Here is a 230,686-nt window from a genome sequence, read left to right on the forward strand (position 1 = left end):
ACCAAAATTCAGGAAAATGAGAGTTTTTGATGAATTTCTCAAAAGCCTACTATTTTCAGATACTTACGAAAACTTCCCCATCGAGGATACCACATTTCCCTGGCAGGATCGGGCCATTTTCCCAGCAGGAACAAAGCTGCAACCGGTTTCAGCTCCGAGTCGCTGTCGTCTGCGCTCATGTCCGGGCGAGTCGAGAGGGCTATTCGCTGCGATGTTTCGACTCGCCATACGCACGGGCAGGAGCTTTCTGCGATGGAGATACGCCTCGCACCGCGACTCAGGCGGGCCTCAACCGCTGGACCGCCGGCAGGCGGAGTGCCAGCAGGAGAAGGATCAGCCCCATGTAGATCAGCGGTTCCAGCTGGAAGCCTTTCACCAGCATCACATAGTGCAGGGCCCCGAACAGAGCGGCCGGGTAGGTCAGCCGGTGAAGGCTACGCCATTTACCTCTCAAACGCCGGACAGAAGCGTTATTGGAGGTCAGAGCGAGCGGCAGCATCAGAACAAAGGCCGCCATGCCGATGGTGATATATGGGCGCTTAACAATATCGGCAAGAATCTGACCGAGCAGCTGCACATCCAACAGAAGCCAGACCAGCAGGTGACAGCTGGCATAGAAGAAACACAAAAGACCGACGGCCCGGCGAAACCGCATCAGGTTCAGCCCGAGCAGCCGACGCAGCGGTGTCACAGCGAGGGTGACGACGAGCAGCTGAAGCGCCAGTTTGCCGTATTCATGCTCAAGCGCCTTGATCGGCTCAGGGCCAAGCGCGCCAGAGAGCCCCTGATAGAACAGCAGGCCTGCGGGCAGCACACCCAGCAGATAGATCAGCCAGATGGGCACGACCCGAATTGTATCGTTGATGCGCTGCATTCAGAAGTTCTTTGCCAGATCCATACCCTCGTAGAGCGCGGCCACCTCTTTTTCATAGCCGTTGAACATCAGGGTCGGCTCGCGGCGAGCAAAGAGCCCCCCGCCAATGCGGCGCTCGGTGGCCTGGCTCCAGCGGGGGTGGTCCACATTGGGGTTCACATTGCTATAGAAGCCGTACTCGCCCGCATTTGCCATGTTCCAGCTGGTCTGCGGCTCTTGATCGGTGAGAGTCATACGGACAATCGATTTGATCGACTTGAACCCGTATTTCCATGGCACCACCAGTCGCAGCGGGGCCCCGTTCTGATTGGGTAGCGATTTGCCAAAGATGCCAGTGGCCATGATCGTCAATGGATGCTGCGCCTCATCAAGGCGCAGGCCCTCCCGGTAGGGCCAGTCCAGCACCTTATAGGCTGTGCCGGGCATTTCCGACGGCCGGTAGAGGGTTTCGAAGGCGACGTATTTCGCGCCCTCCTGCACCCCGGCCAGATTGAGCAGATCCGCCAGTTCAAACCCCTGCCAGGGCACCACCATCGACCAGGCCTCGACACAGCGGAAGCGATAGATCCGGTCCTCAAGCGTCATAGCCTCCATGATCTGCTCCATGGAGTAGCTGCCCGGGCGCTCGACCAGGCCATCGATTTCGACGCTCCACGGCTGGGTGGTCATCTGACCGGCATAGGCAGCCGGATCCCCCTTGCCGGTGCCGAACTCATAGAAGTTGCAATAGCTGGTCACGTCTTCCCAGCTGTTGGGTTCCAGCTCCGCCTCCGTTGCGGCCTGTGCGGTGCCGCCAGCCAACCCCGCCAGACCAAGCCCCGCAGCGCCGCCCAGACCGGCCATGATCTGGCGTCGGTTCAGAAAAGCCGAATAAGGCGTGACGTCGCCGTCACTCAGATCGTTCTTCCAGCGGTGGGCCATGCGGCGTCTCCTTAGTATGGGTATCTGCAGGATCTAAGCCAGCGGGCGGCACAGTCCAAAACATATCCTCTCACGTCTCCGCGATGGCACTGTAACCTGGCATAAGCTCATTCATCGGCCGACTGCGCCCATCTTCCTGCATGATCCTGACATGTCGACGACGCAGCTGACGCGGTTCGGTCACGCCAACGGAATGCGCGATGGTTTCCACCTCATGGATGATCTCCTTGGCATAGCGCGCGACGCGGGTGGATTTTTCCTCGACCACCAACCCCTTTTGCAGGCGCTTGTCATGGGTCGTGATACCTGTCGGACAGCTGTTGCGGTTACACTTCAGCGCCTGAATACACCCCAGAGAGAACATGAAGCCCCGCGCCGAGGTCACAAAATCGGCGCCTGCCGCCAGCGCCCAGGCAACATCGCCCGGATTGACCAGCTTGCCAGAGGCGATGAGGCGAATGCGGTCCTTCAGCCCGTATTCATCGCGCAGATTGCACGCCAGCGGCAGTGCCTCCCGGACAGACATCCCAACCAGATCAATCAACGGCATAGGTGCGGCTCCGGTTCCGCCCTCGCCACCGTCCACGGTGATGAAATCCGGCGCGCTGTCGTCCCTGCGGGCGGCAATATTCAGAAACAACTCGCGCAGGGCCGTCTCAGCACCGACCACCAGCTTTATCCCCACCGGCTTGCCCGTGACCTCCCGAATATGCGCGATCATATCCAGCAGCTGATCGTAATTGGCAATCTCCGGATGCCGGTTGGGGGAGATGCTGTCCTCGCCTTCCGGGATGCCGCGTATCTCGGCAATTTGCCGGGTGACCTTGGCCGCGGGAAGGATCCCACCCTTGCCGGGTTTTGCCCCCTGCGCCAGCTTCAGCTCAAACATCCGCACCGCATCATGGGCGGCAACCTTGCGCAATTGTTCGTCGCTCAGCCCGCCGTTCTCATCGCGCACGCCGTATTTGGCAGTACCAATCTGGAACACCACATCGCAGCCCCCCTCCAGGTGATAGGGGCTCAGACCACCCTCGCCTGTGTTCATCCAGACACCGGCCTCTTTTGCCCCATGGCTGAGGGCACGGACGGCCGGTGCAGAGAGCGCCCCATAACTCATGCCAGAGATATTGAAGAACGAGGGTGCCATATAGGGCTGACGGGCGGTTGGCCCGATCAGGCGCGGCTCGCAACAGGCCTTGCCCTCATCCAAGGCCGGAAATGCCGCATTCACGAAGATTGGCGTCCCCGGCACGTTCAGATTGCGGGTCGAGCCGAAGGCAACGGTATTCCCCTTTCCTTCTGCGGCACGTCCCACCCATTCGCGCTGCGCGCGGTTGAAGGGCATCTCCTCGCGGTCCATGGCAAAGAAATACTGGCGGAAAAACTCTCCCAAGGTGCTGAACAGGCCGCGAAACCTACCGATCACCGGATAATTGCGGCGCACCGCGTCCTCGGTCTGCACCCGATCAACCACAAACAGCCCCGCAGCCACCAATGCCAGCGCCCCCAAAGCAAAGACAAAGGCATATGCGAGGAATTCTATGGCATTTGCCGCGAAACCCATGCAAAAACTCCTATATGATAATGGAACGCGCTGCCCATCGGCCCGTTCGCCCTAGACCAAATTGGTGTATTCCACCGGGCGGGCAAGTCACCTTTGATCACATTGGGAGAGGACCATGACAAAATCCACCGCAATAACCGCTGCATTTCGCAAGGGACGCCGCTTCGCCAGCCTTCTGTGGCTGGGTTACGGGGCATTCATCGCGTTATCCCTCCCTGTCACGGCCGAGCCGACAATAACGGCGGATATGGTCAGCTATCAAACCGATCTCGCCTTCGATGATGTCACCTTTGGGCTGGAAAGCGCGATCACCAATCGTGGGTTTGTGGTCGATCATATCAGCCATGTGGGAGAGATGCTGGAGCGGACGCGCGAGGATGTCGGCTCTGACGTCGTTCTGTTCCAAAAGGCCGAGGTCTATTCTTTCTGCTCCGCCAGCCTGTCGCGCAAGGTGATGGAAGCCAATCCGATGAATATCACCTTCTGCCCCTACGATATCTTCGTCGCACAGCAGCCCGGCAGCGAGATCACGACAATCGGCTTTCGCGCTTTCCCTGATGGCGACATGCAGCTGATCCAGTCGTTGCTGAATGACATCGTCCTGGAGGCAATCGAGGAGTAAGACCCATCGTTTGAGTTTTTCCGCTGCCTCCTGGCGCCGACTTTGATAGTCTGATCACCACGGAAATTGACAGCGGACAGATCCTGCATGAAGTCCATCCTTGTTTCGCTTCTGCTGCTCGCGGGCACGATGATCGCTGCCTGCGCACCGGGCACGGACACCCAATCGAATGAGGTCGGCCAGCTTCGCCACGCGATTGAAGCACTTGGCCCGCAAGTCGATCCGGAAGAAGCGGCCAGAGCCGCGCTGATTGCCTATCGCCACGCTACCGCGCTTGCGCAGGAGTATCAGGTGACAACCTCACCGATCCTGCACAACACCCTCGTCAATACCGGCGTCAAACAACGCGGCCTTTGTTATCATTACGCCGAGGACATGCAGGCCCGGCTGCAAAGCGAAGGGTTTCAAAGCCTCACGGTTCTGCGGGCCATCGCAGAGCCAAGAAACAGCTTTCGGATTGAACACAGCAGCGCCGTGATCGCCCCGAAGGGAGCGGATATCTACGGCGGCATCGTGCTGGACCCATGGCGCTATGGCGGCAGGTTGTATTGGTCCGCAACGGCCAAGGATCCCCGGTATGACTGGGAACCCCGCCTGACCGTCCTGCGACGCAGAGGAGCCACGGCCGTGATGGCCAGAAATTGAACAGCGGCGCATAGCAATGAGCAGACCTGTATATAGAGAGGCCCGCCGGATCGGCGGGCCTTCCTTCTTCATGTCAGCTTAGTGCACCACCGCATCATCGGGGCGCGGCCGATCGGTGGAGCCGATGCGATCGCCGATGATCAGACCTTCGACACCGGCACTTACAGGCACCGTGTCGCCATCGCGGATATCTCCGGCCAGAAGCATCTCCGCCAATGGGTTCTGCAAGGCCCGCTGGATCACCCGTTTCAACGGGCGGGCGCCGAACACCGGATCATATCCTTCATCCGCCAGCCACGTCTTTGCACCCTCATCCAGCTCAAGCACGATCTTGCGACCCACAAGCCGCTTTTCAAGCCGCGCCAGCTGTAGCGTGACGATGCCATCCATGTCCTTGCGTCCCAGGCGATCGAAAATGATCGTCTCATCCAAACGGTTCAGGAATTCAGGACGGAAATGCGCACGCACCGCGTCCATCACATCCCGCTTGGCATCGGCGGCATCCGCCCCATCCGGTAGCTGGCTGAGCGCCTGCGCACCGAGGTTGGAGGTCAGGATAATCAGAGTCTGTTTGAAATCGACGGTCCGCCCCTGTCCATCGGTCAGCATCCCATCGTCCAGCACCTGCAACAGCACGTTAAAGACATCCGGGTGGGCCTTCTCCACCTCATCAAACAGAACAACCTGATAGGGTTTGCGCCGGACGGCCTCGGTCAGAACGCCCCCCTCATCATAGCCGACATATCCCGGAGGCGCGCCGATCAGGCGGGCTACCGAATGTTTCTCCATGAACTCGGACATATCCACGCGCACCATGGCGCTGTCATCATCGAACAGAAACTCAGCCACCGCCTTTGTCAGCTCGGTCTTGCCGACACCGGTCGGACCAAGGAACAGGAACGACCCCAGCGGGCGGTTCTCGTCATTGAGCCCGGCTCGGGCGCGCCGCACCGCATTGGCCACAGCCGTGACCGCAGTGTCCTGACCAATCACACGACCATGCAGATCCGCCTCCATCCGCAACAGCTTCTCGCGCTCGCCCTCGAGCATCTTGGACGTCGGGATCCCGGTCCAGCGCTCGACCACGCCGGCGATTTGCTCCGGACGAACGGCCTCTTCGACCATCAAACCGTTACGGTCAGAGGCTTCGGCCTCGCTCAGCTGCTTTTCCAGACCTGGAATAACGCCGTAGGACAGCTCCCCTGCGCGGGCGAGATTGCCTTCACGTTTGGCTGCATCCAGATCCGCTCGCGCACGGTCCAGCCGCTCCTTCAGCTCACGGGCCGAAGCCAGCTTGTCCCGCTCGGACTGCCACTGTGCGGTCATCTCTGCGGATTTCTCCTGCAGGTCCGACAGCTCTTTCTGCAGGGTATCCAGCCGATCCTTGGAGGCCGCGTCATCCTCGAGTTTCAACGCCTCTTCCTCGATCTGCATCTGCAGAATCTGACGGTCGAGCGCATCCAGCTCTTCTGGCTTGCTGTCGACCTGCATCCGCAGACGCGCCGCAGCCTCATCAACAAGGTCAATCGCCTTGTCCGGCAGGAACCGGTCGGTGATGTAGCGATGCGACAGAGTGGCCGCCGCGACCAGCGCCGCATCCGCGATACGGACACCGTGGTGCAGCTCGTATTTCTCCTTGATGCCCCGCAGGATCGAAATAGTGTCTTCGACAGTGGGTTCCGTCACCATGACAGGCTGGAACCGCCGGGCAAGCGCCGCGTCTTTCTCAACGTATTTGCGGTACTCATCCAGAGTGGTCGCGCCGATACAGTGGAGTTCGCCCCGCGCCAGCGCCGGTTTGATCAGGTTGGCCGCATCCATCGCGCCATCGGATTTACCCGCGCCGACCAGCGTGTGCATTTCATCGATGAACAGAATGATTTCGCCTGCGGCGTCGGTCACTTCGGTCAGCACCGACTTGAGCCGTTCCTCAAACTCGCCCCGGTATTTGGCCCCGGCAATCAATGCGCCCATATCAAGCGAGAGCAACTGTTTGTCACGCAGGGATTCCGGCACATCGCCATTGACGATGCGCAGCGCCATACCTTCGGCAATCGCAGTTTTACCAACCCCCGGCTCACCAATCAGCACCGGGTTGTTCTTGGTCCGGCGGCTCAGCACCTGCATAGCGCGGCGAATTTCCTCGTCGCGGCCGATGATCGGGTCAATCTTGCCCTCGCGCACAGCTTCGGTCAGATCTCGGGCAAATTTCTTGAGCGCGTCATAGCCATCTTCGGCACTGGCACTGTCTGCCTTGCGCCCCTTGCGGATGTCATTCACCGCCTCATTCAGCGCCTGGGCGGTCACGTGACCAGCCGCCAGCGCTTCCTTGGCTTTGGATTTCACCATGCACAGCGCCATCAGCACCCGCTCGACAGGGACAAAGCTGTCGCCTGCCTTCTCGGCAATCTTGGCCGCTTCATCCAGCACCTTGGCGGTCTGGCCGTCCAGATAGATGTCTGCGGAATTGCCCTGCACCTTCGGCAGCTTCGAAACCGCAAGTTCCAGCGCCTGGACCACCTGGGTGGGGTTACCACCGGCGCGGGTGATCAGATTGCTTGCCAGCCCCTGGTCATCATCCATCAGCGCCTTCAACAGGTGCTCCGGCATCAGCCGCTGGTGATCTTCACGTCGCGCAATCGTCTGGGCCGCCTGCACAAAACCACGCGCCCGTTCAGTGAACTTGTTCAAGTCCATCTTGCTCTCCTTATATAAGCGCCCCCTTTTCTGGTGACGCCCGCTCTGCGGCACGTCCCGGTCGGGGCCTCCTGTCCAATGTGGGAGGTCTTATCGTCTCTTCAAGGCTACTATGCGGCAAATATGTCACCAAATCCCTGACCCAGATCAACCGCTTGCTCATTCAGCCACTCCCTTCATCGGTTTGTCGCACCCTGCCACCGCCCCGCCGACCCCGTTTTTCCCTTTCCCAACCGAGGCGGCGGCACTAAAAGCAGTGCGATCCCAAGACCACCCCTACCGTCACACGGCCTGAACCGCCGCACAAAAGACGAGGAACCTTCATGTCCGCTTCTTCCACCAGCCACTCTTCCCCTGACGCCAAAGCCGACGACCGGCTGATCGTTGCACTGGACGTGCCCAATGCGCTTGCCGGGCTTCAGCTGGCCGACACGCTTGGTGACGCGGTCTCCTTCTATAAAATCGGATTGGGGATGCTGACCGGTGGTGGTCTGGCGCTTGCGAATGAGCTGAAACAGGAGCGCGGCAAACGAATTTTCCTCGATATGAAACTGTTTGATATCAGCGCCACGGTTGAGGCCGCTGTTCGGGGGCTGGCCCAGTTCGACCTCGACTTTCTCACCGTGCATGGCGACCCCCATGTGGTGCGCGCAGCCAAGGAAGGTGCCGCCGGCACAAGTCTCAAGATCCTTGGTGTCACCATTCTGACCTCGCTGGACCGCTCCGATCTGGATGAAGCCCTGATAAAATCAGGCGACATTCCCGATCTGGTACAAGAGCGCGCGGGGCTAGCTCTCGCGGCCGGGGCCGATGGCGTGATCGCCAGCCCGCAGGAAGCGGCGCTGATCCGCGCCCTGCCAGAAGCCACAGGCAAGTTGATCGTCACCCCCGGCGTCCGCCCTGCCGGTGCGGCGCTTGGAGATCAGAAAAGGGTGGCAACCCCAGCAAGTGCGCTGGAGGCCGGCGCCGATCATATTGTGGTCGGTCGCCCGATCTGGGCAGCAGACGCCCCGCGCAGCGCCGCCGAAGATATTCTGGCCAGTCTGCCACGGTAAACCGGCCCCCGCCTGCGGCGCGTCCCACACGGCATCAGTTACACTTATTCAACACGGGCAACCCGTCGGCACAGATCTGCCCGGCGGGTTTTCTGGTCAGATTGACCCGAAGGCGGCGGGCAGTCCCACTCGCCACTCAAAGATCTAGCCGAAATAAAACTTTTCATCAGACCCATGCCGGACGGGAATTCTGCCACATGTACGCCAAGATTATCTAGGGTCAACCTTCGGTATTACAACAGTATTTTGCGTTTCACCGCAGCAGATTGCGCCCTTTTGTCCTGTGCCCGCAAAAGCACACAATCAAAGGCAGAATTACATAATCCTGCCTTACAGCCTTTGCCCGGCGGTCAAAATGACCGACCCTATACGGGAGACACTCCCCTGACGGCCTTGCTCTTCCTGAGGTTCGTCACCTCCCCCGCTACAGCAGCGGGGGTTCTTTCTTTTCAGCCCCGGATATTCAGCCGCTGACAGGCGATCCGCCAAGGGTGATACCGCATTCCTTATCCTATGCCACCAGCTTTGGCGGGGCGTGTCAGGTAGCTTTGCAGATATTCCGCAAAATGCGGCACCGCCAGCTCATGCCCGATGTACCACTCAGGACGCACCAGCGCCCAGCTCTGACCTTCATCGCCCAACCGAATGTCGCGCTCCCGCGCGGCCGACAGATGCGCGACAAAAAACCAGACGACACCATTGCGCCGCTCATAGCTTTGCCGCCACACCAGATCCGCCTCCTGCACGACCAGCCCAACCTCTTCTTCCGTTTCGCGCAGCGCGCAGGTTTCCGGTGTTTCCTCGCCTTCGCGCCCGCCGCCTGGGAAATCCCAATGGCCGGGGTAGGGAATATGCGGATAGGCATCACGCTCGATCACCAGCAGCCTATCGCCAATGAAAAGCGCCAGCTTGGCGCCGTTGAATGTCATTGCTGCTCTCACCATGTCAGATGATCTAAAGACAATTGCTGTGGCAGAGGCTACTCTGAGCGCCCCCGCAGCACCATCAGATTCCCCGACCCTTTCGGCCTCAACGCCTCCGCCCCATGTCAGACCAATCGCACATACCGCCCGATCACACGGCCCCGTCTGAGCTGGAGACGCCCAGCCATTCACCCCGGCGCCTGCAGGTGCTGTGCCGGGAGTGCTTGTCCTATGGTGTCCTCAAACCAAAAAACGGCCAGACACCAAATCCAAAGCGCTGCCCAAGCTGCCAGAGCCCACGGATCAAGGCGCACCCGGAGCTGTTCTCGCTGTCGATTGCACATATGGACTGCGACGCCTTCTACGCCAGCGTTGAGAAACGCGACAATCCCGAGCTTGCCGACAAACCGGTGGTGATCGGGGGCGGGCGGCGTGGTGTCGTCTCCACGGCCTGCTATGTGGCACGCATTCGCGGTGTGCGATCGGCCATGCCGATGTTTCAGGCGCTCAAGCTTTGCCCGGACGCCGTGGTGATAAAGCCGCGGATGAATGTCTATGTCGAGGTCAGCCGCCAGATCCGGGCGATGATGGATGAGCTGACGCCGGATGTGGAACCCCTGTCGCTGGATGAGGCCTTTATGGATCTGTCTGGCACCCAGCGGCTGCATGGTGCGCCACCTGCGGTGATGCTGGCACGGCTGGTCAAACGCATGAAGGACGAGCTGGGCGTGACAGGATCAATCGGGCTGTCACACAACAAATTCCTGGCAAAGGTCGCCTCCGACCTCGACAAACCGCGCGGATTCTCGGTGATTGGCAAAGAGGAGACAGCCGATTTCCTGAAAGACAAACCGGTGCGCCTGATATGGGGTATCGGCCCAGCCGCTCAGGCGTCGCTCGACAAAGCCGGCATCCGCAGTTTTTCGGATTTGCTGCGCTGGGACCGCACTGATCTGAACGCGCGGTTCGGCTCAATGGGGGAACGGCTCTGGCATCTCGCGCGCGGGCAGGACCGGCGGCGGGTGTCGGCCAATGCGCCGGTGAAATCCATCTCGAACGAAACCACCTTCTACGAGGACACCGCAAGTCTGGAGGTGCTGGACGGTCACCTGTGGCGGCTGGCCGAAAAAGTCTCTGACCGCGCCAAAGCCCGACAGCTTGCAGGGCGGGTGGTGACGCTGAAGCTGAAGCGCGCCAATCACAGCAGCCTCACCCGGCGGCAATCTCTGCGAGATGCGACCCAGATTGCCGACATGATCTACCGAACGGCGCGGGCGCTTCTGGATCAGGTCGGCGACGAAGGCCCCTACCGGCTACTTGGCTGCGGCATCTCCGAGCTGGTGCCCGAAACGCAGGCCGATATCACCGGTGACCTTCTGGATCCACAGGCCGGGCAGCGCGCAAAGGCGGAGCGGGCCACGGATGCAATTCGCGAACGCTTCGGCAAATCGGCCATCCAGAAGGGTCGCGCCCTGCGCTGAACAGCCGCCTGTGTTTATTCCGCAGCCAGCGGCATCGGTTCACAGTTCAGCTGCGACAGCTCGGCAATGACATCGGACAGCACCTTTTGCAGCGCTGCAAAATCAGAGGTTTTCTCAATCCGCGCCTCATCCATATAGAGTGAGCGGTCAATCTCGACCTGCACCGCGTGCTGCGCCCGTGACGGGCGCCCGTAGGTCTGTGTGATATAAGCCCCGGCAAAAGGCGTGTTTCGCGCGACCCGCAAACCTGCGCCAACAAACGCCGCTTCGACCCGGTCCATGATCTCGGCCGAGGCCGCCGCGCCGAAACGATCGCCAAGCACAACATCCGGCAGCCCAGCCCCCCGCCGTCCTGCGGCCGAAATCGCTTCGTGCGGCATCGAATGACAGTCAATCAGCACGGCCTGGCCAAAGCCGATGCGGGCCTGGTCCAGTAACTGCTGCAAAGCCACGTGGTAGGGGCGCCAATAGGTGGCAATCCGGTGGCTTGCTTCAGCCCGGCTCAGCTTGCCATGATAGATCGCCCGCCCATGGGCCACCACGCGCGGCACCACCCCCAGGCCAGAGGCCACACGCGGGTTCTGCCCCCGTTTGATGACGCCTTCGATCAGCGCCGGATCCAGCTCTTCGGTTGATCGATTGAGATCGACATAGGCCCGTGGCGCCCGCGCGGTCAGCAGTGGCATCCCGAATCGCGGCGCGGCGGCAAACAGCTCATCCACGAAGGCGTCTTCTGAACTGCGCAGCTGCAAAGGATCGAGAATCGTCTGCGCCAGAAAAGCCGCGCTGTAATCCGATCCGCTATGCGGCGAGGCAAAAACCACCCCAGACCGCAATTCCTGTGGCATTTCCACCAAATATACTGTGTCAGACATGCAGGCTCCGGCGGCTCAAATACAAGAAACAGCATAGACCGGAATTTCTGCGGTCAAAAGCTCTTGCACCCCTCTCCGACTCATTTTATAGACCCCCTCACCGGCGCGGTCATCCGCGCCCCTTTCAATTTGGGGCCGGCCGAAAGCGTGGGTATTCATGGGCGATTAGCTCAGTGGTAGAGCACTTCGTTGACATCGAAGGGGTCACAAGTTCGAACCTTGTATCGCCCACCATGAATTCATTGCTCTGGTCCTACGATCGGAGCCCCGCAACCCAGGCGCTGGTTCGCGCCGCAGAACAGGAGATAGGCCATGAAGGTCAAGAACTCGCTCCGCTCGCTCAAGAACCGGCACCGTGATTGCCGCGTTGTGCGTCGCAAGGGCCGTGTCTATGTGATCAACAAGACCCAGCGCCGCTTTAAAGCACGCCAGGGCTGATCGCCAGACGCAGCATAGCTGATTTGAGAAAACCGCATCTTCGGATGCGGTTTTTTTGTGTTTTCAGGCCTCTCTTGCCGGTGACCTCAAGAGGGTCGTAACGGCCCACCTCTTTTTCTGATCGTTTTTGTCAGTTTTGCTTTGCATTTTTGGTGAAACTCTTTATCTGAGCAAATCAGTCGGGTTCGACGCCAGTGGCCAAGATCCCCCGAGTGTTTTGAATAGATGGGAAGTACCATGCTGAAATCGACCACCATTCTTGCAGGCGCTTTGGTCGCCGCCGTCGCAACATCTGCTGCTGCCGAGGGTGAGCTGAACCTCTACTCCTCGCGCCACTACGATACCGACGAACGGCTCTATTCCGACTTCGAAGAGGCCACCGGCATCACGATCAACCGGATCGAAGGCAAGGCTGACGAGTTGATCGCCCGGATGAGCGCCGAGGGCGCGAACTCCCCCGCCGATATCCTGCTGACAGTTGATACATCGCGTCTGGCACGTGCCAAGAACGAAGGCCTCCTTCAGGCCATCGACAGCGACATCCTGGAAGCCCGCGTTCCCGGCTATCTGCAGGATGCGGACAACCAGTGGTTCGGCTTCTCCCAGCGTGCGCGCATCATCTTCTTTGACAAGGCAGATGTCGCCAACCCGCCGAAGACATATCTCGACCTCGCGGATCCCGCCTACAAAGGTCAGATCTGCATCCGCTCTTCGACCAATACCTACAACCAGACTCTGCTGGCCTCCATCGTCACGCATCACGGTGAAGAAGCCGCAACCGACTGGGCAAAAGGCGTCGTTGCCAACATGGCCCGCGCGCCCCAGGGCGGCGACACCGATCAGCTGCGCGGCATCGTCTCCGGCGAGTGCGAAATCGCCGTTGGCAACAGCTACTACTTCGCCCGTTCCATCCGCAAAGACGTGAAAGGTCTGTCCGCCGAACGTGACATGATCGGCTGGGTCTTCCCTGCGCAGGACGCAGAAGGCGCCCACATGAACCTGTCCGGTGGCGGTGTTGCAGTGAACGCACCGAACAAGGAGAACGCGATCAAGTTCCTCGAATACCTCGCCTCCGATCAGGCGCAGCAGTATTTCTCCGCAGGCAATGATGAGTACCCGGCGGTTCCGGGTGTTGCGCTTGCGCCCAGCATTGCGGCGCTCGGCCACTTCAAACCCGATGACGTGCAGCTGTCGGACGTAGCGCAGAACATCCCCACCGCACAGAAGATCTTCAACCAGGTGGGTTGGGAGTAACTGACCCGGTCGCTGCAAGGCCGAGCAGCCACCGCAGCCGAATAACGGGAAAGGCGCAGGAGACTCTCCTGCGCCTTTCTTGTTTTCCAACGCGGCAGTCGTCTGTCTATTCTGCCGGTGAAATCTGGTCACTTGATCCATGCTGACCCTTCGGCGCGAGGCGCGACAGGCCATAGGCGACAACATAGAGACCCAACCCGAACGAGAAATGCGACATCAGGCTCTTCAGCCGCGCAATGTCCGGGTTCGGTTTGTTCGAAGCCATGATTCCGGCCCCCAAGGCAGGCTGCAAGATGAAGAATGGCGCAACCACCGTCACCAGACCAAAAAGAATCGGCGCAACCGGCCCCGGCTTCAGCAGCTGGCGCTGCCCGCCTAGCGCGACAAACAGCGCCGCAAAAATCACGCCCACAACATAATGCGCAGTCCAGCCGATTGCGGCCTCATTCGCCACCGGCGGGACCTTGCCGATGCTTTCATGGGTGAAGATCCCATCCGGCATGTACCCCAGCCAGCGCCCCACCACGGCAAAATTACTTTGCGGCACGCCAAATAGCGCATCGGCGACGACGGCCCACAGATCCATGAAGGCGGTTGCCCCCACCCCCAGCAGAACAATGCGGATTATCAAGTCATTGCGGTTCAACACGGCATCCATCCCTCTTGTGTGATTTTGGCTCCCGCAGGGGACATCCACCCTCGGGTCACAGTGATTTTAGGTGCTGAGGACCGCCGGCCGCCAATTGCATTGTCTGAGGTACCCCCCCAGCAAAGCCGATACGAACGCGAAAACCGCCGAATGACCGCTATCCATAGTCCTTTACCTCACGTCGCGCCGTGGGTGGACGGGCTGGAAAAGACCACCTATAGCTTCGGGTCGAATTCACAGATGCAGAGCGAGAAACTAGCCATGCGTGACCACAATACTCCATCGGGTGAATACCAATGACACGTATTCCGGTCACCATCATCAGCGGCTATCTCGGCGCTGGAAAAACCACGTTGATCAACCGTCTGCTGAGCGATGATCACGGGTTGCGCCTGACCGTTCTGGTCAATGATTTTGGGCGCATCAACATTGATGAAAGCCTGTTGCAGGACGGAACCTCACAGACCATTGCATTGAGCAACGGCTGTGTCTGCTGCACCCTGGGCGAAGATCTGACCGCCGCGCTGCATCGTATTCTGGCCGAGGGCAGCCGCCCGGATCATATCGTGATCGAGGCCAGCGGCCTCTCCGATCCGGTCGCCATTGCCAACACCGTGGTGAACGAGAGCCAGCTGTCCTATGGCGGCATCATCACCGTCGCCGATGGCGAAAACCTCTGCGATCTGCTGAACGACGATCTGCTGCGCGAGCAGACCAGTCAGCAGATCCGTGCCGCGGACCTGGTGCTGATCAGCAAATGCGACGCCCCTTCTGACGCTGTTATGACCCGGCTGGACGAGCTGGGGGCCCGCACGCCGACGATTCTCGAAGACGCCCCGATTGCCGACCTGCTGTTTGACGTGGTCCCGCTGCCGGTTGGCAGGGCAACTGCAAAATCCGCCCACCACGCCTATGCGACCTGGCACCACCGCAGCGCCGAGCCGATGGATCGGTGCCGCCTGGGTGATAAGCTGGCAAACCGGCCAAGCGGGATCTATCGGATGAAGGGATTTATCCTCACCAATGGCGGCGGCTATGAGCTGCATGTGGTTGGTCGGCAGGTCTCGGCCAAGCGCTGCGATGCCGAGGAAACCGTTCTGGTTGCCCTTGGCCCGGCGGCCCGGATTTCCCGTGAGGAAATCGAGGCTTGGTGGCAGAGCTAAAGGCCGGCGCCACGCCGCCAGCATTGATAGCCTAGCTGCGTCGGCCCACTTGCCTGCAAATCAGAATCACCGGCAACAGCCCGACCAGCATGATGACCAGCGATGGCACTGCCGCGCCCTCCAGCCGCTCATCCGAGGCCAGCCGGTAGGCCTGCACTGCCAGTGTGTCATAGTTGAAAGGACGCATAATCAGCGTCGCTGGCAGCTCTTTCATCACATCGACAAAGACAATCAGCAAAGCCGTCATCAGGCTGGGCGTCAGGATAGGCAGGTGAACCCGGCGCAACATACCCAGCGGGCTTTGCCCCAGCGAGCGGGCAGCCGCATCCATATTGGCATGAACGGTGGCCTGCCCTCCCTCATAGGCACCCAATGCCGCCGCCAGAAAGCGCACCATATAGGCCGCCACCAGCAGCCAGATCGACCCGGTAATCAGCAGTCCGGTCCTGATCTCGAAATTCGCCCGCATCCAGGCATCCAAAGCGTTATCAAAGGCTGCAAACGGCACCATCAGCCCAACCGCGATCACCCCGCCCGGCACCGCATAGCCGAGCCTTGAGACGTAACCGGCAAGAGCAGACGGTCGACCCGGACGCAGCCGTTGGTAGAAGCCGAGGCAGACCGCCGCCATCACGGTAAGGACAGCCGCCGTCGTCGCCAGCGTCACTGAATTCTGCAGGAAGCCCAGATACCGTTTGCTCAGCAGGTTCTGCTCCGACTCAAGCCCCATCTGCGCCAGGATCACCACTGGCAGCAGGAACCCGAGAAGGACAGGCAGGACGCACAGCCCAAAGGCCAGAGCCGCCTTCGCCCCATGCAGCTCCACCGGCGGCATCTTGGCCTGATGCTTGCCCGCATGATGATAGCGCGCACGACCTCGCGTTGCGCGCTCCGCTACCGCCAGCGTCAGCGCAAATCCCAGAAGACAGAGCGCCAGCTGCGCCGCACCCGCCCGGTCGGCCAGCGAAAACCAGCTGGTATAAATCCCTGTCGCAAAGGTCTGCACGCCAAAATAGCTCACCGTGCCGAAATCAGCGATGGTTTCCATCACCGCCAGCAGAACACCGGACGCAATCGCGGGGCGCGCCATGGGCAGGCTGACCCGCCAAAAGGCCTGTAGCGAGGTATTACCAAGTGCGCGCGCCGCCAGAAACGCACCCGCGCTTTGTTGCAGAAAAGCCGCCCGAGCCAGCAGGTAGACATAGGGGTAAAGCACCAGCACCAGCATCACCGCCGCCCCTCCCACAGAGCGGATCTCCGGGAACCAATAGTCGCGTGGTCCCCAGCCTGTCATCTGTCGCAAGGTGGTCTGCACGATGCCGGGATGATCCAGAACAAAGGTATAGGCATAGGCCAGCACATAGGCCGGGAAGGCCAGCGGCAGGATCAGAACCACCTCCATCACGCGCACGCCCGGAAACCGGGTCATAGTGACCAGCCAGGCCGCTCCTACCCCAACCAGCCCGGTTCCCAGCGCCACCAGAAAGACCAGAACCAATGTGGTACCGGCATAACCCGGCAAGACAGTTTCCATAAGATGCCGGATCGTATCGGTGCCACCGGTCAGAGCGGCCAGCGCAACCGCCAGCATTGGCAACAGACAGGACAGAGCCACAACCCAGCCCACCGTCGCAAACAGCGCCCCCCCCGGTTTCTTCCGCCGCCCACGTGTCCGGTTAGGCGCATCCGCGGACGGGACGGCGCCGACCGTTGCTGCGCCATCGAAAATCGGCGCCCTGGCGGAGCGCTTGGCCTCTGTGGAGGTGGGGGAGATGGGTGTGATCTTTGGCATAGATACGGGACTACCTCAGTGCAGCCCTCTATTTCGATCATTTTCGTCGGAAATACCAGCGACAAAGCCAAAGCGCAGCCATTCGCCGCGCCTCTCTCTATCGCTGTTGCTGTCACAAAAACTGGCGCAACCGGTGGGAGGAACCCGGTTGCGCCAGCAGATACCCTGATCGGGTGGTGTCCCCACAGGAAAGGGGATCAGTCGTAGCTGCGCTGGTCCTCGATCACCAAACCGTCCTTGGGCAGGGCGCCGGGCGCGACCACTTCCACGCGCCCTTTCAGCTTCAGCACCTCCACGACCGAGCGCGAGAAGGCGGTTTCGTCCCCATCCTGTGCCTCGATCTGAACGGTCATCGCATCCATCTCGCCATCACGGCTGGCGATAACGCGTGCCTTTACGATCTCGGCATGTTTGTCGACCAGCGCGGCGACCTGTTCCGGGCGTACAAACATGCCCTTGATCTTCGTGGTCTGGTCCGCACGGCCCATCCAGCCCTTGATCCGCATATTGGTGCGTCCACAGGGAGATTCGCCCGGCAGAACCGCACTCAGATCGCCAGTTGCAAACCGAATGAGCGGATAGTCGGGATTGAGCGTGGTGACGACAACCTCGCCGACGTCTCCGGCGGCCACCGGGGTGCCGGTGCCGGGGGTGACGATTTCGACGATAACCTGCTCATCGACGATCATCCCCTCCATCGCCGCGCTTTCATAGGCGATATTGCCCAGATCCGCCGTCGCATATGACTGCAGACAGGAAATCCCGCGATCGGCATATTCCTGACGCAGGGAGGGGAACAGCGCACCACCGCCCACTGCCGCTTTGGTAAAGCCCAGCTTGACGCCCATGGCATCGGCCTTATCGAGGATCACCTTCAGATAGTCCGGCGTCCCGGCATAGGCCGTCGCCCCGACGTCACGCGCCGCAGTGACCTGCAATTCCGTCTGACCGGTGCCCGCAGGCAATACAGCTGCACCCACCGCACGCGCGCCGTTCTCAAAGATCATCCCGGCAGGTGTCAGATGGTAGCCGAAACAATTCTGCACCACATCGCCAACACCGATCCCGGCCGCATGCAGGAACCGTCCCATGCGCCACCAGTCATGATCCACACCACCCGGTTCGTAAATCGGGCCGGGCGACTGGAAGATATGGGCAAACCCGCTGGCCGGTTTCACGGTGAACCCGCCAAAGGGCGGATGCGCGGCCTGCGCCTTGCTCAGATCCGATTTGCGCAGCACAGGCAGAGCCGCCAGATCCTCCGGGCTGGTGATTGTCGCCGCATTTACAGAACGCAGGCTTTCGCCATAACCCGGCGCGGCCATAGCACGGGCAATCTGTTGTGGCAGCTGTTCCGCCAAATCAGCGGCACGGGCGTCTGCACTGCGGGTCTCAAGGCTGTCAAAATATGTCATGTCAGCACCCCGCCTCAGCTCAACCACCGCTTCCGGCGGCGGTATGACCGCACATCCCGGAAACTCTTGCGTCCTTCGTCGGACATCCCGAGGTAGAATTCCTTCACATCCGGGTTCTCGCGCAGCTCAGCCGCCGGGCCATCCATGACCACACGGCCAGACTCCAGGATGTAACCATAGTGCGAATACCGCAGCGCCACATTGGTGTTCTGCTCAGCCAGAAGGAAGGTCACCCCTTCGTTTTCATTGATCGACTTCACGATTTCAAAGATCTGCTCCACCAGCTGAGGTGCCAGCCCCATGGACGGCTCGTCCAGCAGGATCGTCTCAGGGCGGCTCATCAGGGCGCGCCCCATGGCCACCATCTGCTGCTCCCCGCCAGAGGTATAGCCGGCCTGACTGCGGCGGCGTTCCTTCAGACGCGGGAAATAGCTGTAGACCATTTCAAGATCGCGCTGGATGTTCGCATTGCCATCGCTGCGCGTATAGGCGCCGGTCAGCAGGTTTTCCTCAACGGTCAGATGCTCAAAACAGTGACGGCCCTCCATCACCTGAATGACGCCTTTCTTGACCAGTTCGGCAGGATCGCGGTCCTGAATCCGCTCGCCCCGGTAGCTGATCGACCCTTTGGTGACCTCGCCCCGCTCCGAATGCAGCAGGTTTGACACTGCCTTGAGTGTTGTCGTCTTGCCCGCGCCATTGCCACCCAATAGCGCGGTGATCCCGCCCTTGGGCACCTTCAGGCTGACGCCCTTCAAAACGAGGATCACGTGGTTGTAGATCACTTCGATGTTGTTGACCTCAAGCAGGGTCTCTGCCTGAACATCGGTGGTTTTGGCTGTATCCAGCATCTGTTGTTGTCCTCACGCGGTCCTGACCCGGTCGCCCTGTTCCGGGTCTGTCTGTGGGTGCGGCCCTTGCGCGCCGCACCGGATGATATGCGCGCCAGCAGCGACGCGGTTCGCCAGGTCCGCCCCCGACCGAAAGCCGGGGGCAGACCAAACTGCGTTACTTGCAGCCCACCTCAATGTTGTTTTCCTTGGCATAAGCCATGGAATCTTCCTCGATGAGAGGCTGGATCACGTCGCGATCGCTCGGGGCAAAGTCACTGATCAGGTTCCAGGTTTTGCTCGAGGCATCCCACTGGGTCATACCAACCAGGCCGGGGCCACCGTGGTTCTCGCAGGAGACGTTAAAGGACGGGCCGAAATACGGCATACCCAGCGCCGACATCCGTGCCTCGGGCATCTCCAGAGCTTCCATGCCGTCACGCATCATCGCCGGAGTGATGTCATTGGTGCCGTGGATCTCCTGTGCGGTCTTGGCCGCTTCAACGGCCAACATCGCCGCATACATGCCGCGGTTATAGAGCACGTTACCGATCTGATCGCCGGCACCAGCCGCAAGCCCCTTGTCAACGACATGCGTCTGGATGTCATCGAACACCGGGAAGTCACGACCAACACCGTGGAAAGTCACGGCCTTGTATCCATTGGCCTTGTCGCCCGCAGCCATCACGTCATGCTCGGCGCCGGACCACCAGACACCGATGAAATTCTCCATCGGATAGCGAATGTTGGCGGCCTCCTGAATGGCAACCTGGTTCATGACACCCCAGCCCCACATGATCACGAAATCCGGGCGATCACGGCGAATTTGCAGCCACTGGGACTTCTGTTCCTGACCGGGGTGATCCACCGGCAGGGTCGACAGGGTGAAGCCGTGCTTCTTGGACAGCTCTTCCAGCGTGCGGATCGGCTCTTTGCCGTAGGCGGAGTTATGGAACAGCAGCGAGATTTTCTTGCCGTTCAGATCACCGCCGTTTTCCTCAAGCAGATAGTTGATGATCCCTGACGCACCATCCCAGTAGTTGGCAGGATAGTTGAAGACATTGCTGAACACTTCGCCATTGGCTGCCGATGTCCGGCCATAGCCCATGGTGTGCAGCGGGATGCCGTCCGCCGTCACTTTCGGGATCAGCTGATAGGTGATGCCGGTGGACAGCGGCTGATAGACCAGCGCGCCTTCGCCTTTGGTCGCCTCATAGCATTCCACACCTTTTTCCGTGTTATAGCCGGTCTCGCATTCGATGACCTTGGCCTTCACACCATTGATGCCGCCGTCACGCTCGTTGACCAGGGTGAAGTAATCCGCATAGCCGTCGGCAAAGGGGATGCCACCGGCGGCATAGGGGCCGGTGCGATAGCTCAGCGACGGGAACACCAGGTCTGCCATCGCAGGGCCAGCGGCCATCATGGCGCCCAGCGCCAGAGTCGTCAGTTTCATTTTCATCGGGTCTCATCCTCCCTTGAATTGTCCGATGTGGGTCGAAACGGGGTTTGATCTTGTTGTTTCCCCGCGGTCTTGCCTGGCTGACCCCGCTTAGTGCGGGAACGGCCAGAGTCTCAGTTTTTCTTTGGCAACGCGCCACAGCTGGGCGATGCCATGCGGTTCGGCGATCAGGAAGATCACGATCAACGCACCAACAATCACCAGCTGAATATGGGCGACGATATCGGTGGGCCAGCCCAGCACATCAACGCCGACAACCTTCAGAACCACCGGCAGCAGCACCAGGAACGCCGCCCCGGCAAAAGAGCCGAAAATCGACCCCAGACCGCCGATGATCACCATGAACAACACCAGGAACGACTTGTTGATGCCAAAGGCCTCGCCGACTTCAACCGCACCAAGATAGACGGAAAAGAACAGCGCGCCGGAGACACCGATAAAGAAGCCCGACACACCAAAGGCCGACAGCTTGGCCTTCAGCGGGTTCACCCCGATAATCTCGGCGGCGATGTCCATGTCACGGATCGCCATCCAGCTGCGCCCAATCGTGCCACGGGTCAGGTTGCGGGCCACCAGTGCGCAAAACGCCAGGAAAATCAGGCTGAACATATAGGTGGCCCAAGCCGGAGCATTGGGGCCGGTGATGAGGATGCCGAACACATCCCGCTCAGGCGCGCTGATCTGGCCGGAGGCCGAGTAGTTGTAGAACCAAGGCACCCGGTTAAAGAGCCACACCAGAAAGAACTGCGCCGCCAGTGTCGCCACCGCCAGATAGAATCCCTTGATGCGCAGCGACGGCAGGCCAAAGGCGATGCAGACCAGCGAAGTGATCCCGCCCGCCAGCAACACATGAATGAACATGCTCACCTCTGGAAAGGCGGTCATCAGCTTGTAGCAGGCATAGGCCCCCACCGCCATGAAACCACCGGTGCCCAGCGACACCTGACCACAATATCCCACCAGGATATTGAGGCCGATCGCCGCGATCGAATAGATCAGAAACGGCAGCAGAATGGCGTTGGCCCAATAGTCATTTATCACAAAAGGAACCACCAGAAACGCCAGTGCCAGCACCACATAATAACGGATCCGGTCGAATTTGATCGGGAAGGTCTGGCTGTCATCTTGGTAGGAGGTTTTGAAATCTCCGGCTTCACGATAGAACATGACTCAGATGCTCCCTTCTTGCTGCGCGCGGTTTCTAAGACTCGCGTCGAGTTGATTTGTCTTGCTGGCGTAACCGCTTAACTCGGCAGCACGGGCCAGTCGCAGATAGGCAAGAACCCCGGTAATCAGCCCCGCCGCCGCCAACAGCGATGCTGTGACCACCTGTGCTTCGGAAAACCCTTCGGCGGTCAGCGCCAGATATCCAAAGGCCCAGAACCCGGCCCAGGCAATGACATTGATGATGGCGATCAGCTTCGTCATCGGCCGCCTCCGGCGTTAACCATTTCTTCGGATTTCTGGCTTTCGCCACATTTCGTCCAAATCTTTCTGCCACCTTCATCGTGGGAAAAGTGAGTGGGAACGATGAGTGCAATCTTGCAGGAAATCCGGCAGCTAGAGGCTGCGCGGGACAGGGGAGAGATATCTCCCGAGGAGTTCACAAAGGCCAAGACCCGGCTGTTGAACACGGTCGAGGAGGCAACGGTGCTGCCGCAGGCCAGCCGCCAGCCAGTGGCTCGGACCGCAGTGCGGCCTTCAGGCGATGTTGCGCCGGGTGCCTGGGGCATGCTGCTGCTTGCGCTCTGCGCGGCGGCGGCCATGACGGTGCTTGTCGGACAGCTGATCGGCGATCTGACGATAGCCTTCACGCTGGTTGTCACCGTGTTTGCAGCCATCGTCATCGCGGCCTTCCGACGTCTGGAAGGTTGACGGAGCCACCGCGACGCGGTCCCGAAAGATCGGGGCCGCACGCCATGCCAAGGCGCATCAGACCCGTTCAATGATCTTCTCCCCGAACAGACCTTGCGGGCGGAACACCAGGAACAGCAGCGCCAGAACATAGGCAAACCAGTTTTCCGTCGCGCCCCCGACCATCGGGCCGACCATGAATTCGAACAGTTTTTCGCCTACGCCAATGATCAGCCCGCCAACAATTGCGCCGGGGATCGAGGTGAAACCGCCCAGCATCAATACCGGCAGAGCCTTCAGCGCAATGAGCGACAGCGAGAACTGCACGCCAGACTTCGTGCCCCACATGATCCCGGCGACCAGCGCGACAAACCCCGCGACAGACCAGACCAGTACCCAGATAAAATTCAGCGAAATGCCAACTGACAGCGCCGCCTGATGGTCGTCGGCCACCGCCCGCATGGCGCGCCCCTGTTTGGTATATTGCGCAAAGGCCACCAGCCCCGCCACCAGCAGTGCCGCGATGATGGTCGCAACAATGTCGAGATTGTCGATGAAGAAACCATAATCAAAGATCTGATAGGTGGTCTCGTCGATCCACAGGTTGATGCCCTGCGGCAGACCGACGTCCAGCGTCTTGATCTCCGAGCCCCACATCAGATCCGCCACCCCTTCGAGGAAATAGGCAAGTCCAATGGTGGCCATAAAGAGGATGATCGGTTCCTGGCCAACCAGATGGCGCATCACGAATTGCTGGACCATCCAGGCCAGGAGAACCATCACCCCAACCGTCATGACGATCGCCACAAAGGACGGCACGGTCCAGCCAAAATGGGTGACATGCCCGCCAAAGATCGCGTTGATCACATGGGAGAACGGAACCTGCCCGTTCATGATCCCAACCAGAGTCATCGCGGCAAACAATGCCATCACGCCCTGGGCGTAGTTGAAGATCCCCGAGGCCTTGTAGATCAGGACAAACCCCAGCGCGACCAGCGCATAGAGCACTCCAGCCATCAGGCCATTCAGCGTGACCTCCATCGCAAAGACGAGTTGTTCAGGCATCCCGCTCTCCTCCTGCAAGTTTCCTCAAAGAAACTTGCCAAAAATTTTCGAAAATTTTTCCACCCAATCGCTCATCAGTCATGGCTGACCCCCAGATAGGCGTCGATCACATCCTGATTGTTGCGCACTTCCTCGGGCGTGCCGTCGCCGATCTTCTTGCCGTAATCCATCACGACAACCCGGTCGGACAGATCCATAACCACGCCCATGTCGTGTTCGATCAGCGCGATGGTGGTGCCAAACTCGTCGTTCACATCCAGGATAAAGCGGGACATGTCCTCTTTTTCCTCGACGTTCATCCCCGCCATAGGTTCATCCAGCAGCAGCAGCTTTGGCTCCGCCGCCAGCGCCCGCGCCAGCTCAACCCGCTTTTTCAGACCATAAGGCAGCCGTGCCACAGGCGTTTTGCGGATGTGCTGGATCTCAAGAAAGTCGATGATCCGCTCAACCGCCGCACGGTTTTCGGTCTCCTCGGCCTCCGCCTTGCCACGCCAGATCGCCTGCTGAAGCAGATTGGTCTTCATGAAGTTGAGCCGCCCGGTCATCACGTTGTCCAGCACGCTCATCCCGTCAAACAGCGCGATATTCTGGAATGTCCGGGCGATGCCCTGACGGGCCACCTCGTAGGGGCGCATCTGCGGGCGGGGTTTGCCGCGAAACAGAACTTCACCTTCCTGTGGGACGTAAAAGCCCGAGATCACGTTCAGCATCGAGGATTTGCCCGCACCGTTGGGGCCGATGATGGCCCGGATCTCGCCTTCGCGAATATCAAACGAGATATCCTTGATCGCCACCACGCCGCCAAAGCGCAGGGTGATGTTCTTCATCTCCATCACCACGCCGCCGATCTTGCGCCCGTCCTCGGTGATATAGCCGTCTTCCATATCCTTCACGACACCACGCCTTTCGCCTTGTTGGTTGATGTGCTGTGGCTCCGCGCCGCCGCCGACCGCATCGACGCAGCGCCTGTCATAATCCGTTTCATTGGGCAGCCACCGCTTGTGGGGTCACCGGTACGACCTTGGCATCAATGATATCCAGCGTGGCACTGATCGCGCCCTTGCGGCCATCTTCGTAAGTCACCTCGGTGCGTGTCGAAATCTGTGACGAGCCATCGTAAAGAGCCGCAATGATGTCGGCATATTTGTCTTCGACCACCACGCGGCGGACCTTCCGCGTCCGGGTCATTTCGCCGTCATCTGCGTCCAGTTCCTTGTGCAGCACAACAAAGCGATGCACCTGGCAGCCGGACAGCATCCGGTCCTGAGCCACGGACTCATTGACCTTTTCAACATGCTCTTTGATGGATTGCAGAACTTTCGGATGCCCCGCCAGCTCCTGATAGGACGCATAGGCGATATTGTTCCGTTCTGCCCAGTTGCCGACTGCCGTCAGATCGATATTGATGAAGGCAACACAGCGGTCCCTGCCATTGCCGAACAGCACGACCTCCAGAATATCCGGATAGAACTTCAGCTTGTTCTCGACGTATTTGGGCGCAAACATCGCGCCATCCGCCATTTTTCCGACATCCTTGGCACGGTCGATAATGCGCAGATGGCCGCTGCCCTCTTCAAAGAAACCCGCATCACCAGTGGCCACCCAACCCTCGGCATCCTTGGTCGAGGCCGTGGATTCCGGGTTGTTGTAATATTCAACAAAGGTGCCCGGCGACCGATAGAAAATCTCGCCATTCTCGGCGATCCTGATCTCCACATCCGGGGCCGGAACCCCCACCGTATCTGCGCGCACCTCACCATCAGGCTGCACGGTGATGAACACCGTCGCCTCTGTCTGGCCGTAGAGCTGTTTGAGGTTGATGCCCAGACTGCGGTAGAAATCAAAGATTTCCGGCCCGATTGCCTCGCCCGCAGTGTAGCCGACGCGAATACGGCCATAGCCCAGCGTATCCTTCAACGGACCGTAGACCAGCAGATCGCCCAGCTTGTACTTCAGCCGGTCCATCAGGCCTACCGGACGCCCGTCGAGAATGTCGCCGCCCACCTTTTTTGCATGTGCCAGGAAGTGGTGGAACATCTTGCGCTTCAGCGTGCTCGCGTCTTCCATACGGATCATCACGCTGGTCAGCTGGCCTTCAAAGACACGTGGCGGCGCAAAGAAATAGGTCGGACCGATCTCGCGAAGGTCGGTCATCATCGTTTCGGCGCTTTCGGGACAGTTCACGCAGAAGCCGCACCAATAGGCCTGCCCGATCGAGAAAATGAAATCCCCGACCCATGCCATCGGAAGATAGGACAGGATGTTCTCTCCCGCCGTCAGCCGGTCGAACTCCGCCGAGTTCTTGGCGCTTTCGATCACGTTGCGGTTGGACAGGACGACACCCTTCGGCTTGCCCGTGGTGCCGGAGGTGTAGAGCATGACGCAGGTGCTGTCGTAGGTCAGCTTGGCCTTGCGGGCTTCCAGATCGGGGGCCCATTCGTCGCGTGCCGCGCGGCCCTGATCCTGAACGTGGGAATATTGATGCAGCGCATGGTGATCATATTTCCGCATACCACGCGGATCCAGATAGATGATCTGCTCCAGATTGCTCAGCTCTTCCTGAACCTCGATGACCTTATCGACCTGTTCCTGATCACCCGCAATCACAAACCGCGCACCGCAATGGCCCAGTACATAGGCCATCTCTTCCGCCACCGCGTCCTGATAGAGCGGCACCGGCACCGCGCCCACGGATTGTGCCGCAACCATCGCCCAGTAGAGATACGGACGGTTGCGCCCGATGATGGCGATAAAGTCGCCTTCGTTGACGCCCAGATTGATCAACCCAAGCGCCAGCGCCTCGATCTCCTTCTGGGTCTCGGACCAGGTCCAGCATTGCCAGATGCCGAATTCCTTTTCCCGATAGGCTTGGCGATCGCCAAACTGCGCCGCATTGCGTTCAAGCAGCGCCGGCAGGGACATCATCCCTGCGGCACCCGACTGCGTCTGAGCCACGTTCTTTCTCCTCCCCTTTCCGACCCATGCGGCCGGACTGATCGCTAACCGCGATTCTGATCCCGATTAGGGACGGCCTCATGCTATTGCGTCAACTTTTTCCTGAAGTTTTCCCAAATCTTACGAATTGTAACAGCCGTTCGCCCAGCGAACGCAGATCGTCCCACCGGGGCCCCCTGTCGCAGGCTAAGCTCTTTGCGCAGGCCCGTCGGGATGCTAGCCATGCGGCGGGGAGACAGCATGAACCGATCCGAGAAACACCGCGCCACAATGACCACCGCCGGGCTCAACCTGATTGCCCAGGCGATGTCGATCTATGACAGCGAGCTGCGCCTGGTGGTGTGCAATCAGCGTTTTCAGGAGATGTTCGACCTGCCCGATGCGCTGATCACCCCGGGTGCACGCTTTGACGAGACGATCCGGCATATTGCCACCAGCGGCGAATATGGCCCGGTCGATGATATCGAGGGGTTCGTGCAGCAGCGCGTTGATCAGGCGCTGGATTTCGTGCCCCATTATCTGGAACGCGAACGCGCCAACGGCCAGGTGATCTCTATCGAAGGGGCACCTCTGCCTCAGGGGGGCTGGGTCACGGTCTACACCGACATCACCCGGACCAAGCGAATTGAACAGCTGTTGCGCGCCCGGTCCGAGGAAATGTCCGATCAGCTGATCGCCCATACCGAAGAGCTGTCAGCCACCAACCGCAAACTGGCCGCGACGATCACCGCACTGGAAGAGGCGAAGCGTCAGCTCACGGAGATGGAAGCGCGCACCCGCCTGACCACCGAGATGATGCCCGCCCATATCGCCCATGTCGACGCCGAGGGCTATTATACCTATACCAACCGGCGCCTCAGTTCGGTGTTTCCCAGCCGTCCGTCCGAAATCCTCGGCACGCATATCGCAGAGGCGCTCGGCGCGGCCGCCTATGACAAGATTGCACCGCATCTGATGGCGGCCTACCAGGGCGAAAGCCCGGTGTTCGAGTTCACTGAAAGCCATGACAGCCGCCGGATCCGGGTGGCCTTCACCCCCGATGACACCGGCGGCGTGTTCATCCTGTCGATGGATGTGACCGAGGAAACCCAGACCCGTGTCGCCCTGCAACAGGCCCGCCGCCGCGAAATGGCCGCTCAGATGACCAGCGGGCTGGCGCATGATTTCTCGAACCTCCTGACCATCATCCTCGGGATGCAGGGCAAACTGGCAAAATCCGATCTGACCCCGGAGGCGGCCGATCTGGTTCAGGCCACGCTCTCCGCTGCCCGCCGTGGCGGGCGCCTCCTCAACCGTATTGCCGAGATGACCGGACACCGCAGCCTGCGTCCACGCGCCACCGATCTGCACGGCCTTCTGCAAGAGCTGAAGGTCCTGGCGACGCCTTCGCTGCCCCAGGGCATGGGCCTTAGCATCGTGGATCACACGCCGGATGTGCGGCTGCTGCTGGATCCGGGCAAACTGCAGGATGCCCTTTTGAACCTTATTCTGAACGCACGTGACGCCTGCGGCAGTCAGGGTCAGATCACTGTCAGCGCCCATGTCGTCGGGCAAACCTGGCTTGAACTCAGCGTTACCGACACCGGACCGGGCTTTTCCAAAACCGCGCTGGAGAAGGCATTGAACCCTTTCTTCACCACCAAGGGCGGCGAAGGATCAGGTCTGGGCCTGCCGATGGTCTACGATATGGCCAAATCCACCGGTGGGGACATGCGGATCGGCAATACCGTTTCCGGTGCCAGCGTGACCTTGCGCATTCCATACCGCCTGGCCCCTGATGCTGCTGGCGGGCTGGCACTGCTGGTGGAGGACAGCGAGGAGCTGCGCGCCACCTTCCGCGATATGCTGATAGATCTCGGCTATGCGGTGGTTGAGGCCACAAGCGTCGACGAGGCCTGCGCGCTGACCGCAGATATCGATGGCATCTCTCTGGTCCTGTCGGATATCAAGCTGCAGGGCAGCGCCACCGGGATCGACCTGGTCGACCGCTTGCAGGGCTCTCGCCTGCCCTGCATTCTGATGACGTCCCTGCCGACCAGCGATCCTCTGTTCCGCATGGCGCTGAAACGTTGCCCGGTGTTGCAGAAACCCTTTACCACTCATCAGCTTTCAGCGCTGATCAAATCGGAACCCGCCGCATGAGCCGACCCCTGATCACCATTCTTGACGACGAGCCGGAGATCCGCCGCATCCTGACCGACACGCTGGAGGAAGCCGGATTTCGCACCCAGAGCTTTGCCCGCGCCCGCGAATTTGAGGCCTCTCTCAATCGGGTGACTCCCGATGTCTGCCTTGTCGATCTCTCGCTGCCCGATACCGATGGGCTGGCGCTGGTGCATCGCCTCGCACTGGAACAGGGGGCGGCCGTGATCATCATTTCTGGACGCGCACAGGTACAGGACCGTGTTACCGGGCTGGAGCTCGGGGCAGATGATTACATCACCAAACCCTTTGACCCGGCCGAGGTGGTGGCGCGCATCCGCGCCCGGCTGCGCGGGGGCCCCCGCACCGCGGCAACCACGGGAAACAGCGCCTCGTTTTCTGGCTGGACCGCGCATTTCGATCGCTACATCCTTGAAGATGACAGCGGCGCAGAGACCCCGTTTTCACATGCCGAGGGCGAGGTGCTGCGGCTGTTCCTGGAAAGCCCGAAACGGCTGATTTCCCGCGCCCAGATGCAAGAAAGCCTCGGCGGTGGTGCTGGCGAAAGCTTTGATCGGGCCATGGATGTGCGCATCTCGCGATTGCGCACCAAGCTGCGCGAAGACCCGAAGAACCCGCGCCTGATCAAGACGATCTACGGCGCCGGCTATATCTTCCTCGGCGATGTCAGCTGGCTCTGATCACGCCGCCGTCGGCTCGAAATCCAGCCGCCAAAGCTCTGGGAGTACTCTGGCCAAAGCTCGGACTGGACGCAGCGAATCGACGGCGATATGATTCGGGTATGGCTACCTGTCTGCTCTATCGCCAACACCCGGCGCGGGTCCCGCGCTTCTATCGGATCGAACTTGCGATGAACCTCTTCGCTGAAGTCTCCGTTCTCAGGGAATGGGGGGTGGCCGGCGGCAGCGGGCAGAGCGCCATCAATATCTACGGCAACCTGCGCGAAGCCTCAATCGCGGCGGATCAGCACCGCAAACGCATGCTGAAACGGGGCTATGACCGCGCCTGATCGGCGATAAGCCTCCACATACCGCCATCGCCCATCAGCTCAAGATCCCCTTTCACCCACCGTACAGCGCGCCGGTTTACGGCGGCCCAATCCCCCGCGCGCCCATTGCGCAACAGCCGTAAAACAAGGTCTTTTGCGTGGTTCTTCGTTAAGCTTTTGTTCGTTTGTTTCGCACGCGAAACATTTGGTCCGAACCGGACCTAATTTACCTGTCACCGTGCCGCCCGACTGGATTGGATCCGAAATCGACAACTGGCCCTTTCCACCGTTGAAAAGCTTGCTTAAGACTTGCCCGGACGCAAAGGAACACGCCATGACGCATATCACGCTGATCCGCCACGGACAGGCCAACACCAGCGCCCGCGACGAAGCGAGCTATGACCGGTTGAGCGATCTGGGCCATCAGCAGGCACGCTGGCTTGGCGCGCATCTGAGCGAGACGCGCGCGCATTACACCCGCGTCTATTGCGGCACGCTGACCCGCCATCTGCAAACCGCGACTGCCATGGGGCTTGAAAACGTGATGCAGGATCCGCGACTGAACGAAATGGAATACTTCAATCTGGCCGAGGCGATGCAGGCCCAGCACGGGCTGAAGATCCCGACCGAACGGGAAGGGTTCATCGAGCACATGCCCAAGGTTTTCTCCGCCTGGGCTGCGGATGAGATCACCAACCCGCCAGAAAGCTGGCGAGACTTTGAAACCCGCACTCGCTCCGCCTTGGCCGAGATCTCCGCAGGCGACGGGCCGGCCCTGGTGGTTACATCCGGCGGGCTGATCGCGATGGCCATGCGGCAGGCGATGGGGCTGGATACCACCGGAATGGCGCGCATGGCGCTCGCGATCATGAACAGTTCGATGCACCGGCTGCACGCGATCGGCGGTCAGCTGAGTCCGGTGCTGTTCAACGCGGTGCCCCATCTGGAAGCCCCGGACCGGCATTACGCACAGACCCATCTGTAGGCCCGACATCCGACCGGGGACCGCACTATCTGAGGGAGGGACAGGATGATGCAGCTCTATTATGCACCCAGGACGATTTCGGTGGCCGTCGCCATCGCGCTGGAAGAGGCCGGACTGGACTACGAGCCGATCCGTATTGATTTCGCAGCCAAGGAACAGCTTGGCACCGCCTATGCCCAGATCAACCCCAAGGGCCGTGTCCCGGCGCTGGTGGTGGATGGCGGCATCCTGACGGAAACCGGCGCCTTGCTGGAATATGTGGCCGATATGGCCCCCGATGCCGCTCTGCGCCCCCGCGAGGCGGTCCTGCTGGCCCGCATGCGTGAGGTGATGTTCTATCTCGCCTCCACCATGCATGTGAACCACGCCCATAAACTGCGCGGAAGCCGCTGGGCCAGCAAGACTTCCAGCTTCAAGGACATGCAGGCCAAGGTGCCACAGACCATGGCCGCCTCCTGCGACTATATCAGCCAGTTCGGACTGCGTGGCCCTTACGTGCTGGGCGACACCATTAGCCTGGCGGATTGCTATCTCTATGTGATCTGCACCTGGCTGGAGGGCGACGGCGTGACCCTCGCCAACTACCCGAAAATTCAGACCTTCATGGCGGCTATGGAACAGCGTGACTCGGTGCACGCGGTGACCGCCAAGGGCATGCTGTAAAGGACAAGACATGACACATCTATGGGTACGGGCCGAACAGCGCCCGAATGAAGAACGGGTTGGCCTGACGCCCGAAGGTGCCAGAGCGCTCATCGACGCCGGGCTGAAGGTCACGGTCGAGGAAAGCACGGTCCGCGCCATCCCGTTGCAGGGCTACATTGACGCCGGCTGCGAGATCGCGGCAGAGAACAGCTGGCCCGAGGCCCCCCGCGACGCCATCATCTTCGGCCTGAAAGAACTGCCCGAAGATGGCACTCCGCTGCCGCACCGCCACATCATGTTCGGACATGCCTACAAGGGGCAGCACTCCGGCAAAGCGCTTCTTGAACGGTTCCAGGCCGGCGGCGGCACGCTGTACGATCTGGAATATCTGGTCGATGAAAGTGGCCGCCGGGTTGCGGCCTTCGGCTATTGGGCCGGCTATGCCGGTGCGGCCGTCACGCTGAAAACCTGGGCCGCGCAGCAGCGCGGTGAGCTCTGCGGCCCGGTTGGCGTCTACGAGGGCAAGGATGCGCTGCTTGCCGAGCTGAGCGCAGAGCTGGATGGTCTGAAAACCGACCGCCCCTCGGCCATCGTCATTGGCGCCCTGGGCCGGGTCGGCACCGGGGCCGCCGATCTCTGCGAGGCGATGGGTGTCGCGGTCACCAAATGGGATATGGCAGAAACCGCCAGCGGCGGCCCTTTCCCCGAAATTCTGGCCCATGATCTCTTTCTCAACTGCATCTTCGCACGCCCCGGCACGCCTGTCTTCGTCCCGCAAGAGGCGCTGACGGCTGATCGTCGGCTGACCGCCATCGGCGATGTCGCCTGCGATCCCGATAGCGACTACAACCCGGTTCCGGTCTATGACCGCGCCACCACATGGGAGGCCCCTGCCCTGCGGGTCGCCCAGGATCCCGTACTGGACGTCATGGCGATTGATAACCTGCCTTCGATGCTGCCGGTCGAAAGCTCCGAAGACTATGCAGCCCAGCTGCTGCCCTCCCTGCTGACCCTTACCGATCTTGCCAGTGGCGTCTGGGGCCGGGCGGAAACCACCTTCAAGGACCATCTTCCGGGCTGACCATCGCCGGAACCAAACAACGGAGACTGACAATGACAATCCATTGGTGCGGCACCGGCCTGTCCGCAATCCCTGGCCTGCGCCGCCTGCTTGAGGCGGGCCATGACGTCGCGGTCTGGAACCGCACTCCCGATAAGGCGCGCGATGCAATAGGCGATCTGACAACCAATATCCATGCCTTCAGCCTTGCCAATCTGGGCCAGATGCTCAGCCCCAGGGATGTGATCGTCTCGATGCTGCCCGGTGACTGGCATGTGCCGCTGGCTGAGCTGGCAATTGAGCATGGCGCCCATTTCGTGTCGTCCTCTTACATCGCCCCGGAGATGCGCGCGCTGGACCAGCGGGCAAAGGACGCCGGTGTCTGCCTGATCAACGAGGTTGGCCTCGACCCTGGCATCGACCACCTGATGGCCCATGCGCTGGTTGCCGACTATAAGGCCTCCAAGGCCTTCGATGCGGACAATGAGATCAGCTTTATCTCCTACTGCGGCGGCATCCCCAAGACACCGAACCCGTTCCGCTACAAATTCAGCTGGTCGCCGCTCGGCGTGCTGAAGGCGCTGCGCTCCCCGTCGAAGTCGATCCGCGATTTCAAGGCGCTGGACGTCGCCCGCCCCTGGGATGCGATCTCCTCCTACGAGGCACCGCTGCCCGCATCCGAAAGCTTCGAAGTCTATCCGAACCGCGACTCGCTCCCTTTCATGGCGCAGTATGAATTCGGCGCGGACTGGAAAGTAAAAGAATTCGTTCGCGGCACCCTGCGCCTCAACGGCTGGGCCGATGCCTGGGCGGATGTCTTCAAGGAGGTCGAGACACTATCGGGCGCCGAAGGCGATGCCCGGCTCAAGGAAATGTCGGATCAATTCTGGGCAGAGAATGCCTATGACGACGGTGAGCCAGACCGCGTGGTGCTTTGCGTCGGGCTGAAAGCCGAAAAAGACGGTGCCGAAGTCTGGCACAAGACCTATGTGATGGATGCCTGGGGTGACGAACGCGGCACGGCGATGGCGCGGCTGGTCTCCTACCCGGTGTCCTTCGCCATCGAGGCTGCCATCAACGGCAAAATCGCTCCCGGCGTCAGCGCCGCGCCCAGCGACGCCGATCTGGTGGATCAGTGGATGGGTAAGATCGGTGCGCTGGCCCAGCATCTCGAGGTGGTCGACAGCACGTCTTGAACCCACGCCCCGGCTACCGACTGCGCGGAAGATAGCCATCTTCTGGCCCCAAATATCCCGGGGTCCGGGGCAGGGCCCCGGCGCGACAGGCCATGCGGGCGCCACACCTCGGCGCCCCCTGCCATACCGATCTGCCATCGCAACCCGTCAGCGGAACGCTCAGCGCCCGATGACATCCTCTTCGACGCTCTGAACATCAATCCCCAGCGCGTCCAAGCCGGATTCCAGATTATCCGCCAGATGTGGTGTCCCGATCAGGTAATCCGCAGTCGGCGTGGTCGCCTCCTGCTGAGCGGTTGCGATGGCCTCCTCCAGATCGTCGGCGTCGAAACTGCCTCGGCCAATCCACATGATCGCAACCAGCTCGGCCTGCTCATCCTCGCCCATGCGGTCGATAAACGCCCTGAGTTCCCCCTCGGCGCGCGATAGCTCGCGCGCCATCATGGCCACTTGCGCCACCTTTCGGGCACTGATCTCCAGCATGGGCTCGTCCTCCATTGTCCGCGCTGTTCATGAGGATCAGACCCCATTGCCGCGTGGCTGTCCTTGATCTGGGGCAAGAACCGCAGAAGCCGCCAGACCGCGCCCCCGGGGAGGCCGGCGCGCGACGGATCAGCTGTCTTTGGCGTAGATCTCGATCAGCCTGCTGCGCCCGCGCAACGTCACCGGCGCCAGGGCAACCCAACGCTGGCGCGCGGGGGCGATACCTGCGATCTCAAACGTAACAGCTGAGGCAATGATGGTCAGCGGAACGGTCTTGCTGTGCTGCTCGAGGCGGGAGGCGGTGTTGACCGCATCTCCAAAGACCGAATATTCCAGCCTCGCCGCATTGCCGACAACACCAGAAAACACCTCACCTGCGTGAACGCCGATGCCAATGTCCACCGGCGGCTCGCCCGCAGCGACGCGCCGGTCCGACCAGCGGTGAATGGCCTCGCTCAGCGTCGCCGCACAGGCCAGAGCCCGGGCGGCGCCATTTGCGCCGCCGCGCGCCACAGGCGCATCATCAAACAGCAGCATTGCCGCATCGCCCATATATTTGTCGATCATTCCGCCATGCCGGGTGGCGCTGAATTCCACCTCATTGCGGAATGCGGTGATGAAATCTCCGACCTCCTGCGGATCACGTGATTCCGACCAGCGGGTAAAGCCGCGGATATCGACAAACATCACGGCCATCGGCTGGCGCTGGCCCTGTTGCAGCGCCGAAAGCCCGCCATCCGCGAGCTGATCGGCCACCTGCGCCGGCAGATAGCGGGTCAGGTTGGCACGCGCCTCGGCCGCCGTCAGCTCCCGGTAAAACAATCGCCGCATCCGCGCAGCCGCCACAACCATGACCAATCCGGCCAGCAGGATCATTGTCAGCTTCATCACGTTTGCCGGGCTGTCCAGCACGCTGTACAGACTGCCCATCTGCCCCACATCCAGCCGGGTCACCGGCCAGAAGATCAGGATCCCCAGCCCACCGGTCAGCAGAACCGTCGTATACAGCTGCAGGCGCGGGTCCATCCGCATGACACCGTAGGCCAGCACCAGCGGAACCAGCCAGGCCGGCGGCAGCAGCAGCGCCACGCCTCCGGGGTAGTTGCTGTTCTCAAGGCTGAACCAGACATTGAAGAGCAGAAAGGCACAGTCCGCCGTCACGCTGATCCAGGACATCCAGGGCCGGAACCACCCGAATGTCGTCGCAGCAAAGGTAACGATACCGAGGGTCAGATAGGCAAACATCGTCAATAGCGCAAACAGCAGCTGACGATGCAGGAAGGGCGCCAGAGAGCTGAAGTCCACCCCCGACATCGTCACCACGAATACGGCAAACAGGCCCAGCGTCACCGCGATCCGCAGAACCGACACCAGCCGCTCTGCCGCGATTGAGGCCGTGTTCAGCAGAGGAGCGATGGTGGTCTGTTGCATCAGCTATCGGAACGCCCCAGCGGAACGACATTTACCGGATCGGGGGGCTGACCGATGCCAGCTGATGTCGGGGCAATTTCTTCAAAGTCGAAGTTGTCCAGCCGCTGCGCCCGGCGTCCGGCCTTGTCAGCGCTGATCTTGATCTCCGCGATGTCCTTTGCCGCCATGCCGAAATGGCGGTCCAGATTACCCACCCGGTCGCCCAGACGTTCGACATCCTTATGCAGAAGTCCCAGCTCGCTGCGGATCGCGCCGGCCTGTTCGCGCATCCGCGCATCCTTGAGAATGGCGCGCATCGTGTTCAGCGTGGCCATGCAGGTGGTTGGCGAAACGATCCAGACCTTGGCGGAGAAGCCCTCACGCACAATGTCGGAAAAATTGGCATGGAGTTCGGCATAAACAGCCTCGGAGGGCAGGAACATCAGCGCGCCATCCGCCGTTTCGCCCTCCAGTATGTATTTCTCTGAAATCGCCCGGATGTGGCCCCGCAATGCCGCCTTCAGCTGGCGCGCGGCGCTGGCGCGCTGCTCCGGTGTCTCGGCGTTGCGCAGCGCCTCATAGGGTTCCAGCGGAAATTTGCTGTCGATCACGATCGGACCGGGGGGATTGGGCAGATGGATCAGGCAATCGGCGCGCTTGCCGTTGCTCAGCGTGTGCTGAAAGGCATAGCTGTCAGAGGGCAGCGCCTTGGAGACGATATCATTCAGCTGGATTTCACCAAAAGCGCCGCGCGTCTGCTTGTTTGCCAGGATGTCCTGAAGCCCCAGGACATCACCCGACAGCTTCGTGATATTGTCCTGCGCCTTGTCAATCACCGCCAGCCGCTCCTGCAATTGAGTGAGCGAGGTGACGGTGCGTTTGGTCGACCCGTGCAGGCTCTCTTGCAAGCGCTCCTGCATCTCGGCCAGCGCGCGGGCCTGCCGCAGCGCGTTGTCGGAGAGACGGTCGTTGACCTGCTGCTGCACAGCGCCGAGCCGGGTCTCAACGGTCTGGATCATCTGCATCTGCGCATTGGCCTGCGCGTCGGAGACATGCTGTAGCCCGCCGCGCAACTGCTGAACGCTTTGTCCCAGATGAGCCATCTGCTGTGCGATCGGGGCCATGCTCGCGGCAGCGCGTGCATGGCTGCGCAGCAGCATGACGAGACCCACCATCATCAGACCACCAATCCCCAGAAGCACCAGCATCTGCGGCTCCGCGCGCTCAAGAAAGAGCAGGACCGACTCCATCAGCTCCGCCCGAACAGACGTTCGATATCGGCCAGTTTCAGCTCGACATAGGTGGGACGCCCGTGGTTGCACTGCCCGGAATGCGGCGTTGCTTCCATTTCGCGCAGCAGGGCGTTCATTTCCTCGCCGCGCATCCAGCGGCCCGAGCGGATGGACCCATGGCAGGCAACCCGGCTTAGGATGGCTTCGATCTTGGCCTGAACCAGCTGGCTTTCGCCCTGATCATCCAGCTCATCAAGGATATCGCGCACCATCGCCGCGGCATTGACAGTGCCGAGTATGGCCGGGGTTTCACGCACAGCGATGGCGCCGCCACCGAAGGCTTCGATGCCCAGACCAAAGCGGCCCAGATCATCGGCCACCGCCAGGATACGGGCACAATCCCCCTCGCTGAGCTCGACGATCTCGGGGATCAGCAGGGCCTGCGCAGCGACGCCGGTCTCGGCCATCTGGCGTTTCAGCTTCTCGTAGACCAACCGTTCATGGGCGGCGTGCTGATCGACGATCACCATACCGTCGGCAGTCTGGGCAATGATGTAGTTCTCATGCACCTGCCCGCGTGCGGCACCAAGCGGCAGATGCTCGGCCCCGGGCGCGGAGGTTTCGGGTCTGTCCGAGGGCTGACCCGGGGCCATCGCACCTTTGGGCGCCTCTGTCACACGGCCGCTATAGGCGCTGGCCAGCTCAGCAAAGCCGGGCGACACCGATTGCGCCGGATGAGCGGGAGCAGGCGCGAAGCTCTCTGGTTGTTGGGCTGCATAAGAAAGGCTGCGCGCGCCCATTGACGGCCGATCCATCTGGTAGATCCGCGGGCCGCCAGCGCCGGCCGGATCTGACGAGGTGGCTTCTGGGCGCATCGCCCCCAGGGTCGCGCCGGCAACCGTGGACGAGGCCCGATGACCGGCCTCCGCCAGCGCATGGCGCAGCGCTGAGACGATCAGACCCCGCGCCACACCGGGATCGCGAAACCGGACCTCGGACTTCGCGGGGTGGACGTTCACATCAACCAGCGCCGGATCGCAGTCCAGAAACAGCGCCGCTGCCGGGTGGCGGTCGCGGCTGAGAAAATCGAAATAAGCCGCCCTGAGGGCACCGGTCAGCATCTTGTCCTTAACCGGTCGGGTGTTCACAAAAAGGAACTGCGCCACCGCGGCGCCCCGCGAATAGGTCGGCAAGGCCGCATAGCCAAAAAGCCGGACCCCCTCTCGGGTGGCATCAATCTTGAGCGCGTTTTCCGCAAATTCGCGCCCCAGAACCGTCGTGAGCCGCCCGTGCAGCGCATCGAAAAGATCACCCGACAGCGGGTCCGCGCGAAAGGTCACCCGCCCCTCACCGCCGCCGGAGACATCACGCAAGGTAAAGCCAACCGATGGTTCCGCCATCGCCAGCCGCTTGATGACGTCGCCAATGGCCTGCGTCTCGGCGCGGTCGCTGCGCATGAACTTCAGCCGGGCGGGCGTGGCGTAGAACAGATCCCGCAGCTCAACCACGGTGCCTGCGCGCAGGGCGGCAGGTTTCACCGGCTCCATCTGGCCACCGGCGACGCGAATCCTCGCGGCCTCGTGTCCCTTGGCGCGGCTGGTAATGCTCAACCGTCCGACAGCGCCGAGTGATGGCAGCGCCTCACCGCGAAAGCCGAAGGTATGGATGTTCAGCAGGTCAGAGCCGTCGATCTTGGAGGTGGCATGTCTCGACAGCGCCAGCGGTAGATCTGCCGGTGCCATGCCGCAGCCATCATCGGTCACCCGGATCAGCGTCTTGCCACCATCCGCGATGTCGATGGTGATCCGAGAGGCCCCCGCATCAATGGCGTTTTCCACCAGTTCCTTGACCGCCGAAGCAGGGCGTTCGACCACTTCTCCCGCAGCGATGCGGTTGATGGCACTGTCATCAAGCTGCCGGATGATCGGTTGTGAACTGTCGCTGATTTGGGGGTCTGCATATGCCATGCCGCAATATTTAGCATGCCGCCGCGCGATTCTTCCAGCCGCAATCCGTCCTGTCGGGCGCAGTCAGCAGCCTGTTGATCAGACCCCTGCTGGCGCCCCGGCCCGGTGACGGCACGGGCCGAACCGTGCCGCAATCGCCAGCAACAGACCCGAAACCGTTGCGATCATCCCGGCGGCGCTTACGGCGTCCGCAGCGCCAAGCCAGAGCGGGCCATAGCCCGCCAGGACATAGCCGACAACCGCTGAAACCACAGCAAACCCGACGCTCCAGCCCAACTGACCCTCCAGTTGGTTCGACATCATCCGCGCAGCGGCCGGCGGGCAGATGAACATCGCGATCACGATGATCGACCCCACTGCATCAAAGGCCGCAACGGCGGCGATTGCAGCAGTGATCACCAACCCCAGCCCCAACAGATCGGTGCGGATACCCAGCGTGCGGGCAAACCCCTCATCAAAGGTCGCAATCTTAAGAGGGCGCCAGAACAGCGCGATAAAGACGGTGACCCCGATCAAGGTCAGCCCCATGCGCAGCAGCTCGGTCGGCAAATAGCTGAGCGCCACCGGATCCAGCAGCGATTCCCAGCCGGTGGCATCAAGCCAGATCAGGCTTTCGAGATTGCCGTAGAGCGCGTGTTCCACATCCAGATGAACCGCCGATGTATCGGTCTGCTCCAGCAGCAAAACCCCGCCTGCGAACATGGTGGTGAAGACCACGCCCATGGCGGCCCCCGGCTCGATCCGGCCAAGGCGGCGGATCAGTTCGATCACAACCACGGCAACGATGGCGGCTCCAGCGGCCCCCAGCATCATCGGACCCGCTGCGATCACCCCGGTCAGGAGGAAAGCAACAACGATACCCGGTAGAACAACATGGCTGATGGCATCGCCAATCAGCGCCTGCCGACGCAGCAGCAGGAAATTCCCCGGCAGCGCACAGGCGACGGCGGCAAAGACACCGATCAGCAGAGGTGTCAGGGACAACGGGACAAATTCAGCGCCGCTCATGGCAGAACCTCACGGGGGCCGCCCATGCGGCGGTCAATGTCGGAAATCTGGTCGGCAGTCAGAACCGTCTCTATCTCGCGCAGCCCATCATATAGCGCCGCTGCCGCCTCATGTGTCTGGTCGCTGCGCACCAGCGCCCAGCGATGTTCGTCTCGCAGCGCCTTGGCGGCGCGGGCGCGGCCCTGTTCCGTGGGCACCCCATCGGCGCGTAAGAGGCCACGCTGGCGCAGCAATCGCAGGGTCAGCGGCTCATAGATCACCTGATCCTGCGCCAATGCCAGCAGCCCCTGGCGCAGATGAACCCGGCGCTGAAACCGCCGATGGCGCAGCACAGCCGCCAGCACCCCGCGATTGGGAGCCAGCAGAAGCGACAGGGCAAAGAGGCCAAAGCTCATCAGGACGATGATAGGTCCGGTGGGCAGGTTCGGCGCCGATGCTGATACTGCCGCACCAAGATAGGCTGACAGCCCGCCGGCACCGCCAGCCAGCAGCACCACCAGATCGGACCGCTCGGTCCAGAACCGGGCGGTGACGGCCGGGATGATCAGCAGCGCCACGATCAGGATCAGGCCGACGATTTTCAGCCCGACAACGGTGACAGCCATCACCAGCCCCATCATCATCATGTCGATACGGGAGACGGAGACACCCTGTGACGCGGCGTACTCAGGGTCAAAGGCCACCAGGGTCATCGGGCGCCGCAGCAGCAGAATCAACAGCAGCGTGGCCGCGCCACCTCCCGCAATCACCAGCGCATCGTTCCACAACATGCCTGCCGTAGAGCCAAGCAGGAACCCCTCCAGCCCGGCCTGACGGCCCACCCCCAGCGTCTGGATCACCGTCAGGATCACGATGCCGAACCCGAAGAACACGGAGAGCACGGCGCCAATCGCGGCGTCCTCGGCCAGACGGGTACGGCGGGTCAGCCAGTTGAGGCACCACAGCCCGGCCATCGCCGAGAGTGCCGACCCAAGGAGCAGACCGGCCAGATTGCGACCATCGCCGCCAAGCGCGACCATTACCAGAAAGGCAAGCCCGACACCGGGCAAGGTGGCATGGCTGATGGCATCGCTGACCAGCGCCCGTTTGCGCAGGAAAAGGAAGGTTCCGGTGATGCCGGCGGCGATGCCAAGCAATGTGGCGCCAATTGCGACCAGCGTCGCATTATAGCCCATTTGCAGCAGCAGGGCGTCCCAAAGCATCAGAATGGCCCGCCGCTCTGTGGGAGAATAGATCCGGGTGCCACGGCCAGCTGGTCAACCTGCGCAGTGGCCAACCGTCCGCCATAGGCGCTTTGCAGGGTTTCGGCGGTAAAGGCCTGTGCAACCGGACCCTCTGCGACTTTGCGTGTGTTGATCAAGAATACATTGTCGAAATACTCGCCGACGGTGGCAAGATCGTGATGCACCACAACCACTGTCCTGCCATCTGCGCGCAGCTGTTTCAGCACCGCGATAATGGCCTTCTCGGTCGCGGCATCGACACCGGCAAAGGGTTCGTCCAGCAGATAAAGATCTGCTCCCTGAGCCAGCGCCCGCGCCAGAAAGACCCGTTGCTGCTGACCCCCGGACAGCTGGCCAATCTGGCGGGTGGCGAAATCGCCCATCCCGACACGGTCCAGACAGGCCTGCGCCTCGGTGCGATGGCGTCCGGTGATGCGGCCCAGCAGGCCCAACTCGCGGTAGAGCCCCATCATTACAACGTCAATCACCCGTGTCGGGAAATCCCAGTCGACGCTGGCCCGTTGCGGGACATAGGCAATGCGGGCCCGTTGGCTGTCCAGCGGCTTGCCAAAGACCTGCACCCGCCCTGAAACTGGTGGCACGATGCCAAGCGCGGCCTTCAGCAAGGTCGATTTACCAGCTCCATTCGGGCCGATGATGGCCGTCATCCGTCCCGGCTCCACTGTCATATCGACAGAGAAAACGGCTGGCTTCTCGCCGTAGGTTACGGTCAGCCCCCTGATGGCCAGCGGCGACCTGTCAAGGCTGTGGGTGATTCCCTCAGCGGCAGCGGGCGCGCCATTGTCGCGAGCCAGTTCCACGCTCATCTCATCGGTTCCCTTCAAAATCCGGCACCGGACAGGCGGCCGGACATGCCCTTAGGTGGCACCTTGGCGCCAAGAGCAGCCGCGATAGTGGTCATATTATGATCCAGCATCCCGACATAGGTGCCCTCATAGCTGCCATCGGCGCCCATCGCGTCGGAGAACAGCTCTCCGCCGATGCGAACCTCATGACCTTGCGCCGCTGCCCCTTCGATCAGGGCACGCATCGAACGATCCGAAACCGAGCTTTCGACAAAGACGCCAGAGATCTGACGCGCCACCAGCATATCGACCAGCGCGCCAATGCGATTGAGGCCGGCTTCGGATTGGGTGGAGATGCCTTGAATGCCCAGCACCTCAAACCCGAAGTCACGGCCAAAATACCCAAAGGCATCATGTGCCGTGACCAGCACCCGATTTTCGACCGGCACCTGGGCCAGGATGTCGTTGCCGTAGGCGATGAGCTGATCCAGCTCTGCCAGATGCGCCGCTGCATTGGCGGCAAAAAGATCGGCCTGATCCGGACGCGCATCACTCAGCGCCGCCTGAACCTCTGCGACCATGTCCTTCCACAGGGCCGGGGTCATCCAGACATGGGGGTCATATTTATCTGCATAGGCGTCATGGCCGCGCAGCTTGTCCTTGTCCAGACCGTCGGCGACGGCAACCACCGTGCGTTTGCGCGCCAGATCGTGGAAGAACTCTTCCATCTGTGCCTCAAGATAGAGACCGTGCCACAGCACCAGATCTGCACGGGTCATCGCCACGATATCGGACCGTGTCTGCCGATAGGCGTGCGGGTCTACCCCGGGTCCCATCAGGGCGCGCACCTCGACTGCATCACCGCCAACCTGGCGGGCGGCATCGGCGATCATGCCGGTTGTTGCCACCACTTTCAGCGGGGCATCCGCCCGCGTAGCAGCGCCGTCTGAGCTGCCGAACGTCGCGGCAACGAGCCCGACAAAGGCCATCATAGCAGCCAGCACCAGCTTGTGGGCGATCTTCATTGATGTGCTGAGCTTCGAACGCATGGAGCTGATCCTCTGATTGTCATCTGACATCAATAAGAGCGCTCAGCGATGTCCTGTCAATGAAAATGCGACTTATTCGCAAAAAGAAATGAGAACGGTTCGCAAGAATAGATAATTTTTGTCCAAACAGTCAAAATTTTACCCCAGACAACCCTGCCCTTGCTTGCCAAGCTTGGGTGGTCGTGCGATTTTCGCACCGAACTCGAATGAGGATTCCCGGCATGGAAAGCCAAATTGCAGAGCACACCGCGCAGCTGCCGCAGGTGGGCGAACCGCGTAACCCCGGCATGGAGCTGGATCTGGACTGGGCGCTTGGGGTTGAGGCAAACACCTCCGCCATCGAACGTCGCTGTGCCACGCTGCCAGGTCGGCGCAGCGTCAAGAAAGACTATCAGGCGGCCTGGCTGCTGAAGGCGATCACGCTGATTGACCTGACCACACTCTCCGGTGATGACACCGTGGGGCGTGTGCAACGGCTTTGTGCCAAGGCGCGCCAGCCTGTGCGCAGCGACCTGATGACCGCGCTCGGCATGGAGCCGATCACCACCGGCGCGGTCTGCGTCTACCACGACATGATCGAAACCGCTGTCGACGCGCTGGAGGGCACGGGTATTCCGGTGGCCGCCGTGTCTACGGGTTTCCCCGGCGGCCTGTCGCCGTTTCACCTGCGCCTCGCCGAGATCGAAGAAAGTGTGAAGGCCGGGGCCAAGGAGATTGATATCGTGATCTCCCGTCGTCACGTGCTGTCCGGCAATTGGCAGGCTCTCTATGATGAGATGAAAGCCTTCCGCGAGGCCTGTGGCGACGCACATGTAAAGGCCATCCTCGCCACCGGAGAGCTGGGCACATTGCGTAACGTTGCGCGTGCCTCGCTGATCTGCATGATGGCGGGTGCTGATTTCATCAAGACCTCGACCGGCAAGGAAAGCGTCAACGCCACGCTGCCGGTCAGCCTGGTCATGATCCGCGCCATCCGCGACTATCACGAGCGCACCGGCTACCGCGTTGGCTACAAACCCGCTGGTGGGATCTCAAAGGCCAAGGATGCGCTGGTATATCTGTCGCTAATCAAGGACGAGCTGGGCGACCGCTGGCTGCAGCCGGATCTGTTCCGCTTTGGCGCGTCCAGCCTGCTGGGCGATATCGAACGGCAGCTCGAACACCATGTCACCGGCGCCTATTCCGCCGGCTACCGCCACGCGCTGGCCTAACCTTCAGATGCCACCCCCGGATGCCTGAAGGGCCTCCGGCCCGCTTCCGGATCCGGGCAAGCAGCGACAGACACAAGGCTCGACACATGACTATCAAAGAGATTTTCGACACCATGACCTATGGCCCCGCCCCCGAAAGTGCAGCTGAGGCGCTGGCCTGGCTGGTGGATCAGGGCGCCCGGTTCGGCCATTTCATCGACGGCGACTTCACCGCACCCGGCGACGGGTTCGACAGCAAGAACCCGGCAACCGGCGAGGTTCTGGCCACATTGACCCAGGCCAGCCAGTCGGATGTCGACAGCGCTGTTGCCGCGGCGCGCAAGGCGCAGGGCAAATGGGCGGCCCTCGGCGGCGCCGGCCGCGCACGCTATCTCTATGCCATCGCGCGGCTGATGCAGAAACACGCGCGCCTGTTTGCGGTTCTGGAAACGCTGGATAACGGCAAGCCAATCCGCGAAAGCCGCGACATTGATGTGCCGCTGGCGCAGCGCCATTTCTACTATCACGCAGGCATGGCCCAGCTGATGGAAAGCGAACTTCCCGACCGTGAGGCGCTGGGTGTCTGTGGGCAGATCATCCCTTGGAACTTTCCGCTGCTGATGCTGGCGTGGAAGGTCGCGCCGGCCCTGGCCATGGGCAATACTGTGGTGCTGAAACCTGCGGAATACACCTCGCTTACCGCCCTGCTGTTTGCTGATATCTGCCATCAGGCGGGCCTGCCCAAGGGTGTTGTGAACATCGTGACAGGCGATGGCGCCGTGGGGGAGATGATCGTCGGGGCCGAAGTCGACAAGATCGCCTTTACCGGGTCCACCGCCGTCGGCCGCCGCATTCGCGAAGCCACCGCAGGCAGCGGCAAGGCGCTGACGCTGGAGCTGGGCGGCAAATCTCCCTACATCGTCTTTGACGACGCCGATCTCGACTCCGCCATTGAAGGTCTCGTTGATGCAATCTGGTTCAATCAGGGACAGGTCTGCTGCGCCGGCTCGCGACTTCTGGTTCAGGAAGGCGTCGCCGACCGTTTCCACAGGAAACTACGCGCACGGATGGACAAGCTGCGCATCGGCAATCCGCTGGACAAGAGCATCGACATCGGCGCCATTGTCGACCCGGTGCAGCTGACCACCATCAGCGAGATGGTTGCCGCCAATTCGGCCGGCCGCATGTATCAGGCGCAGATCGATGTGCCGGAGCGCGGGTGTTTCTACCCGCCCACCCTCATCGAAGGTCTGGCGCCCTCTGACACGCTGATGCAGGAGGAGATCTTTGGTCCGGTTCTGGTATCGACCACCTTCCGCACCCCATCCGAGGCTGTAGAACTGGCGAATAACACCCGCTACGGTCTGGCGGCGACGCTCTGGACTGAAAACGTCAATCTCGCGCTGGACATCGCCCCCAAACTGGTTGCCGGCGTGGTCTGGGTCAATGCAACCAATCTCTTTGATGCGGCCGCAGGATTTGGCGGCACCCGTGAAAGCGGCTTTGGCCGTGAAGGCGGCTGGGAAGGGCTTGGCGCCTACACCAAGCCAAAGGGCAAGGTCAAAGCTCTTGACCAGATCAAGGGTTTTGACGGTGAAGGTGCACCGGTTGATGCCGTGGACCGCACCGCAAAACTCTATATCGGTGGCAAGCAGGCGCGCCCGGATGGCGGCTATTCCAAAGCCATCCATGGCAAATCCGGCGCGCTGCTGGGCCACGTTGGCCTCGGCAACCGCAAGGACGTTCGCAACGCCGTGGAAGCCGCAGCCGGGGCCAATGGCTGGGCCAAGACGACGGGCCATCTGCGCGCGCAGATCCTTTACTACATCGGCGAAAACCTATCTGCGCGGGCTGGCGAATTTGCCGATCGGATCGACCGGATGACCGGCAAGTCCCAAGGCGCGCAGGAGGTCGAAACCTCGATCCAGCGCCTGTTCACCGCCGCTGCCTGGGCCGACAAATACGACGGGCAGGCCCATGGTGTGCCAATCCGCGGTGTGGCCCTGGCGATGAAGGAACCTGTTGGGGTGATCGGCGCACTCTGCGCGGATGAGGCCCCCTTGCTGGGCCTGATCTCGGTGCTGGCACCCGCCATTGCCATGGGCAACCGCGTGGTCCTGGCCGCATCCGAGGCCTACCCGCTGGCGGCGACCGACTTCTATCAGGTGCTGGACACATCCGATCTGCCCGGTGGCGTCGTCAATATCTTGACCGGCCGTCACGCCGAACTGGCCGAACCGCTGGCCGCCCATCTCAATGTAGATGCGGTCTGGAGCTTCTCCTCCTCTGACCTCTCCGCCGCGATCGAGGCTGCCTCCGCCGGTAATCTCAAGCGTACATGGGTCAACAATGGCATGGCGCTGGACTGGGCGTCGGACCACAGCCGCCGCTTCCTCGAAGCCGCAACCGAGGTAAAGAACATCTGGATCCCCTACGGCGAATAAGCCGATGGGTGCAGCCCAAAGGGGCTGCACCCGTCATATCCTGCAAAAAGGGCGCTACCAGAAATGGTAGCGCCCTTTTTTCCGTTTGATATCCCGCCAGCCCAGCTCAGTTGGTGGATTGCAGACCTTCAGGTCGACCCACCACGATGAAATGCAGCTGATCCGGCAGCAGGATCTCCGCTGCCACCTTGTTGATCTCGTCCAATGTCACTGCATTCACCTTGTCATTGCGGGTCGCGACGTAATCAATGGGCAGGTCATCCATCTGCATGCCCGCCAGAATGGACGCGATCCGGCTATTGCCATCAAAGCGCAGTGGGTAGGCCCCGGTCAGATAGGTCTTTGCATCCGCCAGTTCCTTCTCCGTTACACCCTCGGCTGCCAGCTTCGCCCATTCGGTCTGGATCACCTCAACCGTCTCGGCGATCTTGCCATTGGCCGAGGCGACGGAGCCCATGTAGACAGCACCAAGATCACGCGGAACCAGGTAGCTGTAAACACCGTAGGTGAGGCCGCGTTTCTCGCGCACCTCCGACATCAGGCGGCTGTCAAAAGATCCCCCACCGAGGATCTGGTTCAGCAGATAGGCCGCAAAATACCGCGGGTCGTCGCGCTTGATGCCGATATGACCAAACAGCGCCACCGATTGGGGCGTGTCGTAGTCAACAACGGTCACACCCCCTTCGATGGTGACATCTGCCGGTCCCGGAATTGGCGCGCCTTCCGCTGGCAGATCCGCCAGCAAAGTATCGAGAAGCGCTCCCAATTCCGCCTCGGTGATATCCCCCACCGCCCCGACGTAGAGCCGGTCGCGGGCAAAGACCGCTTCATGCGCATCAAACATGTCCTGTCGGGTGAGGGCGGTCACGCTCTCGATGGTCCCGTTTCCTTCGGTGCCGTAGGGATGATCGCCAAAAGCCATCTGCGAGAACACCCGCCCGGCAATGTCATTGGGATCTTTCGCATCGGAACGCAGTGCGGCGAGGACCTGCGCACGCACCCGGTCCAGTGCATCCTGATCAAAGCGCGGCTCGTGGATGGTCTGACGCAGCAGATCAATCGCCTGATTGCGGTTCTCGCTCAGGAATTGCGCCGAAATGGACACGGTATCCTTGTCTGCATCATAGGAGAACCCCGCCGCCAGGCTTTCCAGCGCGCGGGCGTAGTCCTGGGCAGGCAAGGGTCCGGCGCCCTCTTCCAACAGGCCGGCCATCAGATAGGTCGCGCCACGCTTTCCCGGTTTGTCGAGCGATGTGCCACCGCGAAACCGCAGTTCCAGCGCGGTAAAGGGGATGCTGTGATCCTCGACCAGCCACGCGGTGATGCCACCGGGAGAGGTGACTTCCTTGATTTTCACCTCTGCCCAGACAGGCAGGGCGAGGAAACAGACGGCCATTGCCGCCGTGATGAGCTTTATCGCCTTCATTGGCTTACCTCTTCATCTCGCATCATCCAGCCGGTCACCGAGACCTCCGGTCGCAGCACTTCGCGGGCAACTGCGATGATTTCATCCGCCGTGATGGATTGCAGGATGCGGGGCCAGGCCTGCACATCCTCAACCGTCAGTCCCGAGGCCAGCGCCCGACCATAGCGGTTTGCGATCCCGTCGACATTGTCGCGGGCATAAACTTCGGCGGCACGCAGTTGCAGTTTGATCCGCTCCAGCTGTGCCTCATCGACGCCCTCTTCGAGGAACCGGGCAAAGGTCGCATCAAGCGCGGCCTCGGCATCCTCAAGGCTGATGTCCGCGCCCGGCACGATCAGAAAGTCGAAGGTGGTGTCGTCCAGCGAGACATCGGAATAGAAAACCCCGGTATAGACTGCCACCTGCTGGTCGAACTGTAGCGCATTGGTCAGATACGACGTGCTGCCGCCGCCCAATAGTTCGGCCAGAAGATATAGCGCCGCTGCGCGTTCCTGCGCACCACTGTCACGTTCAGGCGCCAGATAGGAGCGCTGGACAAAGGGCTGCGCCACACGCGGATCCTTGAAGATAATGCGGCGGGCAGCGGTCTGCGGAGGCTCCTTGCTGCGGAGCCGTTCGGGCAGCTCCGGGTTGGCCGGGATCTTGCCATAGCTCTCCTCGGCAAGGCGACGCACCTCTGCGGGATCGACATCACCGGAGACCACCAGAATCGCATTATTGGGGGCGTAGTATGTCCCGTAAAAGGACAGCGCATCTGCCATGTCCAGCTCTTCCATCTCATGGCGCCAGCCAATGATCGGCTGCCCGTAGCGATGGTTGAGATACTGCGCCGCATTCAACTGCTCACGAAACAACGCGCGCGGCTCGCTGTCGGTGCGCTGATTGCGTTCCTCCAGAATGACTTCGCGTTCGGTTTCGATATCCTGTTCGGTCAGGCGGATATTGACCATGCGGTCGCTTTCCATCTGCATCATCAGCCCCAGGCGATCCGCTGCGACACGCTGGAAATAGGCGGTATAGTCATAGCTGGTGAAAGCATTGTCCCGCCCGCCATTGGCCGCAACCGTGGCTGACAGCTCTCCGGCCTCCATCGTATCGGTGGCCTTGAACAGCAGGTGTTCGAGGAAATGCGCCACGCCGGATTGGCCCACAGGTTCGTCGGCGGAACCGGCGCGGTACCAGACCATATGCTGAACAACGGGCGCGCGATGATCCTCGATCACGACCACCTGCATGCCATTGTCCAGCACAAAGCTTGTGACCATGTCGCTTGCATCGTTCGGCGCATCGGCGCCCTGTGCCTGCGCTGTCTGAACAAAGTTGCCGGACCTCAGAGTCGCCAAATCCATGGCCACGAGGGCTGCAACAAGCGCGCTGGCCCTGATGATCCGGCGGATCACGGGTTTCATAGGGGGGATCATTGGTGATCTCCTTTTTTGCGGTACGCCAGCGGCAATGGGTAGACCGGTAGCGTCAAAATAGACAAATGCAGCCGGTCAGACAGGGCCACCTGCCCGCGATGGGCAATGCTATACGCCACCCTGTCCGTGTGGGGGCGTGCAAAGCAGCAGGTCCGATCCGACGACATATCATTGGCATTGATCCATAAAACGGACCAACATCGCTGGCATCAAACTACGCTCTAGGGGGGCATGTGCAAGGGAAATGGCGTTTTTGTGATCGCCACATAATCCCGAAAACTGCAGACTCGGCGTTACTCTGCCGGCGGGGCCGACGGGGTCTCGAATCCGGCACGGCGGAATCGTTCGCTGACCACATCCGGCGCAATCGCCTCGCGTTTGTAGGCGTCCTGGTAGCGGTCAACAGGGAACAGCTTGAACCGTGCCGTGCGGTTTTCACGCTTGCGCTTCTTTGCATCGCGCGCGGCGAGATCCGCACGCACGTCGGGATCGACGCCATAGCGGCTGGCGGCAGTGACCAAGGCGCCATCGCTGGCGGGGACACCATCACCGGGAACCAGCGCTGCGGTATTTCCGCCGAGCACGGCGACGGCTTCGCCCTTCGGGTTGCGGTCGGTAAGGTTGGCCGCGCCCGGCGTCGGCTGCGGCAGCGTCTTGTAGCTGGCCGGTTCTTCCAGCGGTTTGGCAGGCAGGACCATAAATTCATCCGGGCCGGTTCCGGAGGGGCGCAGATCACGCAGCCCTTTTTGCCCGCAGGCAGATACGGCCAGCGCGCCCATCAGAACAATCACACCAAAAGGGATCCGCATGACCCGTTACTCCTGCCTGTTTGAGCCGCTTTTATCGTATTTACCCAGCGAGGTCACGCAGGGTTTTTCTGCCGCCCGTCAAATAGGATCAAGCCGGCCGCTCCCGCAAAGATAAAGATGTCCGCCACATTGAAGACAAAGGGATTGTCGATGCCGCAGCAGGACATATTGAGGAAATCGAGCACATAGCCATAGAGCAGCCGGTCGACGACATTGCCCAGCGCGCCGCCGATGACCAGCCCGGCGGACAGTTGCATGACGCGGGCATTGGCAGGCAGGCGCGAGATCCAGATCACCAGCACCAGGCAGGTCACCAGAGACAGCCCAATCAGGATCCAGCGTGTGGTGTCAGTGCCGCCGCCGAACAGGCCGAAGTTGATGCCCGTATTTTCACCATAGCGGAACCGCAGCAGCGGCGGCAGCACGTCAATGCCGCCGCGATTGGCCACATCCATGACCCGAACCACCAGATATTTACTGATCTGATCCGCAAGCAACGCCAATACCGCTGCCCAGATCATCACTTTGGCTCGCATAGCGCGGCTCCTCTTGACGGGGTTTCGGATGGCCGACCGGACCAAACTGGTCCGGTCGGCGTCAACCGTGTCTAGTGGCGGAAATGGCGCATGCCGGTGAAGACCATCGCCAGACCGGCGTCATTGGCGGCCTTGATCACCTCGTCATCTCGCATGGAACCACCGGGCTGGATAACGCAGGTCGCGCCATTCGCTGCCGCTTCCAACAGGCCGTCGGCAAAGGGGAAGAACGCATCAGACGCCACCGCTGATCCTTTGGCGAGGCTTTCGGGCAATTCCAGCGCGTCAGCCATGCGCTGCGCCTTGACGCCTGCGATGGTGGCACTGTCCAGACGGCTCATCTGACCTGCACCAACACCAACAGTCTGGCCGGATTTTACATAGACGATGGCGTTGGATTTCACATGTTTCGCCACCTTCCAGGCAAAGAGCAGATCCTGCATCTGTTCTTCAGTCGGGGCCTTTTCAGTGACCACCTTCAGGTCGTCCATGGCGCGGTGGCCGACGTCCTTGTCCTGCACCAGCATACCGCCGGAGACCTGACGGGTGGTCAGACCTGTATCCTGCGGGTTGGGCAGACCATCGGTCAGCAGCAGACGCAGGTTTTTCTTGGCGGCGAAAATCGCCTTTGCCTCTTCCGAGGCACCGGGGGCGATGACGACTTCGGTGAAGATCTGGACGATCTCTTGAGCGGTTTCGCCGTCCAGCGGCTGGTTCAGCGCGACAATACCGCCAAAGGCCGAGGTCCGGTCACAGTCGAAGGCTTTCTGATAGGCCTCTTTCAGTGTTGCGCCACGGGCCACTCCACAGGGGTTGGCGTGTTTGATGATAGCCACGGCGGGGCCATCAGCGGGGGCAAACTCGCTGACCAGCTCAAAGGCGGCATCGGTGTCATTGATGTTGTTGTAGGACAGTTCCTTGCCCTGCACCTGCTGTGCGGTGGCGACACCTGCGCGGGCGGAGCCATCCAGGTAAAACGCCGCCTGCTGATGAGGGTTCTCACCATAGCGCAGGGTCTGGGCCAGTTGCCCTGCAACGGCGCGGCGGCGCGGCGCCTCAAGCTTCAGCGCGCCTGCCATCCAGTTCGACACCGCCGCATCATATGCGGCTGTGCGAGCATAGGCGTTCTGTGCAAGCCACTGACGGAAGCCATAGGAGGTCCGGCCGTCGTTTTTGTCCAGCTCTGCCAGCAGTGGCTCGTAATCTTCGACATCCACCACAACATTCACGAACAGGTGGTTCTTGGAGGCGGCGCGGATCATTGCCGGACCGCCGATGTCGATGTTCTCGATGCAGCTGTCGTAGTCGCCGCCCTTGGCCACGGTTTCCTCAAATGGATAGAGGTTCACCACCAGAAGGTCGATGGCACCGATGCCATGTTCCTCCATCGCAGCCACATGCGTGTCGTTGTCCCGCAGCGCCAGCAGACCGCCATGCACCATCGGGTGCAGCGTCTTCACCCGACCATCCATCATCTCAGGAAAACCGGTGATCTCGGACACGTCTTTCACGGTCAGGCCTGCCTCGCGCAGCGCCTTGGCCGTCCCGCCGGTTGAGAGCAGCTCAACGCCACGTGCCGCCAGGGCCTTACCCAGGTCGATCAACCCGGTCTTGTCGGATACGGAAAGCAGCGCACGGCGTACGGGGTGAAGGTCGGTCATGGCAGGGCGGTCCTTTTCAGGCTCAGTCGGTTAACGCGGGGTCGTCCCGGTTCAGGTCTCGCACGGCAACGGCAGTCTCCTGCGCCTTACTGAGCGTCCACCGGATGCGCGTGGCATAATTCATTGCCCGCCCGGAGAGAACGATCTGTTTTGCCGCACGCGGCTTCAAGCGGGTTTTTTCCAGGTACACGCTGGGCTCCAGCTTCAATTCGCAGGTCCCATCATGACGGAACACCCAGATCTCCCCGCTCTTGAGCGCCATGGATACTGCTGCGCCCCCCAAGTCAAGGGCTGCGTCCACGTCGGGGTGCAGATGCAGGCGGATCTCAAAGCCGATGCCGCTCAGGGAATGGGCATCCATCGCCTTGTCAAAGCGTCTTTTGTTCGTCGTGTCCAGCGCCAGCAACATGTCCTCGCCCGCAAGGCCACGGCCATCCATGGCGAGCTCCAACGTGCGCGCGTGGGTCAGGCCGAAATGACGCTCATATCCGTTGTGCCCACCCTGGAACCGATAGCCATCTTCCAAATCCGATACATCAAGCGGCACGTTATCCGGGGCTTCTGTCATCAGCTCATGTCCACTCCCCCGTTCCGGAGTGGAGAGACGGGCGCTTGAGTGGCCCTCGATGCACAGCGTCGAATGCGACGGCGTGGCACGCCCGGCACGGCGCCATTCTACGCCAAAGGTTTCGCCAGAGCCGCAGTTCACGATCAGCGGGCGACGGCCTGAGGTCAGTTCGAATGCCAGCGTGGAGGCATGACCGTTCCATGAGGCGCGCCCCTTGGGCGGCACAGAGGCGTCAATGATGACAGAGGTGCGCCGCCCGGAGAGCCGGGCATAGCCCATTGCAAGCCCGTCGGAATGGCGCTTGGTGACATGGCTCGCTGCCAGCGCATGATCGAGCCGTCCCTCAAGCCCGCGCCCGCCGCCGTGAAAGCGCGCCAGTCCGCCATCGGCGTGGCGCAAAGTACGCAGGGTCGGTGCAATCCGTTCAATTGCTGCGACCTGTGCTGGTGGAACCCCGCGTCCGACATCCTGCAGCGCCGCGGCAGCCCAGGTGAGCAGGGTGAAGACTTCCAGCAGTTCCTCCGGGTTACGGGTCGGCAGCCCGCCCTGATCGTCGATCTGGCTGGCGCATTCCTCGGCGAGGGCTTTCAGGGCCAGATCGACCTGATCTTCGTGCCCCTTGAGTGCCAGACCGGCATAGATCAGCCCGGTCAACGCTTCAAAACGTGGCAATCCGGGTGAGGCCCCCTGCCAGCGCCGCGACAGGAACCACGTCTGGCGGGACAGGGCGCCAAAGAATGCCTCGGATTGCTTTGCATCACGCGCAGCCAGCAGAAACAGTGCATGATTGATCCAGCGGATCACGCGGCGGCCGGTCAGATCCGGCGACCAGCCCGGTCCGGTGCCATTGCCGTGAGCCTCGATCCAGCCCCAGACCCACAGCTGCGCTTTTTCGCGGGCGCGAAAATCACCGACAGCGGCCAGATCATCCAGCCAGGCAAACCCGTGGCGTTCCGCATCAAAGGCGAGGTCAGGTGCCACAACATCCCAAAGACCGGTCGTGGGCGATTCGACGAGATAGCCTGCAAACAGAAGATTGCCCGCCACCAGCTGACGCCCACGGGCAAAACTGCCAATGGTGCGCGGCTCAGGCTGCGACACAAAGGCCGTGGCACCGGGCTGCCGACGGGCGCGCCTTGCATAATAGCGGTTCAAAAGGCGGGTGCCGCGCCGCGCCATTCTATCGTATCGGGACATGCTCTCTTGCCTCACGCCAGAGAAATTTTCCGGGGCGTTTTGCGCCGAGCATAGCGGCGGTTACCGGGCAAGTCACCGATAATGCGGCAGATACCTCAGGGCAGTATCGGCAAGGGGTTGCCGGTCTCAGTCGGCCTTGCGCAGCTCCGCCATGTAAAACCCATCCATGCCGCCCAACTCGGGCCAGTAATCCGGGCGCAGGCGCAAGCCGCCTTCTTCGGTGATCCAGTCAGCGACGATCCCGTCCAGCTGTTGCAGTCGAGTGCCAACCGACATGTCGGGAAACATTTCCAAGGCATCCTCTACTTGGCATTCGCCCTCATCCGGCAGGAGCGAACAGGTGCAATAGATCAACCGTCCACCGGGTTTCACGAGGCTCCAGGCATGGGCAAGCATCTGTGCCTGCAACTCAATCAGCGCGCCAAAGCCGCTGCCGTCCTTGGCATGGGGCAGATCGGGATGGCGGCGGATCGTACCGGTGGCCGAACAAGGTGCATCCAGCAATACCGCATCATATGCACCGGTCTGCTCCAAGGCATCGCCGACAACCACCGTAGCGGTCAGCCCGGTCCGGGCGAGATTTTCCGAAAGCCGTGCCATGCGGCCTGCGGATTGGTCGACGGCGGTCACCGTGGCGCCAGCCGCGGCTATCTGCATGGTCTTGCCACCCGGCGCCGCGCAGAGATCAAGCACCGATTCGCCGGGCTGGGCGGCCAGCAGCTGCGCGGGCAACGCTGCGGCGGCATCCTGAACCCACCAGTCGCCCCCCTCGAACCCTGGCAGACCAGAAACCTGCACGGACCCGTGGATGCGATAGGATCCTGTCGGCAGCCTCGTGGCGTCCAGCGCAGACAGGTCGGCGCCCGGTTTGGCAGTCAGATCCAGCGGCGCGCCCGCCAGATGCGCAGCCTCGATCGCAAGCATCGCGGGAGCACCCCAGGCCTGCGACAGCGGGCTGCGCAGCCATTTCGGCAGGCGAGGCACCCGCAGCTTGGCCCATTCAGCCGGCCCCTGCTCTGCCACCTTGCGCAATACCGCGTTGACCAGCCCCTTCAGTTTTCCGTGGCGACGATGGCCAGAAATGATCCCCACCATATCATTCACCACCCCATGCGCCGCGCCGCCCTGGCATAACTCAACCGTGCCAATTCGCAGCGCGTTGTGCACGGTGAGCGGTGTCGATTTTTTCAAGTGTTTCTGCAGGATGCGGTCGGCACGCTCGAGATTGCGCAACGTATCTGTTGCCAAGCGCTGGCTGCGCGCGCGTTCCTCTGCCGGCAGTTTATCCAGCGCACCCGCTGCATAGCATTCCGACAACAGCCTGCCCTCTCCCAGCACCTGATCCAGCAGGTGAATGGCACGGCGGCGGGCTTGGCTTGCATTGGACATGCGGGTCTCCTGACAATAGGGGCAGCGGCGCGATGGGTTGTCGACGCCGGACGCGGGCGTATATCATAGAACGACAACAAGGGAAGCCGGCATGAGTGACGCTAATAAATCCAAGACCCAAGTAGCAGCCCAGCCGCTGCCCCCCGCCGCGCAGCGCGCGCTGGCCGAGGCTGCGGAGCGGCGCAAAGCTGCTGAGGCCGAAGCCGCCAAGCGCCCGGTTGAACTTGGCGGTCGGGACGGCCCCGATCCCGCGCGCTACGGCGACTGGGAAAAGAAGGGCATCGCCATCGATTTCTGACGCCTGACAGACCGAGGTCGGGCCTGTTTCTAGGGTTATCCGCCCTGACGGCGCTGAAGCTCAGAGACCCAGAACGTCGAGCATGTCATATTGGCCCGGCTGTTTGTCCTGCCCCCAAAGCGCAGCTTTGATGGCGCCGCGGGCGAAGATCGCGCGATCGGTTGCCAGATGGCGCAGAACAATGCGCTCTCCCTGACCGGCAAACAACACGTCGTGTTCGCCAACGATATCGCCACCCCGGATCGCGCTGAAGCCGATGTCGCCGCGCTTGCGCGCGCCGGTGATGCCGTCGCGCCCGCTGTCGGTCACATCCGCCAGCGTCACACCGCGCCCCTCGGCGGCGGCCTCCCCCAGCATAAGGGCCGTACCCGATGGCGCGTCGACCTTATGGTGATGGTGGGCCTCGATCACTTCGATATCGAAATCCTCGTCGAGCGCGGCAGCGACTTTCTTGGTGAGCTGTACCAGCAGGTTTACACCGAGGCTCATATTGCCGGCGCGCATCTGCACCGAGTGACGCGAGGCCGGTTCCAACTGCGCAATCTGCGCATCGCTCATCCCGGTGGTGCCAATGACATGGACCGCTCGGGCCTGCGCCGCCAGTTCGGCAAAGGCAATCGTCGCCTCGGGGCTGGTGAAATCAATCACCGCCTGCGCCCTGGCAAAAGCTGCGAGCGCATCATCCGTCACCGTGACGCCGATCTCGGCCCCGCCCATGGCAAGGCCCACGTCCTGGCCGATCCAGTCATGCCCCTCACGCTCAACCGCGCCAACGAGACGCGCGCCAGGGTGCTCCATGATGGTGCGGATCAGCATCTGGCCCATCCGACCAGAGGCACCGGTGATCACGATGCCGGGTGTGTCCGTGCTGCTATCTGCCATGTCAGGGGTCCTCGTCTGTGCGCTGGATCGCGGATGATCTGTTTCTTGCAGGTTTTGTCCTAACCGCTTGTGCTGCGCTTGGCAAAGCCCTGCTTTCGGCATAAATCGGATATATGGCTAAGAACAAACTCCACGAGGGCACCGGGCCCTCACAACGTCAGCTCCGCGTCGGCGAATTGATTCGCCGCGCCCTGTCCGAGATTTTTGCGCGCGGCGACCTGCATGATCCCGAACTGAACCGGCTGTCGATCACCGTCGGCGAGGTCCGCACCTCACCCGATCTTCGTATTGCGACCGCCTATGTGCTGCCACTGGGCGGCAAGGGGCAGGAGGAAACGCTCAAGCTGATGGCCCGCAACAAGGGTGAACTGCGCCGGATCATCGGCAAGAAGCTGGCGCTGAAGTTCACGCCGGAACTGCGGTTTCAGCTGGACGACACCTTTGACCGGATGGATGACACCCGCAGGATGCTGTCGCAGGACGCGGTGCGCCGCGACACGGGCGAGTGATTCGCTGGGCGATGGGTGTGGCGCTGGCCTTTTGGGCAGCGCCTGCTGCGGCAGTGGACTGCCGCGACATCGCCTATGACGGCAACCGCTACACGATCTGCGACGTCGATGTGACGAAAGACGAACTACGCCTGTTTCTGAAGAATGATGCAGGCGAGATCTACGGGCATTTCTCTACAATCGAAAGCGAGCTGGAGGCCAAGGGGCAGACGCTGCCCTTTGCCACCAATGCAGGCATGTACCACCGCGATCGCTCGCCGGTTGGATTGTATCAGGACGGCGATGCCGAAGAGATGCGGCTGGTCACCACGCCCGGCCCCGGAAATTTTGGTCTGCTGCCAAATGGCGTGCTGTGCATCGGCGAAACCCGCACGGATGTGATCGAAACGCTGACCTTTGCCAAAACCGGCCCGCAATGCCGCTATGCCACGCAATCGGGCCCGATGCTGGTGATTGAAGGTGCGCTGCATCCGCGGTTTCTACCGGACTCGACCTCATATTTCATTCGCAATGGGGTCGGGACCAGTGCCGACGGGCAGCGGGTGGTTTTTGCGATTTCGCGTAACGCTGTCACCTTTCACCAGTTCGGCAGCCTGTTCCGAGACCACCTGGGCCTGCCGAGCGCGCTGTATTTCGACGGCAATATTTCACGGCTGCACGCGCCCCAGATCAACCGGAGTGATGCCGGCTTCATGATGGGGCCGGTGGTTGGCGTCGTGGCCGACAGGACGCAGCCGGACGCGGCCACGAACTGAGACCGTACAGGGCGCCGACGCAAACCGGGCCCCACGCGGGTGGATTTCGGAGCTGCGCGCGATTGACAGGCCCTGACAGCTGGGCTACCCCGCGCGCCTCTCTCACCGACGATGACATTGGGGTATGACATGGGACGCAAACGCAAAGGGCGCGATATTTCCGGCTGGCTGGTGGTCGACAAGCCTGCGGGGCTGACGTCCACTGCGGTTGTGAACAAGGTCCGCTGGGCCTTTGACGCCAAGAAGGCGGGCCATGCCGGCACGCTCGATCCCGAGGCGACCGGCGTCCTGGCGGTGGCCCTAGGTGAAGCGACCAAGACCGTGCCCTATATCACCGACGCACTGAAGGCATATACCTTTACCGTGCGGCTTGGTCAGGCGACCAATACCGATGATGCCGAAGGTGAGGTAATCGCCAGCAGCGACACCCGCCCGAGCGACGAAGATATCATTGCGGCCCTGCCGCAATTCCTAGGTGATATCATGCAGGTGCCGCCGAAGTTCTCAGCCGTGAAGGTGGACGGCCAGCGCGCCTACAAACTCGCCCGCGACGGCGAGGATATCGAGCTCGCAGCTCGCCCGCTCTGGGTGGAGGAGCTGATCCTGGTGGACCGGCCGGATGCGGACCATGTCGTGCTTGAGATGACCTGTGGCAAGGGCGGCTATGTCCGGTCGATCGCGCGGGATCTGGGCGCGGCACTTGGATGCCATGGCCATGTGAAATGTCTGCGCCGTATCTGGTCCGGGCCGTTTGATGCCGAGGATGGCATCAGCCTGGAAACTCTGGATGAAATGGCCAAATCCCCGGATCTGGATGGGTTTCTGCGCCCGCTGGAGGAAGGTCTCGCGGATCTGCCGCAGCTGACCTGTACTCCCGAAGGCGCGGCGAAACTGCGCAATGGCAATCCCGGAATGGTGCTTGCCTCTGACGTGGAATACGGGGAAGAGGCTTGGGCCTCGCTGGATGGGCTTGCGGTCGCAGTTGGTCATTACAAATCCGGCGAGCTGCACCCCAGCCGTGTGTTCGTACGCTGAACCACGGTCGACACAGGCCCGGACGCTCGCCACCACAAGCCGCATGATCCACCGTAGCCACACCAAGGGCGATGCCCCCTCCAGCGCGGTCTATTCCGACTGTGAGCACTACCGCTATAGTCTCAGCCGTGTCTGGGACCCGGCTGGACCGCGTGTGATGTTTGTCATGCTCAACCCGTCAACCGCGACCGAAGTGCAGAATGACCCCACTATCGAACGCTGCGAGCGGCGGGCGCGCGCCCTTGGGTATGGCGGGTTCCGCGCAACCAATATCTTTGCCTTTCGGGCCACCGATCCGCGTGACATGAAACGGGCGGCGGACCCGGTCGGTCCTGACAATCTGGCGATGATCTTGGACGGAGCAGGCTGGGCGGATCGGGTTATCTGCGCCTGGGGCACCCATGGCGCGTTTCGCCAGCAAGGGGTCAGGGTTGCTGGTGCTCTCGCCGAAACCGGTAAACCGCTGTTTCACCTGGGATTGAGCAAGGCCGGCCACCCAAAGCACCCGCTTTACATCCGCTATACCCAGCAGCCGGAACGCTGGCTGCCCTTGATCGGGTAAGGCCTCGCTAACCATCGCTTCTGAATTGCTTTGATATTCAACCAATACGTGTGCAACTTTGATAATGCGGGTGTTCCGCGTGTTGTCATGAGGGGTCGCCGGAATGTTGATGCTGGCTGCAATTTTGGGAGTCGCCGCCGTCGGTGGTATCTTGTTGATTGACGAGGGCGGCGATGATCCAGACGCCTCTGAGACAGGGTCTGCAGACAATGACGGGGTGACCGATGACACAGCAACCGATATGGTTTCACTTGATGATTTCGTGAAGGCCGGCACAGAGGACAGCGACCAGCTCGGCGGCAGCGATCAGGATGACGACCTGCAGGGGCTGGGCGGCAACGATCAGCTGAACGGCCGCGATGGAGATGACACCGTCCAGGGCGGTGAGGGCGACGACAGCCTTTACGGTGGTGAGGGTGACGACACGCTTGAGGCGCATCACGGTGACGATCTGTTGCACGGAGAGGGCGGGGACGACAGTCTGAGCGGAGACAGCGGCAACGACACGCTGTTTGGCCATTTCGGTCATGACCAGCTCGATGGTGGTGATGGCGATGACGTGGCCCATGGCGGCCAGGGCAATGACACGCTGACCGGGGCGGACGGGCGAGACGCGCTACATGGCAACGATGGCGACGATCACCTGACTGGTGGCCTGGGCAAGGATACGCTGTTTGGTGGCACCGGCAATGATCGCCTGATCGGCAGCGACGATGGCATGACCACGGATTATCTCAACGGTGGCGACGGGGATGACACGATTTTGGCGGGCGCCGGTGATATCGTTTCGACAGGGGATGGGGCCGACCACCTCATTTTTGCAGCAGGTGAGTTCCACGCGAGCGCAGTCGGCGACGGTAACGAGGCTGATCCCACTGCCGCCATCGACATGTCGGATTTCAACGTCGATGAGGATCAACTGGTTGTGATCTGGGATCAATTCGGCCCGGAGGCGCCCACCGTGGAAGTCACCAACAACCCGGATGCACCGGGTGAGCATATCGTGACCATTGACGGGATCGAGGCGCTGCGCGTCACCGGGCCAGAACAATTGTCGGCATCGGACATTCTGGTCGTCGATCAGGATGCCGCGCTCCGGTTTGGCGTATTGGCCACCAACAGCGCCAGCAGCGGGCTGACACTCGGCTGATCAGGTGCCGTTCATTTAGCACCGACGCCCATCCCCGGCCCACACCCGACCGAAACCTTTTGCTATTTCCCGAGAATCTGCGTATAGGCGCGACCTGTTCAATGGTTATGCCGCTTTCTGCGGAAGGCGGCCGAGCATGAGACGCCTCCATGGGCCTGTGCTGGACGACATCCCGGCCTGCGCCATTCACACAAACCTTCAAAGGAGACCCCGATGTCGATCACTGCTGAAGAAAAAGCCCGCCTGATGAAAGAATTCGCAACCAAAGAAGGCGACACCGGTTCCCCGGAAGTCCAGGTTGCAATCCTGACCTCGCGCATCAACACCCTGACCGAGCACTTCAAAACCCACAAGAAGGACAACCACGGTCGTCGTGGCCTTCTGAAGATGGTTGCTCAGCGCCGTAAGCTGCTGGACTACACCAAAGGCAAAGACGTGGCCCGCTATCAGGACCTCATCAAACGCCTGGGCATCCGTCGCTAATAGCGACGACCAGACGGTTGAAATTCAACGCCCGCTCCTATCGGAAGCGGGCGTTTTTCGTGTTTGAGACACAGGCCGATTATACAATTGCCCGGTCACTAGGCCGCCGTGCTGCGTCCTGATAGCGCAGCCTTTGGCGCAACGGCGTCAGACAGTAACGGATCGGCGGCAATCAAGCTCACGCCAAGCCCGGTAAGAATGCCCAGTCGGCGCGCGGCAAAGGCATGAGCCCGGGCGCGCAAGACCGCCAGGTTTTCCTCAGGCTGGGTCAGAACGCGCCCGTCCTGCTCCAACCGCTGCCCCTGCGGCCCAAGGATCTGCCACGCAAATTCGGCCCAGTCATTGGGCGCCGTTTGCCCTTCGCTTTGGCCCAGGAGGAACAGCTGTTCCATGCGATCCACCGCGACCCCCCCACCGGTGACAGGAGAGGCCAGGAAGCCCAGTCTTTCGCTGTCTTCAGCATTTTTGCACACTGCAAGGTTAAATGCTTGGCACTGCGCCGCGCGATCCGCATAGCCTTCTGAAGGCAGACAGGGAACGATATGACCCGCCCCCGTCAGGATCGTCAGCAGCCGCGTGATCTCGCCCCAGGTCATATCGGCAAACACGCCCTGCTCCAGCAGGGCCCGAACTGTTTTATGCCCCTCGGCCAAAGCTCTCAGGACAGGTTCATACTGACCGGCCTCAAGCGCAACATCCCCATTGCGCCAGCTGATCTTCAACGGGCCGGATCCATAGTGACGTGCAAGGGCAAAGCCAGTCTGAAACCATGCGCCAACGCTGCCGCGTTCCGTATGCGGCACATGCCCACGCGAAAAGATATCGGCCCGGAACTGTTCATTCAGCAGAACATCACGCAGCCCCTCGCGCCTGTTTGTATTGCTTTCCTCCGCCAGCAGCGCAAGTTGCGGACTGCTCAAGCAGATGTCATCGACATGATCCAACGGGTTCGCAGCACCGAGAAACTCAAGTTTGGCCTGCGCCAGATCCTCCGCCACATCGGCAAAGTGGAATGGCGTCCAGTCCTTGTTGAAAAACTCATGCGCCAGATAGTTTCGCGACATGGTTTTCATTTCACTCAGCCGTCTCAACTGGCCGGGGTTTGAGACAAAAAATTCGGCTCCGACCTGTTTCAACCGCTCGGCAAAATTCAATGCGTCTTCTATACGTTGCTCCAACGGACCGCTGCCCTGCGCGGCGCGATCGGTCAGAATCCTGCGCAGCGGCATAGATGGCGCCCAGCCCGGCTGCGTGTTGTAACTGATATAGACCAACCCACCGGGTTTCAGACGACGGGAGATGAATCCGGTGATCCGTTGTTGGTTCTCTTGCGAAATCCAGCTGTAGACACCGTGAAGCGCAATGACGTCAAAGGTATTTGGCAGCTCCGACTCTTCTTCAAAATCCTCAAAGGATCTTTCGTAGAAGTGGACGTTTGCCAGTCCTGCTTCCGCGGCCAGGCGATTGGCACCGGCGATATGGGCCGGATTGAAGTCCATCGCGTGGACATCGACATGCGGATTGGCTGCGGCCAGAAGATTGGCTGTGAAGCCCTGACCACAGCCCAGCTCACAATAGGTCAGTTCATCGCTGTCCAGCCCATGCCGATGTCCCCGAGACACGGCGCTGAAGGCAAGGCGGGAGGGCGTCATCTCGTGAAAAAAGTCGTGCGTATAGTCGAGTTCGGCGACATAGCCGGAAGTCCAATCGTTCATTCAGCACCTGTTCTAAGTGTTGGGGTCGACGTCGTCTTACCCTTCTGGATTGCGCAAATTTTCCATAAAAACGCTGAGGATCCGGTTAACGCAGGCCGCAATTCACCAACCACGCCCAGATAGCGGAGGATCGACACCAACGATGCCGACAAACGGGGCACAGGCTGCGACGGCTCCTGGCGCTTGCTCTTTCAATCTGTGGAAAAATCCTGTAAGGGCGGCCTATCTGAGACGTGCTGCCAAGACCCCGGCAGTCGAAAGAAAGATAGAGAGGGGTCGGCGGCAATGGGGCCGCCACATCAAACGGGAGACCCGGGATACGCCCGGGAGTGCTCCCAGCTAGGATAAGCTGAATGTTTAACGTTACAAAGAAATCAATGCAGTGGGGCGAAGAGACGCTCACACTGGAGACCGGCAAGGTTGCCCGTCAGGCCGATGGCACAGTGATTGCCACCCTGGGCGAAACCTCGGTCATGGCAAACGTCACTTTTGCCCGCCAGCAGAAGCCGGGTCAGGACTTCTTCCCCCTGACGGTTCACTATCAGGAAAAATACTACGCTGCGGGCAAGGTCCCCGGCGGATTTTTCAAGCGTGAAGCACGCCCGACCGAAAAAGAAACCCTGACCGCGCGTCTGATCGACCGTCCGATCCGCCCGCTGTTCGTCCCCGGCTTCAAAAATGAAGTCCTGGTGATGTGCACCGTGCTGAGCCACGATCTGGTCAACGATCCCGACATGGTTGCGATGATCGCGGCCTCCGCAGCGCTGACCCTGTCCGGCGCACCCTTCATGGGTCCGATTGCGGCTGCGCGCGTTGGCTTTGAGGGCGGCGAGTACGTCCTGAACCCGACCGTTGACGACATGCAGGATCTGCGCCTGAACCCTGATCAGCGTCTGGATCTGGTTGTCGCCGGCACCAAAGACGCCGTGATGATGGTTGAATCCGAAGCCTACGAACTGACCGAAGCAGAGATGCTGGGTGCGGTGAAATTCGCTCACGAGCAGATCCAGCCGGTGATCGACCTGATCATCTCCTTGGCGGAAGACGCGGCCAAAGAGCCGTTCGATTTCCAGCCTGCTGACTATTCGGAGCTGTTCGCCGCAGTGAAAGCCGCAGGCGAAGAGCAGATGCGCGCTGCATTTGCAATCACCGACAAGCAGGAGCGCACCGCCGCTGTTGCCGCCGCGCGTGAGGCGATCAAGGCATCGCTGAACGAAGAACAGCTGGAAGACGCCAACCTCGGCTCCGCGATGAAGAAGCTGGAAGCAGCCATTCTGCGCGGCGACGTCGTAAAAACCGGCAAGCGGATCGACGGTCGCTCGACCACCGATGTGCGCGCGATCGAATCGGAAACCGGCCTGCTGCCGCGGACCCATGGTTCGGCCCTGTTCACCCGTGGTGAAACCCAGGCCCTGGCCGTGACCACCCTCGGCACCGGCGACGATGAGCAGTTCATCGACGCGCTGCACGGCAACTTCAAATCCAACTTCCTGCTGCACTATAACTTCCCTCCCTATTCGGTGGGTGAAGTTGGTCGTGTCGGCTCGCCCGGTCGCCGCGAAATCGGCCACGGCAAACTGGCATGGCGCGCGCTGCAGGCTGTTCTGCCTGCTCCGACCGATTTCCCATACACCATCCGCGTGGTGTCCGAGATCACCGAATCGAACGGCTCCTCCTCGATGGCGTCGGTCTGTGGTGGTTCGCTGTCCATGATGGACGCCGGCGTGCCGCTGAAGGCACCGGTTGCCGGTGTCGCGATGGGTCTGATCCTGGAAGACGACGGCTCCTACGCGATCCTGTCGGACATTCTGGGCGACGAAGACCACCTGGGCGACATGGATTTCAAGGTGGCCGGTACTGCGAACGGTATCACCTCGCTGCAGATGGACATCAAGGTTGCAGGCATCACGCCTGAGATCATGGAAAAAGCGCTGGATCAGGCCAAAGACGGCCGTCTGCACATCCTCGGCGAAATGGCCAAGGCACTGTCGGAAACCAACGCGTTCTCCGTCCATGCGCCCCGCATTGAGACCATGCAGATCCCGACCGACAAGATCCGTGAAGTGATCGGCTCCGGCGGTAAGGTCATCCGCGAAATCGTGGAAACCTCCGGCGCGAAAGTCGACATCAACGACGACGGCGTGATCAAGATCGCATCGGCCGACGGCACCGCGATCCAGAAGGCCTACGACATGATCCACTCGATCGTGGCAGAGCCGGAAGAAGGCGCCATCTACACCGGTAAGGTTGTGAAGATCGTCGACTTCGGCGCCTTCGTGAACTTCTTCGGCAAGCGTGACGGCCTGGTGCATGTGTCCCAGATCGAAAACCGCCGCCTGAACCACCCTTCGGACGTTCTGAAGGAAGGCCAGGAAGTGAAAGTAAAGCTGCTGGGCTTTGATGATCGCGGCAAGGTCCGCCTGTCCATGAAAATCGTGGATCAGGAAACCGGCGAAGAAATCAAAGCCGAGAAGAAAGAAGACGCAGAGTAATCTGCCTTCCCTTTCCAAGCACCCGGAACCCTGCCAGAAATGGCGGGGTTTCTTTGTTTCAGTGGCAGCTGGTTCCTGCTCGCCTCTTTTCACCACCGGTCAAGATCGCTACCTCTGGGACCATGAGATCCTACATCATTCATATGGCCGACGATCAGAAACGCGCGCCCAATGTGGCGCGTCTGATGGCGCAGCTGCCGCAGCCGGAAGTGGTCGAGGCGGTCAACGGCCGGGCGGCGCTTCAGGCGGGGCTTGTGCCTCTCTGCGATGGGGATCTGCACCGGCCACATTACCCCTTCGCGCTCCGGGCAGGCGAAGTCGGATGTTTTCTATCCCATCGCAAGTGCTGGCAGAAAATCGCGGAAGGCATGGATGATTTCGGACTGATCGTTGAGGACGATCTAGCGTTTGAGCCCAACCTCTGGCGCGACGCGATGGCGCTTGTCGGCAACCATGCCGACAAGGATCACTTCATCCGCCTGCCTGCCAAACAGCGCGAGTCAGCGCGGCAGGTCGTTGCGCAAACAGGCGCGGCGCGCATGTTTCTGCCAAGGCGCATCGGACTGCAAACCGTGGCACAGGTGGTGGGCAAGACCGCCGCCGCCCGATTGCTGGAAGCAAGCGAGACGCTGGACCGGCCGGTTGACACCTTCCTTCAGATGCACTGGGTTCACCGCCAGCCAGTACATACCATATGGCCAAACGGCGCATCTGAGCTGACCGAGGCCCTGGGCGGATCAACCATCCAATCCCGTCCAGCAGGTGGCAAGCTTGCGCGGGAGCTGAAACGCGCGCTCTACCGGACACAGGTCGCCTTGCGATCGCAAAAGCCCGGTTAGACCCGCAATAGAAAAGGGGCCAGACGGCCCCTGTTCATGACGACATGTCAGCAGGGCCGCTTACGTGCCCCGCTACGCCTTCCTACAGATCACTCTGGCGCTTTGGTCTTGCGCAGATAGGGGAAGATCGTTTCGAACTCGCCAAATTTAGCCTTCGCATCCTCGTTCGAGACGCTGGGGGGGATGATGACATCTTCGCCCGGAACCCAGTTTGCCGGAGTTGCTACACCTTTGCCGGACATCTGAAGGCCATCCAGCGCGCGCAGAATCTCCGCAAAATTGCGCCCGACGGTCATCGGGTAGGTCATCGACAGCTTCAGCTGCTTGTCAGGTCCGATGATGAAGACCGACCGCACCGTGGCGCTATCTGCGGGTGTGCGGCCATCAGGCAGATAGGCCTCTGCCGGCAGCATGTCGAAAGCCTTGGAGACAGCCAGACCTTCATCCGCGATGATCGGAAAGCCTGCCGCAGCTTTGCCGTAGCTTTCGATGTCGCCTTTCCATTTCTTGTGGTCTTCGACACCATCCACGGACACACCGATCACCTTCGTGTTGCGTGCAGCCCATTCATCAGCCAGCTGCGCCACGGCAGAAAACTCTGTGGTGCAAACCGGTGTAAAATCCTTGGGGTGGGAAAACAGGATCGCCCAGCTGTCGCCGATCCAATCATGAAACGAGACGGTGCCCTGATCGGTTTCTGCGGTGAAATCCGGAACCACATCATTGATACGCAAACCCATGGGTCTCTCCTCTGCTGTCAAATGAATGCTATCTGGTGAGTAACCTAACCACTCGGCGCGCAGGTTAAACCCTTGATGGGCGACAGGCAGACGAAAAGATCGCCCCACGCGTCAATCTGCCCCCATCGGAACATCTGCACGGATTGGTGCCGGGCATCATACCGCCGTTCCATATAGGGTCAAAGTGGCGAAAATTATTCCGCTGCAAAATTTGATCAAATTATGAAATCCCCCCCTTGCTCATCCGAAACGCCAGTGACAGAGTGTCCGCCAATCGCGGGCACCGCCCCGTCACACCCTGACAATCGGGAGATCGACAGATGATCGAGAAACGTGATTTTTACATCAACGGCCAATGGGTCGCCCCGGCTGCCCCGAATGATTTCGAAGTGATCGACCCATCGACCGAAGCGCCTTGCGCGGTCATCTCGCTTGGCAGTGCGGCGGATACAGATGCTGCCGTCGCGGCTGCAAAGGCGGCACTGCCGGGCTGGATGGCCACTCCGGTAGAAGAGCGCATCGCGCTGGTCGAAAAGCTGATCGAGATCTATGAGAGCCGCACTGAAGATCTGGCGCAGGCAATGAGCATCGAAATGGGGGCGCCAATTGATATGGCCCGCACCCAGCAGGCAGGCGCTGGCAGCTGGCATCTGCGCAATTTCATCAAGGCGGCCAAGGCGTTCTCCTTCGAAGCGCCGCTGGGCGACCATGCCCCGAATGATCGTATCATCCACGAGGCGGTTGGTGTCGCTGCGCTGATCACGCCGTGGAACTGGCCGATGAATCAGGTCACGCTGAAAGTTGGCGCGGCGGCCATTGCCGGGTGCACCATGGTTCTGAAACCCTCCGAGCAGAGCCCGCTCAATGCAATGATCTTTGCCGAAATGATGGATGCGGCCGGTTTCCCTGCGGGCGTATTCAATCTGGTCAATGGCGACGGCGCCGGTGTCGGCACTCAGCTGTCCAGCCACCCGGACGTGGATATGGTGTCCTTTACCGGGTCGACCCGCGCAGGCACGGCGATTTCCAAGGCCGCAGCCGACACGCTGAAAAAAGTTCATCTGGAGCTGGGTGGCAAAGGCGCCAACGTCATCTTTGAAGATGCCGATGACAAGGCCGTCAAGCGCGGTGTCCTGCATATGATGAACAACACCGGCCAGAGCTGTAACGCCCCAAGCCGGATGCTGGTTCAAAAAAGCATCTATGACAAAGCTGTCGAAGAAGCTGCTGCTGTTGCCAGCAAAGTGGAGGTTGGCCCCGCCTCCAGCGAAGGTCGCCACATCGGGCCGGTTGTGAACGAACTGCAATGGACGAAGATCCAGGATCTGATCCAGAAAGGCATCGACGAAGGCGCTCGCCTTGTCGCAGGTGGAACCGGCCGTCCTGATGGGCTGAACCAGGGTTTCTATGTCAAGCCCACCGTCTTTGCCGATGTGAACAACCAGATGACCATCGCCCGCGAAGAGATCTTTGGCCCGGTGCTGTCGATTATCCCCTTCGAGACCGAAGAAGAAGCGATCGAAATCGCCAACGATACCCCCTACGGGCTGACCAATTATGTGCAGACACAGGATGCGGCCCGTGCCAATCGCATGGCTCGCAAACTGCGCGCCGGCATGATCGAGATGAACGGCAAATCCCGCTCCGCCGGATCTCCCTTTGGTGGGATGAAGCAATCTGGCAACGGCCGCGAAGGCGGCAGCTGGGGCATCGAGGACTTCCTGGAAGTCAAAGCCGTCGGCGGCTGGGCCGCAGAATAGGCCTATTTTTCAGGGTTCATAACAACAGGAGCCGCCCCCAGAGGGCGGCTCCTTGCTTTCCAGCATCAGGGCTTTAAGGGTATCAGGGCTTTGCTGGCGCCTCATGCTGGTGCAAAACAGGCTCTAATTGGGCAGTTCAAGCACCAGTTGGGGCAGGCCGTCGGAGGTACACTCAGCTGAGCGGCCATCCCAGCCGATGGTTCCGGTGATCCGCTGGCGCAGCGCTGAGAAACTGTCGAATTTCACAACATCGACCGGTTGTTCCAGATGCAGGGTAACGCGTCGTCGGGCGCCGCCAGCAAACACCTGCAACCCTCGCAGCTCGGCTGTGAAGGCCTGGCCAAGGTAGCTGCCCCTCAGGATCTGCCCGATCTGCAACGCCTGCTGCGCAACATCCGGGCGTGGCCTGTCAGCCTTGGCGCTGATCGTGTTCCAATCCTTGTAGCCATATTGCCGGGCCACCATCTCAAGCGCGGCGCTATGCGAGAGTGTGTGGTTACGTGCCTGCAACTGAGCGCGCAGATTGCGGGCCTGCTGCTTGAGGCTCCCAATGGGCGGGAGATCTGTCTGGCTATTTGTCATTCTTGCCTCTTGTCCAATCAACAAGATGCGCCGGATAAATGGGGCCCGCATTGCCATTGGCGCATCACATGGATGGGCGAAAGACAGGAGTTTCAGCGCGGGGATTCACCATGGTCTTCTCAACCGCGAGCGGCAGGGCCCCGACCCTAACGTCAGCCTTAGGCCGTTCAATCGGCCAAGGTCAAGACCCAAGGCAGCCTGCACAACAGGTGCTGGCCTGATTGTCACGCCCCGGCCCCATCAGCAGATGACATCAGATATCCGTCTGGCGAAGCCACGCGGCTGTGATTTTTTGCTTGATCTAAACCTGACTTGAGATTGCAGGCTGTCGCTACCTGACCATTCAGCGGAGCCTTAAGATGATCCATGTACAGGATAACGCTACCGGCAAAACACATATCGAAACGGAACTGACCGGAATCTATGAGACACATCTGACGGTTAAAGACCTAGACCGTGCGATGACATTCTACGGAGGGACCATGGGTTTGCAGCTGGCCCACCATCTGCCGGAACGACAGGTCGCATTCTACTGGGTGGGCGGTCAGTCTCAGGGAATGCTGGGGCTCTGGGCCGGTGGATCCGCACCGATGGGACTGCGGCTGCACATGGCGTTTCGCAGTACCGTAGCGGCGATGGATGGCATCTGTGACCGGTTGACGGATGCGGGAATCATACCGCTCGATTTTCACGGCAGCCCAACCGATGAGCCGGTGGTGCTGGGCTGGATGCCGGCGCTCTCGATCTACTTCAAGGATCCTGACGGGCATTCAATCGAGATCCTCGCACCAATGCCGGATCAGCCGGATCCCGAATTCGGCATCGCAGCCCTTGGTGACTGGCAGGCGCGATACGGCGGATGAGCGAGGGCGGGACTGGTCACGACACTGCTTCACGCATATGAACGCCCCTGTAGCTCTTCGAGGGACCGACGATGATTATCACCCGCCTGCACGGCCGACTGGGCAACCAGATGTTCCAATATGCCGCCGGGCGCGCGCTGGCGGATCGGCTTGGGGTCTCGCTGGCGCTGGACAGCCGTGGCGCGGAGCTGCGCGGCGAAGGTGTCCTGACACGTGTCTTCGACCTTGATTTGGCGGCGCCGGACAAATTGCCTCCGCTGCGCCAGACCGAACCACTGCGCTATGCGGTATGGCGCAGCCTCGGGCAGGGGCTGGGTGCAGGACCGAAACTCCGGCGAGAAGCTGGCCTTGGCTACAATGCAGATTTCGAACACTGGGGCGACGACAGCTATCTGCACGGCTATTGGCAGAGCGAACGCTATTTCAATGGGTGCGCCGAACGGATCAGGCGGGACTTCACCTTCCCTGACTTCTCAAATCAGCAGAACGCCGAGATGGCGGCCAGGATTAGTGAGAGCAACGCGATCTCGCTGCATGTTCGGCGGGGCGATTATCTGACGCTCGCGGCGCATGTGCTTTGCGATCAGTCTTATTACGAAGCCGCGCTGCAACAGGTGCTGGACGGGCTGGAGGGACAGCCAACGGTCTATGTCTTCTCGGACGATCCGCAGTGGGCCAAGGACAACCTCCCCCTCCCCTGTGACAAGGTGGTGGTGGATTTCAATGGCGCGGACACCGACTACGAGGACATGCGCCTGATGAGCCTGTGCAGACATAACATCATCGGCAACAGCTCCTTCTCCTGGTGGGCCGCCTGGTTGAACCAGACTGCGAAGCGCCGGGTTGCGGGACCGGCAAAATGGTTCGGCGACCCCAAGCTGAACAACCCCGATATCCTGCCACCGGACTGGCTGCGGATCAGCGTCTAGCAACTGCTGCGATCAGAACGGTGCCTTGACGCGGAACTTCATCGATTCGCCGCTGTCGGGATGTTTGATACGCAGCTCTTCTGCGTGCAGCATCATGCGTGGATGATCCAGTGCAGCCCCCTGAGCGTAAAGCGGATCGCCCAGAATGGCGTGTCCGAGCGAGAGCATATGCACACGCAACTGATGCGAGCGACCTGTCTTTGGCGTCAGACGCACACGTGTCGCGGCCTCTTCATATTTTATCACCCGCCAATCGGTCACCGCCTCCTTGCCAGTGTCATGGCAGACCATCTGGCGCGGGCGGTTTGGCCAATCGACGATCAGCGGCAAATCGACGGTCCCGCTGCGCGGCTCTAGCCTGCCACCGATGCGCGCGATATAGGCTTTCTTTGCGGTACGTTTTTCAAACTGCATCGAGAGATGGCGTTGGGCGTACGGAGTGACCGCAAACACCATTACGCCGGAGGTATCGCGATCCAGTCGATGGACCAGCAACGCCTCGGGAAACACTGCCTGCAAGCGGGTGAGCAGACAGTCCGCAAGGTGTTCTCCGCGCCCCGGTACGCTCAGCAGACCATGGGGCTTGTTCACCACCAATAGCTGCGCGTCATGATGCAGGATATCCAATGGATCCGTCGGCGGGGTATAATCGCTAGAAACAGTCATGCCCGCGTCCCTAGCGATCCGGCGCCCGCAGGGCAAGGTATCGCTACGTCGTGCTTGCCCGGGATCTGGCGGAGCGTCAGGGTGGCGGCAACCCCTGCCTCACCGCGGGCTCCCTGTTCTGAGAGGTGCAGCATGACACATCCGACCATCAACAGGCTGCAAGAGGTTGTTGCCAAAGGCGACGACAGCCAGATTGCAGATCTCCTGGCGGAGGATGTGCAGTTCCTGCCCCCGACCTATTGGAAAACTTGGACCGGTCGCGCACCAGTGGCGGCGATTCTGGGTCATGTCGGTCAGGTATTCAGTGACTTTCGCTATCGTCGGATCATGGGGGACGGAAACGACTGGGCGTTGGAGTTCCAGTGCAAGATCGGCGAGTTCGATGCCGTGGGCGTTGACCTGATCACGTTGAATTCGCACGGCCTGATCAGCCATTTCGAGGTGGTCATGCGCCCCTATAAAAGCGTCGGCGTGCTGCGCGCCGCAATCATGGAACGGGTCACCACCGACCCACGATTTCTGCAATATCAAAAGGCGCTCAGCTGATCGGCATCGATCATATCGCCCGCATTGTCCTGCTGCCGCTTCTGGTGGTGCAGGCAGTTAACGTCCGGCGCAGGGCGCTGAACCTGCCGGAACCCTCGGGGCCTCGGTTCGGCCAACAGGGACAGGGCACGCCGCTACGGCTGTTGATTGTCGGCGACAGCTCAGCTGCTGGTGTCGGTGTCGGTCGCCAGAACGATGCGCTCTCCGGTCAACTGACATCGCGCCTGACGCAAGGTCGGCATCTGACCTGGCGGCTGGAGGCCACAACCGGGCATCGCAGCGCAGATGCTCTGGCGCGGGTGCGTGCGCTGCCGCCGCAGACCTTTGACGTTGCGGTTCTGGCATTGGGGGTCAATGACGTGACCCGGCTTGCGCGGCGGCGACGGTTTCACATGGAACAGTGCGCGCTGATCAAGCTCCTGCGGGACCGGTTTGGGGTCAGGCTCGTGGTCTTGTCAGGAGTGCCACCAATGGCAGATTTTCCAGCCCTTCCCCAACCGCTGGCTTGGGTCCTGGGTCGCCACGCGGCGCGGCTGGACCGGGTTCTATCCAACCTGGCCGCAGGAAATCACGATGTCATCCACCTGCCATTCACGATGGCGCCCGACCCAGCGCTGGCAGCGCAGGACGGCTATCATCCGTCGGCAGCCGCCTATTCTCTTTGGGCTGAAACCTTGGCAGAGACCATCAACGCGGAACTGTCCTGCACATCCCGGCCCGCCCCTCAGGCCCGGCGCATCTGCCGCACCAATGAGACCGAGTAGATCACCAGCGCGAGCCAGATCATCGGAAAGGCGATCATGCGCGCGCGACCGAAATCTTCGCCAAAAATGAACACCGCTGCCAGAAATATCATCGTCGGAGCAATATATTGCAGGATACCGATGGTGGAGAGCCGCAGCAGTTTGGCGCCATTGGCGTAGGTGATCAGCGGCACCGCTGTGACCAAACCACAGCCCAGCAGCAACGCGGTGTCGCTGAACGCTCCCGCGAAATGCGCGTCACCGGAGGCCGTAAGATAGAGCAAATATCCCAGCGCCGGAGGGGTCAGGATCAGCACTTCCAGCATGAAACCCTGATTGGGGCCGACCGGCAGGGATTTCTTGAAGAACGCATAGAACCCCCAGCTGAGAGTAAGACCAATGGCAGCCCACGGCAGGCGCCCGGCGTCAACGGCAAGCACCAGCACCGCCAGTGCCGCCAGACCGATTGCGACCAGCTGTTCCGGCAACAATCTCTCTCCCAGCAAAAGTGCACCCAACATGACGCTGAACAGCGGGTTGATATAATACCCCAGCGCCGCATCAAGCGCATGCCCGGTTGCAATCGACCACACATAGATGCCCCAATTCACTGAGATCAGCGCCGCTGTCACCGCCCCCATCATCAAGACCTTGGGCGAGGTCAGCGCCGCGCGCAGATCACGGGTTCGACGCAGGATAATGAGTAGCACACCCGCCACGGGCACCGACCAGATTACCCGATGCGCGACAACTTCGGCGGCGGGCATATGTGCCAGCGCTTTCATATAGATCGGCAGAAATCCCCACATCAGATAGGCGGAAACTGCAAAGGCAAGGCCCTGCGGCGTGTCTTTGTTCTCAACTGATGAGGTCATCGTGGAATCTCCCTGAGCCGCGTTTATGACAGCTCAGCGCGCAATTGACAGAGCGGAAGCACAAAAAACACTGCTGTCGGCGATGGTAGACGGCCTTATCGGATCGCCGGGGAAAGAGTGCGCGAACTGCGCACATATTCTCCCGCTGATCTCGCCCCCCCCTGGGATCCTTAGAGGTGACCTATGCCTTCACCCGCTCCGATTTCGGATCATACATCGGCTTCAGGGAAGCTTCGGCTTTCACTTTCACGCCGCAGACGTCGATCTCATAGACCGAACCCAGCACATCCGCTGCGCTTTCCCCCTCGCAGGGCACATAGCCCATGCCGATGGCGGCACCCAGCGTGTGGCCGTAGTTGCCGGAGCTGAGATAGCCCACGTATTTGCCGTCGCGGATGATCGGCTCATTGTGAAACAAGAGCGGCTCGGGGTCGGTCAGCTTGAACTGAACCATGCGGTTCTTGGGGCCGCTCTCCTTGCGCTCCAGCACCGCGGCCTTGCCGATAAAGTCGTCCTTGCCGGTTGCAACCGCAAAGCCGAGCCCTGCGTCGATCACATTGTCCTCGCAAGTGATGTCGTGGCCGAAGTGGCGGAAGCCCTTCTCGATCCGGCAGCTGTCCATCATGTGCATACCGCAGAGCTTAAGGCCCATGTCGTGGCCCGCCTCCCAGAGGGTTTCGAACGCGTGGCCGGACATTTCCGCCGGGATGTAGATCTCCCAGCCCAGTTCGCCCACATAGGTCACCCGGTGGACACGGGCGAGGCCCATGCCAAGTTCGATCTCCTGCGCGGTGCCAAAGGGGTTCACCTCGTTGGAGAAATCATTGGGCGAGACTTTCTGCAGCAGCTTGCGCGCGTTCGGGCCCATCACGGCCAGCACGCCCTCGCCTGCGGTCACATCAGTCAGCACGACGTTGAAACCGCCCTTATGGCGCATCATCCAGGTCTGATCCGCCAGACGGGTCACCGCCGGGGTCACCACCAGATAGACGGTCTCGCTCAGCCGGGTCACGGTCACATCCGCCTCGATGCCGCCGCGCGGGTTCAGGAACTGGGTGTAGACGATCTTGCCCGCAGGGACCGAAACATTGGCGCCGCAGATGTAGTTCAGGAACTTCTCCGCATCCGGGCCTTCGACGCGGATCTTGCCGAAGGAAGACATGTCGTACATGCCGACATTTTCCCGCACGGCGCGGTGTTCGGCGGCAGCGTTTTCGAACCAGTTCTGGCGCCTCCAGCTGTACTGGTACTCCCGCTCCTGGCCCGCGTTTGCGAACCAGTTGGCGCGCTCCCAGCCGCCTATTTCGCCGAAAACGGCGCCCTGTTCCTTGAGGTGGTAGTGGAATGGGGTGCGGCGCACGCCGCGGGCAGTGGCCTTCTGGCGGTAGGGGAAATGGTCTGCATAGAGCAGGCCGAGGGTCTCTTTTGAACGCTCGAACAGGTAATGCTTGTTGCCCTGGAACGGGTGCATGCGGGAGATGTCCACATCGCCGAGGTCAAACGGCTTCTGGCCGTCTTCCATCCACTGCGCCAGCGCCATGCCTGCGCCGCCTGCGGACTGGATGCCGATCGAGTTGAAGCCTGCGGCGACCCAGAAGTTGTCCATCTCCGGCGCCAGGCCGAGGTGGTAGGCGTCGTCCGGGGTAAAGGATTCCGGGCCGTTGAAGAAGGTATGGATACCGGCCTCCGCCAGCAGCGGCATCCGGTTGCAGGCGGCCTCCAGGATCGGCTCGAAGTGGTCGAAATCCTCGGGCAGCTGGTCGAACTCGAAGTTGTCCGGAATGCCGTTCATCGCCCAAGGCTTGGCGTTCGGCTCAAACGCGCCCAAGAGGATCTTGCCGGCGTCCTCCTTGTAGTAGGCGCATTCATCTGGCACCCGCAGCACCGGCATCTGGGTCAGGTCGGCGATGCCCTCGGTCACAATGTAGAAGTGCTCGCAGGCATGCAGCGGAACGTTGACGCCTGCCATGCGGCCGACCTCATGGCCCCACATGCCGGCGCAGTTCACCACCATGTCGCATTCGATATGGCCCTGCGCCCCGCCATCGTCGCTGGCCCAGTCCACACCAGTAACGCGGCGGCCCTGTTTGGAGATGCCGGTGACCCTGATGCGCTCGTTGACCAGCGCGCCGCGCTGACGGGCGCCCTTGGCCAGGGCCAGCGCAATGTTGGCCGGATCCGCCTGCCCGTCAGTCGGCAGCCAGACGCCGCCGGTCACGCCGTCCAGATTGATGTGCTCGTAGCGCTCCTTCACCTCCTTGGGCGACAGCTCCTCCACCGGCACGCCAAAGGCGCGCGCCATGGCGGCGTTGCGGTAGAGCTCCTCAAGCCGCTCATGGGTCAGAGCCGCCGACACCGACCCCACCTGGCGCATGCCGGTGGCGACGCCGGTTTCCGCCTCAAGCCCCAAATAGAGCTCGGCCGAATAGCGGGCGAGCTTGGTCATGTTGGAGGACGCGCGCAGTTGGCCGATCAGCCCCGCGGCATGCCATGTGGTGCCGGAGGTCAGCTGCTTACGCTCCAGCAGCACCACATCCTTCCAGCCGAGCTTGGTCAGGTGATAAGCTACCGAGCAGCCGATCACGCCGCCGCCGATAATGACAACACGGGCCTTGTTGGGAAGATCGCTCATCTTTTTTCTCCTGATCTCGTTTGATCAGACCCTGCCACAGATAGGCGACAGGAAATGTATAAAAAACGCCAATCTTGCCGCTGTATTCTCCGCCGCTAATGGGCGGGTTTCCGACGTCGCTCCATGGACTGGGAAGCGCGTCGTGACTTTCGCAGGGCAAAAGGGGTAATGCCGAAAAAAGCCTTATACAGGGTCGAAAACCCGTTGGAGAATCCGCAGGCCAATCCGATTTCCCGCACGCTCATAGTGGTGTTGAGCAGCAGATTATTCGCCTTGTTCAGCCGCATTTCGCGGTAAAACCCGTTTGGAGTGGTGCCCAGAAAAGTATTGAACTTGCGCTCCAGCGATCGGGTCGAAATCCCCAGTTGATCCACGATCTCGTTGATCGGCAACGGGTCTTCGATGTGCTCCTGCATCACGCGAATGGCCTGATCAAGGTCAGCATCACCGGTAACCGTTGGCTTCACACCTGAGAAGGGTTGCAGCGATGCGTAATCGCGTATCTTGTCATGCAGCAGGATATTGGCAACCGTCACCTGGGCGGCGGCCGTTGTCAGCTGTCCAATCAAGGCAAGAACGATATCCACCGTCGACCCCATTCCGGCACAGGTCACAACCTGACCATCCTCGCTTGCAAGCGCGAAGTTGGCGTCAAACAATCCAATACGTTCGCGCATCAAAGTGGCGTTTTCCCAATGTGTCGTGTGGAGCCCCCCCTGCTTTCCGCTGTCGCGGATGTACCGGCTTGCCGCCTCAGCCAGCAGATAGACTTTGGCTCCGCGCGCGCGGTATTTGCTGATCAGCGGCCCCATGGACAGCGCAGGGCAATCGGGATCCGTGTTGCCAAGAACAAAAACACAATCCGCCTCGGCGCGGCTTGCAAAAGGCTCCGTCTCGACAAAGGCACCCGCCCGGCAGCCGATCTGACCACCCGCTGCGGAGCGAAGGGTCCAGGAGAACGGTGGCTGCGCCAACACCCGATTGGCCAGGCGCAACGGCTCCACCACGGCGGAAAATTCCGTCAGGACGAAACCTTCGCTCAGCAGGATATCAACCTGCCACCGACGTCCCCCAGGGGCGGGGCCCCCGGAGGTCGCGCGAGGGTCAGGCCCGGAGCCGGTCATTGCCCGGATCCCACAGTGGTTCGTCTTTTTGAACCACCGCACGGTATTTCTCACCGTAGATTTCGATCTCCAGTTCGGTTCCGGGCATCGCCAACTCAGGTCGCACCATGCCCAGCGCGATGGAGGCGTTCACACGGTAGCCCCAGTCCCCGGAGGTGGTTTCGCCCACGATCTCGTCATCCTTCCAGATGCAGGACATATAGGGCGCGTCCGCCTCCCCGGCATCGACAATCAGGGTGACAAAGGATTTCTTCACCCCGCGCTGCTTTTCGGCCTGGATCGCGGCCTTGCCCGGGAAATCCTGCGGTTTGTCCAGCTTGACGAACCGCTCCAGCCCGCCTTCAAGCAGCGAGTAGTCGATGGACAGGTCACCCTTCCAGGTGCGGTAGCCCTTTTCGATGCGCAGGGAGTTCAGCGCGTACATGCCAAACGGCTTGGCGCCGCCCGCCAGCAGGGCCTCGTAAATCTCCGGTTGATGCGCGTTGGCGCAATGGACCTCCCAGCCCAGTTCGCCCGCAAAGGACACCCGCGCCAGAAAGGCGGGCTTGCCAGCGACAGTGGCTTCCTGATGGGTCAGCCAGCCCAGCGACAGATCGGCATCCGAGATGCCCGTCAGCAGCTCCCGCGATTTCGGGCCGGTGACGATCATGGTTGCAAGTTCGGTGGTGCGGTCGGTCAGGGTCAGGCCCTCGGGCAGCGCCTTCTTCAGGATCTCGAAGTCGTGCCACTGGGCCGAGCCCGCGGTGATCAGGGTGAAGTGGTCCTCGCCATGACGGATGCAGGACATCTCCGTCAGGATGCGGCCGCGGTTGTCCGAAAAGTAGACCAGGTTCATCCGGCCGACCTTGGGCAGACCCCCGGTGATCATCCCGCGCAGAAACTCGGCTGCGCCCTCACCGTCCAGGTTGAAACGGGAGAAACCCGGCAGGTCCAGCACGCCAACATCGTCGCGGACCGCTTCGCATTCTTCCTTGATCCGCTGCTGCCACGGGCCGGAGCGGCCCCAGGTATGGGTGGCCTCCTCGGAGGTGTCGTCACCATCCTTTGCAAACCAGTTGGCGCGCTCCCAGCCGTTGTAGGCGCCCATCTGGCCGCCGAGCTCCTTGATGCGGCAATGCACCTGGCTGACTTTCTTGTCGCGCGCTGCCGGCCATTCGTGATGCGGAAAGTGCATGGCGTATTCGTTGCCGTAGACTTCCATGCCTTTCTTGTCGCAGTAATCCTGGTCAGTGTAGTCGGTGTAACGGCGCGGATCGCAGGACCACATGTCCCACTCGGTCTGGCCGTCGGCGATCCACTCCGCCAGCACCTTGCCGGCACCGCCGCCCTGGGCGATGCCAAAGGTAAAGACACAGGCTTCGAACGCGTTGTCCACGCCCGGCATCGGGCCCAGCAGCGGCAGACCGTCGGGGGCATAGGGAATCGGGCCGTTGATCACGCTGGAGACGCCGGTGGACGCCATCAGCGGCACCCGCTCCATCGCGTCGGTGACGATATCCTCGATCCGGTCCAGATCGTCCGACCACAGCTGGAACGAAAAATCGTCCGGCATCCGGTCGTCCTCGGTCATCCAGTGGCCCCTGCAGTTCGGCTCATATGGCCCAAGGTTGTAGCCGTTCTTTTCCTGACGCAGGTAATAGGACACATCCACGTCGCGGATCAGCGGGAGTTTCTTGCCGGTCTTCTTGGTGTGCTCTTCGATCTCGGGGATCTGTTCGGTCAGCAGATACTGGTGGCTCATCACCATCATCGGCACGGTGCGCCCGCCATAGGGCTTGAACCACTCTCCGACACGCTGGGCATAATAACCGGCGGCGTTCACGACATAGTCGCATTCGATATCGCCCTTATCGGTATGCACGATCCAGGTCTTGTCTTCCTTCTGGGTGACACCGGTTGCCGGGCAGAAGCGGATGATCCTCGCCCCCATGTCGCGGGCGCCCTTGGCCAACGCCTGCGTCACCTGCGCCGGGTCGATGTCGCCGTCTGACGGATCCCACAGCACACCTTGCAGGTCGTGGGTCTCCAGGAACGGATAACGCTCCTTGGCCTGCTCAGGCGTCCATATCTCCATCCCGATGCCCTGATAGCGGCCCATGGAGCAGGCGCGTTCAAACTCCTGCATTCGCTCCTTGGTATGGGCCAGACGGATAGAGCCGGTCTGATGATAGTTCATCGGATAGTCGACCTCTTCACCGAGGCGGTCATACAGCTCGGTCGAGTAGCGCTGCATGTTCATGATCGCCCAGGAGGTCGAGAATGTCGGAACATTGCCCGCCGCATGCCATGTCGAACCGGCTGTCAGTTCGTTCTTTTCCAGGAGGACGCAATCCGTCCATCCCTTCTTCCCAAGATGATACAGTGCCGAACAGCCGACGACGCCACCGCCGATGATGACCACACGGGCCTTGTTTGGAAAATCGGACATGATTGCTCCCTGATGTCAGTCCTCTTGCGGCACGCCGTCCGCGATGTCGTAGTAGTCGCCCTTGTCCGCAACAAAGATATGCTTCTCTAGGGAGACACCGGTAGGTGCCTCGACCGAGCCAAGCGAAAAACAGATCGCGTCCCCATCTTCAGCTTTCCAGAACAGAAACGATCCGCAACGGGCGCAGAAACCCCGTTTCGCCACCGGACTGGCCGCGTACCAGCTCACCTCGCCGGAGATCATCAGCTCTGCCTCCGGCACGCGAGCCGACGACCATATACCCCCGGATTGCCGACGGCATTGGCCGCAGTGACACATCGAGGCGCCCTGCGGTTGGGCGGATGTCTCATAATGAATACCCCCGCAAAGACAGGACCCCCTGATCATCTTGCAACCTCCAGGTTGGGAGCGCTGCTCGCGCCGAGCAGAACGCCGTAAACAATGAAACAAATTGCCAGCAGGCGACGGATCCAGACGCTGAAGACGGCTTTCATCGCAGCTTTTCCCAGGCCGGCACCCAGCAGGGTAAAACCGGTGTAACTCAGAGTGGTCAGACCCAAGGCAGTGGGCACGATCACCAGCATCTGGTCCCAGACCGGCACGTCCGGCTGGATGAACTGCGAGAACGCGGCGAGATAACCCGCCACGCTCTTCGGATTGATCACGGCCACCGCCAAGGCGTGCAGGTAGATGTGACGGGCGGGCCGGACATTGGCCGGAACCGGGCGTCTCGCGTTGCGCCAACCACGCCAACCCAGATAAATCAGAAACCCGGCGCCAATCAGCTTGGCCACCAGAAATCCGGTGGGCGAGGCTGCGATCAGAGTCGTCACCCCCAGGGCCGACAGCAATAGGAACAACGTCGCTTGCGTCAGGATCGCCAGAACACCGACCATTGCACGCCCAAACCCCAAGGCCATTCCGTTGGAGATACAATTCACCGCATTCGGCCCGGGTGTGGTCACGAAGACAGCCCAGAACAACGCAAATATGATCCAGGCATCAATACTCATCAGTACACCGGCGGAGCAATAACCCAGACCGCGACGGCCGGTGTGTCATAGGGGTTGGCCCATTGGTACGGCTCTTCCTTGATCCGGAAACTGTCGCCGGGCCCCACGGTGAAACTGCGCCCCCCGATCAGCAGGTCCAACCGGCCTGAAATCATGTAGCCAACCTCCTGCGTCGGGCGGTCGGCGGGGGTCTGCATCCGCGAATGCGGACGAAAGGTGGAGTGCACCATCTCGAAGTCATCGGTCAGATCGGGCGACAGCAGTTCTTCGATCAGACCTTCGTCGCCCGACCCCATCGGACGGCGCGCGCCTGCGCGGACAATGTACCCCTGTTCTGAAACCGGCGCCGCCGAATGGGCAAACAACATCGACATCGGCACATCCAACGAGCTGGCAATCGCTCTAAGATCAGAAATCGACGGCTCCGACATATCCCGCTCGACCTGGCTCAACCAGCCAACAGACCGACCAAGACGCCCCGCAAGATCGGCAAGCGTCACGCCACGCGCCTTACGCAAGGCGCGCAGATCCGCACCGAGTGTTGCGTGATATGGTGATTGATCTGTCACAGGGACTCCATGAAAAAGCGGGTCATTTTTTCACGATGCACTGGCTTTGTGAAATTTCAAAGCCTTTTTTCATGAACAGCCCTGACAAACAAAAACCGGGGCCATAAAGGCGCCCGGCTTCGTCATCTTTCCATAAATACTCTGGGGTGAGGCCGTCAGGCCGAGGGGCAACGCCCCTTGATCACCGAATCAACCGGCGCGGCTGAAGACCCGCTTCAATATGAGCGTCAGCTGCTCTGCGTCTTCTTGCGTGAAGGCATCCGGCTGATCGCTGTCGATATCAAACACGCCGATCAGCGCTCCGTCGTGGTTCCAGACCGGCAGCACCAGCTCGGACCGTGTCGATGACGCACAGGCGATATGGCCCGGAAAGGCGTCAACATCAGCGACCAGCTGCACCTCACCGCTGCGCGCCGCTGCTCCGCAGACGCCGCGTGAAAACGGGATCTGCAAACATCCGTGCCCACCCTGATAGGGGCCAATCTTCAGCAATTGCGGCGCCACTACCCGATAAAACCCAGTCCAGTTGAACCGATCATCGCTGTGGTGGACCTCACAGGTCACGGTTGCCATCAGCGCAACTTCGTCAGTCTCGCCCTCAGTCAGTGCAGCGATAGTCTTGGCAAGTGTTTCGTACTCGACCTGCAAGAGCAGCCCTCCTCAAGTGTAGCAGAGGGGGCTGTCTGCCCCCTCTTGACCTTCAGGTCAATTCACCCCCGAGAGTATTTTGGTAAAGGTGACATTCACACCCGCTCAATCGCGATTGCCGTTCCCTCGCCGCCGCCGATACAGATGGCAGCGATCCCCCGTTTGAGACCGCGTTTTTCCAGCGCGTTGAGCAAGGTCACAATAATCCGCGCACCAGAGGCCCCAATCGGATGCCCCAACGCGCAAGCACCGCCGTTCACGTTCACCTTGTCGCGCGGCAGCCCCATTTCACGCATGAAGGCCATTGGCACAACTGCGAAGGCTTCATTCACCTCCCACAGGTCGACATCATCGGTGGTCCAGCCGATCTTCTCCATCAGCTTCTTCGCTGCTGGGACTGGAGCAGTTGTGAACAGACCCGGCGCCTGTGCGTGGCTTGCATGCCCCATGATCCGGGCGCGTATGGTCAAGCCTTGCGCCTCGGCAGCCTCCTGCGAGGCCAGAACCAAGGCCGCCGCGCCATCGGAGATCGAGGAGGCATTTGCTGCCGTTACGGTGCCATCCTTGCGGAAGGCCGGTTTGAGCGTCGGGATCTTGTCGGGGCGCGCCGATTTCGGCTGCTCATCGGCATCCGTCACGACCTCGCCTTTTCGAGTTTTTACGGTGACAGCTGCGATTTCACCGTCAAACGCACCGCTTTCCTGTGCGGCCAGCGCATTGGATAGCGATGTCAGCGCGTATTCGTCCTGCGCTTCACGGGTGAATTGATAGGTCTCAGCGCAATCCTCGGCAAAGCTCCCCATCAGGCGGCCCTTGTCATAGGCGTCCTCGAGGCCGTCGAGAAACATATGATCAACCACCTGCCCGTGCCCGATCCGCGCGCCATTGCGCATCTTCGGCAGAAGATAAGGCGCATTGGTCATGCTCTCCATACCGCCCGCAACCATGGTATCGGTCTGCCCAAGCGCGATCTGATCATAAGCAATCATCGCGGCCTTCATCCCGGAGCCACACATCTTGTTCAGCGTCGTTGCAGGCACCTCTTCTCCGAGGCCAGCCGCAAACCCGGCCTGTCGCGCGGGCGCCTGGCCCTGGCCCGCCGGAAGGACGCAGCCCATCAGGACCTCATCCACCGTGCTGGCGCCTGCCCCTTCAAGAGCTGCGCGGATTGCAGCGCCGCCGAGGTCGGCGGCCGCGACGCCGTCGTACATGCCCTGAAAACCTCCCATCGGGGTTCGGGCCGCGCCTGCGATCACTACATTTTTCATCTAATATTCCTCCTAATCTCGAAATAGTGCATACAAAATCGTAAGGATTGACGTCTAGTTTGATCGTCAACACATATTGACGCGGGGACACTCATGAGCCTGACGAGCACAACAGCAGATGGTACACAGATCGTGACCGTCAATGCCGAACGCATTGATGCAGCGATGGCCATCCAATTCAAAGAAGACATGCGCGCGACCACCGAAAATGGCCCTGATCGCGTCATTCTTGATCTGTCCGAAGTAAAATTCATCGATTCCAGCGGTCTTGGTGCTATTGTAGCTGCTATGAAGCAGCTCGGACAGGGCCGAAAACTGGATCTCGCCGGGCTGACGCCGATGGTCGACAAGGTGTTTCGACTGACGCGAATGGATACTGTTTTTGATTTGTATGCGTCACTGAGCGACGCAACGACTGCCACCCGCATCGATTCTTGACCCCACGCGTGTTTGTAACGCGGAGCGAAAAGACTATGGTAGAAACCTTTTCCTGCACGTTCACGGCAACGGAACTGGATGCCAGATCCGGTGTACAGGATGTTGTGGCGCGGCTGCGCAAAATGGGCATCCCGGAAGCCCGGGCGGATGAGGTGCAGATCGCCTTGACTGAGGCGGTGAACAACGTTGTCGAACATGCCTATGCCGGCATGGACATCGGGGATGTTCGCATACGGTGCAATCTGCACCCTGACCAGCTGTGGATCTCGATTGGCGACGGAGGCGCTCCGTTCAAGGATGGCGAATTGCCGATCGCGACCGCGCATGACTTGACTGTTGAGACCGACCAGCTGCCAGAAGGCGGCTTTGGCTGGCTGCTGATCCGCGAACTCACCTCAGATGTGCAATACAAGCGAGATGACAGCGGCAACAACCTTTCCCTGTGTTTCGAAATTCAGATGCGCAACGCCAATAGCGCGTGACGTCTAGCGCCCGAGTTCCGGCATCCAGCGCCACCATGCGGACGGCACATTGGCCACCCGGCGGCGAACACCAGATCTCCTCTCTCCTCTTTATCGCTCGGTTCATCGGGCTACAGGCGGCGCCAGTGCAGATGATCTGCGCCGGAACGGCGCCATTCCGCATTGCGCCGTAGCGACAGCGGCGACTCATTCATCCTCCTTTGTCGTTGCCTTTGCGTCCGTGCGACCTAAGCTGCCTTCCAGTTACAGGAGGCACCATGCGCGATTTTCACTTCCCCGGACGGTCGGCGGTCTTTGCCGAAAATGGTCTTTGCGCCACATCTCATCCGCTGGCGGCGGGCGCGGCCATAGACATTCTGAAACGCGGCGGCAACGCGATGGATGCCGCAATCGCTGGCGCGGTGCTGCTTGGCATCTGTGAACCGCAAATGACCGGGATTGGTGGCGATTGTTTTGTTCTTTACTCCCGCCCCGGCTCGCCGGTTATGGCCCTGAACGGATCGGGGCGTGCCGCCGCGGCCGCCAACGCGGCCGGGCTGCGGGCGGATGGGTTGAGCGCGGTTCCCCTGACCAGCGCACATGCAGTGACCATACCCGGTGCAATCGACGCCTTCTGCAAACTCTCCGATACCGAAGGGCGGTTGGGGCTGGATGCCATCCTTGCCCCTGCTATCCACTATGCCGAAGTTGGGGTTCCGGTGGCTCCGCGAGTGGCCTTTGACTGGCAGAACGATGCCGACACGCTTCAGGGCAGCGCCCGCGACCAGTATCTTTTTGATGGTGAGCCACCGCGGATCGGGCAGATATTTCGCGCTCCAGGTCAGGCCGAGGTATTGCGGCGCGTCGCCAAAGACGGGCGTGATGCGTTTTATACGGGCGAGGTAGCCGAAGATATGATTGCTGCGTTGCAAGCCCGCGGCGGGTTGCAACGCAGCGAGGATTTTGCCGCTACGCAGGCTGACGTCACCATACCGGTTGTCGGCAGCTACAAGGATATCGAGCTGGTCGAACACCCGCCAAATGGTCAGGGAGCCACGGCTATTCTGATGCTGAATATCCTGAAGCGTTTCGATATGGCAGGCATGAACCCAGTTGGCGCAGAACGTATTCACATCGAAGCTGAAGCCGCAAAGCTCGCCTATGATGCGCGCAACCGGTTCATTGCGGATCCAGATCACACGGTCCGTTTGGACCATATGCTGGCGCCGGAAACGGCGGTGCGCCTGGCCGAGCTGATCAGTCCGAAGCGCGCGATGGCTGCACCTGCTCCGATCAGTGAGGCAGTGCATAAAGACACGATCTATATCACCGTCGTCGACAAGGACCGCATGGCAGTTTCGCTGATCTATTCGATCTTCCACGGTTTCGGATCGGGGATCGCCTCCGACAAGTTTGGCATTCTGTTGCAAAACCGCGGCGCAGGTTTCACCTTGGAAGAGGGCCACCCCAACATGCTGGCAGGCGGCAAGCGGCCAATGCACACCATCATTCCGGGAATGCTGTGCAAGGAAGGCGCGGTCTCCATGCCCTTTGGCGTGATGGGTGGTGCCTATCAGCCCAATGGTCACGCGCGATTCGTCTCTAACATGACGGATTTTCGCATGGATCCCCAGGCGGCGATCGATTTGCCCCGCGCCTTTGCCGATGGCGCCACCCTGAAGGTCGAACGCGGCTACAGCGATGCGGTGAGACAAGAGCTCGCGGATTTGGGACACAACATCGCGATACCGGAGACCGCAATTGGCGGAGCACAAGCGATCCAGATTCATCGCTCAGGTGTGCTGGAAGGTGCCAGCGACCCTCGGAAAGATGGCTGCGCTCTGGGGTATTAAACCGCACGACAAGACCGCAATTGAGAGAAATGGATCTTCGCACTTTGGCCGCGCCAGTGCGGAGTTCATAAGGCTGAGGTCCAGAGGCCTGCCGCTTATATCAGTTCAGTTGATAATGCAGCTCATAGCTGCCTTCGTCAAAACTGCCGAACATCTCTGGAATATCGGGGTGCCCCACAGGTTCGCCGGAATAGTCGGCGATCAGGTTCTGTTCCGACACATAGGCCACGTAGTAGGTCTGATCGTTTTCCGCCAGCAGATGGTAATACGGCTGGTCCTTCACCGGGCGGCTGTCTTCGGGAATGGCCTCGTACCATTCCTCGGTATTGGCAAACTCTGGATCGACGTCGAACACAACTCCGCGAAAGGGATGTTTGCGGTGGCGGACAACCTGTCCCAGATTATATTTTGCGCGCGTTCTAAGCATGAATGCTGTTCCTATCGCCTCATGATACTCTGCGACAAGGGAAAATGTCGAATCCACGGCCCGGTTTCGCGGGAAACACTGTGTCATTCACGATAGAACAATGCTGTCGCCATATACCTGCGCCTTCTGAGCCCCCGGCAAACAGCCGCGATAGCGCTCGGTTGCAGGGCTTTGCGCAGATGAACCCTTGGTTTCTGGGCAGCCAGCTTTCATATAGGGGGCAAGTTGGAAATGGAGAGCAAGCGCATGATCGATATTCTTGGCGGCGCGGGAGATATGGCCCCCGCAGGTGATCTGGTCAAAGACGTGACCGAGGCAACATTCATGCAGGACATTGTCGATGCGTCGATGCACGCGCCGGTGATCGTCGATTTCTGGGCTCCTTGGTGCGGCCCCTGCAAAACACTTGGACCCGCGCTGGAAGCTGCCGTGACCAAGGCAAAAGGCGCCGTCACCATGGCGAAGATCGACGTGGATCAGAACCAACGTCTGGTTCAGGCCCTCTCGCAGCAAGGACTTCCTTTGCAGTCAATCCCGACGGTTGTCGCCTTTGTTCAGGGGCGGCCCATTGACATGTTTCAGGGCGCGGTAGCGCCGTCTGAAATCGACGCATTCATCAAACGTGCAATCGAAGCAGCCGGTGGCAGCGCGGACGGCGGGCTGGGCGAAGCTGTCGAAGCGGCCGAGCAGATGCTGGCCGATGGTGATTTCGCGGATGCGGCGCAGACCTTCGCCGCCGTGCTTGGCGAAGATGATCACAGCGCCGCCGCCTACGGGGGGCTGGCACGCGCCCATGTCGCCATGGGAGATCTCGACCAGGCGGAGGCGGTGCTCAATGGCGCACCTGCCGATATCTCCGATGCCGCAGAAATCGAGGCCGCTCATGCCCAGATCGCCCTGGCTCGTCAGGCCGAGAATGCAGGTCCCGTGACGGAACTGCGCGCAACCGTGGACGCCTACCCCGAGGACCATCAGGCCCGGTTTGATCTGGCACAGGCCCTGCACGCAGCTGGCGACACCCAAGCCGCAGTGGATGAACTCCTGGCATTGTTCCGCAAGGACCAAGAGTGGAACGACGGCGCGGCCAAAGCACAGTTGTTCACAATTTTCGACGCTCTGAAGCCAAACGATCCGATTGTCCTCAATGGTCGGCGCAAACTCAGCTCCATCATATTTGCCTAGGGCGGCGCCAGCGCTACAGTCCCTAGCATGATACAGGTTGCTGATCTGCCCGACACTCTGCCGGTGTTTCCGCTGCCCGGGGCGTTGCTCTTGCCCCGGGCGCGATTGCCGTTGCACATATTCGAACCGCGCTACCTGCAAATGCTGGAGGATGCGCTCAAGACGCCACACCGGATGATCGGCATGATACAGCCGTTCCCGTCGAAAACCGGCGACAGTAGCCTGCACAGCATCGGCTGCGCCGGACGGGTGACGCAGTTTTCGGAAACCGAAGATGGCCGCTATCTGATTACCTTGTCCGGCGTCTCACGGTTTCGGATCAAGACCGAGATCAATGGGTTCACGCCATATCGGCGGTGCGATGTCGACTGGGACGGGTTTCATCGCGATCTGGGCCGGGTTGAGGCAGACGACGATTTCAACCGCGCCCGCTTTCTAGAGCTGCTCGAACGTTTCTTTGAATCGCGCAACCTTTCGACAGATTGGGATGCCCTGAAGGACGCCGAGGATGAGCTACTGATCAACTCCTTGTCGATGATGCTCGACTTCGACCCCGAAGACAAACAGGCCTTGCTCGAAGCGCCCTGCCTTGCCACAAGGCGCGAGACCCTGGTCACATTGATCGAATTCGCCCTTCGCGGCGGCTCGCATGAGGAAATTCTGCAATGAGCATTGAACCGTCTTCCACCGGAGCCAGTGAGGCGCCCTTTGACCGCCGGATGCTTGAGGCACTGGTCTGCCCGCGCACGCAGACGGTCCTTGAATACGATGCCTCAGCGCAGGAGCTGATATCGCGCGCGGCCAATCTGGCCTTTCCGATCCGCAATGGCATTCCTGTCATGCTTGAGGGCGAGGCGCGCGTTCTGGACTAGGCCGATACCTGCCGCAATGCGATTGAAGCTGAAATCTTGATGTGGCCGGGCAAGTTTTGTCCGGCCAATTTGATTTGCACCCGCACCATGGCCAGCTTCAGATCGGCAGCCCTTGAAGCAATCTCGGCAGATCCCCGGTCAGTCCGGCTGCCTCACGAATAAAGGTGCGGCGCAGCCCCGGAAAGGCGCCAACCACTGCCATCCCAACGTCGCGCCCCAAGCGCAGTAGCGGGTTATCGTTGGAAAACAGCCGGTTGAACGCATCGGTAGCTGCCGCCAGACTGGCGGTATCGAAGCGACGCCACTGTTGATAACGCGCAAGCACAAGCGGAGAGGCAATATCTTCGCCCCGGCGCTTTGCCTCCGTCAGCACCTCCGCCAATGCGCCGACATCGCGAAGCCCTGCATTCAGCCCCTGCCCTGCAATCGGGTGGACCCCATGGGCGGCATCGCCAACCAGCGCCAGCCGGTCAGCCACAAACGCATTGGCGAGGGTCAGGTTCAAAGGGTAGGTGAAACGGTCACCGGCCAAGCTGATCTCGCCCAGAAAATCGCCAAATCGGGGGCGCAGCGCCGCAAGGTAGTCCGCCTCGTCCAGGGCCTGGATCGCTTCAGCAACCCGGCTCCGTTCACTCCAGACGATGGAAGACCGATTGCCCGGCAACGGCAGAATCGCCAATGGGCCAGCGGGCATGAAAAATTGATGGGCGACGCCGTTGTGTGGCGCCTCGTGTTGAATGGCGCAAACCAGCGCCGTCTGACCATAATCCCAGCCGGTCCGTTTGATACCTGCGCGTGCTGCGGTGCCACTGCGCCGACCATCCGCCCCGACGATCATTCCCCCACGCAGCGCGTCACCAGAGGCCAGCGTAAGGGTCACACCAGTGGCGTCGACATGCTGCGCGACGACTGTCTGCTCATCCACCAGCGTGATTGCGGAATCCGCCTCCATCGCGCGGCGCAGGGCACGACGCAGATAGCGATCCTCAATCATGTATCCCATAGGACCATCTTCGATCTCGGCATGATCGAAATGCATGAAGAACGGCGATGGTCCCTGACCCGCGCGACCATCGGTGACCTTGATGTCCAGCATCGGCTGGGCCTTGTCCGCGACCTGCGACCAGACGCCAATCTGCTCCAGCAACCGCTGTGATGCGAGCGCCAGCGCATAGCTGCGCCCATCAAAGCCGTCATCGTCGCGCAGATCCCGCGGCAGCGCGTCGATCAGCGTCACCGTGTGGCCTGTCTGGGCCAGCGCCAATGCCAGGGCCGGACCATTCAGGCCACCGCCCACAATCAGGATGTCGGTTGTGTTTTTCATGCCCCGCAATATGCGCCTGCGATTGGGATTGTCCATGGGGCGCGGTGCCGCTACCGTCGCCTCATCCCGAGCAATTTGGAGAGGCGCACATGCAAGAATGGCTGACGCAGACCGCAGCGGATCTGGGCCGTGGCATTGAGGCAGGTGAAATCTGCCCGGTTGCCTTGACCAGAACCTATTTGGAGGCCATTGACGCCCATCCCAAGCGCGACAGGATCTACACCATCGTCACCCATGACCGCGCCCTTGCCGAGGCCGAGGCGGCAAAGCTGCGCGCGGCGCAGGGACAGCGGTTGTCGCTGCTAGACGGCGTTCCGATCAGCTGGAAGGATCTTTTTGACAGCGCTGATATCACAACCGAAGCCGGGTCCAATCTGCTGGCCGAGCGGGTCCCCGAACGCGATGCGCTGGTTCTGCAGACGGCAACATCAATGGGCGCTGTCTGCCTCGGCAAAACACATATGAGCGAGCTGGCCTTCTCCGGGCTCGGTCTCAATCCGGTGAAGGCAACACCGCCTTGCATCCATGACGATCAGGCAGCCCCTGGCGGATCGTCCTCCGGTGCGGCAGCTTCCGTCGCCTTCGGTCTGGCGGCCTGTGGAATAGGCTCTGATACGGGGGGATCTGTACGAATTCCCTCGGCCTGGAATGATCTTGTCGGACTAAAGACGACCTCCGGCCGGATCAGCCTGGAAGGGGTTGTCCCGCTTTGCCTCAGGTTTGATACCGTCGGCCCTCTGGCACGATCGGTCGAGGACGCCGCGCTTTATCTAGGTATCCTGGAGGGCACCCATGGCCCCGATCTGCGCGGAACCACCTTGGAGGGACGCCGCTTTGCCGACCTGCGGACCGTGGCGCAGGAGGATCTGGCCCCTGAGATTGCCGAGGCCTACAGCGACGCCCTGAATAAACTACGCGCAGCCGGAGCAGATATTGTCCCGCTGGAGGTTCCTGTGCTGAAGGAGGCCATGTCGCTCAGTGCGATCCTCTTTACAGCGGAGGCCTACGGCCTGTGGAAAGATGTGATCGAGGCAGCACCACATCTGATGTTTCCCGAGATTCTGGAGCGGTTCCGCTCCGGGGCCGGTTTCAGCGGTCCGGACTATGTCGCCGCCTGGGCCAAGCTGGAGCAGTATCGAATGGACTGGGATCTGGCCACCGCAGGGTTTGACGGCGTTCTCTGCCCGACCTCTCCGATCCTGCCACCTGATGTCGAACGGCTTCAGAACGATCACGACTACTACATCCATTCAAATCTGATGGCCTTGCGCAACACCCGGATTGGCAATCTGATGGGACTGTGTGGCCTGTCACTGCCCACTGGAGCCCCCTCATGTGGCTTGCAGATCCTGGGGCAACCTGACTGCGAAGAGGCCCTCTTGCGCGTCGGCGCAGCTGTGGAGCGGGCATTGGCGTGAAAGCCACATTTTGCCAAGCCCACCTTCGCGCGGCTGGACGCAGGGGGATCCGCTCTGTAGTTTGTTTGTGAACGGGGCATTAACGATCCCGGACCTGAGGCCAAACACATGAATTTTCCGGAGCGGTTTTCAAACCTGCCGCCATACGCGTTCCCGCGACTGCGGGCCCTGTTGGACCATCACACGCCGGGCGGCGATGTGGTGCATATGACCATTGGCGAACCCAAACATGATTTCCCGGGCTGGGTGACGGATGTGATCGTCGAAAACGCCGCCGGCTTTCAGAGCTACCCTCCCAACGAGGGTAGCACCGAGCTGCGCGGCGCCATCAGCGACTGGATCAAGCGCCGCTATGATGTCAGCGTCGACCCAATGACACAGGTCATGGCGCTGAACGGCACCCGAGAAGGGCTCTACAATGCAGCGATGGCGCTCTGCCCGGAACAGAAAAACGGCCAGAAACCAGTCGTGCTGATCCCGAACCCCTTCTATCAGGTCTATATGGTTGCCTCGATCTCGGTTGCAGCAGAGCCGGTTTTTGTACCCGCGACGGCTGCGACGGGTCATCTGCCCGATTATAGCAGCCTGCCGCCCGAGGTGCTGAACCGCACTGCTGTCGCCTATATCTGTTCGCCCGCCAACCCGCAGGGTGCCGTAGCCAGCCGGGACTACTGGACCCAGCTTATCCAACTGGCCGAGCAGTATGATTTCCGCATCTTTGCCGATGAATGCTATTCTGAAATCTACCGGGACAGCGCACCGGTCGGTGCCCTGAGCGTCGCACAAGAAATGGGTGCGGACCCGGAACGGGTGGTGCTGTTCAATTCGCTCTCGAAGCGCTCCAATCTTGCTGGTCTCCGCTCGGGCCTCATCGCCGGCGGATCGGAAACGCTAAAGCGGGTGCATCAGCTGCGCGCCTATTCCGGCGCCCCGCTGCCCGCACCGCTACAGGCCGCTGCAGCCCGAGTTTGGGCGGATGAAGCGCATGTCGTGGAGAACCGCGCGCTTTATCAGGCAAAATACCGGATTGCGGATCAGGTTTTTGACGGGCTGGACGGTTACATGGCACCTGAGGCAGGTTTTTTCCTCTGGCTACCGGTCGAGGACGGAGAGGCGGCGGCACTGAAACTGTGGCTGGACACCGGCGTACGGGTGCTGCCCGGATCTTATCTGGCCCAGGGCAACGGCACCAAGAACCCGGGCGCCGGTTATATTCGGGTGGCACTGGTCGCCCCCGCAGATCAGACCGAGGTAGCCCTGCGCAAATTGCGCAACTGCCTCTACTGATGACCCATTCGATGCGCCCCTTTCAACGAGCGGCGCCAAAATAAAAAAGCCATGGGGCCCAAATCCGCGCATAAGAAGCGGGACGCCCCGACGGACAAGATGAAACGAGGTAGGCATGGCATTTCAGACGCGCAGCCGCGATCCATTGCTGGACAGCAACATGCAGGCGGCCATCGAGAAGCGTGGCAAGGAACTGATTGGCGCACTGCTGATTGGCCTCGGCCTGATGGTTGCCCTGATGATCGGCAGCTATTCGGCGGATGATCCGAACTGGATGGTGTCGACTGACGCCCCGGTGCAAAATATGCTGGGTCGCACCGGGGCATCGCTGGCCTTCATTCTGATCACGCTCTTTGGCAAGGCCAGCTGGGCGATCGCGCTCTTCCTGACCGTCTGGGGTGGACGCTGCATCTTGCATCGCGGCGAAGACCGGTTCCTGTGGCCGCTGCTACTGTCGTTGCCCTGGCTGCTGCTGGTCTCCTTGCATCTGGAAACGCTGGTCCCATCCGACGCCTGGAAATCGGCGCATACCTTCGGTCTCGGCGGTATGATCGGATATACCTTTCTGGGGATGCTGTTGGCCCTGTTGCCAGTTGGGCTGATCTTTCTGGTCAAATTCCTCTCACTCCTCACCGCGCTTGGAATGTTGGGCCTGGGCGCCACCGTCCTCGGCTTTACCCGCGCTGAAGTCACCCGTGGTCTGCGGTTCGTATTGGTGGGTCTCATTCTGATCTACGGTGCGATCGCCGGTGTCCTCGGCCGGGGCGCAGCAAGCGGCATGCAGGCAGCGCTCAACTATCGAAGCCGCCGCGCCGAACGTACAGCAGCAGCGGTCGCGATGGCAGATGTCGTCGACAGCACCGAAACCGACCCGCAGATGTTCGAGCCGTTGGAGTTCGACGACGGGCCCACAGCAGCGCCGCCGCTTGGTGCTCCGGTGCTTGGGCCGGCAGCCGCCCCTTATGGCCGGGTAGAACCGGCATTTGACATGCGCCACGAAGATGAGCCCGAACCGGTCAAGGAAAAGACTGGCCTGTTTGCCCGTGTGCCGAACCTCATCCGCCGGGCCGAACCAGTGATGCCCGAACCGGAACTTGTTGAACCCGTCCTGAGTGAGGCGAGCAGGGCAGCCGATCTGGACACCCTTCCCGGCGATGAGCGGATCGCCGAAAAAATTGCCAGTGCCGTACGCGTGCGCCGCGCTGCTGATGTGGCACCCGAAGTGGATTTCCCGCTGACCAAGGGCCGTGGGCGTCGACCGGAACCCCTGATTTTTAACCCTAATCACAACGTCGAAGGTCTGCCGCCCGAACCACCGCTGACCGGTGCGTCGATGGACGCTATTGAGGCGGCGATGAGAACGGTACCGCCTGTTCCACCCGCACCAGAGGCCGGATATTCCCCCGATGCTGAGCCGCACCAGGGGTACGATAGTGCTGCATATGAGCATCCGGCGTCCGCTGGGTTCGTCGACCATGTCGCCTCCGAAGGGCTGCCAAGCGCTCCGATTCCAGACGCCAGCGGTGCGCAGGTTCTGCGCCGTACCGCAGAAAGCGCCGCCGCATCTCATGCGGCAGCGGCGACGGTCGCCCCGCCCGTAACGCCCCCTGTGACACTTCCGGTGGCAGAGCCACGTCGGGCTGTCGTGGAGCAGCCAGTCCGCAAGCCGCCGCAGCCATCGGCCCGCGCAAAGGCCGAAGCACAGCCTCCCTTGGCCTTTGAAGATGCCAGCAGTGATTTCGAATTGCCGCCGCTCTCGCTGCTGACCAGCCCGGCACAGATCGAACGCCACCACCTGAGTGACGAGGCGCTGGAAGAAAACGCGCGAATGCTGGAATCGGTATTGGATGACTATGGCGTCAAGGGTGACATCGTCTCGGTGCGCCCCGGTCCTGTTGTCACCATGTATGAACTGGAGCCGGCACCGGGTCTCAAGGCCAGCCGCGTGATCGGTCTGGCCGATGACATCGCACGCTCCATGTCGGCACTGTCCGCGCGGGTCTCTACCGTGCCGGGTCGCACCGTGATCGGTATCGAACTGCCCAACGACAAGCGTGAGAAAGTTGTCCTTCGCGAAATTCTTGCGTCACGCGATTTTGGCGATGGCACCCATGCGCTGCCACTGGCGCTTGGCAAGGATATTGGCGGTGACAGCATGGTCGCCAATCTTGCGAAAATGCCTCACCTACTGATCGCAGGGACCACCGGCTCGGGTAAATCGGTGGCGATCAACACCATGATCCTGTCGCTGCTGTACAAGCTGACGCCCGAAGAATGCCGTCTGATCATGATCGACCCTAAGATGCTGGAACTCTCCGTATATGATGGCATTCCGCATCTTCTCTCGCCTGTGGTGACAGATCCGAAAAAGGCCGTCGTCGCCCTGAAATGGGTAGTCGGCGAAATGGAAGATCGCTATCGCAAGATGTCGAAAATGGGCGTGCGGAATATTGCGGGCTACAATGGCCGGGTGAAAGAAGCGCTTAACAAAGGCGAGATGTTCAGCCGCACCGTGCAAACCGGATTTGACGACGACACGGGCGAACCGGTCTTTGAAACCGAAGAATTCGCGCCCGAGGCGTTGCCCTATATCGTGGTCATCGTCGATGAGATGGCCGACCTGATGATGGTTGCGGGGAAGGAGATCGAGGCCTGCATCCAGCGTCTGGCGCAGATGGCCAGGGCATCGGGCATTCACCTAATCATGGCCACGCAACGGCCCTCGGTTGACGTGATCACCGGTACGATCAAGGCGAATTTCCCGACGCGGATTTCGTTCCAGGTGACCTCCAAGGTCGACAGTCGGACCATTCTCGGCGAAATGGGCGCCGAGCAGCTGCTGGGTATGGGCGACATGCTCTATATGGCGGGCGGCGCGAAGATAACCCGCTGCCACGGCCCGTTTGTGTCAGATGAAGAAGTCGAAGAGGTGGTCAACCACCTCAAGCAATTCGGACCGCCCGAATATATCGGCAATGTGCTTGACGGCCCGGATGACGATAAGGCCGACAATATTGATGCGGTGCTGGGTCTCTCCACCGGTGGCAATACCGATACCGAGGACGCGCTATACGATACGGCGGTACAGATCGTCATCAAGGATCGCAAATGCTCGACCTCCTATATCCAGCGAAAACTGGCCATCGGCTACAACAAGGCAGCACGTCTTGTTGAGCAGATGGAGGAAGAAGGGCTCGTCTCTCCTGCAAACCACGTCGGAAAAAGGGAAATTCTGGTTCCCGAGCAATAGTCGTTTCACGGCGGGGCCAATTGGTCCCGCCTCTTCACATTTGCCAATGTCTCCCTATTTAGAAACCATGAAACAACTTGCCTACGCCCTAGCGCTGACGCTCTGTGCCCCGGCTGCATGGGCAGCCGAGAAACTGAGCCTGAACGACGTTTCGCAATATCTGAACGGGATCTCTACTGCGACAGCCCCGTTCAGCCAGATTAATGACGATGGTAGCCTCTCTACCGGCAAGCTTTATATGCACCGGCCCGGACGGATGCGGTTCGAATATGATCCGCCCAACAAGGGGGTTGTGGTTGCAGGCGCGGGCGCTGTTCTGATTCAGGATCCGAAGTCAAACCAGCCGCCGGAGACCTATCCACTCAACCGGACGCCACTTTCGCTGATCCTGGCCCGCAACGTGAACCTGGGCCGTGCCAATATGGTGGTGGGTCACGGCTTCGATGGCACCTCCACGATTATCCGCGCGCAGGATCCTAAAAACCCGGAATATGGCAGTATCGAAATGATGTTCACCGACAACCCGGTTGAGCTGCGGAAATGGGTGATCCACGATGGTTCCGGCGGCAAGACCACGGTGATCCTTGGCGGGCTGCAAACCGGGGTCAAGCTGTCCTCCAAACTGTTCAACACCAGTTCAGCCCCGTCACGCTAAAGAGTGGCGACGTCAGACAAGAGACCCCCCGCCTGAACAATCGGACGGGGGGTCTCTTGTCGTAATGATCGCAACAGTCAGCGTGCGCGGCGACAGGTGGCAAGCTGTGTCTGATACATCTCAGCCCGCGCCTGCACCTTGGCAGCAACCCGCAGCAGCCATGGTTTGGATCGGTAGGTTCCGCGGGCGAAACCGGTATGGCCATCATGGTAGGCTAGGTACTGGTTGCGCGCATCATAGAGCGACACACCGTTGCGGTCCCGCGTCTGGTTCATATACCAGCCCATGAAATCGGTGGCGTCCTTGATCCGGTTGCGCTTGGCGCCGCGGCGGCCGGCAGATTTGCGATAATCGTCCCAGGTGCCATCGAGCGCCTGACTGTAGCCATAAGCGCTGGACTGCCGCCCCATCGGGATCACCCCTAGTGCAAAGCGGTGCGGTGTGCGCGCGTCGGACCGGAAACGGCTTTCCTGATGGATGATGGCCATCTGCACATGCATGGGAACGCCCCAGCGCTTCTCTGTGGCGCGGAACGCCTTCAGATACTCGGGCCGTTGCTTGATGATGCTGCACGCATTGTCGAGATTGCGCGGCGGTGAGCCACCGCCACCTCCGCAGGATGCCACGATCAGCAATAGGATCATGGCGCCTATGATTCTGCTCATTGCCTCTGCCTCTTGTAAATCACTGGGCGTATTTTGGCGGCAGTGTAGCTAATCACGAGCGGCGTGAAAATCACTATTCCGTGGCGCCGGCAACCTGTCCCGGACCAGCGCCACCGATCATCGGCGGTCAGAGGTCAAATGTCGCGAAGACAGGCGCATGGTCACTTGGTTTCTCCCATCCACGCGCATCCCGCATTACCCGACTGGAATGGGAGGAGTTTTTGATGTCGGAGCTGGCCCAGACATGGTCCAGTCGGCGCCCCTTGTCCGCCGCATCCCAATCCTTGGCACGGTAGCTCCACCAGCTGTAGAGCCGCCCATCCGGGATATCATTGCGGGTGACATCCGACCAGCCACCCGCCTGCATGACATCGGCGAAATGTTCGACCTCAATCGGAGTGTGGCTCACCACTTTCAGCAGCTTCTTGTGATCCCAGACGTCATCTTCGCGTGGCGCGATATTGAGGTCTCCGACAAGGATGGATTTCTCCGGCCGCTCAGAGTGAAACCAATCCCGCATATCAGTAAGATAGTCGAGCTTCTGGCCGAATTTCTCATTGACCTCGCGGTCAGGCACGTCGCCGCCAGCGGGGACATAAAAGTTATGGATGGTAACGCCGTTTTCGAGACGGCCCGCGACGTGGCGGGCATGGCCAAGACCGGCAAAATCCTTGTCACCGACATCCTCGATCGGCAGCCGGGAGAGAATTGCGACGCCGTTGTAACCCTTCTGGCCGCGGGCGATCATATGGCCGTAGCCCAGCTCGGCAAATTGCTCCAAGGGAATCTTGTCGACCGGGCTCTTACACTCCTGCAGGCAGAGTACATCCGGTCCCTCCTCTGCCAACAGCTTGCAGACAATCGGCTCCCGCAGGCGAACCGAATTGATATTCCAGGTGGCTAGGGTAAACGACATCGCGCGCCTCTTTCTCAAATGTCTGTGCTGTTGGCCGGATACTGCCCGCTCTGGCGCGGTGATACCAGTGCACAAATGGCATCGGGAAAACGGCGAAATCATCGCCGTATCTTCATCATTCGCGCTGCTATGAACGAAAAAAAAGCCGGGCACTAGGCCCGGCAGTCCAACAGGGAGGAACATGTCATTACCCGGACATGCACGGGATCTCTCGTCAGTGCCGTCGCACTTGTCTCAATGACCACCGTACCTCCCAGACCGGGCGATTCTGTGGCGCTGAGGTGTCAGATGGCCAGTTTGTAGCCACCCGACTCTGTGACTAGTATACGTGCATTTGACGGATCTGGTTCAATTTTTTGGCGAAGTCGGTAGATATGGGTTTCCAGCGTATGGGTTGTAACCCCGGCATTGTAGCCCCAGACCTCGTGCAGCAGCACATCGCGTTGCACAACCCCCTCGTTAGAGCGGTACAGGAATTTCAGGATATTGGTTTCCTTCTCGGTGAGGCGGATCTTGCGATCGTCCTCGGTCAGAAGCAGTTTCATCGCCGGTTTGAACGTATAAGGACCAAGTGCAAATACGGCATCTTCGGATTGTTCATGCTGGCGCAGCTGCGCGCGGATCCGGGCCAGCAGGACCGGGAACTTGAACGGTTTGGTAACATAGTCATTCGCCCCGGCATCCAGCCCGAGGATCGTATCCGCATCGCTGTCATGCCCGGTCAGCATCAGAATCGGTGCTTTCACACCTTGTTTGCGCATCAGGCGGCAGAGTTCGCGGCCATCGGTATCGGGGAGGCCAACATCCAGGATGATCAGGTCATAAAGCGCCTCTTTTGCGCGCTCCATAGCTGTCTGACCGTTCTCGGCTTCGAACACGTCGAAGTCTTCGGTCATAACCAGCTGCTCGCTCAGGGCTTCGCGCAGATCTTCATCATCGTCTACAAGCAGAATTTTCTTCAGTTGGGCCATAACCTTGTCCTCCTGTGCCGTGCACAACAGATGCGCAGTCCGCCGCCCGATCACAAGTTATGCTGCAAGAGTTTCACGCCGACGTGTCCATGGGGCGGGTATTGTTTCACTTTCCCACCGTTTATGACTACTTAAAGACTGTTCACCGCAGCGGTGCCGCGCCCCAAGACGTCAACGACCCACAGGATTTCCGCATGAGTCTGATGCCCACGATGATCGACCTACTGGCCCGCGCGCGGGTGGACCTGCGTATGGGCTTGCCGGTCGTCCTGACCACGCCCGATCAGGCGGTATTGGCCGTCGCGGTTGAACCATTGGACAGCACCCGACTGGCGAGCCTGCGCACGCTTGGCCCGCTGACATTGGCCGTGACAGCCCGGCGGGCGAGTACTCTGAAGGCCCGTGCCTATGATGGCGATGTTGCCCGCATCAGCGTTCCAAATTCAGCGGATCTGTCTTGGCTTCAGGCCGTTGCCGACCCCGCTGACGATCTGAGCACACCGATGAAGGGCCCGCTGCAAAGCGGTCGCGAAGGCAATGCAGAGCTGCACCGGTTGGCCATTGCCTTGGCCAAATCGGCCCGCCTGTTGCCTGCCGCGGTGGTTTGCCCCCTGCAACATCCCGCACAATTCGCCCAGAGCTATGGGCTGACAACCCTGCCGCTCGCCGCAGTTGCACCGCTGATGGTCGAAAGTTCGCCGCTTCATCCCGTCGCCGCGGCTCGTCTTCCAATCGCTGCGGCCGAAGCCGGGCGGCTGCACATCTTTCGCCCGGAAGATGGCGCGGAAGAACATTATGCCATCGAAATCGGCAAACCTGACCGTAGCCTTCCAGTCCTTGCCCGACTGCATTCCGCGTGTTTCACAGGCGATGTTCTTGGCTCGCTCAAATGCGATTGCGGCCCCCAGCTGCATGGAGCGCTGAACCAGATGGGCGCCGAAGGACAGGGCGTACTGCTCTACCTCAACCAGGAGGGGCGCGGCATTGGCCTTGCTAATAAAATGCGCGCATATTCCCTGCAAGATCAGGGGTTTGACACGGTTGAGGCCAATCATCGCCTTGGGTTCGAAGATGATGAGAGAGATTTTCGCCTAGGCTCCGCAATCCTGAAGGAGCTGGGCTTTTCTTCGGTGAGACTGCTGACCAACAACCCCAACAAGATTTCCATGATGGAAAAAACCGGCATCACAGTCACCGAACGGGTACCGCTGAAGGTCGGGGAGACCGCGTTCAACCGCGAATATCTCGCAACAAAAGCCGCCAAATCCGGCCACATGCTATGAGATCGGGCATCCCGCGTGACCTGCGGTCAACCGATATGCTGCTCACCCCAAGGGGCCTGCGCTTTGCTGGACGCACCCTGCCCTGTTCAATCGGGCGCGGAGGGCTGAGTCCGAACAAGGTCGAGGGCGATGGTGCAACGCCAATCGGCTGCCATCTTGTCGTCGGTATGCTCTATCGACCGGACCGAATGGCACCACCAACCGATTGGGCTGAGCCGATCGGGCCCGGCGACCTGTGGTCCGACGCTTCCGACGCCGAGGATTACAACCAACACGTCCGCGCGCCATACTCCGACAGCCATGAAGCCCTCAGACGTGCTGACCCGTTGTATGATCTGGTCCTGGTCACGGATTGGAACTGGCCGGTTGCCGAGCCCGGCCGTGGGTCGGCAATCTTCCTGCATCAGTGGCGGCGCCCCGGCTTCCCGACCGAGGGCTGCATCGCTTTTTCGCGTCAGGATTTACACTGGCTGGCCAAACTGGTTCTGCCCGGTACACGCCTTGTGGTGCCACCGCTGGCGCGCTGAGACGTTGCCGCGCAGGCTATCAGAGCTCGTAAGCGCGCGCACCGAAGATGGCCGATCCAACACGCACATGGGTCGCGCCTAACGCAACAGCAGTTTCAAAATCACCACTCATGCCCATCGACAGGCCCGTTAGGCCATTCCTCTCTGCGATCTTGCGGAGAAGAGCAAAATGCAGGCTCGGTTCCTCAGCTGCGGGCGGAATACACATCAGACCTTCGAGGGGCAGATCCATATCCTGACATTCGCGGATGAAGGCATCTGCCTCACCCGGAGGGATCCCGGCTTTCTGCGGCTCCTCGCCGGTGTTGACCTGTACGAACAGCTTTGGACAATGGCCCAGTTCCTGCGCCAGCCGCGCGATGGTCTTGGCCAGTTTCGCGCGGTCAACAGTATGAATGTTCTGAAACAGATCCATCGCCTGCCGCGCCTTGTTGGTCTGCAGCGGGCCAATCAGGTGCAGATCCAGTTCCGAGTAGCGCGTCGAGAAGTCCGGCCATTTTCCGGCGGCTTCCTGCACACGATTCTCGCCAAAACAGCGATGCCCCTCTTCCAGAACCGCCGCGACCCTGTCGTTGGGTTGAACCTTGGATACCGCGATCAGCTGCACCGACCCTCGAGGGCGGCCAGCTTTTTCTTCGGCGGTATGAATGCGGGATTGGATCTCCTGAAGCGACATGGGGCAGTCTCACTATGGTCAGATGTTGCCGCAGACAAACACGGTTTCTGCACAAAAGAAAAGGGCGAGCTCGTAAGAGCCCGCCCCAAGAACCGTAGTGGTTCAGGTCAGCTTAGAAGCTGAACTGAGCACCGAAGTCGGCACGCATCTGGCCGTCGGCGCTGCCCACTTTGCTCTCGCCGATACCACCGCGCAGGGAGACACCGCCGCCCAGGTCGTGGATCACGCCCAGACCAACGTTGCGGGTGTCGCCGTCGCCGGAACCGTCGCCGTAAGCGAAGGTCAGGGTAGTTGCGGAGCTTACGTCGTAAGCAGCAGAGATACCGTAGAAGGTGTCGGACTGAGCAACGTTGCCCGCGATGGATTCATCACCAACCAGCAGGGTGCCGGAGAATGCGCCCCAGGTGCCGCCCAGCGACAGAACAACGATGTCGTCGTCGTCTGCTGCGCCGTTGTCGGTTTCACCGTATGCCAGAGCGGCAGTGATGTTGCCGAAGGTGTAAGCAGCGTGGATGTCGAAACGGTCGCCGTCGCCACCGTTTGCCGCCTGGTCGTAGGACGCAGCAACAGCGAAGTCACCAACTGCGTAACGAGCGTAAACGCCGTTCACGCCTGCGCCACCGGAGGAGTAACCAACGAAGTCGTAGTTAACGCCGGAGTACTGACCAACGAAGTTTTCCAGGCCCGGCTCGTTGCCGTAGTAGTTGGGCAGGTTGTCGATTGCGCCAGCAACGTTACCTACGTCAACACGCAGACCGCCGTACTCAACCGAGAAACGCGCGCCGTTCAGGCCAGCTGCGTTTGCTTCGCCGGAAGCTGCATCTTCGTCAGCCTGCATACGAACGCGAGCGGAGAACTTCACGCCTGCGTCGGTTTCAGCGGAGCCATCGATGTTCATGCGGAAACGGCTGACGATCACGGTGTCGGAAGTGCCACCAACGGTACGATCTTCAACGTAGCCGATACCAAAGCGGCCGTAGCCACCGAACGAAACGTCTGCTGCTGCAACACCAGCGGTGGCGACCAGCGCAGTCGAAGCGAAGAGAATCTTTTTCATGTTTTTCCCTCGGGTTTAAATGTCCAAGCTCAAACAGGCGCTGAGTGGCACAAGTCTGAGTACGCCCTCCGTTTCGCTCTTTTTGGGGTCGTTACGCAAGCTTGGGCGCAGGCGGCAAATCCTTTCGGCCCGAAGTTGATGCAACCATGTCACAGTATCTTAACCCGAGCGGCATCAACGGCTTCGCACAGAGAGAGTCTATTAAAGAATAGGCTTGTTGCCGCCCTATCGCTTGGCTAGGACTAGTCCGCAACCGGAATAGCAACGGATCTTGCCCATCATGCGCTGGCTCACGAAACTTGGACTCATCTCGCTTCTGGCTGTCACCGCCAGCTGTGGCGCATTCGGCGGCAAGAACCGCGGCGGCCCGTCGGCCTATAATGAAAACGTCATTGGCGGCAACCCGCGGAACCCGGAGAACATAGAAGGCACGACAATCTGGGATGCCTTCAAACCCACGAAGGCCGAACAGATTGTTCAGGTAAACCGTTACCTCTGGACCGCAACGCTGGATGTGCTGGACTTCCTGCCGCTGCAAACCGTCGAACCCTACACCGGTGTGATCGTCACAGGTTACGGTACTCCCCCGGGTGGCGGGCGCGCCTATCGCGCAACGGTTCATATCAAGGATCCCGCACTGGATGCCCGCTCGCTGAACGTGTCGCTTCAGACCCGCAACGGCCCGGTCAGCGCCAGTACAGCACGCGCGATCGAGGATGCGATTCTCTCTCGGGCCCGCCAGCTGCGCATCGCCGACCGCAAGCTTTAACCCGGCGCATCCCCCTCTTCAGCCCTCTGGAACAGGCGGGCAAACATCACTATCACAAGCGCCAGGCCCCAAACCTGGCGTTTTTATCTACGAAGGACAGCTCTGATGCCCCGTTATGTTGCCCCGGAAATCGAAGCGCGTTGGCAGGACGCATGGGAAAAAGCCGGGATCTTTCAGGCGAAACGCTCCGCTGACAAACCGAAGTATTACGTCTTGGAGATGTTCCCCTATCCATCGGGCAAACTGCACATGGGGCACGTGCGCAATTACACCATGGGCGATGTGATCGCGCGCTACAAACTGTCGACCGGCCATAACGTACTGCACCCGATGGGGTTTGATGCCTTTGGTATGCCCGCTGAAAACGCCGCGATGGCCAGCGGCGGTCACCCCAAGGACTGGACCTACGCGAATATCGACACGATGGTCGAACAGATGAAACCGCTGGGCCTTTCGCTGGATTGGTCGCGGATGTTCGCCACTTGCGACGAATCCTACTATGGCCAGCAGCAGGCTCTGTTCCTCGATTTCCTCGAAAAAGGTTTGGTCTACCGCAAAAATGCCGTGGTGAACTGGGATCCGGTCGACATGACCGTATTGGCGAACGAGCAGGTCGAAGGCGGCCGAGGCTGGCGCTCCGGCGCCTTGGTCGAGCGCCGCGAGCTGACGCAGTGGTTCTTCAAGATCTCCGATTATTCGGATGAGCTGCTGACCGCGCTGGACACTTTGGAGAACTGGCCCGCCAAGGTGCGTCTGATGCAGGAGAACTGGATCGGAAAATCCCGCGGCCTTCAGTTCAGCTTTACCCGCAGCGATGGCGGCGATCCGATCGAGGTTTACACAACCCGCCCCGATACGCTGAACGGCGCATCTTTCGTGGGCATCTCTCCCGATCACCCGATTGCCAAGGCGCTGGAAGCCGACTCGGAAGAAGTCGCCGCCTTTGTCGCCGAATGCCGCAAGGGGGGCACGACCGAAGAGGCCATCGAGACCGCCGAGAAGCTGGGCTATGACACCGGTATCCGCGTGAAGCATCCGCTGGATCCGAACTGGGAGCTGCCGGTCTGGATCGCGAACTTCATTCTGATGGACTACGGCACCGGCGCGATCTTTGCCTGCCCTGCACATGACCAGCGCGATTTCGAATTCGCGACCAAATACAGCCTGCCCATCATTCCGGTGTTCCAGAACCCTGAAGATGACAGCCCCTTGACCGAGGCCTATGTCCCGACCAAGGCCGAGAAGGTTCGCTATGTCAAAGGCTTCGCCGGTGCGGATGAGCAAACTGGTGAAGAGGCCGTAAATGCAGCCGTCGACAAGGCCGAACGCGAAGGCTGGGGTGCAGGTGTCACCAAATTCCGCCTGCGCGACTGGGGTCTGTCGCGCCAGCGCTACTGGGGTTGCCCGATTCCCGTGGTGCATTGCCCGGACTGCGGCGTGGTACCGGAGAAGAAGGAAAACCTGCCCATCGCGCTGCCCTATGACGAAGACGGCAAGGCGATTGACTTCTCGATCCCCGGCAACCCGCTGGATCGTCATCCCAGCTGGCGCAACTGTGCCTGCCCTGCCTGTGGCAAGCCTGCGCAGCGCGAAACCGACACAATGGATACCTTCGTTGATTCGTCGTGGTATTTCGCCCGTTTCACCGCGCCCGACGCCGAAACACCGACTCGGATGGAGGATGCCAACTACTGGATGAACGTCGATCAGTATATCGGCGGCGTCGAGCACGCGATTCTGCATCTGCTTTATTCGCGCTTCTTTGCCCGTGCCATGCAGATCTGCGGTCACCTGCCCGAGAAGGCCAAGGAACCCTTTGACGCGCTGTTCACCCAAGGCATGGTGACACATGCAATCTATGAAAACGCGGAACGCCGCACTGAGAATGACCGCCCGATCTACCACTACCCGGAAGAGGTCGAGGAGCGCGACGGTGCGGTTGTGGTCAAGGAAACCGGCGAAACGGTCAAGGTCATCCCCTCGGCCAAGATGTCGAAATCCAAAAACAACGTTGTCGATCCGCTGCACATCATCTCGTCTTATGGGGCGGATACCGCACGCTGGTTTGTGCTCTCCGACTCACCGCCTGAACGAGATGTGGAATGGACGGCCTCTGGCGCAGAAGCCGCGCATAAGCACCTGAACCGCGTCTGGAATCTCTGCGATCGCATCGGCGAGATGGACCCGAGCGCTGGCGGTGAGGGCGACGATGAGCTGCTGCGCGATATGCATAAGGCAATCCGCGATGTTACCCTCAGCATTGAAACCTTTGGTTTCAATGCGGCGATTGCAAAACTCTACAGCTTCACCAACACCCTTGCCAAATCCAAGGCCGGGGCTGCCGCGCAGAAACAGGCGATCATGACACTGGCCCAGCTGATGTCTCCGATGACGCCGCATCTGGCTGAGGACATCTGGAACCATCAGGGGGGCGAAGGCCTGTGCGCAACTGCCCCTTGGCCAGTTGCGGATGAATCGATGCTGGTGGAAGACAGCGTCACCCTGCCGATTCAGGTCAACGGCAAACGCCGCGGTGAAATCACCGTTGCCAAGGACCTCAGCAAGGATGAGGTTGAAAAAATCGCACTCGCGCATGAAGCTGTGCAAAAGGCGCTGAATGGCGCCGCTCCTAAGAAGGTGATTGTCGTGCCGGGTCGGATTGTGAATGTCGTGGCGTAGGCCAAAATACCTCATCGCATTGGCCGCTTCTTTGTTGGTGGCGGCCTGCGGTTTCACTCCGGTTTACGCGCCCGGTGGCAGCGGATCCGTGCTTTATGGCGCGGTAAGGGTGCAAGCCCCGGAAACGCTGGGCGCTACGGATGATACCGACGCCTATTTCCTGGTCCAGAATCTCGAAAGCCGGTTGGGACGCGGGTCTGGTGCAGATTATGCGCTGGACCTGAAACTGCGCACCCGAAGCGAAGGTCAGGCGATCACTGCCGACAATGAAATCACCCGCTATTCCATCGTCGGGCAGGCAGCCTATGTGCTGACCCGGCAGTCCGATGGCACCATCGTCGCCAGTGGTGACGTCGAGAATTTCACCGGCTATTCCGCAACCGGAACCACTGTTGAAACTCTTGCCGGTGAACGTGATGCTCACCGGCGGCTCATGATGATCCTCGCGGATCAGATCACGACTGATCTGCTGAGCACGGCTGATCTCGGCCAGACCGGCGGGAGCCAGACCCCGGCTGCTTCAAAATGAAACTGAGCCCGCGCGAGGCGGACGGATATTTCGCCAAACCGGATCAGGCGAAGACAGGCCTGTTGATCTACGGCCCCGACGCCATGCGGGTGTCGTTGAAGCGACAGCAGATGCTGGCGGCACTCCTGGGACCAACCGCAGAAGAAGAGATGCGTCTGACGCGGATGTCGGCTGCGGATCTACGCAAGGACGCAGCCCTGTTGATGGATGCGGTCAAGGCCGTAGGGTTCTTTCCCGGCATCCGCGCGGTATTTGTCGAAGAAGCCAATGACACCGCAGCACCAGCTATTATCGCAGCGCTTGAGGCCTGGCAGCCGGGCGACGCGCAGATTGTGGTGACGGCCGGACAATTGAAGGCAACGTCCAAGCTGCGCAAGGCTTTTGAAAGTCACCGGAACGCCTATGCCACGGGGATCTATGATGATCCGCCATCACGCAGCGAAATCGAACGTATCCTGACCGAAGCCCGGATCCGTGACGTCCCTGTGGACAGTATGTCTGCGCTGGTCGATATCGCGAATGATATTGGACCCGGTGATTTCTCCCGCATGGTTGAGAAACTTGCACTCTACAAATACGAGGACAGCACGCAGCTGACGCTCGAAGACATTCAGGCGATCGCGCCGCAATCCACCGAAGCTGCAGTCGATGATATGCTCAATATCGTGGCAGAGGGGCGCGGTGCCGAAATTGGCCCGCTCATGGGTCGTCTGCAGGCACAGGGCACCAACGCCGTAACGCTTTGCATCGGCGCGACCCGGCATTTTCGGACCCTCTACACAATTGCCTCCGATCCCGGAGGTCCAGCACAGGGCATCGGGCGCTTGCGGCCGCCGGCCTACGGAAAACGTCGCGACCGGCTTCTGCGACAGGCCCAGAGCTGGGGCGCTTTCAAACTTGAAACTGCGCTGACCCTGCTGACCGATACCGATCTACAGCTGCGCTCAGCCGGACAGACCGCACCGGCTCTTGCGTTGATGGAACGCGCCTTGATCCAACTGGCGCGTCTCAGCCGCGTCGGGTGAGCCCTTGGCTGTCGGGCGGGTCCAGACGCTGCGTCCAGATCACGGCTGCTTGAGAATGGCTTGACCCCACAGCCGGAACCCGGTTCCGTTTCGGACAGAAACCGCAGGGAGATCTCGAAATGTACACCGTTATCGGCAAACAGCTGACCCGCAGTTACCGCGTGCTTTGGGCGCTTGAGGAAATGGGCCAGCCCTATGAGCTGAACCCGGCCTCTCCGCAAAGCGAGGAGGTTCTAGCCCTCAACGCCTCCGGCAAGGTCCCTGTGTTCAAGGACGGGGACGATGTGATCACCGATTCGACAGCGATCATCACCTATCTGGCGGACAAGCACGGGCAATTGACCGCCCCTGCCGGCACGATTGCGCGGGCAAAGCAGGATGCAATGACACATCTTCTTCTGGACGAGCTGGACGCTTTGCTGTGGACCGGGGCGCGCCACAGTTTCATTCTGCCCGAAGACAAACGAGTGCCCGAGGTCAAAGACAGTCTGAAGTGGGAATTTTCCCGCAATCTCGCGCGGCTTGAAAACATGATGGCTGGTCCATTTATGATGGGCGAGGAGTTCACCATACCTGACATCATCTGCACCCATTGCCTGAACTGGGCCTATAGCGCCAAGTTCCCAATCGAGAGCGACGTCCTTCTGGCCTATAGCAAGCGCATGCGCGCACGTCCCGCCTTTCAGGCGGTAGCAGCATCGGTAGCGTAACTACCGGCCAGATAGTCAAGGGCTGACCGCCCCGCCCAACGCCCTGTCGCCAGGCAGGCGGTCAGCAGATACCCTCCCGTTGGGGCTTCCCAGTCGAGCATTTCCCCGGCGCAGAACACGCCGGAACGCGCATGCAACATCAATCCTGAATCAACAGCCCGGGCCTGAACACCGCCAGCGGTGGAAATCGCCTCATCCATCGGCCTCAGCCCGGCATGGCGGATCGGCACAGCCTTCACCAGCCGGGCCAGCGTCTCCGGCTCCGCTGGTAATGGGCGCGCGAATTCCTGCATCACCGCCAGACGCGGCGGTGTCAGTTTCAGTACCTTGCGCAGATGGGTCGACAAACTGGATTTGCCGCGCGGGCGGGTCAGACGTGCGATGACCTGATCCAGCGACAGATCGGGCAGCAGATCCATATGCAGCGCTGCGCCCTCGCGCACAGCGGCGCAGACCATATAGACCCCTCCCCCTTCGAGCCCTTGCCGGGAGATCACCGCCTCACCACGGGTGCGAACCGCACCGGCGCATAATGCGATACCCTTTAGTGGTGCGCCAAAATGCTGGGCCATGTGATCTGACCAAGGGATCAAGAGCCCGGCATTGGCGGGCTGGAAGGGTGCAAGCGGCACAGCGTCGGCGGCCAGTGTCTCTGCCCAGCGGCCGTCGGATCCCAGTCGTGCCCAGCTGGCGCCCCCCATGGCCAGAACTGTCGCCCCGGCCGTGACCTGCCGCAGGCCGTCCGGTGTGTCGAACTGCAGAGCGTCACCTTGCCACCCCAGCCAGCGCCAGCGGGTGCGGCGCTCCACCCCGTATCCGTCCAACCGGGCCAGCCACGCCCGCAGCAGCGGAGAGGCTTTCATTTCGCTGGGGAAAACCCGTCCTGTGGTGCCCGTGAACAAGGTGCTGCCCAACCCCGTCGCCCAATCCATCACCTCTGCCGCATCACATTCCGCGATCATCGGCGCCAGCCAGTCCGCCGCCGCGCCGTAGTGGCTGAGCAGCATCGAACGTGGTTCGTCTTTCGTCAGGTTGAGGCCCGATTTTCCGGCCATCAGGAATTTTCGGGCAACCGAGGGTTTGGCATCAACTATAAGCGTCCGGTGACCAGCTGCCCCGAGCTCTTCGGCAGCCCGCAAACCCGCAGGTCCAGCACCGATGATCACGGCGTCCCAGTTTTCCAGTTCCTGTCCCAAATAGACGGTTCCTTGCGCGCTTGCCCTTGCCGATGACCGACACAGGCGCATGTCCTACGGTTGAACCAGCCATACTCAGAGACTGCGCCAATGTCACCGTCTGCCGACGCCGATCCCATATGCCCGCTGTGCCACCGTCCGATCCCAAGAGAGGTCGCACAAAGCCTGCATCACCTGATCCCCAAGCTGAAGGGCGGCAAGGGCGGACCAACGGTTTTGCTGCATCACATCTGCCACAAGGAAATCCATTCGGCACTCAGCGAAGCGGAACTGGCGCGGTCCTTCCATACGGTCGAAGCCCTGCGCCAACATCCCCGGCTAGCGAAATTCATCGCCTGGGTGCAAAAACGCCCGCCGTCCTTCCAGTCGCGGGTACCGGGAGGACGGCGGAAACGCTGACTAGCCGGCGTTTAGACTCGTGTGCAATCGGACAGGATCGCCTGCGCCATATCCATCTCGGCGGCGAGGCTATCCGCCATCAGGTCACGGGCTGTCTCCATCAAGTCCTCAGGCTGCACGATCCGGTCTATCAACCCAAACTGCTGCGCCTCCTCGGCGGAGATCTTCTGTCCAGCGGCCAGGATCAGCTTCGTGCGCGCGGGACCGATCAACGCCGACATGCGCCGCGCGTCAGAGGGTTGCGGGCGGTAGCCAAGCTTCATGACCGGGTAAAACACCTTCGCAGTTGGCACGGCGATTCGCAGATCGCAGGCCAGTGCCATCCCATTTGCCCCGCCCGCCAAAGTGCCGTTCAACACCGCAATGGTAAGGCAGGGAAGGTCGGCAATGGCTCCCGACAGCTGCTCCCACAATGGCGATGTGGCAAGACCGGCCCGCGCCGCATCCAGATCCGCACCGGCGCTGAAAACACGGCCAGCCCCCGTGATGATCAGCCCACGCGCGCCCTGCGCGCGGGCCGCGATATCGCAGAGCTGCTCCAGCATTTGAACGGTCAATGCGTTGGCCTTGTCCGGCCGGTTCAAGGTGACCGTCCAAAGACCGTCCTCTCCGATGTCGAGGTCGATCATGTCAGGCCGACCTGCTTGCGGATGCCCTCATCACGCAACGAGATTTCGGTTCCGACCAAGTCGTCCGCCGCCGCGCTGCACATCCACAGCAGAGCCCGCGCCGGCCACTCGGCCGGAATATGATCTGACCAATCCAACCGGCTGACTGGATTGACGCCGCTGGCCTTGATCACCCGCTGCATTTCCGTTGCTACGGTGCCCGGAGACAGCCCCATGGCGCGAATGCCATTTGCCGCTTCTTCATGATGCAGGGACCGGGTCAGCATCGCGGCAGCCGCCTTGGAGGCGCAATAGGCACTCCAGCCTTCCACCGGGTTATGCGCAGCACCCGAGCTGACGGTCAGGACTGTTCCACCACCCGCTGCTTTCATCCCCGGCAGGACCGCACGCATTCCGTTGAATACACCATTCACATTGATGTCGATCAGCCGGGCCCAGTCGTCAGGATCGGCCGCTTCAAGACGGGCAATCGGATCGACCACACCGGCATTGTTGATCAGTATATCAATCCGCCCAAACTGCGCCTCGGTTTGCGCGACAGCGGCCGCTACAGCCTGGTAGTCGGCCACGTCACAGGCGAAGGTCAGCACCTTTCCGCCGATCTCTTTTGCCAGCTCGGCGAGGCTGTCTTCACTCCTTGCCAGCAAGGCCACATTGGCCCCGGCAGCGGCAAACACACGGGCCGTATCGGCACCGATACCCCGGCTCGCGCCGGTTATCACAACTGTCTTGCCCTTGATCTCCATACTATTAATCTCCAAATCCCTGTTTTGAAATGTGGTAGACTGGTTAGGGGGAACGGTCCAGTGGGATGCCCCCTTGACCCGGCACCTCCTCCGGCCAACCATGGCGCAAAATAGACCACGAAAGGTATACTTATGTCCGTTTTCCTCGCCCGCAGCAGCGGTGTTGCGATTGTTATGGCGTTTTCTGCGCAGGCGGCCCTGGCAGATGTAACGGCAAAAGATGTCTGGTCGGACTGGAAGTCCTACATGACGGCCACCGGTTATACGGTGAATGGCACCGAGACTATGTCCGGCGATACGCTGACCGTCTCTGACATCTCTATGGCCATGCCAATCATGGAGGAAAACACCAGCGGCACGCTGACCCTCCCCGACATCAAGTTCGTCGAAAACGGTGATGGCACAGTCAATATCATGCTGCCCGCAGACATGCCGATGATGTTCAAAATGGACGGCCCAGAGGGTGTCGCCAGCGGGACCATTGTTTACACCCACGACGGCAGCCCGATGCTGGTTTCCGGCGACACGGATGAGATGACCTATGATTATGCCAGCAGCTTGATGAAAATCTCGCTGACGGATCTGAAGATCCCGGACGAAGACATCGCTGCCGAAACCGTACAGCTGACCATGACGCTGGCGGATGTTGTGACAAAAACGGTCATGACCAACTCTGACGTCCGCGCCTACAACCAGACAATGACCAGTGAATCGCTGAATTTTGACGCGACGATCACGGTGCCTGAAACCAACGATGGCGGCTCTTTCAAAGGGGCGATGCAGGGTGTGCGCTTCGCGGGCACGACAATTGTTCCCGAAGGGCTGGAAACCAACGATATGGCGGCGCTGCTGCGCGGTGGCTTCAACGCCGAAGGTACATTTGACTTTGTAAGTGGCAACAGCGCAATCAGCGGCCAGGATGGTACCGATACCTTTGCGCTGGATAGCAACTCAGAAGGCGGAGCAATTGGCTTCAGCATGGGTCTCGACGGATTGACCTATGACGTCAAACAGAATCGCACCGAAACCAATATCACCAGCTCGGACCTGCCGTTCCCGCTGGCGCTGTCCATGGCCGAAGCCGCCTTCAAACTGACCATGCCGATTGCTCAATCCGACGAAGAGCAGGATTTCGCCCTCGGTGTGTTGCTGCGCGACTTTGACGTGCCGGAAATGCTCTGGGGTATGGTGGATCCCACCGGTGCCCTGCCTCACGATCCCGCAACCGTTGCACTGGATCTGGCAGGCAAGGCAAAACTGGCCTTCGATTTCTTTGACCCGAAAGCAATGGCTGAGGTGGAAAACGGCGAACAGGCGCCGGGTGAGCTGCACGCGCTGACCGTCAATGCGCTCGAAGTCTCCGTAGCAGGCGCAAAACTGACCGGCACCGGGGATTTTGCCTTCAACAATGACGATCTGGAAAGCTTCGACGGCATGCCGGCACCTTCTGGTGAGGCAAACCTGACGCTGACGGGCGCCAACACGCTGCTGGACAAGCTGATCGGAATGGGTCTGGTTTCGGACAGCGACGCCATGGGCGCGCGCATGATGATGGGCATGTTGGCGGTTCCCGGCGATGGCGAGGACACGCTGACCTCCAAGATCGAAGTGTCAGAGGACGGTCAGATCAAGGCGAACGGCCAGCGCATCAAGTAACCACAGTACCTGACTGACTGGATGATCGGGGCCGCAAATTGCGGCCCCTTTTTTTGTCTGCGCCCTTGCAGCCTCTCGCTGCGCTGGCTAGCTCTAGGTGATGTTCAACCCATGTAGGTGCCCATGACCCAGACCCCCGAAAGCCTAAGCCACGCTCTTCTTGATGCCGCCCGCAAGGCGGGGGCCGATGCCGCCGACGCGATGGTGGCAGAAGGCAGCTCTCTCTCCATCGAAGTGCGTCAGGGCACGCTGGAACATGCCGAGCGGTCCGAAGGGGTGGATCTGGGCCTGCGGGTCTTTGTCGGGCAACGTCAGGCCTGCGTTTCGGCCTCGGACATGCGGGACGAAACCCTGACGGCCATGGCGGAACGCGCTGTCGCGATGGCACGCGAGGCCCCCGAGGACCCCTATGCCGGTCTGGCCGAACCGCACCAGCTTGCGCAGAATTGGGATCTCGCCGCGCTGGAGCTCTTTGATCCCAGCGACGAACCGGCCCCTGCCACCTTGCAAGAGGATGCACTGGCGGCTGAGGCGGCTGGCCTCGGCGTTTCGGGGGTAACCCAGGTACAATCTGCGGCGGCCGGATACGGCAGCCATAAGGTCCATATGGCCGCGACCAACGGGTTTTCCGGTGGCTACCAACGCAGCAGCCGCTCGATCTCCTGTACCGCCATCGCAGGAAGCGGAACCGGCATGGAACGTGACTATGACGGCGACTCCCGAACCTTCCAGGCAGATCTGCGGCCGGCTGATGACATCGGACGACAGGCTGGTGAGCGCGCAGTCGAACGGCTGGGCGCTCGCAAACCGGAAACCGGCAGCTACCCGGTTTTGTTCGACGAACGCGTCTCGTCCTCTCTGATCGGCCATCTTTTGGCTGCGGTGAACGGTGCGAGCATCGCCCGCGGGTCCTCCTGGCTGAAGGACGCTCTGGGAGATCAGATTCTGCCGACGCATCTGAGCGTCACGGAAGACCCCTTTCGCCCCCGGATTGCCGGATCGCGTCCTTTCGATGGCGAAGGCCTGCCGACGCAGCGCCGCGCCATTATCGACAACGGGATGCTGACCGGCTGGACGCTCGATCTCGCATCGGCCCGCAAGCTGGAGATGCAAAGCACTGGCAACGCGGCACGCGGTGTCGGCTCGGTGCCATCCCCATCGCAGTGGAATATCGCGCTGACCCAAGGTCCCGATAGCCGCGCCGATCTGATTGCCAATATGGGCACCGGCCTTCTGGTCACTTCGATGATTGGATCCACCATCAACCCGAATACCGGCGATTATTCTCGCGGGGCCGCCGGTTTCTGGGTGGAAAACGGTGAGATTGCCTATCCCGTCAATGAATGCACGATTGCAGGCAATCTGCGCGACATGCTGCGCGGTATTGTTCCAGCCAATGACGCGCGAACCCATCTGTCCCGCATTGTGCCCTCATTGCTGGTCGAGGGGATGACCCTTGCCGGAAACTGATCTTTCCCTGCTGATCCGCGCAGCAGAGCAGGCAGGCGATATCGCCTGTCGCTACTCTGGGCCCGAAGCGCAGAAATGGGAGAAACCAGACGGTGGCGGGCCAGTGACGGAAGCTGATATCGCCGTCAACGAGCTGCTTGCCGACGTGCTGCCCGGCGCCCGCCCGGATTATGGCTGGCTGTCTGAAGAAAGCGAAGACACCAGCACACGTCTGAACCGTGAAAAGATCTTTATCGTCGATCCTATCGACGGCACCCGCAGTTTCGCCGAAGGATCTCGGACCTGGGCCCATTCGCTGGCGGTTGCGCATAACAGGACGATCACGGCGGCAGTCATCTACCTGCCCCAGCGCGAGCTGATGTATTGCGCAGCACTTGGACAAGGCGCGACCTGCAATGGCACAGCAGTCGAGGTTTCCCGACAGGATGACCTCAACGCCGCAAATGTTCTGGCGGCAAGACCGCTGCAGGACCCCGAACACTGGCACAATGGCATGGTACCCGCGTTCAATCGCAGTCATCGCCCTTCGCTTGCCTACCGAATGGCGCGGGTCGCGGATGCGGGCTTTGATGCCATGCTGACCCTGCGCCCCAGTTGGGAATGGGACATCGCAGCGGGTGACCTGATCCTGCGCGAGGCCGGAGGGCTGTGCAGCGACAGGTTCGGCGTCGGCTTGCGGTTCAACAACCCTCACCCTACGCTCAACGGCGTTGTCGCTGCGCCGCCGCGACTGCACGAACAACTGATTGCCGCGCTCGATCCGAAGGGTCCCGGCCTTCGCCCGCTCTGACAGCCGCGCGCAGCAGGAAAACCGTAGCCATGTCGAGACCTTCCGCCGCATCCGACCGCAGCCTCCGCTGGCCTGCCCGTCCCGCAGGCGAAGTGCTGTGGATCCACGCTTCCACGACAGAGCGCTACATGGCTCTCGGCGATGTCGGGAACCGTATGAAATCGCTTCGACCCGATCTGTCTGTTTTGGTGACGTGGAGCCGCGACATCACGAACAGGCCACTGGTCGAGGGCTGCGACCTCGCTGCGGGACCACCGCCAGATGACACCCCGGCCGACGTGCGGATGTTTCTCGATCACTGGCGCCCCGATCTGCTTATCTGGTCGGGGGGAGACCTCCGTCGTGGACTGATGCGCCAGATGAGCGAACGTCAGATCGACAGCCTACTGGTTGATATCGAAGCGAGAGAATTGCCCGATCGCACCAGTCGTTGGTTGCCGGACCAGCGCCGTCGGCTTTTCGACCGCTTCAGCGAAATCATGACCCCGTCAGATGAGGCCCGAGCGCAGATGCTCCGGCTCGGTGTCGCTGCAGATCGGATCCAACAGACCAATCCCCTGCGGTTGTCGGCCACGCCCCCTGGCTGCAACAGCGATGAGCTTACCCATATGCAGGCCCAGCTGGGGAGCCGCCCGGTCTGGTTCTCTGCGCAGACCGAGCTGGGTGATCTACCAACCATCCTGACGGCACATCGCAGCGTACTGCGGCTTTTGCATCGGTTGCTTCTGGTAATCGCGATCCGCGATGAACAGGACCTCGCAGAGGCCCGCGATGCGATCATCGCCAGCGGCCTGCAGCTGGCCGATTGGGACAGCGGCGAAGAGCCTGATGAATACACCCAAGTCCTGCTCAGCTCTTCCGAAGACACCGGTCTCTGGTACCGGCTTTCGCCACTGTGTCTGCTGGCCGGCAGTCTGCCCCGCCACGCAAGCGGACAGAACCCGCTGGATGCCGCAGCACTCGGGTCGGCGATCCTGCATGGGCCGGGTCTTGGCACATATGCCGCCTTATATGAGCGGCTGACAGAGGTTGGTGCCGCGCTGAAAATCAACGATGCCGAAGATCTCGCGCAGGGCGTGCTCAGCCTGTCGGCCCCTGATCGGGCGGCGGAGATGGCGCTTGCCGGCTGGCAGATCGTCACAGAAGGCGCCGATATGACCGACCACCTTATGGATCGCGTCCAGGAGTTGCTGGACAAGCGAGAGGACCGATATGAAAGCTCCTGACTTCTGGCACAAGCCCGCCGGAGACTTCGATATTCGCAAGACCTTGCTGGCGCCGCTTGGCCGGATCTACGCATATGCCACCGCCAGACGCCTGGCGCAGGGCGCCGCGCTACGGGTGGCTGTTCCGGTGATCTGTGTCGGCAACATCAACGCCGGTGGCACCGGCAAGACGCCAACGGTCATTTGGTTTCTCGAACGGCTCAGGGATATGGGGCATGAGCCACATGTGGTGACCCGTGGCTATGGTGGCTCTCTGCCCGGTCCTGTGCAGGTCGATCCGGGCCGTCATCGCGCCAGTCAGGTTGGCGACGAACCCCTGCTCCTGGCGGCCTTTGGAGAGGTCTGGAAAGCTGAGGATCGCGCCGCTGGTGCGCAGGCGGCTGCCGCGGCTGGTGCCACAGTCATACTGCTCGATGACGGCTTTCAGAACCCGAGTGTTCACAAGGATCTTTCCGTGGTCGTCGTCGACGCGGAGCGTGGGTTTGGCAATGGCCATTGCCTGCCCGCCGGTCCACTGCGTGAACCGGTGGCTACGGGCCTTGCGCGCGCCGATCTGGTATTGTCGCTGGGCCGACCCGAGGCGCAGGCACGGTTCCAGTCAGCCTGGAGCGATGCCCTGACGACATGCCCACATTACTCCGGCGCACTGGAGCCTTTGAAAACCGGAATGCCCTGGCAGGGGACGCCGGTGCTGGCATTCGCAGGAATTGGCCATCCACGGAAATTCTTCGAGACGCTGCGTGACCTTGGCGCGGATCTGCGCCGTAGTGAAGCGTTGGACGATCACCAACCCCTGTCCACTGCCCTGATGTCCCGGCTGGAAACCGAAGCCAAGCTGATCGGTGCCCAGATGGTCACCACCGAAAAGGACGCGGTCCGGCTGCCGGAGAGTTTTCGCAACAAGGTGATCACGCTACCGGTGCGCCTGCAGATCGACAACGATGACGCGCTTCTGGCCCAAATCCGCAAGTTCGCTCCACCGCCTCCATAACACTCGGGCAAGAAGACGCGGTGCACTCTCATCCAGTCTGGCAGCAGATTGCAAAAAACCCGCCACGGTCACCGGGCGGGTTTTCCTATCTGCATTTTCCCAAAGGAAGGGGTATCAGCCGTCGAGTTCGGCGTCGATCAGCGCTTTGAACGCCTCATAAGACTGATTTTCCACTTTCTTGCCGTTCAGGATGAACGACGGCGTGGACTCGATGCCATGCTCTGTCGCATTTTCCTGATACCAGTTGACGAGGGTCTGGGCCTTGGTCCCATCCTGAAGACAGGCCTCCAGCTGTTCCTCTTCCAGACCTGCGAGCCGCCCGATCTTGCGCAGCGCATCAACGATTTCAGTCGCGCCACCCGCTCGGGCCCAATCAGATTGCCCCTTGTAGATCAGGTCGCTGATCCCGAAGAACTTCTCAGGTCCTCCACAGCGTGCAATCATCGACGCCCAAAGGCCATAGCGATCGAAATAGACCTCGCGGTAGATGAACTTCACCTTTCCGGTGTCGATGTAATCCTGCTTCAGCTGCTTGTACGCACCCTGGTGGAAATTCGCGCAATGCGGACAGGTATAGGACGCATATTCAATCAGCGTCACCGGAGCATCTTCGGCACCTTGCACCATCTCGACGATGGTGGAGGTATCAACCTCTGCATCTTGCGCGTAGGCCGCCCCAACCAGCGGGTTGCCGGGCAGAGAGGTGCCGCCTTGCAATGCGGCATAACCATAGACACCCGCCGCAACGACAGCGGAGGCAAAGATGCCGGACATCAAACGGGTCATTCATACCCCTTTCTAAGAGTTTTCTGTTTCGTCAGCACGTTGCGCCCAAGCCGTTCAAGCGCTGCGCGCAATTCATCACTTTCGACCCCGGTCGCAGCCTCGGCTGCCGCCGCCACGTCCTGCGGATCAGGCGCCTGGGGTTTGCGGACCTTCGGAGCGTATTTAAAGGAAACCTGCCCCTCGGCAAAGCCAGTGGGCGCGGTCTGGGTAATCCGGACCTTGGAAATTGCGTTATAGCCGTAAACCGCGTTCACCTTGCAGCGCAGAGGCTCTTTCTGCATTTCCAGCATCGGCGCATGGGCACCGGTGGTCAACAACGTCAACGTCGCTCCAAATCCACCGCGCCCGTAGTGCACATTGACCGGGCGCGCGATAGAGGAGATGTCGGGACCGGCAATTTCTTCCCAATGGGTGAGCAGGCGCGACACCGCAAAGCCCCGGCTTTCGCCGGCTTTGCGAATCTGATCGTTCAGAAGCTGCGATGTTCGCTTGAACCCGCGAGATTTTGTCCGTTGCACTGCCATGACCGTGGTTTTGCTAGACTGCTCGCCCTATTGTAAAGGGCTGCTATGCGAGAACCAGCGAAACCGGGCCATAAAGGATAAAGAATGCGTGACCTCAACAGCGAGAGCCACCCGCAGAGCCGTGATTTGCTGGACTGGTACGACCAGCACGCGCGCAGCCTGCCCTGGCGTGTCAGCCCGTCGGATCGCGCCGCCGGTATCTGGCCCGATCCCTACCGCATCTGGCTGAGCGAGGTCATGTTGCAACAAACCACTGTGGCTGCCGTCAAGGACTACTTCCACCGGTTCACCAGCCGCTGGCCGACGGTGGCAGATCTCGCGGCGGCGGCGGATGCAGATGTCATGGGGGAATGGGCAGGTCTTGGGTATTACGCACGGGCACGCAATCTGCTGAAATGCGCGCGCGTCGTGGCCGAGGAACACGGTGGCACCTTTCCGAATACCTATGACGGGCTGATCGCCCTACCCGGCATCGGCCCCTATACCGCCGCCGCCATTTCGGCGATCGCATTTGACCGCCCGGAAACCGTGCTGGACGGCAATGTCGAGCGGGTGATGGCGCGGCTTTACGATATCCATACTCCCCTGCCAGCGGCCAAACCCCAGCTGAAAGAGAAAGCTGCAGCCTTGACCCCAGCGATGCGCCCGGGCGACCACGCTCAGGCGGTAATGGATCTCGGCGCGACGATCTGCACACCGCGCAATCCGGCCTGTGGCATCTGCCCATGGCGCAGCCCCTGCGCTTCCCGTGCGGCTGGCACAGCTCTGGAACTGCCAAAGAAAACCCCTAAGAAACCCAAGCCAACCCGCCTTGGCATCGTCTATCTGGCACGCAGCTGCGATGGCGACTGGTTGCTGGAGCAGCGCCCGAACAAGGGGTTGCTGGGCGGTATGCTGGGCTGGCCGGGCAGCGATTGGAACGACGATCCGGCCCCAGCCCCACCGTTTGAGGCCGATTGGCAGGATCCGGGGGCGGAGGTGCGTCACACCTTCACCCATTTTCACCTGGTCCTGCAGGTCATGCTGGCGGAGCTGCCACCCGGTTTCACACCGCAGGACAGTCAGCGCGTGATAAAACGACATGACTTCAAACCCACCGACCTGCCGACGGTGATGCGCAAGGCCTTCGATCTCTGGAAGGGGCGCTGATGCCTTCTCTTTTATCCGGGCAGGGCGCATAGTTGGCCACGAACGCGCCTGACCTGAATGAGGCTGTACTGGAATGATATCCGCCGAGACTCTGCGCAGCTGGCAGGCCGCCCTGCCCTTTTGGTTGTCCTTTCTGCTGGTGCCGCTGGTCGGGCTCGCCGCTCTTTATGGTGGCTGGCTCATCCTGCTGCCGCCCTTCGTCACCTGGTATCTCTTTGCGGCATTGGACGGGGTCTTCGGGCTTAATCTTGAAAACGCGGATCCGCTCACACCCGAAGAAGATCTTCATTGGTATTCCTCACTGACCATTGCCTGGGTTCCGGTGCAGGTCCTGCTCCTGATTGCCATGCTAATCTACGTGCCTGGCGCCGATCATCTCTCGGGTGCGGAGAAATTCGGGGTATTCTTCGGTGTTGGCGTCCTCAGCGGCACAATAGGGATCAACTACAGCCACGAATTGATGCACCAGAAGAGCAGACTGGAGCGTTGGCTGGCGGATATCCTGCTGGCAATGGTGCTCTATTCTCACTTCAGATCCGAGCATCTGCTCGTGCATCATCGCCATGTCGGCACACCCCGCGATCCGGTCACAGCGCGCTACAACGAGGGCTTCCATCGTTTCTATCCGCGTGTTCTGTGGCAATGCTGGCGGTCTGCGTTTCGGGCTGAGAGAGCACAACTGGCGCGCCGCAACCTACCTTGGACTGACCGGCGCAACCCGTTCTTTCGCTATTGGGCGCTGCAAGCCGCGTTTCTGCTGATGGCCCTTGTGCTGGGCGGGATGCTCGGCGTTGGGTTGTTCCTGGTCCAGGCGGGTGTCGCGATCTGGCAGCTGGAACTGGTGAACTACGTTGAACACTACGGTCTTACGCGCAAATATCTGGGCGGGGGCAAATTTGAGCCTGTGATGCCGCGCCATTCGTGGAATGCAGCCCATAAGGCGTCAAACTGGCTGTTGATCAACCTGCAACGCCATTCCGACCACCACTACAAACCCGATCGTCGCTTTCCCCTGCTTCAGAACCACACATCAACCGATGCTCCCCAGCTACCCTACGGCTATCCGGTCATGACAGTTGCGGCGATGATACCACCGCTGTGGCGGCGGATCATGAACCCGCGAGTGCGGCGCTGGCGGCAGATGTATTATCCTGACATCACCGATTGGAGCGCCTACAATGCGGCCCGTTGCCACGAAGACCGCCCCGACCCGACACCGGCGGGTCCGGGCGCCTAGCGGACACCTAGCGGGGCAGCGCCCATAGTGTCATCGGTCGGGTCAGCCCACGCAGTTCAGATGCGCCGTGCTGCACGAAACCTGCTTGCAGATCTCTGGCGCCGCCTTCGTCCTCCACACGCTGCCGCAGGGTCTCGCTGATCACCATCTGAGCGTTCATCTCGCGGGTGCGCTCCTCCAGTCGGGCTGCAATATTCACCGCGTTACCGATCACCGCATATTCCAACCGGTTTGCGCCGATATTGCCAATCACCGTCTCACCATAGTGAACACCGATGCCAACGCGGATTTCTGCCTCGCCGTAGCGGCGTCGCTCGGCATTCCATTCCGCCACCGACGCCAGCATGGCCCGCCCGCAAGCCAGGGCGTTACTTGCGTCCCTCGGACCAGCCAGCGGTGTGCCAAAGGTCGCCATCAAACCATCGCCCAGATACTTGTCCAGCGTGCCATGATGATGGAACACCTCCTTTTCCATGCGGCCATGAAAATCGCGCAAGAGGTCAATCACCTGATAGGCGTCGCGCTCGGCCGCTAGGCGGGTGAACCCGACAATGTCAATGAACAGAATGGCCACGTCCTGACGGCGGGTCTGCTTCAGCGGTTCATCATTTTGCGACAGCTGTTGCACCACATTGGGCGAGAAATACCGTGACAGATTGGCCCGTTCACGCTCAAGACCAGCATTATTCTGGATCAGCGCGTAGAGCCGTTTTGAGGATATACCCAGCGTCACTGCCACCAGAAAGAACACGATAACCTCCTGCAGGCGCTGATGCAGGAGAAAGCTGTTCGGATCGAGAAATTCAGCCATGGTCGGATCATAGCCCACAACCTCAAGCACCCGTTCGGTCAGGCCGGGCACCGGATCCGTCAGCCACCAGACCATGACCGCCGCAAATAGCCAGATGACTGCGGTCCAGATGCCGATGGCAACCACCGTGCGCCAGGAATAGGCCAGAGTCCCCGCGGCAAGTATGATGAAAAAATAGATGAAATTGCCAAACCGATACTGAATAGGCAGCGGCGTATCGTCGACACTCAGCGGATTTGGCAGAACCATTCCGATGGTCATGATCGACAGATCGGCAAAAATCAGCAGCATCTCAAGCCGTGATTGCCCAACCCGTCCAACCCGGCGGATCAGCCAGCCGTTCAGACACAGCAACGCAAGGATAAAGTGATAATACAGCACATCCCATTTGGGGTTCACATAGATCAGAAAAACCGCCGTTACGGCCATGGCGATCCAGCGCGCCCGCACCGCAAGCTCCAGCCCATTGCGTTTGTGCTCTGTTAGCGCATCCAGCGCATAGGGGCTCTCCTGTCTGAAAATGGCTTCGTCGCTATCCAAGGCAGGAGCGGGGGCGGAGGCGGTTACTGCCATGATATGTATCCATCCATTGGCGCCGGTCTTGCGTCAAACTAACGGCAGCTGCCAACGGATGCACCCCTTGAACCGACAGCGCTGAAACGAAAAGACCCCGCCATGACGGCGGGGCAAGGTTGGCGCCGTCGACAATGCGACAGCGCCTGCGGTTTCACACAGGTTGTGAAAGGGTGGGGTCAGTTTTGCAATTCTGCCCGAATCTGCTGGCGCAGCACGTCGATGGGCACGGTCTTTCCGTCCCGCTTGAAACACCAGTAGGTCCAGCCATTGCAGGAGGGCGCGTTTTCCAGATGCGCTCCGACCTGATGGATTGATCCCTTGATATTGTCGCCGATCAGCGTGCCGTCTGCGCGCACTTTTGCCTTGTGCCGACGGTTCATCGAATAAAGCTCGTCGCCCGGGCGCAACATGCCGCGCTCGACCAGCTGACCAAAGGGGACGCGCGGTTCGGCACGTTTGCTGGCAGAGACCTGCAGCGCTTCGCGGTCGAACTTGCGTACGGATTTGATGCGCTTTTCGGCAACTTCACGGTAGGCGGCTTCGCGCTCGATTCCGATAAATTCACGGCCCAGCATCTTTGCCACGGCGCCCGTGGTGCCGGTGCCAAAGAACGGGTCCAACACCACATCGCCCGGATTCGTCGAGCCAACGAGAATGCGGTGCAGCAGCGCCTCGGGTTTCTGCGTCGGATGCGCCTTATTGCCGGCCTCATCCTTCAGCCGCTCATGGCCGGTACAGATCGGCATGACCCAGTCCGAACGCATCTGCAAACCTTCGTTCAGCGCTTTCAGCGCCTCATAGTTGAAGGTATATTTTGCGCCTTCGGATTTTGAGGCCCAGATCATCGTCTCATGCGCGTTGGTGTAACGCTTGCCACGGAAATTCGGCATTGGGTTCGACTTGCGCCAGATCACATCGTTGAGGATCCAGAAGCCTTCGTCCTGCACCGCTGTGCCGACTCGGAAGATGTTGTGGTACGATCCGATCACCCAGATGGAGCCGTTTGGCTTCAGGATACGGCGCGCCTGTTTAAGCCAGGCACGGGTAAACTCGTCATAGACGCCAAAGCTGGAAAACTGATCCCAGTGGTCATCAACCGCATCGACCTTGCTGTTGTCAGGACGATGCAATTGCCCCTTCAGCTGAAGGTTATAGGGGGGATCCGCAAAAATCAGATCAATCGAATTTGACGGCAGACCGGACATCACGTCGATACAGTCACCGTCAAGGATCGCGTTTAGCGGGAGCGCCGCGGCGCCCCGTGTAAGTGTTTTGTTCATTTGCTCTGCCTCGATAACCACGGCGCATTTTTGCGCTCATTTTGGTTGTCCACAGGATGAGTCATCGTGGATTCGAGGTCAATTTGTTTTTTAGAACAAGGTGATGAGGTTCACTCTTGATACAATATGTTGTGGACAGGCTTAAAGGAACGCCGATGATGTGGGGTCACGCCCAGGTTCACCAGGGCGTCGCGGTGCTGTTTGGACGGGTAGCCTGCGTTTTTCTCCCAGCCATAGCCGGGAAACTGTTGCGCCAAATCCACCATGATCCGGTCACGGGCCAGTTTTGCCACGATGGATGCCGCCGCGATGGAGACTGATTTGCTGTCTCCCTTGATCACGAACTCCGACGTCTGGAGCAGACCCTTGGGGATCAGATTGCCATCGATCAGCAAATAATCCGGCGCCGGATCCAGGGCTGCAACGGCCCGCTCCATTGCCAGATGCGAGGCGCGCAGAATGTTCAGGGAATCAATCTCTTCGACGCTGGCATGAGCAATCGCAACCTCGGCCTGCGCAAAGATCGACGCTTCGACCGCCTCGCGCCGCTTGGCGCTTAGCTTCTTTGAATCGTTCAGCCCCTCGGGAATATTGTCGGCGTCCAGGATGACCGCGGCGGCGGTCACCGGTCCGGCGAGCGGGCCACGACCAACCTCATCCACGCCTGCAATACGTATATGGCCACGCGCACGGGCGGCCGCTTCCAATGTGTAATCGGGATAATCCATCCCTTGGTCTGACCGGGTTTTAAGCCGGGTTTCAAGTCCGACCGCATATACCGCGCAAAAAAGAGGGGGCCGAAGCCCCCAAGTCTGCTCGAACCCAGGTCCCGCCGACCTCAGCGACGGGTAATGCGATAGCCGCGGTCCTTGAGGCAATCCGGGCGATAGCCGACACGATTGCGTTTGCCATTCCAGAAGGTCACCTGGCAGGCGCGCGGCAGGGTGTGCTCAAATCCGTACTGTTTGCGCAGACAGCCCTGCCCCATCAAAGTCCGGCTTTGGCTGTAGCGCGGGAAATAGCGCACGCATTGTGCCGGCAGATCATAGCGCGCCACATGCGGCGGAAGCGGTCTGGGATGATGAGGCCGATACGGCTTGCCATGTGACGGACGATGCGGACGGGTGACCTGTGGCTGATCATCATCTCGATTGTTCTTCACGATTGCACCGATAATGCCAAGCACGGCGAGACCCGCCAGCACCTTGGCAACATCCTCATCCGCCCGTGCAGGCGCCGCGGAAAACCCGGTCACCGCGACCGCTGCGGCAACGATCAGCGTGATGAATTTGCGATGCGGTTTGGCATTTACATCAATGCGACTGCTGCGAAACATGGGATGTCCTTCCTGAAGTTCTGAAAACATGAGGCCAAATGACCGATGCAATCAGCCTGGTTCGGAACCGTGCGGACAGGCAATAACGGCGCCTTGTTATCGAATATCACCACCCGCAATCGCCTGTTGTTATTGAATATCCCGCGACAAATGCGCAGTGTGAGGGTATGAAAAACCTCCTTATCTCCACAGCTCTGATTGCCGGTCTTGCCATGGGTATGCTCAGCGATACGGGCCCGGCCGCAGCGGCCGAGTGTTACGCCGATTACAAGGCGAAACAGGATGCCCCCCTGCGGCTGCATTACGGCGTGATCCAGCTCGGCGGCGGCTGCAGCAAGCCGGCCGCCAAGGCCGAAATCTCCGACCGGTTGTTGGCAGCGGGCTGGACCTTGCTCAATGTTCTGTCCATTTTTGGTCCCGACGGGCTGGAACAAAGGAAAACAGATGCCGGACCCTATTTTCTCCGTTTCTGAGGTGCGCGCGGCGGGAAGCCGCGTCATCGCATTGGGGATCACTGCCATCGTTGCCTTGCTGGCGATTGCCGGTACCGTGCTGCTGCTGACGCTTCCCGATGCCAACGCTTTCAACGCAAGGGTCGAGCGGGTCTTTGTGGAAAACGACCTTACCACGCAGGCCGAGATCAAGCTGCTGGAGATCCTCGCCCAGTCCGGCACCGCCTTTGCCGATACGCTGACCAGCTATCGGATGGTAATTTTTGTGCTGATGGTCTTTGCCACCATGATGATGGTGGCTGCGCTGGTGGTTCTGGCCATGCTGGTCATGCTGAACCGGCGCATGGTCCAGATCGAACGCGCAGGCATCCAAGTGACTGAACTGCTGATCAGCCGCGAAGAAAACACCGTCTACCTAAATACCATGGGCTTCAAACTGACCGCCGCAGCGATGGAAACGCTCGCAGTTCTGGCCGAGGCCCGGCTTGATGACGATGTCCTCTCCGGTGCGGAGATCGAGGCGATGATATCTGGCCGCCCCTCCATTGACTGCGAAGAGGCCGCAGGCGCGACCCGGATCAAGCGGCTGCGCGATACATTGGGCAATCAGATGGTCAGCGAACTTCTGGTCAAGAATATCGCCAAGCGCGGCTATGTCCTGTCGATCAGCAAGGATGTGATCCGCATGGTGTGACCCCCCGTGCGCAGGGAGGTCACCGATCCCGCTACCGCATACTGACAGGACCCTCTGCCCTTATCCAATGGATCAATTCCCTGTGCAGCTCTGGCATTTTGCCGGGAAACCACCACATAGTAGAAAACCAGGCAACATGGATCCCTTGTTGTCAGTCCACCCGGGAACAGCCCTCATGAACATGCGCGCCAGCACCGCAAGACCTGCATATGGAATTATGGTAGAGGAGCTGCGCGGCCCGGTTACGGCGCGGCTCGGTGGCAGGATCATCGCCCAGAGCACCCGTGCCAAGGTGATGTATGAGACCCGCCGACCTGCTGCCATCTATTTTCCCCGTGACGATATCCACACCTGCCTGACGCCTGCCAACGGGCACCAGACCTTCTGCCCGTTTAAGGGAACTGCAGGCTATCAGGATCTGGAACTTGGCGAACAGAGCATCTGCAATGCCGCCTGGTCCTATGACGATGCTCTGCCTGAGGCTTCCGGCATCGCAGGCCATGTCAGTTTTATGCCGGAAGCGCGCGTTGAGATCGACCTTGGCAGCAATCAGCTGGAGGTCCCGGAATACGGTAATATTTCAGGACCGCTGATCGACTGGCTGCTGCGCGAAGCTGCATATCTGCCGACACCTGAGGAATTCACCCAAAGCCTGTCGGAGAAACTGGTCGAACATGGCGTTCACCTGTCGCGCCTCTCGGTGATGGCCTGGTCCCTGCACCCGATGATCGCGGGCAAGAACTTCATCTGGAGCCGCGCCTCCGGCAAGGTCACGACCTACGCCCCAAGCTATGAGATCCACGATCACCCGGCATTTCAGAACAGTCCTCTGCGCCATGTTTCCAACGGGCTTGGCGGCATCCGGCAGCGGTTGGATCTGGATCAGCCCAGCGATGCCTTTCCGATCCTCAGCGATCTGAGGGAAGAGGGCGCAACCGATTACGTGGCGATGCCGCTGCCCTTCTCCGATGGGCGGATAAACGTGCTGACGGTTGCCAGCCATCATCCGAAAGGGTTCTCGACCGAAAACCTGGGGCTGATATTCGAATGTTCTGCGGTTATTGCCCGGTACTATGAAGTGTTCATGCAGCGGGAGAACGCACAGTCCCTGCTGGAAACCTATGTAGGCAAGCGAACCGGCGCGCGGGTTCTGGGTGGGGAAATCCGGCGTGGTGATGGCGATGACATTGATGCCGCCATTATGTTCTGCGACCTGCGTGGATCCACTCGGCTTGAGGAGGACCTGGGCCGCAGCGCCTATATCGAGCTACTCAACAGCTTCTTTGAAACGGTATCGACGATCGTGCATGAACACAGCGGCGAGGTGCTGAAATTCATCGGCGATGCGGTCCTAGCGGTGTTCCCCGCTGGCGACACACCCGATGAGGCACGCGCGCAGGCCCTGCAATCGGCGCGGGCAATTGTTGCCGGACTGGACGCAATGGGCGACGAAGAGGGCAAGCGGCGCTGTGAATCGGCCATCGGTCTCGCCTACGGTCGTGTCACCTACGGCAACGTCGGATCCCGTGAGCGGTTGGATTTCACCGTCATCGGTCAGGCCGCCAATATCGCCGCACGGCTTGGCGACTATGGCAAATCCTGCGGCCATACGATCGTGGTCAGCCGCGACCTGTTGGAAACCCCGGAGCAGGCGACGCCGCTTGGCTCGGTATCGCTGCACAATGTCTCCCGCCCGGTTGAGGCCTTCGCCGTTTCCGTGGCGATGGATGCCGACCAGCTCGCCGCGTCCTAACGGCTGACCAGCAGGCGCTGCGCCTCGCCCCCCATTGTTACAACCAGCGGCTCCTGCGCCTGCCGCGCCTTGAACGCAGCCTTGCCACCGAGCCCCTGCCAGTTGATCTGCACCAGCGACTGCGCAACAGCGCCGCCCAGCGTTGCCCCCGGTCCGGTGATGATAAACAGATCCGGCGCGAACTCCTGCGCCGCGACCTGCACCGCGCGAGTGAAATCATAAGGCTCAACGACCTGCGCATTCAGCGTGTAGTCCCTGAGGCTCGTCAGTGAATATCCGCCAGGCCACCAAACCTGCCCGCGCCCGTCGACCAATGGCTTCTTTGCCGCAGAGAACAGGTCCACCGGCAGTCGCGACCGGCCTTCAGCAGCGACCGGGGCCTGTAGGTCGGTATGGAACGCGGCATGGTTGGTCAATCGCATGGGGAAGCGATCCTGCACCTGCGGCACAGCCTGTTCAAACGCATCCAGACCGTCGGCATTGCCCGCCAGCACCAGCATGCCGCCCAGATTGATTGACAGCGACAGGTGATGATCAGGCCTGCTGTCTATGTCACGCACCAGCTGAAGCAGCTCTGTCTTGCGCTGCCGATCCAACTGCCAGTCGTCGCTCTGACAGGGGTAAACCAGCTGCCCGCCAATGAGATGCTGCTGCATCAGCTGACCCATGGTGTTGACCACCTCAAACCCTGTTTGAGGGCTGAGCGCACCGGCGGCGGCCAGCGCGATGTACCAGCCCATCGAATTGCCCGTGACCGCCACGACATCAATGTCCTCGGCGAGTGACTGCGCATCCGCAATCGCGCTGGCATAGATCAGCGGAGAGGCCACATCGCCGCGGGTGTATTTGGACATCGCGTATCTCTCAGCACCATCCAGCGCAGTGACACTCTCTTGGCCCGCGGCCTCGCGCATTGCGTCAAATGATCTGATTAGAGCCTGCTTGTCGGCGTGGTGACGCGCCAGATACCCAAGTTCAGTTTTGTTGTATGTGCCACGTCCGGGACAGATCAGAACAGCGGTGCGGGTCATGTGTCAGCTCCTGTCAGCCGCAGCGCCGCTGCGACGATACTCTCCTTTGACGGCAATGTTGCAGCATAGGCGGGACCGGTCGGGATAAAGCAATCCTCCGCCACGACACGTGCCATCGGCGCGCCATCCGTCTCATAGAACAGCGCCATCAGCGCCTCCGACTGACTTCCTGTGCTGCGGCATTCGTCGACGATCAAGATGTTGTCGCATCCTGCCGTGGCCGCAAGCAGCGCTTCCTTTGGCAACGGAGCGAGCCAGCGCAGATCGACGACCCGGGTGGAAACGCCCTTGGCCTTCAGCTCGGTCTGGGCCTGTGTCGCCAAGTAACGGCCATTTCCATAGGTCACGATGGCAAGGTCTTGACCATCGCCATGCACCCCGACCTCTCCCAACGCAATCCGCTGGTCAGGTGCGGGATAGAGACGCATCCAGCCGCCGTCCTTCGGCTCATGCAAATCACGCATCGGATAAAGCGCGATCGGCTCGACAAAGACCACGACGCGCTGCTCCTCTCGCGCCAGACGCACGGCCTCGCGCAGCATCATCGCGGCCTCGGCCCCGTCCGAGGGACAGGCAATCACGATGCCCGGAATGTCGCGCAGGACCGCCAGCGAATTGTCATTGTGGAAATGGCCACCGAAGCCTTTCTGATAGCCCAGACCGGCAATCCGCAGCACCATCGGATTGCTGAACTGGCCGTTAGAGAAAAACGGCAGGGTCGCGGCCTCGCCACGGATCTGATCCTCGGCGTTGTGTAGATAGGCCAGGAACTGGATCTCCGGGATCGGGACAAATCCGTTGTGTCCCATGCCGATGGCCAGCCCAAGGATCGACTGCTCGTCCAGCAAGGTATCAATCACCCGGTCCGGGCCAAACCGCTGTTGCAGCTTCTGGGTGACGCCATAGACGCCCCCCTTCCGGCCGACATCTTCACCCATAGTGACCAGCTCAGGATGCTCCAGCATCAGGTCGGTCAAGGCCCAGTTGATCAACCGGCTCATCGGCTGGGGGTCTGTCTGAGCACGCAGATCGCTGCCCAGAATTTCTGCCCGCACCTCACCGCTTGGCCCGTTCGTCTTGCGACAGACCCGCTTTGGTGGGATCAGGCTGGCACTGACATCCCCTGCCGTTCTCAGATGCGGACGGGTGACGACCTCTGTGCGGATCCGTTCAACCCGCGCGCAGGTCTCAGTGTAAATCTCCAGTGCCGCTTCCCGTGACAAAGCTCCGGATTGTGACAGCAACCGCACGGAGTGCAGCAGCGGATCATTGGCCTCATCCGCCTCAACCTCTGCCTTGCTGAGGTAAGTGGTCGGCACGTCTGCACCTGCATGACCGTAGAGCCGCACGGTGCGCAGATGCAGGAAAGCAGGCTTGCGGCAGCGACGAACGTAGTCGGCAGCTGCCCCGGCCACCGCATAGGTGTCGTGGATATTCAGCCCGTCGGCCTGAAAATAGCGCATCCCCGGCCGATGCGACATCGACGCTTCGATCCACCCCTTCGGAGTCTTGACCGATATGCCAATCCCGTTGTCCTCACAGACAAACACCAGCGGCAAAGGCGTCGACTGCACAGACGCCCAACAGGCGGTATTGATCGCTCCTTGTGCCGTCGAATGATTGGCCGAGGCATCGCCGAAGGAACACATCACAAGCCCATCGTCAGGCAGAACCCGGTGCTCTGGATCATGCCGTCGCGCGGCACCGATAGAATAGGCCGCGCCGACCGCCTTGGGCAGATGGCTGGCAATGGTCGAGGTCTGTGGCGGGATAATCAGCGCCTTGGATCCCAGCACCTTGTGCCGCCCTCCCGATGTCGGATCTTCGGCAGAACAGGCAAAGGACAGCAGCATATCCCAGGCAATGCTCTGACCCGGTACCTGATCTGCCCGGGCGATCTGAAATGCGGCGTCGCGGTAGTGCAGGAAGGCCATGTCATCAGCGCGCAAGGCTCGCGCAACCGCCGCCATTCCTTCATGACCGGACGAGCCGATCGTGTAGAAACCCTGCCCAGACTTTTGCATAGCCCGGCTGGTGCGGTCCAGGGCACGGCTCAGGACCTGCGCGCGAAAGATCGCGACCGCATCACTGCTGCAAAGGTCCCCCACAGGCGACGGCCCCGGGGGCAGGCGACCTGCGACCACTCGATCAAGGAAATTTTGATGTACGATCTCGGCGCGATCCATGGCCTACCCCTTATTGCTCAGGGGCTTTATCGCCGATATGCGCCAGTCTTACCAATGAGATTACAGCAGGCACCCATGAGCAAAACTCATACTGCTCAGGTCAAAGACCGCTCCGCGGAATGACAAAGGCCGCGCCGAGGCGCGACCTTTTCTAACAAGCAATCAATGAGGGTCGGGATCAGTCTGCCTTTGCCCGCAAACTGTCGCGATACAGCGCCTTGGCCAGTGAAATCATCATGAAAACCATGACAATTGTGAAGGGCAGTGCGCCAATGATCATAGCGTTTTGCAAGGCTCCGAATGGATTGGAAGCCGCGCCACTGTTGCCAGCGATGATCAGCGCCCCGATGACCGAGGTCAGAATCAAGCCCCAGATGATACGGTGCTTGATCCCGGTTTCCTCTTCGCCACCGGACATGATGGTGTTCATCACCAGAATACCCGAATCCGCTGAGGTCACGAGGAAGGTCATGATCAGCACAACACACATCACGGTGATGGCAGACAGGAAGCCGCCCGAAATCATCTGCTCCAGCGTCACAAACAGCTTGGCGGTATTGGTCGCCCCGATGATCGACCCTGCGGCGGTACCGTTCAGTTCCAGATCAATCGCGGTGCCGCCCAGAATGGTCATCCACAGGAAGCAGACGATGGCAGGTGCGATCACGCAGCCCAGAATGAACTCACGCACGGTGCGCCCTTTGGAAATACGTGCCAGGAACAAACCGACGAAGGGCGAGAAGGCAATCCACCAGGCCCAGTAGAATGTGGTCCAGCCTGCCTGCCAGCCGAACTGGCGACCGGGTTCCCCGGCTGCATAGATCGCATCGGCATCCAGCGCTGCCGCCGACGCAGGCAGCCCTTCGGTGAAGCCGCCCAGCGACCCCCAGGGGGATGTTGCCGAACCGTAGACCGAGCTCATATCTTCCGCAGGAAGCGCCTGTGCGGCCTCCGGCAGAGCCGTCGCAAAGGCATCCGCCGATTGCGGCCCATAGGCACCAAAGGACATCTGAGTGAAATGCAGGATGTAATCGACCAGACCGCTGCCGAATTTAGTCATCGCAAAGAAGAACGACCCAAAGAACACAAAGGTCAGCAGCAGGATAACCGACAGTACGAGATTGAGGTTGGAGAGATATTTGATGCCGCGACCAACCCCGGAAACTGCAGAAAGAATCGACAGCCCCATGATCACGAAAAGCGCCGACAGCAGGCCTACGGTGCTCGGTTTCGGCGCTTCGGCATCCCCGTTCATCAGCCATTCCATCCCTGAAACCGCATAGACGCCATCAACGAACTGGCTGACACCAAAACCGATGGTGACGGACACGCCAAGAATAGTGGCCACAACACCCAGAACATCAACCAGATGGCCGATAAAGCCATTTGCAGCCTTGCCAAGCAACGGCGTCAGGGCCGACCGGATCGTCAGCGGCATATCGCGCGTATAGGCATAATAAGCCAGCGACAGGCCGGTAAGAACGTAGATCGCCCAGGCGTGAAACCCATAGTGCAGGAAGGTGTAGCGATAGGCGGACTGGACCGCCTCCTCGGTATTTGCTGCGACCTCGCCGGACAGAACCAATGGGTTGGAACCCCAGAGGCCCAGCGGCTCCGCCGTTGCAAAGACCATTAGCCCAACACCCAGCCCGGCACCAAACATCATCGAGAACCACGAGAAATTGGAGAATTCCGGCGTCGCATCAGCCGCCCCCAGCTTCTTGTTGCCGGTTGCAGGCAGAATGGCCAGAACAAACAGGAAGAAGGCAAACAGTCCCACGGAGATGATGTAGAAGGCGTTGAATCCGTTCAGCAACTCGCTGTTCACCCAGGACAGGGTTCCGCTGGCTTTGCTTGGCCAGACCAAGGCCCAGAGGACCAGCGTCGTCATGATGATCTTACTGATCAACGCGATAGGAAGGCTGTGGCCCTCGTAGAAGCCGGATGGAGCTGTTTCGATCTCCAACTCGGTAAATGGTGGCTTGATTGACATAATCGTTCCCTGTTCCGTGTCGCGCGCCGTTGTTGTCGTTCCCCGTATCACCTGGCGCTCGGGTGGCGGGTTGTGCGCAGCGCACGCAAAGGTGCTGCGCAAGGCTCGATATGCGGTCACGCGGGCAGATCGGCAGATCCCATGTTGGCCCTTCGGCGCAACCTAGGCTCTGCTGCACGCGCAGCCGTTCGGTTTCAGTTCTGCTCCCCTATCTCCGGTCCCACGCCGACGCCGTCTCGAAGGTGCATCCAAGCCCCCTCGTCCCCATGTCGGCGTCGCGCATTTGGTCAAGACTACTCAATTACAGCGCATCAGGCACTTCGAATAAAATGTAGCGAATTTCAGAAAATCTAAATCCATCACAAAGACGAATTAGGATTCAAACATTTCAAATGCTTGCAGCCTGTCAAAGACTGTTCCAGCGGCTTATTTCGACCGGAAAAACATCTCGGATACAGAGATCAGCACGCTCAAAATCCCTGATGACCGTGCCAAATTTTGTGCAAGTTAACCAGACAGACCGGCCTCGGACCAATCCGCGACAGCAGAGAACCGGTAAGGTTCAGACGGAAACACCTGCCAGCAGGTCGGACCGGCTGATGTCGGCACGCTCCCCGGACATTGTGATGCGCCCCCGTCGCAGAACGACAAATCTATCTGCAAGCTCATAGGCAAAATCGAAATATTGCTCGACCAGAACAATCGCCATCTCGCGCTCGTCGCGCAGATGCCGGATTACATCTCCGATCTGCTGAATGATATTCGGCTGGATCCCCTCGGTCGGTTCATCAAGCAGCAGCAGCTTCGGACGCGTGATCAATGCGCGTGCAATGGCAAGCTGTTGTTGTTGCCCTCCTGAGAGATCGCCTCCACGGCGATGACGCATATCGTGTAGAACGGGGAACAGCTGGTAGATCCGATCCGGCACCTGATGATCGCTTCGCGGCAGGCAGCCAAACCCGGTTTCGAGATTCTCAAGCACCGTCAGCAACGGAAAGATCTCCCGCCCCTGCGGCACATAAGCGATGCCTTTTTGCGCCAGTTGATAGGATGAGGCAGCCCGCAATGGGTCGCCGTCCAGCAGAATTTCTCCACCGGATCGAGGATGGCGACCGGAAATCGCCTTCATCAGGCTGGTCTTTCCCACGCCATTCGTCCCCATCACGCAGGCCACCTCACCACGTTTCACCTCCATCGAAATCCCATGCAGGATCTGCGAATGCCCATAGTGCAGCGATATATTTTCCAGCTTCAGCATATTTTAGCGCCCCAGATAAACATCAATGACAGCTTGATCGGCGGTCACATGATCCAGCGATCCTTCGGCGAGGACCGCGCCTTCGTGCAGAACCGTCACCTTGCAGTTGAGGCGCCGCACAAAGTCCATATCGTGCTCCACGACGACAACCGCACGCGTCTTGGCCGCTGCGACCAGGATAGCCGTGGTCTGTTCACGTTCTTCCGGGCTCATGCCTGCCGCCGGTTCATCCACCAGCAGCAACCGTGGTTCCTGCGCCAGCAACATGCCGATCTCCAACCACTGTTTCTGCCCATGGCTCAGCTCCCCGGCGGAACGGTGCAAGGCATCGGCCAGACCAACCTCCGCAGCCAGTTCCTGAACGCGGCCAAGATGCGGCGAGCTGGGGCGATAACGTAACACGGCAAACGGGCCGCGGTCCGCCTTCAACGCCAGCAGCAGGTTTTCCTGCACTGTCTGTTCCTCGAAGACCGTCGGTTTCTGGAACTTGCGGCCAATGCCGTCCCGCGCAATGCGCGCTTCGGAACCCGCAAACACCGATCTTCGACGACCATCCCAGATGATGCTGCCGCTATCGGGCGCAGTTTTTCCGGTGACAATATCCATGAAGGTGGTCTTGCCCGCACCGTTTGGTCCGATAATCGCGCGCAGCTCCGCCGGACCAATCCTGAACGACAGGTTGTTGATCGCGCGAAACCCGTCAAAGCTGACCGAAATACCTGAGACTTCCAGAAGCGGATTCATCGCTGGACCTCCTGCTCACCGGGTTCAGTTGCAATCGTTCTGCGTTGCTGGATCAGGTCAAGCAATCCACCGATCCCCTTGGGCGCAAACAGCGTCACCAGAACGAACCCGAGCCCCAGAACAACCTGCCACCAGTCGACCCAGCGAATAGTGAAAATCCCGAGGTCAACATCCGGGGCCTGACCGCCAGTAAACCAGCTGGACAGCAGCGAGACGAGTGCGGCGCCAATCACCGCGCCGTAAAGTCGGCCACGTCCACCGATGGCGACCCAAACCGCGAGGTAGATAGACGCGATTGGCGCCATCTCAGCAGGGTTGATGATGCCGGCCTGCGGGTAATAAAGCGCACCTGCAATGCCCGCGACACAGGCGGTTCCGGTGAACACCACCAGCTTGTAGCCCTCAACGGAATAGCCCAGAAACCGGACCCGGGTCTCATTGTCGCGGATCGCCCGCAGCACGGATCCAAACTTTCCGCCAACCACCCAGGCAGCCGTCACATAGCCCAGCCCTAATGCGAGGGCCGAGCCCCAGAAGAACCAGATCGAAACCAGCGACTGCGGCACATCAGTCAGACCGGGCAGGTTTTGCAGCCCGCTCAGCCCGTTGTTGCCACGCAATCCGCTGTCGTTCTGGAACAGATATAGCGCCAGCGCCAATGTCATCGCCTGCGTCAGGATCGACAGGTAGACACCCGTGACCCGGCTGCGAAAGGCCAGCCAGCCAAAGACCAGCGCCAGCAACCCGGGAACCGCCACCACAAGTAAGAGCTGCACTGCCAGACTGTCGGCAAAGGCCCAGACCAGCGGAAAGCTGTCCCCCCCGACGACACCAAAGATCTGATGTGCGATCGCATCATGTATCTCGCCCTGGGTTGGCGGTAGCACCGCATCCGACAGGGAGCCGAGCACCGCATCCCGCGTACGCTCATACATCAGCCACATGCCGATCATGTAGCCGCCCAGCCCGAAAAACGCGAAATGCCCCAGGCTGAGGATCCCGACATAGCCCCAGATCAGATCCATCGCGATCGCTACCAGACATAGGCAGAGAGTCTTGCCCAGTGTCTTGATCATGGAGGTGGAAACAAACCCGGCCCCCAACCCTTCGGACAGCAGGGTAATTCCCAGCGTGAACAGCGCCAGAACGGCAATGAAAACCAACACCGATGGATTGCGGGCAATAAACGAACGCTGCATGGATCAGTCCCCCGCCGCGCGGCCACGCAGGGCAATAATTCCGCGCGGTCTGAATTGGATGAAGATGATGATCAGCACAATCATATAGGTCTGTGCCGCCAGCGTGTTGGACGGGTTCAGCCATTCGATGCCCTTCTGGGAGAAACCGATCATCACCGCCCCGGCCAGGGTGCCCCAGATACTGCCGACGCCGCCGACCACAACGGTCATGAAGCTCTGGACGATGTAGTCGTTGCCCAGCTCGGAGGTCACCTTCGCAAAGAGCCCGATTGCAACGCCCGCGATGCCCGCGATGCCGGACCCCAGGCCAAAGGTCAGCATATTCACCCGGTCCGGATTGATCCCCATGGATGCCGCCATGCCTCGGTTTTGGGTGACGGCACGGGTTTCCAGCCCCAGGCGTGTGCGCCGGATAATGAACAGCAACAGCCCAAGAAAACCCAACGCCAGCACGAAGATCGCGATACGGATATAGCTGATGGACACGACGTCGTTGATGATCCACGCGCCGTCCAGCCATCCCGGTGCGGTCAGCGGGCGCGCCTGCGTCCCGAATATGTTCTTGGCCAGCTGCTGCAATGCGATGGAAATACCAAATGTCGCAAGAAGCGTCTCTAACGGACGATTGTAGAGCCAGCGGATCACCAGACGCTCCATCGCAATCCCCGCTCCGAAGGTAACCGCAAAGGCCGCTGGAATCGCCACCAGAATGGACAGCGTATGGTCGGAGATGAACAGCTGCACCACATAGCCGGTATAAGCCCCCATCATGATGAATTCGCCGTGGGCCATGTTGATGACCCCCATAACGCCAAAGGTGATCGCAAGACCGATGGCCGCCAGAAAATAGATCGACGCCAGAGACATCGCATCCAGAGTGAGATCCGCCGCCTGATTGAAACCGACCTGCCTGTTGATGCGCGCCAGTGCCGTCTCTGCGGCATCCGTCACCGCCAAGGAGGACTCCTCATAGATGTCAAAGTACCGGTAGCCTGCGACTGCTTCAGCCATCTCTTCCCGGGTTGGGGCCGGGCGGGCCAGACCGGCTGCCACCAGGCCTTCATAGGCCTGTTGCCGCATTGCAGGGTCAGACAATTGCGCCAATGGAATACCGGCCACACGACCATCGGCGATATTGGCCTCCAACGCTGACCTGATCTCGTCAGCCCCCAGCGCCGCAGGTGCCAGATCGCGGGCAACCAGTGCGGCATAGGCATCCTCCGCGCCGATCCCGCGCCCGATACGCCGCTCGGCCGCGACATTTGCACCCGTCGGCGCACCCGAGGAATGGATTTGCAACTCCGTCTGCAACAGCGGATTCAATGTCGCGCGGACATCAACCCCCAGATCGGCGGACATCTCCTCAATTGCGTCAACACGTGCCTTTGGATCGGTATCAAAGCGAATGGTCAACAGGCGCTCCGCACGCCGCTTCAAGGCCAGCAGATCCTCATCGGTCTCACTGGCAATTGAGGCCCGCAACGGCATGAGCGCCGCGGCTGACGGGTCCCGCCCGATGGAGGTAACTGCCGCCTGTCGTATCGACAGATCCGGGTCTTCCAGTTGGAACCGAACCAGCGCCGTTCCGATCATCGCCCGCACGCCGGAGTTGGGCTTGATCAGCTTGAGATCGCCCTTATCCGCCACCCCGACCATTGCGCCACTGTCGAGGTCAATCAGATCATAGCGCCCATCAGCGTTTTTCTCGGCCCTGAAGAACACGTGGTCGGATGTCCGCAGGACCAGTTTCTTGTCCTGCCAGAGCTGCAAGACAGCCTGAACCTGCGCGAGGCCACTTTCGGCGATGGCATCAATCGCGGGTTCGATCGTCTGCCGCGAACTGGCGACAATCAAGGCGGACTGCGACTGAAGGAGGTCCTGAACCCCTGTATTCGATGGTGCAGATGCAACAGGCGAAGGCGAGGCCAGTTGAGGCGCTGTCTGCGCCGTGGCAGCCAAGCAGCCCCAAAGCACAAACAGACCAGCGGCAAAAAACCGTGTCATGATAGGCGTCATTTCCGTTCGAGGAGGGAAGAGAGGGTTGGAAGGGAGGAAATCCCCCCTTCCGTTACGATCCTGCCAGGTCAGTAGTTGGACAGGGTCTGCACGCAGCTCTTGGTCTCGGTGTTGTACATACCGCAGCCGAGGTCTTTCCAATCCGAAGTCAGAACAGCCGACTCGGGAAGGAAATCTGTCCAGGCATCGCCGGGCACTTCCTCAGTCTGGCTGATGATATCAAACTGCCCGTTGTCCAGTATCTCACCGATCAGTACCGGTTTTGCGAGATGGTGGTTAGGCAGCATGACCGCCGTGCCACCGGTCAGGTTCGGAAACTCCTGCCCGTACATCGCCGCGCGGACAGCATCGACATCTGTGGTGCCGGCCTCTGTCACCGCATTCACCCACATGTTGAAACCGATGTAATGGGCTTCCATCGGATCGTTGGTTACCCGGTCCTCGCCCATCCGCTCCTTCCACTTCGCGACAAAGGCGCTGTTGGCGTCATCCTCGGCGGATTGAAAGTAGTTCCAGGCCGCCAGATGCCCGACCAGATTGGAAGTATCCAGACCCGAGAGTTCCTCCTCCCCGACAGAAAACGCCACAACCGGGATATCGTCAGCGCTGATACCGGCTGCCGCCAACTCTTTGTAAAACCCGATATTCGCATCGCCGTTGATGGTGGAGATCACCCCCACCTTCTTGCCATCTGCGCCCAGCGCCACGACATCGGCAACGATCTTGGACCAGTCCGAATGACCAAACGGAGTGTAGTTCACAAAGATATCACTCTCGGCGATTCCCTTCTGCTTCAGATAGCTGGCGAGGATATTGTTCGTGGTGCGCGGATATACATAATCGGTGCCCAGCAGCGCGAATTTCTCCACACCCAGCTCGTCCAGAAAGTAATCCGTTGCCGGAATTGCCTGCTGGTTCGGCGCAGCACCGGTGTAGAACACGTTGCGCGAGCTTTCTTCGCCCTCATATTGCACCGGATAGAACAACAGGCCGTTCAGCTCTTCGATCACCGGTAGCACCGATTTGCGGCTCACCGAGGTCCAATTGCCAAAGATCACATCGACCTCATGCACACTCAGCAATTCGCGGGCTTTCTCGGCGAACAGGGGCCAGTTGGACGCAGGATCCACCACAACCGGTTCCAGTTCACAACCGAGGACGCCGCCTTTGGCGTTCTGATCCTCAAGGAGCATCAGCATGGTATCTTTGAGCGTTGTTTCGGAAATCGCCATCGTCCCAGACAGCGAATGCAGGACACCCACCTTTATTGGGCAATCAGCCGCCGCAACCGCAGTTCCCATGGTCGCCAAACCCAGCGCAGTGCAGGTGGCTGTCGTCGCCAGAACAGATTTATAGGTGATCATTCAGTCTCTCCTCGCCCGGACAGAGGTGTATCCCTTGCGCCGGGGCGCCGGATTTCCTACCTGTGGCGGGCAGCTTCGTGTTGCATCCGTGTGGCGGCTGGCGAGATCGCAAATTCCTCCGGTCGTCACACATCCACGATGTTTGAGCCTCGCTCTCGTGGATAGGCTGAGCATTCTGCATCGCAGCAAGTTTCGCAAACGACGCGCGAAAAACGCCCGCCGACAACCGCGCAACAGCCTGTTTTTTGATCACCAAACCCACAATTGGCCTCTATTTTGCGCAGGGCTTGCCGCGGAACAGCCAACTGTTCGCTTTGAACTGGCGGCAGATCCGCACTGTGATGAAATCGACAGCATGACGCCTAGACCTTCATCCCAGCGCCAATTGATGCCTTGGCAAACCGCCTGTTCCGGTGATTCCAGGGCGTCGCGCCTTCCTACGGCCGAGACGCAACCATGGCCGAGCCAGCCGATCCCGCCGCGCGCCATCGGCACGGTCTCGGTATCCTCCAAGCGGCGCGGCAACACATCGGTCCTCGCCGGACTCCGTCAGGCGGGCTCTCTGACGCTGCTGTTCCCGCGCACCCATGACGCGGATCTTCAGGGGGTTCTGGTCAATACAGCGGGCGGTGTGACTGGCGGAGATCAATTTGAACTCAGCGCCACCGCGCGCGTCGGAACCTCTCTTACGCTCACCACCCAGGCGGCGGAGCGGGCCTATCGGGCGCGACCCGGAGAGACGGGCACAATTCGCAACTCGCTCAGTGTCGAGCCTCGCGCCAGCCTTGCCTGGCTGCCCCAGGAAACCATCCTGTTTCAAGGGTGCAACCTGGACCGGACGCTGACGGTCGATCTGCACGAAGACGCCCGGCTGCTGCTATGCGAGACGCTGATCTTCGGGCGGGCGGCAATGGGCGAGACCCTTACCAAGGCGAGCCTGCGTGATTGCATCGACATCCGCCGCGCAGGCGCACCGCTGTTTCTGGATAACGTAAGCCTCGATGGTGACATCGCGGCCCATCTGGCGCGGCCCGCAACCGCAAACGGCGCCGGAGCCATCGCAACGCTCATTTATGTTGCACCGGACGCTGCCGGGCGGCTTGGCCCGTTGCGCGCGCAGCTTGGCCCGACCGCCGGGGCCAGCCTGATCGGCTCAGACCTGCTGGTCATGCGTGCCCTCGCAGCGGACAGCTATGTCCTGCGCCAGCTCCTGCTGCCGATCCTCCGTGATCTGCGCGGCGCCCCTCTTCCCCGACCTTGGATGATCTGACATGAACCTGACCCCGCGTGAAAAAGACAAACTGCTGATTTCCATGGCCGCAGAGGTTGCCCGACGACGCCTCTCTCGCGGCGTCAAGCTGAACCATCCCGAAGCAATTGCCCTGATCACCGACGCCGTTGTCGAAGGTGCACGAGACGGCCGATCAGTCGCCGACATGATGGAAGCCGGCGCGCAGGTCATCACCCGGGACGACTGCATGGAAGGCGTGCCCGAGATGATCCACGACATTCAGGTCGAGGCAACATTCCGCGATGGCACAAAACTCGTCACCGTTCACAACCCCATTCGCTGATTCACATTCAGGAGACCCAGACCCATGACATTGCGACCCACGCTCCTCTCATTGTTGCTGCTGGCTGGCGGCCCCGCGCTCGCCCATGGCGGCGCGCATGTTCACCCGCACGGTGCGGACACCTGGCTTCTCGTGGCTCTGGTCGCGACTGTCGTTATCGGCTGCGCCAGCCTTCTGTGGCGGCGCAAATGATCCCGGGAGAACTGATCCCCGCCGCGGGCAGTCTGGACCTCAACCCGGATCGTCAGGTCACCGTCCTGATGGTCTCTAACACCGGTGACCGCCCGGTACAGATCGGCTCGCACTACCATTTTGCCGAGGCGAACCCAGCTCTCGACTTTGACCGGGAGGCCGCTCGGGGCCTGCGTCTTGATATCGCTGCCGGCACAGCCGTGCGCTTCGAACCGGGCCAGCGCCGCGAGGTACAGCTGATCCCGATATCCGGCGCGCGACGGATCTTCGGCTTCAACGCCGCCATCATGGGGGATCTCTGATGCCATCCCAGATTTCACGCGCCGATTACGCGGCCATGTTCGGCCCCACGGTGGGAGACCGTCTGCGTCTGGCGGACACCGATCTGACTATCGAGGTGGAGCGCGATTTGATCGCCGAAGCCAGCGGTGTCGGCAACGTGCTCAGCTACGGCGAAGAGGTGAAATTCGGCGGGGGCAAGGTCATCCGCGACGGCATGGGCCAGTCTCAGGCGAGCCGCGCCGAGGGGGCAGTCGACACGGTCATCACCAATGCGCTGATCGTGGACCATAGCGGCATCTACAAGGCGGATGTGGGTCTGAAAGACGGGCGCATCGCCGCCATCGGCAAGGCAGGCAACCCGGACACTCAACCCGGTGTCACGATTGTCATCGGGCCGGGAACCGAGATCATCGCGGGCGAGGGGCGCATCCTGACCGCTGGCGGTTTTGACAGCCACATCCATTTCATCTGCCCGCAGCAGATCGAGGAGGCGCTGCACTCCGGGCTGACGACCATGCTCGGCGGCGGCACCGGCCCCGCACATGGAACCCTCGCCACCACCTGTACGCCGGGGCCATGGCACATCGGGCGCATGTTGCAGGCCGCCGACGCCTTTCCGATGAACATGGCCTTTGCGGGCAAAGGCAACGCCTCACAGCCCCGCGCGCTTGAGGAACAGATCATTGCCGGGGCCTGCGCGATGAAGCTGCACGAGGACTGGGGCACCACCCCCGCCGCCATTGACTGCTGCCTGTCAGTAGCGGACGCGATGGACGTGCAGGTGATGATCCACACCGACACACTGAATGAATCAGGCTTTGTTGAACACACGGTCGCAGCGCTGAAGGGGCGCACCATCCATGCCTTCCACACCGAAGGCGCGGGTGGCGGCCATGCCCCGGACATCATCAAGATCTGCGGCGAAGCGCATGTCCTGCCCTCCTCTACCAATCCGACCCGCCCCTTTACCGTCAACACCATCGAAGAGCATCTCGATATGCTGATGGTCTGTCATCACCTCGACAAGTCCATCCCCGAAGACGTCGCCTTTGCCGAAAGCCGCATCCGTCGCGAAACCATTGCGGCAGAGGATATCCTCCATGACATGGGCGCCTTCTCGATCATCGCTTCGGACAGTCAGGCGATGGGTCGGGTGGGCGAGGTTCTGATCCGCACCTGGCAGACTGCCGACAAGATGAAAAAGCAACGCGGACGCCTGCCCGAGGAGACAGGAGAAAACGATAATTTCCGCGTCCGCCGCTATATTGCCAAATACACGATCAACCCGGCCATCGCCCATGGTATCGCCCATGAAATCGGCAGTATCGAGGTCGGCAAACGCGCCGATCTGGTGTTGTGGAATCCTGCCTTCTTTGGGGTAAAGCCTGAAATGGTTCTGCTCGGCGGGTCCATTGCAATGGCGCAGATGGGCGACCCCAATGCGTCTATCCCCACACCACAGCCGGTCTATTCCCGGCAGATGTTCGCAGCCTTTGGCCGATCGGTGGAAAACTCCTCCGTCACCTTTGTTTCCGAAGCGGCGCAGGCAGGCGGGATTGCCCAGCACCTTGGTCTCGCCAAACAGACCTGCGCGGTCAGAAACACCCGCGACATTGGCAAATCGGACCTGAAACTCAACACCGCCCTGCCCAAGATCGAGGTCCATCCCGAAACCTATGAGGTCCGTGCAGATGGCGAGCTTCTGACCTGCGCCCCGGCCGATGATCTGCCCATGGCCCAGCGCTATTTCCTTTTCTGACGGAGCCTTCCCATGTCACTCCCCCTCAGCCAACACAAGGTCCACGCGCATGATGCCGACGACCGGATCACCCTCAGCTACGAGGATCGTTTCCTGCGACGCAGGGTGCTGACCTCTGATAGTGGCCTGCGGTTTCTGGTCGATTTCCCCTCCACGCTGTCGCTCGACATGGGCGATGCTTTTGTCTTGGACGATGGCCGCAAAATCGGCGTGCACCCGGCAAACGAACCGCTGCTGGAGGTCACCGGCGATCACCTGCTGCGCCTAGCCTGGCATATCGGCAACCGCCATATGCCCTGCCAGATCGACGCGGATCGTCTGCTGATCCAGCGCGACCATGTGATCCGCGACATGCTGCAAAAACTCGGCGCGACATTGCGCGATGTGGTCGAACCCTTCACCCCCGAGGGCGGCGCCTATGGTCATGGCCGCACCCACAGCCATTCCCATGGCGACGCTCAGGGGCAGCCCCATGCCCACTGAGGCACAGTTGCTGACCCTGATGCAGTGGTTTTCTCCCGGCTACCCGGTGGGGGCGTTCAGCTATTCCCACGGATTGGAATGGGCGATGACCTCCGCCGCGGTCAGCTCGGCTGCCGACGTGCAGGACTGGATCGCAACGGTTCTGCGCGACGGCGGCGGCTGGTCGGATGCGCTGTTCCTCGCTGCGGCCTATCACGCCCCGGACGCCGATACCGTGCAGCGGATCGACACCCAATGCCGCGCCTATGCACCATCCCTGGAACGCCTCCGCGAAACCGATCTTCAGGGCGCAGCCTTTTGCCAGATCACCCGCAGCATCTGGCCCGGAACCGACCGAGACGTTGCCGCGAGGCTCACCTATCCCGTAGCTGTCGGCTTTGCGGCAAATTGCTGTTCGATGCCCTTGCAGGCCACAACGGCGCTTTACCTGCACGCATTCACCGCAAACCTCGTCGCGGCGGCTCAGCGCCTTGCCCCCATCGGGCAAAGCGACGCACAGGCTATCCTCCACGCCCTTGCGCCGCTCTGCCAGCAGATCGCAGAGCAAACCGGGGATGGTGACCTCCAGCGCCTGTCCTCCACCTGCTTTCTTGCGGACATTGCCGCGATGAAACACGAAACACAGCATTCAAGGATCTTTCGCACATGAGCACATTGAACGGCCCCCTGCGCATTGGAATTGGCGGCCCGGTTGGCGCGGGCAAAACCACCCTGACCGCAGCCCTGAGCGAGGTGTTTCGCGACAGCCACTCCATTGCGGTGATAACCAATGACATCTACACGCAGGAGGACGCCGAGGCCCTGATGCGGTTGCAGATCCTGCCGCAGGACCGGATCCTGGGTGTTGAAACCGGCGGCTGCCCTCATACAGCCATCCGCGAGGATGCGTCGATCAACCTCGGCGCGGTCGCGGAGATGCGGGAGCGCCACCCGGATCTCGAGATTGTCCTGATTGAGAGCGGCGGAGACAACCTCTCTGCCACCTTCAGCCCCGAGCTCGCAGATCTGACCATCTATGTGATCGACGTCGCCGCAGGCGAGGAAATCCCCCGCAAAGGCGGGCCGGCGATCACCCGCTCGGATCTGTTGATCATCAACAAGACCGACCTTGCCCCGCATGTCGGTGCGGATCTATCGGTGATGGAGCGCGATGCAAAACGAATGCGCCGGGATCGCCCATTTTTGTTTGCCAATCTGAAGGCCCGCGACGGTGTCGGAGTGATCCGCGAGATGATCCAAACCCTTGGCGGACTCGGCTAGCCGTCTCGCGATTTACAAATCTCAACTCACCTTATTAGGGTGTTAAACTATATTGAAGCCATGGGCTGGGCTCCTGGTGGGCGGCCGGTCTTTGGGCGGCCCCAGCAGGCTGATCAGAGACGGAGAGCGGCAGCAAACTCTGCCGGTGTGATGGTGACAACAACGCGCAGATGATTCCCGTCATGGGCGAATTTGATTCGCCAAATCACTGAACATGTTACAGAAAACCAAAATGCGTCACTTCAGTTGAGAACTGCGACAGAGGCCTGTAGCGACGAATAGGTCCTCCGCGTTTTTCCCTCTCCACGCTGTAGATAATTCTGATCGAATAGATGCCGGTAACCGCCTGAACATAAGCGCGTTATTCGAACCAAGCGCAAACTGGCCTTATCCAGTCCAAGGATTTGGCCATATAGCCGCGCGCGTGAATATCCCTATGCGTGTCCAAGCACGGCACAACCGTAGCGAAACTGGATTACAGGCTGCTTCCGTCAGAAAGGTCGCGATACATGCTGAACGAAGAACAAACCGCAATTCTGGAAACCTCTGTCATCGCCTATGATGCGATCTTTTCGGACCTGGGACCGGAGGCACGGGAGTCGTTCCGCGACACCGTTCAGACCTTCTTGGAAACCGGGCTGGGCATTCCCGAAGTCAAAGCCATCAGCAAGGCGACCAACTACTCGAACTGGAACTACAATCTGGTCAAAAGCCTGAAAGGGAAGATCGCCGGTAAGGATTTGGTGAACGACGATGAGGACAACAATCTTGAAGCCCAATGGGCTGAGTTCATCGCAAAAGATCTGAAAATCGTCGGCAAGATCGTCGCCGCCATCGAACAACAATATGCTGCTGGCGAACTGGCGAATACCAACGAACAGTTCATCAATTCGATCAAGGGTAATGTCACCGACGACATATCAAAGCTTCAGGTCGACCTGGACGTGCTCCGGGCGCAGCACGACCGCCTAAGTGATCCGAACCATGCGGATTTCGACGCCGAAGCGGCCGACAAGGTCAGCAAAGAGATCTACCGGACCAGCACCGTTCTTGATGCAGCCGAAAAACTGCAAACCGACCTTGCTGCATTTGAGAAGGGCGGCGATATCGCCGACCACAGCGAAAGCCACGCGAACTATCTGCAAGCGCGCATTGATGCCCTCGAAATCGCCCGGCAAGATAAGCTGGAAGAATACAAGAAATACGCGGCGGAGACCTACACCGGCAGCGATGTGCTTGCCGCAGATGCAAAGGCCGAGCTGGAAGCCATTTCCAGTGAATCCCTTGAGCTGATCAGCCTCCGAGAGAAGACAGAAGGCTTCCAGGAATACAGCAGCACCGTCCGCACCGCCTCGCTGAAGGCCGGAGTCAATCTACTGAGCAGCAGTCAGGCGATCTCCGCTTTCGCCGTCAAACCCGACAACACGCCCGAAGGCCATGCTGCTAACGCAGGCTTCCTGGGTGAAGCCGTGTTCAGCGCTGGCGGCGACATCCTGGACGCTGCCGGCCATCTGAAATTTGCTAAGGGCGCAAAGGGCTTTGCGGCACTGTCACTGGTTGGCGGCGCAGCAGCCAGCTTTGTGCCCACAGCTAAGCTTCTTGCCGACCCGAACCTGCCGGATGAAACCCGCAAAGTCGTACAGGCAGAGGTCGGCCTGCAGGGAACCGCGCTCGCCTTTGCGGCCGTCGAGAACGTGCTCGGCATCGCAGAGCTTGCGGTCAAGGCAGGCAGCAAGGCCGCTAACGTGCTTGGCAAGGCGGTACCGGTTATCGGCGCCATCGGGTCTGTAGTAGGTGCGATCAACCCGGCAAAATGGGCGGAATTTGACCAGAAACAGGATCGGATCGACGCGATTCAGAAGGCCGACACCTACAGCTCCGGCCTGCTGAGCGACCTTCTCCAGGAATCCAAAGACGCAGAAGCCGCATTCTATGGCGTGACCACCGGGCTCGACGTCATCACCGGCGTCACATCGGGCGTACTTGCGGCAACCGGCGTGGGCGCCCCGATCGCCGCTGCGGTGGGTCTGATTGGTGGTGCGATTTCGGCAATTGTTGGTGCCTTTGAACAGGTTGCGCTTGAAGGAATTGCCGACAAATATGCCGCCAAGATCCGAACTGACGAGAACGGCAATCCGCAGACTGTCGAAGAGTTCTTCGACGGCAGCTTTGATCAGAAACAGGAAAAGACCAAGGCCCACTACACCGAGTTCTTCGGCGAGTTGATCGCGGACGACGATGTCGACCAGGTGATTGCGCTTGGCGGCCAGGGTCTGGATGTAACCGATATCGAATTGTCGGCCATCAGCAAAACCAGTGGCGAGCTGAACAAGACCGCCAAGAACTACGTTGAAACCTTCACGACCAATGGCTGGCAGACCGGCAACCGCAGCCTCACCCCGACCGAGGGCAGCGATATCAATGTTATCAACCTGCCGAATGCCAATGGCGCCAAATCCTACCTGACCTTCACAACACCGCTGTTCTCCGCCGGCACCGAGGAAACCAGCCGCGAAGAGACCGGCAAGAACGAGTATCAGACAACGCTCAAGATTACCGACCTGTCCGGCTGGGATATCCGCGACTACGGCGACAATCAGACCACCTTTAACATGTCGAAGGTTGTGTCGAGCGCCGAAGACCGTATGGGCAACAAGATGGAGGTCGGGATCGAAATCAACGCGGGTGGTGGTGATGACACGCTGTTCGCCTATGAAAGCCAGGTCACCTTCGACGGTGGCACCGGGCAGGATACCGCCTCCTACGCGCGGCTGTCAGGTGGCGAACTTTCGAGAGGGCTTTCCATTGGCGCATCCGGCGACAGCACCTATGTCTCGAAGAACCTCACGGCAGGTTCGAAATACTATCAGGAATCCATCGACTCGCAGACTGCCAACCACGGCAAACGCACCGAGGTTGTACAATTCCGCAAAGTTGAGCTTGCCGAGCGCAGTGGCATCCACTCAGTCTCCGACACCCTCAGCAATATCGAAATCCTGCATGGCTCCTCGCTGGGCGACTTCATGTTTCTCGACACCTCCACACAGCTTGAACAGGTCTTTGGCTTCGGCGGCGATGACCGCATTGATGTCGGCGCCTCAATTCAGGTTGTTGGTGGCGGCGAGGGCGACGATCTGATCAACCTCAAACACGCACTTCTGGAAAGCTACTGGAACGGCCAGAAAGACGAGCTCTATATTGATGGCGGCGAAGACGATGGAGATACCATCGGGCTCAGCAGCCAGACATTGCAGCGCTTTGTCGATGAGCTTGAGGTCGACCAGATCCGCGAACAGACCGCGACCGAAATGGCAGAAGCCCTGATTCCTCTGGTGACCGAAAACCGGGATGAGGAGGTTGCAAAAACCGCGGCGTCGCTCACGAATATCCTGAGAAGCACGGATGATACTGCACTGAAAAGGCTCAATGTCTGGAATACAGAAGCCGCGCATATCGTTTTGGACACCGAGGGCGCTGAGGGCGATACCATCGTCCATTCCCTGTCCGAATACCGGGCTGCGATCAATAACGGCATCACCAATGTCAACGCAGATGGCACCACATCCGAGCTGGATATCAGCGTCGATGTCGCCTGGGATTCCGGGTCGGTTGCGCTCCTCGGGACGGAACACAACGATACGATTGAGGGATCATCGAAGGACGACTACCTGTATGGTGACGCGGGCGATGATCACTTCACCTATGACGACTTCATTACCGGCAACGATATTATCGTCGGCGGAGAAGGGCGGGACATCTACAACGTCAATTATTTCCCGGCCAACTTCGGGGGCGGCAGCCGGGGCCATCATCTGATCACCGGGCCAGAGGCCGAAGATATCGCCGGCGACCTCCTCAACATCCACGTTCGCGACGACCGTGAGATCTGGTTCAATTCCTATGGCGACGATTTGGTCATCTCGCTTAGTGAAGACTTCTCCTTTACGGTCGAGGACTACTTCCTCGCACCGCAGGGATTGAGGACCAGCAGCCAGGCATTGAGCACCAACACAGATAGCTGGACCACTCTGGATGGATTGGCAAAAGCTGATCTGAATGCAATCCTTCAACAAGCGGGCAGTGCAGACTCGTTCGGGGTCAACGTCGTCTACTCGAACGGCGCAAACGTCGACTTCCGCCATGGTGCGCTGGGGAGCTTTGACAGCACGTCAGCTGCGTCACCGAGCAGCTATTTCACCACGCTGCGGGCCAATTACCACGCCTTCCGCAACTCGGACGACGTCTGGAAGACGCCTCAAAACGGAGATGAAACCAGCAGTTTCGGCGATGAGCTGGGTAAACTAACGGACGCAGAGAGCGGCGGTGCACTGCTCAGCTACGACGGCCTGTTCGACCTGAACAAACTCCTGAATATTCGCGATGTCGATCGAAACTCTCTGACCGGCATCAACGGGACTGAGGGCGATGATATCATCATTGGCTCGTCAGGTAAGGACAATATCGACGGCAAGGGCGGCGATGACATCATTGATGGCGGCTTGTCGGATGACACAATCGACGGCGGCGCCGGCTTTGATCTCTACAGCCGCGAAGGCTATGGAATCGGTATCAAATTTGAGCTGGGTATCGGCCTGCACGCAGAGCACGTACGTTACAATGACGCCCACACCGGAGAAGAGGTGCTTCTGACGACTGCCGGCGTCTACAGCAATTTCGAAGGTGTGATTGCAACCTCTCTGGATGACAAGCTAATCGGCAACAACGATGCCAATTACCTGGAAGGCGGCGCCGGGGCGGACACGATTTCCGGCAAGGCGGGCAATGACGTCATCGTCGGCGGCGCGGGATTGGATGTATTGGACGGCGGCGCCGGCTTTGATGTCGCGAGCTACAAAGGGGAAGCATCTGCTATCCAGTTCGACCTCGCCTCGACCCAACCTGGGCATCAACAGTTTGCGCAATACTGGAATGGCAGCCAATGGCTTGCAGGCGACACGGTCAGCAACTTCGAAGGTGTTGTCGGAACCAGCCAGTCGGATATTCTGAAAGGCAATGCCGGTGGCAACTATTTTGATGGCGGCGCCGGGGCCGACCTGATCGACGGCAGGGAAGGCGACGACACCATTATCGGCGGCGAAGGCACCGATACAATGAATGGTGGCGAAGGCTTCGATGTTCTGAGCTATGAGGGCCATTCGACTGCCGTTCGTATCAACCTGGCCCAACAAACCTCCGAGCTGATCCCGTCGCCAACCAACTATATCGTCGGCGATCAGATTTCCGGGTTCGAAGGCGTCATCGGTTCCGACTTCGATGATGATCTGATCGGCACCGCAGGGCGAAACCTGCTGGAGGGGGGTGCTGGCAATGATCGGCTTGCTGGGGGCGAAGGCTTCGATACCTTTGTGTTCCGCGCAGGTCACGGCACGGACCGGATCACCGATTTCACCGTTGGTGAGGACAAGCTGATGTTTGACTTTGGCGGCTCCGTGGCTGATTTTGACATCTCGGTCGTCGCAAGTGCAAATGGTCAGGAGACCCACACCCGTATCCAGACCTCGGATGGCGACCTGATCGACCTTCATGGCGTGGAAATCGACGAGCTGGGGGCAAACTCCTTTGTCTTTGTCTAACGCCGTGACCACAGCTGACCGGAAGCAGGAAAGAACGACCATGGATTCTCAACAGAACTTCCAGACTTATGGCAAGATCGCCTGGCTGTGGTCCAATTCCGTCCTGCACCGGGACTGGAGGGTCAGCCAGCAGGCAGGGTTTATCCTGCCTGCGATCGCCAGCCAGCAGTATTACATAGTCGAAAGAGACGGTTTCCCGGTTGCGTATTGCAGCTGGGCGCTGCTCGACGAAGAGACGGAGGCGGCGTATATCCTCGATCCAAACCACCTCGATCCGGATTGCTGGAACAGCGGTGACCGGCTCTGGTTCATCGACTGGATTTCTCCGTTCTCGCCGAAATACTCCTGGGCGCTGCGCAGCGCCCTGGTGAAGCGCTACCCGGACAAAGTGGCACGGGCGCTGCGGGTCAAGAAAGACAATCAAACCGCACGCATCGCCTCCTTCACAGGTCATGGCCTGGAAAAGCAGGAAAGCCGCGCCATCAAACGAAAATACTACGAAGACATGGTCGAAGGTCTGGCCAGCAATCCCAAGCTCGGTCAGGACTTCTTCCTCTCCGGTCTCAGCACCGAGGATTGATCGCGCGTCGATAGCTGCCCCCCGCCGCCCCGATATCAAATCCCGACCGCTCCCGGCCGGGGCGTCGGGGTGGCAACCCCGGGGGTCCACAGGATCTTCGCCTGTCACCGCCTCAGCAGCGGCGCAACCTGTCCTGCGATCAGATCTGACCCCCGCAGCGACGGGTGAATCCGGTCAGGCGCAAAAAGCGACAGGTCGTCGGGGCGAAACACCGCATCCATATCGAGGAGCGTCACGCCCGCATCCGCTGCCGCCATACGCGCCAGCCGTTCCTCCAGAATTTGGTAGGGCGCAACACAGACCGTACCCGCGTATCGCGGAGAGGTGTAATAATCGAGCCAGATGATCCGCGATCCGCGACGGCGCAGATCCGAGACCAGTTCCGGGATGGCACCCTGCGTTCCGCTCGCGGAAATCAGCCGGTCAAGTTCGACATCGCAAACCTTGCAGCCACAATCGCGGCTGCGAAGGTCATTGGCACCGCCATTCAGCACGACCCACTCCGCTGACACTGGTTTCAACTGCGTGGGTATGTGCAACGCCCCGCGCCCGCCGGTCACCCGCGCAAGCGACAGCGAGACATCGCCAACCGGTTCGCCAAGCCGACTTTCCAGCCGATCAGCAACGGATCCACTGTCATTTCGGTTCCAGGCCATGACGGAGTCGCCCGCCACAACAATGCGCGCATTCTCAGGAACCCCGCGCCCGCAGGCCCCCAGAAAAACCAGGCCGATTATCAACCAGTACTTCATCTGCCTGAGCTAAATCGCATCGCGCAGAGGTCAATCCGACAGCGCCCTGTCAACGGGATCGACATCGCGTCAGAATAAGGCAGGGCGCCCCCGCACCTGCCGAATGTCATGATTGAGACAGGCAGCCGTGCAATTTTGGTGACCCCGGCAGGATTCGAACCTGCAACCTGCCCCTTAGGAGGGGGCTGCTCTATCCAGTTGAGCCACGGGGCCTGATCAGGGCCAGCCTGTTTACGCGATAGCAAACCCACCATGGCAAGACAATCCTGTGGAATTGGATTTTGCAACGGCTGCGCCCCATTGTGCAGCGTGCTCTGTCTGCGCTAACGTAACAACAACAACAATGTGAGGCCATCGACGTGACAACGGACAACAAGCGCCCGCTCACCCTTCGTGACGTATCCGAAGCCACCGGGGTTTCAGAAATGACCGTCAGTCGCGTGTTGCGGAACCGGGGCGATGTGTCGGAAAAAACCCGACAAAAAGTTCTGAGCGCCGCAAAGGAACTTGGCTACGTCCCGAACAAGATCGCCGGTGCGCTTGCCTCGAACCGGGTCAACCTGGTGGCCGTGATCATCCCGTCGCTGTCCAATATGGTCTTCCCGGAGGTACTGACCGGCATCAACTCAGTGCTGGAAAACACGGATCTACAGCCTGTGGTCGGCGTGACCGATTACCAGCCGGAGAAAGAGGAGAAAGTCCTCTATGAGATGCTGTCCTGGCGACCTTCTGGCGTCATCATTGCCGGGTTGGAGCACACGGAGGCGGCGCGCGCCATGCTCAATGCCTCTGGTATTCCGGTGGTGGAAATCATGGATACCGATGGCAAGCCGGTGGATGCGATGGTGGGGATTTCCCATCGCCGCGCTGGACGTGAGATGGCCAAGGCCATACTGAAAGCCGGCTATCGCCACATCGGTTTCATGGGCACCAAGATGCCGCTGGACCATCGCGCCCGCAAACGGTTTGAAGGCTTCACCGAGGCGCTCGCCAAAGAAGGGGTCGAGATCGAAGACCGCGCCTTCTACTCCGGCGGTTCCGCCCTCGCAAAGGGCCGCGAGATGACGCAGGAGATGCTGGAACGCTCGCCTGAGTTGGATTTCCTTTATTATTCCAACGACATGATTGGCGCGGGTGGCATGCTCTACCTGATGGATCAGAAGATCGACATCCCCGGTCAGATCGGTCTTGCCGGGTTCAACGGAGTGGAGCTGTTGCAGGGGCTGCCACGGCAGCTGGCCACGATGGACGCCTGCCGTCTGGAAATCGGACGCAAGGCGGCAGAGATCATCGCCGCGCAGCTGGATAACCCGGATCAGGAGATCGAAAAACACGTGACCCTGACCCCTACCATCACCTTCGGCGATACGCTCAAGCGGCGCTGATGGCGGTTGCGCGGCTGGACAATCGGGCCGCGCGGCGCCTGTTCATGGATCGGCACGCCCTGCTGGAGCAACCCAGCGGGCCTGCCAAGGGTGATGCGCTGCTGGAACTGATCACCCGGCTTGGCTTTGTTCAGCTGGACAGCATCAACACGGTGGCCCGCGCCCATGACATGATCCTGTTCTCCCGCAGGCCCAGCTATCGCCCTGCGGCGCTGAAACGGCTCTATGAACAGGAACGCCGCCTGTTCGAACATTGGACCCATGACGCTGCCGTTCTGCCTATGGAGTTCTACCCGCATTGGCACTTGCGGTTTCGTCGCGACGCAGAGGTTCTGCGCAAGAGATACCGCAACTGGCGCCGCGACGGCTATGAGGCGAAGTTCCAGCATGTTCTGGACCACATTCGCGACCACGGCGCGGTTAGCTCCTCCGACGTGGGCAAGGATGAAGCCAAGGGATCCGGCGGCTGGTGGGACTGGCATCCATCAAAAACCGCGCTGGAATACCTCTGGCGCTCCGGCGCGCTGGCCGTGGTCGGACGCAGTGGCTTTCAGAAACGCTACGACCTGAGCGAACGGGTTATCGACACCCGTCACCTCCCCGCCCAAGGGTCGCCCGACCCGGAGAAAACGCTGGACTGGCTGTGCAATGCGGCGCTGGACCGGCTCGGCTTTGCCACCTCGGGTGAACTGGCTGCCTTCTGGGCGACGGCCTCACCGGCGGAATGCGCCGCATGGTGCAAACAGGCGCTGGCGGACGGGCAGATCGAACCGCTGGATATCACGCTTTCGGACGGGCGCAGCCGCCGTGTCTTTGCCCGCCCCGGCGCCGTCGGGCAGGCCGCCGCCCTGCCGCCACCACCGGGCCGAATGCGCCTCCTCAGCCCGTTTGATCCTGCCCTGCGCGACCGCAAACGCGCGGAAGGGCTGTTTGGGTTTCACTACCGGATCGAGGTGTTCACCCCCGCCGAGAAACGACGCTACGGCTACTACGTCTTTCCGCTGATGGAGGGGGACCGTCTGGTCGGCCGCATCGACATGAAGGCACACCGGCAGGCGGGTGATCTGGCGGGCTGTCTACATATCACCGCGCTCTGGCCCGAACTGGGCATCAAATGGTCTCCGGCACGGCAGAATCGGTTGGAGGCCGAACTGGAACGAATTCGCCGGTTCACAGAGATGGAGCGGGTGACATTTGCGGATGGCTGGCAACGCGATCCCCTATGAGTTCGACTCTAACAACGGGCAAAACGCGCCCTAGGCGAGGTCGGGGCGCAGCAACGGCTCAATCACCGCACGGTAATCTGCGGGCGCGGGCCTGGCGCTGAAATCGCTCGGCTCGATAAAGACGCAGACGAATTTGCCCTCAAAACACAAAACACCGTCCTGCCGCGCTTCCACCCGGAAGGTCACGGATTTCTGCCCCAGCGCAACCGGCCAGACAGCACAGGCCAACCTGTGGCGCGGCGTGACGGGAGAGCGGAAATCAATGCTCATATGCACAAAGGGCGTGCCAGTACCGCGATCCATTTCCATCTGATACCAGCCGTCACCATCCAGCTGCTGCTCCCACCAGGCATCAATCGCCTGCAACGCAAACCCCGGCAGATGACCGGTATAGGCAATACGCGCCGGGTCACAATCACCCCAACCGACGCGGATTTCATGCACAAAGTCAGGGGTCTGGCTGTCGGTCATTCTGGGCCTCGGCTCTGGGGTGTCACAGTGTTCACAATGGGAACGGCCACCCGCCGGGACGGATGGCCACCTTGCAGGATCATCAACTTTCAGCGCATCAACATCAACGGCAACAGCGTGATGATTGGAAAGGCCACCAATATCACAACCCGGATCAGGTCAGAGGCGACAAAGAACATCACCGCCTTATAGGTGTCGACCATCCGGGTGGTGCGATCCATCGCGTTGATGACGAACAGGTTCATGCCCACCGGCGGGGTGATCAGGCCAACCTCGACCACGATCAGAACCAGAATGCCAAACCAGATGGCGACGTATTCTGTCTCCAGCCGGTTCGCCATGCCCTTGGTCACACGAATGCCCAGCTCCTTCATCTGGTCGCGGGTCAGTTCGGTGCCAGTGGCAATCGCCTCCTGGATCGAGGCGAGCATTTCAGCCCCCATCCCCTGTGGCACGCCAGCCTTGAGCACCTCCATCGCCGCATCGGCCTGCATCGCGGGCAGATTCACCAGACCAAAATCCATCGCGGAAATAACCGGGTAAAAGATCGGGATAGTCAGAAGGATCATCGACAGGCTGTCCATCAGGCAACCAAAGGCCAGATAGAAGGCAAGGATCAGCATCAGCACCACCCAGGGGCTGAGACCCTGGGAGACCACGAAATCAGCCAGCTCCTGCGGGACTTTGGTCAGGGCCAGAAACCCGTTGTAGAACCCCGCACCCAGCACGATGAAAAAGATCATCGCGGTCGAGCGCGCCGTCACCATGAAACTATCGGTCAGGGTCTCACGGTTGAGTCCACCGTTCAGCCAGGCAATCAGCCCGGTCCCCAAGGCACCAACCGCAGCGCCTTCGGTCGGGGTGAACCAGCCCAGATAAATCCCGCCCACGACCAGTCCAAAAACCAGAAGAACCGGCCAGACGTGGAACAGCGCCGCAAACCGCTCGCCCCAGGGAACCGGGGGGCGCGTCCCCGCGCTGCCGGGGAAAACCCGGACATAGACAGAAATCGCAATCACATAACCAATGGCGGCCAGAATACCGGGGATAAAGGCGGCAAGAAACAGCTTTGCGATGTTCTGCTCTGTCAGGATGGCATAGATCACCAGCACCACAGAGGGCGGGATCAGAATGCCAAGCGTACCGCCTGCCGCCAGCGTCGCCGTGGAGAAGCCGCCAGCATAGCCGTAGTTGCGCAGTTCAGGCAGCGCGACACGTCCCATGGTTGCCGCCGTGGCCAGCGAGGAGCCACAGATCGCGCCAAAGCCCGCACAGGCCCCGATTGCTGCCATGGCAACACCGCCCTTCCTATGCCCCAGGAAGCCTTCAGCCGCCTTGAACAAAGCCGTGGACATGCCACCCAGCGTCGCAAAATGGCCCATCAAGAGGAACATCGGCACGATGGTCAGCGAATATGAGGAGAAGGTGGAATAGGTCTCGCTCTTCATCCGGCCAAAGGCCACCTGAGTGCCATCTGTCACGATGATCAGCCCGACCAGCCCAACCAGAAACATCGAAAGGCCAATCGGAACCCGCAGGAAAATCAGCATCATCAGGACGGGAAATGAGGCAATCCCGATTTCAAGCGCAGTCACTGTTCGCCCTCCACGCCGTCCCAGACAAGGATGCGGCCAGTCATGAATTCAATCGTACGGACGGCGGCCATATAGAGGCCCACCAAGGCGGCCACGCTGGCCGCGACCAGACTGGCGGCATAGGCCCACCAGACCGGAAACTCGAGCAGAAAGGAGGTCTCGCCGTTCTCGAACTTGCTCAGCATCCCCGCGCCAAGCCGCACCGCAATCAGCACCAGCACAGCCGCAAAGACGATCTCAGTCGCCATCCTCAGGAACCGTTTGGCCCCCCGCGGGAAACTGTTGGTGACAATATCCACCGACGCATGGCCCGCCGTGATCTGGCACAATGGCAAAAAGGCAAAGATCGCAAAGGCGACGCCTGCCTCGACAATTTCGAAATCACCATTGATCGGCCCGACACCGATGGCGATCAGCCACTCGGCCAGATCCGGCGCGATGCTCTGCATCAGGGCGCCATGCAGCCCCCCGTTCAGCAACCGCCCGGCAATCGACAGACAGGTCAGCAGGATCAGAAGCGATAAGACAATACCGCCCGCCATGGCCATTGTTCTGGCCAGTCCCATCATCAGCTTGTGCATGGAAAGCCTACCCTTTCAGGTGGGGTGGACCTGCGACAGATGCAGGCGCAGGTCCACCAGTCTTGCGCTCAGTTAGTTATGCTGAGCGGTGTATTTGTCGATCAGATAGGTCGCCTGCTCCAGCAGCGCGTCGCCATCAATGCCTTTTGCCTTCATGTCGTCGAGCCACTGCTGGTAGATCGGCTTCGCGGCTTCGCGCCAGATCGCGGTCTGCTCTTCATCCAGTGTGATGACATTGTTGCCCTCATCCAGTGCGAACTCCCGCGCCGGATCATCGGCATCAGCCATGGTGCCACCGGCAAAGACCGAGAACTCCAGACCGGAGTTCTCATCCACGGCCTTTTTCAGATCATCGGGCAGGCTCTCATATTTCTCTTTGTTCATCGCCAGAACAAAGGTCAGCGTATAGAGCGCGCGGCCGGTGAATTCCGTGTGGTTCTCGACCAGCTCCGGCACCTTCAGAGCGGTGGTGACTTCCCACGGAATGGTGGTGCCGTCGATCACGCCCTTGGACAGGGCTTCCGGGATAGCCGGAACCGGCATACCCACCGGGGTTGCGCCCAGTTCCGTCAGCAGCGCGTTCACCGAACGGCCACCGCCGCGGATCTTCATCCCACGCAGATCATCCGGTTGTTCCACCGGATCCGTGGTATGGATGATGCCGGGGCCGTGAACCCAGGTGCCAAGGATCTTCACGTCCTTGAATTCACCATCCTTCATATGCTCCTCGAACATTTCCCAATAGGCGTGCGATGCCGCACGCGCATTGGTCATCATAAACGGCAGTTCGAACACTTCGGTCGAAGGGTAGCGGCCGGGGGTATAGCCCACAACGGTCCAGACGATATCTGCCACGCCATCAATGGCCTGATCCATCAGTTCTGGTGGCTTGCCACCCAGCTGCATGGACGGATAGCGGTCGATCTTGATACGCCCCTGCGAAGACGCCTCGACCTTGTCGGCCCAGACATCCAGAATCAGCTTGGGCACATTTGCCTGCGCCGGCAGGAACTGGTGCAGCTTCAGCGTCACCTCCTGCGCCATCGCCGAGGTCGCGCCCATCACCATGAGTGCAACGGCCCCTGCCGCGCCAAGTAGTTGTCTCCGAGTGGTCATATGTTTCCTCCCTCTGACCTTATGTCTTTTCGTAACTATCGCGATCAGATGCCCCTGATGCAACAAACCCAACGCACAGCCTATCCAGCCATCCGGCCGTAAACGTCCCCTGACACCCTCAGCTATTAGGTGCATTTGTAACCATCAACAGATGATTATGTATCTGCACTGCATGATTTCGCGAAAATGCTTCAGCCTGCCGGGTCGATGAAACAAAAATACGTTACAGAAACCTTCAAACAAGAAGTATTCAAGTTACATAAATCACGGCATGGTTGCATCTGATCGCTAAATTCGCCGCGCTGATCACATGACGCGCTATTTTCGCCTATCGCAGCGACAACCGCACAGATGTCAGCCCATCAATACCGCCTTCGATATGATCCCCTGCGACAACAGGACCAACCCCCGCCGGCGTGCCCGTCATCACCAGATCCCCCGGCCGCAGATGATAATACCCAGAAAGATGGCATAGAATCTCCTCGACCGACCAGATCAGCTCCGCGAGAGAGGCGTCCTGACGGATCTCTCCGTTCACCCGCAACCAGATTCGCTGCGTCTGAGGCTCCCCCCATTCCGATGCCGCACGCAGCGGCGCAAAGACACTGCCGCCCTCCAGATCCTTGCCCAGGCTCCAGGGGCGCTGCTTCTGGCGTTCGCGCAATTGCAGATCCCGGCGCGTCATGTCCAGCGCGCAGCCATATCCCCAGATCGCCGCCCGCGCCTCTGCGGCCGTCGCATCCGTGAGCGGCGCTGCAATCGCGACGACCAGTTCCATTTCGTGGTGAAAATTCTCCGTCCCCTGCGGATAGGGCAGCTCCGCGCCACTCAATACCGCGTGGCAGGCCGACTTGGTGAAATAGAACGGCTGCTCCCGGTCGACCTCCACCCCCATCTCCGCAGCATGGGCCGCGTAATTTCGCCCGACACAGAAAATGCGGCCAACCGGCCAGACCTCCTCGCGCCCCTCCAGCGGAATGGCAGGCACCGGCGGCAGATCGAACAACGGCTTAGACATGGTAGAGACCCTTCGGATTGGGGGAAATCGAACCGGCCAGACCCTCGCGATTCCCGCAGGTCACCACCGGCCACCAAACTCAGATGCCGCACCCTAGCAACCTCACCATAACAGCGCGACCCCCAACCGGATGATCCACCCCCCGATCGCAGGACGCAGCTTACCGGCAATCGAGTCATCGCCCGGACCACCTCGTGAGCACCAGCACAACGGCAATTGTCGCTTGACACTCAAACCAGCCACCTATTAGTTCATATGCAGAACGAACTAATAGGTGATGTATGGAATCGACCCAGCAAACCTCATTTTCCAGGCAGGTGGCGCTGTACTCGGTCATGCAGGACATCATCCATTGCGGTCCGATCTCTCGCGCCTCAATCTCCAAGCAGACCGGATTGTCGAAGCAGACAGTTTCCGAGTTAGTTCGTATCCTTGAAGGCGAAGGCTGGATTCGCGAGACGGGCCGGACCTCTGGTCATGTCGGCCGCACGGCGACCACCTATGAACTGATACCGGAAAGCGCCTTTATGGCGGCGGTCGATCTTGGCGGCACCAAGGTGCGCGTCGCGATCGTCGATCTCGCTGGTACTATTGTCGCCGAGGTCGTAGCCCCCACTCATCCAGATGGCGGGCGTCATGTGGCCGATCAAATAGGAGACCTGGTCAGCCGCGCCATCGGCGAGGGAAATGTGGCCGCCAACACTGTCAGACAGACAGTGGTCGGCTGCCCCGGTGTGCCGGACGTCCTATCCGGAAAGGTGAACTTCGCCCCCAATATTGCCGGAATCGATCAGATCGATTTTCGCGCCGCGGTATCAGAGGCAACGGGCACAAAGACGTTGCTTGAAAACGACGTTAACCTCGCAGTACTCGGCGAACACTGGCTTGGCGCAGGCCATGGCATCGACAACGTTGCCCTGATCGCGTTCGGGACCGGGGTTGGCGCAGGGCTGATCGTAAACGGAGCGCTTGTAAGAGGCGCATCGGGAGCCGCCGGGGAACTTGGCTATCTACCGTTCGGCGCTGATCCTTTCGAGGAAGAATCCCTGCGGGTCGGGGCGTTCGAACGAGTGTCGGCCACGCATGGCATTCGCGCGGCATATCTCGCCACGACTGGTAAAGATGTCGACGTACCGGCGATATTTGATGCCGCCGCGTCTGGTGAGGTCGCGGCTCGGGAAGTCCTCGATAAAGTCGCAACTCAAATGGCGCGGGCAGTTGCGGCAATTGGCGCCGTGGTGGCGCCCGAGGTGGTCATCCTCGGCGGAGCAATTGGGTCCCGTCCCGAAATCCTGACCGCCACCCGCGATGAGCTGAAGCGCTGCTTTCCCTTCCCGATCAGGATCGAACCTGCCCAACTCGGCCATCACGCCGCGCTGAGCGGAGCCGTCGCTGTTGGACTGACCGAATTGCATACCGAGTTGTTCGCCAAATCTGCGCCCGGCGCGGTCATTACCCTGCCGACCCCGAAACAGGGCAAACTTGCGGGTTCCGCAGAATGACGGCGCATGGCCCCCTGATCACGCTCCTGAGCCAACATCTTGACCGGGCGGTGGTCAACGATCTGCTGGCCCGGGCTGTTCGCGCCGCTTCCGTGACTGGGGACGAGGTCGCGATGGTTGACATGCTGCGTCCCGAAATGGAGCGTCTATCGCTGTCGCCCTCGGTCGAAGACTTCAGTCCAGGGAGGCCGAACATCACAGGACGGCGCGAGGGTGGCGATGGTCCTGACCTTCTTTTCATCGGACATACGGACGTTGTTCATCCAGGCAACTGGAGCGATCATTGGGCTGGCAAACCACAACAGGACCCCTTTGGCGCGACAATCATCGACGGCGAACTGTGGGGGCGCGGCGCTGCCGATCTCAAGGCTGGCATTTGCACATCGCTCGCCGCTCTCGATCTTCTGGACCGGGCGGGTATCCGCCTTCTGGGAACGGTGTCTTTCGCATTTGTCGGAGATGAGGAAAGCGGCGAACCCGGCAGCGGAAAAAGCGCAGGCGTTCGCCATTGGACAGAAAGCGTGCTGGCGGGCGGACTGCCGCGTCCGGATCTGGCGGTCTATGTCGAACCTACCCGCCTGCAGATCCTGCCGGTGCAGATCGGATTTTATATCGCGGAGGTCGTGCTGACGGGCCAATCCGCCTATTTTGGCCGACCGGAGCTCGGCCGCGACGCCCTGAAGGCCGCGCACAAGGTCCTTCAGGCGATTTGGGATCACTCGGATCGAATTTCGGCCGCTGGCAGCCATCCGCTTCTGGGGCGCAGCAACATCCTTGTAACGGGGCTTGAAGCCGGGGGGCTGATTGCTGTTCCCGGAGAATGCCGCTTTTCGCTGATTGGCAAGCTTCTGCCGGGTGACGACCTTGATGCCGCCACCTCGGAACTGGAAGCCGTGATCCGCGCCGCAATTGCTGAGGACATCCGCGTCAAAATAGATTTCACCGCCGGTCGCGACCATCCGCTAGGCGGCTCCCCGGCCGGGATCGAAGCCGATCATGAGATGGTCCGGCAGCTCTCTGCTTCCATCGCGGCCGTACGGCCCGATCGCGGTGCAGTTGAAGGTGCGCCCTTCTGGTCGGAAATGCCCTTTCTGACAGCAAAGATCGGCGTGCCGACTGTCTATTGCGCACCTGGCGATATCAGCATCTGCCATACGAACCACGAACGCGTTCCCCTGCAGGATTACCACGACGGGATTGTCGCCTTCGCAGCCTTCATCGCACTCACATGTGGAATTCGGTCCGACTGAACACAGGGGCCACAACAGGGAGAGAGACCATGAATTGCACTTCCAGAAATCTTCTTGCATCGTTGTCGGTACTTGCCTTCATGGCAATGCCTGCATCGGCCCAGACCGTCGGACCCTCGGGAGAGGCGGCAACCCCCTCCTCGGCTGTGATTGTTGATGATGCGCAGGCGAGCCAGCTGCAATCCCGGGGCCTTAGGGCGGCGCTGCTCTGGCACGATCAATCCGACTTTGTGAACGCGGTTACCGCAGGCGCAACCAATGAATTCACCCGGCTTGGTATCGAGGTGGTTGCCACGACATCAGCCGGCTTTGACAGTGCGCGTCAACTTGCGGACATCGAAACCGCGCTCGCGCTCAACCCCGATATCATCTTGTCCCTGCCGCTCGACCCCGTTGCATCTGCGTCGGCCTTCAAGAAAGCACGCGACGCCGGTGTCGAGTTGGTTTTCCTTTCCAACCTCCCGTCCGGCTACGAGCATCCTGCCGACTATGCCGCCATCGTGACCGACGATCTGTTCCAGATGGGCAAGCAGGCAGCCGACATTCTGGCGGGCGCGATGGGCGGCACAGGCGACGTGGGCTGGATCTTTCACGACGCCGCTTACTACGTGACGAACCAGCGCGACAATGCCTTCAAGACGACGATCGAAACCCACTATCCCGGGATGGAGATTGTCGCCGAGGCCGGTATCAGCGATCCCGCAAGGGCAGAGGAAATCGCGAATGCCATGCTGTTGCAGAACCCCAACATCGGTGGGATCTACGTGACATGGGCAGGTCCGGCCGAAGGTGTGCTCGCCGCGCTGCGCGCAAACGGCAACAGCTCAACCCGTATCGTGACGCTCGACCTGTCTGAGCCGATTGCTCTCGATATGGTCAAGGGCGGCAATGTCGTCGGCATCGTTGCCGATGAGGCCTATGAGCTCGGGCGCGCCATGGCCGCTGCCGGGGCGCGCGGGGTTCTCGACCTCGACAACCCGCCCTTTGTCGTTGCACCGGCCGTCTCGGTTACCGCCAAAAATGTCAACGAAGGTTGGAACCAATCGCTGAATCTGGATGCGCCGCAATCGGTTCTCGACGCGCAGCAATAATCTACCCCCGCTGCGCCCGGAGCGATCCGGGCGCAGGCCCAGATGAATTCCCGCAATTGGACGGAGACCATGTCGCCAAAATTTCCTAACCGGGCCGTTCTGCAAGGGCTGATCGTCTATGCGGGTTTCGTGCTCATTTTCCTCTTCTTTGCCGCGATGCTTTGGGACCGTGGCTTCCTTTCCCCCCAGAACCTGACGAACATCGTCTTACAGACAGCTCCGGCAACGGTGCTCGCGATTGGACTGGTCTTTGTCTTGGCAGCGGGCGAGATCGACCTTTCGTTCGGTGCCGCGGTCGCACTTTCGGCGATCGTCGCCGCGATGGTCATGCGGGTCGCGCCCTGGCCTATTGGCGTCGCCGCAGGGCTGGCAACAGGCATGGCGGTGGGCTTTGTCAACGGGGCCATCGTCGCCTATGCCCGGCTTCCCTCCTTCCTTGTTACATTGGCCACGATGGGTGTCGTAGCGGGCATCGCGCGTGAATTGTCCAATTTGCAATCCATCCCGGTCACCGCCGATGCTTTCATCGGCATTTTTGGCGGCGGAAAACTGTTCGGCATCCCCTCGCTTGTGATCTGGACCATTCTAGCGCTGTTGATCGGACATCTAGTATTTCGTGAAACGCGCTATGGGGCCCATGTATTGGCAACCGGCGACAATCCACGCGCGGCCCTGGTCTCGGGCATCCGCGTCGCTCGCCTGCGGTTGTCGGTGCTTATGGTATCCGGGGCCTGCGCCGGCTTGGCTGGTCTGCTCTATGCCGGACGTCTCCAGTCAGCCCGCTACACCTTGGGCGAAAGCGATCTGATGACTGTCATCGCCGCCGTCATCGTGGGCGGCACCGCCCTGAACGGCGGACGAGGCAGCGTTCCTGGCGCGCTCGTTGGAAGCCTAATGATGGGTATGCTGTCCAACGGGCTGATCCTGATGGGGCTATCTGTTTCTTGGCAGATGATCATCAAGGGCCTGATCGTTCTGGCCGCCGTCGCCGTTTCACTACGCGAACCGAACCGCTGAAAGGAAAACAGACATGTTCCTCGATGTCCTTCGCCGTCGAAATCCCGATTTCGTCCTCGCCGCGCAGATGCTGCACAGGACGGGCGAAATCCCCGCGAACTCTTACGTTCTTGATCTGGACGCGGTTGCAGAAAACGCACGCCTGATCCGTGCGGAAGCCGATAAGTTTGACCTCAAGGTCTTCGCGATGACCAAGCAGGTGAGCCGCAACTCGGGGTTTTGCCGCGCCGTGATGGCTGGCGGCATTGATCGCGCGGTTGCTGTCGATATGGCCTGCGCCATCGCTTGCCATAACGCCGGGTTGAAAATCGGGCACCTCGGCCACCTCGTGCAGGTACCGCGCGCAGAAGCCGCGATGGCAGCGCGACAACTTACGCCCGATTACTGGACCGTGTTTTCGCAGGCCAAGGCGGCAGAGGCGGCAGAGGCCGCACTGGCAGCCGGACGCGAACAACCACTGCTTGCCCGTGTGCAGACCGCCGGAGATACATTCTATCGCGGTCATGAAGGTGGGTTTCCCGCAGAGGATGCGGTCGCAGCCGCAGGCTGGATGTCCCAGCTGAGCGGCGCGCGTTTCGCTGGCATCACCACGTTTCCTGCGCAGCTCTATGACCACACCACAGGCAAGATTAGACATACACCAAACCTTGGCACCCTGAAGCGGACCGCTGATGCTCTGCAACGCGCGGGCTTTGACAAGATCGAAATCAACGCACCCGGCACGACATCTCTTGTCACACTTGAGGCGCTTGCTGAAGCCGGAGCAACCCAGGTCGAACCCGGCAACGGGCTGCACGGCACGACACCTCTCCATGCCGTCGAGGATCTGCCCGAGATGCCAGCTGTTCTCTACCTCAGCGAGGTCAGCCACCTTCATGGCGGCCGCGCCTATTGCTTCGGCGGAGGTCTATATGTCGATCCGGTCTTTCCCGAATATGACATCAAGGCATTGGTCACCACATCCCCCAGCGTAGACACTACTGATTTGAGATGCGTCGAGATCCCGCCGCCATCTGCGATTGACTATTACGGGATGATCGACGCCACAGGCGCCAACGCTCCCGCACCCGGTGACACGGTCGTTTTCGGCTTCCGCGGCCAGGCCTTCGTCACCCGCGCCCACTCGGTCGGCATCGAGGGCGTATCGAAGGGCAAGCCGCGCGTGGTGTCGATCGAAAACAGCTACGGGCAGGCAGAACCCTGGCCCAGAATCCGGAATGCGACAAGATGACCCCGGTTCTTCAACTCAGAAATATCCGCAAATCCTTTGGCGGAGTCACGGCGATCCAGGATTTCTCGCTCGACATGCTCGCAGGTGAAGTCGTGGCCCTTGTCGGCGACAACGGCGCCGGCAAATCAACTCTCATCAAGATGATCTCAGGTGTCTACACACCCAGTTCAGGCGAGATGCTTCTGGATGGAAAGCCAGCAAACTTTCCTGACGCGTCAGTTGCTCGGGAACGGGGGGTAGAGGTTGTCTATCAGGATCTGGCACTGGCCGATCAACAGACTGTCTACATGAACCTCTTTCTTGGTCGTGAACCCGTGAAGGGGCCGCTGCGGCTGCTTGATCGCAAGAGAATGATCGCCGAAACGGACGCGCTTGTTCGTGAACTGGATGTGCGCATCCCGTCCGCATCCGCTACGATTCGCGACCTTTCAGGGGGACAACGCCAGGGTGTCGCAATCGCACGCGCAACGCATTGGGCAAGAAAACTAATCCTGCTCGACGAACCCACTGCCGCGCTTGGCGTCGCTGAAACCGCCCGGGTCGAAGCAACAGTTGAATCGCTGAAAGCACGCAACCTCGCAATCTTCATCGTCTCCCATAGTCTCGATCAGGTCTTCCGCCTGTCGGACCGTATCTGTGTCCTGCGCCGCGGCGAGCAGATCGGGATCCGCGAGACAGACAAGACGGACAAGAATGAAATCGTCTCGATGATCACCGGCGTCTCAAAATGAAACAGGCTGGCGGTCGCACTCGCCAAAGACAGCGCGCCTAAGGATCGGGCGACCAAAGATCATTCCCTTGAGGCAGGTCTTGCAAATGTCGTGAACACGGAAGGCGTTGCGCTACCGCTGCGATCGCACCTATCAGCGCAACAGCATTCGATTGTTCATCAGAAAAACGTTAGTGTATCAGACTGTTCGCCCCGATCAGGATCGAAGCGCCCACAAACACCGTCAAGGCAATCGACAACATCCCGGCGCAGACACCCGCCAGCACGATGATCCCATCCCGTTCCAGCAGCCCGATGCTGGCAACAAACAGGGCAATTGCTGGAAACCAACCGCTGAGCGGCAGCGGCACGAACAGCGCCAGGGAAACCAGAAACAGCAGGCCTCCGGTCAGCTGTTCTCTTCGTGGCTGAAACACCGCTCGCAGGCGCGGTCGGGCAATCCGCTCCAGCCGCCGCGACACGGGGCGCAAGCGCAGCACGATACGGCGCATGCCTGTGCCGGAAAACCGGATCCGCGCGATGCGTCGCGGCAGCCGGACGCTGGAAAATCCCAGTCCCATCTGCGCGCAGAAAAACAAGAGCGGCAGAGCGGTGACAAGGGTTGACCCTGGAGGCAAAGGAAGAAGATTGATCAGGCACGACAGCAAGATTGCCCATCCGAAGGACCTGTCGCCAAGCTGCTCCAGAAAGGTGCCAAGCGCGATATGATCGGAGTTTTGATGGTAGCGGATCACGCGCAGCAGCGTGAAGGAGAGAGAGCGCTTCCTGATCAAGCCTATAGCACCGGGACATCCAGAAACAGCTTTCACATTCGCCTCGCAACTCGGACCGTGCCTGCCTCCTGCTTAGCGCCTTGCTGTGTCTGCGGCAACCGGCTTCGCAGCTGAGACAGCCGCACCGACCCTGTTCCAGAGTTCCTCGGCAACAACCCCAATGGGCTGGTCCCTGCGCCGCATCTTGAATATCACTGTCCGTCGCAGCGGGAACCCGTCCAGGTTCAGGGACAGCAAAGCCCCGGAACGCCGCTCCTCCTCTGTCATGTGATCTGGCAGACCGCCCCAGCCAAGCCCGGCGAGGATCACCTTTTTCTTGGCCGCGAGATCAGACACCGTCCATTTCAGGCTCCCGGACAAGAGATCGCGGCTTTGGTCATGCGCCGCGCCGCCGGTGCCGGCGGCGACCACCTGCACATGACTTTGCATTTCGGATGCCGACAAGGCGTGGGGGCCGACGGGCAGGTTCAAGGCGGGGCTGGCCACCGGCCGGATCGTGACCTCGGCAACCGGCTCTGCCTCCACGTCGTCCAGCGGCACCCCATCAAGCGACGCAAGCGCGATATCCGCCTTGCCCTCCATCAGCCGGGCAATCGGGCCGCCCATCATTTCCATGCGCAGCCGGAGGTGGGTCGCAGGGTGGCGCCGCCCGGTCTCCGCAAGCGCCGGCAGCAAAGGGTCCAGATCCATGGTGGCACTGACGGCAAGCGTCAGTTCCGGTTCTTCGCGGGCGCGCAGCCGGGCGGCGGTAGATCGAAGCCCCTGCATCTGCCGCAGCACCCGCGACGCCTCGCGGTAGAAGATTTCGCCCGCCGGGGTCAGAGACGGCCGGTAGGCTTCGCGGCTGAACAGCTCCAGCTCCAATTCCTCTTCCAGCAGGCGGATTGCATGGCTGATGGCCGACTGGGATTTATTCAGACGCTCCGCCGCGCCGCGGAAGGTGCCGGTTGCGACAATGGCCTCGAGGGCAAGGAGCTGGTCGTGTTTCATCGGCTTCCAACATGATCAGATTGCCTAATCGTTATGCTGCAAACACAATATTATCAATCAATCATATCTGAAGGTAGTCAGAGGGCATCACTGCAACAGGAGACTGTCATGAAACTCTACTACAAACCCGGTGCCTGCCCGCTGGCCAGCCATATTGCCCTCTATGAAACCGGCCGCCCGTTTGACATCGAAGCCGTCGATACCGCGACGGGGCAGACCGAAAGCGGCGCGGATTATCGTGCGATCAACCCCAAAGGCTATGTTCCGGCCCTGGGTCTGGACGATGGCAGCGTCCTCACTGAAGGGGCGGCGGTTTTACAGTATATCGCGGACAGCCATCCGGAGGCAGGTCTGGCGCCGGCGGCGGGCACCTTGGGCCGGGCCCGGATGCAGGAGCAGCTCAACTGGATCGGGACCGAGCTGCACAAGGCCTTTAGCCCGCTGTTCCGCGAGGGCACGTCCGAAGCCGGCAAGGACGACGCGCGCAGCGCGGTTGCGGACAAGTTCGATTTCATCGAGGCCCAGCTGGCGGATGGCCGCGAGTGGCTGGTCGAGGGCCGGTTCTCGGTGGCCGATGCCTATCTGTTCGTGGTCTCGAACTGGGCGAACTTCACCGGCATCGACCTGGCCCGCTGGCCCAATCTGGCCGCCTTTGTCAGCCGCAGTGCTGCCCGCCCGTCGGCCCAGGCGGCGATGCGCGCAGAGGGGCTGATCCAATGACGCCTGCCGCCCACAATGAGGTCGGCGCCCTGATGGAGGCCTATTTCGAGGGCCTCCATCAAGCCGACAGCGCCCTGCTGCGCAAGGTTTTTCACCCGCAGCTGGCCTATGTCTGCGCCACCGAAGGCGACGAGCTGTATCTGGATCTTGAGATTTACATGGCCCGCGTCGACGGGCGTGTGCCTCCGGCCGAACGCGGTGAGGCGCGCGAGGAGGAGATTCTGGAGATCGCCTTTGCCAGCAGCCGGCTGGCCCGTGTCAGCGCCCGGATGACCATGATGGGGCGGGATTTCCACGACCTGCTGACCCTTGTCCGCTACGGTGCCGAATGGCGTATCGTGGCCAAAGTGTTTTCCTATGTTCCGCGAAAGGATTGAACGATGCCTTATGTGAATATCAAAGTCACCCGCGAGGGCGGCCCCGATGGCACCGGCCCCAGCGCAGACCAGAAGGCGCAGCTGATCGCCGGGGTGACGGGTCTGCTGCAGGATGTTCTGGGCAAGAACCCGGCGACCACATTTGTGGTGATCGACGAGGTCGCGCTGGAGGATTGGGGCGTCGGCGGCCTGCCGGTGCAACGGTACCGCAAGCAGGCGCAATAGAGACGCAGCGGACAGAGGCCTGAGGGCGACCTGTCCGCTGCCCCGGGCGCCGATGACTTTTGCGGTGGAGGGCGTACCGGCCAGCGCTGTCTCAATTGCCGCCAGGCGTTGCAGAACCGGGCTCATGGCTGGGCGTTGTTTGTATTGCGCACCCTAACGCCTGACGATAGTAGAGCTGAGCCGCCGGGCACGCTGTCTCCTTCTGGTTGCTTTCATCTGTGAATTTTAATGTCACGACATGTCTATCTATATTTATGCATTCATCGACATAGTCACGGGAAGGCTGACCCGTTTTCCGACGCGACAACTCATTTACTGACGCAATTCCCCTTGAAGGAAAATTTCATGGCTAAAGGTTTGAACTCTGTCTCATCATTTCTCCAGATCGGAGATCAAAGAGTCGACGGCTTGTTTTTTGGGCAAAAATGGAGCGATGATACTATTCACTATGCCTACCCGTCTGAGCCCGGTGTCTATAATTATTCAGCTTCTTATAATGAGGCAGCTGCGTTTTCAGAGGTTTCCGATCTGCAGAAATCTGCGATCAAATTCGCTTTGGACTCTGATCTCGGCCCCGCCGCAGCAAGGGGCTTTTCTGTTGAAGGTATTACAAAGCTGAATATTGAGCATGACGCAACACCGGATACGACCAGCCCGGAGGCTATTCGGTACGGCAACACGTCCTCACCCGATGTTCTCGGTGCTCATGGATATTACCCGCAAAACAGTCCAACCGCAGGGGACGTCTGGTTTGGAAACACGGTTTACCGATCCCCGGCAGCGGGCAACTACGCCTGGCATACTGTGCTGCATGAAACCGGACATGCTCTGGGACTGACGCATTCACATGAAAATATTAACGGATTCGGTGTTGTTCCATCTGAGTACGACCACATGGAATACACGATCATGAGCTATCTGAGCTACGAAAATAGCCCGCTAGGTGGATATAGAAATGAACCCTCGAGCTTTGCACAAACCTACATGATGCTGGATATCGCGGCCCTGCAGCATATGTATGGTGCCGATTACACCACCAACAGCAACGATACGGTCTACAAGTGGTCCCCCAATTCAGGCGACACTTTGGTCAATGGTGAAATTGCAATCGATGCGGTCGGCAACCGGATTTTCGCCACCATCTGGGATGGGGGCGGCGTCGACACCTATGATCTTTCAGCCTACGCCGAGAATCTAAACATTGATCTGAACCCCGGCGAATCCTCACGCTTCAGCGCTGCACAGACGGCCCATCTGGGATATGGATATAACGCTAGCGGCAATATCTACAATGCACTTCTCCATAATGGTGACACGCGTTCGCTGATCGAAAATGCCATAGGTGGCACTGGCAACGACGTAATCGCGGGCAACGTCGGCTCAAATTTACTGCGTGGTGAGGGTGGCAACGACACCATCACAGGCGGTGAAGGTAATGATACCGTCTTTGGCAATACCGGAAATGACCATATCAGCGGTCAAGACGGTGATGACCGGATGCTGGGTGGCAAGGGCAACGACACAGTCTTTGGCGGCACTGGCAACGACGAGTTGCTGGGAAATCAGGACGACGACGTGCTGAATGGCAAAGAAGGTGCGGACACGCTTTACGGCGGTTCCGGCAATGACACTCTGAATGGAGGTACCGGCGCCGACAGTATGTCAGGAGGCACAGGCAACGATACCTACTGGGTGGACGATGCCGCAGACCAGGTGGCCGAAAATGCGGGCGCAGGTCAGGACCGGGTCAATAGCTCAGTAACTTTCGATCTGACTGCTCACAGCGCACATATCGAAGACCTGACCCTCACCGGAAGTGCCAACATCAATGGCACTGGCAATGAGGCGGACAACTCGATTTCCGGCAACACTGGCGCCAATATTCTGCGTGGTGAGGGCGGCAATGACGTCATGACAGGTGGTGACGGAAATGACACTGTCTATGGCAATACCGGAAATGACCATATCAGCGGTCAAGATGGTGATGACCGAGTGCTGGGTGGCAAGGGCAACGACACAGTCTTTGGTGGCACTGGCAACGACAAGTTGCTGGGAAATCAGGACGACGACGTGCTGAATGGCAAGAGCGGCCGGGACACGCTATACGGCGGTTCCGGCGACGATACTCTGACCGGCGGCAACGGTGCCGACACATTTGTATTCACGAAGGGAGAAGACGCCGACCGGATCACCGATTTTGGCCTCGGCAATGACACGCTTTTACTGAGCGGGTTCGGTTTCTCTACTGAGCAGGATGCGCTTGGCTATGCAAATGACGTGTCAGGGAGCGTGATTTTCGACTTCGGTGATGGTGACAGCATAACCCTGTTGAATCTGCAGCTACAGGACCTACATAGCAATATCGTCTTCACCTAGTAGGTTCACTGATCGACCGCAGGCGGGCTGCGCGGGCAACCGCATAGCCCGCCCTCTGCTTCCAGGCTTTCGGACTAGATGTCACAGCCAAGGAGGGCTCGACTGTACTAAGGCGGCTGGCGTCCCGTCTGAGGACAGGCAATGTAGCTATAGCAGTATGGGAAACGTGCTGCTTCCGAGCAATCAAAGGAGGCGGATCTCCAATCCAATATTCACTCGGCACTCTGGCCGAGATCTACCGGCATAGTACAAATACGAATGTTCAGTGGATTGATCTTATTGGAGGAAGTGGTGAGCCGTGCAGGATTCGAACCTGCGACCCACTGATTAAAAGTCAGTTGCTCTACCAACTGAGCTAACGGCCCACTTCTTCTTCGGAACATCGTGTTGTTCCCTGGTCGCTCTTTAAGGACATAATCCAAAAGGATCAAGCACTTAATTTGCTTCGGAGCGGCGCGACCGTGTCAGTCATGCTGTCCCGATAGGCGGCGTATCTAGGGGTAAGGGCTGAGACGGTCAACCCCTTTTTTCAACTTTCTTGCCACAAGGCTGGATTCATCTTCGACGGAGGTCTATATGCGCGAAATGACCACAGGATCAGACACCCGCTTGCCCTTCATGAAGATGCACGGCCTCGGCAACGACTTCGTTGTTGTGGATGCCCGTGACATGTCGTGGCCCATCACACCGGCCATGGCCGCCGGAATCGCGCACAGGCAGATGGGCGTGGGATTCGACCAGCTCACCGTCATCACCCACGGCGAGGAAGACGCACATCTGACCTTCTACAACGCCGATGGATCCACCTCGGCCGCCTGCGGCAACGCCACCCGCTGCGTGGCCCGTTACCTGATGCAGCAGACCGGACGCGAGGCCCTGCGTCTGACCACCGATCGCGGCCTGCTTCATGCAAGAGACGCAGGAAACGGGCTGACCGCCGTCAACATGGGCCAGCCACAGCTGGACTGGCAGGATATCCCGCTGGCAGAGCAGATGGACACGCTGGAGCTGCCGATTGAGGGGGCGCCAACCGCCACCGGCATGGGCAATCCGCATTGCACCTTTTTTGTCGAAAACGCCGAGCTGATCCCTCTCGCCGAATTTGGCGCGCGCTACGAGCATCATCCGCTTTACCCTGAACGCACCAATGTGCAGGTCGCCCATCTGGTCGGCACAGATCACATCCGCATGCGCGTCTGGGAACGCGGCGTCGGCATCACCCTGGCCTCGGGCTCCTCGTCCTGCGCCACCGCAGTGGCCGCAGCGCGACGCGGGCTGACCGGTCGCCATGTGCAGATAGATCTGGATGGCGGCACGCTCTGGATTGACTGGCGCGACGATGGCGTCTGGATGACCGGCCCGACCTGCCACGTGTTCGACGGCAGCTTCACCCGCGACTTTCTGGAAAGCCTCTCAACATGAGCGCGCCCAAATTCACCACGCTCGGCTGCCGCCTGAACGCCTATGAAACCGAAGCGATGAAAGAGCTCAGCCAGCAGGCAGGGCTCAGCAACGCCGTGGTGGTCAACACCTGTGCCGTCACCGCCGAGGCCGTGCGCAAGGCACGGCAGGAGATCCGCCGCCTGCGCCGTGAAAACCCGGAGGCGCCGATCATCGTCACCGGTTGTGCCGCCCAGACCGAACCGGAGACCTTTGCCGCAATGGAAGAGGTCACCCGCGTCATCGGCAACACCGAAAAGATGCAGGCCGAGACCTGGCAGCAGATCGCCAAGGGGCCGGATTTCATCGGCACCACGGAAAAGGTGCAGGTCGACGATATCATGTCGGTGACCGAGACCGCAGGCCATCTCATTGACGGTTTCGGCACCCGCAGCCGCGCCTATGTGCAGGTTCAGAACGGCTGTGACCACCGCTGCACTTTCTGCATCATACCCTATGGTCGCGGCAATTCCCGCTCCGTCCCTGCCGGTGTGGTGGTCGATCAGATCAAGCGGCTGGTGGACCGGGGCTATAATGAGGTTGTCCTGACCGGCGTCGATCTCACCTCCTGGGGCGCCGACCTGCCCGCCACGCCCCGTCTGGGCGATCTGGTGATGCGGATCCTGAAACTGGTGCCAGACCTGCCGCGCCTGCGCATATCCTCCATCGATTCGATCGAGGTGGACGAGAACCTGATGCAGGCCATCGCCACAGAGCCGCGGCTGATGCCGCACCTGCACCTGTCGCTGCAACACGGCGATGATCTGATCCTGAAACGGATGGCCCGCCGCCACCTGCGCGATGACGCGATCAAATTCTGCGAAGACGCCCGCCGCCTGCGCCCGGAGATGACCTTTGGTGCCGATATCATTGCAGGCTTTCCGACCGAGTCGGACGCCCATTTCGAGAACTCGCTGAAACTGGTTACCGACTGCGATCTCACCTGGCTGCACGTCTTCCCCTATTCCAAGCGCGAGGGCACCCCGGCCGCCAAGATCCCCAATCAGGTGAATGGCACGGTGATCAAGGAGCGCGCCGCCCGTCTGCGCGCCGCCGGTGACGTGCAGGTACAGGCCCATCTCACCGCGCAGATCGGCCGCAGGCATCGCATCCTGATGGAAAACCCGCACATGGGCCGCACCGAGCAATTCACCGAGGTCAGCTTTGCAACCCCGCAGGTGGAGGGCGAGATCGTCACCACCACCACCACCGGCATCAGGGGAACCCAGCTCACTGCCTGAGGCCGCGCGTCGACGCATTGGATCCGCACACAGGCAGCACTCTGGGTGCCACTCCTACTGCGAAGACAGTCTTGCCCCTCCCGCATCGATGCCGGAGGATGGCAGGATCATGAGCCTCATCCTCTTCCTTCACGGCCCCTCCAGCAGCGGCAAATCCACGCTGGCAGCAGAACTGCGCCGCCAGTCACCCCGCCCCTTCCTGCACCTCTCCATTGATCACCTGCGCGGCAGCGGCGCCTGGCGCCAGGTCGATTATCCCGACTGGCAAGCGGCCCGCCCCGCCTTCTTTGACGGGTTCCATCGCGCAGTTACAGGCTTTGCCGACGCCGGTAATGATCTGATCATCGAACATATCCTCGACACACCCGGCTGGCACAGCCAGTTGCAGGACCTGCTGGCGGGCCACCAAATGCTGTTCGTCGGATTGCGCCCCTCTCTCGCCGCGCTGCACCAGCGCGAGCAGCGCCGGGGTGACAGGCCGCCCGGCAGCGCCGCGCAGGATGCCACTCATGTCCATGCCGGGATGCGGTATGATCTGGAGTGCGACGGCACCCGCGACACCGAACAGCTTGCGCGCGACATCCTCACCCGCATCAACCAGCCGCTGCCCGCCTCCGGGTTTTTCCGCTAGCCGCACATCAGGACGCACCGCCCGCTGTCATCTTTCCCGAAATACTCCGGGGTGAATGCCCGCAGGGCAGAGGGGCAGCGCCCCCAATACGAAAAACCCCCGCAGGGTCACACCATGCGGGGGTTCGTAATTGCTCAGGAAAACCGGCTTAGCTGGTTTTCTTGCCTTTGTGCGGCGCCCACAGACGCTTGTTGGTGAGATACAGCAGCACCGACAGCAGCGTCAGGAACAGCACGCCGACAAAACCGGCCTGCTTGCGCGCCATCATTTTCGGCTCTGCCGTCCACATCAGGAAGGCCGCGACGTCCTGCGACATGGCTTCCACATCGTTGGCGTGGCCATCGACGAACTCAACCTGCTCATCCGACAGCGGCGGCGCCATGGAGATCCAGCCACCAGGGAAGGCAGTGTTGCCATAGAAGGTGGTGCCTGCTTCTTCCTTGGTCTCACCGGTGTAGCCCGCCAGCAGCGACGCAATATATTCCGCACCGCCCATGCCTTTGAACAGCTGGTTCAGACCCAGACCGTAGGGGCCGTGGAAACCCGCACGTGCCTTGGCCATCATGCTGAGGTCAGGCGCGCCTGCGTTGTTGTTTTCCGGGAAATTATCGGTCGGCTTGGCCGGACGATCTTCATCCTCCACCGGATCGTAAACCGAGAAGTTCTCGGCCGCATAGGCGCGGACCTGCTCTTCTGGCAGGTTCGGGCCACCTTCATCGGCCAGGGTGCGCAACGGCACCAGCTTCAGCCCGTGACAGGCTGCGCAGACTTCGGTGTAGATCTGCAGACCGCGCTGCAGCTGGTTGGTGTCGTAGGTGCCAAACGGGCCTTCGAACGAGAAGTCATAGTCCTCGACATGGCCCGAGCCTCCCGCCGCAAAGGATGCGGCAGGCGCCAGGGACAGTGCGAAGGCGGCACCAATGGCTAGTTTTTTCAACATGGTTGCTGTCCTTCTCAATTACTCGGCCGGCGTGGCGTCAGCGCCAGACTTCTTGCCGTAATGGGCATCAAAATCCGCTTCGATGGTCTCGGGAATCGCCAGCGGCTTCTCGATGACGCCCAGCAGCGGCAGGATCACCAGGAAGTAGGCGAACCAATAGGCCGAAGCGATCAGGGAGAACGACGCATAGGGTTCTTCCGCAGGCATCGCACCCAGCCACATCAGGGCAAAGAAGTCGATGACCAGCAGCAGGAACCACCACTTGAACTGCGGGCGGTACCGGCCCGAGCGCACGCGGCTGGTGTCCAGCCAGGGCGCCAGCGCCATGACGGCAATCGCACCAAACATCGCCAGCACGCCAAAGAACTTGGCGTCGATGATGCCACCGGTCACAAAGGAGGCAATCTGCACAACCCAGACTTCCGAGGTGAAGGCCCGCAGGATCGCGTAGAACGGCAGGAAGTACCATTCGGGAACGATGTGTGCAGGGGTCACCAGCGGGTTGGCTTCGATGTAGTTATCGGGGTGGCCCAGGTAGTTCGGCATGAAGCCGACGATCGCCCAGAACACAACCAGCACAACCGCCAGACCTACGAAATCCTTGATCACGAAATAGGGCCAGAACGGCAGCGTGTCTTTCTTGGCTTCTTCCTTGGAGCCACGACGCACTTCAACACCGGTCGGGTTGTTGTTGCCGGTGGTGTGGAAGGCCCAGATGTGCACGATGACCAGCGCCGCGATCACGAAAGGCAGCAGATAGTGCAGCGAGAAGAAGCGGTTCAGCGTGGCGTTGTCCACGGCAGGCCCGCCCAGCAGCCATGTCTGCAGCGCTTCACCAACAAAGGGAATGGCGCCGAACAGGCCGGTGATCACGGTCGCCCCCCAGAAGGACATCTGACCCCAGGGCAGAACATAGCCCATGAAGGCGGTGCCCATCATCATCAGGTAGATCAGCATGCCGATGATCCATGTGATCTCGCGCGGTGCCTTGTAGGACCCGTAGTAGAGACCCCGGAAAATGTGGATGTAGACCGCGACAAAGAACAGCGATGCGCCGTTCATATGCAGATAGCGGATCATATGGCCGCCGTTCACGTTGCGCATGATGTGCTCAACGGAGGCAAACGCCAGATCGACATGCGGTGTGTAATGCATCACCAGGATGATACCGGTGACGATTTGCAGGACCAGGCAGAATGCCAGGACGATACCCCAGATCCACAACCAGTTCAGGTTCTTGGGCGTGGGGATCATAATGGTGTCATAGATCAGGCCAACGATGGGCAGGCGGCTGTGCAGCCACTTCTCGCCACCGGTTTTCGGCTCATAATGATCGTGCGGAATGCCGGACATGAATGTCTCCCTTATCCCAGTTGGATCGTAGTTTCATCAAGGAACACGGCCGTCGGAACCGGCAGGTTCTCGGGCGCGGGACCTTTGCGGATACGACCGGCAGTGTCGTAGTGCGACCCGTGGCAGGGGCAGAACCAGCCATTGAACTCGCCAGCGCCATCACCCAGAGGCACACAGCCGAGGTGGGTACAGACACCCATCATGACCAGCCATTCGCCAGCTTCGTCCATGGTGCGGTTTTCGTCGGTGGCCGGCACATCGCCTGCGTTGACGTTCCGGGCAACCGGATCGGGCAGGTCGGCCAGATCAACAGCACGTGCCGCTTCGATCTCTTCCTGGGTGCGGCGGCGGATGAACACCGGCTTGCCAAGGAACATAACCGAGATCTGGGTCCCGACTTCCACACCTGCCACGTCCACGATAATCGAGGACAGAGCCTGAACGTCAGCCGAGGGGTTCATCTGGTTGACCAGGGGCCAAATAGCGGCGCCCGCAGTCACTGCCCCGGCGCCGGCAGTGGCGTAGTAGAGGAAATCTCTCCGGGTTCCTTCGTTGTCTTCTGCGTGGGACACGAGGTTTTCTCCAATTCCAGCGCCCGTTTAGGGCAAACATGCGCATACACCGCGCAATGAACGCAGTGACTCATCGCGGGTATCTAGCGGGGAGAAGGGCTTTCGTCCAGCGGTCATAGGCGCGCAGATGGACGCACACGCAAGTAATTATGCGCAACTGTTGCAAACAGCCTCACATATTTGCGCGGGCACGCCGTATTTCAAGGGGAGCGCCCGCGCCAGATCTCAGCTTTCCGGTGGTCGCGTCGCCTGCATCGACGGACGCGAATCGAATTCGGCGAACCAATCCGCCAGCGCCTCGTTCCCCTTGCGCCAGCCCATGTCCGGATGCCGGAAATCCACATAGGACAATGCACAGGCCACAGCGATCTGCCCGATCCGCAGCGATCCTTTCAGATGCGCCATCCAGCGCGCGTTCAGCGCCGCGCAGCCGCCCAGCACCTTGCCGCTCTGCCCTTCGATCCACTCTGGCCATTGCTTGTCCGCGGGGCGCAGGCGCTTTTCATAGGACAGCAGCACTGCCGCCTCCATGATGCCATCCGCCGTGGCCTCCAGCACCCGCGTGTCCCAGCTGCCCTCATAAAGCGCCCCACCCGCACGCTCTGCCAGATAGGCGCAGATCACCCGGCTGTCATACAGCGTCGCGCCCTCCGCGCGTTCCAGCGCCGGGATCTTGGCCAGCGGGTTGGCGGCCTTCAGGTCGCTCGCCGGGGCAATCGGCGTGGTGGCCACCGGGATCAGCTCGACATCCGCCAGCTGATCCGTTTCATGCAGCACCACCATGACCTTGCGCACATAGGGGGAGGTGGGCGCGTGATAGAGTTTCATTGCGGAAATCCTTCTGAACAGGGTTTGGAGACAGATCCACGACGATGATACCATGTCTTACATGGGGCGCGGCTGCGCACACTCTAGCCTGGCCTCACGGCAGGACCACCCCCTTCGGCATCTTCGGTCACGCTTCCTCTTGCCTTTGCCATATCGAGCGGCCATGTTCGCGCTGTTCTCAGGGCGGGGCGAAATTCCCCACCGGCGGTAAGCGGGCATGTCCCCGTAAGCCCGCGAGCGGTCATTTTGAGTGCCGTCACAGCTTGAACCGACAACCGGTTCCCACTTTTCGGGCTGTGAACGCACTGGAAATGATGTCCAGCAGATCTGGTGCAACTCCAGAGCCGACGGTCATAGTCCGGATGAAAGAGAACGTGTGACAGGGCCACGGGGGACGTGTGCCCTCATCACTCGTGATCGCCTTGGGTGACGTGTCAAACCTATAGGAGATACCACAATGACACACACCCGCTTTGCCTTCATCAAGGCACATTGGCATTCCGACATCGTTGATCGCGCATTGGAGGGCTTTCAGCAGCTGATCCCGGCGGAGCAGATCGACGTGTTTGATGTGCCCGGCGCCTTTGAAATGCCGCTGCTGGCCAAGGATCTCGCCAAGACCGGAAAATACGACGCCATCGCCTGCGCCGCCTTTGTGGTGGATGGCGGCATCTACCGCCATGACTTCGTGGCACAGGCTGTGGTGGATGGCCTGATGCAGGCAGGCATGGAGACTGGCGTGCCCGTCCTGTCCGTCTCACTGACGCCGCACCACTATCAGGAAACCGATCACCACAACGCCATCTACCGCGGCCATTTTGTCGACAAGGGACGCGAGGCCGCCAATGCTGCGCTGATGATCGTCAGAACCCGGCAGGAGGCGCTTGGCGCCTAAACGGGGCACGACGCAGCGCGGGTCGGGCCGCTACAGGCCCGGCCAAGCGATCACCCCAGATAGGCCTTCAGCGCCGGCGGCGGATTGTCCAGTAGCTCCGCCGTCGCCATCGGCGGATGCGCCACGCCATCCGCCACCAGTATCACCTGATCCGCAATCCGCCGCGCATCCGCCGGGTCATGGCTGACCATCAGAACCGTTGCCCCGGTCTCCTGAGCCAGCTCCGCCACCAGATCCAGCATCTCGGCCTTCAGCGCGGGCCCCAGCGCCGCAAACGGCTCGTCCAGCAGCAGCAGATCGCGGCCCTGCACCAGCACCCGTCCCAGCGCCACCCGGCTTTGCTGACCACCGGACAGGGCGGCGGGCTTGCGCTCTTCCATTCCGGCCAGTCCGACCCGGGCAATCGCTGCGCGCACCCTGTCCTGCTCTTCGCGGCTCAGCCGCAGGTTCGGGCGAATGCCCAGCGCGACATTCTGCGCCACGCTCAGATGCGGAAACAAATTGCCGTCCTGAAACAACATCGCAATCGGCCGTGCACCCGGTCTCACATCCGTCAAAGCGCGCCCCTGCCACGACAGCCCCCCTGAGATGATCGGCACAAAACCGGCAATCGCCTCGATCAGCGTTGTCTTGCCCGCGCCGGAGGGACCGATCACCGCCACCCGCTCACCCGCCGCAACCGACAGATCCGCACGCACGATAAAGCCGCCGTTATCCATTTTGCAGTGATCAAGTTTCAGCATGACGCCGACCTCCCCGGTCGCATATGTAAAACGCCCCCATCGACAGGCATAGCAGCAACAGCGCCCCGCCCGAGGCTGCCTCCATCCGGTAAGCTCCCATCAGGCGATAGACCTGCAAGGGCAGCGTTGCGGTTTCAGAATCGGCAAACAGCGCAATGACTCCGAGATCGCCCATCGACAGCGCGGCCGCCAGTCCCGCGGCAAAGCCAAGCTGAGGACGCAGCCGTGGCAACAGCACCCGGCGCAGGAACGCCCCGCCGCGCATGTCCAAAGAGAGCGACAAACGGCCATAGCGCGCCAGGATCTCGCGCACTCTGGGGATCAGAATGCGCAGCGCAAACGGCAGCGCCATCAGCGCATTGACCAATGCCGTGACCGGCAGCGCCAGCGCAAAGGGATCGGCAACCGGGTAGATCAGAATAAACAGCCCGGTGCCGATCACCAGCGGTGACACCGCCAGACCAAGCAGCCCGGCAACCTCCACCGCCGCCCCCCGGCCCAGCGCCACGGCAATTGCCATCGGCAGGGCGATCAGCAGCAGAACCAGCGTACTCAGCCCGGCAATCAACGCCGACGTCGCCGCCGCCATCCAGACCGACTCCCCCATCGACAGAAGCCCCGGCAGCCCCGCGATGACGATGGCGCTCAGCGGCAACACCAGGAACAGCGCCGCCCCCGACAGATAGATCGCATCCAGCCCCCGCGCCCAGCGCCCCTCGCCATCCCAGCGCCGCACGGGCCGGTCCAGCCCGGCTCCGAATCCTTCGCCGCTGGCAACGCGCAGCGCCACCAGCGCCGCCGCCCCGGTCAGCAACAGCTGAACACCCGACAGCATCGCCGCCCGCCCCAGATCGAAGTCGAAGCGGAACGCCTGATAAATCGCCAGTTCGATGGTGGTGGCACGTGGTCCGCCCCCCAGCGTCAGCGCCACCGCAAAGCTGGAAAGGCAGATCGCAAAGACCACCGCCAGCGCACCGGGCACCACCTGCCGCAGCATCGGTGCCTCCAGCAGCCGCCACATTGCCAATGGTCCGGCATTGAGCTGCGCCGCAAGGCGAAAGCGCTCCGCCGGGATTTCCTGCCAGCCTTGCAGGATCAGCCGTGTCGCCAGCGGCAGATTGAAAAACACATGAGCCAGCACAACGCCGTGCAAACCATAGATCTGCAGCGGTCCAAGCCCGAAAACCGCCAGCAGATCGCTCAGCCAGCCCGACCGGCCAAACACCGCCAGAATGCCGAGGATCGCAACAATCACCGGCAGGATGAACGGCGCCCCCATCAGGGCGATCAGCAGCCGCCGCCCGCGAAACCGTCGCCGCGCCAGCGCGCGCGCCACCGGCACCGCCAGCGTCACGCTCACAACCGCCGACAGAACCGCCTGCCAGATGGTAAAGCGGATCGCGGCCCAATCGGCGACCCCAAGACCGCGCCCGACCTCGGCCCGCAGGATAACAGCGGCCAAAGCCCCAAGGATGAACGTCGCGACCAAGGCCGCGACGCCCAGACCCCAGCGGGATCTCAGCGGCTGAGCGCGGTCAGCCATTCTTCCAGCGCCGCATCACGCAGCGCCGCCGCTTCCTCTGCACCCAGCAACAGCGATTTCTCCGGCGCAACGAGGGTCTCAAACCCCTGCGGCAGGCCAGCTGTCGGCGTCACCGCCGGATACATCCAGTTGGTGGTCGGAATGATTGACTGGAACGCATCGCTGACCATGAAGGCCAGGAACTGATCCGCCAGTTCCGGCTGGTCGCTGGCCGCCAGCTTGCCGGCAACCTCAACCTGCATGTAGTGACCTTCATCGAAGACCGCCGCCGCCTTGCTGGCGTCATCCTCGGCGATCAGGTGATAGGCAGGCGAGGTGGTATAGGAGAGCACCATATCCGCCTCGCCCTCCAGGAACAGCCCATAGGCCTCCGACCAGCCTTTGGTCACGGTCAGCACATTGTCGGCCAGCCCCTCCCAGACCTCGGGGGCCTTGTCGCCATAGGCAGCCTTCACCCACATCAAGAGGCCAAGGCCGGGGGTGGAGGAACGCGGATCCTGAATCACGATCTTCAGATCGCTCTCAGCCAGCTCGGTAAAACTCTTCGGTGCCGTGGCATCCGCATTATGCACAAAGGCAAAATACCCCCAGTCATAGGGCGCAAACGTAGTGTCTTCCCACTCGAACGGCAGTGCATAATCGGCGCTGATGCTGTGCTCGGCAAAAAGACCGGTCGCCTTCGCCGCTGCGGTCAGATTGGTGTCGAGCCCCAGCACCACATCCGCATCGGACCGCGCCCCTTCCAGCTTCACCCGTGCGAGCAGCGCCGCGCCGTCGCCTGCGCCGACCAGTTTCAGGTCACAGCCGCAGGTCGCCTCAAAGGCTTTCTCCACCGCCGGCCCGGGACCCCAGTCAGAGACAAAGCTGTCGTAGGTGTAGACAATAAGTTCAGGCGTTTCGGCATAGGCTGCCGTTGCGCCCAGCAGTCCCGCTGCAAGTACAAGATGTTTCATGGCATCCTCCAATGCGGCCTCCAATGCGACGTGGGGCAAGGGTGGAGCCATTCCATACCTTCCCTCCGCCGGTTCTAGCCGGTTCAGGTTCTACGGGTGTGATCTCAGCGTCGATGACGCACCCCGAGGTGGCGCGCACCCTAGGGGCCGGACAGCTGAAAGACAAGCGATAGCGGGCCCGCACCCCTCACTAGAATGACAGCAAGGCTGACCAATTGTTTCGCACGCGAAACATTGGGGGAGTCTGGCTGTCCTTTCTGCAAGGTTAACCCACCCCATCTTCTGGCCGGAAATATCCCGGGGGAGCCGCCCTGTGGGCGGCGGGGGCAGCGCCCCCGCCCCGCGCTGCGAAACAGGAAACCCCTTGAGGGTGCCGCCCACCCCCGCTAAGCACTTTCGCAAAGGAGACCGCGCCCATGTCGATCAACAGCTTTGGCCATCTGTTCCGCGTCACCACCTGGGGCGAAAGCCACGGACCCGCTCTGGGTGCGACGGTTGACGGCTGCCCCCCCAATGTCCCGGTCGACGCCGGGATGCTGCAGCAGTGGCTCGACAAACGCCGCCCCGGTCAGAACAAGAACATGACCCAGCGCAACGAACCCGATGCGGTGAAAATCCTCTCCGGTGTGTTCGAGGGCAAATCGACAGGCACACCGATCCAGCTGATGATCGAAAACACCGATCAGCGCTCCAAGGACTATGGCGATATCGCCCAGACCTTCCGCCCGGGCCATGCCGACATCACCTATTTTCAGAAATACGGCAACCGCGACTATCGCGGCGGTGGCCGGTCTTCAGCCCGCGAAACGGCGGCCCGCGTGGCCGCTGGCGGTGTTGCTCGGGAGGCGATCAAATCGCTGGTGCCAGGGCTGGAGATCAAAGGCTACATGACCCGCATGGGCGAGATGGAGATCGACCGCAGCCGGTTCGACTGGGACGCCATCGACCAGAATGACTTCTGGATCCCAGATGCCGCGGCAGTGCAGGACTGGGAAGACTACCTTCAGGGGCTGCGCAAGGAACACGATTCAGTTGGCGCGGTGATTGAGGTTGTCGCCCGTGGCGTACCCGCAGGCATTGGCGCGCCGATCTATGGCAAGCTGGACACCGATCTGGCCGCCGCAATGATGTCGATCAACGCTGTCAAAGCCGTCGAGATCGGCGAAGGCATGAACGCCGCGCGTCTGAAAGGCTCGGAAAACGCCGATGAGATCTTCCTCGGCAATGATGGTCAGCCGATCTATTCGTCGAACCATTCCGGCGGCATTCTGGGCGGGATTTCCACCGGGCAGGATGTTGTCGTCCGGTTTGCGGTGAAACCCACGTCATCAATCCTGACGCCGCGCCAGTCGATCCGCAAGGATGGCAGCGCCGCCGAGGTCATCACCAAGGGCCGCCATGACCCCTGCGTCGGCATCCGTGCGGTGCCGGTGGCAGAGGCAATGATGGCCTGTGTGATCCTCGATCACCTGCTGCTGCATCGCGGTCAGGTGGGGGAAAACCAGGGCCACATCGGCGGCTGATCCTGTCTCCGTCTCGCCGCCAAGATCAGACGCGAGACGGGGGTGACGGCCAAATCAGGTGAAAAGCCCGGCAAAGCGCTCGCGCAGCGCTTTCTTCTGTACCTTGCCCATCGTGTTGCGCGGCAGCTCCTGCATCAGCGCGACATGTTTGGGCTGTTTGAACTTTGCCAGCTGCCCGGACAAAGCCGCCTGAATGGCCGCAGCATCGGTGCCTTCCTCTGTCGGGACCACCACCGCCACCACGGCCTCGCCGAAATCGGGATGCGGCACGCCGATCACCGCACTTTCCAACACCCCCGGCAGATCGTCGATCAGGGTCTCAACCTCCTTTGGGTAAACGTTGAAGCCACCGGAGATCACCAGATCCTTTTCCCGGCCGACGATGGTGACATAGCCGCTGTCGTCAATCTTCGCGAGATCGCCGGTGATGAACCAGCCATCCGGGCGCAGTTCCTCGGCAGTTTTCTCCGGCATCTGCCAGTAACCCTGGAACACATTCGGACCGCGCACTTCCAGCACGCCGATTTCGCCCTGCGGCAGCTCCTGTCCCTCCAGCATCACCCGCGCCTCCACCCCCGGCAGCGGTTGGCCGACAGTGCCTGCGATGCGTGCGCCATCATAGGGGTTTGAGGTGCTCATATTGGTTTCCGTCATCCCATAGCGTTCCAGAATGCGATGACCTGTGCGCGCCTCCCACTGTTCGTGGGTCTCCACCAGGAGCGGCGCCGAGCCGGAAATGAACAGGCGCATATTGGCCGCCAGATCTGGGGTCAGCTGCGCCTGCGCCAACAGCCGCGTATAGAAGGTCGGCACCCCCATCAGCGCGGTCGATGTCGGCAGAGCTGCAAGAATGGCCTCGGCATCGAACCGGGGCAGAAACACCACCTGCGCCCCCGCCAGAAGCGCCACATTGGTCGCCACGAACAGCCCGTGCGTGTGGAATATCGGCAGCGCATGAATCAGCACATCCTCAGCGGTGAAGCGCCAGTGATCCCGCAGGGTCAGTGAATTGGAATAGAGGTTTTCATGGCTGAGCATCGCCCCCTTTGACCGGCCCGTGGTGCCGGACGTGTAGAGGATCGCCGCCAGATCCGATGGGATCCGCGCCACCGGATCGAACCCGGCCTGCCCCGCTGCCAGCTCCATAAGGCTGCCCTGCCCATCGCCATCCAGCGTCAGCACGGCTGCCTCGCCCGCGACCGCGCGCAAACTCTCACGCCGCGCCGGATCGCAGACAAAGACGCGCGGCGTTGCATCACCGATGAAATAGGTCACCTCCGCATCGGTATAGGCAGGGTTAAGCGGCAGAAACACCGCCCCGGCCATCACCGCACCCAGATACAGCTCAATCGCGGCAAGGGATTTCTCCACCTGCGCCGCGACACGATCCCCCGGCTGGACTCCACGTGAAACAAGCGCCGCCGCCATACGCTCAGCCCCGGCGAAGAGATCCCCATAGCGCAGCGGATCGGCACCGGGACGGGTGGCGAATACGGCATCCTCGCGACCAAGAGAGGCGGCGCGCAGATGATGGATCAGGGGATTTGCGTCATACATTCAGGGGCTCCTTGCGGCGGTGCGGTTGGGTTTCATGACCCTGCGCGACCTTGGACAAAGCCGGGTGGTAAAATCAACCCGTTGCACTTTTTGATCCGCAGGCGCAGGGTCTGCGCATGGTGACATCCTTAACATCGCATCAACCGGGCCGTGCCATTGCGCTGAAACTGGCGGCCATTGCCCTGTTCACCGGGCTGTCGGCGATCATCAAGGCGACATCGGATGTGGTGCCCGCGGGTGAGGCGGTGTTCTTCCGATCGTTTTTTGCCATTCCGGTGATCCTGATCTGGCTGACCCTGCGCGGCCAGCTGCCGTGTGGTTTGAAAACATCGCGGCCCGGAGGGCATTTCCTGCGTGGCATCCTGGGAACGACGGCGATGGGGATGACCTTCATGGGGCTGGGGATGCTGCCACTGCCCGAAGTCACCGCGATTGGTTATGCAACGCCGATCTTCACGCTGATTCTGGCCGCACTTCTGCTTGGGGAGCGGATCCGGCTGATCCGGATCAGCGCGGTGATCATCGGTCTGATCGGTGTTCTGGTGATGCTCTGGCCGCGACTGGGGGGCGGAGATCTGGGCGATACCGCGACCCTGGGGGCCATCCTGATCCTGATCGCGACGGTGGCGCGCGGGCTGGTACAGATCCATATCCGCCGTATGGTGATGACGGAACATACGGCCGCCATCGTGTTCTACTTCTCGCTGACCGCCTCGATCCTGTCGCTATGCACGCTGCCCTTTGGCTGGGTCTGGCCTGACCCCGTTACGCTGGCGCTGCTGATCGGCGCCGGGCTGGTTGGCGGGGTGGCACAGATTCTGGTCACCTCCTCGTATCGGTTTGCCCCGGCGTCGATGCTGGCGCCCTACGATTATTCCTCGATGCTGTTTGCCATTCTGCTGGGCTATATCTGGTTCAATGAGCTGCCGACGCTGGTGATGCTGATCGGTGCCGGGCTGGTGATCGCGGGCAATGTGCTGGTAATCTGGCGCGAGAGCCGTCTGGGCTTGGAACGCGGCAAGGCGCGGTCGGTTACCGATCCCAAGGGTTGAGGCTGGCGGCTAGTCCGCCTCCAGACGGGCGCGCAACCCGTTGATGCGGTCCCGCAGGTCCAGCAGATCCTGCAGGTCGCCCCCCAGTTCCTTCAGGATACAGGAGGTGATCTCGCCTGCGTTATCCGCCAGATCCCGCCCCCGCGCTGTAAGCTGCACCAGACGGCTGCGATCATCCTCTGGGTTGGCCACACGTGCCAGCAGCCCCGCAGCCTCCATGCGCTTCAACAGTGGTGTCAGCGTGTTGGTTTCCAGGTCCAGCTGCTGGCCCAACGCGCCGACGGTCTGCCCATCGGTGTGATAAAGCGAGATCAACACCAGATACTGAGGATAGGTCAGCCCCAGCGGCGCCAGCAACGGGCGATAGAGCCGGGTCAGCGCGTGGTTTGCCGAATAAATCGCAAAGCACAGGAGATCCGGCGTATCTGGTATGGGTGATGTTGGCGTATCGGTCATGGGTGCAATTTAAATCGTGCACGATCCTTCTTCAAGGACTTGACCTTTGCGCCGGAGGATCCATTTATATCGCACGCGATGTAATTTACTTCGACAGTGACACAGGAAAGGATCCCATCATGAGTGTTTCTCCCGTCTACACAGCCGCAGCAACCGCAACCGGTGGCCGCGATGGCAAAGCCAGCATCCACGACAGCGACCTCAGCTTTGATCTGGATCCGCCCAAGGAAATGGGTGGCGGCGGCAAGGGCAGCAACCCCGAGCAGCTGTTCGCTGCCGGCTATGCGGCCTGCTACATCGGCGCGATGAAATTCGCGACCACTCAGGACGACAGCCTCGCCAAGGTACCGAATGACGTGTCGGTCCACGCCGAGGTCGGCATTGGCCCGCGCGACGAAGGCGGCTTTGGTCTCACCGTTGCACTGAAGGTGGCCCTGCCCGGCCTCTCCCCCGAGGAGGCAAAGGCGGTGACCGAGGCAGGCCACAAGATCTGCCCCTACTCCAACGCGGTGCGCGGCAATGTGACCGTCACCACCGAGCTGGTCTGATCCCGGCACCATGCCCACGGCCCCCAAAGGGGGCTGATACGGAAAAAGCGCGGGGTTTTCCCCGCGCTTTTGCATTGTAACAGCGATCTGGCGTTCCGGGCGCAGGGTCAGCTGCGCACCAGCTCCTCATAGGCTTTGGCGATCTCACGTGTCATCTCGCCCACCTCGAAGCTGTGCGGACCGATCTGGCCAACCGGGGTGACTTCGGCGGCGGTGCCGGTCAGCCAGCACTGTTCGAACCCGTCCAGTTCCTCCGGCATGATGTGGCGCTCATGCACGGTGATACCGCGATCCTTCAGCATACCGATTACGGTCTGTCGGGTGATGCCGTTCAGGAAACAGTCAGGTTTCGGCGTATGCACTTCGCCATCCTTCACGAAGAAGATATTGGCGCCGGTCGCCTCCGCCACATAGCCACGGTAATCCATGAACAACGCATCCGAGCAGCCCTTGGCCTCGGCCTTGTGCTTGGAGATGGTGCAGATCATGTAAAGACCTGCCGCCTTGGCGTGGACCGGGATGGTTTCCGGGCTTGGTCGTTTCCATTCCGCGATATCCAGTTTGGCGCCCTGCATCTTGGCATCGCCATAATAGGCGCCCCAGCCCCAGACCGCGATGGCCATGCGCACCGGGTTCTTCGCCGAAGCGACACCCATGTCTTCGCCCGAGCCGCGCCAGACAACGGCCCGCACATAGGCATCCTGCAATCCGCTGGCTTTCAGGGTTTCCTGCTTCGCGGCTTCGATCTGATCCACGGTATAGGGCATCGGCATATCCAGCGCTTCTGCGCTGGCGACCAGACGCTCCGAATGCTCGCGGCTCTTGAAGATCTTGCCATTATAGGCGCGCTCCCCCTCGAAGACGGAGGAGGCATAATGCATCGCGTGGCTGAGGATATGGACCTTGGCATCGCGCCAGTCGACCATTTCCCCGTCCATCCAGATCAAACCGTCCCGATCATCATAACCCGCCATGGCGCACCTCCTAATGCCTCGCCCAATTTCCAGAAGTTGCGCATTATATGACCGGTTCGGACATAATGTTGCGCTAAACCTGCGATTCGATACATCTTCAGACTTGGAATGTCAACAACGCTGACTTAAAATGGCCTCAACACAACAGGGGAGAGACCCATGGCAGAAGGGCGACCGGGGCAGGGATTTGGCGGCGAAAGCCTGCTGTTTCTGACGGATGAGCAGTTGCGGCAGGGCATTGAGGCGATGTTCTTTGCCTATCGCGGATTTACCGCAGACCCGGATCGTATTCTGGCTGAGATGGCCTATGGTCGGGCACATCACCGGGCGATCCATTTTATCAATCGAGCACCGGGCACGACGGTCAATAATCTGCTGAGCATTCTGGGGGTGACCAAACAGTCGCTGAACCGGGTGCTGCGGGCCCTGATCGGTGATGGTCTGGTGGAAAGCCGGGTCGGGGTCACCGACAAGCGCGAGCGGCATCTGTTTCTGACCGACAAGGGGCGTGCGCTGGAGGCCAAGCTTTCGGATGCGCAGCGCGCCCGGATGCGCACCGCCTACAAGGATGCCGGCCCGGAAGCGGTGCAGGGCTTCAAGCGCGTGCTGGAAGCGATGATGGACGCCGACATGCGGCGCGCCTATGCCAAGCTGCGGGAGAGTGGCACATGACCCGGTTCGATTCCCATCTGCTGATTGTCGATGATGATGAGCGCATTCGCGGCCTGCTGAAGAAGTTCCTGATGCGCGCCGGGTTTCTGGTCACCGCCGCCCGCGATGCCGCTCATGCGCGGCGGGTATTGTCGGGGCTGGATTTCGACCTGATCGTCCTGGATGTGATGATGCCGGGCGAGGATGGGGTCTCGCTCACCCGGTCGCTGCGCGAAACCCTGAGCACCCCGATCCTGCTGCTGACCGCCAAGGGCGAAACGGATGACCGGATCGAGGGGCTGGAAGCTGGCGCGGATGACTATCTGTCCAAACCGTTCGAGCCAAAAGAACTGTTGTTGCGGATCAATGCAATCCTGCGGCGGATGCCTGAGCCCACGGCCCAGGATGCCGCGCCCAAAGTGCTGCATCTGGGACCGATCCGCTATGATATCGAGCGCGGCGAGATGTGGCAGGGTGAGGAGTTGATCCGACTGACCGGCACCGAAAACCAGCTGATGAAGATCTTCTCCGCCTGTCCGGGCGAGCCGGTGAGCCGCACCAAACTGGTCGAGGATCTGGGCCGCGACCGTGGTCAGGCGCAGGAACGCGCCGTGGATGTGCAGATCACCCGGCTGCGGCGCAAGATCGAGCCCAACCCGAAGCAGCCGCAATATCTGCAGACGGTGCGCGGCGCAGGATATATGCTGGCACCGGATTAGGCCCAGAGTTCCGGAGCCGCTGCGCGGCGATTTCATGCCTCCGGCGGGGATATTTCCGGCCAGAAGAAAAGGACGCGCCATGGCGACCGCTTTGTTAACCCACGCAGATTGCCTGCTGCATGTGACGCCCGAGGGCCATCCCGAGCGGGTGCCAAGGCTGGAGCATGTGCTGCATGCGCTGGCGGGGCTGGACCTGCACAGGGTCACCGCGCCGATGGCGGCGGAAGACGATATCCTGCGCATTCACCCAAAGAGCTATCTGGAGGAGCTGCGCCGCAGCCTGCCGCAGGAGGGGTTTGGTCGCATTGATGGCGATACATTCCTGTCGCCCGGATCGCTGGATGCGGCGTTTCGCGCGGCGGGGGCAGCTGTACGCGCGGTCGATATGGTCCTGACGGGCGAGGTTCAGAATGCCTTTGTCGCAGTGCGCCCGCCCGGCCACCATGCCGAGACAGAGACCGCGATGGGGTTCTGCTTCTTTGGCAATGCCGCACTGGCGGCAAAACATGCGCTGGATCACCATGGGCTGGCGCGTGTGGCGGTGGTGGATTTCGACGTGCATCACGGCAATGGCACGCAGGATTTGTTGTGGGACGAGCCGCGGGCGCTGTTCATCTCAAGCCAGCAGATGCCGCTCTGGCCGGGATCCGGTCGCCCTGAGGAAGACGGCGCGCACGGCCAGATCCTGAACCTGCCGCTGCCACCCGGATCAGGGGGCGTGCACATGAGGTCGGCCTACGTCGATCAGGTGTTTCCGCGGCTGCGGACCTTCAAGCCGGAGCTGATCGTCATCTCCGCCGGCTTTGACGCGCATCAGGATGATCCGCTGGCCGAACTCAATTGGAGCACCGAGGATTTCCGCTGGCTCAGCCGCGAACTCTGCACGCTGGCGGCGGAGATCTGCGCGGGGCGTATCGTCTCGACTTTGGAAGGTGGATATGATCTGAACGCGCTGGCCGCAGCGGCCAAAGCCCATGTGGAAGAATTGATAGAGGCAGGCAGATGACCGACACCACCAGTCCAGAAACACCCGTTGACGAGCTGAGTTTTGAGCAGGCGATGCGCGCGCTTGAAACCGTGGTGGATCAGCTGGAGCGCGGCGATGTGGCGCTGGATGCGTCCATTGCGCTTTATGAGCGCGGTGCCGCGCTGAAGAAGCGCTGCGAGGACGAGCTGAAGCGGGCCGAGGAAAAGGTGGCGGCAATCACGCTAGATGCCGCAGGCACGCCGACCGGGACCCAGCCGCTGGATGCCGGCTGAGTCATGAGCGCCGCCGCAGACACGCAGAGCCGGCCCTTTGCCCTGGCGCTGAAAGAAGCCCAGACCCTGATCACCGCCCATATGGAGGCCCGGCTGGGCGGCAATGATCCGCTGCATGCGGCCATGCGCTATGCCATCACCGGCGGCAAGATGCTGCGCGGGTTTCTGGTTCTGGAAAGCGCGCGCCTGCATGGGGTTGCCGAACAGGCCGCGCTTGAAGCGGCGCTGGCGATCGAATGTATTCACGCCTATTCGCTGGTGCATGACGATCTGCCCTGCATGGATGACGATGATCTGCGCCGGGGCCAGCCCACCGTTCACAGGAAATGGGATGAGGCGATGGCGGTTCTGGCCGGGGACAGTTTACAGACATTTGCGTTTGAGCTGCTTGCCGATCCCAAGATCGGACCCCATGCGCTGACCCTGATCCGCGGGCTGGCGCAATCCTCCGGCAAGGATGGTATGGTCTCCGGTCAGATGCTGGATATCGCTGCTGAAACCGCTGCGCGGCCGCTGGATCTGGATCAGATCACCCAGTTGCAGAACCGCAAGACCGGCTGCCTGATTGCCTGGTCCGCGACCGCTGGCGCGGTCATGGCCGGGGCGGATGACAGCCCGCTGCGACGCTATGCCGATGCGCTTGGCCTTGCTTTTCAGATTGCCGATGACATTTTGGATGTGGAAGGCGATGCTGCCAAGGTCGGCAAGGCCGTGCGCAAGGATGCGGAAGCGGGCAAGGCCACGTTTGTGTCTCTTCTGGGGCTGGACGCGGCGAAGGATCGCGCCAAAACCCTGATGGAACAGGCCTGTGAGGCGCTGACCCCCTATGGTCATGCCGCCGAAACCTTGAAGGAAACCGCGCGCTTCGTTATCTCGCGCGATAGCTGAGCCGCAAGAGACCGCGCCTCGTCAGAGCCAAACGCCCGCCAAACGCTCAAGGAGCTGCCATGTCAGACCGGCCCCAGACCCCTCTTCTGGATCAGATCACCCGCCCGGCGGATCTGAAATCCTTGAGCGATGCACAGCTGACGCAGGTCGCACAGGAACTGCGGCAGGAAACCATTTCCGCCGTTTCCGTCACCGGCGGCCATCTGGGCGCAGGTCTGGGTGTTGTCGAGCTGACCACCGCGCTTCATGCGGTGTTTGACACGCCCCGCGACAAGATCATCTGGGACGTCTCGCACCAGTGCTATCCGCATAAAATCCTGACTGGTCGCCGCGACCGCATTCGCACATTGCGGATGAAGGACGGGCTGAGCGGTTTCACCAAACGTTCGGAATCACCCTTTGATCCCTTTGGCGCGGCCCATAGCTCCACCTCGATCAGCGCCGCGCTTGGTTTTGCCGTGGCACGGGATCTGGGCGGTGTCATTCCCGAAGGCAGCGGCGATGCAATTGCCGTCATCGGCGATGGGTCGATGTCGGCCGGCATGGCGTTTGAGGCGATGAACAACGCAGGCCATCTGGGCAAGCGGCTGATTGTCATTCTGAACGACAATGAAATGTCGATTGCGCCGCCGGTTGGCGCGCTGTCGTCCTATCTGTCGCGCCTATATGCCGAAGAACCCTTTCAGGAACTGAAAGCGGTGGCAAAGGGGGCCGCATCCCTGCTGCCCGAACCCCTCCGCGAGGGCGCCAAGCGCGCCAAGGATATGCTGAAGGGCATGGCGGTGGGCGGCACCTTGTTTGAAAGCCTGGGCTTTTCTTACCTTGGGCCGATTGATGGTCACGATATGGACCAGCTGTTGCCGGTCCTGCGCACCGTGAAGGCGCGCGCCACCGGTCCGATCCTGATCCATGTGCTGACGAAGAAGGGCAAAGGTTATGCCCCGGCGGAACGCGCCCGCGACAAGGGCCACGCCACCGCAAAATTCGACATGGTGACCGGCGAACAGAAGAAAGCGCCCTCCAACGCGCCCTCCTATACCTCGGTCTTTGGCAAGGAGCTGGTGCGGCTGGCGGCTGAGGATGACAAGATCTGCGCCGTCACGGCGGCGATGCCCGATGGCACCGGATTGAGCCTGATGGCCGAACGCTACCCTTCGCGCTGCTTTGACGTCGGCATAGCCGAGCAGCACGGCGTGACCTTTGCCGCCGCGCTGGCCGCCGGCGGGATGAAGCCCTTCTGTGCGATGTATTCCACGTTTTTGCAGCGCGGTTATGATCAGGTGGTGCATGACGTGGCGATCCAGCGCCTGCCCGTACGCTTTGCCATCGACCGCGCCGGTCTGGTCGGTGCGGACGGGGCGACCCATGCGGGCAGTTTCGACATTGCCTATATGGCCAACCTGCCGGGCATGGTGGTGATGGCCGCCGCTGATGAGGCCGAGCTGGCCCATATGACAGCCACCGCTGCCGCCTATGATGACGGCCCGATTGCCTTCCGCTACCCCCGCGGTGAGGGCGAAGGTGTTGATATGCCCGAGGTGCCGGAGGTGCTGGAGATCGGCAAGGGCCGGATGATCCAGGCGGGCAAACGCGTGGCGATCCTGTCCTTTGGCACCCGGCTGGGTGAGGTGAAAAAGGCCGCCGAGGCGCTTGCCGCCAGAGGCATCACCCCGACAATTGCGGATGCACGTTTTGCCAAGCCGCTGGACCGCGACATGATCCTGCAGCTGGCCGCTGATCACGAGGCGCTGATCACCATCGAAGAAGGCGCAGTGGGCGGTTTCGGCTCCCATGTGGCGCAGCTTCTGGCCGAGGAAGGCGTCTTTGACAGCGGGCTGAAGTTCCGTTCCATGGTGTTGCCCGACACCTTCATCGACCAGGCCAGCCCCGCGGATATGTATGAGGTGGCGGCGATGAACGCACCGCAGATCGAGGCCAAGGTGCTGGAGGTTCTGGGTGTGGCAACGATTGGCGAGAAGCGGGCCTAAACCCCCGTCGTTTCCTGCGGCGGGACGAAGGTCTCGAGGTCCTCGGCGGCGCGGACCGCGCGCAGGCCCTCTCGATAGGTGGGGTAAAACAGCTCCACCCCCAGATCATCCTTGATACGCTGGTTTCTGACGCGCTTGTTCTCGCCATAGAAACTGCGCGCCATCGGGGTCATACCGGCCTCATCGAAGGGGACTTCGGCAGGGATCGGCAGGCCCAGCAGCTCGGCGGCAAAGCCCAGCACATCCTGTGGCGGGGCCGGATCATCATCACAGAGGTTGTAGATCGCACCGGGATCAGGCTGTGCGATGGAAGCGGCGATAACCTGTGCGATATCGTCCACATGGATGCGCGAGAACACCTGACCGGGTTTCACGATACGGCGTGCCTTTCCGGCCATCAGCTTGGCAAAGGGGCCGCGTCCGGGGCCGTAGATCCCAGCGAGGCGAAAGATATGAAGCGGCAGATCGGGGATGGCCTGCCAGCCTGTCTCAGCCGCGGCACGCCAGCGGCCACGCTGGCTGGAAGGGGTGACGGCTGTGTCCTCATCCACCCAGGCGCCATCATGATCACCGTAGACAGCCGTGGTGGAGAGGTAGCCGACCCACTCCAAAGTGTCGCCACGGGCGGCGGCTGCCAGCGCATCCGCCAGTTCCGCCAGAACCGGGTCTCCTGCCTCGGTCGGTCCCACCGACGACAGGATATGCGTCACCCCATCCAGCGAGAGGGGGGCACCGGGCCAGGTGATCAGTTCAACGCCTGCAAGAGGCTCCGCATCCTCGGCGGATCGGGTGGTGCCTATGACCCGCCAACCGGCCCGAAGCAGCTGCGGGACCAATGCGCGGGCGGAATAGCCAAGGCCAAGACAGAGAAGCGTTTTTGTCATGTGCCATAGATGCGCGCGAGCCTGTGCGGGTGCAAGACTTGATTCAAGCGTCAAAACCGCATTTCCTGTGGCCATGGCGCAAAAACAGATCACGCTGGCCGCCGCCTACGGGCTGGAGACGCCGCAGCACTCCCGGCAGCTCTATGCCGATTGGGCCGAGAGCTACGACAGCAGCTTTGCCGCAGGATCGGATTACATCCTGCCGGATCAGGTGGCCCGCCTGTTCGCTGCCGCCGACGGGCGCGGCCCTGTTCTGGATGTCGGCGCAGGAACCGGGCTCTGCGGCGTCGCGCTGGAGCGGCAGGGCATTGCTCCGATAGATGCGACCGATATCAGCCCTGAAATGCTGGCACAGGCACTGCGCAAGGATGTCTACCGCGATATCATCGAAGCGGATCTGACCACCGGCGTCCCGGTGCCACGCGACACATATGCCGGTGTCGTCTCCTCTGGAACCTTCACCCACGGCCATGTCGGACCAGAGGTTCTGCCGGGTATCCTGCGCCTTGCCCGACCGAGGTCGGTGTTTGCGCTTGCCATCAATGCCCGTTTTTCCGCCCGCTGCGGCTTTGCTGCGGCTCTCAAACGTCTTGAGAAGGGCGGCTGGATCCGTGGGCTGACCCTGCCGGAGGTGGCCATCTACGGTCCCAAAGCCACCGGCGCCCACAGCACGGACAAGGCGCTGATTGCGGTGTTTACCAAGGTCTAGGAGCAGCCTGCATTGTGCAGCGCATCTCTCTCAAAGCGCAGCGCTGAGGCTATGCAGGATCCGATGCGACACAGCTATGCTGACGTTCGCTGTGGGCCGGGGCCCACACTTAATAGCGCCCACCGGGTCTAGGCTGCGCTGAGGTTGATCGCAGGACAACAGCGGGGTCATCTGCCGCATCGGCGCCTTATCTGCCCTTCCACACCGGATCGCGTTTCTCAGCAAAGGCGCGCGCGCCCTCCATCTGGTCCTCGCTGTCATAGAGAATATCAACGCTGCGCAGCTGGCGTTTGGTGATCCGGTTCATCGCATCCTGAAACTTCGCATCCTCGGCGTCGCGGACAATCTCCTTGATCGCGGCATAGACCAATGGCGGGCCGGAGGCGAGCAGCCGCGCCAGCTCCCAGGCCCGATCCATCAGCTGATCTGAAGTCAGGATTTCGTTCACCAGCCCCCAGCGGTGCGCCTCCTCGGCGTCAAACCAGCGTCCGGTCAGCAGGAGTTCCATGGCAATGTGATAGGGAATGCGCTTGGGCAGTTTGATTGATGCGGCATCGGCCACCGTGCCCGACCGGATCTCTGGCAGGGCAAATGTCGCGTGATCTGCGGCCAGAATCATATCCGCCGACAGCGCCAATTCCAGACCACCGCCACAGGCGATGCCATTCACCGCCGCAATCACCGGCTTGTTCATATCGCGCAGCTCTTGCAGGCCCCCAAAGCCGCCGACACCATAGTCGCCATCCACCGCATCTCCGTCGGCGGCGGCCTTCAGATCCCAGCCGGGGCAGAAGAATTTCTCGCCTCCCCCGGTCACAATTGCCACGCGCAGGTCGGGGTCATCGCGAAAATCCCGAAACACCTCGCCCATGGCCACGCTGGTTTTCAGATCAATGGCGTTGGCCTTTGGACGGTCCAGGGTGATCTCCAGAATGGCGCCATCGCGGCGGGTCCGAATGGGGGTGTCAGTCATCGGTGGTTTCCCTCTCTCGCAGCAGTGCATCCGCTGCTATGGCATCGCTGGTCGTACAGATCAGCGGATTGATTTCAAGTTCTTCCAGCCTGTCCAGATGGGCAAGCACATAGCCTTCAACCGCGCGGATCGCGCGCAGAATTGCGGCACGATCCGCCGCAGGGCCGCCGCGATACCCGCCAAGCAGCGGGGCAATGCGCAGCTGATCCAGCGCCTCTTCCAGCATGTCCTCATGCACCGGCAGCAACAGCGACAGGCTGTCCTGCAACACTTCGCTCAGCACCCCCCCGGCACCCAGCGTCAGCACGAACCCATGGGCGGGATCCCTGATGACCCCCACCAGCAGCTCGGCCACGGTCCCGGTGATCATCTCCTCCAGCAGCAATTGTTCCGCGCCAATCTCCTGCGCCGCCTCCATGACCGCCTCAGGCGAGTGGAGGTTCAACCGCACTGCCCCGGCCTCGCTCTTATGCGCGAAACCTTCTCCCTTCAGCACCAGCGGAAACCCCACCCCAGACACGATGTCATGCAGGCTCTCTGCCAGCGCATCACGGCTTAGCCTGTGGCTTCGGGGAACCCGCAGACCGGCCGCCGCAAGACGCTGTTTCGCGAGGCCTTCGGGGATCAGACTGGCGTCGCCATCCCCTGAGTCCGGACCTGGAAGGGCCAGGGGCAAATCAGATGGCACCGCGATACGACTGGCCGCCGCCGCCGCGCCCATGGCCTCTCGCAGGCCGCAGAGTGGCACCACGCCCGCCGCCAGAAGCCGCTGCGCGGTCTCTTCGGGCATCAGTTCTGGCAAACTGGCGACCATGGCCATTGGCGCACCGGTTTGCGCCCGCGTTGCTATTGCGGCCTCAACCGTGCAGGCCCAGTCTTCGGCCGAACACCGGTCTGCTCGTGGGAAATCCACGATGAGCATCACCATATCCAGATCAGGATGCACCATGGCGCTGAACGCCCGGGTCATCGCAGGCACATCGCGCCAGATATAGGTATGGTAGTCCAGAGGATTGGCCAGCGCGACCATCGGGCCCAGGGCTGCGCGCAGCGCCTGATGCTGGCCGTCGGACAACGGCGGAAAGACCACAGACTGCGCCTGCCCGAGATCGGCAGCAAGGCTCGCTTCACCCCCGGAGCAGCTGATCGTCGCAACCCGGCATCCGGCGCGGGGGCCAAGCACATGCAGAACCTTCAGCGTTTCCAGAAATACCGGCAAATCATCCACCCGTGCCACACCACAGCGCCGCAACAGCGCATCGGCACCGGCCTCCTGACCGGCAAGCGACGCCGTATGGGACAGCGTCGCCGCCTGCGCCTGATCCGAGCGTCCGACCTTCAGCGCCACGATCGGTTTTCCACAGGCGGCCGCCTGATGCGCCAGCAATTCAAAGGCACGCAGGTCGCGGACACCTTCGATATGCAGGCCAATGGCGGTTACGCGCGGATCCTCCAGCAGGCCGCGCGCAATCTGTGCGATATCGCTTTGCGCCTGATTGCCAACGGTAACCACATAAGCAATCGGCAGCCCACGCGCCTGCATGGTCAGATTGATCGCGATATTGGAGCTCTGGGTGAGGATTGCCACGCCGCGCTCCACCGGCACGCCACCGTGCTGATCCGGCCATAGCAATACCTGATCCAGATAGTTGATGAACCCATAGCAGTTAGGGCCGAGGATGGGCATCTCTCCCGCCGCTTGCAAAAGATGGTTCTGCAGGTCGGCCCCATCACCGGCCTCCCTCTGGGCCTCGCGAAAACCGGAGGCAAAACAGACCGCCCCCCCAGCCCCCCGGCGAGAGAGCGCCGCTACCGCTTCGACGGTGGCGTGTCTGTTGACGCCGATAAAGCTGGCATCGGGCGCGGCGGGCAGATCATCCACCGATGCAAACGCCGTCAAGCCGCAGACCTCCGCAGCCTTCGGATGCACCGGCCAGATCTGACCGGAAAACCCGATCTTCTGCAATTGTTCGATCACCAGACGACACCAGGCACCGCCACCGATCACCGCGATGGAAGAGGGCCGAAACAAAGTGCTGAAGTCACGTATCATTGCCACGGCTCCCGCCTGAACAGAGGCCCCGATGCCTTCGGCGAGGATATTTGGAGCCAGAAGATGGGTAGGGTTTCATTAACCAGAATCGACGAGCCTCGACAGGCGGTACAGGCGGGGACGCCGATGACCGCGCCAGGAGATGGCCCCCGGTTGCGGCAGCGCCCTTCCGGGGGCTTGATCCTTTCTGCATCTTCTGGCCTTAAATATCCTCGCCGAAGGCGAAATCTGACCCGCCCGCCCGACGCGTCCGGGTAGAGCCTGAGACCGTTCGCCGCCATGCTTTCAACCACCATGCGGACGCAACAGCTCCCGGCTGATAATGTGACGCTGGATTTCGCTGGTGCCTTCCCAGATGCGCTCCACCCGAGCATCCCGCCAGATGCGCTCCAGCGGCAGTTCATCCATCAGCCCCATACCGCCATGGATCTGGATCGCTTCATCCGCGACCATCGCCAGCATTTCTGTTGCCTTCAGCTTGGCCATCGACATGTCGGCCTCGGTCACACTGCCCTGGTCGAATTTCCAAGCGGCTTCCCAGGTCAGCAGGTTGGCGGCCTTCAGCTCTGTTGCCATATCCGCAAGTTTGAAGGAAATGCCCTGAAACTTGCCAATCCGCTGGCCGAACTGGCGACGCTCTGCGGCGTAGGACACCGCGTGATCAAAGGCGCGCTCGGCCCGGCCCAGACAGGTCGCAGCCACCTGAAGACGGGTGGCGCCAAGCCAGGTGTTGGCAAGATCAAAACCCTTGTCGACCTCGCCCAGCACTGCGGTTTTTGGCAGGCGACAGTCGTCGAACTCCAGCACTGCATTGGTATAGCCGCGGTGGCTTACGTTGCGATAGCCGTCACGGACAGTGAACCCCGGCGTACCCTTGTCGACGAAAAAGGCGGTGATCCGCTTTTTCGGGCCGCGCGCTGTGTCGTCTTCTCCCGTGGCCATGAAAACGATGGCAAAATCCGCGATATCCGCGTGGCTAATGAAATGCTTGGTCCCGTTCAGAATGAAGTCATCGCCGTCCGGGCGCGCTGTCGCGGTCATACCGCGCAGGTCAGAGCCAGCCCCCGGTTCGGTCATCGCAAGACAGTCCCATTTTTCACCGCGAATGCAGGGGTAGAGGTATCTCTCTTTCTGCTCCGGCGTGCCGGCCAGAAGGATATTCGAGGGGCGTGCGACGCAGGTCCAGTGCAGGGCGTAATTGGCGCGGCCCAGCTCCTTTTCATAGAGCAGCCAGGTCAGCGTATCGAGGCCGGCACCCCCCACCTCTTCGGGCATGTTGGCGGCGTATAGCCCGGCCTCTATCGCCTTGGCCTGGATGTCGCGGACCCGTTCCATCGGCAGATGGCCACTGCGTTCGACCTCCAGCTCGTGAGGATAGAGCTCCCTGGTGACAAAGGCGCGCGTGGTTTCCACGATCATCGCCTGCTCTTCAGACAGACCAAATTGCATGTCTTGCTCCCCCGTGATGGGATCCCTGTTGACGTTGACCTGAGCCTAGGGCTGGATACGGTCAGTATCGTGCAGCATCGGACATTTTCGTGCCAAACTGGAAGAAACCACACGCTGCAACGCAGCAGATCGACCTATTGCTGTTCGATCAGTTCTCTGGCCATTGCCTTGCCAATACGGTGGAGCCGCTGCGGGCCGCCAACACGTTTGCAGGCCGACCGCTGTACTCCTGGCGGTTCGTGACGCTTGATGGCAATACCGCGATGTCATCGGCGGCGATGGAGGTCAGCGCGCAGGCGCCGCTGAGCAAAGCTGAGGGCGATATGCTGATCGCCATGCCGAGCTACCGCTATCTCCGCCATGCAACCGAAGCCACATCGCGCGGGTTGCGGGCGGCGCAGCGGCGCTATGGCGTATTGGCGGGATTCGATACCGGTGCCTGGCTGCTGGCTGAGGCCGGGCTTCTGGATGGCTACCGCGCCACCATCCACAGCGCGGAGATCGACGCCTTTGCCGAGGCGTTTCCGACCGTTCAGGCCGAGATGCACCGGTTTCTGTGGGACCGGGACCGGCTGACATGCTCAGGCGCGATGGCGGCCTTTGACGGGATCCTCGACATGATCGCGCGACAGCACGGGCAGGCCCTGCGACTGGATGTTGCCACCCTGTTCCTGAGCGGCGAGCCAGGGGGGACCGGGACATCCAGACCCGTGCGCAGCGCCTCTGTCGGGCGTGCAATTGCGGTGATGGAGGCCAATCTGGAAACCCCGCTCCCGCTGGGCGAAGTCGCGCGACGGGTTGGGCGGAGCCTGCGGGATCTGGCACGTCGCACGCAGGGCGAATTGGGCACAACGCCGCAGACGCTATATCGGCATCTGCGATTGAAACAGGCAAGACGGCTTGTGTTAGAGACGGATTTCAGCATCTCGGAGATCGCCCTGCGCTGCGGCTATGAGAACCCCAGCGCGTTGACCCGCGCCTTTCGCAGCGTCTTTGCCACAACGCCAAGAGACCTGCGCCGCACCCGGAGATAGCAGCCGCAACGCAGGCTGGTGGTTTTCTTGATTTGCAAAAAGCAGCTATTGTTTGCGCTAGCGCGCAAGGGGTCTTGCGCTTGCGCGGGTTATCAGAACAATTGGGCCATGACAGATATCGCATTCCCAAGCTGGCCCGATGTAGCCCCCCAATTGATTGAAGTTGCGGCAGGTCGCCGCCCTGCGGACACGGTGATCCGCCAGGGGGTCTGGGTCAATGTTCACACCCGCGAACAACTGCCCGATCATGACATCGCCATCGTGGCCGGGCGCATCGCCTATGTCGGCCCCGATGCCAGCTATTGCACCGGCCCCGACACCGAGGTGATCGAGGCCAATGGGCGCTATATGATCCCCGGCCTCTGTGATGCACATATGCATATCGAAAGCGGGATGCTGACCCCCGCAGAATTCGCCCGCGCGGTGATCCCACATGGTACCACCTCGATGTTCACCGACCCGCATGAGATCGCCAATGTGCTGGGTCTGGAGGGCGTGCGCCTGATGCATGACGAGGCGCTGATGCAGCCGGTCAATATCTTTACCCAGATGCCGAGCTGCGCGCCCTCAGCGCCCGGGCTGGAAACCACCGGATATGAGATTTCGCCCGAGGATGTGGCCGAGGCGATGAGCTGGCCGGGCATCATCGGGCTGGGCGAGATGATGAATTTTCCCGGTGTGGCAGCGGGCGATCCCAAGATGCTGGCAGAGATCGCCGCAACCCAGCGCGCGGGCAAGACCGTTGGCGGGCATTATGCCTCGCCTGATCTGGGGCCGGATTTCGCAGCCTATGTGGCTGGCGGTCCGGCGGATGACCACGAAGGCACCTGCGAGGCGGACGCGATTGCCCGGATGCGACAGGGGATGCGCGCGATGGTGCGGCTCGGCTCGGCCTGGTATGACGTTGAGGCGCAGATTACCGCGATCACCGAAAAGGGACTGGATCCGCGCAATTTCATTCTCTGCACCGACGATTGCCACTCCGGCACGCTGGTCAATGACGGCCATATGAACCGGGTGGTGCGCCACGCGATTGACTGCGGCTGTGACCCTTTGATTGCCTTGCAGATGGCCACGATCAACACCGCGACGCATTTCGGGCTGGAGCGTGACATCGGCTCTATCACCCCGGGTCGGCGCGCGGATGTGATCCTGACCTCCGATCTGAAGACCCTGCCGATCGAGCTGGTGATTGCCCGTGGCGAGATCGTAGCCAAGGATGGCGAGATCACCGTGGATTGCCCGCATCTGGACTGGCCCGAAACCGCGCGTGGCACGGTGCATCTGGGCCATCAGCTGGGTGCTCAGGATTTTGAGATCGCCGCGCCTGAGGGCGCAAATGTGATCACCGCCAATGTCATCGGTGTGGTTGAGAACCAGGCCCCGACCAAAGCGCTACAGGCAGAGCTGCCGGTGCAGGACGGGCTGGTCGAGGCCACATTGGCCGAGGCGGGCGACATCTGCCAGATTGCGCTGGTGGAACGCCACCGGGCGACGGGTGGCGTCACCAACGCCTTTGTCTCCGGCTTTGGCTACAGCGGCAAGATGGCGATGGCCTCCACCGTGGCGCATGACAGCCACCATATGATCGTGGTCGGCACTGACCGCGCGCAGATGGCGCTGGCGGCCAATCGTCTGGCCGAGGTGGGCGGCGGCATCACCATCTTCCGCGAGGGACAGGAGCTGGCTCTGGTTGAGCTGCCCATCGCCGGGCTGATGTCCGACAGCCCCGCGACGGAGGTTGCCGCCAAGGCGCAGAAGATGGTCGAGGCGATGGAGACCTGCGGCTGCAAGCTCAACAACGCCTATATGCAGCATTCCCTGCTGGCGCTGGTGGTGATCCCCGAACTGCGAATTTCCGATCTGGGGCTGGTGGATGTGCGCAGCTTCGAGAAGATACCGGTCATCGCAAGCGCCGGGCCGTCCTAACCCCCGGCGCGTGTCGGCCGGCCCCCGTGTCCATTCCAGAGCCACCCCGTCATCCGATGGCAGAGTGCCCCCGTTTTTCAGTGATCGAGCATAATCATGACAACAGTTAAGATCCCGCAGCTTCCGGCAGCAGAAGAGTTTACAGATGCCGCGGCGGCCGTTGCCCGGTTGGAGCAGCTGTACCGTGAGGCGACACAGTTTCTATGCGCCGAGTTTTCGCGCATCCTGACCGATGGTCCCTCCGTCGGCAGCACCGGGACCACCCCGCGTATCCGCGCATTCTACCCTGAGATCCGCTTTACCACGTCGTCTTTTGCACAGGTCGACAGCCGACTGAGCTATGGGCATGTGTCGGCCCCCGGCACCTATGCAACCACGGTGACCCGCCCGGATCTGTTCCGGCATTACCTGACCCAGCAAATCGGCCTGCTGATCCGCAACCACGGACAGCCGGTGACCATCGCTGTCTCAGATACGCCAATCCCGGTGCATTTTGCCGTGGCGGCCGATCCCAGCCTGACGGTCCCACAGGAAGGCGCTGCCGGTTTCACGCTGCGCGATGTCTTCGACGTGCCGGACCTGGCGACCACCAATGACGACATTGTAAACGGCACCTATCAGTCGCCGGACAATATTGGTCCGCTGTCGCTCTTTACCGCGCAGCGCATTGATTATTCGCTGGCCCGGCTGTCGCATTACACGGCAACCGACCCGCAGCATTTTCAAAATCACGTGCTGTTCACCAACTACCAGTTCTATGTCGCCGAATTCGAAGCCTACGCCCGTGCGCAGCTGGCGGATCCGGCCTCTGGCTACAGCAGCTTTGTCAGCACCGGCGATCATGAAATCACCAGCGCGGACGCGGAGATCCCGCCGATTGCGAAGCTGCCGCAGATGCCGACCTATCACCTGAAACGGCAGGACGGCTCGGGCATCACGCTGGTCAATATCGGCGTCGGCCCGTCGAACGCCAAGACCGCCACCGACCATATCGCGGTATTGCGCCCGCACGCCTGGCTGATGGTCGGTCACTGTGCCGGGCTGCGCAACACTCAGACGCTGGGCGATTTTGTGCTGGGGCACGGCTATCTGCGCGAGGATCACGTTCTGGACGACGATCTGCCGATCTGGACCCCGATTCCGGCACTGGCGGAAATCCAGGTCGCGCTTGAGGATGCGGTGGCCGAGGTGACGGAGCTGGAAGGCTACGACCTGAAGCGGATCATGCGGACCGGCACCGTTGCCACCATCGACAACCGCAATTGGGAACTGCGCGATCAATCCGGCCCCGTGCAGAGACTGTCGCAATCCCGTGCCATCGCGCTGGATATGGAAAGCGCCACCATCGCCGCCAATGGCTATCGGTTCCGGGTGCCCTATGGAACGCTGCTCTGTGTGTCGGACAAGCCGCTGCATGGCGAACTGAAGCTACCGGGGATGGCATCTGAGTTTTATCACACCCAGGTTGCCCGCCATTTGCAGATCGGGATAAAGGCGATGGAGCAGTTGCGTGGCATGCCATTAGAACGTTTGCACAGCCGAAAACTGCGTTCCTTTGACGAAACAGCCTTTCTCTGAGGGTGATTTTCCCGCTAATTCTTCAAAAACCCCTATTTTATGGGGTTTTTGACAACACTACTCGTTGTGTTCGGCCACAACATAACGCTAGAGTTACGCGATGAGGCCCCATAACTCGGGCAGTGACAAGGAGACCTAAGAATGTCCAAACCGATGACCAAGACCCAGCTTGTTGCCGCACTGGCTGAAGAGATGGACAGCGACAAAAAAGCGGCAGGCGCTGCGCTTGACGCCGTTTGCGCGCTGATCACCCGCGAAGTTTCCGGCGGTGGTGCCGTGACTCTGCCCGGCGTTGGCAAGATCTACTGCCGCGAGCGCCCCGAGCGCGAAGTGCGCAACCCGGCCACCGGTGAGAAATTCACCAAAGAGGCCGATAAAGTGGTCAAGATGACCATCGCCAAAGCGCTGAAAGACAGCGTGAACGGCTAAGGGTCAAGGCACGGTTGACCGTGTTTCGGGTCGCCTTTCGGGCGGCCCTTTTTTGTGCCTGAACATCGCAGCTCCAGAAAAATCAAGATCCCCAACCGGCCAGCCGAATTAGGTTCCCAGCGAATGCTTGCCTTGCTAAACATATCGCGACCACACCCGAACGGGCTGCGGCACCGGACCGGCAGGGGGATATGTCGATGGATCTGCGCGCTTTGGCGATGGGGCTGGCCTTTGCCTTCATGTGGTCGTCTGCCTTTACTTCGGCTCGGATCATCGTCGCCGATGCTTCGCCGCTATACTCGCTTGCCTTCCGCTTTCTTATTTCCGGCCTGATCGGTGTCGCTGTTGCCCGCTACATGGGCCAGAGCTGGCGTCTGACACGCGGCCAGCTGCGCGCCACCATCGTCTTTGGCATCTGCCAGAACGCGCTCTATCTGGGCCTCAACTTCGTCGCCATGGAAACCATCGAAGCCTCGCTGGCCGCGATCATCGCATCGACCATGCCGATGCTGGTCGCCATCGCGCTCTGGCTGGCCTATGGTGAGCGGCTGCCCCGGCTGGGTGTTGCCGGGCTGCTGGCCGGGGTGGTGGGGGTTGCCCTGATCATGGGAACCCGCATCAGCGCGGGTGTCGACCTCTTTGGCGTCACGCTCTGCGGGATCGGTGTTCTGGCCCTGACGCTGGCCACCCTGGCACTGCGGGGGGCAACCTCGGGTGGCAACTTCATGATGGTGGTGGGGTTGCAGATGCTGGTCGGCTCTGCCGTGCTGTTCGCAGTTGCACCGATGGTGGAAACCTTCCGGCTGAACCCCAGCTGGCCGCTGGCGCTGGCCTTTCTCTACACCACCCTGGTGCCGGGGCTGACGGCGACCTTCATCTGGGTTCTGCTGCTGAACAGGATCGGTGCCGTGCGGGCCGCCACCTTCCATTTTCTCAACCCAGTCTTCGGTGTGGCTGTTGCCAGTCTGCTGCTGGGCGAAAAGTTGGGGCTGCTGGACCTGATCGGCGTCGGTATCGTCACCTTTGGCATTCTGGCGGTCCAGCTGGCGCGGCAATCGGCGCAGCAGCGCCCCTGAGGATGACACGTGCCCTGCCTCTTTCGTCACACACAAACGCGAGCGGATGAAATACAGCTTTGCTTTTGCCCCGAAGGACACCATTTACAGCTGAACAGCCAAGATCGGAGGACATGATGCGCAGTTATTCCAAAGACCCGGACGCCATTGCGGCCCTCTCGGAAGAAGAATATTACGTCACCCAGCAATCCGGCACCGAACGCCCCGGCACCGGCAAGCTGCTGGGCAACAAGGAGCCGGGTATCTATGTGGATATCGTCTCCGGTGAGCCATTGTTTGCCTCGTCAGACAAATATGAGTCCGGCTGCGGCTGGCCCAGCTTTACCAAACCCATCGAAACCGCCCATGTTCAGGAGCTGGAAGACCGGAGCCTGGGGATGATCCGCACCGAAGTCCGCTCGACCCATGGAGACAGCCATCTGGGCCATGTGTTCCCGGACGGCCCGGCAGATCGCGGCGGTCTGCGCTATTGCATCAATTCGGCCTCCCTTCGGTTCGTCCATCTGGACGATATGCAGGCAGAAGGCTACGGCGACTATATCGATCAAGTGGAGGATATTAGATGAGCAGCACAACAGAACGCGCCGTCCTGGCCGGTGGGTGTTTCTGGGGCATGCAGGACCTGATCCGCAAGCGCCCCGGTATCATCAGCACCCGGGTTGGATATTCCGGCGGCGATGTGCCCAATGCGACCTATAAGAACCACGGCACCCATGCCGAGGCGATCGAGGTGATTTTTGACCCGAGCCAGACCAGCTATCGCACGCTGCTGGAGTTCTTCTTTCAGATCCATGATCCAACCACGGTCAATCAGCAGGGCAATGATCTGGGCATGAGCTACCGCTCTGCGATCTACTATGTTGACGACCGCCAGAAAGAAATTGCCGAAGACACCATTGCGGATGTCGATGCGTCAGGTCTCTGGCCCGGCAAGGTGATGACCGAGGTCGAACCCGTTGGCGATTTCTGGGAGGCCGAACCGGAGCATCAGGATTACCTGGAACGGCAGCCAAACGGCTACACCTGCCACTTTGCGCGCCCGGATTGGGTTCTGCCCCGCAGGAACGAGACCGCCGCCGAGTAATCGGCTGACCATGCGATATCCGGCATTCCAGATAAAAGGCCCCGCCAATCGGCGGGGCCTTTTGCTGCCTTGCGCATGTTCTGCCGGTCAGCCGTGGGCAATGCGCGGACGACCGCTCGCCTCCACCGTCAGAAAGGCCTCGACAAAAACCTCCCGCGCCTCGACTTCGGCGATGCGGATATCCCTGTCCACCTGGATGGAAATATCCTGCGCGCCTGCGGCCTCTGCGGCGGCACGGGCTTCGGCCCGCAGCTCGGCTTCCAACCGCTCAAGAGCCTCCTGCGAACCGGTGAAATCCTCCGGGCCATTCTCCAGATGGACGCGAAACCGGCCTTCCTCAGGTGCGGTAACCGTGCCGCTGCGCCGCATGGTGATACGGCCCACCACTGCGCCAATGGCATTTGCCACGCCTGCGTGTTCCGGCAGGATCATACGGCAATGAAGCCGGGTCCCGACCGCCGGATAGTAGCTGGGCGCCGAGGCTCCAAGCCCGACGACATCGACATTGAGGCCAGCGCTGAGAGCGACCAGCCCCTGATGTCGGGATAGCCCGCGCTGCATCAGAACATGGCGGGCAAGCTGATCCGGCGAGGTTCCAAAGGCCGGAGCATCTTCGGCAATAGCAGTCTCTAACAGGGTGAGCGACGTCTGTTCCGTCATCTGATCTACGATCATCCGTGCCAATGTCACAGCATCCGGTGCCAGCCGGTCCCCCGACCCCACGCGGCGGCGGGCAAAAAGCGTCAGCGCCTTCTGCGCTGCATCGCCATCCCAGCTGCTAAGCCGTCCAAGGACATGGCTGGCATCGGACGGGGTGACCCCGGCGATCTGCACCAGGCCGCGATCCACCAGCCGCATCAGCGCGCCCTGCTCAATCCGGGTGTGCAGCACGGCGCCCAGCGGATGTGTCTGCGTCCCGATCCGGTCCAGAACCCGGGCCTCCCGGTCGCTCAACCCCACTGGTGTCTGTCCCGGAATCGCGCGAACAAACTGCCCGTCATATTCGCCGACAGTCACTGCGCGCAGCTGACTGTCGAGCGTTGCATGAACCACCTCAGGGGACATATAGGCGATCAGGGAAATCGGCAGCACGCGACGCGGGCCAAGGGTCACACCGCCACTCATACCGGCAGCGATCGGATGTACCTGACTGTCACCGCCCAGGCCGCTGGTGCGCATGGCCACGGCCTCAACCATGGTGCGATAGCCGCCAACCTCGGCGCCGGCCGGATCAATCTTGGGCTTGCCGTTCTCGATCAATGCGACATCGGTGGTGGTGCCGCCGATATCACTGACAAGCGCAGTCTCGACGCCGGTCAGCCAGCGGGCACCGACCAGCGATGCAGCCGGGCCGCTCAGGATGGTTTCAATCGGACGGGCACGGGCCTGCTGTGACGACATCAAGGCGCCATCACCCCTCACAACCATCATCTGAGCAGTCACGCCGAGCTCGCTCAGGCGGGATTCGGCGCGCCCGATCAACCGGTCGATCATTCCGATGAGCCGCGCATTCAGCACAGCCGTCAACGCCCGCTTCGGCCCGTTGAGCCGCGCCGACAGCTGGTGCGAACAGGTCACCGGAACGCCGGTTTCTTCTGCGATGATCCGGGCAACTTCCAACTCGTGCGCTGGATTGCGCGTCGCAAACTGGCCGGCAATGGCAAAACCGCTGACCGATACGGCCTCGCGCTGGAGAAACGCGCGCAGTGTCTCCCGGTCCAAGGGCGCCGCCTCGCTACCGGAATGGCTGTGCCCCCCCTCCAGCACCAGCGCCGGGTCGCCCTTCAACGCCTCGCGCAGGCCGTGACGATCCAGATCCGCCTCGCCGAACCCGATATAGATCAGCGCAACGCGGCCCCCCTGCCCTTCGACCAGCGCATTGGTCGCAAGCGTCGTGGACAAAGCTGCAAGCGCGATCTCTGACGGTGCTACCTGCGCCTGCGCAAGTACAGCAGCGACGGCTTCCCCAACTCCGATGGCCAGATCCTGCCGCGTCGTCAGCGCCTTGGCCTTTGCCAGCACATCGCGATCATCCCGGATCAATACCGCGTCGGTATAGGTTCCGCCCGTGTCCACCCCAAGCAAAAGCGCCATGCCCGTCCTCCGTTCGCCTTAATCTTGATCCTGGTCATCGGTTTAGCGAAGCTGCCGCGACGATCCATCCTGTTTGCGTCACCTCAGTCGCTGAACCGCCCAGCGGGCCGCATCCGCCACAGTCGGGTCAGAATCCGCGACCAGAGCCTCGGCCACGGGCCGCAGGGCCGACAGGCCGGAGTTACCGACGGCATAAAGCACATTGCGCACAAAGCGATCTCGCCCGATCCGCTTGATGGGGGATCCGGAAAACAACGCCCGGAACCCGGCATCGTCCAGCCGAGCCAGCTCCGCCAGCTGCGGAGCCTCGAACTCGGGTCGCGCCGCATAGCGCATATCGCTGGCGGCGACTGCAAATTTGTTCCAGGGGCAGGCCGCCAGGCAATCATCACAGCCGTAGATCCGGTTGCCCAGCTTGGCGCGCAGCTCCTCATCGACCGGGCCCTTGTGCTCGATGGTGAGGTAAGAAATGCAACGCCGCGCATCCAGCTGATACGGGGCGGGGAACGCATCTGTCGGGCAGGCCGCCAGACAGGACCGGCACGATCCGCAATGGTCGCGCTCTGCCGAGTCGGCAGGCAGGTCCAATGTTGTGAAAACAGAGCCTATGAAGGCCCAGTTGCCCCAGTCCCGGCTGACCAGATTGGTGTGTTTGCCCTGCCACCCAAGGCCCGCCGCCTGGCCCAGCGGCTTCTCCGGAACCGGCGCGGTGTCGACAAATACCTTGACCTCGGCAGGCTCATCCGCCCGCTCGGCTTCCGCGATCAGCCAGCGTGCCAGCCGTTTCAAGCGCTTCTTCACAAGATCATGATAATCCTTGTTGCGCGCATAGACGGAAATCGCGCCGCGCTCTGCCTGCCCCACAACGGCCATCGGATCCACCTCTGGCGTGTAGCTTTCAGCAAGCATGATCACAGAGCGCGCCTCAGGCCAGAGCTGGGCTGGATCGCTGCGCCAGTGGCTGCGTTCCTCCATCCAGCCCATCTGACCGTGATATCCCGCTTCAAGAAACGCCTGAAGCCGAGCGGGCACCTGCGGCACATCCCAGGGACGACAGATCCGACAGGCCACAAACCCCTCGGCAAGGGCCTGTTTCACCAACCTGTCCTTGATGCCGTGTGTCGCTATCATCTGGCTAGAAATATCCTCGGGGGTGAATTGAGTCCAAGGGACTCAAGAGGGGGCAGACAGCCCCCTTCTGCCCGTGTCTATCAGAAATCCAGATCGGCGTAATGGGCCGGTGGGCTGAAACCGGGGATCTGATCGGCAAGGATCGACCGGAACGCCGGGCGTGACTTGATCTTTGCGTACCAGTCCTTCACCACGGCGGACCGGTTCCAATCAACATCGGAGATATAGTCCAACGACGACAGATGCGCGGCGGCGGCGAAATCTGCCAGGGTCATTTGATCGCCAGCCAGCCAGCGGCGATGGTCCAGCAGCCAGGCCAGATAGTCGAGGTGATATTTGATCGCCCGCGCACCCGCCTTGACGTTGCCACTGTCGGGGTAGCCCTGCCCGGTCACCTTCTTGTTCACCCGCTCATAGAGCAGCTTTGAGGTGACCTCATGGTGAAATTTATCATCGAACCAGCTGACCAGGCGGCGCACCTCGTAGCGACCATCGGGATCGCTGGGCATCAACGAGGGTTCCGGGCGGGTTTCCTCAAGGTATTCGCAGATCGCGGCACTTTCGGCCATCAGCTTGCCATCCAGGCGGATCACCGGAACCTTCGCCGCCGGATTGCGGCGCAGGAAATCGGCCTCCTGCTCCCAGTAGCGTTCCTCGACCAGCTCGACCTCGATCCGCTTTTCGGCCAGGGACAGGCGCACTTTGCGGCAGAAGGGGGAGAGGGGCACATGATAGAGGCGGGCCATGGGACAGCGGATCTCCTGTTGCGGGTGGCTGGGATCAGACAGCAATGCCCAAAAGCGCCAGAAGTTTCAATCCTCGAAACAGGCCGCCCTGCCATCTGCGCGAATGGTGGCCGCCCCATCCATGATCTGCGCCGCCCGCTTGCGCATGAACGCGGTGGGTTTTGCTGCCGACCGCTCTTTGGGGTTGGGCAGAACGGTGGCCAGAAGGGCAGCCTGCCTGCGGCTCAGCTCATCCGGACCGACACCGAAATAATGCCGCGCGGCCGCCTCGGCGCCAAACACACCTTCGCCCATTTCAGCGACATTCAGGTAGACTTCCAGAATGCGCCGTTTGCTCCAGACCGCCTCAACCATCGGCGTCATCAGTGTTTCCAGCGCCTTGCGGAACCAGCTGCGCCCCTGCCACAGAAAGACATTCTTCACCACCTGCTGAGAGATGGTCGACCCTCCACGCTGGCCGCCTTCGGCGATTGCCGCACGGATGGCCTCCGCATCAAGGCCCCAATGCTGGCAGAATCGGGCATCTTCGGCGGCGACAACCGAACGCCCCAAGGCCGGAGCGATATGTTCGATGGGAACCCATTCGCGGTCAATATCACCAAGACGGCGATATTCAGACCAGATGGTATGGGTGATCGGCGGGTTGATCACGGAAAACAGCAGGATCGGCAGCAGGGTCAGCGCAACAAAGACCAGCGCAGCCCGTCCCAGCCAGCGACGCAGGAGACGACGCGGCGACAGCTTTGCGCGGGGTGTACCCTTGGCTGCTGCCTTGCTGCGGGCTTTGCCCTTGGGGGGAGCCTTGGATGCCCCGGTTGATTTTCCTGCCTTCGCCATAGGGTCTCTATACGGCACAGAACGGGCCTGCTCCAACCGCGAAATCCCTTGGCCCGCAAGAGATTGCCCAGCGCAGGCGCCCGGAGGTGAAAAGGCCCCGACCGCAGCAGCGACCGGAGCCCATCCAAGGCACATGCAGAGGAAGTGGCGGGGCCTATTCCGCCGGAACGGCTGCTGCCTCGATCGCCAAAGGCTGGGGCAGTTTGTTCAGCATTTCCTTCGGGCAGATTTGCAGGAAATTGCCCTTCTCATTTTCCCAATGCTGCAGGATCTCAGCGGCCTTGCGGCTGCCGGTTTCCTCCAGATGGCGCTCGATCAGACCTTTCAGCTGATCTTCCCAATGCGCCACGGTCACCGGACAGGTCACCAGTGACTCCATGTTCATCAGGGTTTCTGCCTTGCCTTCGGGATCGTAGATGTAGGCCATACCACCGGTCATACCCGCGCCGAAGTTGGCGCCGATCTTGCCCAGGATCACCGCGATCCCGCCGGTCATGTATTCACAGCCACAGGCACCGCAGCCCTCGACAACCACGCTCGCCCCTGAGTTACGAACCGCGAACCGCTCGCCGGCACGACCCGCTGCGAAGAGATAGCCAGCCGTCGCACCATAGAGAACGGTATTGCCGACGATGGTGTTTTCGCTGGCGTTCAGCGGCGATGCCATCGGCGGGCGCACCACGATGGTTCCACCGGAGAGACCCTTGCCCACATAGTCATTGGCATCCCCGGAGACCTCAAGCTTCAGACCGGGGGCCGCAAAGGCACCGAGCGACTGCCCGGCGGAGCCTTGCAGCTTCACCGTCAGGTGGTCTGACTGCAGCGTGTTGCGCATACCGAAGTTGCGGACGATATGGCTGGAGGTGCGGGTGCCCACGGTCCGGTGGGTGTTCTGCACCGCATAGGACAGCTGCATCTTCTCACCGTCCTGCAGGAAGCGGGCGGCATCGCGTACGATCTCCGCATCCAGCGTATCCGGCACCGGGTTGCGCTCCTTATCGCGGTTGTAGACGATATTGGCAGAGCCATCGACCGTGATCAGAAGCGGGTTCAGGTCGAGGTCGTCCAGATGGGCAGAGCCACGCGACACCTGCGCCAGAAGATCGGCACGGCCAATGACATCCTCCAGCGACCGCGCGCCAATGGAAGCCAGAATTTCCCGTACTTCCTGCGCATAGAAGGTGATGAGGTTTACCACCTTGTCGGCATTGCCGGTGAACTTGCCGCGCAGGGCCTCATCCTGAGTACACACGCCCACCGGGCAGGTGTTGGACTGGCACTGGCGCACCATGATGCAGCCCATGGCGATCAGCGCAGCGGTGCCGATACCATATTCCTCGGCGCCCAGCATGGCCGCCATGACGATGTCGCGGCCGGTGCGCAGACCGCCATCGGTGCGCAGCGTCACCCGGTCACGCAGGTTGTTCATGCTCAGCACCTGATGCGCCTCGGTCAGGCCCATCTCCCACGGGAGGCCAGCATATTTGATCGAGGTCGCAGGCGAGGCCCCGGTGCCACCGTTATGGCCGGAGATCAGGATGATGTCTGCCTTTGCCTTGGCCACGCCGGCCGCGATGGTGCCAACGCCCGAGGACGCCACCAGTTTCACCGTCACCTTGCAGCGCGGGTTGATCTGCTTCAGGTCGTAGATCAGCTGCGCCAGATCCTCGATCGAGTAGATATCGTGGTGCGGCGGCGGCGAAATCAGGGTCACGCCTTTGGTCGAGTGGCGCAGGCGGGCAATCAGGTCGGTGACCTTCATCCCCGGCAGCTGGCCGCCCTCGCCGGGCTTGGCGCCCTGGGCCACCTTGATTTCCAGCTCTTCGCACTGGTTCAGATATTCAGCGGTCACACCAAAGCGGCCCGACGCCACCTGCTTGATCTTTGCCGACGGGTTGTCGCCGTTCGGCTCCGGCACGAAATGTGCGGGATCTTCGCCGCCCTCGCCGGAGTCGGACTTGGCACCGATGCGGTTCATTGCGACGTTCAGAGTCTTATGCGCCTCAGGCGACAGCGCGCCCAAGCTCATCCCCGGCGTGACAAAGCGCTTGCGGATCGAGGTGATGCTCTCGACCTCTTCAATCGGCACCGGCTTGCCCAGAGGCTTGATGTCCAGCAGATCGCGCAGGTGAATCGGCGGGTTCGACTGCATCTTTGCCGAATATTGCTTCCACAGCTCAAACGAGGCCCGGTTGCAGGCCATCTGCATCATATGCATCGAGGTCGCTTCCCAGGCGTGGGTTTCGCCGGATTTGCGCGCCTTGTAGAAGCCACCGATGGGCAGGACATCCTGACCGCCCGACCATGCCTTGGCGTGGATTTCTTCCAGTTTGGTCTGAATGCCGGTGACACCGATGCCAGAAATCCGGGAAACCATGCCGGGGAAATATTCCGCACACATCGCACGGCTGAGGCCCACCGCCTCGAAGTTGAGACCACCACGATAGGAGGAGATCACCGAGATGCCCATTTTCGCCATGATCTTCAAAAGACCCTGGTCGATGGCTTCACGGTAACGGGCGACATTCTCGGTCAGACTGCCATCCAGCAGGCCCCGCTCAATACGGTCAGCCAGCGAATCCTCGGCCAGATAGGCGTTTACAACGGTGGCACCACAGCCGATCAGCACCGCAAAGTAATGCGGGTCGATACATTCGGCAGAGCGCACATTCAGCGAACAGAAGGTCCGCAGGCCCTTGCGGGTCAGATGCGAATGCACGGCGGAGGTCGCCAGGATCATCGGCATCGCCACGCGGCCCTCGCCCGAATGCTGATCGGTCAGGACAATGTGACCGGCTCCGGAGCTGACAGCCTCCTCCGCTTCGGCGCGGACACGGGCCAGCGCCGCATTGAGAGACCCCTGGCCGGGGGCAAAGCTACAGTCGATTTCAGCCAGCGGCGCGTTCAGGTTCTTGACCAGCTCATCCCATTGGGAATTGCCGATAAAGGGGCTTTCCAGCACGATGATCTCGGTCTGGGAGCTGTCTTCATCAAGCACGTTCTTGAGGTTACCAAACCGGGTCTTCAACGACATCACACGGTATTCGCGCAGGCTGTCGATCGGCGGGTTGGTCACCTGAGAGAAGTTCTGGCGGAAGAAATGGCTCAGCGGGCGGTACATTTTCGACAGCACTGCCGACGGCGTATCATCCCCCATTGAGGCCAGAGTTTCCTTGCCGTCCTCGGCCATCGGCGCAAGAATCTGTTCCAGTTCCTCAATGGTATAGCCAGCGGCAATCTGGCGGCGGCGCAGTGCGTCCCCGCTGAACAACGGCTTTTCGGTAACGGTGGCCAGGGTGCTGTCCAGATCGTTGATCTTCTTCACCCAATCGCCAAACGGCAGCGCGGAGGCCAGTTTGTTCTTGATCGCGGTGTCGTGGAATAGCTTGCCCTTCTTCATATCGACAGCCAGCATCTGACCCGGACCAAGCGCACCCTTTTCAACCACGGTGGCCTCGTCAATCGGAACCATGCCCGCCTCGGAGCCTGCGATCACCAGACCATCGCCGGTGACCACGTAGCGCATCGGGCGCAGGCCGTTGCGGTCCAGACCGGCACAAACCCAGCGGCCATCGGTCATCGCCAGCGCGGCCGGGCCATCCCAAGGCTCCATCACGGAGTTGCAATAGGAATACATATCCCGCCAGGCCTGCGGCAGTTCCACCGCCTGCTTGGACCAGCTTTCGGGAACCAGCATGGTCTTTGCCATCGGCGCCGAGCGACCGGCGCGGACCAGAACTTCAAACACCGAGTCCAGTGCCGCGGAGTCGGAGGACCCGCTGGCGACGATGGGTTTGATATCCTCGGCATAGTCACCAAAGGTCGAAGAGGCCATACGGATCTCGTGGCTCTTCATCCAGTTCATGTTGCCTTTCAGCGTGTTGATCTCGCCGTTATGGGCGAGCATGCGGAAGGGCTGGGCCAGCCACCACTGCGGGAACGTGTTGGTGGAATAGCGCTGATGATAGATTGCAAAGGCGCTTTCAAACCGTTCGTCCATCAGGTCGGGGTAGAACACGGCAACCTGCTCGGCCAGCATCATGCCCTTGTAGATGATCGAGCGGCAGGACAGCGACGCGATATAGAGCTGGCCGACCTGCGCAGCGGCAGCGGCTTTTTCGATGCGGCGGCGAATAACATAGAGCTCGCGCTCGAATGTTTCCTCGTCCACACCCTTTGAGTTGGAGATCAGGATCTGCTCAATCTCAGGGCGGGTGGCGTTGGCCTTCTCGCCGAGGCAGGTGACATCCACCGGCACATGGCGCCAGCCGTAGATGTAGTAGCCCATCCGCAGAACTTCGCTTTCCACGATGGTCCGGCAGCGTTCCTGAGCGCCAAAGTCCGTGCGTGGCAGGAAGACCTGGCCTACCGCCATCAGTTGATCTTCGCGCGGCTCGTGGCCGGTGCGGCGCACCTGATCATAGAAGAACGGTGCCGGGATCTGAACGTGGATACCGGCGCCATCGCCGGTCATGCCGTCCGCATCAACTGCACCTCGGTGCCAGATCGCTTTCAGCGCGTTGATGCCGGCCTCAACCACCTTGCGGCTGCGCTTGCCGTTGACCGAGACAACAAGGCCAACACCGCAGGAGGAATGCTCTTCCTCCTCGGCATAAAGACCGTTCTCGGCCATCCATTGACGCTTTGCCTCTTCGGCGCGAACCCATTCTGCATCATATTTTGTCATGTCATGCTCCCATTCCGGTGGGCGGCCCCCTAAGGGCGGCACCTGCCCGGTAGAAATCTGTTTACTCGGCGGCCAGGCTGCTGGCGGCGGTGTTGAAACGGTCGAGGATCGCCTCAGCGCAATCGCGCCCGTCCTTGATGGCCCAGACCACCAGCGACGCGCCGCGCACGATGTCACCAACGGCATAGACGCCATCGAGATCGGTCGCGCCGGTCTGGAATGCAGCCTTTACGGTGCCCCAGCGGGTGACCGGTAGTTCCGGCTGATCCCAGAGCGTCGGCAGATCTTCCGGCTCAAAGCCAAGCGCCTTGATCACCAGCTCGGCAGGCTCGATGTAATCGGCGCCCTCGATGACCTCGGGAGCCTGGCGGCCCGAGGCGTCAGGCTGGCCGAGACGCATCTTCTGTACCATCACGCCAGCGACCTTGCCGCCCTCATCGGTGAAACCCTTGGGCGCGGACAGCCATTCAAAGACCACGCCTTCTTCCTCGGCGTTCTGGGTTTCGCGCTGCGAACCGGGCATATTGGCACGGTCACGGCGGTAGAGACATTTGACCGACGTTGCACCCTGACGGATCGAGGTCCGCACGCAGTCCATAGCCGTATCGCCCCCGCCGATGACAACGACACGCTTGCCTTTGGCGTTCAGGGTGCCGTTGTCGAATTCCTCGATGCTGTCGCCGAAATTCGACGCTTTGTTGGACACGGTCAGGAAGTCGATCGCCTTTACGATGCCACCAGAACCTGACCCCGGCATTTCCAGATCACGGGATTTGTAAACGCCGGTGGCGATAATCACCGCATCATGTTTGGCGCGGATATCGTCAAAGGAGATGTCCTGACCCACGTTGCAATTCATCACGAATTCAACACCGCCATCCGCAAGCAGTTGGTTGCGGCGCATCACGACGTCCTTTTCCAGCTTGAAACCCGGGATACCATAGGTCAGCAGGCCACCGGCACGATCATAGCGGTCGTAGATGGTGACCTTCACGCCTGCGCGACGCAGCATGTCTGCTGCGGCGAGGCCGCCCGGACCCGCCCCGATGATCCCAACGGATTCGCCACGTTCCTGCGCCGGGGCGATGGGCTGCACCCAACCTTTGTCCCAGGCGGTATCGGTAATGTATTTCTCGACGGCACCGATGGTGACAGTACCGTGGCCGGACTGCTCAATGACGCAATTGCCTTCGCAGAGGCGATCCTGCGGACAGATACGACCACAGATTTCGGGGAAGGTATTGGTCGCCTGGCTGATCTCATAGGCCTCGTGCAAGCGGCCCGTGGCAGTCAGGCGGAGCCAATCGGGAATGTTGTTGTGCAGGGGGCAATGCGACTGGCAATAAGGTACACCGCATTGACTGCAACGGCTGGCCTGTTCCTCGGCCTTGGCGGCCGCGAATTCTGCGTAGATTTCGTCGAAATCTTCCCGGCGATCTTCTGCGGCCCGTTTGCTGGGCATGTCGCGGTCGATCTGCACGAATTTGAGCATCGGTTGCTTGGCCACGGGGCGGACTCCATGTTGGGCTGGCTGCGATAAATGATCCATCGGAGCGGAGCGAATTAAAAGTCAACTTTGCTGACCTAATATGTCAGCGGTTATGTCCTGATACCTTCTCCAGCAGAAATGTACAGACATTTTAGGTCCGATACGGACCATTAACGCTATCCCGCCAATGAAATCAACGGATTTACACCCAGACCGTTCTTTGCCATCCCTGCGGAACCCCAATCGGACCTATATCATGCCGCTTTTTCAGCTGATCCTTATCGCCCTGATTCAGGGCATCACGGAATTCCTGCCCGTCTCTTCATCCGGGCACCTGATCCTTTTGCCGGGACTGACCGGGCTCGACGATCAGGGGCAGGTTATTGACGTCGCCGTTCACGTCGGAACACTGGTCGCCGTGGTCCTGTTCTTCTGGAAAGAGGTGCGGGTGGGGCTGATCGGTCTGCCGCGCGCCCTCATAGGACGCCTCGATACAGCCGGGGCACGGCTGGCGATGGGGCTGATCATCGCGACCATCCCTACAGTCCTGTTTGGCGCCCTTCTGCATTTCAGCGGATGGAGCGACGCACTCAGGTCGATGAAAGTCATCGGCTGGACGATGCTTGGTTTTGGCGTGGTACTCTATGTGGCAGATCGGTTTGGCCCAACCGACAAGGAAAGCGCGGACTGGGGGCCACGAGATGCGCTGATCATGGGGCTGTGGCAAATGCTGGCGCTAATCCCCGGCACTTCCCGTTCGGGCATCACTATTACCGGCGCCCGCCAGCTGGGCTACGCCCGGATCGATGCAGCACGGCTGTCAATGCTGATGTCGATCCCAACAATCGTGGCCTCTGGTGTTTTGCTGGGTGCCGAAGTCGCCGTCGAGGCAAATCCGGCACTCATTCGCGATGCAGCTATCGCTGCGGCGCTCTCAATGCTGGCCGCCCTTGCTGCCCTGTCGCTGATGATGCGCCTGCTGCGCTCGGTCAGCTTCACACCCTATGTGATCTATCGCGTCGTTCTGGGCGCGATTCTCCTGATGATCGCCTATCAGGCCTGATCGACCGGATCCGGCCATCAGAACCAAAAAAGCGCGGGTCAAACCCGCGCCTTTCAAATCTTAGCCGACCTTGACCTCTAAGCGAATTCAGAGGTCGTTGCGCAGGTTGCGGGCTGAATCCATCAACTCACTGTACTGACCAGCCGGGCGGAACTTCCACAGGTAGTCCGGCAGCACAGACGCCAATGAAACCGGGTGGATGCCCAGCGCCTCGAACCCGTTTGCGCCCTCGGCAACCACATTGTCGTTCTCGAGGTTCTTCAGCTGGTCACGGGTCAGCATCTTGTTCTCGAACAGCTGAAAGCTGACGAACTGCAGAATATCAAAGCCAAGCGCGACCAGCTTCGCAATCGGGCCCGGCAGCGACAGCACAAGGCGCCGACGGTCAATCACATCGAGCATCTGCTGCATCAGTGCGCCAAAGCTCTTCACCTCGGGGCCGCCAAGCTCATACACGCCAGGCTTTGCCTTCCCGACAACCGCGGCTACGGCAGCCTTGGCAACGTCGTCGACGTACACCGGCTGGAATTCTGTGTCGGCATGGGCAATCGGCAGCACCGGCGACAGGCGCGCCATCGCGGCAAAACGGTTGAAGAACTGATCCTCAGCCCCGAAGATGATCGACGGCCGCAATATCACAGCCTCGGGCATATGCTCCAGAACAGCCCGCTCCCCGGCCGCTTTGGACTGGGCATAATTGCTGTCGCTGTCTTCATCGGCACCGATGGCCGAGACATGCACCATGGCTCCGACGCCCTGTGCAGCAGCGATTCGCGCGATTCGACCAGCGCCATCGGCCTGAACCGCATCAAAGGTGTTCTTGCCCAGTTCGTTCAGGATGCCAACGCAGTTCACCACTGCATCTGCCCCCTGCATCACCGCCGCAACAGACGCATCGTCGCGAATATTGCACAACACAGGCTCAACCTGCCCCGGGACACCATAGGGTTTGACATACATGGCTTCGTTCGGCCGACGCACGGCCACCCGCACACGCCAACCTTCCTTGGCCATGCGGCGCGCAATGTAACGGCCGACAAAACCGGACCCGCCATAGATCGTGACCAGTTTGGACATCTTTTGGCTCCTACCTTAGCTGCTGCTTCGATTTACCGCCCCGCGCCCTTTGGAACAAGGCGCAAATCGACCAAAGTCGAGGCAATAGGTGCAACGCTGCAAGATATGGTTGCTTAACGCCCGATTTGATCTCCCTTGCTATGATGCTTTGGCGACGCCAGCGGATCGTATCGGTGATTTCAAATCAGATCGGAGAGCGCAGATCATGACGACTCAGCAGCTCTGCACAGGTAGCTGTATTCTGTGAATACCATCGTCAGAACAGAACATATCGCAGCAGAGAATTTTCCGTTTGACGGCCCCGTCGCTTCTGCTTATACGCCCCTCACGACACCTGCCCAGGTGGCGGAATTGGTAGACGCGCTAGCTTCAGGTGCTAGTGTCCGTATGGACGTGGAGGTTCGAGTCCTCTCCTGGGCACCATATCCCCGACAGTGAATAAAACAAGGCCCCCATAGGGAGCCACACTCCAGGCGCGATATGTCGATTGTCGGCTGCCGACCGGTTTCATACACCACGCGCCAGACCCGAAAAACCGCCAGCCGTAAGCAGGTGAATTTTCCGTTTGACGGCCCCGCCGCTTCTGCTTATACGCCCCTCACGACACCTGCCCAGGTGGCGGAATTGGTAGACGCGCTAGCTTCAGGTGCTAGTGTCCGTATGGACGTGGAGGTTCGAGTCCTCTCCTGGGCACCATATTCCCTATTTTTCTCGATACTTGATCACGCCTTTGGCGTGTTATTGCGCCTGCGCGATGACGTACCGTCAGAGTAGACAGCCCCCGTAAAAACAGCGCTCATCCTCTGGCAGCTGGGGAGAGCTGTTCGTGCTGGACATGGGGGAGAGCGTGATGGAGGCGGATTATGTGATCGTCGGCGGAGGCTCTGCGGGATCGACGCTGGCTGCCCGACTAAGCGAAGATCCAACCGTCACGGTCTGCCTGCTGGAAGCCGGCGGGCGCGGTGACGGGCTTTTGGTTCGCGCTCCTGCCGCTGTGGTCGCGATGCTACCGGGACGCCCAAAAATCAACAATTGGGCCTATGAAACCGTGCCGCAACCGGGGTTGAACGGGCGACGCGGATATCAGCCGCGCGGTAAAGGCCTGGGCGGCTCCAGTGCGATCAATGCCATGCTTTATATTCGCGGCCATGCCAGCGATTACGATGAGTGGGCCGCATTGGGATGTCCCGGTTGGGATTGGAACTCGGTGCTGCCCTATTTCCGAAAAGCCGAAAACAACGAACGCGGCGGCGATGATCTGCATGGTGCAGCCGGCCCCTTGCAGGTCAGCAACCAGAAATCGCCCCGCCCGATCACCGATGCCTTTATCAAGGCCGGCCAATCCCTGCAGATCCGACACTGCGAGGATTTCAACACAGGCGACAACGAGGGCATCGGCCTTTATCAGGTGACGCAATTCCACAGAGCTGACCGCAACGGGGAGCGCTGCTCGGCGGCGGCGGCCTATCTACACCCGGTGATGGACCGCGCGAATCTGAAGGTGATCACGCGGGCGCAGGCATCCCGGATCATATTCGACGGCAAACGTGCGGTCGGCGTCAGCTACCGGCTGCGCGGCACTGAGCATAGTGTCCGCGCCCGCCGCGAGGTGGTGCTCTGCGGTGGAGCGTTCAACTCGCCGCAGCTGCTGCAACTCTCCGGCGTTGGTCGACCCGAGGATATCCGCCCGCACGGGATCGACATGGTCCATGAGCTGCCCGGGGTGGGGCAGAATCTGCAGGATCATCTGGACTTTACACTGGCTTATAAATCCAAGGATCGCGATAATTTCGGCATTTCCCTGCCCGGCAGTATCTCACTGTTGCGCCACATATGGAACTGGCGGAAAACCGGGCGTGGTATGATTGCGACTCCCTTTGCGGAAGGGGCCGCGTTCCTGAAAACGGACCCATCCGAAGAGCGTGCCGATGTGCAGCTGCATTTTGTGATTTCCATCGTGGATGATCACGCCCGGAAGCTGCACATGGGGCATGGGTTCAGCTGCCATATCTGCGTGCTGAGGCCAAAATCGCGCGGCACGGTCGGCCTGACCAGTGCCGATCCCACATCACCGCCGCGGATTGATCCGCAGTTTCTCGCTGAGCCCGATGATCTGGCCGTGCTTATCAGGGGGGTGCGCAAAACCCGGCAAATCATGGCGGCAGAACCGCTGGCGGGCTATATTCACAAGGAGCTGTTTATCGAGGGCGAAGTCGATGACGCCGCATTGGAACAGCACATACGCGCGCGGGCAGATACGATTTATCATCCGGTTGGCACCTGCAAAATGGGAACCGACCCGCTTGCGGTGGTGGATCCCGCGCTCCGGGTCCATGGTTTGGAGGGGCTGCGGGTGGTTGATGCGTCGATCATGCCGCGCCTGATTGGCGGCAACACCAATGCGCCAACCATCATGATCGCGGAGAAAGCGGCAGATATTATACGCGGTGCCCTGGCCCGCGCCTGACATTTCAATTCGGAGAAGACGAAGATGCTTGGCAAGATGATGCACAAACAGCTGACTATAGGCTCGCTGATAGAACATGCAGGGCGGTTCCATAGCGGGACCACGGTCACATCTGTCGAGACTTCGGGCGAAACCGTGCATGTCACCTGGGGAGACATCGACGCCAACGCTCGCAAGCTGGCGGCCGCCCTGGGGCGGCTGGGCATCGCGCAGGGCGCCCGTTGCGGCACCATCGCCTGGAACAATCGTCGCCACCTCGAAATCTATTTCGGCGTCTCCGGGGGTGGGTTTGTCTGCCACACGATCAACCCGCGACTGACACCAGAGCAGCTGATCTACATCATAAACCACGCAGAGGATCAGGTCCTGTTCATCGACACCACCTTTGTTCCGGCTGTGGCACAGCTGCGCGCGCATCTGACCACCGTGCAGAATATCGTGGTGATGGGGCCGCCGGACGCCGAGATCGCAGCCCAGATCGAAGACGTGCTGTTCTACGATGCGCTCCTGGACATGGAAACAACCCCGTATTCCTGGCCTGATCTGGATGAAAACCTGCCATCGAGCCTGTGTTACACCTCCGGCACGACCGGCAATCCCAAGGGGGTTGAATACACCCATCGCACCAGCGTTCTGCATACGCTTGGCGGCAACCAGCCCGACGGTATCGCCCTGCGGGCGCGGGACACCGTTCTGGCAGTTGTTCCGATGTTCCACGTGAATGCCTGGGGGACGCCCTACATGACCGCGGCGGTTGGGGCAAAGCTGGTACTGCCCGGACCGCATCTGGATGGGGCGAGCCTCGCCAAGCTGATTGATGCGGAAAAGGTCACCGTGGCGCTGGGTGTTCCCACCATCTGGATGGGTTTGCTGAAAGGGCTGGAGGAGACCGGATGCACCGCCGAGAGCCTGGAACGCACCATTGTCGGCGGCTCTGCCCTGCCAACGGTCATGATCCCCACATTTCGTGACAAATACGGCGTTGATCTGGTGCATGCCTGGGGCATGACGGAAACAAGCCCAATCGGGACGCTGAACCAGCTGCTGCAGAAACACAATGAGCTGGACGCCGAGCAGCAGGCGAAGCTGCGCGAAGGACAGGGCCGCCCCATGTATGGTGTCGATCTGCGCATCGTAGACGACAGCGGCACTGTTCTGCCTCATGACGGACAGACGCAGGGCAATTTGCAGATCTGCGGTCATTGGGTGATCGACAGCTATTTCCGCGCCGAGGATACAGCGCTGACGGCAGATGGATGGTTCGACACCGGTGACGTCGCCACAATTGATGCCGATGGCTATATGATCATTCGTGATCGCTCCAAGGACATCATCAAGTCTGGCGGCGAATGGATCTCGACCGTCGAGCTGGAGGATATCGCGATGTCCCATCCCGGTATCGCTCAGGCAGCGGCAATCGCAGCCAGACACCCCAAATGGGACGAACGTCCGGTGGTGATCGCTGTAAAACGCTCCCCTGACGTGACCGAGGACGATCTGCGCGAGTATTACCAGGGCAAGGTAGCAAGCTGGCAGATCCCTGACCGTGTCATCTTTGTCGATGCGCTGCCGCTAGGTGGCACCGGAAAGGTGCTGAAAAACAAGCTCCGCGACTCTTACGACGCGATTCTGCTGGAGGCCTGATGCACTACACCGCCGCCAATATGGCATCTGGTGGCGGTGCCCATTTCACGAAATGGGCACAGAATCCGTCCGAATTACGGGTAAAAGAGGGGCTTTGGCGGCCATAACTGCCGGCAAATTTATCTGTTAAGCCTCACTTAAGACACCGCCTGATATCCCGGTAGTGGGTGAAAATAGGTGGTGGATTATGAGCGCACAAGGAAATGTGGCGCCCATTATCATCAAGAAGAAAAAGTCAGGTGGTGCCCATGGTCACCACGGTGGAGCCTGGAAGGTCGCCTATGCGGACTTCGTGACGGCTATGATGGCGTTCTTCATGTTGATGTGGCTGCTCAATGCAACGACTGAGAAACAACGCAAAGGGTTGGCGGATTATTTCTCGCCATCCATTCCGCTGAGCCGGGTCTCCGGCGGCGGCAACGGGGCGTTCAGCGGGGACAGCATGTTCACCGAGGAAATCCAGCCCCAGAACGGTACCGGTGCGACCGATGTGAACCCCGCAGACGCCCAGCAGGCCAAGGGTGACTCCGGCGTCGAACAGGACAAGGACCGCGAGGCTGCCGATGAGCAGTTCCGAGCCCTGGAAGAGCAGCTGAAGGGGCGTGGCGGCGAAAGCATGGTCTCGATCGAGATGGCGCAGCACATCATTACCCGCGTCACCGACGAAGGCCTTGTAGTCGAACTCTTCGACACCGAGGATTCGCCGCTGTTCAAAGATGGTACAGCCGAACCGACCCTCCTGTTCCGCGACATCGTGAAGATGGTTTCACGCGTCACCGGCGTTGTTGAAAACAACATCGCAATCGGCGGCCACATCAGATCACATGCGGTCGTTGTCGCCAATAATCCGGTCTGGGAACTGTCCCATGCACGGGCTGACGCGACCCGGGTGATGCTCGAATCAGGTGGAACGAAGTCCAAGCGGATGCACCGGGTGACGGGACATGCCGATCGCAAACTGGCGGATAGCAATCCGATGGCAGCGCGAAACAATCGGGTCGAAATCATCCTTCTGCGCAAATAACCCATGGATCCCCAAAAACGGGCGGCGAACAGATCAGACAATTTTATCTGTTAGCCGCCCGTTAATGGGCAATCGGCTAGCTGTTGCATCAAGAAAGATTCGATGCAGCAGAAAGGCGTATCCATGACGATTTCTTCCTCGCTTAATGCCGGTGTTGCCGGGCTTACCGCGAATGCCAGCCGACTGGCCTCCATTTCCGACAACATCGCAAACTCCTCAACCGCCGGCTACAAGCGGGTCCAGACCGATTTCCACTCGATGGTCATGAGCTCGTCTGGCGGCACCTATTCGGCCGGGGGCGTGCGAACAACCAACGTCCGCCTGATTGATGAGCGGGGCCCGCTGGTGTCGACCAGCAATGCGACTGACCTTGCGGTCCGAGGCCGCGGTATGCTGCCGGTGACATCCATGAACGAGGTCGAGACAGGCGCTGCGAATCCGCAGATGATGCTGACCACCACTGCGTCGTTCCGGACCAACGCCGATGGCCTGCTGGCCACTGAATCCGGCCTCGTCCTGATGGGCTGGCCCGCACAGTCCGATGGTACGATCCCACCCTACCCGCGCGATACCTCCGATGCGCTGGAGCCGGTTCGTTTCAATGTAAACAAACTGTCTGGTGAGCCGACAACCGAGATGTCTCTGGGTGTCAACCTGCCTGCGACCGCAACCGAATCCACGTCGGCCGGTACCAGCGAAAACCTGTCGATCGAGTATTATGACAACCTCGGCAAGTCGGAGAGTCTGCAGATCGAATTTGTTCCCACCGTTCCGGCAACAGGGGAGTCGAACGAGTGGACGATGATCATTACCGATACGGCCACCGGCGCCACTGCGATTGGTGAATATACGCTGACATTTGATGACAACCGGACCTCCGGCGGCGCTCTCAATGCTGTCACGGCAACGACAGGTGGGGCCTATGACCCGGCAACCGGCTCGATCATCGTGTCTGTTGCAGGCGGCCCGATGGAGATCAATATCGGCACCTTGGGGGATGACAACGGGCTTACCCAATTGTCGGATACCTTCGCACCCGCCTCCATTTCAAAGGACGGCGCCCCGGTCGGTAACTTCACCGGCGTGGAAATCGACGAAGCCGGATATGTGCATGCCAATTATGACACCGGCGTCAGCCGAGTGGTCTATCAGGTGCCTCTTGTCGATCTGCCCAATCCCAACGGTATGATCGCAATGGATCGCCAGACCTATATGCCATCCAGCGAAAGCGGCTCCTATTTCCTGTGGAATGCTGGTGAGGGTCCGACAGGCGATATCCTGGGCTATGCGCGTGAAGAGTCCGCAACCGATGTTGCGGGGGAACTGACCAACATGATTCAGACCCAGCGCGCCTATTCGTCGAACGCAAAGGTCATTCAGACCGTGGATGAGATGTTGCAGGAAACCACCAACATCAAGCGCTGATAAGCGCCTTCTCCTTTGATCCACATTCGCGCAAAGGCTGGATGATCCATGTCCATTACAAGTGCTCTCAATTCCGCAATGACCGGGCTGACGGCGGCTGGCCGCTCAACCTCGGTTGTTTCCGAAAACCTGTCGAATGTCCTGACACCAGGATATTCGCGCCGGAGTCTGGCGCTTACCAGCGCCGGCGACGGTTTCAGCGGGGTGAAGGTCGGCAACGTCCAGCGGATCAACGATCCGGCGTTGCAGTCCAGCGTGCGATCCGCCAATTCAGAGGTCGGCGTTGCCGAGGTGAAATCCGCCTTCTTTGGTCGTATGACCGAGCTGGTGGGCAGCGCCGACGACCCCTATTCCATCACACAGCGGCTGACCGACTTTGACTCTGGTCTGATCGAGGTGATTTCCCGTCCGGATTCAGGGCCGCGCTTGAACGATCTTGCGATCCAGGCTGAAGAATTGGTGCGGTCGATTTCCGATGCGGCCGAAGGGCTGCGCAATCGGCGCACAGCCGCCGACAGGGCCATCGACGTGCAAGTTGATACCGTCAATCAATCGCTGGAAAAGCTGCAAAGACTGAACGCAAAAATTGCAGTCAGTCAGTCCACCGGATCCGATTCCGCATCGCTTCTCGATCAGCGTGATCTGTTGATCGACGAGGTGAACCAGATTATCCCGGTCAAGGTTGTGAACCGTGACCGTGGGCAGGTCGCCCTGTTCTCAGAAGGCGGCGCCGTGCTTCTGGATGGTCAGGCCGCTGAGCTGAGTTTCGATGGCAAGGCCGATACCCTGCCTTACATGACCCTCGGCAACGGGTTGCTCTCCGGTCTGCAAATCAACGGTATCGACGTTGCAACCGGCCCCGGCGGGCCAATTCGCGGCGGGACTCTGGCGGCCCATTTCGAGGTGCGCGACGTTCTGACCGTGGAAGCTCAGGAAGATCTCGATGCGATGGCAAAAGATCTCGTCGAACGCTTCCAGGATCCAACCTTGGATCCGACTTTGGGCGCCACCGATCCCGGGATTTTCACCGATCAAGGTGCGTTCTTTGACCCTGCCAATACTGTTGGCATCGCCAACCGTATTGAACTGAACGACAAGATCGCGATGCAGGGACAGGCTGAAACCTGGCGGTTGCGGGATGGTCTCAATGCAGCGGCGCCCGGGAATGCCGGCGATGCAACGCTTCTGCGCGGATATGCCGATGCGCTCGACGCCAAGCGCTTGGTATCGTCCGTCGGCCTCGGCACCGCAAATCTGGATGCCAGCACGCTGAGCGCGAATCTGCTGTCGCGTTTTGCACAGAGTGAAAATTCCGCAGAACAGAATGTCGCCTTCGCGGCGGCAACCTATACCGAAATGTATCAGCGCGAATTGGCGCAGGGCGTCGACAGTGATGCTGAACTGCAAAACCTTATCGTGATTGAAAAAGTCTATCAGGCCAACGCCAGAATGATCTCCGTCGTTGATGAGCTGATGGAAACGCTTCTGAGGATTTAACGAATGATTATGAACTCATATGGGGACATGGCTCAGCATCTGTTCCTGCGCAATCGGTCGGTGGGTCTGAAGAACGACATCTCGACCCTGACGCAGGAATTGAGTTCGGGTAAAACCTCGCAGCTGACACAGAAACTAGGTGGCGATCTCACCTATCTGTCCGACGTCGAACGAAGCCTTGACCGGCTCAAGTCCTTTCAGGTGGCAAATACCGAGGCCGCGCTGTTCGCATCCTCGATGCAGAACAATATTGAGCTGATCTCCGATAACGTCATCACGCTGACCGGTGACATCTTCTCCGTCACCACCTCGCCGAATGACGAAACGTCGAAGCAATTGTCCAACCAGGCAGAGGTGTTCCTGACGGAAGCCATCCGGTCGCTGAACGGTGAAGCGGCCGGCCGCAGCCTGTTTGCCGGCAACGACACCGAAGCCAAGCCTCTCGCCGACCTCAACACCTTGATGTCCGCACTGGTGACCGAGGTATCCCTGCTGAGCACCGCCCCGGATATCGTGCAGGCCGTCAAGGACTGGTTTGCCGATCCGCTGGGGTTTGATGCAGTGATGTACCAGGGCTCTTCGGATTTGATGGACCCGGTGAGAATCGGGCCCAATGAAGAGGTCACGGTCTCTCTGAAGGCCAATGATGCTGCGTTCAAACAGACATTGCAGAGCCTCGCGATTGCGACACTGGTAAATGAACCCGGCCTGAGCCTCAGCTCGGACGTGAAATTCGAACTGTTGCGTAGCACCGGGGTAGAGCTGCGTGAAAGCCAGGTTCAACTGACGCAGATGCAATCGGATCTTGGTTTTGTTGAAGGGCGTATCGAGCAAACGGCAACACGCAATGGCGCGGCGCAGACCAGCCTGAGCCTGGTGTTCAATGAACTCGTCCAAGCCGACCCATATGAGACCGCAACCCGTCTCGACGAGGCGCAGTTCCAACTGGAAAGCCTGTTTACTGTCACCGCGCGAACATCACAGCTGTCTCTGATGAGGTTCCTGTCATGATGCAGCTCATTCGACTTCTGCTGACGGTGCTGATGTTGCCTGCGATGGCACAGGCCAATGCCATCCGGCTGAAGGACCTGGTCGAGTTTGACGGCGTTCGTGGTAATGATCTGGTCGGCTACGGTCTTGTGGTTGGTCTGAACGGGACCGGCGACGGTCTGCGCAACTCACCGTTTACCGAAGAGATCATGTCGAACATCCTCGAAAGGCTGGGCGTCAATGTCACCGGTGAGCAGTTTCGGCCGAAGAATGTTGCGGCGGTGTTTGTCACCGCGACTTTACCGCCTTTTGCCCGTGTTGGCGGCACCGTCGATGTGACGGTGTCCGCAATTGGCGATTCGAAAAGCCTACTGGGCGGGACGCTGGTCATGACGCCGCTGAATGCCGCCGATGGTCAGATCTATGCCGTTGCCCAAGGGACCATTCTGG

The 230,686-nt window shown here is 60.7% G+C and carries 208 protein-coding genes, 5 tRNA genes and 2 riboswitches (1 of these 215 cut by a window edge); of the genes, 113 read left to right on the top strand and 100 right to left on the bottom strand.

The annotated features are described in order from the left end of the window. Positions 1–277: 277 nt before the first annotated feature. From msrQ to VWZ85_RS02785, 3 genes are all read right to left on the bottom strand, one after another. Positions 278–874, bottom strand: a complete 597-nt coding sequence (gene msrQ / locus VWZ85_RS02775; RefSeq protein ID WP_416587031.1) for a protein-methionine-sulfoxide reductase heme-binding subunit MsrQ — start codon at positions 872–874, stop codon at positions 278–280. Then, positions 875–1,795 (bottom strand): protein-methionine-sulfoxide reductase catalytic subunit MsrP, encoded by a 921-nt coding sequence (msrP, locus tag VWZ85_RS02780; RefSeq protein WP_416537831.1) that lies wholly within the window; start codon positions 1,793–1,795, stop codon positions 875–877. A gap of 70 nt (positions 1,796–1,865) precedes the next feature. After that, positions 1,866–3,359: an FMN-binding glutamate synthase family protein gene (locus tag VWZ85_RS02785; protein ID WP_416536723.1), complete on the bottom strand. Its 1,494-nt coding sequence runs from the start codon at positions 3,357–3,359 to the stop codon at positions 1,866–1,868. Positions 3,360–3,606: 247 nt separating this feature from the next. On the opposite strand from VWZ85_RS02785, the gene VWZ85_RS02790 reads away from it, so the two are divergent. Continuing rightward, positions 3,607–3,981, top strand: coding sequence for a DUF302 domain-containing protein (locus VWZ85_RS02790; RefSeq protein WP_416536735.1), 375 nt, complete (start codon positions 3,607–3,609; stop codon positions 3,979–3,981). An 87-nt stretch (positions 3,982–4,068) separates the two neighbouring features. Further along, on the top strand, positions 4,069–4,626 hold the full coding sequence (locus VWZ85_RS02795; protein ID WP_416587032.1) for a hypothetical protein: 558 nt from the start codon (positions 4,069–4,071) through the stop codon (positions 4,624–4,626). A gap of 78 nt (positions 4,627–4,704) precedes the next feature. On the opposite strand, the gene clpB is transcribed toward VWZ85_RS02795, so the two are convergent. Then, on the bottom strand, positions 4,705–7,323 hold the full coding sequence (gene clpB, locus VWZ85_RS02800) for an ATP-dependent chaperone ClpB (RefSeq protein WP_416587034.1): 2,619 nt from the start codon (positions 7,321–7,323) through the stop codon (positions 4,705–4,707). Positions 7,324–7,646: 323 nt separating this feature from the next. Here clpB and pyrF point away from each other — a divergent pair, with 323 nt between their 5' ends. Next, positions 7,647–8,378, top strand: coding sequence for an orotidine-5'-phosphate decarboxylase (gene pyrF / locus VWZ85_RS02805; RefSeq protein ID WP_416537826.1), 732 nt, complete (start codon positions 7,647–7,649; stop codon positions 8,376–8,378). Positions 8,379–8,884: 506 nt separating this feature from the next. Here the strand turns inward: pyrF and VWZ85_RS02810 are convergent. Beyond that, complete coding sequence (locus tag VWZ85_RS02810; RefSeq protein ID WP_416546635.1) at positions 8,885–9,307, bottom strand: NUDIX hydrolase; 423 nt, start codon at positions 9,305–9,307, stop codon at positions 8,885–8,887. Positions 9,308–9,501: 194 nt separating this feature from the next. Here VWZ85_RS02810 and VWZ85_RS02815 point away from each other — a divergent pair, with 194 nt between their 5' ends. After that, on the top strand, positions 9,502–10,782 hold the full coding sequence (locus VWZ85_RS02815) for a DNA polymerase IV (RefSeq protein WP_416537833.1): 1,281 nt from the start codon (positions 9,502–9,504) through the stop codon (positions 10,780–10,782). Positions 10,783–10,796: 14 nt separating this feature from the next. On the opposite strand, the gene VWZ85_RS02820 is transcribed toward VWZ85_RS02815, so the two are convergent. Beyond that, positions 10,797–11,657 carry an N-formylglutamate amidohydrolase gene (locus tag VWZ85_RS02820; RefSeq protein WP_416587036.1) on the bottom strand — a complete coding sequence of 287 codons (861 nt, stop codon included), beginning with the start codon at positions 11,655–11,657 and terminating at the stop codon, positions 10,797–10,799. A 159-nt stretch (positions 11,658–11,816) separates the two neighbouring features. Between VWZ85_RS02820 and VWZ85_RS02825 the strand changes: the two genes are divergently transcribed. From VWZ85_RS02825 to VWZ85_RS02835, 3 genes are all read left to right on the top strand, one after another. Next, positions 11,817–11,891, top strand: a tRNA-Val gene (locus VWZ85_RS02825). Between the two features lie 78 nt (positions 11,892–11,969). Next, positions 11,970–12,095: a type B 50S ribosomal protein L36 gene (ykgO, locus tag VWZ85_RS02830; protein ID WP_008562923.1), complete on the top strand. Its 126-nt coding sequence runs from the start codon at positions 11,970–11,972 to the stop codon at positions 12,093–12,095. Between the two features lie 237 nt (positions 12,096–12,332). After that, positions 12,333–13,349 carry a Fe(3+) ABC transporter substrate-binding protein gene (locus VWZ85_RS02835; protein ID WP_340546860.1) on the top strand — a complete coding sequence of 339 codons (1,017 nt, stop codon included), beginning with the start codon at positions 12,333–12,335 and terminating at the stop codon, positions 13,347–13,349. Positions 13,350–13,455: 106 nt separating this feature from the next. Here the strand turns inward: VWZ85_RS02835 and VWZ85_RS02840 are convergent, their stop codons facing one another. Beyond that, complete coding sequence (locus VWZ85_RS02840; protein ID WP_416536727.1) at positions 13,456–13,998, bottom strand: DUF2938 domain-containing protein; 543 nt, start codon at positions 13,996–13,998, stop codon at positions 13,456–13,458. A gap of 296 nt (positions 13,999–14,294) precedes the next feature. Here VWZ85_RS02840 and VWZ85_RS02845 point away from each other — a divergent pair, with 296 nt between their 5' ends. Further along, entirely contained in the window at positions 14,295–15,161 is an 867-nt protein-coding gene (locus VWZ85_RS02845; protein WP_340546862.1) for a CobW family GTP-binding protein, read from the top strand. A gap of 31 nt (positions 15,162–15,192) precedes the next feature. On the opposite strand, the gene VWZ85_RS02850 is transcribed toward VWZ85_RS02845, so the two are convergent. The 6 genes from VWZ85_RS02850 to VWZ85_RS02875 form a co-directional block, all read right to left on the bottom strand. Continuing rightward, the gene (locus tag VWZ85_RS02850; protein WP_416587038.1) at positions 15,193–16,953 is read right to left on the bottom strand and encodes an ABC transporter permease; all 1,761 of its coding nucleotides are present in this window, start codon (positions 16,951–16,953) and stop codon (positions 15,193–15,195) included. Between the two features lie 197 nt (positions 16,954–17,150). Then, positions 17,151–18,368 carry a phenylacetate--CoA ligase family protein gene (locus tag VWZ85_RS02855; protein ID WP_340546864.1) on the bottom strand — a complete coding sequence of 406 codons (1,218 nt, stop codon included), beginning with the start codon at positions 18,366–18,368 and terminating at the stop codon, positions 17,151–17,153. A 14-nt stretch (positions 18,369–18,382) separates the two neighbouring features. After that, complete coding sequence (locus VWZ85_RS02860) at positions 18,383–19,219, bottom strand: ABC transporter ATP-binding protein (RefSeq protein WP_024098644.1); 837 nt, start codon at positions 19,217–19,219, stop codon at positions 18,383–18,385. Positions 19,220–19,376: 157 nt separating this feature from the next. Then, the gene (locus tag VWZ85_RS02865; protein WP_340546865.1) at positions 19,377–20,660 is read right to left on the bottom strand and encodes an ABC transporter substrate-binding protein; all 1,284 of its coding nucleotides are present in this window, start codon (positions 20,658–20,660) and stop codon (positions 19,377–19,379) included. Between the two features lie 90 nt (positions 20,661–20,750). Next, positions 20,751–21,827 carry a branched-chain amino acid ABC transporter permease gene (locus VWZ85_RS02870; RefSeq protein WP_340546866.1) on the bottom strand — a complete coding sequence of 359 codons (1,077 nt, stop codon included), beginning with the start codon at positions 21,825–21,827 and terminating at the stop codon, positions 20,751–20,753. 3 nt (positions 21,828–21,830) lie between these two features. Then, positions 21,831–22,088, bottom strand: coding sequence for a hypothetical protein (locus VWZ85_RS02875; RefSeq protein WP_416587040.1), 258 nt, complete (start codon positions 22,086–22,088; stop codon positions 21,831–21,833). 102 nt (positions 22,089–22,190) lie between these two features. Between VWZ85_RS02875 and VWZ85_RS02880 the strand changes: the two genes are divergently transcribed. Then, positions 22,191–22,535, top strand: coding sequence for an SHOCT domain-containing protein (locus tag VWZ85_RS02880; RefSeq protein WP_416536729.1), 345 nt, complete (start codon positions 22,191–22,193; stop codon positions 22,533–22,535). Between the two features lie 57 nt (positions 22,536–22,592). Here the strand turns inward: VWZ85_RS02880 and VWZ85_RS02885 are convergent, their stop codons facing one another. The 3 genes from VWZ85_RS02885 to VWZ85_RS02895 form a co-directional block, all read right to left on the bottom strand. Beyond that, positions 22,593–23,579 (bottom strand): branched-chain amino acid ABC transporter permease, encoded by a 987-nt coding sequence (locus VWZ85_RS02885; protein WP_416536730.1) that lies wholly within the window; start codon positions 23,577–23,579, stop codon positions 22,593–22,595. Between the two features lie 74 nt (positions 23,580–23,653). Continuing rightward, positions 23,654–24,463 carry an ABC transporter ATP-binding protein gene (locus VWZ85_RS02890; RefSeq protein WP_340547244.1) on the bottom strand — a complete coding sequence of 270 codons (810 nt, stop codon included), beginning with the start codon at positions 24,461–24,463 and terminating at the stop codon, positions 23,654–23,656. 97 nt (positions 24,464–24,560) lie between these two features. Beyond that, complete coding sequence (locus VWZ85_RS02895) at positions 24,561–26,504, bottom strand: AMP-binding protein (protein ID WP_416537832.1); 1,944 nt, start codon at positions 26,502–26,504, stop codon at positions 24,561–24,563. A gap of 270 nt (positions 26,505–26,774) precedes the next feature. Between VWZ85_RS02895 and VWZ85_RS02900 the strand changes: the two genes are divergently transcribed. From VWZ85_RS02900 to VWZ85_RS02930, 7 genes are all read left to right on the top strand, one after another. Further along, entirely contained in the window at positions 26,775–28,676 is a 1,902-nt protein-coding gene (locus tag VWZ85_RS02900; protein WP_416536731.1) for a PAS-domain containing protein, read from the top strand. Continuing rightward, positions 28,673–29,377 (top strand): response regulator transcription factor, encoded by a 705-nt coding sequence (locus VWZ85_RS02905; RefSeq protein WP_340546871.1) that lies wholly within the window; start codon positions 28,673–28,675, stop codon positions 29,375–29,377. The genes VWZ85_RS02900 and VWZ85_RS02905 overlap by 4 nt, the downstream gene beginning before the upstream one ends. A gap of 101 nt (positions 29,378–29,478) precedes the next feature. Next, positions 29,479–29,706 (top strand): WGR domain-containing protein, encoded by a 228-nt coding sequence (locus VWZ85_RS02910; protein WP_340546872.1) that lies wholly within the window; start codon positions 29,479–29,481, stop codon positions 29,704–29,706. Between the two features lie 313 nt (positions 29,707–30,019). Next, the gene (locus tag VWZ85_RS02915; protein ID WP_416542584.1) at positions 30,020–30,670 is read left to right on the top strand and encodes a histidine phosphatase family protein; all 651 of its coding nucleotides are present in this window, start codon (positions 30,020–30,022) and stop codon (positions 30,668–30,670) included. 48 nt (positions 30,671–30,718) lie between these two features. Then, positions 30,719–31,333 carry a glutathione S-transferase family protein gene (locus VWZ85_RS02920; RefSeq protein WP_416587278.1) on the top strand — a complete coding sequence of 205 codons (615 nt, stop codon included), beginning with the start codon at positions 30,719–30,721 and terminating at the stop codon, positions 31,331–31,333. Between the two features lie 10 nt (positions 31,334–31,343). Further along, complete coding sequence (locus VWZ85_RS02925) at positions 31,344–32,396, top strand: saccharopine dehydrogenase (protein WP_416587042.1); 1,053 nt, start codon at positions 31,344–31,346, stop codon at positions 32,394–32,396. A gap of 32 nt (positions 32,397–32,428) precedes the next feature. After that, entirely contained in the window at positions 32,429–33,571 is a 1,143-nt protein-coding gene (locus VWZ85_RS02930) for a saccharopine dehydrogenase family protein (RefSeq protein WP_416587044.1), read from the top strand. A 159-nt stretch (positions 33,572–33,730) separates the two neighbouring features. Here the strand turns inward: VWZ85_RS02930 and VWZ85_RS02935 are convergent, their stop codons facing one another. The 8 genes from VWZ85_RS02935 to VWZ85_RS02970 form a co-directional block, all read right to left on the bottom strand. Then, a complete protein-coding gene (locus VWZ85_RS02935; RefSeq protein WP_340546876.1) occupies positions 33,731–34,054 on the bottom strand; it encodes a DUF3775 domain-containing protein in 324 nt (107 codons plus the stop codon). Between the two features lie 129 nt (positions 34,055–34,183). Next, positions 34,184–35,485, bottom strand: coding sequence for an adenylate/guanylate cyclase domain-containing protein (locus VWZ85_RS02940; protein WP_416553374.1), 1,302 nt, complete (start codon positions 35,483–35,485; stop codon positions 34,184–34,186). Next, a complete protein-coding gene (locus tag VWZ85_RS02945) occupies positions 35,485–36,714 on the bottom strand; it encodes a DNA recombination protein RmuC (protein WP_340546878.1) in 1,230 nt (409 codons plus the stop codon). The genes VWZ85_RS02940 and VWZ85_RS02945 overlap by 1 nt, the downstream gene beginning before the upstream one ends. Then, on the bottom strand, positions 36,714–38,663 hold the full coding sequence (mutL, locus tag VWZ85_RS02950; RefSeq protein WP_340546879.1) for a DNA mismatch repair endonuclease MutL: 1,950 nt from the start codon (positions 38,661–38,663) through the stop codon (positions 36,714–36,716). The genes VWZ85_RS02945 and mutL overlap by 1 nt, the downstream gene beginning before the upstream one ends. Positions 38,664–38,741: 78 nt before the next feature. Then, positions 38,742–39,671: a metal ABC transporter permease gene (locus VWZ85_RS02955; protein WP_340546880.1), complete on the bottom strand. Its 930-nt coding sequence runs from the start codon at positions 39,669–39,671 to the stop codon at positions 38,742–38,744. After that, complete coding sequence (locus tag VWZ85_RS02960; RefSeq protein ID WP_340546881.1) at positions 39,668–40,873, bottom strand: metal ABC transporter permease; 1,206 nt, start codon at positions 40,871–40,873, stop codon at positions 39,668–39,670. The genes VWZ85_RS02955 and VWZ85_RS02960 overlap by 4 nt, the downstream gene beginning before the upstream one ends. Beyond that, positions 40,873–41,721 carry a metal ABC transporter ATP-binding protein gene (locus VWZ85_RS02965; RefSeq protein WP_416546625.1) on the bottom strand — a complete coding sequence of 283 codons (849 nt, stop codon included), beginning with the start codon at positions 41,719–41,721 and terminating at the stop codon, positions 40,873–40,875. Before VWZ85_RS02965 ends, VWZ85_RS02960 begins: the two co-directional genes overlap by 1 nt. Before the next feature lie 14 nt (positions 41,722–41,735). Next, complete coding sequence (locus VWZ85_RS02970) at positions 41,736–42,689, bottom strand: metal ABC transporter solute-binding protein, Zn/Mn family (protein ID WP_416587279.1); 954 nt, start codon at positions 42,687–42,689, stop codon at positions 41,736–41,738. 281 nt (positions 42,690–42,970) lie between these two features. On the opposite strand from VWZ85_RS02970, the gene deoC reads away from it, so the two are divergent. After that, positions 42,971–43,960: a deoxyribose-phosphate aldolase gene (deoC, locus tag VWZ85_RS02975; RefSeq protein ID WP_340546884.1), complete on the top strand. Its 990-nt coding sequence runs from the start codon at positions 42,971–42,973 to the stop codon at positions 43,958–43,960. Positions 43,961–44,046: 86 nt separating this feature from the next. Beyond that, positions 44,047–46,383, top strand: a complete 2,337-nt coding sequence (locus VWZ85_RS02980) for an aldehyde dehydrogenase family protein (RefSeq protein ID WP_416587047.1) — start codon at positions 44,047–44,049, stop codon at positions 46,381–46,383. A gap of 106 nt (positions 46,384–46,489) precedes the next feature. Here VWZ85_RS02980 and VWZ85_RS02985 read toward each other — a convergent pair whose 3' ends face one another. The 7 genes from VWZ85_RS02985 to VWZ85_RS03015 all read right to left on the bottom strand — a co-directional run bounded on the left by VWZ85_RS02985 (position 46,490) and on the right by VWZ85_RS03015 (position 55,390). Next, positions 46,490–47,809 carry a M16 family metallopeptidase gene (locus VWZ85_RS02985; protein WP_416587048.1) on the bottom strand — a complete coding sequence of 440 codons (1,320 nt, stop codon included), beginning with the start codon at positions 47,807–47,809 and terminating at the stop codon, positions 46,490–46,492. Continuing rightward, positions 47,806–49,230, bottom strand: a complete 1,425-nt coding sequence (locus VWZ85_RS02990) for a M16 family metallopeptidase (RefSeq protein WP_416534492.1) — start codon at positions 49,228–49,230, stop codon at positions 47,806–47,808. Before VWZ85_RS02990 ends, VWZ85_RS02985 begins: the two co-directional genes overlap by 4 nt. A gap of 293 nt (positions 49,231–49,523) precedes the next feature. Then, positions 49,524–50,039, bottom strand: a complete 516-nt coding sequence (locus tag VWZ85_RS02995) for a DUF3035 domain-containing protein (RefSeq protein ID WP_416587050.1) — start codon at positions 50,037–50,039, stop codon at positions 49,524–49,526. Between the two features lie 53 nt (positions 50,040–50,092). After that, positions 50,093–50,575: a signal peptidase II gene (gene lspA / locus VWZ85_RS03000; RefSeq protein ID WP_416587052.1), complete on the bottom strand. Its 483-nt coding sequence runs from the start codon at positions 50,573–50,575 to the stop codon at positions 50,093–50,095. Between the two features lie 71 nt (positions 50,576–50,646). Continuing rightward, entirely contained in the window at positions 50,647–52,236 is a 1,590-nt protein-coding gene (purH, locus tag VWZ85_RS03005) for a bifunctional phosphoribosylaminoimidazolecarboxamide formyltransferase/IMP cyclohydrolase (protein ID WP_416587053.1), read from the bottom strand. Between the two features lie 22 nt (positions 52,237–52,258). Continuing rightward, positions 52,259–54,001, bottom strand: a complete 1,743-nt coding sequence (locus VWZ85_RS03010; RefSeq protein ID WP_416587055.1) for a heparinase II/III family protein — start codon at positions 53,999–54,001, stop codon at positions 52,259–52,261. Positions 54,002–54,127: 126 nt separating this feature from the next. Further along, on the bottom strand, positions 54,128–55,390 hold the full coding sequence (locus tag VWZ85_RS03015; RefSeq protein WP_416537642.1) for an RsmB/NOP family class I SAM-dependent RNA methyltransferase: 1,263 nt from the start codon (positions 55,388–55,390) through the stop codon (positions 54,128–54,130). Positions 55,391–55,481: 91 nt separating this feature from the next. Between VWZ85_RS03015 and VWZ85_RS03020 the strand changes: the two genes are divergently transcribed. Then, positions 55,482–55,688 (top strand): DUF1674 domain-containing protein, encoded by a 207-nt coding sequence (locus VWZ85_RS03020; RefSeq protein ID WP_340546893.1) that lies wholly within the window; start codon positions 55,482–55,484, stop codon positions 55,686–55,688. Positions 55,689–55,748: 60 nt separating this feature from the next. Here VWZ85_RS03020 and dapB read toward each other — a convergent pair whose 3' ends face one another. After that, positions 55,749–56,570 carry a 4-hydroxy-tetrahydrodipicolinate reductase gene (dapB, locus tag VWZ85_RS03025; protein ID WP_340546894.1) on the bottom strand — a complete coding sequence of 274 codons (822 nt, stop codon included), beginning with the start codon at positions 56,568–56,570 and terminating at the stop codon, positions 55,749–55,751. 113 nt (positions 56,571–56,683) lie between these two features. Between dapB and rbfA the strand changes: the two genes are divergently transcribed. From rbfA to rpsO, 6 genes are all read left to right on the top strand, one after another. Next, on the top strand, positions 56,684–57,079 hold the full coding sequence (rbfA, locus tag VWZ85_RS03030) for a 30S ribosome-binding factor RbfA (protein WP_340546895.1): 396 nt from the start codon (positions 56,684–56,686) through the stop codon (positions 57,077–57,079). An 11-nt stretch (positions 57,080–57,090) separates the two neighbouring features. After that, entirely contained in the window at positions 57,091–57,834 is a 744-nt protein-coding gene (locus VWZ85_RS03035; protein WP_416587280.1) for a phosphodiester glycosidase family protein, read from the top strand. A 129-nt stretch (positions 57,835–57,963) separates the two neighbouring features. Beyond that, a complete protein-coding gene (gene truB, locus VWZ85_RS03040) occupies positions 57,964–58,869 on the top strand; it encodes a tRNA pseudouridine(55) synthase TruB (protein ID WP_416537645.1) in 906 nt (301 codons plus the stop codon). 43 nt (positions 58,870–58,912) lie between these two features. Beyond that, positions 58,913–59,431, top strand: coding sequence for a DUF1643 domain-containing protein (locus tag VWZ85_RS03045; protein WP_416587057.1), 519 nt, complete (start codon positions 58,913–58,915; stop codon positions 59,429–59,431). A 109-nt stretch (positions 59,432–59,540) separates the two neighbouring features. After that, positions 59,541–60,581, top strand: coding sequence for a calcium-binding protein (locus tag VWZ85_RS03050; RefSeq protein WP_416587058.1), 1,041 nt, complete (start codon positions 59,541–59,543; stop codon positions 60,579–60,581). A gap of 213 nt (positions 60,582–60,794) precedes the next feature. Next, complete coding sequence (gene rpsO, locus VWZ85_RS03055; protein ID WP_340546899.1) at positions 60,795–61,064, top strand: 30S ribosomal protein S15; 270 nt, start codon at positions 60,795–60,797, stop codon at positions 61,062–61,064. A gap of 98 nt (positions 61,065–61,162) precedes the next feature. On the opposite strand, the gene VWZ85_RS03060 is transcribed toward rpsO, so the two are convergent. Next, on the bottom strand, positions 61,163–62,779 hold the full coding sequence (locus VWZ85_RS03060) for a class I SAM-dependent methyltransferase (protein WP_416587060.1): 1,617 nt from the start codon (positions 62,777–62,779) through the stop codon (positions 61,163–61,165). Between the two features lie 353 nt (positions 62,780–63,132). On the opposite strand from VWZ85_RS03060, the gene pnp reads away from it, so the two are divergent. Together pnp and VWZ85_RS03070 are read left to right on the top strand one after the other, a co-directional pair. After that, positions 63,133–65,271, top strand: a complete 2,139-nt coding sequence (gene pnp / locus VWZ85_RS03065) for a polyribonucleotide nucleotidyltransferase (protein WP_416534487.1) — start codon at positions 63,133–63,135, stop codon at positions 65,269–65,271. A 122-nt stretch (positions 65,272–65,393) separates the two neighbouring features. Further along, entirely contained in the window at positions 65,394–66,110 is a 717-nt protein-coding gene (locus tag VWZ85_RS03070; RefSeq protein ID WP_340546902.1) for a glycosyltransferase family 25 protein, read from the top strand. 89 nt (positions 66,111–66,199) lie between these two features. On the opposite strand, the gene VWZ85_RS03075 is transcribed toward VWZ85_RS03070, so the two are convergent. Continuing rightward, on the bottom strand, positions 66,200–66,850 hold the full coding sequence (locus VWZ85_RS03075; RefSeq protein ID WP_340546903.1) for a peroxiredoxin: 651 nt from the start codon (positions 66,848–66,850) through the stop codon (positions 66,200–66,202). Between the two features lie 320 nt (positions 66,851–67,170). Between VWZ85_RS03075 and VWZ85_RS03080 the strand changes: the two genes are divergently transcribed. Then, positions 67,171–68,610, top strand: a complete 1,440-nt coding sequence (locus VWZ85_RS03080) for an aldehyde dehydrogenase family protein (protein WP_416534486.1) — start codon at positions 67,171–67,173, stop codon at positions 68,608–68,610. Positions 68,611–68,733: 123 nt separating this feature from the next. Here the strand turns inward: VWZ85_RS03080 and VWZ85_RS03085 are convergent, their stop codons facing one another. Continuing rightward, the gene (locus VWZ85_RS03085; RefSeq protein ID WP_416534485.1) at positions 68,734–69,192 is read right to left on the bottom strand and encodes a glyoxalase superfamily protein; all 459 of its coding nucleotides are present in this window, start codon (positions 69,190–69,192) and stop codon (positions 68,734–68,736) included. 359 nt (positions 69,193–69,551) lie between these two features. Here VWZ85_RS03085 and VWZ85_RS03090 point away from each other — a divergent pair, with 359 nt between their 5' ends. Continuing rightward, the gene (locus tag VWZ85_RS03090; RefSeq protein WP_416587062.1) at positions 69,552–70,055 is read left to right on the top strand and encodes a VOC family protein; all 504 of its coding nucleotides are present in this window, start codon (positions 69,552–69,554) and stop codon (positions 70,053–70,055) included. 71 nt (positions 70,056–70,126) lie between these two features. After that, entirely contained in the window at positions 70,127–70,984 is an 858-nt protein-coding gene (locus VWZ85_RS03095; RefSeq protein ID WP_416587064.1) for an alpha-1,2-fucosyltransferase, read from the top strand. A gap of 12 nt (positions 70,985–70,996) precedes the next feature. Here the strand turns inward: VWZ85_RS03095 and VWZ85_RS03100 are convergent, their stop codons facing one another. Then, on the bottom strand, positions 70,997–71,650 hold the full coding sequence (locus VWZ85_RS03100) for an RluA family pseudouridine synthase (protein WP_416553345.1): 654 nt from the start codon (positions 71,648–71,650) through the stop codon (positions 70,997–70,999). Positions 71,651–71,782: 132 nt separating this feature from the next. Between VWZ85_RS03100 and VWZ85_RS03105 the strand changes: the two genes are divergently transcribed. Next, positions 71,783–72,196: a nuclear transport factor 2 family protein gene (locus tag VWZ85_RS03105; protein WP_416542605.1), complete on the top strand. Its 414-nt coding sequence runs from the start codon at positions 71,783–71,785 to the stop codon at positions 72,194–72,196. 44 nt (positions 72,197–72,240) lie between these two features. Continuing rightward, positions 72,241–72,960, top strand: a complete 720-nt coding sequence (locus tag VWZ85_RS03110) for an SGNH/GDSL hydrolase family protein (RefSeq protein WP_416534480.1) — start codon at positions 72,241–72,243, stop codon at positions 72,958–72,960. Here the strand turns inward: VWZ85_RS03110 and rarD are convergent. The 9 genes from rarD to VWZ85_RS03155 all read right to left on the bottom strand — a co-directional run bounded on the left by rarD (position 72,921) and on the right by VWZ85_RS03155 (position 83,496). After that, a complete protein-coding gene (gene rarD, locus VWZ85_RS03115; protein WP_416587067.1) occupies positions 72,921–73,814 on the bottom strand; it encodes an EamA family transporter RarD in 894 nt (297 codons plus the stop codon). The genes VWZ85_RS03110 and rarD overlap by 40 nt on opposite strands. Positions 73,815–73,995: 181 nt before the next feature. Beyond that, positions 73,996–76,446 (bottom strand): GcvT family protein, encoded by a 2,451-nt coding sequence (locus VWZ85_RS03120; protein WP_416587069.1) that lies wholly within the window; start codon positions 76,444–76,446, stop codon positions 73,996–73,998. Between the two features lie 95 nt (positions 76,447–76,541). Further along, the gene (locus tag VWZ85_RS03125) at positions 76,542–77,570 is read right to left on the bottom strand and encodes a GlxA family transcriptional regulator (protein WP_416587071.1); all 1,029 of its coding nucleotides are present in this window, start codon (positions 77,568–77,570) and stop codon (positions 76,542–76,544) included. After that, on the bottom strand, positions 77,551–79,998 hold the full coding sequence (locus tag VWZ85_RS03130) for a GcvT family protein (RefSeq protein ID WP_416587073.1): 2,448 nt from the start codon (positions 79,996–79,998) through the stop codon (positions 77,551–77,553). Before VWZ85_RS03130 ends, VWZ85_RS03125 begins: the two co-directional genes overlap by 20 nt. A 15-nt stretch (positions 79,999–80,013) precedes the next feature. After that, positions 80,014–80,385 carry a GFA family protein gene (locus tag VWZ85_RS03135; protein ID WP_416537659.1) on the bottom strand — a complete coding sequence of 124 codons (372 nt, stop codon included), beginning with the start codon at positions 80,383–80,385 and terminating at the stop codon, positions 80,014–80,016. Beyond that, positions 80,382–81,011 carry a LysE family translocator gene (locus VWZ85_RS03140; protein WP_416587075.1) on the bottom strand — a complete coding sequence of 210 codons (630 nt, stop codon included), beginning with the start codon at positions 81,009–81,011 and terminating at the stop codon, positions 80,382–80,384. Before VWZ85_RS03140 ends, VWZ85_RS03135 begins: the two co-directional genes overlap by 4 nt. Continuing rightward, a complete protein-coding gene (locus tag VWZ85_RS03145) occupies positions 81,011–81,580 on the bottom strand; it encodes a helix-turn-helix domain-containing protein (protein ID WP_340546917.1) in 570 nt (189 codons plus the stop codon). Before VWZ85_RS03145 ends, VWZ85_RS03140 begins: the two co-directional genes overlap by 1 nt. A gap of 189 nt (positions 81,581–81,769) precedes the next feature. Then, positions 81,770–82,228 (bottom strand): GAF domain-containing protein, encoded by a 459-nt coding sequence (locus VWZ85_RS03150; RefSeq protein WP_416587077.1) that lies wholly within the window; start codon positions 82,226–82,228, stop codon positions 81,770–81,772. Positions 82,229–82,323: 95 nt separating this feature from the next. Continuing rightward, positions 82,324–83,496 carry a thiolase family protein gene (locus VWZ85_RS03155; protein ID WP_416534473.1) on the bottom strand — a complete coding sequence of 391 codons (1,173 nt, stop codon included), beginning with the start codon at positions 83,494–83,496 and terminating at the stop codon, positions 82,324–82,326. A gap of 93 nt (positions 83,497–83,589) precedes the next feature. Between VWZ85_RS03155 and VWZ85_RS03160 the strand changes: the two genes are divergently transcribed. The 3 genes from VWZ85_RS03160 (at position 83,590) to VWZ85_RS03170 (ending at position 86,248) form a co-directional block, all read left to right on the top strand. Continuing rightward, the gene (locus tag VWZ85_RS03160; protein WP_340546920.1) at positions 83,590–83,934 is read left to right on the top strand and encodes an STAS domain-containing protein; all 345 of its coding nucleotides are present in this window, start codon (positions 83,590–83,592) and stop codon (positions 83,932–83,934) included. Positions 83,935–83,969: 35 nt separating this feature from the next. Beyond that, on the top strand, positions 83,970–84,416 hold the full coding sequence (locus tag VWZ85_RS03165; protein WP_340546921.1) for an ATP-binding protein: 447 nt from the start codon (positions 83,970–83,972) through the stop codon (positions 84,414–84,416). Between the two features lie 257 nt (positions 84,417–84,673). Next, the gene (locus VWZ85_RS03170; protein ID WP_416587080.1) at positions 84,674–86,248 is read left to right on the top strand and encodes a gamma-glutamyltransferase family protein; all 1,575 of its coding nucleotides are present in this window, start codon (positions 84,674–84,676) and stop codon (positions 86,246–86,248) included. Positions 86,249–86,348: 100 nt separating this feature from the next. On the opposite strand, the gene hspQ is transcribed toward VWZ85_RS03170, so the two are convergent. Continuing rightward, positions 86,349–86,675, bottom strand: a complete 327-nt coding sequence (hspQ, locus tag VWZ85_RS03175; RefSeq protein ID WP_340546923.1) for a heat shock protein HspQ — start codon at positions 86,673–86,675, stop codon at positions 86,349–86,351. A gap of 246 nt (positions 86,676–86,921) precedes the next feature. On the opposite strand from hspQ, the gene VWZ85_RS03180 reads away from it, so the two are divergent. Genes VWZ85_RS03180 through VWZ85_RS03190 form a run of 3 tightly spaced genes read left to right on the top strand, consistent with a single transcriptional unit; the run spans position 86,922 to position 88,729 of the window. Next, a complete protein-coding gene (locus tag VWZ85_RS03180; protein WP_416587082.1) occupies positions 86,922–87,857 on the top strand; it encodes a tetratricopeptide repeat protein in 936 nt (311 codons plus the stop codon). 27 nt (positions 87,858–87,884) lie between these two features. Then, positions 87,885–88,526, top strand: coding sequence for an LON peptidase substrate-binding domain-containing protein (locus VWZ85_RS03185; protein ID WP_416537663.1), 642 nt, complete (start codon positions 87,885–87,887; stop codon positions 88,524–88,526). Then, a complete protein-coding gene (locus VWZ85_RS03190; protein WP_340546926.1) occupies positions 88,523–88,729 on the top strand; it encodes a Trm112 family protein in 207 nt (68 codons plus the stop codon). Before VWZ85_RS03185 ends, VWZ85_RS03190 begins: the two co-directional genes overlap by 4 nt. A 97-nt stretch (positions 88,730–88,826) precedes the next feature. Here the strand turns inward: VWZ85_RS03190 and VWZ85_RS03195 are convergent, their stop codons facing one another. After that, the gene (locus tag VWZ85_RS03195) at positions 88,827–90,053 is read right to left on the bottom strand and encodes an FAD-dependent monooxygenase (protein WP_340546927.1); all 1,227 of its coding nucleotides are present in this window, start codon (positions 90,051–90,053) and stop codon (positions 88,827–88,829) included. A gap of 89 nt (positions 90,054–90,142) precedes the next feature. Here VWZ85_RS03195 and VWZ85_RS03200 point away from each other — a divergent pair, with 89 nt between their 5' ends. The 4 genes from VWZ85_RS03200 (at position 90,143) to VWZ85_RS03215 (ending at position 96,663) form a co-directional block, all read left to right on the top strand. Next, positions 90,143–91,471: an amidase gene (locus VWZ85_RS03200; protein ID WP_416587084.1), complete on the top strand. Its 1,329-nt coding sequence runs from the start codon at positions 90,143–90,145 to the stop codon at positions 91,469–91,471. Between the two features lie 108 nt (positions 91,472–91,579). Next, the gene (locus VWZ85_RS03205) at positions 91,580–92,758 is read left to right on the top strand and encodes an aminotransferase class I/II-fold pyridoxal phosphate-dependent enzyme (RefSeq protein ID WP_416587086.1); all 1,179 of its coding nucleotides are present in this window, start codon (positions 91,580–91,582) and stop codon (positions 92,756–92,758) included. A gap of 115 nt (positions 92,759–92,873) precedes the next feature. Continuing rightward, on the top strand, positions 92,874–96,008 hold the full coding sequence (locus VWZ85_RS03210; RefSeq protein ID WP_416587088.1) for a DNA translocase FtsK: 3,135 nt from the start codon (positions 92,874–92,876) through the stop codon (positions 96,006–96,008). Positions 96,009–96,075: 67 nt separating this feature from the next. Next, positions 96,076–96,663 (top strand): LolA family protein, encoded by a 588-nt coding sequence (locus VWZ85_RS03215; RefSeq protein ID WP_340546931.1) that lies wholly within the window; start codon positions 96,076–96,078, stop codon positions 96,661–96,663. A 77-nt stretch (positions 96,664–96,740) separates the two neighbouring features. Here VWZ85_RS03215 and VWZ85_RS03220 read toward each other — a convergent pair whose 3' ends face one another. The 3 genes from VWZ85_RS03220 to VWZ85_RS03230 all read right to left on the bottom strand — a co-directional run bounded on the left by VWZ85_RS03220 (position 96,741) and on the right by VWZ85_RS03230 (position 99,215). Then, on the bottom strand, positions 96,741–97,328 hold the full coding sequence (locus tag VWZ85_RS03220; protein WP_340546932.1) for a transglycosylase SLT domain-containing protein: 588 nt from the start codon (positions 97,326–97,328) through the stop codon (positions 96,741–96,743). A 127-nt stretch (positions 97,329–97,455) separates the two neighbouring features. Further along, positions 97,456–98,244, bottom strand: coding sequence for an exodeoxyribonuclease III (locus VWZ85_RS03225; protein ID WP_416587090.1), 789 nt, complete (start codon positions 98,242–98,244; stop codon positions 97,456–97,458). 284 nt (positions 98,245–98,528) lie between these two features. Continuing rightward, on the bottom strand, positions 98,529–99,215 hold the full coding sequence (locus tag VWZ85_RS03230; RefSeq protein ID WP_340546934.1) for a response regulator transcription factor: 687 nt from the start codon (positions 99,213–99,215) through the stop codon (positions 98,529–98,531). Between the two features lie 194 nt (positions 99,216–99,409). Between VWZ85_RS03230 and ribA the strand changes: the two genes are divergently transcribed. Both ribA and VWZ85_RS03240 read left to right on the top strand, forming a co-directional pair. Next, entirely contained in the window at positions 99,410–100,498 is a 1,089-nt protein-coding gene (gene ribA / locus VWZ85_RS03235) for a GTP cyclohydrolase II (protein ID WP_416587092.1), read from the top strand. A 35-nt stretch (positions 100,499–100,533) separates the two neighbouring features. After that, positions 100,534–101,025 (top strand): L,D-transpeptidase family protein, encoded by a 492-nt coding sequence (locus VWZ85_RS03240; RefSeq protein ID WP_416534506.1) that lies wholly within the window; start codon positions 100,534–100,536, stop codon positions 101,023–101,025. A 19-nt stretch (positions 101,026–101,044) separates the two neighbouring features. Here VWZ85_RS03240 and VWZ85_RS03245 read toward each other — a convergent pair whose 3' ends face one another. Together VWZ85_RS03245 and VWZ85_RS03250 are read right to left on the bottom strand one after the other, a co-directional pair. Continuing rightward, a complete protein-coding gene (locus VWZ85_RS03245; RefSeq protein WP_416542620.1) occupies positions 101,045–101,701 on the bottom strand; it encodes a YggS family pyridoxal phosphate-dependent enzyme in 657 nt (218 codons plus the stop codon). A gap of 112 nt (positions 101,702–101,813) precedes the next feature. After that, positions 101,814–102,758, bottom strand: coding sequence for a porin (locus VWZ85_RS03250; protein WP_340546937.1), 945 nt, complete (start codon positions 102,756–102,758; stop codon positions 101,814–101,816). A 280-nt stretch (positions 102,759–103,038) separates the two neighbouring features. Between VWZ85_RS03250 and VWZ85_RS03255 the strand changes: the two genes are divergently transcribed. The 5 genes from VWZ85_RS03255 to VWZ85_RS03275 all read left to right on the top strand — a co-directional run bounded on the left by VWZ85_RS03255 (position 103,039) and on the right by VWZ85_RS03275 (position 108,470). Next, entirely contained in the window at positions 103,039–103,527 is a 489-nt protein-coding gene (locus VWZ85_RS03255) for a DUF3576 domain-containing protein (protein WP_340546938.1), read from the top strand. A 105-nt stretch (positions 103,528–103,632) separates the two neighbouring features. Beyond that, positions 103,633–106,206, top strand: coding sequence for a leucine--tRNA ligase (gene leuS / locus VWZ85_RS03260; protein ID WP_416587094.1), 2,574 nt, complete (start codon positions 103,633–103,635; stop codon positions 106,204–106,206). Then, entirely contained in the window at positions 106,193–106,735 is a 543-nt protein-coding gene (gene lptE / locus VWZ85_RS03265) for an LPS assembly lipoprotein LptE (RefSeq protein WP_340546940.1), read from the top strand. Before leuS ends, lptE begins: the two co-directional genes overlap by 14 nt. Further along, positions 106,732–107,760, top strand: coding sequence for a DNA polymerase III subunit delta (gene holA, locus VWZ85_RS03270; RefSeq protein WP_416546573.1), 1,029 nt, complete (start codon positions 106,732–106,734; stop codon positions 107,758–107,760). Before lptE ends, holA begins: the two co-directional genes overlap by 4 nt. A gap of 119 nt (positions 107,761–107,879) precedes the next feature. After that, positions 107,880–108,470, top strand: a complete 591-nt coding sequence (locus tag VWZ85_RS03275) for a glutathione S-transferase family protein (RefSeq protein ID WP_340546942.1) — start codon at positions 107,880–107,882, stop codon at positions 108,468–108,470. Here VWZ85_RS03275 and VWZ85_RS03280 read toward each other — a convergent pair. Continuing rightward, entirely contained in the window at positions 108,443–109,666 is a 1,224-nt protein-coding gene (locus VWZ85_RS03280; protein ID WP_416587097.1) for a TIGR03862 family flavoprotein, read from the bottom strand. The genes VWZ85_RS03275 and VWZ85_RS03280 overlap by 28 nt on opposite strands. 90 nt (positions 109,667–109,756) lie before the next feature. On the opposite strand from VWZ85_RS03280, the gene VWZ85_RS03285 reads away from it, so the two are divergent. Next, positions 109,757–110,065, top strand: a complete 309-nt coding sequence (locus tag VWZ85_RS03285) for an HNH endonuclease (RefSeq protein WP_340546944.1) — start codon at positions 109,757–109,759, stop codon at positions 110,063–110,065. Positions 110,066–110,076: 11 nt separating this feature from the next. Here the strand turns inward: VWZ85_RS03285 and VWZ85_RS03290 are convergent, their stop codons facing one another. Both VWZ85_RS03290 and VWZ85_RS03295 read right to left on the bottom strand, forming a co-directional pair. Then, on the bottom strand, positions 110,077–110,694 hold the full coding sequence (locus tag VWZ85_RS03290; RefSeq protein ID WP_416587099.1) for an enoyl-CoA hydratase/isomerase family protein: 618 nt from the start codon (positions 110,692–110,694) through the stop codon (positions 110,077–110,079). After that, positions 110,691–111,440 carry an SDR family oxidoreductase gene (locus VWZ85_RS03295; protein ID WP_416587101.1) on the bottom strand — a complete coding sequence of 250 codons (750 nt, stop codon included), beginning with the start codon at positions 111,438–111,440 and terminating at the stop codon, positions 110,691–110,693. Before VWZ85_RS03295 ends, VWZ85_RS03290 begins: the two co-directional genes overlap by 4 nt. 132 nt (positions 111,441–111,572) lie before the next feature. On the opposite strand from VWZ85_RS03295, the gene VWZ85_RS03300 reads away from it, so the two are divergent. The 5 genes from VWZ85_RS03300 to lpxK all read left to right on the top strand — a co-directional run bounded on the left by VWZ85_RS03300 (position 111,573) and on the right by lpxK (position 117,573). Further along, positions 111,573–113,096: a DUF2125 domain-containing protein gene (locus VWZ85_RS03300; RefSeq protein ID WP_340546947.1), complete on the top strand. Its 1,524-nt coding sequence runs from the start codon at positions 111,573–111,575 to the stop codon at positions 113,094–113,096. A gap of 123 nt (positions 113,097–113,219) precedes the next feature. After that, positions 113,220–114,566 (top strand): TldD/PmbA family protein, encoded by a 1,347-nt coding sequence (locus VWZ85_RS03305; protein ID WP_416537673.1) that lies wholly within the window; start codon positions 113,220–113,222, stop codon positions 114,564–114,566. Continuing rightward, complete coding sequence (locus VWZ85_RS03310) at positions 114,553–115,356, top strand: inositol monophosphatase family protein (RefSeq protein ID WP_416542626.1); 804 nt, start codon at positions 114,553–114,555, stop codon at positions 115,354–115,356. The genes VWZ85_RS03305 and VWZ85_RS03310 overlap by 14 nt, the downstream gene beginning before the upstream one ends. Positions 115,357–115,385: 29 nt before the next feature. After that, a complete protein-coding gene (locus VWZ85_RS03315) occupies positions 115,386–116,582 on the top strand; it encodes a 3-deoxy-D-manno-octulosonic acid transferase (protein WP_340546950.1) in 1,197 nt (398 codons plus the stop codon). Next, positions 116,569–117,573 carry a tetraacyldisaccharide 4'-kinase gene (gene lpxK / locus VWZ85_RS03320; RefSeq protein ID WP_416587104.1) on the top strand — a complete coding sequence of 335 codons (1,005 nt, stop codon included), beginning with the start codon at positions 116,569–116,571 and terminating at the stop codon, positions 117,571–117,573. The genes VWZ85_RS03315 and lpxK overlap by 14 nt, the downstream gene beginning before the upstream one ends. Before the next feature lie 114 nt (positions 117,574–117,687). On the opposite strand, the gene VWZ85_RS03325 is transcribed toward lpxK, so the two are convergent. Both VWZ85_RS03325 and VWZ85_RS03330 read right to left on the bottom strand, forming a co-directional pair. Next, complete coding sequence (locus VWZ85_RS03325; protein ID WP_340546952.1) at positions 117,688–118,359, bottom strand: DsbA family protein; 672 nt, start codon at positions 118,357–118,359, stop codon at positions 117,688–117,690. Beyond that, positions 118,356–118,883 carry a DUF721 domain-containing protein gene (locus VWZ85_RS03330; protein ID WP_416534454.1) on the bottom strand — a complete coding sequence of 176 codons (528 nt, stop codon included), beginning with the start codon at positions 118,881–118,883 and terminating at the stop codon, positions 118,356–118,358. The genes VWZ85_RS03325 and VWZ85_RS03330 overlap by 4 nt, the downstream gene beginning before the upstream one ends. Before the next feature lie 84 nt (positions 118,884–118,967). Between VWZ85_RS03330 and mutY the strand changes: the two genes are divergently transcribed. Continuing rightward, positions 118,968–120,032, top strand: coding sequence for an A/G-specific adenine glycosylase (mutY, locus tag VWZ85_RS03335; protein ID WP_416587106.1), 1,065 nt, complete (start codon positions 118,968–118,970; stop codon positions 120,030–120,032). 73 nt (positions 120,033–120,105) lie between these two features. Further along, on the top strand, positions 120,106–121,269 hold the full coding sequence (locus VWZ85_RS03340) for an alkane 1-monooxygenase (RefSeq protein WP_416587108.1): 1,164 nt from the start codon (positions 120,106–120,108) through the stop codon (positions 121,267–121,269). A 7-nt stretch (positions 121,270–121,276) separates the two neighbouring features. Here VWZ85_RS03340 and VWZ85_RS03345 read toward each other — a convergent pair whose 3' ends face one another. The 4 genes from VWZ85_RS03345 to VWZ85_RS03360 all read right to left on the bottom strand — a co-directional run bounded on the left by VWZ85_RS03345 (position 121,277) and on the right by VWZ85_RS03360 (position 125,272). Beyond that, positions 121,277–122,653 (bottom strand): adenylate/guanylate cyclase domain-containing protein, encoded by a 1,377-nt coding sequence (locus tag VWZ85_RS03345; RefSeq protein WP_416587110.1) that lies wholly within the window; start codon positions 122,651–122,653, stop codon positions 121,277–121,279. Between the two features lie 179 nt (positions 122,654–122,832). Next, positions 122,833–123,936, bottom strand: a complete 1,104-nt coding sequence (locus VWZ85_RS03350) for a site-specific DNA-methyltransferase (protein WP_340546957.1) — start codon at positions 123,934–123,936, stop codon at positions 122,833–122,835. A gap of 110 nt (positions 123,937–124,046) precedes the next feature. Beyond that, complete coding sequence (locus VWZ85_RS03355) at positions 124,047–124,664, bottom strand: ribonuclease HII (protein ID WP_340546958.1); 618 nt, start codon at positions 124,662–124,664, stop codon at positions 124,047–124,049. A gap of 110 nt (positions 124,665–124,774) precedes the next feature. Beyond that, positions 124,775–125,272 carry a hypothetical protein gene (locus VWZ85_RS03360; RefSeq protein ID WP_340546959.1) on the bottom strand — a complete coding sequence of 166 codons (498 nt, stop codon included), beginning with the start codon at positions 125,270–125,272 and terminating at the stop codon, positions 124,775–124,777. Between the two features lie 167 nt (positions 125,273–125,439). Here VWZ85_RS03360 and VWZ85_RS03365 point away from each other — a divergent pair, with 167 nt between their 5' ends. The 3 genes from VWZ85_RS03365 to VWZ85_RS03375 all read left to right on the top strand — a co-directional run bounded on the left by VWZ85_RS03365 (position 125,440) and on the right by VWZ85_RS03375 (position 128,171). Further along, complete coding sequence (locus tag VWZ85_RS03365; RefSeq protein ID WP_416587112.1) at positions 125,440–125,745, top strand: hypothetical protein; 306 nt, start codon at positions 125,440–125,442, stop codon at positions 125,743–125,745. Then, positions 125,717–126,418, top strand: coding sequence for a winged helix-turn-helix domain-containing protein (locus VWZ85_RS03370; protein ID WP_416534448.1), 702 nt, complete (start codon positions 125,717–125,719; stop codon positions 126,416–126,418). Before VWZ85_RS03365 ends, VWZ85_RS03370 begins: the two co-directional genes overlap by 29 nt. A gap of 175 nt (positions 126,419–126,593) precedes the next feature. Continuing rightward, complete coding sequence (locus VWZ85_RS03375; RefSeq protein ID WP_416587113.1) at positions 126,594–128,171, top strand: DUF427 domain-containing protein; 1,578 nt, start codon at positions 126,594–126,596, stop codon at positions 128,169–128,171. On the opposite strand, the gene VWZ85_RS03380 is transcribed toward VWZ85_RS03375, so the two are convergent. The 8 genes from VWZ85_RS03380 to urtA form a co-directional block, all read right to left on the bottom strand. Beyond that, positions 128,168–129,202: an ACP S-malonyltransferase gene (locus VWZ85_RS03380; protein ID WP_416587115.1), complete on the bottom strand. Its 1,035-nt coding sequence runs from the start codon at positions 129,200–129,202 to the stop codon at positions 128,168–128,170. The genes VWZ85_RS03375 and VWZ85_RS03380 overlap by 4 nt on opposite strands. Beyond that, positions 129,199–131,388, bottom strand: a complete 2,190-nt coding sequence (locus VWZ85_RS03385; protein WP_416587117.1) for a dehydrogenase E1 component subunit alpha/beta — start codon at positions 131,386–131,388, stop codon at positions 129,199–129,201. Before VWZ85_RS03385 ends, VWZ85_RS03380 begins: the two co-directional genes overlap by 4 nt. Positions 131,389–131,566: 178 nt before the next feature. After that, positions 131,567–133,381, bottom strand: coding sequence for a BCCT family transporter (locus tag VWZ85_RS03390; RefSeq protein WP_340546965.1), 1,815 nt, complete (start codon positions 133,379–133,381; stop codon positions 131,567–131,569). Between the two features lie 562 nt (positions 133,382–133,943). Continuing rightward, on the bottom strand, positions 133,944–134,639 hold the full coding sequence (gene urtE / locus VWZ85_RS03395) for an urea ABC transporter ATP-binding subunit UrtE (protein ID WP_416587119.1): 696 nt from the start codon (positions 134,637–134,639) through the stop codon (positions 133,944–133,946). Between the two features lie 3 nt (positions 134,640–134,642). After that, complete coding sequence (urtD, locus tag VWZ85_RS03400; RefSeq protein WP_340546967.1) at positions 134,643–135,383, bottom strand: urea ABC transporter ATP-binding protein UrtD; 741 nt, start codon at positions 135,381–135,383, stop codon at positions 134,643–134,645. Next, positions 135,380–136,582: an urea ABC transporter permease subunit UrtC gene (gene urtC, locus VWZ85_RS03405; RefSeq protein WP_340546968.1), complete on the bottom strand. Its 1,203-nt coding sequence runs from the start codon at positions 136,580–136,582 to the stop codon at positions 135,380–135,382. Before urtC ends, urtD begins: the two co-directional genes overlap by 4 nt. A 3-nt stretch (positions 136,583–136,585) precedes the next feature. Then, positions 136,586–138,586: an urea ABC transporter permease subunit UrtB gene (gene urtB / locus VWZ85_RS03410; protein ID WP_416587121.1), complete on the bottom strand. Its 2,001-nt coding sequence runs from the start codon at positions 138,584–138,586 to the stop codon at positions 136,586–136,588. Between the two features lie 80 nt (positions 138,587–138,666). After that, positions 138,667–139,962, bottom strand: a complete 1,296-nt coding sequence (urtA, locus tag VWZ85_RS03415; RefSeq protein ID WP_340546970.1) for an urea ABC transporter substrate-binding protein — start codon at positions 139,960–139,962, stop codon at positions 138,667–138,669. 388 nt (positions 139,963–140,350) lie between these two features. On the opposite strand from urtA, the gene VWZ85_RS03420 reads away from it, so the two are divergent. From VWZ85_RS03420 to VWZ85_RS03465, 10 genes are all read left to right on the top strand, one after another. Then, positions 140,351–141,232, top strand: coding sequence for an urease accessory protein UreD (locus VWZ85_RS03420; protein ID WP_416587123.1), 882 nt, complete (start codon positions 140,351–140,353; stop codon positions 141,230–141,232). A 1-nt stretch (position 141,233) separates the two neighbouring features. Further along, positions 141,234–141,536: an urease subunit gamma gene (locus VWZ85_RS03425; RefSeq protein WP_260089774.1), complete on the top strand. Its 303-nt coding sequence runs from the start codon at positions 141,234–141,236 to the stop codon at positions 141,534–141,536. A gap of 24 nt (positions 141,537–141,560) precedes the next feature. After that, complete coding sequence (locus tag VWZ85_RS03430) at positions 141,561–141,728, top strand: peptidase M23 (RefSeq protein ID WP_416534441.1); 168 nt, start codon at positions 141,561–141,563, stop codon at positions 141,726–141,728. Then, the gene (locus VWZ85_RS03435) at positions 141,725–142,030 is read left to right on the top strand and encodes an urease subunit beta (RefSeq protein ID WP_416587125.1); all 306 of its coding nucleotides are present in this window, start codon (positions 141,725–141,727) and stop codon (positions 142,028–142,030) included. The genes VWZ85_RS03430 and VWZ85_RS03435 overlap by 4 nt, the downstream gene beginning before the upstream one ends. Continuing rightward, on the top strand, positions 142,030–143,769 hold the full coding sequence (ureC, locus tag VWZ85_RS03440) for an urease subunit alpha (RefSeq protein ID WP_416542640.1): 1,740 nt from the start codon (positions 142,030–142,032) through the stop codon (positions 143,767–143,769). Before VWZ85_RS03435 ends, ureC begins: the two co-directional genes overlap by 1 nt. A 12-nt stretch (positions 143,770–143,781) precedes the next feature. Beyond that, complete coding sequence (locus VWZ85_RS03445; protein WP_416542641.1) at positions 143,782–144,252, top strand: urease accessory protein UreE; 471 nt, start codon at positions 143,782–143,784, stop codon at positions 144,250–144,252. Next, positions 144,242–144,901, top strand: coding sequence for an urease accessory protein UreF (locus VWZ85_RS03450; protein WP_416534438.1), 660 nt, complete (start codon positions 144,242–144,244; stop codon positions 144,899–144,901). The genes VWZ85_RS03445 and VWZ85_RS03450 overlap by 11 nt, the downstream gene beginning before the upstream one ends. Continuing rightward, positions 144,898–145,512 (top strand): urease accessory protein UreG, encoded by a 615-nt coding sequence (gene ureG / locus VWZ85_RS03455; protein ID WP_416534437.1) that lies wholly within the window; start codon positions 144,898–144,900, stop codon positions 145,510–145,512. The genes VWZ85_RS03450 and ureG overlap by 4 nt, the downstream gene beginning before the upstream one ends. A 509-nt stretch (positions 145,513–146,021) precedes the next feature. Further along, on the top strand, positions 146,022–151,106 hold the full coding sequence (locus VWZ85_RS03460; RefSeq protein WP_416587127.1) for a hypothetical protein: 5,085 nt from the start codon (positions 146,022–146,024) through the stop codon (positions 151,104–151,106). A 40-nt stretch (positions 151,107–151,146) separates the two neighbouring features. Beyond that, complete coding sequence (locus tag VWZ85_RS03465) at positions 151,147–151,686, top strand: toxin-activating lysine-acyltransferase (RefSeq protein ID WP_416537690.1); 540 nt, start codon at positions 151,147–151,149, stop codon at positions 151,684–151,686. Between the two features lie 104 nt (positions 151,687–151,790). Here the strand turns inward: VWZ85_RS03465 and VWZ85_RS03470 are convergent, their stop codons facing one another. Beyond that, positions 151,791–152,342, bottom strand: coding sequence for an SGNH/GDSL hydrolase family protein (locus VWZ85_RS03470; RefSeq protein WP_416548992.1), 552 nt, complete (start codon positions 152,340–152,342; stop codon positions 151,791–151,793). Between the two features lie 232 nt (positions 152,343–152,574). Continuing rightward, positions 152,575–152,651, bottom strand: a tRNA-Arg gene (locus VWZ85_RS03475). A 146-nt stretch (positions 152,652–152,797) separates the two neighbouring features. On the opposite strand from VWZ85_RS03475, the gene VWZ85_RS03480 reads away from it, so the two are divergent. Together VWZ85_RS03480 and VWZ85_RS03485 are read left to right on the top strand one after the other, a co-directional pair. Continuing rightward, positions 152,798–153,823, top strand: a complete 1,026-nt coding sequence (locus VWZ85_RS03480) for a LacI family DNA-binding transcriptional regulator (protein ID WP_340546980.1) — start codon at positions 152,798–152,800, stop codon at positions 153,821–153,823. After that, a complete protein-coding gene (locus VWZ85_RS03485) occupies positions 153,823–155,049 on the top strand; it encodes a winged helix-turn-helix domain-containing protein (RefSeq protein ID WP_416587130.1) in 1,227 nt (408 codons plus the stop codon). Before VWZ85_RS03480 ends, VWZ85_RS03485 begins: the two co-directional genes overlap by 1 nt. 30 nt (positions 155,050–155,079) lie before the next feature. On the opposite strand, the gene VWZ85_RS03490 is transcribed toward VWZ85_RS03485, so the two are convergent. The 5 genes from VWZ85_RS03490 to VWZ85_RS03510 all read right to left on the bottom strand — a co-directional run bounded on the left by VWZ85_RS03490 (position 155,080) and on the right by VWZ85_RS03510 (position 159,830). Beyond that, entirely contained in the window at positions 155,080–155,520 is a 441-nt protein-coding gene (locus VWZ85_RS03490) for an acyl-CoA thioesterase (RefSeq protein ID WP_416587132.1), read from the bottom strand. Between the two features lie 89 nt (positions 155,521–155,609). Continuing rightward, positions 155,610–157,115 (bottom strand): TRAP transporter large permease, encoded by a 1,506-nt coding sequence (locus tag VWZ85_RS03495; protein WP_416587134.1) that lies wholly within the window; start codon positions 157,113–157,115, stop codon positions 155,610–155,612. Beyond that, the gene (locus VWZ85_RS03500) at positions 157,112–157,696 is read right to left on the bottom strand and encodes a TRAP transporter small permease (protein WP_340546984.1); all 585 of its coding nucleotides are present in this window, start codon (positions 157,694–157,696) and stop codon (positions 157,112–157,114) included. The genes VWZ85_RS03495 and VWZ85_RS03500 overlap by 4 nt, the downstream gene beginning before the upstream one ends. A gap of 72 nt (positions 157,697–157,768) precedes the next feature. Further along, complete coding sequence (locus VWZ85_RS03505; RefSeq protein WP_340546985.1) at positions 157,769–158,812, bottom strand: TRAP transporter substrate-binding protein; 1,044 nt, start codon at positions 158,810–158,812, stop codon at positions 157,769–157,771. A gap of 328 nt (positions 158,813–159,140) precedes the next feature. After that, the gene (locus VWZ85_RS03510) at positions 159,141–159,830 is read right to left on the bottom strand and encodes a fumarylacetoacetate hydrolase family protein (protein WP_416587136.1); all 690 of its coding nucleotides are present in this window, start codon (positions 159,828–159,830) and stop codon (positions 159,141–159,143) included. Positions 159,831–160,111: 281 nt separating this feature from the next. Between VWZ85_RS03510 and VWZ85_RS03515 the strand changes: the two genes are divergently transcribed. From VWZ85_RS03515 to VWZ85_RS03540, 6 genes are all read left to right on the top strand, one after another. Further along, complete coding sequence (locus tag VWZ85_RS03515) at positions 160,112–161,332, top strand: ROK family transcriptional regulator (protein ID WP_416534429.1); 1,221 nt, start codon at positions 160,112–160,114, stop codon at positions 161,330–161,332. Further along, positions 161,329–162,582 (top strand): M20 family metallopeptidase, encoded by a 1,254-nt coding sequence (locus VWZ85_RS03520; RefSeq protein WP_416587138.1) that lies wholly within the window; start codon positions 161,329–161,331, stop codon positions 162,580–162,582. Before VWZ85_RS03515 ends, VWZ85_RS03520 begins: the two co-directional genes overlap by 4 nt. 29 nt (positions 162,583–162,611) lie before the next feature. Next, positions 162,612–163,673 carry a substrate-binding domain-containing protein gene (locus tag VWZ85_RS03525; RefSeq protein ID WP_416595425.1) on the top strand — a complete coding sequence of 354 codons (1,062 nt, stop codon included), beginning with the start codon at positions 162,612–162,614 and terminating at the stop codon, positions 163,671–163,673. A gap of 69 nt (positions 163,674–163,742) precedes the next feature. Beyond that, positions 163,743–164,690: an ABC transporter permease gene (locus tag VWZ85_RS03530; protein WP_340546990.1), complete on the top strand. Its 948-nt coding sequence runs from the start codon at positions 163,743–163,745 to the stop codon at positions 164,688–164,690. 13 nt (positions 164,691–164,703) lie between these two features. Then, entirely contained in the window at positions 164,704–165,921 is a 1,218-nt protein-coding gene (locus tag VWZ85_RS03535) for an alanine racemase (protein WP_416537699.1), read from the top strand. Beyond that, positions 165,918–166,652, top strand: a complete 735-nt coding sequence (locus VWZ85_RS03540) for an ATP-binding cassette domain-containing protein (RefSeq protein ID WP_340546992.1) — start codon at positions 165,918–165,920, stop codon at positions 166,650–166,652. Before VWZ85_RS03535 ends, VWZ85_RS03540 begins: the two co-directional genes overlap by 4 nt. Positions 166,653–166,821: 169 nt before the next feature. Here VWZ85_RS03540 and VWZ85_RS03545 read toward each other — a convergent pair whose 3' ends face one another. Further along, a complete protein-coding gene (locus tag VWZ85_RS03545) occupies positions 166,822–167,424 on the bottom strand; it encodes an exopolysaccharide biosynthesis protein (RefSeq protein WP_416541461.1) in 603 nt (200 codons plus the stop codon). Between the two features lie 72 nt (positions 167,425–167,496). Continuing rightward, positions 167,497–168,414 carry a LysR family transcriptional regulator gene (locus VWZ85_RS03550; protein ID WP_416587142.1) on the bottom strand — a complete coding sequence of 306 codons (918 nt, stop codon included), beginning with the start codon at positions 168,412–168,414 and terminating at the stop codon, positions 167,497–167,499. Positions 168,415–168,522: 108 nt separating this feature from the next. On the opposite strand from VWZ85_RS03550, the gene gstA reads away from it, so the two are divergent. The 4 genes from gstA to VWZ85_RS03570 all read left to right on the top strand — a co-directional run bounded on the left by gstA (position 168,523) and on the right by VWZ85_RS03570 (position 172,112). Continuing rightward, on the top strand, positions 168,523–169,134 hold the full coding sequence (gene gstA / locus VWZ85_RS03555) for a glutathione transferase GstA (RefSeq protein ID WP_416587144.1): 612 nt from the start codon (positions 168,523–168,525) through the stop codon (positions 169,132–169,134). Next, positions 169,131–169,511, top strand: coding sequence for a nuclear transport factor 2 family protein (locus VWZ85_RS03560; protein WP_416587147.1), 381 nt, complete (start codon positions 169,131–169,133; stop codon positions 169,509–169,511). Before gstA ends, VWZ85_RS03560 begins: the two co-directional genes overlap by 4 nt. 3 nt (positions 169,512–169,514) lie before the next feature. After that, on the top strand, positions 169,515–169,736 hold the full coding sequence (locus VWZ85_RS03565) for a tautomerase family protein (protein ID WP_416587149.1): 222 nt from the start codon (positions 169,515–169,517) through the stop codon (positions 169,734–169,736). Positions 169,737–170,081: 345 nt separating this feature from the next. Beyond that, positions 170,082–172,112, top strand: coding sequence for a M10 family metallopeptidase (locus VWZ85_RS03570; RefSeq protein ID WP_416587152.1), 2,031 nt, complete (start codon positions 170,082–170,084; stop codon positions 172,110–172,112). Positions 172,113–172,401: 289 nt separating this feature from the next. Here VWZ85_RS03570 and VWZ85_RS03575 read toward each other — a convergent pair. Further along, a tRNA-Lys gene (locus VWZ85_RS03575) sits at positions 172,402–172,477 on the bottom strand. A gap of 211 nt (positions 172,478–172,688) precedes the next feature. Here VWZ85_RS03575 and dapF point away from each other — a divergent pair. The 3 genes from dapF to VWZ85_RS03590 all read left to right on the top strand — a co-directional run bounded on the left by dapF (position 172,689) and on the right by VWZ85_RS03590 (position 175,424). Beyond that, positions 172,689–173,534, top strand: coding sequence for a diaminopimelate epimerase (dapF, locus tag VWZ85_RS03580; protein WP_416534418.1), 846 nt, complete (start codon positions 172,689–172,691; stop codon positions 173,532–173,534). Then, entirely contained in the window at positions 173,531–174,793 is a 1,263-nt protein-coding gene (mtaB, locus tag VWZ85_RS03585) for a tRNA (N(6)-L-threonylcarbamoyladenosine(37)-C(2))-methylthiotransferase MtaB (protein ID WP_416587154.1), read from the top strand. The genes dapF and mtaB overlap by 4 nt, the downstream gene beginning before the upstream one ends. Before the next feature lie 109 nt (positions 174,794–174,902). Then, positions 174,903–175,424 (top strand): chloramphenicol phosphotransferase CPT family protein, encoded by a 522-nt coding sequence (locus tag VWZ85_RS03590; protein ID WP_416587156.1) that lies wholly within the window; start codon positions 174,903–174,905, stop codon positions 175,422–175,424. A gap of 148 nt (positions 175,425–175,572) precedes the next feature. Here VWZ85_RS03590 and VWZ85_RS03595 read toward each other — a convergent pair whose 3' ends face one another. The 4 genes from VWZ85_RS03595 to VWZ85_RS03610 form a co-directional block, all read right to left on the bottom strand. Next, complete coding sequence (locus VWZ85_RS03595) at positions 175,573–176,364, bottom strand: cytochrome c1 (RefSeq protein ID WP_340547001.1); 792 nt, start codon at positions 176,362–176,364, stop codon at positions 175,573–175,575. An 18-nt stretch (positions 176,365–176,382) separates the two neighbouring features. After that, positions 176,383–177,717 (bottom strand): cytochrome b, encoded by a 1,335-nt coding sequence (gene petB / locus VWZ85_RS03600; protein ID WP_340547002.1) that lies wholly within the window; start codon positions 177,715–177,717, stop codon positions 176,383–176,385. 11 nt (positions 177,718–177,728) lie between these two features. Then, positions 177,729–178,289, bottom strand: a complete 561-nt coding sequence (petA, locus tag VWZ85_RS03605; protein ID WP_340547003.1) for a ubiquinol-cytochrome c reductase iron-sulfur subunit — start codon at positions 178,287–178,289, stop codon at positions 177,729–177,731. Between the two features lie 225 nt (positions 178,290–178,514). Next, the gene (locus VWZ85_RS03610) at positions 178,515–179,117 is read right to left on the bottom strand and encodes a glutathione S-transferase (protein WP_416587158.1); all 603 of its coding nucleotides are present in this window, start codon (positions 179,115–179,117) and stop codon (positions 178,515–178,517) included. Between the two features lie 170 nt (positions 179,118–179,287). Further along, a riboswitch (FMN riboswitch) is annotated at positions 179,288–179,495 on the top strand. A gap of 79 nt (positions 179,496–179,574) precedes the next feature. Here VWZ85_RS03610 and VWZ85_RS03615 point away from each other — a divergent pair. Next, positions 179,575–180,012, top strand: coding sequence for a 6,7-dimethyl-8-ribityllumazine synthase (locus VWZ85_RS03615; RefSeq protein ID WP_416587160.1), 438 nt, complete (start codon positions 179,575–179,577; stop codon positions 180,010–180,012). Positions 180,013–180,062: 50 nt separating this feature from the next. Here the strand turns inward: VWZ85_RS03615 and VWZ85_RS03620 are convergent, their stop codons facing one another. Genes VWZ85_RS03620 through thiB form a run of 3 tightly spaced genes read right to left on the bottom strand, consistent with a single transcriptional unit; the run spans position 180,063 to position 183,251 of the window. Further along, positions 180,063–180,755: an ATP-binding cassette domain-containing protein gene (locus VWZ85_RS03620; RefSeq protein WP_416534413.1), complete on the bottom strand. Its 693-nt coding sequence runs from the start codon at positions 180,753–180,755 to the stop codon at positions 180,063–180,065. Continuing rightward, the gene (locus VWZ85_RS03625; RefSeq protein WP_416587162.1) at positions 180,742–182,298 is read right to left on the bottom strand and encodes a thiamine/thiamine pyrophosphate ABC transporter permease ThiP; all 1,557 of its coding nucleotides are present in this window, start codon (positions 182,296–182,298) and stop codon (positions 180,742–180,744) included. Before VWZ85_RS03625 ends, VWZ85_RS03620 begins: the two co-directional genes overlap by 14 nt. Further along, a complete protein-coding gene (gene thiB / locus VWZ85_RS03630) occupies positions 182,274–183,251 on the bottom strand; it encodes a thiamine ABC transporter substrate binding subunit (protein ID WP_416534411.1) in 978 nt (325 codons plus the stop codon). Before thiB ends, VWZ85_RS03625 begins: the two co-directional genes overlap by 25 nt. Before the next feature lie 43 nt (positions 183,252–183,294). Beyond that, a riboswitch (TPP riboswitch) is annotated at positions 183,295–183,387 on the bottom strand. Positions 183,388–183,667: 280 nt separating this feature from the next. Between thiB and aroC the strand changes: the two genes are divergently transcribed. After that, the gene (gene aroC / locus VWZ85_RS03635; RefSeq protein ID WP_340547009.1) at positions 183,668–184,774 is read left to right on the top strand and encodes a chorismate synthase; all 1,107 of its coding nucleotides are present in this window, start codon (positions 183,668–183,670) and stop codon (positions 184,772–184,774) included. Positions 184,775–184,828: 54 nt separating this feature from the next. Here the strand turns inward: aroC and VWZ85_RS03640 are convergent, their stop codons facing one another. Next, entirely contained in the window at positions 184,829–186,331 is a 1,503-nt protein-coding gene (locus tag VWZ85_RS03640) for a malonate--CoA ligase (RefSeq protein WP_416587165.1), read from the bottom strand. Between the two features lie 116 nt (positions 186,332–186,447). On the opposite strand from VWZ85_RS03640, the gene VWZ85_RS03645 reads away from it, so the two are divergent. Further along, positions 186,448–187,383 carry a DMT family transporter gene (locus VWZ85_RS03645; protein WP_416587167.1) on the top strand — a complete coding sequence of 312 codons (936 nt, stop codon included), beginning with the start codon at positions 186,448–186,450 and terminating at the stop codon, positions 187,381–187,383. 9 nt (positions 187,384–187,392) lie between these two features. On the opposite strand, the gene VWZ85_RS03650 is transcribed toward VWZ85_RS03645, so the two are convergent. Beyond that, on the bottom strand, positions 187,393–187,839 hold the full coding sequence (locus VWZ85_RS03650; protein ID WP_416537817.1) for a MarR family winged helix-turn-helix transcriptional regulator: 447 nt from the start codon (positions 187,837–187,839) through the stop codon (positions 187,393–187,395). A 119-nt stretch (positions 187,840–187,958) separates the two neighbouring features. Here VWZ85_RS03650 and VWZ85_RS03655 point away from each other — a divergent pair, with 119 nt between their 5' ends. After that, complete coding sequence (locus VWZ85_RS03655; protein ID WP_340547013.1) at positions 187,959–188,387, top strand: organic hydroperoxide resistance protein; 429 nt, start codon at positions 187,959–187,961, stop codon at positions 188,385–188,387. 107 nt (positions 188,388–188,494) lie between these two features. Here VWZ85_RS03655 and VWZ85_RS03660 read toward each other — a convergent pair whose 3' ends face one another. Continuing rightward, positions 188,495–189,361, bottom strand: coding sequence for a branched-chain amino acid aminotransferase (locus VWZ85_RS03660; protein ID WP_260102748.1), 867 nt, complete (start codon positions 189,359–189,361; stop codon positions 188,495–188,497). A gap of 159 nt (positions 189,362–189,520) precedes the next feature. Between VWZ85_RS03660 and VWZ85_RS03665 the strand changes: the two genes are divergently transcribed. The 6 genes from VWZ85_RS03665 (at position 189,521) to dxs (ending at position 194,867) form a co-directional block, all read left to right on the top strand. Further along, entirely contained in the window at positions 189,521–190,033 is a 513-nt protein-coding gene (locus tag VWZ85_RS03665; RefSeq protein WP_260102749.1) for a MarR family winged helix-turn-helix transcriptional regulator, read from the top strand. After that, entirely contained in the window at positions 190,030–190,731 is a 702-nt protein-coding gene (locus VWZ85_RS03670) for a response regulator (RefSeq protein WP_260102750.1), read from the top strand. Before VWZ85_RS03665 ends, VWZ85_RS03670 begins: the two co-directional genes overlap by 4 nt. 79 nt (positions 190,732–190,810) lie before the next feature. After that, on the top strand, positions 190,811–191,737 hold the full coding sequence (locus VWZ85_RS03675) for a histone deacetylase family protein (protein ID WP_416587169.1): 927 nt from the start codon (positions 190,811–190,813) through the stop codon (positions 191,735–191,737). Further along, positions 191,734–191,991 carry an exodeoxyribonuclease VII small subunit gene (locus VWZ85_RS03680; protein ID WP_061050169.1) on the top strand — a complete coding sequence of 86 codons (258 nt, stop codon included), beginning with the start codon at positions 191,734–191,736 and terminating at the stop codon, positions 191,989–191,991. The genes VWZ85_RS03675 and VWZ85_RS03680 overlap by 4 nt, the downstream gene beginning before the upstream one ends. Positions 191,992–191,994: 3 nt before the next feature. Further along, entirely contained in the window at positions 191,995–192,879 is an 885-nt protein-coding gene (locus VWZ85_RS03685; RefSeq protein WP_416587171.1) for a polyprenyl synthetase family protein, read from the top strand. A 59-nt stretch (positions 192,880–192,938) separates the two neighbouring features. After that, entirely contained in the window at positions 192,939–194,867 is a 1,929-nt protein-coding gene (gene dxs / locus VWZ85_RS03690; protein WP_416587173.1) for a 1-deoxy-D-xylulose-5-phosphate synthase, read from the top strand. On the opposite strand, the gene VWZ85_RS03695 is transcribed toward dxs, so the two are convergent. Further along, on the bottom strand, positions 194,864–195,751 hold the full coding sequence (locus VWZ85_RS03695) for an SDR family oxidoreductase (protein WP_416587175.1): 888 nt from the start codon (positions 195,749–195,751) through the stop codon (positions 194,864–194,866). The genes dxs and VWZ85_RS03695 overlap by 4 nt on opposite strands. Positions 195,752–195,824: 73 nt before the next feature. On the opposite strand from VWZ85_RS03695, the gene VWZ85_RS03700 reads away from it, so the two are divergent. Beyond that, a complete protein-coding gene (locus VWZ85_RS03700) occupies positions 195,825–196,460 on the top strand; it encodes a class I SAM-dependent DNA methyltransferase (RefSeq protein WP_340547018.1) in 636 nt (211 codons plus the stop codon). 187 nt (positions 196,461–196,647) lie between these two features. Here the strand turns inward: VWZ85_RS03700 and VWZ85_RS03705 are convergent, their stop codons facing one another. From VWZ85_RS03705 to VWZ85_RS03715, 3 genes are all read right to left on the bottom strand, one after another. Continuing rightward, a complete protein-coding gene (locus VWZ85_RS03705) occupies positions 196,648–197,433 on the bottom strand; it encodes a carnitinyl-CoA dehydratase (protein ID WP_416541445.1) in 786 nt (261 codons plus the stop codon). After that, on the bottom strand, positions 197,426–199,486 hold the full coding sequence (locus VWZ85_RS03710) for an acetate--CoA ligase family protein (protein WP_416587177.1): 2,061 nt from the start codon (positions 199,484–199,486) through the stop codon (positions 197,426–197,428). The genes VWZ85_RS03705 and VWZ85_RS03710 overlap by 8 nt, the downstream gene beginning before the upstream one ends. A gap of 285 nt (positions 199,487–199,771) precedes the next feature. Further along, positions 199,772–200,935 (bottom strand): acyl-CoA dehydrogenase family protein, encoded by a 1,164-nt coding sequence (locus tag VWZ85_RS03715; RefSeq protein WP_416587178.1) that lies wholly within the window; start codon positions 200,933–200,935, stop codon positions 199,772–199,774. Between the two features lie 89 nt (positions 200,936–201,024). Here VWZ85_RS03715 and VWZ85_RS03720 point away from each other — a divergent pair, with 89 nt between their 5' ends. From VWZ85_RS03720 to msrA, 7 genes are all read left to right on the top strand, one after another. Beyond that, positions 201,025–201,969: a GlxA family transcriptional regulator gene (locus VWZ85_RS03720; RefSeq protein WP_416542669.1), complete on the top strand. Its 945-nt coding sequence runs from the start codon at positions 201,025–201,027 to the stop codon at positions 201,967–201,969. Between the two features lie 108 nt (positions 201,970–202,077). Next, positions 202,078–203,898, top strand: a complete 1,821-nt coding sequence (gene ade, locus VWZ85_RS03725) for an adenine deaminase (protein ID WP_416542670.1) — start codon at positions 202,078–202,080, stop codon at positions 203,896–203,898. Positions 203,899–203,994: 96 nt separating this feature from the next. Then, the gene (locus tag VWZ85_RS03730) at positions 203,995–205,476 is read left to right on the top strand and encodes an AMP nucleosidase (protein ID WP_340547024.1); all 1,482 of its coding nucleotides are present in this window, start codon (positions 203,995–203,997) and stop codon (positions 205,474–205,476) included. 141 nt (positions 205,477–205,617) lie between these two features. Further along, positions 205,618–205,905 (top strand): HU family DNA-binding protein, encoded by a 288-nt coding sequence (locus VWZ85_RS03735; RefSeq protein ID WP_014876311.1) that lies wholly within the window; start codon positions 205,618–205,620, stop codon positions 205,903–205,905. Positions 205,906–206,102: 197 nt separating this feature from the next. Continuing rightward, positions 206,103–206,981: a DMT family transporter gene (locus VWZ85_RS03740; RefSeq protein WP_416534399.1), complete on the top strand. Its 879-nt coding sequence runs from the start codon at positions 206,103–206,105 to the stop codon at positions 206,979–206,981. A 116-nt stretch (positions 206,982–207,097) separates the two neighbouring features. Beyond that, positions 207,098–207,547, top strand: a complete 450-nt coding sequence (gene msrB, locus VWZ85_RS03745; RefSeq protein WP_340547249.1) for a peptide-methionine (R)-S-oxide reductase MsrB — start codon at positions 207,098–207,100, stop codon at positions 207,545–207,547. Continuing rightward, positions 207,544–208,065 carry a peptide-methionine (S)-S-oxide reductase MsrA gene (gene msrA, locus VWZ85_RS03750; RefSeq protein WP_416534398.1) on the top strand — a complete coding sequence of 174 codons (522 nt, stop codon included), beginning with the start codon at positions 207,544–207,546 and terminating at the stop codon, positions 208,063–208,065. The genes msrB and msrA overlap by 4 nt, the downstream gene beginning before the upstream one ends. An 87-nt stretch (positions 208,066–208,152) precedes the next feature. Here the strand turns inward: msrA and VWZ85_RS03755 are convergent, their stop codons facing one another. The 6 genes from VWZ85_RS03755 to VWZ85_RS03780 form a co-directional block, all read right to left on the bottom strand. Further along, positions 208,153–210,159 (bottom strand): hydantoinase/oxoprolinase N-terminal domain-containing protein, encoded by a 2,007-nt coding sequence (locus VWZ85_RS03755; protein ID WP_416587180.1) that lies wholly within the window; start codon positions 210,157–210,159, stop codon positions 208,153–208,155. A gap of 78 nt (positions 210,160–210,237) precedes the next feature. Continuing rightward, positions 210,238–211,290 (bottom strand): tRNA epoxyqueuosine(34) reductase QueG, encoded by a 1,053-nt coding sequence (gene queG, locus VWZ85_RS03760; protein ID WP_416587182.1) that lies wholly within the window; start codon positions 211,288–211,290, stop codon positions 210,238–210,240. An 80-nt stretch (positions 211,291–211,370) separates the two neighbouring features. Beyond that, the gene (locus VWZ85_RS03765; protein WP_340547030.1) at positions 211,371–212,036 is read right to left on the bottom strand and encodes a glutathione S-transferase family protein; all 666 of its coding nucleotides are present in this window, start codon (positions 212,034–212,036) and stop codon (positions 211,371–211,373) included. A gap of 66 nt (positions 212,037–212,102) precedes the next feature. Beyond that, the gene (gene mtgA, locus VWZ85_RS03770; protein ID WP_416542675.1) at positions 212,103–212,873 is read right to left on the bottom strand and encodes a monofunctional biosynthetic peptidoglycan transglycosylase; all 771 of its coding nucleotides are present in this window, start codon (positions 212,871–212,873) and stop codon (positions 212,103–212,105) included. A gap of 154 nt (positions 212,874–213,027) precedes the next feature. After that, positions 213,028–217,560, bottom strand: a complete 4,533-nt coding sequence (gltB, locus tag VWZ85_RS03775; protein WP_416541437.1) for a glutamate synthase large subunit — start codon at positions 217,558–217,560, stop codon at positions 213,028–213,030. Positions 217,561–217,621: 61 nt separating this feature from the next. Continuing rightward, a complete protein-coding gene (locus tag VWZ85_RS03780; protein ID WP_340547033.1) occupies positions 217,622–219,067 on the bottom strand; it encodes an NAD(P)-dependent oxidoreductase in 1,446 nt (481 codons plus the stop codon). Between the two features lie 238 nt (positions 219,068–219,305). On the opposite strand from VWZ85_RS03780, the gene VWZ85_RS03785 reads away from it, so the two are divergent. After that, the gene (locus VWZ85_RS03785) at positions 219,306–220,112 is read left to right on the top strand and encodes an undecaprenyl-diphosphate phosphatase (protein WP_416587184.1); all 807 of its coding nucleotides are present in this window, start codon (positions 219,306–219,308) and stop codon (positions 220,110–220,112) included. 87 nt (positions 220,113–220,199) lie between these two features. Here VWZ85_RS03785 and VWZ85_RS03790 read toward each other — a convergent pair whose 3' ends face one another. Beyond that, positions 220,200–221,189, bottom strand: a complete 990-nt coding sequence (locus tag VWZ85_RS03790) for a complex I NDUFA9 subunit family protein (protein ID WP_416587186.1) — start codon at positions 221,187–221,189, stop codon at positions 220,200–220,202. Positions 221,190–221,525: 336 nt separating this feature from the next. Here VWZ85_RS03790 and VWZ85_RS03795 point away from each other — a divergent pair. The 9 genes from VWZ85_RS03795 to VWZ85_RS03835 all read left to right on the top strand — a co-directional run. After that, positions 221,526–221,612: transfer RNA gene (locus VWZ85_RS03795), tRNA-Leu, on the top strand. Between the two features lie 186 nt (positions 221,613–221,798). Next, positions 221,799–221,885: transfer RNA gene (locus VWZ85_RS03800), tRNA-Leu, on the top strand. 154 nt (positions 221,886–222,039) lie between these two features. Continuing rightward, complete coding sequence (locus tag VWZ85_RS03805) at positions 222,040–223,656, top strand: GMC family oxidoreductase (protein ID WP_416587281.1); 1,617 nt, start codon at positions 222,040–222,042, stop codon at positions 223,654–223,656. 24 nt (positions 223,657–223,680) lie between these two features. After that, positions 223,681–225,300 carry a long-chain-fatty-acid--CoA ligase gene (locus VWZ85_RS03810; RefSeq protein ID WP_416587188.1) on the top strand — a complete coding sequence of 540 codons (1,620 nt, stop codon included), beginning with the start codon at positions 223,681–223,683 and terminating at the stop codon, positions 225,298–225,300. A 187-nt stretch (positions 225,301–225,487) separates the two neighbouring features. Next, a complete protein-coding gene (locus VWZ85_RS03815; RefSeq protein WP_416534391.1) occupies positions 225,488–226,324 on the top strand; it encodes a flagellar motor protein MotB in 837 nt (278 codons plus the stop codon). Between the two features lie 102 nt (positions 226,325–226,426). Then, the gene (locus VWZ85_RS03820; protein WP_416542678.1) at positions 226,427–227,749 is read left to right on the top strand and encodes a flagellar hook protein FlgE; all 1,323 of its coding nucleotides are present in this window, start codon (positions 226,427–226,429) and stop codon (positions 227,747–227,749) included. A 48-nt stretch (positions 227,750–227,797) separates the two neighbouring features. Next, the gene (gene flgK / locus VWZ85_RS03825) at positions 227,798–229,246 is read left to right on the top strand and encodes a flagellar hook-associated protein FlgK (RefSeq protein ID WP_340547039.1); all 1,449 of its coding nucleotides are present in this window, start codon (positions 227,798–227,800) and stop codon (positions 229,244–229,246) included. Between the two features lie 3 nt (positions 229,247–229,249). Further along, positions 229,250–230,257 carry a flagellin gene (locus VWZ85_RS03830; protein WP_340547040.1) on the top strand — a complete coding sequence of 336 codons (1,008 nt, stop codon included), beginning with the start codon at positions 229,250–229,252 and terminating at the stop codon, positions 230,255–230,257. After that, positions 230,254–230,686, top strand: the beginning of a protein-coding gene (locus VWZ85_RS03835) for a flagellar basal body P-ring protein FlgI (RefSeq protein WP_340547041.1). 671 nt of this gene lie beyond the right edge of the window; only the first 433 of its 1,104 coding nucleotides appear in the window; its start codon is at positions 230,254–230,256; its stop codon lies beyond the right edge, outside the window. The genes VWZ85_RS03830 and VWZ85_RS03835 overlap by 4 nt, the downstream gene beginning before the upstream one ends.

The sequence above is a fragment of the Phaeobacter sp. JH20_29 genome (genome assembly GCF_048056175.1).
Classification (GTDB): domain Bacteria; phylum Pseudomonadota; class Alphaproteobacteria; order Rhodobacterales; family Rhodobacteraceae; genus Phaeobacter; species Phaeobacter bryozoorum.

Bases quoted from the DNA above. Each gene is read 5' to 3' on its own strand.
- VWZ85_RS03200 (WP_416587084.1), top strand. From the start codon at position 90,143: ATGCAAGAATGGCTGACGCAGACCGCAGCGGATCTGGGCCGTGGCATT.
- VWZ85_RS02960 (WP_340546881.1), bottom strand. From the start codon at position 40,873: ATGCTTTGGGACGCCCTGCTGCTGCAAATGGGCTATAATGCGACGCTG.
- VWZ85_RS03130 (WP_416587073.1), bottom strand. From the start codon at position 79,998: ATGTCCGATTTTCCAAACAAGGCCCGTGTGGTCATCATCGGCGGTGGC.
- VWZ85_RS03330 (WP_416534454.1), bottom strand. From the start codon at position 118,883: ATGGCAGTGCAACGGACAAAATCTCGCGGGTTCAAGCGAACATCGCAG.
- VWZ85_RS02940 (WP_416553374.1), bottom strand. From the start codon at position 35,485: ATGCAACAGACCACCATCGCTCCTCTGCTGAACACGGCCTCAATCGCG.
- VWZ85_RS02880 (WP_416536729.1), top strand. From the start codon at position 22,191: ATGAGTGCAATCTTGCAGGAAATCCGGCAGCTAGAGGCTGCGCGGGAC.
- VWZ85_RS02990 (WP_416534492.1), bottom strand. From the start codon at position 49,230: ATGATCCCCCCTATGAAACCCGTGATCCGCCGGATCATCAGGGCCAGC.
- VWZ85_RS03210 (WP_416587088.1), top strand. From the start codon at position 92,874: ATGGCATTTCAGACGCGCAGCCGCGATCCATTGCTGGACAGCAACATG.
- VWZ85_RS03355 (WP_340546958.1), bottom strand. From the start codon at position 124,664: ATGGATTATCCCGATTACACATTGGAAGCGGCCGCCCGTGCGCGTGGC.
- VWZ85_RS03160 (WP_340546920.1), top strand. From the start codon at position 83,590: ATGAGCCTGACGAGCACAACAGCAGATGGTACACAGATCGTGACCGTC.
- VWZ85_RS02925 (WP_416587042.1), top strand. From the start codon at position 31,344: ATGACACATCTATGGGTACGGGCCGAACAGCGCCCGAATGAAGAACGG.
- VWZ85_RS03505 (WP_340546985.1), bottom strand. From the start codon at position 158,812: ATGACCACTCGGAGACAACTACTTGGCGCGGCAGGGGCCGTTGCACTC.
- VWZ85_RS03105 (WP_416542605.1), top strand. From the start codon at position 71,783: ATGACACATCCGACCATCAACAGGCTGCAAGAGGTTGTTGCCAAAGGC.
- VWZ85_RS03215 (WP_340546931.1), top strand. From the start codon at position 96,076: ATGAAACAACTTGCCTACGCCCTAGCGCTGACGCTCTGTGCCCCGGCT.
- VWZ85_RS03345 (WP_416587110.1), bottom strand. From the start codon at position 122,653: ATGGCAGTAACCGCCTCCGCCCCCGCTCCTGCCTTGGATAGCGACGAA.
- VWZ85_RS03185 (WP_416537663.1), top strand. From the start codon at position 87,885: ATGATACAGGTTGCTGATCTGCCCGACACTCTGCCGGTGTTTCCGCTG.
- VWZ85_RS03525 (WP_416595425.1), top strand. From the start codon at position 162,612: ATGAATTGCACTTCCAGAAATCTTCTTGCATCGTTGTCGGTACTTGCC.
- VWZ85_RS03245 (WP_416542620.1), bottom strand. From the start codon at position 101,701: ATGTCGCTTCAGGAGATCCAATCCCGCATTCATACCGCCGAAGAAAAA.
- gltB (WP_416541437.1), bottom strand. From the start codon at position 217,560: ATGACAAAATATGATGCAGAATGGGTTCGCGCCGAAGAGGCAAAGCGT.
- VWZ85_RS03700 (WP_340547018.1), top strand. From the start codon at position 195,825: ATGGCGCAAAAACAGATCACGCTGGCCGCCGCCTACGGGCTGGAGACG.
- VWZ85_RS03120 (WP_416587069.1), bottom strand. From the start codon at position 76,446: ATGAGCGATCTTCCCAACAAGGCCCGTGTTGTCATTATCGGCGGCGGC.
- VWZ85_RS03590 (WP_416587156.1), top strand. From the start codon at position 174,903: ATGAGCCTCATCCTCTTCCTTCACGGCCCCTCCAGCAGCGGCAAATCC.
- VWZ85_RS03535 (WP_416537699.1), top strand. From the start codon at position 164,704: ATGTTCCTCGATGTCCTTCGCCGTCGAAATCCCGATTTCGTCCTCGCC.
- VWZ85_RS02785 (WP_416536723.1), bottom strand. From the start codon at position 3,359: ATGGGTTTCGCGGCAAATGCCATAGAATTCCTCGCATATGCCTTTGTC.
- VWZ85_RS03300 (WP_340546947.1), top strand. From the start codon at position 111,573: ATGTCCGTTTTCCTCGCCCGCAGCAGCGGTGTTGCGATTGTTATGGCG.
- VWZ85_RS03740 (WP_416534399.1), top strand. From the start codon at position 206,103: ATGGATCTGCGCGCTTTGGCGATGGGGCTGGCCTTTGCCTTCATGTGG.
- VWZ85_RS03640 (WP_416587165.1), bottom strand. From the start codon at position 186,331: ATGTATGACGCAAATCCCCTGATCCATCATCTGCGCGCCGCCTCTCTT.
- VWZ85_RS02920 (WP_416587278.1), top strand. From the start codon at position 30,719: ATGCAGCTCTATTATGCACCCAGGACGATTTCGGTGGCCGTCGCCATC.
- pyrF (WP_416537826.1), top strand. From the start codon at position 7,647: ATGTCCGCTTCTTCCACCAGCCACTCTTCCCCTGACGCCAAAGCCGAC.
- VWZ85_RS03685 (WP_416587171.1), top strand. From the start codon at position 191,995: ATGAGCGCCGCCGCAGACACGCAGAGCCGGCCCTTTGCCCTGGCGCTG.
- VWZ85_RS02850 (WP_416587038.1), bottom strand. From the start codon at position 16,953: ATGCCAAAGATCACACCCATCTCCCCCACCTCCACAGAGGCCAAGCGC.
- VWZ85_RS03195 (WP_340546927.1), bottom strand. From the start codon at position 90,053: ATGAAAAACACAACCGACATCCTGATTGTGGGCGGTGGCCTGAATGGT.
- VWZ85_RS02875 (WP_416587040.1), bottom strand. From the start codon at position 22,088: ATGACGAAGCTGATCGCCATCATCAATGTCATTGCCTGGGCCGGGTTC.
- VWZ85_RS03180 (WP_416587082.1), top strand. From the start codon at position 86,922: ATGATCGATATTCTTGGCGGCGCGGGAGATATGGCCCCCGCAGGTGAT.
- VWZ85_RS03135 (WP_416537659.1), bottom strand. From the start codon at position 80,385: ATGATCAGGGGGTCCTGTCTTTGCGGGGGTATTCATTATGAGACATCC.
- msrB (WP_340547249.1), top strand. From the start codon at position 207,098: ATGCGCAGTTATTCCAAAGACCCGGACGCCATTGCGGCCCTCTCGGAA.
- VWZ85_RS02900 (WP_416536731.1), top strand. From the start codon at position 26,775: ATGAACCGATCCGAGAAACACCGCGCCACAATGACCACCGCCGGGCTC.
- VWZ85_RS02980 (WP_416587047.1), top strand. From the start codon at position 44,047: ATGACTATCAAAGAGATTTTCGACACCATGACCTATGGCCCCGCCCCC.
- VWZ85_RS03230 (WP_340546934.1), bottom strand. From the start codon at position 99,215: ATGGCCCAACTGAAGAAAATTCTGCTTGTAGACGATGATGAAGATCTG.
- VWZ85_RS02890 (WP_340547244.1), bottom strand. From the start codon at position 24,463: ATGGAAGACGGCTATATCACCGAGGACGGGCGCAAGATCGGCGGCGTG.
- VWZ85_RS03670 (WP_260102750.1), top strand. From the start codon at position 190,030: ATGACCCGGTTCGATTCCCATCTGCTGATTGTCGATGATGATGAGCGC.
- deoC (WP_340546884.1), top strand. From the start codon at position 42,971: ATGGAAAGCCAAATTGCAGAGCACACCGCGCAGCTGCCGCAGGTGGGC.
- msrP (WP_416537831.1), bottom strand. From the start codon at position 1,795: ATGGCCCACCGCTGGAAGAACGATCTGAGTGACGGCGACGTCACGCCT.
- VWZ85_RS03560 (WP_416587147.1), top strand. From the start codon at position 169,131: ATGACGCCTGCCGCCCACAATGAGGTCGGCGCCCTGATGGAGGCCTAT.
- VWZ85_RS03010 (WP_416587055.1), bottom strand. From the start codon at position 54,001: ATGTCCCGATACGATAGAATGGCGCGGCGCGGCACCCGCCTTTTGAAC.
- ade (WP_416542670.1), top strand. From the start codon at position 202,078: ATGACAGATATCGCATTCCCAAGCTGGCCCGATGTAGCCCCCCAATTG.
- VWZ85_RS03060 (WP_416587060.1), bottom strand. From the start codon at position 62,779: ATGAACGATTGGACTTCCGGCTATGTCGCCGAACTCGACTATACGCAC.
- VWZ85_RS03190 (WP_340546926.1), top strand. From the start codon at position 88,523: ATGAGCATTGAACCGTCTTCCACCGGAGCCAGTGAGGCGCCCTTTGAC.
- VWZ85_RS02795 (WP_416587032.1), top strand. From the start codon at position 4,069: ATGAAGTCCATCCTTGTTTCGCTTCTGCTGCTCGCGGGCACGATGATC.
- VWZ85_RS03015 (WP_416537642.1), bottom strand. From the start codon at position 55,390: ATGTCCAATGCAAGCCAAGCCCGCCGCCGTGCCATTCACCTGCTGGAT.
- VWZ85_RS03665 (WP_260102749.1), top strand. From the start codon at position 189,521: ATGGCAGAAGGGCGACCGGGGCAGGGATTTGGCGGCGAAAGCCTGCTG.
- VWZ85_RS03370 (WP_416534448.1), top strand. From the start codon at position 125,717: ATGCCGGACCCTATTTTCTCCGTTTCTGAGGTGCGCGCGGCGGGAAGC.
- VWZ85_RS02870 (WP_340546866.1), bottom strand. From the start codon at position 21,827: ATGTTCTATCGTGAAGCCGGAGATTTCAAAACCTCCTACCAAGATGAC.
- VWZ85_RS03360 (WP_340546959.1), bottom strand. From the start codon at position 125,272: ATGTTTCGCAGCAGTCGCATTGATGTAAATGCCAAACCGCATCGCAAA.
- VWZ85_RS03325 (WP_340546952.1), bottom strand. From the start codon at position 118,359: ATGACCCGTTTGATGTCCGGCATCTTTGCCTCCGCTGTCGTTGCGGCG.
- VWZ85_RS03730 (WP_340547024.1), top strand. From the start codon at position 203,995: ATGACAACAGTTAAGATCCCGCAGCTTCCGGCAGCAGAAGAGTTTACA.
- VWZ85_RS03790 (WP_416587186.1), bottom strand. From the start codon at position 221,189: ATGTCCAAACTGGTCACGATCTATGGCGGGTCCGGTTTTGTCGGCCGT.
- VWZ85_RS02855 (WP_340546864.1), bottom strand. From the start codon at position 18,368: ATGACATATTTTGACAGCCTTGAGACCCGCAGTGCAGACGCCCGTGCC.
- VWZ85_RS03735 (WP_014876311.1), top strand. From the start codon at position 205,618: ATGTCCAAACCGATGACCAAGACCCAGCTTGTTGCCGCACTGGCTGAA.
- hspQ (WP_340546923.1), bottom strand. From the start codon at position 86,675: ATGCTTAGAACGCGCGCAAAATATAATCTGGGACAGGTTGTCCGCCAC.
- rbfA (WP_340546895.1), top strand. From the start codon at position 56,684: ATGGCTAAGAACAAACTCCACGAGGGCACCGGGCCCTCACAACGTCAG.
- urtD (WP_340546967.1), bottom strand. From the start codon at position 135,383: ATGAATCCGCTTCTGGAAGTCTCAGGTATTTCGGTCAGCTTTGACGGG.
- VWZ85_RS02910 (WP_340546872.1), top strand. From the start codon at position 29,479: ATGGCTACCTGTCTGCTCTATCGCCAACACCCGGCGCGGGTCCCGCGC.
- VWZ85_RS03710 (WP_416587177.1), bottom strand. From the start codon at position 199,486: ATGATACGTGACTTCAGCACTTTGTTTCGGCCCTCTTCCATCGCGGTG.
- VWZ85_RS02865 (WP_340546865.1), bottom strand. From the start codon at position 20,660: ATGAAAATGAAACTGACGACTCTGGCGCTGGGCGCCATGATGGCCGCT.
- mtaB (WP_416587154.1), top strand. From the start codon at position 173,531: ATGAGCGCGCCCAAATTCACCACGCTCGGCTGCCGCCTGAACGCCTAT.
- VWZ85_RS02915 (WP_416542584.1), top strand. From the start codon at position 30,020: ATGACGCATATCACGCTGATCCGCCACGGACAGGCCAACACCAGCGCC.
- ribA (WP_416587092.1), top strand. From the start codon at position 99,410: ATGAGTCTGATGCCCACGATGATCGACCTACTGGCCCGCGCGCGGGTG.
- VWZ85_RS03680 (WP_061050169.1), top strand. From the start codon at position 191,734: ATGACCGACACCACCAGTCCAGAAACACCCGTTGACGAGCTGAGTTTT.
- VWZ85_RS03465 (WP_416537690.1), top strand. From the start codon at position 151,147: ATGGATTCTCAACAGAACTTCCAGACTTATGGCAAGATCGCCTGGCTG.
- VWZ85_RS03510 (WP_416587136.1), bottom strand. From the start codon at position 159,830: ATGTCTAAGCCGTTGTTCGATCTGCCGCCGGTGCCTGCCATTCCGCTG.
- VWZ85_RS03565 (WP_416587149.1), top strand. From the start codon at position 169,515: ATGCCTTATGTGAATATCAAAGTCACCCGCGAGGGCGGCCCCGATGGC.
- aroC (WP_340547009.1), top strand. From the start codon at position 183,668: ATGTCGATCAACAGCTTTGGCCATCTGTTCCGCGTCACCACCTGGGGC.
- rarD (WP_416587067.1), bottom strand. From the start codon at position 73,814: ATGACCTCATCAGTTGAGAACAAAGACACGCCGCAGGGCCTTGCCTTT.
- VWZ85_RS03820 (WP_416542678.1), top strand. From the start codon at position 226,427: ATGCAGCAGAAAGGCGTATCCATGACGATTTCTTCCTCGCTTAATGCC.
- VWZ85_RS03240 (WP_416534506.1), top strand. From the start codon at position 100,534: ATGCTGCTCACCCCAAGGGGCCTGCGCTTTGCTGGACGCACCCTGCCC.
- VWZ85_RS03485 (WP_416587130.1), top strand. From the start codon at position 153,823: ATGGCGGTTGCGCGGCTGGACAATCGGGCCGCGCGGCGCCTGTTCATG.
- queG (WP_416587182.1), bottom strand. From the start codon at position 211,290: ATGATAGCGACACACGGCATCAAGGACAGGTTGGTGAAACAGGCCCTT.
- VWZ85_RS03520 (WP_416587138.1), top strand. From the start codon at position 161,329: ATGACGGCGCATGGCCCCCTGATCACGCTCCTGAGCCAACATCTTGAC.
- VWZ85_RS03225 (WP_416587090.1), bottom strand. From the start codon at position 98,244: ATGTCGTTTACCCTAGCCACCTGGAATATCAATTCGGTTCGCCTGCGG.
- VWZ85_RS03445 (WP_416542641.1), top strand. From the start codon at position 143,782: ATGTCACTCCCCCTCAGCCAACACAAGGTCCACGCGCATGATGCCGAC.
- VWZ85_RS03420 (WP_416587123.1), top strand. From the start codon at position 140,351: ATGCCTTGGCAAACCGCCTGTTCCGGTGATTCCAGGGCGTCGCGCCTT.
- VWZ85_RS03470 (WP_416548992.1), bottom strand. From the start codon at position 152,342: ATGGCCTGGAACCGAAATGACAGTGGATCCGTTGCTGATCGGCTGGAA.
- holA (WP_416546573.1), top strand. From the start codon at position 106,732: ATGAAACTGAGCCCGCGCGAGGCGGACGGATATTTCGCCAAACCGGAT.
- VWZ85_RS03275 (WP_340546942.1), top strand. From the start codon at position 107,880: ATGTACACCGTTATCGGCAAACAGCTGACCCGCAGTTACCGCGTGCTT.
- VWZ85_RS03045 (WP_416587057.1), top strand. From the start codon at position 58,913: ATGATCCACCGTAGCCACACCAAGGGCGATGCCCCCTCCAGCGCGGTC.
- VWZ85_RS03515 (WP_416534429.1), top strand. From the start codon at position 160,112: ATGGAATCGACCCAGCAAACCTCATTTTCCAGGCAGGTGGCGCTGTAC.
- VWZ85_RS03655 (WP_340547013.1), top strand. From the start codon at position 187,959: ATGAGTGTTTCTCCCGTCTACACAGCCGCAGCAACCGCAACCGGTGGC.
- VWZ85_RS02955 (WP_340546880.1), bottom strand. From the start codon at position 39,671: ATGAGCGGCGCTGAATTTGTCCCGTTGTCCCTGACACCTCTGCTGATC.
- VWZ85_RS03765 (WP_340547030.1), bottom strand. From the start codon at position 212,036: ATGGCCCGCCTCTATCATGTGCCCCTCTCCCCCTTCTGCCGCAAAGTG.
- VWZ85_RS03095 (WP_416587064.1), top strand. From the start codon at position 70,127: ATGATTATCACCCGCCTGCACGGCCGACTGGGCAACCAGATGTTCCAA.
- gstA (WP_416587144.1), top strand. From the start codon at position 168,523: ATGAAACTCTACTACAAACCCGGTGCCTGCCCGCTGGCCAGCCATATT.
- VWZ85_RS03650 (WP_416537817.1), bottom strand. From the start codon at position 187,839: ATGACCGATACGCCAACATCACCCATACCAGATACGCCGGATCTCCTG.
- VWZ85_RS03255 (WP_340546938.1), top strand. From the start codon at position 103,039: ATGCGCTGGCTCACGAAACTTGGACTCATCTCGCTTCTGGCTGTCACC.
- VWZ85_RS03450 (WP_416534438.1), top strand. From the start codon at position 144,242: ATGCCCACTGAGGCACAGTTGCTGACCCTGATGCAGTGGTTTTCTCCC.
- VWZ85_RS03085 (WP_416534485.1), bottom strand. From the start codon at position 69,192: ATGACAAATAGCCAGACAGATCTCCCGCCCATTGGGAGCCTCAAGCAG.
- VWZ85_RS03785 (WP_416587184.1), top strand. From the start codon at position 219,306: ATGCCGCTTTTTCAGCTGATCCTTATCGCCCTGATTCAGGGCATCACG.
- clpB (WP_416587034.1), bottom strand. From the start codon at position 7,323: ATGGACTTGAACAAGTTCACTGAACGGGCGCGTGGTTTTGTGCAGGCG.
- VWZ85_RS03340 (WP_416587108.1), top strand. From the start codon at position 120,106: ATGATATCCGCCGAGACTCTGCGCAGCTGGCAGGCCGCCCTGCCCTTT.
- lspA (WP_416587052.1), bottom strand. From the start codon at position 50,575: ATGCGAGCCAAAGTGATGATCTGGGCAGCGGTATTGGCGTTGCTTGCG.
- VWZ85_RS02905 (WP_340546871.1), top strand. From the start codon at position 28,673: ATGAGCCGACCCCTGATCACCATTCTTGACGACGAGCCGGAGATCCGC.
- mtgA (WP_416542675.1), bottom strand. From the start codon at position 212,873: ATGGCGAAGGCAGGAAAATCAACCGGGGCATCCAAGGCTCCCCCCAAG.
- VWZ85_RS02810 (WP_416546635.1), bottom strand. From the start codon at position 9,307: ATGACATTCAACGGCGCCAAGCTGGCGCTTTTCATTGGCGATAGGCTG.
- mutY (WP_416587106.1), top strand. From the start codon at position 118,968: ATGCGTGACCTCAACAGCGAGAGCCACCCGCAGAGCCGTGATTTGCTG.
- pnp (WP_416534487.1), top strand. From the start codon at position 63,133: ATGTTTAACGTTACAAAGAAATCAATGCAGTGGGGCGAAGAGACGCTC.
- VWZ85_RS03595 (WP_340547001.1), bottom strand. From the start codon at position 176,364: ATGTTGAAAAAACTAGCCATTGGTGCCGCCTTCGCACTGTCCCTGGCG.
- VWZ85_RS03830 (WP_340547040.1), top strand. From the start codon at position 229,250: ATGATTATGAACTCATATGGGGACATGGCTCAGCATCTGTTCCTGCGC.
- VWZ85_RS03350 (WP_340546957.1), bottom strand. From the start codon at position 123,936: ATGAACAAAACACTTACACGGGGCGCCGCGGCGCTCCCGCTAAACGCG.
- VWZ85_RS02820 (WP_416587036.1), bottom strand. From the start codon at position 11,657: ATGTCTGACACAGTATATTTGGTGGAAATGCCACAGGAATTGCGGTCT.
- ureC (WP_416542640.1), top strand. From the start codon at position 142,030: ATGCCATCCCAGATTTCACGCGCCGATTACGCGGCCATGTTCGGCCCC.
- VWZ85_RS03375 (WP_416587113.1), top strand. From the start codon at position 126,594: ATGAACATGCGCGCCAGCACCGCAAGACCTGCATATGGAATTATGGTA.
- VWZ85_RS03460 (WP_416587127.1), top strand. From the start codon at position 146,022: ATGCTGAACGAAGAACAAACCGCAATTCTGGAAACCTCTGTCATCGCC.
- VWZ85_RS03140 (WP_416587075.1), bottom strand. From the start codon at position 81,011: ATGAGTATTGATGCCTGGATCATATTTGCGTTGTTCTGGGCTGTCTTC.
- VWZ85_RS03305 (WP_416537673.1), top strand. From the start codon at position 113,220: ATGACCCAGACCCCCGAAAGCCTAAGCCACGCTCTTCTTGATGCCGCC.
- dapB (WP_340546894.1), bottom strand. From the start codon at position 56,570: ATGGCAGATAGCAGCACGGACACACCCGGCATCGTGATCACCGGTGCC.
- urtA (WP_340546970.1), bottom strand. From the start codon at position 139,962: ATGATCACCTATAAATCTGTTCTGGCGACGACAGCCACCTGCACTGCG.
- dapF (WP_416534418.1), top strand. From the start codon at position 172,689: ATGCGCGAAATGACCACAGGATCAGACACCCGCTTGCCCTTCATGAAG.
- VWZ85_RS03285 (WP_340546944.1), top strand. From the start codon at position 109,757: ATGTCACCGTCTGCCGACGCCGATCCCATATGCCCGCTGTGCCACCGT.
- VWZ85_RS03290 (WP_416587099.1), bottom strand. From the start codon at position 110,694: ATGATCGACCTCGACATCGGAGAGGACGGTCTTTGGACGGTCACCTTG.
- VWZ85_RS03610 (WP_416587158.1), bottom strand. From the start codon at position 179,117: ATGAAACTCTATCACGCGCCCACCTCCCCCTATGTGCGCAAGGTCATG.
- VWZ85_RS03165 (WP_340546921.1), top strand. From the start codon at position 83,970: ATGGTAGAAACCTTTTCCTGCACGTTCACGGCAACGGAACTGGATGCC.
- ureG (WP_416534437.1), top strand. From the start codon at position 144,898: ATGAGCACATTGAACGGCCCCCTGCGCATTGGAATTGGCGGCCCGGTT.
- purH (WP_416587053.1), bottom strand. From the start codon at position 52,236: ATGACCGACCTTCACCCCGTACGCCGTGCGCTGCTTTCCGTATCCGAC.
- VWZ85_RS02835 (WP_340546860.1), top strand. From the start codon at position 12,333: ATGCTGAAATCGACCACCATTCTTGCAGGCGCTTTGGTCGCCGCCGTC.
- VWZ85_RS03715 (WP_416587178.1), bottom strand. From the start codon at position 200,935: ATGCAATTTGGTCTGTCTGAAGAGCAGGCGATGATCGTGGAAACCACG.
- VWZ85_RS03035 (WP_416587280.1), top strand. From the start codon at position 57,091: ATGGGTGTGGCGCTGGCCTTTTGGGCAGCGCCTGCTGCGGCAGTGGAC.
- VWZ85_RS03090 (WP_416587062.1), top strand. From the start codon at position 69,552: ATGATCCATGTACAGGATAACGCTACCGGCAAAACACATATCGAAACG.
- VWZ85_RS03430 (WP_416534441.1), top strand. From the start codon at position 141,561: ATGACATTGCGACCCACGCTCCTCTCATTGTTGCTGCTGGCTGGCGGC.
- VWZ85_RS03550 (WP_416587142.1), bottom strand. From the start codon at position 168,414: ATGAAACACGACCAGCTCCTTGCCCTCGAGGCCATTGTCGCAACCGGC.
- VWZ85_RS03385 (WP_416587117.1), bottom strand. From the start codon at position 131,388: ATGGATCGCGCCGAGATCGTACATCAAAATTTCCTTGATCGAGTGGTC.
- VWZ85_RS03625 (WP_416587162.1), bottom strand. From the start codon at position 182,298: ATGGCTGACCGCGCTCAGCCGCTGAGATCCCGCTGGGGTCTGGGCGTC.
- truB (WP_416537645.1), top strand. From the start codon at position 57,964: ATGGGACGCAAACGCAAAGGGCGCGATATTTCCGGCTGGCTGGTGGTC.
- msrA (WP_416534398.1), top strand. From the start codon at position 207,544: ATGAGCAGCACAACAGAACGCGCCGTCCTGGCCGGTGGGTGTTTCTGG.
- VWZ85_RS02930 (WP_416587044.1), top strand. From the start codon at position 32,429: ATGACAATCCATTGGTGCGGCACCGGCCTGTCCGCAATCCCTGGCCTG.
- VWZ85_RS02885 (WP_416536730.1), bottom strand. From the start codon at position 23,579: ATGCCTGAACAACTCGTCTTTGCGATGGAGGTCACGCTGAATGGCCTG.
- VWZ85_RS03810 (WP_416587188.1), top strand. From the start codon at position 223,681: ATGCTTGGCAAGATGATGCACAAACAGCTGACTATAGGCTCGCTGATA.
- VWZ85_RS02965 (WP_416546625.1), bottom strand. From the start codon at position 41,721: ATGAGCGTGGAACTGGCTCGCGACAATGGCGCGCCCGCTGCCGCTGAG.
- VWZ85_RS03530 (WP_340546990.1), top strand. From the start codon at position 163,743: ATGTCGCCAAAATTTCCTAACCGGGCCGTTCTGCAAGGGCTGATCGTC.
- VWZ85_RS02790 (WP_416536735.1), top strand. From the start codon at position 3,607: ATGGTCAGCTATCAAACCGATCTCGCCTTCGATGATGTCACCTTTGGG.
- VWZ85_RS02945 (WP_340546878.1), bottom strand. From the start codon at position 36,714: ATGGAGTCGGTCCTGCTCTTTCTTGAGCGCGCGGAGCCGCAGATGCTG.
- VWZ85_RS03020 (WP_340546893.1), top strand. From the start codon at position 55,482: ATGAGTGACGCTAATAAATCCAAGACCCAAGTAGCAGCCCAGCCGCTG.
- VWZ85_RS03315 (WP_340546950.1), top strand. From the start codon at position 115,386: ATGTCGAGACCTTCCGCCGCATCCGACCGCAGCCTCCGCTGGCCTGCC.
- VWZ85_RS03805 (WP_416587281.1), top strand. From the start codon at position 222,040: ATGGAGGCGGATTATGTGATCGTCGGCGGAGGCTCTGCGGGATCGACG.
- VWZ85_RS03660 (WP_260102748.1), bottom strand. From the start codon at position 189,361: ATGGCGGGTTATGATGATCGGGACGGTTTGATCTGGATGGACGGGGAA.
- VWZ85_RS03050 (WP_416587058.1), top strand. From the start codon at position 59,541: ATGCTGGCTGCAATTTTGGGAGTCGCCGCCGTCGGTGGTATCTTGTTG.
- ykgO (WP_008562923.1), top strand. From the start codon at position 11,970: ATGAAGGTCAAGAACTCGCTCCGCTCGCTCAAGAACCGGCACCGTGAT.
- VWZ85_RS03295 (WP_416587101.1), bottom strand. From the start codon at position 111,440: ATGGAGATCAAGGGCAAGACAGTTGTGATAACCGGCGCGAGCCGGGGT.
- VWZ85_RS02995 (WP_416587050.1), bottom strand. From the start codon at position 50,039: ATGCGGATCCCTTTTGGTGTGATTGTTCTGATGGGCGCGCTGGCCGTA.
- VWZ85_RS02860 (WP_024098644.1), bottom strand. From the start codon at position 19,219: ATGCTGGATACAGCCAAAACCACCGATGTTCAGGCAGAGACCCTGCTT.
- petB (WP_340547002.1), bottom strand. From the start codon at position 177,717: ATGTCCGGCATTCCGCACGATCATTATGAGCCGAAAACCGGTGGCGAG.
- VWZ85_RS03170 (WP_416587080.1), top strand. From the start codon at position 84,674: ATGCGCGATTTTCACTTCCCCGGACGGTCGGCGGTCTTTGCCGAAAAT.
- flgK (WP_340547039.1), top strand. From the start codon at position 227,798: ATGTCCATTACAAGTGCTCTCAATTCCGCAATGACCGGGCTGACGGCG.
- VWZ85_RS03705 (WP_416541445.1), bottom strand. From the start codon at position 197,433: ATGACTGACACCCCCATTCGGACCCGCCGCGATGGCGCCATTCTGGAG.
- VWZ85_RS02845 (WP_340546862.1), top strand. From the start codon at position 14,295: ATGACACGTATTCCGGTCACCATCATCAGCGGCTATCTCGGCGCTGGA.
- VWZ85_RS03695 (WP_416587175.1), bottom strand. From the start codon at position 195,751: ATGACAAAAACGCTTCTCTGTCTTGGCCTTGGCTATTCCGCCCGCGCA.
- VWZ85_RS02895 (WP_416537832.1), bottom strand. From the start codon at position 26,504: ATGATGTCCCTGCCGGCGCTGCTTGAACGCAATGCGGCGCAGTTTGGC.
- VWZ85_RS03570 (WP_416587152.1), top strand. From the start codon at position 170,082: ATGGCTAAAGGTTTGAACTCTGTCTCATCATTTCTCCAGATCGGAGAT.
- urtB (WP_416587121.1), bottom strand. From the start codon at position 138,586: ATGACACGGTTTTTTGCCGCTGGTCTGTTTGTGCTTTGGGGCTGCTTG.
- VWZ85_RS02985 (WP_416587048.1), bottom strand. From the start codon at position 47,809: ATGAAGGCGATAAAGCTCATCACGGCGGCAATGGCCGTCTGTTTCCTC.
- VWZ85_RS03615 (WP_416587160.1), top strand. From the start codon at position 179,575: ATGACACACACCCGCTTTGCCTTCATCAAGGCACATTGGCATTCCGAC.
- VWZ85_RS03250 (WP_340546937.1), bottom strand. From the start codon at position 102,758: ATGAAAAAGATTCTCTTCGCTTCGACTGCGCTGGTCGCCACCGCTGGT.
- VWZ85_RS03155 (WP_416534473.1), bottom strand. From the start codon at position 83,496: ATGAAAAATGTAGTGATCGCAGGCGCGGCCCGAACCCCGATGGGAGGT.
- VWZ85_RS03390 (WP_340546965.1), bottom strand. From the start codon at position 133,381: ATGTCAATCAAGCCACCATTTACCGAGTTGGAGATCGAAACAGCTCCA.
- VWZ85_RS03380 (WP_416587115.1), bottom strand. From the start codon at position 129,202: ATGACCCGCACCGCTGTTCTGATCTGTCCCGGACGTGGCACATACAAC.
- VWZ85_RS03755 (WP_416587180.1), bottom strand. From the start codon at position 210,159: ATGGCGCTTTTGCTTGGGGTGGACACGGGCGGAACCTATACCGACGCG.
- VWZ85_RS03125 (WP_416587071.1), bottom strand. From the start codon at position 77,570: ATGACCGGCTCCGGGCCTGACCCTCGCGCGACCTCCGGGGGCCCCGCC.
- VWZ85_RS03075 (WP_340546903.1), bottom strand. From the start codon at position 66,850: ATGGGTTTGCGTATCAATGATGTGGTTCCGGATTTCACCGCAGAAACC.
- urtE (WP_416587119.1), bottom strand. From the start codon at position 134,639: ATGCTGAAGCTGGAAAATATATCGCTGCACTATGGGCATTCGCAGATC.
- VWZ85_RS03100 (WP_416553345.1), bottom strand. From the start codon at position 71,650: ATGACTGTTTCTAGCGATTATACCCCGCCGACGGATCCATTGGATATC.
- VWZ85_RS03365 (WP_416587112.1), top strand. From the start codon at position 125,440: ATGAAAAACCTCCTTATCTCCACAGCTCTGATTGCCGGTCTTGCCATG.
- VWZ85_RS03080 (WP_416534486.1), top strand. From the start codon at position 67,171: ATGATCGAGAAACGTGATTTTTACATCAACGGCCAATGGGTCGCCCCG.
- VWZ85_RS03425 (WP_260089774.1), top strand. From the start codon at position 141,234: ATGAACCTGACCCCGCGTGAAAAAGACAAACTGCTGATTTCCATGGCC.
- VWZ85_RS03205 (WP_416587086.1), top strand. From the start codon at position 91,580: ATGAATTTTCCGGAGCGGTTTTCAAACCTGCCGCCATACGCGTTCCCG.
- msrQ (WP_416587031.1), bottom strand. From the start codon at position 874: ATGCAGCGCATCAACGATACAATTCGGGTCGTGCCCATCTGGCTGATC.
- VWZ85_RS03675 (WP_416587169.1), top strand. From the start codon at position 190,811: ATGGCGACCGCTTTGTTAACCCACGCAGATTGCCTGCTGCATGTGACG.
- lptE (WP_340546940.1), top strand. From the start codon at position 106,193: ATGTCGTGGCGTAGGCCAAAATACCTCATCGCATTGGCCGCTTCTTTG.
- VWZ85_RS03490 (WP_416587132.1), bottom strand. From the start codon at position 155,520: ATGACCGACAGCCAGACCCCTGACTTTGTGCATGAAATCCGCGTCGGT.
- lpxK (WP_416587104.1), top strand. From the start codon at position 116,569: ATGAAAGCTCCTGACTTCTGGCACAAGCCCGCCGGAGACTTCGATATT.
- rpsO (WP_340546899.1), top strand. From the start codon at position 60,795: ATGTCGATCACTGCTGAAGAAAAAGCCCGCCTGATGAAAGAATTCGCA.
- urtC (WP_340546968.1), bottom strand. From the start codon at position 136,582: ATGCAGCGTTCGTTTATTGCCCGCAATCCATCGGTGTTGGTTTTCATT.
- VWZ85_RS03070 (WP_340546902.1), top strand. From the start codon at position 65,394: ATGAGATCCTACATCATTCATATGGCCGACGATCAGAAACGCGCGCCC.
- leuS (WP_416587094.1), top strand. From the start codon at position 103,633: ATGCCCCGTTATGTTGCCCCGGAAATCGAAGCGCGTTGGCAGGACGCA.
- VWZ85_RS03645 (WP_416587167.1), top strand. From the start codon at position 186,448: ATGGTGACATCCTTAACATCGCATCAACCGGGCCGTGCCATTGCGCTG.
- VWZ85_RS03220 (WP_340546932.1), bottom strand. From the start codon at position 97,328: ATGAGCAGAATCATAGGCGCCATGATCCTATTGCTGATCGTGGCATCC.
- VWZ85_RS03540 (WP_340546992.1), top strand. From the start codon at position 165,918: ATGACCCCGGTTCTTCAACTCAGAAATATCCGCAAATCCTTTGGCGGA.
- VWZ85_RS03815 (WP_416534391.1), top strand. From the start codon at position 225,488: ATGAGCGCACAAGGAAATGTGGCGCCCATTATCATCAAGAAGAAAAAG.
- dxs (WP_416587173.1), top strand. From the start codon at position 192,939: ATGTCAGACCGGCCCCAGACCCCTCTTCTGGATCAGATCACCCGCCCG.
- VWZ85_RS03500 (WP_340546984.1), bottom strand. From the start codon at position 157,696: ATGCACAAGCTGATGATGGGACTGGCCAGAACAATGGCCATGGCGGGC.
- mutL (WP_340546879.1), bottom strand. From the start codon at position 38,663: ATGGCATATGCAGACCCCCAAATCAGCGACAGTTCACAACCGATCATC.
- thiB (WP_416534411.1), bottom strand. From the start codon at position 183,251: ATGAAACATCTTGTACTTGCAGCGGGACTGCTGGGCGCAACGGCAGCC.
- VWZ85_RS03435 (WP_416587125.1), top strand. From the start codon at position 141,725: ATGATCCCGGGAGAACTGATCCCCGCCGCGGGCAGTCTGGACCTCAAC.
- VWZ85_RS02935 (WP_340546876.1), bottom strand. From the start codon at position 34,054: ATGCTGGAGATCAGTGCCCGAAAGGTGGCGCAAGTGGCCATGATGGCG.
- VWZ85_RS03620 (WP_416534413.1), bottom strand. From the start codon at position 180,755: ATGCTGAAACTTGATCACTGCAAAATGGATAACGGCGGCTTTATCGTG.
- VWZ85_RS02970 (WP_416587279.1), bottom strand. From the start codon at position 42,689: ATGGCCTTTGTCGGGCTCGTTGCCGCGACGTTCGGCAGCTCAGACGGC.